The organism is Geodermatophilus ruber (assembly GCF_900114385.1).
Classification (GTDB): domain Bacteria; phylum Actinomycetota; class Actinomycetes; order Mycobacteriales; family Geodermatophilaceae; genus Geodermatophilus; species Geodermatophilus ruber.
The window spans coordinates 228,350-420,151 of the sequence record NZ_FOSW01000004.1 but is presented as its reverse complement, the minus strand read 5'-3'; the positions used below and the strand labels follow the sequence as shown (position 1 = coordinate 420,151).

173 protein-coding genes, 5 tRNA genes and 1 other RNA gene (1 of these 179 running past the window's edge) are annotated in these 191,802 nt (G+C 74.5%); 98 read left to right on the top strand and 81 right to left on the bottom strand.

Annotated features, from left to right (window positions below; all coding sequences use genetic code 11):
- Positions 1-265, bottom strand: a 265-nt coding sequence (locus tag BMZ50_RS24490) for a hypothetical protein (protein ID WP_218146183.1), incomplete at its 3' end; no start/stop codon positions are given.
- Positions 266-851: 586 nt separating this feature from the next.
- Here BMZ50_RS24490 and BMZ50_RS09510 point away from each other — a divergent pair.
- Positions 852-1,946 carry an NAD-dependent epimerase/dehydratase family protein gene (locus BMZ50_RS09510; protein ID WP_091323529.1) on the top strand — a complete coding sequence of 365 codons (1,095 nt, stop codon included), beginning with the start codon at positions 852-854 and terminating at the stop codon, positions 1,944-1,946.
- Between the two features lie 6 nt (positions 1,947-1,952).
- Here the strand turns inward: BMZ50_RS09510 and BMZ50_RS09505 are convergent, their stop codons facing one another.
- From BMZ50_RS09505 to BMZ50_RS09495, 3 genes are all read right to left on the bottom strand, one after another.
- Positions 1,953-2,777, bottom strand: a complete 825-nt coding sequence (locus BMZ50_RS09505; protein ID WP_091323528.1) for a polysaccharide deacetylase family protein — start codon at positions 2,775-2,777, stop codon at positions 1,953-1,955.
- A 21-nt stretch (positions 2,778-2,798) separates the two neighbouring features.
- On the bottom strand, positions 2,799-3,935 hold the full coding sequence (locus tag BMZ50_RS09500; RefSeq protein ID WP_091323526.1) for a hypothetical protein: 1,137 nt from the start codon (positions 3,933-3,935) through the stop codon (positions 2,799-2,801).
- Positions 3,936-4,008: 73 nt separating this feature from the next.
- Positions 4,009-5,256, bottom strand: coding sequence for an O-antigen ligase family protein (locus BMZ50_RS09495; RefSeq protein ID WP_091323525.1), 1,248 nt, complete (start codon positions 5,254-5,256; stop codon positions 4,009-4,011).
- Between the two features lie 323 nt (positions 5,257-5,579).
- Between BMZ50_RS09495 and BMZ50_RS09490 the strand changes: the two genes are divergently transcribed.
- The 3 genes from BMZ50_RS09490 (at position 5,580) to BMZ50_RS09480 (ending at position 10,115) form a co-directional block, all read left to right on the top strand.
- On the top strand, positions 5,580-7,067 hold the full coding sequence (locus BMZ50_RS09490; protein ID WP_091323523.1) for a tyrosine-protein kinase domain-containing protein: 1,488 nt from the start codon (positions 5,580-5,582) through the stop codon (positions 7,065-7,067).
- Positions 7,068-7,158: 91 nt separating this feature from the next.
- Positions 7,159-8,982 (top strand): polysaccharide biosynthesis protein, encoded by a 1,824-nt coding sequence (locus BMZ50_RS09485; protein WP_245753496.1) that lies wholly within the window; start codon positions 7,159-7,161, stop codon positions 8,980-8,982.
- Positions 8,979-10,115, top strand: a complete 1,137-nt coding sequence (locus tag BMZ50_RS09480; RefSeq protein ID WP_218146182.1) for a DegT/DnrJ/EryC1/StrS family aminotransferase — start codon at positions 8,979-8,981, stop codon at positions 10,113-10,115. The genes BMZ50_RS09485 and BMZ50_RS09480 overlap by 4 nt, the downstream gene beginning before the upstream one ends.
- Before the next feature lie 24 nt (positions 10,116-10,139).
- Here BMZ50_RS09480 and BMZ50_RS09475 read toward each other — a convergent pair whose 3' ends face one another.
- The gene (locus tag BMZ50_RS09475; protein WP_091323521.1) at positions 10,140-11,435 is read right to left on the bottom strand and encodes a lipopolysaccharide biosynthesis protein; all 1,296 of its coding nucleotides are present in this window, start codon (positions 11,433-11,435) and stop codon (positions 10,140-10,142) included.
- A 124-nt stretch (positions 11,436-11,559) separates the two neighbouring features.
- Between BMZ50_RS09475 and BMZ50_RS09470 the strand changes: the two genes are divergently transcribed.
- Complete coding sequence (locus BMZ50_RS09470) at positions 11,560-12,882, top strand: glycosyltransferase family 4 protein (protein WP_091323520.1); 1,323 nt, start codon at positions 11,560-11,562, stop codon at positions 12,880-12,882.
- Positions 12,867-14,123: a nucleotide sugar dehydrogenase gene (locus BMZ50_RS09465; protein ID WP_218146181.1), complete on the top strand. Its 1,257-nt coding sequence runs from the start codon at positions 12,867-12,869 to the stop codon at positions 14,121-14,123. The genes BMZ50_RS09470 and BMZ50_RS09465 overlap by 16 nt, the downstream gene beginning before the upstream one ends.
- A 3-nt stretch (positions 14,124-14,126) precedes the next feature.
- On the opposite strand, the gene BMZ50_RS09460 is transcribed toward BMZ50_RS09465, so the two are convergent.
- Together BMZ50_RS09460 and BMZ50_RS09455 are read right to left on the bottom strand one after the other, a co-directional pair.
- Complete coding sequence (locus tag BMZ50_RS09460) at positions 14,127-14,663, bottom strand: ElyC/SanA/YdcF family protein (RefSeq protein ID WP_091323518.1); 537 nt, start codon at positions 14,661-14,663, stop codon at positions 14,127-14,129.
- Between the two features lie 75 nt (positions 14,664-14,738).
- Positions 14,739-14,930, bottom strand: coding sequence for a hypothetical protein (locus tag BMZ50_RS09455; RefSeq protein WP_143087137.1), 192 nt, complete (start codon positions 14,928-14,930; stop codon positions 14,739-14,741).
- A 123-nt stretch (positions 14,931-15,053) separates the two neighbouring features.
- On the opposite strand from BMZ50_RS09455, the gene BMZ50_RS09450 reads away from it, so the two are divergent.
- Positions 15,054-15,479 (top strand): hypothetical protein, encoded by a 426-nt coding sequence (locus BMZ50_RS09450; RefSeq protein WP_091323516.1) that lies wholly within the window; start codon positions 15,054-15,056, stop codon positions 15,477-15,479.
- 25 nt (positions 15,480-15,504) lie between these two features.
- On the opposite strand, the gene BMZ50_RS09445 is transcribed toward BMZ50_RS09450, so the two are convergent.
- The 6 genes from BMZ50_RS09445 to BMZ50_RS09420 form a co-directional block, all read right to left on the bottom strand.
- Positions 15,505-15,717, bottom strand: coding sequence for a hypothetical protein (locus BMZ50_RS09445; protein WP_091323515.1), 213 nt, complete (start codon positions 15,715-15,717; stop codon positions 15,505-15,507).
- Positions 15,718-15,799: 82 nt separating this feature from the next.
- Complete coding sequence (locus tag BMZ50_RS09440; protein WP_091323513.1) at positions 15,800-17,923, bottom strand: putative bifunctional diguanylate cyclase/phosphodiesterase; 2,124 nt, start codon at positions 17,921-17,923, stop codon at positions 15,800-15,802.
- Positions 17,924-18,093: 170 nt separating this feature from the next.
- Positions 18,094-18,447, bottom strand: a complete 354-nt coding sequence (locus BMZ50_RS09435) for a hypothetical protein (RefSeq protein WP_143087136.1) — start codon at positions 18,445-18,447, stop codon at positions 18,094-18,096.
- A gap of 136 nt (positions 18,448-18,583) precedes the next feature.
- On the bottom strand, positions 18,584-19,270 hold the full coding sequence (locus BMZ50_RS09430) for a DNA alkylation repair protein (RefSeq protein WP_091323508.1): 687 nt from the start codon (positions 19,268-19,270) through the stop codon (positions 18,584-18,586).
- A gap of 359 nt (positions 19,271-19,629) precedes the next feature.
- Complete coding sequence (locus tag BMZ50_RS09425; protein ID WP_091323506.1) at positions 19,630-19,920, bottom strand: hypothetical protein; 291 nt, start codon at positions 19,918-19,920, stop codon at positions 19,630-19,632.
- 190 nt (positions 19,921-20,110) lie between these two features.
- Positions 20,111-21,313 carry a glycoside hydrolase family 3 N-terminal domain-containing protein gene (locus BMZ50_RS09420; protein WP_091323632.1) on the bottom strand — a complete coding sequence of 401 codons (1,203 nt, stop codon included), beginning with the start codon at positions 21,311-21,313 and terminating at the stop codon, positions 20,111-20,113.
- A 156-nt stretch (positions 21,314-21,469) separates the two neighbouring features.
- Here BMZ50_RS09420 and BMZ50_RS09415 point away from each other — a divergent pair, with 156 nt between their 5' ends.
- The gene (locus BMZ50_RS09415; protein WP_177212725.1) at positions 21,470-22,177 is read left to right on the top strand and encodes a PP2C family protein-serine/threonine phosphatase; all 708 of its coding nucleotides are present in this window, start codon (positions 21,470-21,472) and stop codon (positions 22,175-22,177) included.
- Positions 22,178-22,440: 263 nt separating this feature from the next.
- Here the strand turns inward: BMZ50_RS09415 and BMZ50_RS09410 are convergent, their stop codons facing one another.
- The 6 genes from BMZ50_RS09410 to gmd all read right to left on the bottom strand — a co-directional run bounded on the left by BMZ50_RS09410 (position 22,441) and on the right by gmd (position 29,697).
- Positions 22,441-23,550, bottom strand: coding sequence for a glycosyltransferase family 4 protein (locus tag BMZ50_RS09410; RefSeq protein WP_177212724.1), 1,110 nt, complete (start codon positions 23,548-23,550; stop codon positions 22,441-22,443).
- A 31-nt stretch (positions 23,551-23,581) separates the two neighbouring features.
- Complete coding sequence (locus BMZ50_RS25245; protein ID WP_425432005.1) at positions 23,582-23,851, bottom strand: DapH/DapD/GlmU-related protein; 270 nt, start codon at positions 23,849-23,851, stop codon at positions 23,582-23,584.
- Positions 23,852-24,107: 256 nt separating this feature from the next.
- Positions 24,108-24,956 (bottom strand): glycosyltransferase, encoded by an 849-nt coding sequence (locus BMZ50_RS25240; RefSeq protein WP_425432004.1) that lies wholly within the window; start codon positions 24,954-24,956, stop codon positions 24,108-24,110.
- 362 nt (positions 24,957-25,318) lie between these two features.
- Positions 25,319-26,617, bottom strand: coding sequence for an O-antigen ligase family protein (locus BMZ50_RS09395; RefSeq protein ID WP_091323495.1), 1,299 nt, complete (start codon positions 26,615-26,617; stop codon positions 25,319-25,321).
- 1,205 nt (positions 26,618-27,822) lie between these two features.
- Positions 27,823-28,626 carry a WecB/TagA/CpsF family glycosyltransferase gene (locus tag BMZ50_RS25235; protein WP_091323493.1) on the bottom strand — a complete coding sequence of 268 codons (804 nt, stop codon included), beginning with the start codon at positions 28,624-28,626 and terminating at the stop codon, positions 27,823-27,825.
- A gap of 57 nt (positions 28,627-28,683) precedes the next feature.
- A complete protein-coding gene (gmd, locus tag BMZ50_RS09385; protein ID WP_091323491.1) occupies positions 28,684-29,697 on the bottom strand; it encodes a GDP-mannose 4,6-dehydratase in 1,014 nt (337 codons plus the stop codon).
- Here gmd and BMZ50_RS09380 point away from each other — a divergent pair.
- From BMZ50_RS09380 to BMZ50_RS09365, 4 genes are all read left to right on the top strand, one after another.
- On the top strand, positions 29,682-30,749 hold the full coding sequence (locus BMZ50_RS09380) for a GDP-L-fucose synthase family protein (protein ID WP_425432003.1): 1,068 nt from the start codon (positions 29,682-29,684) through the stop codon (positions 30,747-30,749). The two genes, gmd and BMZ50_RS09380, sit on opposite strands and share 16 nt — an antisense overlap.
- Before the next feature lie 100 nt (positions 30,750-30,849).
- Positions 30,850-32,232, top strand: a complete 1,383-nt coding sequence (locus tag BMZ50_RS09375; RefSeq protein ID WP_091323489.1) for a tyrosine-protein kinase domain-containing protein — start codon at positions 30,850-30,852, stop codon at positions 32,230-32,232.
- 363 nt (positions 32,233-32,595) lie between these two features.
- Positions 32,596-33,963: a sugar transferase gene (locus BMZ50_RS09370; protein WP_245753494.1), complete on the top strand. Its 1,368-nt coding sequence runs from the start codon at positions 32,596-32,598 to the stop codon at positions 33,961-33,963.
- 15 nt (positions 33,964-33,978) lie between these two features.
- A complete protein-coding gene (locus BMZ50_RS09365; RefSeq protein WP_218146180.1) occupies positions 33,979-34,599 on the top strand; it encodes an arsenate reductase/protein-tyrosine-phosphatase family protein in 621 nt (206 codons plus the stop codon).
- Between the two features lie 11 nt (positions 34,600-34,610).
- Here the strand turns inward: BMZ50_RS09365 and BMZ50_RS25035 are convergent, their stop codons facing one another.
- The 3 genes from BMZ50_RS25035 to BMZ50_RS09350 form a co-directional block, all read right to left on the bottom strand.
- Positions 34,611-34,736: a hypothetical protein gene (locus BMZ50_RS25035; RefSeq protein ID WP_281245417.1), complete on the bottom strand. Its 126-nt coding sequence runs from the start codon at positions 34,734-34,736 to the stop codon at positions 34,611-34,613.
- 408 nt (positions 34,737-35,144) lie between these two features.
- A complete protein-coding gene (locus BMZ50_RS09355) occupies positions 35,145-36,230 on the bottom strand; it encodes an LCP family protein (protein WP_177212722.1) in 1,086 nt (361 codons plus the stop codon).
- Between the two features lie 86 nt (positions 36,231-36,316).
- On the bottom strand, positions 36,317-36,550 hold the full coding sequence (locus BMZ50_RS09350; RefSeq protein WP_091323479.1) for a hypothetical protein: 234 nt from the start codon (positions 36,548-36,550) through the stop codon (positions 36,317-36,319).
- 295 nt (positions 36,551-36,845) lie between these two features.
- On the opposite strand from BMZ50_RS09350, the gene BMZ50_RS09345 reads away from it, so the two are divergent.
- The 4 genes from BMZ50_RS09345 to BMZ50_RS09330 all read left to right on the top strand — a co-directional run bounded on the left by BMZ50_RS09345 (position 36,846) and on the right by BMZ50_RS09330 (position 41,851).
- Positions 36,846-38,165, top strand: a complete 1,320-nt coding sequence (locus BMZ50_RS09345; protein ID WP_091323477.1) for a UDP-glucose dehydrogenase family protein — start codon at positions 36,846-36,848, stop codon at positions 38,163-38,165.
- Between the two features lie 115 nt (positions 38,166-38,280).
- The gene (locus BMZ50_RS09340; protein WP_091323474.1) at positions 38,281-39,111 is read left to right on the top strand and encodes a hypothetical protein; all 831 of its coding nucleotides are present in this window, start codon (positions 38,281-38,283) and stop codon (positions 39,109-39,111) included.
- A gap of 320 nt (positions 39,112-39,431) precedes the next feature.
- Positions 39,432-40,814 (top strand): sugar transferase, encoded by a 1,383-nt coding sequence (locus tag BMZ50_RS09335; protein WP_177212721.1) that lies wholly within the window; start codon positions 39,432-39,434, stop codon positions 40,812-40,814.
- A gap of 5 nt (positions 40,815-40,819) precedes the next feature.
- The gene (locus tag BMZ50_RS09330; RefSeq protein ID WP_177212720.1) at positions 40,820-41,851 is read left to right on the top strand and encodes a glycosyltransferase family 2 protein; all 1,032 of its coding nucleotides are present in this window, start codon (positions 40,820-40,822) and stop codon (positions 41,849-41,851) included.
- A gap of 26 nt (positions 41,852-41,877) precedes the next feature.
- Here BMZ50_RS09330 and BMZ50_RS09325 read toward each other — a convergent pair whose 3' ends face one another.
- From BMZ50_RS09325 to BMZ50_RS09315, 3 genes are all read right to left on the bottom strand, one after another.
- Positions 41,878-43,248, bottom strand: a complete 1,371-nt coding sequence (locus BMZ50_RS09325) for an alginate lyase family protein (RefSeq protein WP_091323468.1) — start codon at positions 43,246-43,248, stop codon at positions 41,878-41,880.
- 412 nt (positions 43,249-43,660) lie between these two features.
- On the bottom strand, positions 43,661-44,896 hold the full coding sequence (locus tag BMZ50_RS09320; RefSeq protein WP_091323466.1) for a P-loop NTPase family protein: 1,236 nt from the start codon (positions 44,894-44,896) through the stop codon (positions 43,661-43,663).
- A 125-nt stretch (positions 44,897-45,021) separates the two neighbouring features.
- Entirely contained in the window at positions 45,022-46,416 is a 1,395-nt protein-coding gene (locus BMZ50_RS09315; RefSeq protein ID WP_091323464.1) for an O-antigen ligase family protein, read from the bottom strand.
- A 119-nt stretch (positions 46,417-46,535) separates the two neighbouring features.
- Here BMZ50_RS09315 and BMZ50_RS09310 point away from each other — a divergent pair, with 119 nt between their 5' ends.
- The 3 genes from BMZ50_RS09310 to BMZ50_RS09300 are packed head-to-tail and all read left to right on the top strand — an operon-like array spanning position 46,536 to position 49,949.
- Positions 46,536-47,684, top strand: coding sequence for a glycosyltransferase family 4 protein (locus tag BMZ50_RS09310; protein WP_091323462.1), 1,149 nt, complete (start codon positions 46,536-46,538; stop codon positions 47,682-47,684).
- A complete protein-coding gene (locus tag BMZ50_RS09305) occupies positions 47,681-48,841 on the top strand; it encodes a glycosyltransferase family 4 protein (protein WP_091323459.1) in 1,161 nt (386 codons plus the stop codon). Before BMZ50_RS09310 ends, BMZ50_RS09305 begins: the two co-directional genes overlap by 4 nt.
- Positions 48,834-49,949 carry a hypothetical protein gene (locus BMZ50_RS09300; RefSeq protein ID WP_143087134.1) on the top strand — a complete coding sequence of 372 codons (1,116 nt, stop codon included), beginning with the start codon at positions 48,834-48,836 and terminating at the stop codon, positions 49,947-49,949. Before BMZ50_RS09305 ends, BMZ50_RS09300 begins: the two co-directional genes overlap by 8 nt.
- Positions 49,950-49,965: 16 nt before the next feature.
- On the opposite strand, the gene BMZ50_RS09295 is transcribed toward BMZ50_RS09300, so the two are convergent.
- From BMZ50_RS09295 to BMZ50_RS09270, 6 genes are all read right to left on the bottom strand, one after another.
- Positions 49,966-51,111, bottom strand: coding sequence for a phosphotransferase (locus BMZ50_RS09295; protein ID WP_143087133.1), 1,146 nt, complete (start codon positions 51,109-51,111; stop codon positions 49,966-49,968).
- Entirely contained in the window at positions 51,108-52,202 is a 1,095-nt protein-coding gene (locus tag BMZ50_RS09290; protein WP_091323452.1) for a hypothetical protein, read from the bottom strand. The genes BMZ50_RS09295 and BMZ50_RS09290 overlap by 4 nt, the downstream gene beginning before the upstream one ends.
- A 73-nt stretch (positions 52,203-52,275) precedes the next feature.
- A complete protein-coding gene (locus BMZ50_RS09285; protein ID WP_143087132.1) occupies positions 52,276-53,706 on the bottom strand; it encodes an oligosaccharide flippase family protein in 1,431 nt (476 codons plus the stop codon).
- A gap of 85 nt (positions 53,707-53,791) precedes the next feature.
- A complete protein-coding gene (locus tag BMZ50_RS23690) occupies positions 53,792-56,845 on the bottom strand; it encodes a fibronectin type III domain-containing protein (RefSeq protein WP_143087131.1) in 3,054 nt (1,017 codons plus the stop codon).
- 126 nt (positions 56,846-56,971) lie between these two features.
- Positions 56,972-58,282 (bottom strand): hypothetical protein, encoded by a 1,311-nt coding sequence (locus BMZ50_RS09280; protein ID WP_143087130.1) that lies wholly within the window; start codon positions 58,280-58,282, stop codon positions 56,972-56,974.
- Between the two features lie 1,179 nt (positions 58,283-59,461).
- Positions 59,462-59,974, bottom strand: a complete 513-nt coding sequence (locus BMZ50_RS09270) for an SGNH/GDSL hydrolase family protein (protein WP_091323446.1) — start codon at positions 59,972-59,974, stop codon at positions 59,462-59,464.
- A gap of 564 nt (positions 59,975-60,538) precedes the next feature.
- Between BMZ50_RS09270 and BMZ50_RS09265 the strand changes: the two genes are divergently transcribed.
- Entirely contained in the window at positions 60,539-61,363 is an 825-nt protein-coding gene (locus BMZ50_RS09265) for a hypothetical protein (RefSeq protein WP_091323444.1), read from the top strand.
- A gap of 3 nt (positions 61,364-61,366) precedes the next feature.
- Here the strand turns inward: BMZ50_RS09265 and BMZ50_RS09260 are convergent, their stop codons facing one another.
- Complete coding sequence (locus tag BMZ50_RS09260; protein ID WP_091323441.1) at positions 61,367-61,678, bottom strand: hypothetical protein; 312 nt, start codon at positions 61,676-61,678, stop codon at positions 61,367-61,369.
- A gap of 264 nt (positions 61,679-61,942) precedes the next feature.
- On the opposite strand from BMZ50_RS09260, the gene BMZ50_RS09255 reads away from it, so the two are divergent.
- Entirely contained in the window at positions 61,943-63,013 is a 1,071-nt protein-coding gene (locus BMZ50_RS09255) for a GNAT family N-acetyltransferase (protein ID WP_091323439.1), read from the top strand.
- Between the two features lie 4 nt (positions 63,014-63,017).
- A complete protein-coding gene (locus BMZ50_RS09250; RefSeq protein ID WP_218146179.1) occupies positions 63,018-63,677 on the top strand; it encodes a sugar transferase in 660 nt (219 codons plus the stop codon).
- Here the strand turns inward: BMZ50_RS09250 and BMZ50_RS09245 are convergent.
- The 6 genes from BMZ50_RS09245 to BMZ50_RS09220 all read right to left on the bottom strand — a co-directional run bounded on the left by BMZ50_RS09245 (position 63,674) and on the right by BMZ50_RS09220 (position 69,366).
- Complete coding sequence (locus tag BMZ50_RS09245) at positions 63,674-64,726, bottom strand: PHP domain-containing protein (protein WP_091323623.1); 1,053 nt, start codon at positions 64,724-64,726, stop codon at positions 63,674-63,676. The genes BMZ50_RS09250 and BMZ50_RS09245 overlap by 4 nt on opposite strands.
- Positions 64,723-65,271 (bottom strand): DoxX family protein, encoded by a 549-nt coding sequence (locus BMZ50_RS09240; RefSeq protein ID WP_091323438.1) that lies wholly within the window; start codon positions 65,269-65,271, stop codon positions 64,723-64,725. Before BMZ50_RS09240 ends, BMZ50_RS09245 begins: the two co-directional genes overlap by 4 nt.
- Positions 65,272-65,378: 107 nt before the next feature.
- Complete coding sequence (locus tag BMZ50_RS23685) at positions 65,379-65,864, bottom strand: sugar transferase (protein ID WP_143087129.1); 486 nt, start codon at positions 65,862-65,864, stop codon at positions 65,379-65,381.
- Positions 65,865-65,995: 131 nt separating this feature from the next.
- On the bottom strand, positions 65,996-66,676 hold the full coding sequence (locus BMZ50_RS24145; RefSeq protein WP_177212719.1) for a hypothetical protein: 681 nt from the start codon (positions 66,674-66,676) through the stop codon (positions 65,996-65,998).
- Between the two features lie 662 nt (positions 66,677-67,338).
- Positions 67,339-68,775 (bottom strand): bifunctional phosphatase PAP2/diacylglycerol kinase family protein, encoded by a 1,437-nt coding sequence (locus BMZ50_RS09225; RefSeq protein WP_091323435.1) that lies wholly within the window; start codon positions 68,773-68,775, stop codon positions 67,339-67,341.
- Between the two features lie 57 nt (positions 68,776-68,832).
- Positions 68,833-69,366, bottom strand: a complete 534-nt coding sequence (locus BMZ50_RS09220; protein ID WP_091323433.1) for a CGNR zinc finger domain-containing protein — start codon at positions 69,364-69,366, stop codon at positions 68,833-68,835.
- Between the two features lie 123 nt (positions 69,367-69,489).
- Between BMZ50_RS09220 and BMZ50_RS09215 the strand changes: the two genes are divergently transcribed.
- Together BMZ50_RS09215 and BMZ50_RS09210 are read left to right on the top strand one after the other, a co-directional pair.
- A complete protein-coding gene (locus BMZ50_RS09215) occupies positions 69,490-70,713 on the top strand; it encodes an MFS transporter (RefSeq protein WP_245753493.1) in 1,224 nt (407 codons plus the stop codon).
- Between the two features lie 95 nt (positions 70,714-70,808).
- Positions 70,809-70,897, top strand: a tRNA-Ser gene (locus BMZ50_RS09210).
- Between the two features lie 159 nt (positions 70,898-71,056).
- Here the strand turns inward: BMZ50_RS09210 and BMZ50_RS09205 are convergent.
- Entirely contained in the window at positions 71,057-73,558 is a 2,502-nt protein-coding gene (locus tag BMZ50_RS09205; protein ID WP_091323429.1) for a putative bifunctional diguanylate cyclase/phosphodiesterase, read from the bottom strand.
- A gap of 401 nt (positions 73,559-73,959) precedes the next feature.
- On the opposite strand from BMZ50_RS09205, the gene BMZ50_RS09200 reads away from it, so the two are divergent.
- The 11 genes from BMZ50_RS09200 (at position 73,960) to BMZ50_RS09150 (ending at position 87,561) form a co-directional block, all read left to right on the top strand.
- Positions 73,960-75,003: a GGDEF domain-containing protein gene (locus BMZ50_RS09200; protein ID WP_245753491.1), complete on the top strand. Its 1,044-nt coding sequence runs from the start codon at positions 73,960-73,962 to the stop codon at positions 75,001-75,003.
- Positions 75,004-75,152: 149 nt separating this feature from the next.
- Positions 75,153-75,225 (top strand) — tRNA-Arg (locus BMZ50_RS09195).
- Positions 75,226-75,431: 206 nt separating this feature from the next.
- A complete protein-coding gene (locus BMZ50_RS09190) occupies positions 75,432-77,189 on the top strand; it encodes a sensor histidine kinase (protein ID WP_091323427.1) in 1,758 nt (585 codons plus the stop codon).
- Entirely contained in the window at positions 77,186-77,941 is a 756-nt protein-coding gene (locus BMZ50_RS09185) for a response regulator (protein WP_218146178.1), read from the top strand. The genes BMZ50_RS09190 and BMZ50_RS09185 overlap by 4 nt, the downstream gene beginning before the upstream one ends.
- Positions 77,883-78,338 carry a response regulator gene (locus BMZ50_RS09180; protein WP_091323426.1) on the top strand — a complete coding sequence of 152 codons (456 nt, stop codon included), beginning with the start codon at positions 77,883-77,885 and terminating at the stop codon, positions 78,336-78,338. The genes BMZ50_RS09185 and BMZ50_RS09180 overlap by 59 nt, the downstream gene beginning before the upstream one ends.
- A gap of 218 nt (positions 78,339-78,556) precedes the next feature.
- Complete coding sequence (locus tag BMZ50_RS09175; RefSeq protein WP_218146177.1) at positions 78,557-80,797, top strand: MMPL family transporter; 2,241 nt, start codon at positions 78,557-78,559, stop codon at positions 80,795-80,797.
- A 216-nt stretch (positions 80,798-81,013) separates the two neighbouring features.
- Positions 81,014-82,195, top strand: coding sequence for an FAD-dependent monooxygenase (locus BMZ50_RS09170; RefSeq protein WP_091323425.1), 1,182 nt, complete (start codon positions 81,014-81,016; stop codon positions 82,193-82,195).
- A gap of 52 nt (positions 82,196-82,247) precedes the next feature.
- Positions 82,248-83,240, top strand: a complete 993-nt coding sequence (locus BMZ50_RS09165; RefSeq protein ID WP_091323424.1) for an ABC transporter substrate-binding protein — start codon at positions 82,248-82,250, stop codon at positions 83,238-83,240.
- Between the two features lie 69 nt (positions 83,241-83,309).
- Entirely contained in the window at positions 83,310-84,092 is a 783-nt protein-coding gene (locus BMZ50_RS09160) for an IclR family transcriptional regulator domain-containing protein (protein WP_218146176.1), read from the top strand.
- A gap of 156 nt (positions 84,093-84,248) precedes the next feature.
- The gene (locus tag BMZ50_RS09155; RefSeq protein ID WP_091323422.1) at positions 84,249-85,019 is read left to right on the top strand and encodes an ABC transporter ATP-binding protein; all 771 of its coding nucleotides are present in this window, start codon (positions 84,249-84,251) and stop codon (positions 85,017-85,019) included.
- Between the two features lies 1 nt (position 85,020).
- Entirely contained in the window at positions 85,021-87,561 is a 2,541-nt protein-coding gene (locus BMZ50_RS09150; protein WP_091323420.1) for an ABC transporter permease, read from the top strand.
- A gap of 35 nt (positions 87,562-87,596) precedes the next feature.
- Here the strand turns inward: BMZ50_RS09150 and BMZ50_RS09145 are convergent, their stop codons facing one another.
- Both BMZ50_RS09145 and BMZ50_RS09140 read right to left on the bottom strand, forming a co-directional pair.
- Positions 87,597-89,045, bottom strand: coding sequence for a sensor histidine kinase (locus tag BMZ50_RS09145; RefSeq protein WP_091323419.1), 1,449 nt, complete (start codon positions 89,043-89,045; stop codon positions 87,597-87,599).
- Between the two features lie 314 nt (positions 89,046-89,359).
- Positions 89,360-90,679, bottom strand: a complete 1,320-nt coding sequence (locus BMZ50_RS09140) for an alpha-hydroxy-acid oxidizing protein (RefSeq protein ID WP_091323418.1) — start codon at positions 90,677-90,679, stop codon at positions 89,360-89,362.
- Positions 90,680-90,992: 313 nt separating this feature from the next.
- On the opposite strand from BMZ50_RS09140, the gene BMZ50_RS09135 reads away from it, so the two are divergent.
- The 9 genes from BMZ50_RS09135 to BMZ50_RS09095 all read left to right on the top strand — a co-directional run bounded on the left by BMZ50_RS09135 (position 90,993) and on the right by BMZ50_RS09095 (position 100,232).
- Positions 90,993-91,832 (top strand): hypothetical protein, encoded by an 840-nt coding sequence (locus BMZ50_RS09135; RefSeq protein ID WP_143087128.1) that lies wholly within the window; start codon positions 90,993-90,995, stop codon positions 91,830-91,832.
- A 25-nt stretch (positions 91,833-91,857) separates the two neighbouring features.
- Positions 91,858-92,373: a MarR family winged helix-turn-helix transcriptional regulator gene (locus BMZ50_RS09130; protein ID WP_091323415.1), complete on the top strand. Its 516-nt coding sequence runs from the start codon at positions 91,858-91,860 to the stop codon at positions 92,371-92,373.
- 65 nt (positions 92,374-92,438) lie between these two features.
- Positions 92,439-93,938: an HAD-IIIA family hydrolase gene (locus tag BMZ50_RS09125; RefSeq protein ID WP_177212717.1), complete on the top strand. Its 1,500-nt coding sequence runs from the start codon at positions 92,439-92,441 to the stop codon at positions 93,936-93,938.
- On the top strand, positions 93,935-94,960 hold the full coding sequence (locus tag BMZ50_RS09120; RefSeq protein WP_091323609.1) for a glycosyltransferase family 9 protein: 1,026 nt from the start codon (positions 93,935-93,937) through the stop codon (positions 94,958-94,960). The genes BMZ50_RS09125 and BMZ50_RS09120 overlap by 4 nt, the downstream gene beginning before the upstream one ends.
- Positions 94,957-95,949, top strand: coding sequence for a glycosyltransferase (locus tag BMZ50_RS09115; protein ID WP_091323414.1), 993 nt, complete (start codon positions 94,957-94,959; stop codon positions 95,947-95,949). The genes BMZ50_RS09120 and BMZ50_RS09115 overlap by 4 nt, the downstream gene beginning before the upstream one ends.
- On the top strand, positions 95,946-97,148 hold the full coding sequence (locus tag BMZ50_RS09110; RefSeq protein WP_091323413.1) for a glycosyltransferase: 1,203 nt from the start codon (positions 95,946-95,948) through the stop codon (positions 97,146-97,148). The genes BMZ50_RS09115 and BMZ50_RS09110 overlap by 4 nt, the downstream gene beginning before the upstream one ends.
- Positions 97,145-97,810 (top strand): D-sedoheptulose-7-phosphate isomerase, encoded by a 666-nt coding sequence (locus BMZ50_RS09105; protein ID WP_177212716.1) that lies wholly within the window; start codon positions 97,145-97,147, stop codon positions 97,808-97,810. The genes BMZ50_RS09110 and BMZ50_RS09105 overlap by 4 nt, the downstream gene beginning before the upstream one ends.
- Positions 97,807-99,300 (top strand): D-glycero-beta-D-manno-heptose 1-phosphate adenylyltransferase, encoded by a 1,494-nt coding sequence (gene rfaE2 / locus BMZ50_RS09100; protein WP_091323412.1) that lies wholly within the window; start codon positions 97,807-97,809, stop codon positions 99,298-99,300. Before BMZ50_RS09105 ends, rfaE2 begins: the two co-directional genes overlap by 4 nt.
- Positions 99,297-100,232: a glycosyltransferase family 9 protein gene (locus tag BMZ50_RS09095; protein WP_091323411.1), complete on the top strand. Its 936-nt coding sequence runs from the start codon at positions 99,297-99,299 to the stop codon at positions 100,230-100,232. The genes rfaE2 and BMZ50_RS09095 overlap by 4 nt, the downstream gene beginning before the upstream one ends.
- A gap of 48 nt (positions 100,233-100,280) precedes the next feature.
- Here the strand turns inward: BMZ50_RS09095 and BMZ50_RS25030 are convergent, their stop codons facing one another.
- The 5 genes from BMZ50_RS25030 to BMZ50_RS09070 all read right to left on the bottom strand — a co-directional run bounded on the left by BMZ50_RS25030 (position 100,281) and on the right by BMZ50_RS09070 (position 104,845).
- Complete coding sequence (locus tag BMZ50_RS25030; protein WP_091323409.1) at positions 100,281-101,924, bottom strand: vWA domain-containing protein; 1,644 nt, start codon at positions 101,922-101,924, stop codon at positions 100,281-100,283.
- A 105-nt stretch (positions 101,925-102,029) separates the two neighbouring features.
- Positions 102,030-103,007 carry a UDP-glucuronic acid decarboxylase family protein gene (locus BMZ50_RS09085; protein ID WP_091323407.1) on the bottom strand — a complete coding sequence of 326 codons (978 nt, stop codon included), beginning with the start codon at positions 103,005-103,007 and terminating at the stop codon, positions 102,030-102,032.
- 207 nt (positions 103,008-103,214) lie between these two features.
- On the bottom strand, positions 103,215-103,448 hold the full coding sequence (locus BMZ50_RS09080; protein WP_091323405.1) for a DUF2630 family protein: 234 nt from the start codon (positions 103,446-103,448) through the stop codon (positions 103,215-103,217).
- Positions 103,449-103,487: 39 nt separating this feature from the next.
- The gene (locus BMZ50_RS09075) at positions 103,488-104,405 is read right to left on the bottom strand and encodes a prephenate dehydrogenase (protein WP_091323404.1); all 918 of its coding nucleotides are present in this window, start codon (positions 104,403-104,405) and stop codon (positions 103,488-103,490) included.
- On the bottom strand, positions 104,402-104,845 hold the full coding sequence (locus BMZ50_RS09070) for a PaaI family thioesterase (protein ID WP_091323402.1): 444 nt from the start codon (positions 104,843-104,845) through the stop codon (positions 104,402-104,404). The genes BMZ50_RS09075 and BMZ50_RS09070 overlap by 4 nt, the downstream gene beginning before the upstream one ends.
- A gap of 43 nt (positions 104,846-104,888) precedes the next feature.
- Between BMZ50_RS09070 and BMZ50_RS09065 the strand changes: the two genes are divergently transcribed.
- The 5 genes from BMZ50_RS09065 (at position 104,889) to BMZ50_RS09045 (ending at position 107,310) form a co-directional block, all read left to right on the top strand.
- Positions 104,889-105,551, top strand: coding sequence for an O-methyltransferase (locus tag BMZ50_RS09065; protein WP_091323399.1), 663 nt, complete (start codon positions 104,889-104,891; stop codon positions 105,549-105,551).
- Entirely contained in the window at positions 105,548-106,045 is a 498-nt protein-coding gene (locus tag BMZ50_RS09060; protein ID WP_091323397.1) for a tRNA adenosine deaminase-associated protein, read from the top strand. The genes BMZ50_RS09065 and BMZ50_RS09060 overlap by 4 nt, the downstream gene beginning before the upstream one ends.
- Positions 106,042-106,698 (top strand): HAD-IA family hydrolase, encoded by a 657-nt coding sequence (locus tag BMZ50_RS09055; RefSeq protein WP_091323395.1) that lies wholly within the window; start codon positions 106,042-106,044, stop codon positions 106,696-106,698. Before BMZ50_RS09060 ends, BMZ50_RS09055 begins: the two co-directional genes overlap by 4 nt.
- Positions 106,699-106,747: 49 nt before the next feature.
- On the top strand, positions 106,748-107,212 hold the full coding sequence (locus BMZ50_RS09050; protein WP_218146175.1) for a nucleoside deaminase: 465 nt from the start codon (positions 106,748-106,750) through the stop codon (positions 107,210-107,212).
- Positions 107,213-107,222: 10 nt separating this feature from the next.
- Positions 107,223-107,310: transfer RNA gene (locus BMZ50_RS09045), tRNA-Ser, on the top strand.
- 70 nt (positions 107,311-107,380) lie between these two features.
- On the opposite strand, the gene BMZ50_RS09040 is transcribed toward BMZ50_RS09045, so the two are convergent.
- Together BMZ50_RS09040 and BMZ50_RS09035 are read right to left on the bottom strand one after the other, a co-directional pair.
- The gene (locus tag BMZ50_RS09040) at positions 107,381-108,952 is read right to left on the bottom strand and encodes a serine/threonine-protein kinase (protein ID WP_143087138.1); all 1,572 of its coding nucleotides are present in this window, start codon (positions 108,950-108,952) and stop codon (positions 107,381-107,383) included.
- A 34-nt stretch (positions 108,953-108,986) separates the two neighbouring features.
- Positions 108,987-109,334, bottom strand: coding sequence for a hypothetical protein (locus BMZ50_RS09035; protein WP_091323392.1), 348 nt, complete (start codon positions 109,332-109,334; stop codon positions 108,987-108,989).
- A gap of 245 nt (positions 109,335-109,579) precedes the next feature.
- On the opposite strand from BMZ50_RS09035, the gene BMZ50_RS09030 reads away from it, so the two are divergent.
- The 4 genes from BMZ50_RS09030 to BMZ50_RS09015 all read left to right on the top strand — a co-directional run bounded on the left by BMZ50_RS09030 (position 109,580) and on the right by BMZ50_RS09015 (position 114,287).
- Positions 109,580-111,565, top strand: a complete 1,986-nt coding sequence (locus BMZ50_RS09030) for a CASTOR/POLLUX-related putative ion channel (RefSeq protein ID WP_091323331.1) — start codon at positions 109,580-109,582, stop codon at positions 111,563-111,565.
- A gap of 37 nt (positions 111,566-111,602) precedes the next feature.
- Positions 111,603-111,687 (top strand) — tRNA-Ser (locus BMZ50_RS09025).
- Between the two features lie 103 nt (positions 111,688-111,790).
- An RNA gene (gene ffs, locus BMZ50_RS09020) (signal recognition particle sRNA small type) lies at positions 111,791-111,886 on the top strand.
- 202 nt (positions 111,887-112,088) lie between these two features.
- A complete protein-coding gene (locus BMZ50_RS09015; protein ID WP_091323330.1) occupies positions 112,089-114,287 on the top strand; it encodes a DNA polymerase III subunit gamma and tau in 2,199 nt (732 codons plus the stop codon).
- 11 nt (positions 114,288-114,298) lie between these two features.
- On the opposite strand, the gene BMZ50_RS09010 is transcribed toward BMZ50_RS09015, so the two are convergent.
- Together BMZ50_RS09010 and BMZ50_RS09005 are read right to left on the bottom strand one after the other, a co-directional pair.
- The gene (locus tag BMZ50_RS09010; RefSeq protein ID WP_091323328.1) at positions 114,299-114,784 is read right to left on the bottom strand and encodes an SRPBCC family protein; all 486 of its coding nucleotides are present in this window, start codon (positions 114,782-114,784) and stop codon (positions 114,299-114,301) included.
- Entirely contained in the window at positions 114,781-115,146 is a 366-nt protein-coding gene (locus tag BMZ50_RS09005) for an ArsR/SmtB family transcription factor (protein WP_091323326.1), read from the bottom strand. Before BMZ50_RS09005 ends, BMZ50_RS09010 begins: the two co-directional genes overlap by 4 nt.
- 140 nt (positions 115,147-115,286) lie before the next feature.
- Between BMZ50_RS09005 and BMZ50_RS09000 the strand changes: the two genes are divergently transcribed.
- The 9 genes from BMZ50_RS09000 (at position 115,287) to BMZ50_RS08960 (ending at position 127,217) form a co-directional block, all read left to right on the top strand.
- Positions 115,287-115,622 (top strand): YbaB/EbfC family nucleoid-associated protein, encoded by a 336-nt coding sequence (locus BMZ50_RS09000; RefSeq protein ID WP_091323325.1) that lies wholly within the window; start codon positions 115,287-115,289, stop codon positions 115,620-115,622.
- A 34-nt stretch (positions 115,623-115,656) separates the two neighbouring features.
- Positions 115,657-116,256: a recombination mediator RecR gene (recR, locus tag BMZ50_RS08995; protein ID WP_091323324.1), complete on the top strand. Its 600-nt coding sequence runs from the start codon at positions 115,657-115,659 to the stop codon at positions 116,254-116,256.
- Positions 116,257-116,426: 170 nt separating this feature from the next.
- On the top strand, positions 116,427-118,079 hold the full coding sequence (locus BMZ50_RS08990) for an ABC transporter substrate-binding protein (protein WP_091323323.1): 1,653 nt from the start codon (positions 116,427-116,429) through the stop codon (positions 118,077-118,079).
- Positions 118,080-118,190: 111 nt separating this feature from the next.
- Positions 118,191-119,297, top strand: coding sequence for an ABC transporter permease (locus BMZ50_RS08985; RefSeq protein WP_091323322.1), 1,107 nt, complete (start codon positions 118,191-118,193; stop codon positions 119,295-119,297).
- Positions 119,297-120,349: an ABC transporter permease gene (locus BMZ50_RS08980; protein WP_091323320.1), complete on the top strand. Its 1,053-nt coding sequence runs from the start codon at positions 119,297-119,299 to the stop codon at positions 120,347-120,349. Before BMZ50_RS08985 ends, BMZ50_RS08980 begins: the two co-directional genes overlap by 1 nt.
- Positions 120,346-122,040: a dipeptide ABC transporter ATP-binding protein gene (locus tag BMZ50_RS08975; RefSeq protein WP_091323318.1), complete on the top strand. Its 1,695-nt coding sequence runs from the start codon at positions 120,346-120,348 to the stop codon at positions 122,038-122,040. The genes BMZ50_RS08980 and BMZ50_RS08975 overlap by 4 nt, the downstream gene beginning before the upstream one ends.
- A 144-nt stretch (positions 122,041-122,184) precedes the next feature.
- The gene (locus BMZ50_RS08970) at positions 122,185-124,170 is read left to right on the top strand and encodes a TPM domain-containing protein (protein WP_091323315.1); all 1,986 of its coding nucleotides are present in this window, start codon (positions 122,185-122,187) and stop codon (positions 124,168-124,170) included.
- Between the two features lie 112 nt (positions 124,171-124,282).
- Positions 124,283-126,340, top strand: coding sequence for a TPM domain-containing protein (locus BMZ50_RS25025; protein ID WP_091323313.1), 2,058 nt, complete (start codon positions 124,283-124,285; stop codon positions 126,338-126,340).
- Between the two features lie 115 nt (positions 126,341-126,455).
- Positions 126,456-127,217, top strand: coding sequence for a VOC family protein (locus tag BMZ50_RS08960; protein WP_091323311.1), 762 nt, complete (start codon positions 126,456-126,458; stop codon positions 127,215-127,217).
- A 57-nt stretch (positions 127,218-127,274) separates the two neighbouring features.
- On the opposite strand, the gene BMZ50_RS08955 is transcribed toward BMZ50_RS08960, so the two are convergent.
- The 3 genes from BMZ50_RS08955 to BMZ50_RS08945 all read right to left on the bottom strand — a co-directional run bounded on the left by BMZ50_RS08955 (position 127,275) and on the right by BMZ50_RS08945 (position 129,785).
- Positions 127,275-127,709: a PPOX class F420-dependent oxidoreductase gene (locus tag BMZ50_RS08955; protein WP_091323308.1), complete on the bottom strand. Its 435-nt coding sequence runs from the start codon at positions 127,707-127,709 to the stop codon at positions 127,275-127,277.
- A gap of 72 nt (positions 127,710-127,781) precedes the next feature.
- Positions 127,782-128,750 (bottom strand): pirin family protein, encoded by a 969-nt coding sequence (locus BMZ50_RS25020; protein WP_091323306.1) that lies wholly within the window; start codon positions 128,748-128,750, stop codon positions 127,782-127,784.
- 27 nt (positions 128,751-128,777) lie between these two features.
- Complete coding sequence (locus BMZ50_RS08945) at positions 128,778-129,785, bottom strand: pirin family protein (protein WP_091323303.1); 1,008 nt, start codon at positions 129,783-129,785, stop codon at positions 128,778-128,780.
- 121 nt (positions 129,786-129,906) lie between these two features.
- Between BMZ50_RS08945 and BMZ50_RS08940 the strand changes: the two genes are divergently transcribed.
- From BMZ50_RS08940 to mnhG, 9 genes are all read left to right on the top strand, one after another.
- Positions 129,907-130,926, top strand: coding sequence for a methylenetetrahydrofolate reductase C-terminal domain-containing protein (locus tag BMZ50_RS08940; RefSeq protein WP_245753488.1), 1,020 nt, complete (start codon positions 129,907-129,909; stop codon positions 130,924-130,926).
- Positions 130,923-131,699 carry a class I SAM-dependent methyltransferase gene (locus BMZ50_RS08935; protein ID WP_245753486.1) on the top strand — a complete coding sequence of 259 codons (777 nt, stop codon included), beginning with the start codon at positions 130,923-130,925 and terminating at the stop codon, positions 131,697-131,699. Before BMZ50_RS08940 ends, BMZ50_RS08935 begins: the two co-directional genes overlap by 4 nt.
- Positions 131,700-131,724: 25 nt before the next feature.
- Positions 131,725-133,548: an ABC-F family ATP-binding cassette domain-containing protein gene (locus BMZ50_RS08930; protein ID WP_091323299.1), complete on the top strand. Its 1,824-nt coding sequence runs from the start codon at positions 131,725-131,727 to the stop codon at positions 133,546-133,548.
- A gap of 193 nt (positions 133,549-133,741) precedes the next feature.
- The gene (locus BMZ50_RS08925; protein ID WP_091323296.1) at positions 133,742-136,618 is read left to right on the top strand and encodes a Na+/H+ antiporter subunit A; all 2,877 of its coding nucleotides are present in this window, start codon (positions 133,742-133,744) and stop codon (positions 136,616-136,618) included.
- Positions 136,615-137,157: a Na(+)/H(+) antiporter subunit C gene (locus BMZ50_RS08920; protein ID WP_091323294.1), complete on the top strand. Its 543-nt coding sequence runs from the start codon at positions 136,615-136,617 to the stop codon at positions 137,155-137,157. Before BMZ50_RS08925 ends, BMZ50_RS08920 begins: the two co-directional genes overlap by 4 nt.
- The gene (locus BMZ50_RS08915) at positions 137,154-138,929 is read left to right on the top strand and encodes a Na+/H+ antiporter subunit D (RefSeq protein WP_218146173.1); all 1,776 of its coding nucleotides are present in this window, start codon (positions 137,154-137,156) and stop codon (positions 138,927-138,929) included. Before BMZ50_RS08920 ends, BMZ50_RS08915 begins: the two co-directional genes overlap by 4 nt.
- On the top strand, positions 138,926-139,516 hold the full coding sequence (locus tag BMZ50_RS08910; RefSeq protein WP_091323292.1) for a Na+/H+ antiporter subunit E: 591 nt from the start codon (positions 138,926-138,928) through the stop codon (positions 139,514-139,516). The genes BMZ50_RS08915 and BMZ50_RS08910 overlap by 4 nt, the downstream gene beginning before the upstream one ends.
- Positions 139,513-139,842: an MrpF/PhaF family protein gene (locus BMZ50_RS08905; RefSeq protein WP_091323290.1), complete on the top strand. Its 330-nt coding sequence runs from the start codon at positions 139,513-139,515 to the stop codon at positions 139,840-139,842. Before BMZ50_RS08910 ends, BMZ50_RS08905 begins: the two co-directional genes overlap by 4 nt.
- The gene (gene mnhG, locus BMZ50_RS08900) at positions 139,839-140,276 is read left to right on the top strand and encodes a monovalent cation/H(+) antiporter subunit G (RefSeq protein ID WP_091323288.1); all 438 of its coding nucleotides are present in this window, start codon (positions 139,839-139,841) and stop codon (positions 140,274-140,276) included. Before BMZ50_RS08905 ends, mnhG begins: the two co-directional genes overlap by 4 nt.
- 7 nt (positions 140,277-140,283) lie before the next feature.
- Here the strand turns inward: mnhG and BMZ50_RS08895 are convergent, their stop codons facing one another.
- From BMZ50_RS08895 to BMZ50_RS08880, 4 genes are all read right to left on the bottom strand, one after another.
- Entirely contained in the window at positions 140,284-141,024 is a 741-nt protein-coding gene (locus tag BMZ50_RS08895; RefSeq protein WP_091323285.1) for a VOC family protein, read from the bottom strand.
- A gap of 77 nt (positions 141,025-141,101) precedes the next feature.
- Complete coding sequence (leuA, locus tag BMZ50_RS08890) at positions 141,102-142,847, bottom strand: 2-isopropylmalate synthase (RefSeq protein ID WP_245753485.1); 1,746 nt, start codon at positions 142,845-142,847, stop codon at positions 141,102-141,104.
- Between the two features lie 162 nt (positions 142,848-143,009).
- Positions 143,010-143,660, bottom strand: a complete 651-nt coding sequence (locus BMZ50_RS08885) for a helix-turn-helix domain-containing protein (RefSeq protein ID WP_143087127.1) — start codon at positions 143,658-143,660, stop codon at positions 143,010-143,012.
- 241 nt (positions 143,661-143,901) lie between these two features.
- On the bottom strand, positions 143,902-145,494 hold the full coding sequence (locus tag BMZ50_RS08880; protein ID WP_091323280.1) for a phospholipase D family protein: 1,593 nt from the start codon (positions 145,492-145,494) through the stop codon (positions 143,902-143,904).
- Positions 145,495-145,567: 73 nt separating this feature from the next.
- Here BMZ50_RS08880 and BMZ50_RS08875 point away from each other — a divergent pair, with 73 nt between their 5' ends.
- The 3 genes from BMZ50_RS08875 (at position 145,568) to BMZ50_RS08865 (ending at position 149,364) form a co-directional block, all read left to right on the top strand.
- Complete coding sequence (locus tag BMZ50_RS08875; RefSeq protein WP_091323278.1) at positions 145,568-146,836, top strand: aspartate kinase; 1,269 nt, start codon at positions 145,568-145,570, stop codon at positions 146,834-146,836.
- Positions 146,833-147,885 (top strand): aspartate-semialdehyde dehydrogenase, encoded by a 1,053-nt coding sequence (locus BMZ50_RS08870; protein ID WP_091323276.1) that lies wholly within the window; start codon positions 146,833-146,835, stop codon positions 147,883-147,885. Before BMZ50_RS08875 ends, BMZ50_RS08870 begins: the two co-directional genes overlap by 4 nt.
- A gap of 198 nt (positions 147,886-148,083) precedes the next feature.
- Positions 148,084-149,364 carry a glycosyltransferase 87 family protein gene (locus BMZ50_RS08865; protein ID WP_177212714.1) on the top strand — a complete coding sequence of 427 codons (1,281 nt, stop codon included), beginning with the start codon at positions 148,084-148,086 and terminating at the stop codon, positions 149,362-149,364.
- On the opposite strand, the gene BMZ50_RS08860 is transcribed toward BMZ50_RS08865, so the two are convergent.
- The 3 genes from BMZ50_RS08860 to BMZ50_RS08850 form a co-directional block, all read right to left on the bottom strand.
- Positions 149,341-151,188 (bottom strand): S9 family peptidase, encoded by a 1,848-nt coding sequence (locus BMZ50_RS08860; RefSeq protein ID WP_091323272.1) that lies wholly within the window; start codon positions 151,186-151,188, stop codon positions 149,341-149,343. The genes BMZ50_RS08865 and BMZ50_RS08860 overlap by 24 nt on opposite strands.
- An 85-nt stretch (positions 151,189-151,273) precedes the next feature.
- Positions 151,274-151,350, bottom strand: a tRNA-Pro gene (locus tag BMZ50_RS08855).
- 31 nt (positions 151,351-151,381) lie between these two features.
- A complete protein-coding gene (locus BMZ50_RS08850) occupies positions 151,382-152,290 on the bottom strand; it encodes a metallophosphoesterase (protein ID WP_091323271.1) in 909 nt (302 codons plus the stop codon).
- 53 nt (positions 152,291-152,343) lie between these two features.
- Here BMZ50_RS08850 and BMZ50_RS08845 point away from each other — a divergent pair, with 53 nt between their 5' ends.
- Entirely contained in the window at positions 152,344-152,796 is a 453-nt protein-coding gene (locus BMZ50_RS08845) for a GatB/YqeY domain-containing protein (RefSeq protein WP_091323269.1), read from the top strand.
- Between the two features lie 15 nt (positions 152,797-152,811).
- Here the strand turns inward: BMZ50_RS08845 and BMZ50_RS08840 are convergent, their stop codons facing one another.
- From BMZ50_RS08840 to bagA, 3 genes are read right to left on the bottom strand one after another with little or no spacing between them, the layout of a single operon-like run.
- Entirely contained in the window at positions 152,812-155,124 is a 2,313-nt protein-coding gene (locus BMZ50_RS08840) for a penicillin-binding protein (protein WP_091323268.1), read from the bottom strand.
- A gap of 41 nt (positions 155,125-155,165) precedes the next feature.
- Positions 155,166-156,425 carry an ATPase BagB gene (bagB, locus tag BMZ50_RS08835; RefSeq protein ID WP_245753484.1) on the bottom strand — a complete coding sequence of 420 codons (1,260 nt, stop codon included), beginning with the start codon at positions 156,423-156,425 and terminating at the stop codon, positions 155,166-155,168.
- Entirely contained in the window at positions 156,422-157,414 is a 993-nt protein-coding gene (bagA, locus tag BMZ50_RS08830; RefSeq protein WP_091323266.1) for an ATPase BagA, read from the bottom strand. The genes bagB and bagA overlap by 4 nt, the downstream gene beginning before the upstream one ends.
- Positions 157,415-157,540: 126 nt before the next feature.
- Here bagA and sp36 point away from each other — a divergent pair, with 126 nt between their 5' ends.
- The 3 genes from sp36 to BMZ50_RS08815 are packed head-to-tail and all read left to right on the top strand — an operon-like array spanning position 157,541 to position 158,987.
- Positions 157,541-157,714 (top strand): Sp36 family protein, encoded by a 174-nt coding sequence (gene sp36, locus BMZ50_RS24140; RefSeq protein WP_091323264.1) that lies wholly within the window; start codon positions 157,541-157,543, stop codon positions 157,712-157,714.
- Between the two features lie 8 nt (positions 157,715-157,722).
- Positions 157,723-158,199 (top strand): RidA family protein, encoded by a 477-nt coding sequence (locus tag BMZ50_RS08820; protein WP_091323261.1) that lies wholly within the window; start codon positions 157,723-157,725, stop codon positions 158,197-158,199.
- On the top strand, positions 158,196-158,987 hold the full coding sequence (locus tag BMZ50_RS08815; protein ID WP_091323260.1) for an NUDIX hydrolase: 792 nt from the start codon (positions 158,196-158,198) through the stop codon (positions 158,985-158,987). The genes BMZ50_RS08820 and BMZ50_RS08815 overlap by 4 nt, the downstream gene beginning before the upstream one ends.
- 93 nt (positions 158,988-159,080) lie before the next feature.
- Here BMZ50_RS08815 and BMZ50_RS08810 read toward each other — a convergent pair whose 3' ends face one another.
- Both BMZ50_RS08810 and BMZ50_RS08805 read right to left on the bottom strand, forming a co-directional pair.
- Positions 159,081-159,755: a Crp/Fnr family transcriptional regulator gene (locus tag BMZ50_RS08810; protein WP_091323258.1), complete on the bottom strand. Its 675-nt coding sequence runs from the start codon at positions 159,753-159,755 to the stop codon at positions 159,081-159,083.
- A gap of 173 nt (positions 159,756-159,928) precedes the next feature.
- Positions 159,929-160,168 carry a hypothetical protein gene (locus BMZ50_RS08805; protein WP_091323255.1) on the bottom strand — a complete coding sequence of 80 codons (240 nt, stop codon included), beginning with the start codon at positions 160,166-160,168 and terminating at the stop codon, positions 159,929-159,931.
- A gap of 161 nt (positions 160,169-160,329) precedes the next feature.
- On the opposite strand from BMZ50_RS08805, the gene nth reads away from it, so the two are divergent.
- From nth to BMZ50_RS08780, 5 genes are read left to right on the top strand one after another with little or no spacing between them, the layout of a single operon-like run.
- Positions 160,330-161,139 (top strand): endonuclease III, encoded by an 810-nt coding sequence (gene nth, locus BMZ50_RS08800; protein ID WP_245753483.1) that lies wholly within the window; start codon positions 160,330-160,332, stop codon positions 161,137-161,139.
- The gene (locus BMZ50_RS08795; protein WP_091323252.1) at positions 161,136-161,714 is read left to right on the top strand and encodes a TlpA family protein disulfide reductase; all 579 of its coding nucleotides are present in this window, start codon (positions 161,136-161,138) and stop codon (positions 161,712-161,714) included. Before nth ends, BMZ50_RS08795 begins: the two co-directional genes overlap by 4 nt.
- Positions 161,711-162,469, top strand: coding sequence for an NUDIX hydrolase (locus BMZ50_RS08790; protein WP_091323250.1), 759 nt, complete (start codon positions 161,711-161,713; stop codon positions 162,467-162,469). The genes BMZ50_RS08795 and BMZ50_RS08790 overlap by 4 nt, the downstream gene beginning before the upstream one ends.
- Positions 162,466-162,927, top strand: coding sequence for a cupredoxin domain-containing protein (locus tag BMZ50_RS08785; RefSeq protein WP_091323248.1), 462 nt, complete (start codon positions 162,466-162,468; stop codon positions 162,925-162,927). The genes BMZ50_RS08790 and BMZ50_RS08785 overlap by 4 nt, the downstream gene beginning before the upstream one ends.
- Positions 162,928-162,929: 2 nt before the next feature.
- Complete coding sequence (locus BMZ50_RS08780) at positions 162,930-164,111, top strand: MarP family serine protease (RefSeq protein WP_091323246.1); 1,182 nt, start codon at positions 162,930-162,932, stop codon at positions 164,109-164,111.
- 6 nt (positions 164,112-164,117) lie between these two features.
- On the opposite strand, the gene BMZ50_RS08775 is transcribed toward BMZ50_RS08780, so the two are convergent.
- The 3 genes from BMZ50_RS08775 to acs all read right to left on the bottom strand — a co-directional run bounded on the left by BMZ50_RS08775 (position 164,118) and on the right by acs (position 167,712).
- A complete protein-coding gene (locus BMZ50_RS08775; RefSeq protein WP_091323244.1) occupies positions 164,118-165,047 on the bottom strand; it encodes an alpha/beta fold hydrolase in 930 nt (309 codons plus the stop codon).
- A gap of 26 nt (positions 165,048-165,073) precedes the next feature.
- A complete protein-coding gene (locus BMZ50_RS08770) occupies positions 165,074-165,577 on the bottom strand; it encodes a phage holin family protein (protein WP_091323241.1) in 504 nt (167 codons plus the stop codon).
- A gap of 182 nt (positions 165,578-165,759) precedes the next feature.
- Complete coding sequence (gene acs, locus BMZ50_RS08765) at positions 165,760-167,712, bottom strand: acetate--CoA ligase (protein ID WP_091323239.1); 1,953 nt, start codon at positions 167,710-167,712, stop codon at positions 165,760-165,762.
- Between the two features lie 149 nt (positions 167,713-167,861).
- Between acs and BMZ50_RS08760 the strand changes: the two genes are divergently transcribed.
- On the top strand, positions 167,862-168,569 hold the full coding sequence (locus tag BMZ50_RS08760; protein WP_245753480.1) for a (2Fe-2S)-binding protein: 708 nt from the start codon (positions 167,862-167,864) through the stop codon (positions 168,567-168,569).
- Here BMZ50_RS08760 and hflX read toward each other — a convergent pair.
- From hflX to BMZ50_RS08745, 3 genes are all read right to left on the bottom strand, one after another.
- On the bottom strand, positions 168,566-169,726 hold the full coding sequence (hflX, locus tag BMZ50_RS08755) for a GTPase HflX (protein ID WP_091323236.1): 1,161 nt from the start codon (positions 169,724-169,726) through the stop codon (positions 168,566-168,568). The genes BMZ50_RS08760 and hflX overlap by 4 nt on opposite strands.
- Before the next feature lie 148 nt (positions 169,727-169,874).
- Positions 169,875-170,903: an S-adenosylmethionine:tRNA ribosyltransferase-isomerase gene (locus BMZ50_RS08750; protein WP_091323233.1), complete on the bottom strand. Its 1,029-nt coding sequence runs from the start codon at positions 170,901-170,903 to the stop codon at positions 169,875-169,877.
- Positions 170,900-171,595 carry an SDR family NAD(P)-dependent oxidoreductase gene (locus BMZ50_RS08745; protein ID WP_091323231.1) on the bottom strand — a complete coding sequence of 232 codons (696 nt, stop codon included), beginning with the start codon at positions 171,593-171,595 and terminating at the stop codon, positions 170,900-170,902. Before BMZ50_RS08745 ends, BMZ50_RS08750 begins: the two co-directional genes overlap by 4 nt.
- Before the next feature lie 48 nt (positions 171,596-171,643).
- Here BMZ50_RS08745 and soxR point away from each other — a divergent pair, with 48 nt between their 5' ends.
- Positions 171,644-172,111, top strand: coding sequence for a redox-sensitive transcriptional activator SoxR (soxR, locus tag BMZ50_RS08740; protein ID WP_091323229.1), 468 nt, complete (start codon positions 171,644-171,646; stop codon positions 172,109-172,111).
- 67 nt (positions 172,112-172,178) lie between these two features.
- Positions 172,179-173,030 (top strand): 4,5-DOPA-extradiol-dioxygenase, encoded by an 852-nt coding sequence (gene ygiD / locus BMZ50_RS08735; RefSeq protein ID WP_218146172.1) that lies wholly within the window; start codon positions 172,179-172,181, stop codon positions 173,028-173,030.
- Between the two features lie 77 nt (positions 173,031-173,107).
- Here ygiD and cobA read toward each other — a convergent pair whose 3' ends face one another.
- Positions 173,108-174,361: a uroporphyrinogen-III C-methyltransferase gene (cobA, locus tag BMZ50_RS08730; RefSeq protein ID WP_091323227.1), complete on the bottom strand. Its 1,254-nt coding sequence runs from the start codon at positions 174,359-174,361 to the stop codon at positions 173,108-173,110.
- A 150-nt stretch (positions 174,362-174,511) separates the two neighbouring features.
- Here cobA and BMZ50_RS08725 point away from each other — a divergent pair, with 150 nt between their 5' ends.
- From BMZ50_RS08725 to BMZ50_RS08715, 3 genes are all read left to right on the top strand, one after another.
- On the top strand, positions 174,512-175,579 hold the full coding sequence (locus BMZ50_RS08725) for an AbrB family transcriptional regulator (RefSeq protein ID WP_091323590.1): 1,068 nt from the start codon (positions 174,512-174,514) through the stop codon (positions 175,577-175,579).
- 75 nt (positions 175,580-175,654) lie between these two features.
- Entirely contained in the window at positions 175,655-176,701 is a 1,047-nt protein-coding gene (locus tag BMZ50_RS08720; protein ID WP_091323225.1) for an LLM class flavin-dependent oxidoreductase, read from the top strand.
- Between the two features lie 64 nt (positions 176,702-176,765).
- The gene (locus tag BMZ50_RS08715; protein WP_218146171.1) at positions 176,766-177,029 is read left to right on the top strand and encodes a hypothetical protein; all 264 of its coding nucleotides are present in this window, start codon (positions 176,766-176,768) and stop codon (positions 177,027-177,029) included.
- Between the two features lie 91 nt (positions 177,030-177,120).
- Here BMZ50_RS08715 and BMZ50_RS08710 read toward each other — a convergent pair whose 3' ends face one another.
- Positions 177,121-177,681 carry a type II toxin-antitoxin system PemK/MazF family toxin gene (locus BMZ50_RS08710; RefSeq protein WP_218146170.1) on the bottom strand — a complete coding sequence of 187 codons (561 nt, stop codon included), beginning with the start codon at positions 177,679-177,681 and terminating at the stop codon, positions 177,121-177,123.
- 144 nt (positions 177,682-177,825) lie between these two features.
- Between BMZ50_RS08710 and BMZ50_RS08705 the strand changes: the two genes are divergently transcribed.
- Positions 177,826-178,023, top strand: coding sequence for a hypothetical protein (locus BMZ50_RS08705; RefSeq protein WP_091323220.1), 198 nt, complete (start codon positions 177,826-177,828; stop codon positions 178,021-178,023).
- Between the two features lie 7 nt (positions 178,024-178,030).
- Here the strand turns inward: BMZ50_RS08705 and BMZ50_RS08700 are convergent, their stop codons facing one another.
- Together BMZ50_RS08700 and BMZ50_RS08695 are read right to left on the bottom strand one after the other, a co-directional pair.
- On the bottom strand, positions 178,031-178,456 hold the full coding sequence (locus tag BMZ50_RS08700) for a VOC family protein (RefSeq protein WP_091323218.1): 426 nt from the start codon (positions 178,454-178,456) through the stop codon (positions 178,031-178,033).
- Between the two features lie 40 nt (positions 178,457-178,496).
- The gene (locus BMZ50_RS08695; RefSeq protein WP_091323215.1) at positions 178,497-179,087 is read right to left on the bottom strand and encodes an MSMEG_1061 family FMN-dependent PPOX-type flavoprotein; all 591 of its coding nucleotides are present in this window, start codon (positions 179,085-179,087) and stop codon (positions 178,497-178,499) included.
- Positions 179,088-179,122: 35 nt separating this feature from the next.
- On the opposite strand from BMZ50_RS08695, the gene BMZ50_RS08690 reads away from it, so the two are divergent.
- Positions 179,123-179,512, top strand: a complete 390-nt coding sequence (locus BMZ50_RS08690) for an acyl-CoA thioesterase (RefSeq protein ID WP_091323214.1) — start codon at positions 179,123-179,125, stop codon at positions 179,510-179,512.
- A 147-nt stretch (positions 179,513-179,659) separates the two neighbouring features.
- Here BMZ50_RS08690 and BMZ50_RS08685 read toward each other — a convergent pair whose 3' ends face one another.
- From BMZ50_RS08685 to yczR, 3 genes are all read right to left on the bottom strand, one after another.
- Positions 179,660-180,325, bottom strand: a complete 666-nt coding sequence (locus BMZ50_RS08685; protein ID WP_091323211.1) for a lysophospholipid acyltransferase family protein — start codon at positions 180,323-180,325, stop codon at positions 179,660-179,662.
- Between the two features lie 94 nt (positions 180,326-180,419).
- The gene (locus BMZ50_RS08680; protein ID WP_091323208.1) at positions 180,420-181,136 is read right to left on the bottom strand and encodes a PAS and ANTAR domain-containing protein; all 717 of its coding nucleotides are present in this window, start codon (positions 181,134-181,136) and stop codon (positions 180,420-180,422) included.
- 229 nt (positions 181,137-181,365) lie between these two features.
- Positions 181,366-182,805, bottom strand: a complete 1,440-nt coding sequence (gene yczR / locus BMZ50_RS08675) for a MocR-like transcription factor YczR (RefSeq protein WP_245753478.1) — start codon at positions 182,803-182,805, stop codon at positions 181,366-181,368.
- 73 nt (positions 182,806-182,878) lie between these two features.
- Between yczR and BMZ50_RS24135 the strand changes: the two genes are divergently transcribed.
- Both BMZ50_RS24135 and def read left to right on the top strand, forming a co-directional pair.
- The gene (locus tag BMZ50_RS24135; protein ID WP_091323204.1) at positions 182,879-183,130 is read left to right on the top strand and encodes a hypothetical protein; all 252 of its coding nucleotides are present in this window, start codon (positions 182,879-182,881) and stop codon (positions 183,128-183,130) included.
- 31 nt (positions 183,131-183,161) lie between these two features.
- Positions 183,162-183,719 carry a peptide deformylase gene (def, locus tag BMZ50_RS08665; RefSeq protein WP_091323202.1) on the top strand — a complete coding sequence of 186 codons (558 nt, stop codon included), beginning with the start codon at positions 183,162-183,164 and terminating at the stop codon, positions 183,717-183,719.
- On the opposite strand, the gene BMZ50_RS08660 is transcribed toward def, so the two are convergent.
- Together BMZ50_RS08660 and mftD are read right to left on the bottom strand one after the other, a co-directional pair.
- Positions 183,638-184,960 (bottom strand): MFS transporter, encoded by a 1,323-nt coding sequence (locus tag BMZ50_RS08660; RefSeq protein ID WP_245753476.1) that lies wholly within the window; start codon positions 184,958-184,960, stop codon positions 183,638-183,640. The genes def and BMZ50_RS08660 overlap by 82 nt on opposite strands.
- A 60-nt stretch (positions 184,961-185,020) precedes the next feature.
- A complete protein-coding gene (gene mftD, locus BMZ50_RS08655; RefSeq protein WP_091323198.1) occupies positions 185,021-186,190 on the bottom strand; it encodes a pre-mycofactocin synthase MftD in 1,170 nt (389 codons plus the stop codon).
- A gap of 216 nt (positions 186,191-186,406) precedes the next feature.
- On the opposite strand from mftD, the gene BMZ50_RS08650 reads away from it, so the two are divergent.
- The 3 genes from BMZ50_RS08650 to BMZ50_RS08635 all read left to right on the top strand — a co-directional run bounded on the left by BMZ50_RS08650 (position 186,407) and on the right by BMZ50_RS08635 (position 188,973).
- The gene (locus tag BMZ50_RS08650) at positions 186,407-186,736 is read left to right on the top strand and encodes a tetratricopeptide repeat protein (protein WP_143087126.1); all 330 of its coding nucleotides are present in this window, start codon (positions 186,407-186,409) and stop codon (positions 186,734-186,736) included.
- A gap of 418 nt (positions 186,737-187,154) precedes the next feature.
- On the top strand, positions 187,155-187,943 hold the full coding sequence (locus BMZ50_RS08640) for a Fic family protein (RefSeq protein WP_091323195.1): 789 nt from the start codon (positions 187,155-187,157) through the stop codon (positions 187,941-187,943).
- 61 nt (positions 187,944-188,004) lie between these two features.
- Positions 188,005-188,973, top strand: coding sequence for an aldo/keto reductase (locus tag BMZ50_RS08635; protein ID WP_091323193.1), 969 nt, complete (start codon positions 188,005-188,007; stop codon positions 188,971-188,973).
- 17 nt (positions 188,974-188,990) lie between these two features.
- Here BMZ50_RS08635 and BMZ50_RS08630 read toward each other — a convergent pair whose 3' ends face one another.
- Complete coding sequence (locus BMZ50_RS08630; protein WP_091323192.1) at positions 188,991-189,842, bottom strand: HAD family hydrolase; 852 nt, start codon at positions 189,840-189,842, stop codon at positions 188,991-188,993.
- Positions 189,843-189,967: 125 nt separating this feature from the next.
- Here BMZ50_RS08630 and ssd point away from each other — a divergent pair, with 125 nt between their 5' ends.
- Positions 189,968-191,065: a septum site-determining protein Ssd gene (ssd, locus tag BMZ50_RS08625; RefSeq protein ID WP_091323189.1), complete on the top strand. Its 1,098-nt coding sequence runs from the start codon at positions 189,968-189,970 to the stop codon at positions 191,063-191,065.
- Positions 191,062-191,802 carry the 5' portion of a TadA family conjugal transfer-associated ATPase gene (locus BMZ50_RS08620; protein WP_091323188.1) on the top strand. The gene runs 411 nt beyond the window's last position, so only the first 741 of its 1,152 coding nucleotides appear in the window; the start codon lies at positions 191,062-191,064; the stop codon falls past the right edge of the window. The genes ssd and BMZ50_RS08620 overlap by 4 nt, the downstream gene beginning before the upstream one ends.

Sequence of the window (191,802 nt, the reverse complement as noted above, 5' to 3'; positions counted from 1 at the left end):
CGGACCCGGAGCCGCGGGAGTGGTCCGCGTTCGACTTCCCACTCGCCTTGCTGCCTTGGTGGTCACTGGAGCCTGAAGACGAACTGCTGCCCTGATGCCCCGAATCGGCCTGCGCTGGGCCGGCCAGTGCCACAAGCGCGACCCAAACGCCCGCGAGCAGGAGAAGCCCGACGAACCCGTAACGGCGCCAGATCGAGACGGCAGCCGACGTCGTTCCTGGCAACAGCGTGTTGCCGGACGACCGTGCGAGGCTGGCTCTGGTCAACAGGCCTCTCCTCGGCCCGGGCGGGCAGAGAACTAGGAGTCGGACGTCTCCTGACCGCGGAACCTTCCGACGCCGTCGCTGACGCTGACAACCCCCAGTGGGCCTCGGCTCCCCCTGCCTCGGGCGTGTCTTGCCAGAGGGTGAGTGGATTCGGATCGTTAAGTACCGGAACGAGTCGACTCCATTTGTCGGCCCGCCGACGCCGGGGTTGGGCGTGGGGGTGTTGTCGCCCGACACGGCCGGCGTGCGCCGGCCGGGCCCGCGGGATCCCCGGCGGTCGCCTTCTTCGCGATCACCCCGGCGGCAGCCGCTGGCTCGGTTGCGAGCCCACCGGTCCTGAGCGCCATGGCGGCCGCGCGCCAGGACGAAAGGTCCGCTCGGCAGGTCGAAAGGTCGGTGGGCATCCGGCCGCGCGCGACCTAATCTCGCCCACTGATGCACGGACCGTTCCGGATCTCGTGCGTCCAGAAGGGGTGGCTGCTCGGTACGCCGGGCCGACCGCTGGGAGAGCAGCGTGCTGATCGACGCCCGCACCCCGCCAGGAGCCGCACTGCCCGGGCCGGCGGGCCCGAGCTGACCCGGTGCCATGGGATCGGGCCCGCCGGGGCCGTCCGGCGCGAACACGGTGCAGGGGCGGGTCGTCGCTGAGGAGTTCTATTCGGCCGTCGACCTGCGTGGCGCGCCGGTGCTGGTGACCGGGGGAACGGGGTTCCTGGGGGCCTACGTCGTGCCGCGGCTGGTGGCGGCCGGCTGCCGGGTGACCGTCGTCGGGCCCGAGCGGGGGTGGCGGGAGCCGCTGCAGCAGCTGATCCGGGAGGGCATCGTCCGGCTGATCCAGGAGGCCGAGTGGTGGCGGCCGGACACCACGAGGCGGGTCGCCCGGCTGGCGGCGGACACCGAGCGGCTGGTGCACCTGGCGTACGTCCCGGTGCCGCCGGGGACAGGGACGCCGCTGCGGCGGGCGCACCACGAACTGACGGTCAACGCCGGCGGGCTGCTGGGGCTGCTCGTGGCGCTGGGAGAAGGACTGGGGCATGTCGTCCTGGCCGGCTCGCTGGAGGTGTACGGCGGGACACCGCCGGTGCCGGTGGACGAGCGGGTACGCCCGGAGCCGGCGTCCGCGTTCGGCGCGGCTCGGCTGGCGCTGGAGGACCAGTTGCGCGAGATCGCCGCGACCGGCGGGCCGGAGGTGACCGCGCTGCGGTTGAGCACGTTGTACGGGCCGGGGGAGACGGTGCCGCGGGCGGTGCCGAGCTTCATCCGCGCCGGGCTGGCCGGCCTGCCCGCGGTGATCCGGGGCGACGGGCTGGAGCGGCGGGACTACCTGCACGTGGCCGACGCCGCACGGCTCGTGGTGCGGGCGCTCGGCTGCCCGCCGAGGGTCGGGCCCTCGCCGCAGCACTTCCGGCTGGTGCACGGGGCGAGCGGGGCGGGGCAGCGGACGGCGGCGCTGGCCCAGCTGGTCCGCGACCTGCTCGCCGCCCGGGGGCGTTCCACGCCCGCCCCGCTGCATCTCGGCGGGCCGCTCCTCCCCGATCTGCTGTGCCGGACCGACCGGGCGCGGGAGCAGCTCGGCTTCTCCGCCGCGATCGGGCTCGCCGACGGGCTGGCCGAGGAGATCGACTGGCTCACCGGCCACCCGGAGCTGTGGCGCTACCTGATGAGCGACGCCGGGGTCTGACCGTCGTCAGCCCTCTCCCCGGCGCAGGATCACCGCGCGGAGGCGCTCGTACCGGTCGTCGCCCAGCACCCGCTTCGGCGCCTCGAGGGCCGCCGTCCGGAGCAGGAGGCGCCGCGCCGCCGGCCCGCGCCACCGCACCAGCCCGGCGAACTGCTCGAGGGTCGTCGTGCGGGTCACCGCCAGGCGGTGCAGGTAGCGGCCCGGGCGGGGACGGCGGTTGGGGCCGGGGACGGAGTTGAGCACGAACGCGTAGCCGGCGGCGCGGGCCACCCGGAGCTCCCGGGCCCCCGCGCGGCCGCCGGGAGCGGACAGGCCGAGCACCGGCCCGCCCGACCATCGCTCGAGATCCCGCCGGCTCGAGGTCAGCTCCTCCTCCAGCTCCTCCCGGGGGAGGGTGGACAGGAGCCGGTGGGTGCGCCCGTGCGACAGGACGCCCATGCCGTGGTGGGCCAGCTCCCGCACCTCGTCGCGGGTGATCCTCCCCGGCCGGTCGACGTAGTCGGAGGTGACGCAGAACTCCGCGACCATGCCCCGCTCGACCAGCAGCGGCAGCGCCACCGCCGTCCACGACACGTCGCCGTCGTCGAAGGTGAGCACGACGTCGCGCGGCGAGCGCGCGCGCTCGGCCAGCAGCGTGGTGCGGTACCCGTGGTCGGCCAGCCAGTCGAGCTGGGCGGCGAACTCGTCGACGGCGACGCTGTACAGCGGGTTGTACACACCCGCGCTCCGCTCGTCGGCGTGGATGCCGTGGTACATGAGGACGGGCAGCCGGGAAGAGCTGTTCCGCGGCCGGCTCACCGTGCCGAGCCCCGCTGTCGATCGCGCGGGCATCAGGAACTCCTCGCTGCCGGGTCAGCCGGTGCGACCGGCCAGGAGGGCGGCGTTGACCGCCATCGCCGCGTAGTACTGGCTGTTCTGCACGGGGTAGGACTGCAGCTGCGTCTGGACCGCCGGGTCATAGCGCCCCAGCTTGACCCAGCCGTCGGCGAGCCAGCCGTTGCTCTCCCCGGACCCGTCGACGTACCGGGGGTACCGGCCGGGGGTGGCGAGGAGGAACTCGGTGAGCGTGCGGCTCAGCCGGGCGACGTCCTCCTCGGACCAGCCGGCGTCGAGGTCGCGCGCCTCGACGATGTAGGCGACCACCCCGTTGCCGTGGCTGACGTCCTGGCCCGGCCGGGTCGCATCGCTCCACACGTCGCTCCACCAGTAGGCGGTGGGGTCCTCCGGGTGCGGGCGGAACTGCTCGTGCAGGTCGTCGTCGATGGTGCGCACGATGTCCAGGCAGCGCGCCCGCCGGTCGGGGTCGTCGGTGAGGTGGGCGAGGTCCAGCGCGATCAGCGCCCAGTGCGCGGCCATGTGCGTCCGGCTGCGGTAGATGTGCGCGTCCGCACCGCGGGCGAACCACTTGTCGAGGATGTGGGTCTCGGTGAAGGCGAGGACCTCCTCGTACGGCTCCCGGAGGTCCGCGGGTGCCTCGGCGAGCACCGGTTGGAGCAGCCGCAGCAGCCGGGTGACGTACCGCCAGGCGTAGCTCTCGTAGAGCGGGGTCTCGTCGTCGTCGTTGTCCGCCGAGACCCAGCCCGCGAAGCCGTCCTGGAAGCTGCTGGTCGGCAGGGACGACGACGGCCGTGCCGAGGCGATCATGTTGGTGACGTAGCGGAGGCCCTGGCGGGCGTACCCGAAGTCGCCGGTGGCCTCGAACATGCTGGCCTGCTCGTCGATCGAGTAGGCCAGCGTGTAGAAGTCGAAGCTGTCCGAGGAGCGGCTCAGCCGCTCGCCGTCGGCGGTGACGGCCCGGGCCTCGGCGTCGAACAGGGCGCGCCAGTGGTCGACGGGGAGCAGCTCCTCCGTCGGCTGCGCCCGGGGCGGCGGCGGGCCCGAACCGGTGGGCACGGTGGACTCGCACGAGGCGACCAGCGCCACGACGGCCAGCAGCACCAGGGCCCGCCACGGCAGCGACCGCAGTCCCCGCTCGCGCCTCGCCGTCATCCCGGCTGCTCCTCCCCGCCGACCGCATCGTCACCCATCGCGACCGCGCAGGCCAGCGGCGCACGGGCGGCGGCTACCCCTCGTGGGACGCTCCGGCGGTGACCGGCTCGGCGGCCGGGAGGCGGGGTGCGGGGGTGGCCCGGGAGCGGGCCCGCGCGGCGAGGACGGCGACCCCCAGGAAGAACCAGAGGAACCGCGAGTCGTAGTAGTCGCCGGAGAACATCGAGGCGACCAGCATGAACAGCGCGGCCAGCGCGAACCCCAGGGTGTCGGTGTCCAGCGGTCGCAGGCGCCGGAGCACGAGCCCGCCGGCCACCAGGGCGCCGACCACGAGCCCGAGCCCGAGCAGCCCGCCCTCGGTCGCGCCGGCGAGGAGCAGGTTGTGCGGGTACTCGTAGTCGGTGCCCTGGCCCTGCAGCGCGTAGAACCCGTCCAGGCCGGCGCCGATCCACGGGTGCGCGGCGAAGATCTCCAGGGACCGCTCGACGATGTCGCCCCGGCCGGAGTCGTAGCCCTGCTGGAGGGTCTGCTCCAGGAACCGCGAGCGCAGGAAGGCGAACCACGCGGGGTCGTAGACGAACGGTGCCACGAGGGCGACGGCGGCGCCGCCGAGCACCAGCGTGCCCACGGTCGTCCGGCTCATCCGGCGCAGCAGCGGCACGCCACCGACGACGACGACGACGGCCAGCGCCAGCAGCCCGCCGCGCGACCCGGACATGTAGGCGCCGTACAGGAAGGGCGGGATGGCCAGCAGCACCCAGTGCGCCCGCCGGGTGGTGGCCAGGAACAGGCTGGCCAGCAGGCCGAGCGCCATCACGCGGACGAACACGTTGGGGCCGCCGCCGAAGGCCGAGTAGCGGCCCTGCACGTCGGGGCCGGCGGCCAGCGCACCGGCCAGGTAGAGCCAGCCGGCCGCGTAGAGCCACCACCACAGGGAGCTCAGCACGGCCGGGTGCACGCGGGCGGCCACGCTCCAGCCGGCCCAGACCAGCGCGACGAGGAACAGCAGGTCCAGCAGCGCACCGCTCACCCGCGCGTCGGGTGGGGCCCAGAAGGCGGAGACCGCCATCCACACCGCCCAGGCGGTGAACCACCCGGCCAGCGCTGCCGTCCGGACCGGGGTCGTGCGCTCCCGCGCCACGGTCACCGAGGCCAGCCACAGCAGGCCCACCACGGCGAGCCCGGCCCACCGCAGGTCCCACGCCGGGAAGTCGCCGAGCCGGTCGAGGGTGAACCGGCCGCCGAGCAGCACGACGAACACCGCGAGCAGCACCCACCGCCCGTAGCGATCGATCGACCTCAGCTCGTCACGGCCGGTCACGGCCGCAGAGCATGCCCGACGTCGGGGCTCCAGGCGATCGCCCGAGGGGTCTGCCCACCGATCGGAGCCGGCCGCGTTCCGGCCGGACGCACCAGACCAGCGAGTCACTACCGTCAGTAGTCGTATGACGGCGAGAGCGCCGGTCGTGGTCTCGGATTGGGCGAAAATGACCCGAAGTCCTCACTCTGCGCTACGCTCCGCGGGCCGCGGGGGTGGTGTGGGCGGTGCCGCGAGGCGCCGTGCGCACCGACCGGCTGACAGCACCGAGCGACGACACGACGCGGGTCTGCAGCGCCTGGGGCCCGCCCCGAGGAGGGGGACGGGTGGACCTCAAGGACGTGATGCACGCAGTGCGCGCCGGTTGGACGCGCATCGCCGCCGGGGTCCTGCTCGGGCTCCTCGTCGCCGGCGCCCTGAGTCTGCTCAGCACCCCGCAGTACTCCTCCACGACCCGCTTGTTCGTCTCGGCGGCGAGCGCCCCGGACACGTCGGCCGCGTACGAGGGGGACCTCTTCTCCCAGGAGCGGGTCGCGTCCTACGCCGAGATGCTGACGATGGAGGTGCTGGCCGCCCGGGTCGTCGACGACCTGGGCCTGTCGCTGACCCCCGAGCAGGTCGCCCGCAAGGTGACCGCCACGGTGGTGCCGGAGACGGTGCTGCTCGACGTGACGGTGACCGACACCTCCGCGGAGCGGGCCCGGGACATCGCTGCCTCCCTCGGCCGCCAGTTCCGGGCCGAGGTGGCGCGGCTCGAGTCCCCCGCGGGGGCCGGCAGTCCGACGATCGAGGTGACCACCCTCCAGCCCGCCCAGCTGGACCGGGACGTCGTCAGCCCGGACGTGCCCCGCAACCTCGCGCTCGGGGCGGTCCTCGGGCTCCTCGCGGGGGTCGCGCTCGCGTTGCTGCGCCGCCGCCTGGACAACACCGTCAAGAGCCGCGAGCACGTCCAGGAGATCACCGGCAAGGGGCTGATCGGCTCGGTCCCCCAGGATCCGCGGCTCGACCAGGCGCACGTGATCGCGGTCGAGGGCGGGTACACCGGCAGCGCGGAGGCCTTCCGGGGGATCCGCACCAGCCTGCAGTTCCTCGACGTGGACCACCCGCCGCGGGTCATCGTGGTGACCAGCTCGGTCCCCGGCGAGGGGAAGACCACCCTCGCGGTGAACCTCGCCGCGGCGCTGGGGCAGTCCGGCAGCCGGGTGATGCTGGTCGAGGCCGACCTGCGGCGGCCGCGGGTCACCCGGTACATGGGTCTGATCGGCGGCGCCGGCCTGACGAACGTGCTGGCCGGGTCGGCGGAACTGGCCGAGGTGACGCAGCCGTGGCGGGACGGCAACGTGACCGTGCTGGCCGCCGGCCCGATGCCGCCCAGCCCCAGCGAGATGCTGGGCTCCGCGCAGATGCGGGCGCTGCTGGAGACCCTCCGCACGACCCATGACTTCGTGGTCGTCGACAGCCCGCCGCTGCTGCCGGTGACCGACGCCGCGGTGCTCGCCGCGCTGGCCGATGGCTGCGTGGTCACGGCCTGGTCCGGCGTCACGCGCCGGGAGGTGCTCGCCGAGGCGGTGGCCACGCTGTCGCGGGTCGGCGCCCGGTGCCTGGGCGTGGTGCTGAACGGGGTGCGGCACTCCACGGCGCTCGGCCAGGGGTACGGCTACGGGTACGAGGCCGACCCCGACCGGGGAGGGCCGTCCTCGGCGACCGTGAGCGTGCGTGCCCGTCGCCGGCGATGGGGCCGGATCGGGCGGGCGCGGGTGCCGGCCCCGCTCGTGCCGGCCGTCAGGTCCGAGAGCGGGCGCACGGCGTCATGAGCACGCGGCGCCGGCACGCGCTGGTGCCCGGGGGTCTCCCTCCCGGGGCCGCGATCGGGTGCCGCCGCGCTCCGCTCGTCCCGGACGGCCGATGGCTCGGTGGGAGGTCGCGCTGATGCTCCGGAAGCCCGCACCGCGCTGGCGGCTCGCCCGGCTGGCGCTGCTGCTCACCGACCTGATGTCGCTCTACGCCGGTCTGACGCTGGCGGCCGCGGCCCGGTACGACGGCGCGCTCGGCCGGATCGACGTCGGCGGCCTGCTGGTCGGGACCGCGGTGGCCGCGGTCGTCTTCGTGGCTCTCTCGCTGACCCTGCGGTTGCACCAGGGCCGTTACGCCTTGGCGAGCACCGACGAGGTCAAGGCGCTCTCGCTCACCCTCGCGGCGGTCGCCCTCGGCGGCGGCGCGGCCGTGCTGGTCGCCGGCTCACCGCGGCCGCTGCCCCTCTCCGTGCCCTTCCTGGGGGCGGTGCTCTCGTTCGTGCTGATGCTGGGGTGCCGGCTGGTGATCCGGCGGCAGCGGGAGGGGGCGCTGCGCCCGCGGGAGGGGCGGCCCACCCTGGTCTTCGGCGCCGGGGACGCCGGTGAGCAGCTGGTCCGCTCCATGCTGGGCGATCCGGCCAGCCCCTACGTGCCGGTGGGCCTCCTGGACGACGACCCGGCGAAGCGGCACGTGCGCCTGCGCGGGGTGCGGATGCTCGGCGGGCGGGAGCGCATCCGGGTCGCGACGGAGACCACCGGGGCCGAGGTGCTGGTCATCGCGCTCCCGTCGGCGGACTCCGCGCTCGTCCGCGACATCTCCACGCGGGCGCGGGCGACCGGGCTCACCGTCAAGGTGCTGCCCTCGCTGTCCGACCTGCTCAGCCGGCGGGTGGGCATCCGCGACGTCCGGGACATAGACATCGCCGACCTGCTGGGCCGGCGGCAGATCGACACCAACGTCGACGAGATCGCCGGCTACCTCCGGGGGCGGCGGGTGCTGGTCACCGGCGCCGGCGGCTCCATCGGGTCGGAGCTGTGCCGGCAGATCGCCAACTACGGGCCGGCCGAGCTGATGATGCTCGACCGCGACGAGTCCGCGCTGCACGCCGTGCAGCTGAGCATCCGCGGCCAGGCCTGGCTGGACCTCCCCGAGGTCCTCCTGGCCGACATCCGGGACGCCGAGGCGGTGCGCGCGCTGTTCGGCGAGCGGCGTCCCGACGTCGTGTTCCACGCCGCCGCGCTCAAACACCTCACGATGCTCGAGCAGTACCCCGCCGAGGGGTGGAAGACGAACGTCCTGGGCACCCGCAACGTGCTGGACGCGGCCACCGCCGTGGGGGTGAGCCACTTCATCAACGTCTCCACCGACAAGGCCGCCGACCCGGTGAGCGTGCTGGGCCGCACCAAGCGGATGGCCGAGCGGCTCACGGCCACCTACGCGCAGCAGAACTCCGGGCGGTTCCTGTCCGTGCGCTTCGGGAACGTGCTGGGCAGCCGGGGGTCGGTGCTGGAGACGTTCGCGGCGCAGATCGCCCGCGGGGGTCCGGTGACGGTGACGCACCCGGAGGTCACGCGCTACTTCATGACGATCCCCGAGGCGGTGCAGCTGGTCATCCAGGCCGGCGCGATCGGCGTCGGCGGCGAGGCGCTCGTCCTCGACATGGGCGTCCCGGTGCGGATCGCCGACGTGGCGACGTCCCTCATCGCCCTGGAGGAGCGGCCGATCAACATCCTCTTCACCGGTCTGCGCCCCGGGGAGAAGCTGCACGAGGACCTCTTCGGCGCCGGCGAGGAGGACCGCCGTCCCGTGCACCCGCTGATCAGCCACGTGCCCGTGCCGGCGCTCGAGCCCGAGGTCCTGCTGGGGCTCGGGCCGACCGGGCCGATCGAGGGGAGCCCGCCCGGGGGCCGGGCGCGGGGCATGGTCTCCCGGTGACGTCCGCTGGTCGGATCCTGCTGTCCTCCCCCGACGTCGGGGCGCGGGAGGAGGAGCTGGTCGTGCAGGCGGTCCGCTCCGGGTGGATCGCCCCGCTCGGCCCGATGGTCGACGCGTTCGAGGCCGCCGTGGCCGAGCGCTGCGGCCGGCGGCACGCGGTGGCGCTGTCGTCGGGGACGGCGGCGCTGCACCTGGCGCTGCTGGAGGCCGGGGCGGGTCCGGGCCGGGTCGTGCTGGTGCCGACGCTGACCTTCGCGGCGACGGCGAACGCGGTGGTCTACACCGGCGCCACCCCGGTGTTCGTCGACTGCGAACCGCACACCGGCAACCTGGACCCCGCGCTGCTGCGCGAGGCGCTGGTGCAGCTGCACCGGGAAGGGGCCGAGGTCGCGGCGGTCGTCCCGGTCGACCTCCTCGGCCGGTGCGCGGACTACCCCGAGCTGGAGCGGGTCGGCGCGGAGTTCGGCGTCCTGGTGGTGTCGGACGCGGCCGAGTCGCTGGGGTCGGACCTGGCGGGCCGCCCGGCCGGGTCGTTCGGCGCCGTGGCGGCGCTGTCCTTCAACGGCAACAAGGTGATGACGACCAGCGGTGGCGGCATGCTGCTCACCGACGACCCGCGGACCGCGGGCCGGGTGCGGTACCTGAGCACCCAGGCGCGGCAGCCGACGGTGCACTACGAGCACACCGAGGTCGGCTACAACTACCGCCTGAGCAACGTCCTCGCCGCGCTCGGCCTCGGCCAGCTCGAGCGGCTCGACGGGATGATCGGCCGGCGGCGGGCCCTGCGGGAGCAGTACGCGCGGCTGGTGGCCGATCGGCCGGGGGTGCGCGTCTTCCAGCGGCCGGGGGACGACGGCGACAACTGCTGGCTGACCGCGATCCTGGTCGACCCGGTCGAGGCGGGCTGGTGCGCCGAGGATCTGCGCAAGGCGCTCGACGAGGCCGACGTCGAGTCGCGGCCGCTGTGGAAGCCGATGCACCGGCAGCCGGTGTTCGCCGGGGCCCGGGCGTTCCTGACCGGCGCGGCCGACACCCTGTTCGCGACCGGCCTGACCCTGCCCAGCGGCTCGGCGCTGACCGGCGAGCAGGTCGCCCGGGTGCTCGGGGTGATCGAGTCCTTCCTGGACTCCTGACCGCCGGGGCCTCGGTCGATCCGATCAGCGGGGTGGGGTCGGCTGCGCGCTGTTCTCGTGAGGGTCATCGACCGCGGGCCCGTCCGGGGCGGGAACCTTCGACGGTGCCAGCGCCGCCCACGCGGCCAGCGCGGCGCCGGCGCTGTAGCCGATGACGCAGGCCCAGGCCGTCCCGAGCGCACCGCCGAGCGGGATGAGCACCAGGTAGGCGGCGAGGGCGACCAGCATGCCGCCGACGTCGACCACGCCGACGCGGTAGGGCTGCGCGCGGGCGACGGCGATCCCCACGCCGACCCGGCTCAGGGTGTGCAGCCCGGCGGCGATCGCCAGCGGCCACACCAGTGCGACGGAGGCCCGGTACTCCCCGCCGAACACGGGCACGACCAGCGCGGCGGTGACCAGGCCGACGGCGGTGACGGCGACGGCGACGTAGCCCAGGGACACGGCGACGACCCGCAGCGGGCGCAGCCGCCCCTGCTCGTGCGCCCGCGCCCACGCCGGGACGTGCGCGTCGACGTAGGCCTGGGCCGGCCAGCCCAGCGCCTCGGTGATCGTCGCGACGATGATGTAGAGGCCGAGCGCCTCGGGGCCGGCGATCGCGGGCAGCAGCAGCCGGTCGGCCCGCAGCGTCACCATGTTCGCCAGCGTCGAGGGCAGCAGCGCCAGGCCCGCCAGCCGCGAGGCGCGGCGGGCGGCCGGGAACCCGGGGCGCAGCCGGGGCCGCTGGACGGCGAGCAGCACGAGGGCGGGCAGCAGCGCCGCGAGGCCGTAGGCGAGCAGCCACACCAGGGGGCTGTCGACGCCGGCCAGGGTGAACAGCCCCGCCGCGACCGCCAGCGACCCCTGCCAGGCCAGGGTCACCGTCAGGAACGCCGAGGCGCTGCCCGCCGCGATCGCGGCCGTGCGCAGCGCCGTCGTCGCGACCAGGCCGAGCAGCATCAGGGCCAGCGCCCCGGCGTGGGCGAGGGTGTAGCCGGTCGCCAGCGGCGGGACCAGCGAGACCGCGAGGGTGAGCGCCACGCACACGGCCGTGGGCAGCAGCGTCAGCCGCAGGATCTCGCCGCCGGCCTCCCGCGTCCCGGGGCCGCTGCGGCCGGCCGCCGAGGCGGGGTAGCTCCGGTCGATCCCGGCGATGCAGAGCACCGCGACGATGTAGGAGAGCTGCAGGTAGAGCGCCAGGGCGCCCCGCCCCTCCGGGCCCAGGCTCCGCGCGGAGAGCACGTTGATGCCGAAGGCGACCGCGGCGGTGACCAGCTGGGCGACGAGGAGCCGGGCGGCCACACCGTGCGGGAGCCCGCGCCCCCCGCCGGCTTCGCCCACGAGGGCTGACCCTAGCGACCGGCCGGGTGGGGCCCGGCCGTTTTTCCCCCGGACGGGGGCATGACCAGGGAGTATGGCGTCGGCTCTGCCCCGTCGACGGAGGTGGCTGCATGAGGTCTGCACGATGAGGCTCGTCTACCTGCACCAGTACTTCGTCACGCCGGAGATGTCCGGGGGGACGAGGTCCTACGAGTGGGCGTCCCGACTGGCGGCGCGCGGCCACGACGTCCACGTGGTCACCAGTGACCAGGCGGAGGGCGCGCGGCGGCGGGTGACCGTCGAGGGCGGCGCGCAGGTGCACTGGATCCCGGTCCGCTACGACAACTCGATGTCGGTGCCGCGGCGGATGCTGGCCTTCGTGCAGTTCGCCGTCATGGCGTCCTGGACCGCCCGCCGGCTGCGCGGGGACGTCGTGCTGGCGACGAGCACCCCGCTGACCATCGCGATCCCCGCGCTGGCCGCCCGGTGGGGGCGCCCGACGCCGATGGTGTTCGAGGTCCGCGACCTCTGGCCGGACGTGCCGATCGCGATGGGCGGGCTGCGCAACCCCGTCCTGCAGCGGGCGGCGCGGCTGCTGGAGCGGGCCGCCTACCGGCACGCGACCCGGGTGATCGCGCTGTCGCCGGAGATGACGGCCGGCGTCGTGCGGGCCGGTTTCCCGGCCGAGGCGATCACCCTGGTGCCGAACGCGTCGGACGTCGCGCTGTTCCGCCGCCCCGGGGTCGAGGCCGAGGCGCGGCGCTTCCGCGCCGCGCACGAGTGGCTGGGCGACCGCCCGCTGGTGCTCTACGCGGGCACGCTGGGGCGGGCCAACGACATCCCCTGGCTCGTGGACGTCGCCGCCGCGACGGCGCCGCTGGCTCCGGAGGTCCGGTTCCTGATCGTCGGGGAGGGGGCGGAGAAGCAGAAGGTCACCGCCCTCGCCGAGCGGCGCGGCGTCCTCGGCCGGTCGCTGTTCCTCCTCCCGGCCCAGCCCAAGGAGGCCATGCCGGGGATCCTGGCGGCGGCGACGATCTCGACGTCCCTGGTCGCCGACATCCCGGCGCTGGCCGGCAACAGCGCGAACAAGGTGTTCGACGCCTTCGCGGCGGGCCGGCCGGTGGCCCTCAACGCGCAGGGCAGCCTCGGCGGCCTGCTCGAGGGGACCGGCGCGGGCCTGGTGCTCGACCGGGACCCGCGGGTGGCGGCGAAGCAGCTGGCCGGCTTCCTGGCCGACCCGGCCGCCGTGGCGCGGGCGGGGGCGGCGTCGAGGGAGCTGGCCGACAAGGTCTTCGCGCGGGACGTGCTGTTCGCCGGTTTCGAGCGGGCCGTCGCGGACGCCTACCGCGAGGGCCGCGTCGTCCGTACGCTCCGGCGCCCCACGGCTGTGCCCCCGGAACCGCAGGCCAGGGCCCAGTGGGGGGTGCTGGCCGGTATCGATGAGGTGACCGGGTGGACGTCGTCGTAGGGCTCGGGTACGTCGGGCTGCCGCTCGCGATCGAGATGGCCCGCGCGGGCCGCCGGGTGGTCGGCCTCGACCGGGACGAGGCGGTCGTCGCCGCGCTCGCCGCGGGCCGCTCGCACGTCGACGACATCGACGACGCCACGGTCGCCGGCCAGCTGGCCCGGTTCACCCCGACCACCGATCCCGGCTGCATCGCCGAGGCGGACACCGTCGTCGTCTGCGTGCCCACCCCGCTCAACCGGGACGGTGCGCCGGACCTGACCGCCGTCGAGGCCGTGGGGCGGATGCTGGGGCAGCGGCTGACCGGCGACACCCTGGTGGTGCTGGAGTCCACGACGTACCCGGGGACGACGGAGGAGTTCTTCCAGCCGCTGCTCGAGGCCGGCGGCCTGCGGGTCGGCGCGGAGCTGAACCTGGCGTTCTCCCCGGAGCGGGTGGACCCCGGCAACGCCGTCTACGGCATCAGGAACACCCCGAAGGTCGTGGGCGGGGTCACCGCGCGGTGCCGGGAGCGGGCCACCGCCTTCTACGGCAGCTTCATCGACACCGTCGTCCCGGCGAGGGGCACGCGCGAGGCCGAGATGGCCAAGCTGCTGGAGAACACCTACCGGCACATCAACATCGCGCTGGTCAACGAGATGGCGCGGTTCTCCCACGAGCTCGGCATCGACCTGTGGAACGTCATCGAGTGCGCGCGGACCAAGCCGTTCGGGTTCCAGGCGTTCTACCCGGGCCCGGGGGTGGGCGGGCACTGCATCCCGATCGACCCGAACTACCTGTCGCACACCGTGCAGGCGCGGCTGCACTACCCGTTCCGGTTCGTGGAGCTGGCGCAGGAGGTCAACGCCGGCATGCCGGCGTACGTGGCCCGGCGGATCCAGGACCGGCTCAACGACCGGGGCAAGGCGGTGCGCGGCTCGACCGTGCTGCTGCTGGGCGTCACCTACAAGGCCGACATCGCCGACGAGCGGGAGTCCCCGGCCGTGCCGCTGGCGGCGAAGCTGCTCGCGCTCGGCGCCGACCTGCGCTTCCACGACCCGCACGTGGCGGTGTGGAACGCCGCGGAGCACGGGGAGCCGGAGAACCCGCTCAAGGCCGAGCCGGACCTGAGGCAGGCGGTCGAGCAGGCCGACGTCGTCGTGCTGCTCCAGGCGCACCGGGAGTACCTCGCGGGCGCGCTGGCCGGGGTGCCCGTCTTCGACACCCGGGGCGTGCTGGTGGGGGAGACGGTCGAGCGGCTGTAGGGGTCAGCACCCCCGGCGGAGGACGGTCTCGACCAGGCCGCCCATCTCGTGGGCGATCTGGGTCAGCCACCGGTCGAGGGGCAGGGCCCAGGGGGCCTGGGCCATCACGAGCTCCGCGTCGGTGCAGCTGCCGATGGTCAGCCGGGCGCGGGACACGTGGTAGGTGCTGGTGACGACGGTGATGCGGGTCCAGCCCTGCTCGTCGACGAGCCGGCCGATCGCCGCACCCTCCCCGCGGGTGTCCGGCGGGGTCGGGGTGAAGCAGTACACGGTGAGGGCGCCGGGGGCCGCGCACAGCGCCCGCGCCGCCGCGTTGTTCTCCCCGGCGGAGACCGAGACGACCAGCACGCCGGGCCCGCTCTCGGCCAGCCGGCGCGCGACGGGCAGCCGCCGGTCGGCGTCCCCGGCGAGGATCACCACCGCGTCGGCGGGCGCGGAGGCAGCGGGGACGCGGGGGTACAGGACCAGGTCGGCGACCAGCGCCGCGGCCAGGGCCAGGGCGGTGAACGTGGCGAGCACCCAGGAGCACAGGCGGGTCATCCCTCACCCCCTCCCGGCGACTGCGGCAGCCGGATCCAACCGGAGGGGGAGGCCGCGCGGTGGATCCCGGCCGCGCTATCCCAGGGAGGCCCGGCTGGAGGCGGGCGTCTCGGCCGGCGGGCGGGACACGGGCGGGGCCGGGGCCGCGTCGACCGGCGCCGTCGTCGTGCCGCGGGCGTCGGCGCGGCGCAGCGCGCGGCCGATGAGGTAGCCGACGGGCGGGACCAGCACCGCCCACCCGATCGCCACGGCGAGGGCCCAGCTCATGCGCCGCACCCGCCGTCCGTGAACACAGCGTGATCGTACGTCTACCCAGAGCGGCTGGGGAGTGACCCGAGAGACGGCTTTCGTTAGCTTCACTCACTAAGACTCTTAGTTACCCTGGATAACGTGGAGATCACAGGATTCGGGGACGACGTCGAGAAGTGGCTGGCGTCCGGGACCGATGTCCGCCGGCTGGCGGTGCCCGCACGCACGTTCAACGTCCCCGGCGTGGGACCGCTGCTCGTCCTCGCCATCGTCGGCTGGCCGGACTCCGTCACCCTCCTGACCGTCGAGCCCGGCCTGGGGGGCGCCGCGAAGCACGCCACCGCCCGGCTGGCGCTGCACGACTCGCTCGGCGGCTACCACCCCTTCCGGCAGGGCGGCAGCAGCGGGGGCGGGCCGTACGGGCGGATGATCAACAGCGCCACCTTCGCCGACCCCGTCCCGGCCGGGGCGCGGGCGCTGCACCTCTACGGGCTGCCGAACGGGAAGGTGGTCGGGCCGACGACCGCCGGCCCGCTGCCGCCGCACGTCACGATCGAGCTGGACTGACGGTTTCGCGACAACCGTCCGGAGGTCAGCGGCGGCCGGCGGTCAGCAGGAGGCCCACCTCGGACAGCAGGGTCGCGGCCCAGCCGGCGATGACGAAGACGTCACCGCGGTGGATGCCGTGCTCCGAGCTGAACGCGATGAGAACGGGCCCGTCGTTGATGTACTTGCCGGTCAGCAGGAGGACGGCGAACGCCGTCACGATCCCCGCGATGACCAGTGCGAGCAGCCACCGGAGCATCGGCCGACCGTAGCGGGGAACCGGTCCGGGCAGGGCCTCTGCCAGCCCGCCGGGACGGCCGGACGGGTGTGGCTGCGAGTGTTCACGCGCGGGACGCTGCTGGCACTGCCCCGTCGAGCACCGGCCGGGGGTCGGGAGGTGCGATGAGCAGCATGCCGTGGAGCTGGTCGGCGACGGTTGGCCGTCCGTAGAGGTCGCCCTGGCCGAGGTGGGCGCCGAGGCGCGCAACGTGTCGGGCCTGGTCGGGGGTCTCGATGCCCTCGACGAGGACGCGGCGGCCGAGCCGGTCGGCCAGGCTGACGACGGCGCTGATGATCGCTTCATCGGCGTCGGAGTGCCCGAGGCCGGCCGTGAACGAGCGGTCGACCTTGATGGTCTCGACGGGGAAGCGGCGCAGGTAGGACAGCGAGGAGTAGCCGGTGCCGAAGTCGTCGAGGGCCAGCCGGACGCCGGTGGCGGCGATCTGCTCGATCCGGTCGGCGGCGCCGTTGACGCTGTCGAGCAGGACGCTCTCGGTGATCTCCAGGGTGAGCAGCTCGGCCGGAAGCCCGGAATCGCGGATGGTGCGCTCGAGCAGGTCGAGGAACTCGGGGGCGAGCAGCTGGCGGGCCGAGACGTTCACCGACGCGTGCAACGGCGGGCGGCCGTGGTGCTGCCGCAGCGCGTTCCACGCCACGACCTGGGCGCAGGCCTGCCGGAGCACGAACGCGCCGATCGGCACGATGAGCCCGGACTCCTCGGCCACCGGGATGAACGTCGCCGGCGACACCGGACCGCGGGTGGGGTGATCCCAGCGCAGCAGCGCCTCCACCCCGACCGGCTCGTTCCCGACCAGGCGGACGAGCGGTTGGTAGGCCACCCACAGCTGCCCCTCGGCCAGGGCGATCCCGAGGTCGGCCGCGAGGCCCTCGCGCTCGGTGCGGCGACGGGCCTCGGCGGGGTCGTAATGCCGCCGCTGCGCCCGGCCGGCGTCCTTGGCGGCGTACATGGCCGCATCGGCGGCGTTGAGCAGCGTCTCGGCGGTCAGGGCGCGCGGGGCGGCTTCACCGCAGATGCGGTCGTGCGCGGCGACGACCAGACCCAGGCTGAAGGACACCGGAACGCGCTGGCCGGCGACCTCGAGGCCGCCGGTGAGCCGGTCGGCCAGCCCGGCGGCGATCTCGTCGGCCTGCGCGGCGCTGGTCAGTCCCTCGCAGACGACGACGAATTCGTCCCCTCCGACCCGGGCGAGGGTGTCGGTGCCGCGCAGCTGGGCCCGTAGCCGGCGCGCGAGCTGGGCCAGCACCTCGTCCCCGACCGCGTGGCCGCGGCTGTCGTTGACGTGTTTGAAGTGATCCAGGTCGATGAAGAACACCGCGATCAGCGTCCGGTCCTGCGCGCTGCGGGCCAGCGCCTGGTCGATGCGGTCGCGCAGCAACCGCCGGTTCGGCAGACCTGTCAGCGCGTCGTGGGTGGCCAGGTGCGCCAGTTGATCCATCAGGCGGCTGCGTTCCCGTGCGTCCTGCGCCCGGCGGGCCTCCAGGCGGCCACGGTGCCGCACCAGGCCGAGCATGGTGATCAGCAGGCCGAGGATCAGGACGGTGCCCGTGCCGCTCACCCACTGGGCCCGGTCCAGCGCCCGCGCCGAGGCTTCGCCCTGGATGGCGACCTCCGCGTCCAGCTCCTCGGTGAGCGCGGCGTCCACCGCGCGGAGCTCGGCCATGAGCTGCCGGCCCGGCCCACCGACCGTCGTCGCCATGGCCGCGTCGTCGCCGGCGCGGCTCAGCTCCACAGCCGCCGCGAGCTCCTGACGCTTCGCAGCGGCAAGTTCCTCCAGCTGCCGCACATGGTCGTGCTGATGGACGTACCCCGCGTCCAGCTCCGACAGGTGCTGCAACGCGGCCGGCACCTGCGCAGCCGCGGCCTCGTAGGACGTGAGGAACTCCCGCCGGCCGGTGAGCAGGTAGCCGCGCTGCCCCGACTCGGCCTCGACCAGAAGATCCAGCACACGGTCCGACTCGACCTGCACCGCGCCTGCTTGTGCCGCCATGTTCTCGCTGCGGAGCATCTGGTTCACCGCCCGGGAGAGCAGCATCTCCTGGAACAGCAGGACGACGATCCCCAGCCCGGCCGCCGCGGCCAGGTACCAGCCCCCCGTCGCCAGCCATGCTCGCGATCGTGGCCGCGCATCCTCCTCGCTGATCCCGCCGCCCAGTGCCTGCCGCATTCAACCGACGTCGGCAATCACGGCGCCGCCCTGAACCCCTGGCGCAGGTGAAGCACCCCTACGGGGGACCGCACGCGCTTCGGATGCCGCCGCGCGCATCGGCGCGGCGGCCGGCCGGGAGGTCTCCTACGGGGCGGGCGTCCTGAGCAACACCCGGGGACGAGGCGGCGTCAGCGAGATGGGGAGACGAGCCGGTCGCCGGGCCGGCGCCGCCGGATGCGGCTGACCACCATCAGCGCGACACCGTGGAGAAGGACGTTCAGCATGGCCGGACCGAACGTGACCACGATCCACGGGAGCGTCGAGAGGCCATCGAACTGGTACGGATCACTCAGCGCCGGCCAGGACCATGGCAGCCCCAGAGGCAGCAGGGGCAGGGCGAGAACGGCCGCGCCGATGTCGACGCCGTCCTCGGGGGCAGCCGCGAAGGTTGCCACGAGGAACACCGTGGTCAGGAGGACGACCACTGCCGCATGGGTGATGAAGAGGCGGCGCCACACACGGCTCACCCCGGGCGTATTCACACCGTCACTATCGGGCTTCGATCAGTCACCACCAACGAGGCCCACCGTGCGTTTCGTCAACGACACCAGAACAGACCCGCGCCCCCGGCCGAGCCTGCACCGACCACGTCGGGCCGACAGGCTCACAGCCGCGCTCCTACTTCTTGCGCTGCCGGCTCACCATCTCGGTGATCCAGATGGGCGCGAACGGGGACGTGCAGTTCGGGGGCGTCGGATAGTCCTTGAGCACCGCCAGGCGCTCACCGATGCCGATTGCTCTGGCGCGGTGCTCGGCGTGCTCGATCCCGATCTGGGCCAGGCAGTGGTTCATCGCCCACTGCAAGCGATCCGGGGCGTCCTTCATCTGCGCTTCGATGACGTCGAGGAGTCCGGGGAGGTCGAGGCCGTCGGGCTGCTTCGCCACCCGTTCGGTGGTCAGCGCCCAGCCGGCACTCGCGACCACTGGGTCGGGGTCGGCGGACCAGGCCAGGCGCAGCTCTTCGGAGTGCGGGTTCTTCTTGACCACGTAGTTCACGAGCCAGTCGTGCACCTTGGGGGTTCGCGCCTGACGCAGCATGGCGTCCAACTCGTCCCGCCCGAACGCCTTCGGGCGGCAGATCAGGATCGCCAGCAGCCTCGCCGCAGTGTCCTCGGTCTCCCACAGCTCGCGCGCGAGTTCCTGCTGGGTCTTCAGCCGCGTGGCGAGCGCGCGCAGCTTGCTGAGGTTCACGCCGTGGTCGTCGCCGTGCTTGGCGTTCACCTCGCGGATCCTGGGCTCCTCGAGCGCGGCCAGCTCGGCCATCACCTCGGCCACCGTCGCTCCGGTCACTGCCGTCTGGGCCATCTCCGCCTCCTGTCCATCGCGTGTGGGAGTCGGCCCACGACGAGGGTTCGGTCTCCTGTGCAGGTCCCGCCAGGGGACGCCCGTGCAGCGGTCGATGATCCGGTGCGGCGAGCCTTGCCGGCCACCAGCGTGCGACAGCCGCCGGTCCGCTCGGTGCAGGGCACGCCAGGAGAGTCAGCTCGCCGTACTCGCCGTCAGCCCGCCGATTGGCGGCACCGTGGCGCACTGCAGCCGGTCTTCGAGCATCCTGTGGGTGATCGTGAGGCCGAGGACGCGTTGGCGTGCCCTACGAGCTCCCGGCACGGCCATGATGTCCCGCTCAGCCGTGTAGGCCGAGCGCGGTGCACCGCTGTGACGAACTACGCCGTCGTCTGCAGCTGCTCCAAGACGTGGACCTCGAAGATTTCCGGTTCGCCGGCGGCCTGGACTCCGACCTCGTTGAGCACCGGTTGGAGCTGCTCGCCGAAAGCTCGGAGTTGCTCGGGGGACTCCCAGATCTCGCTTACCTTCAGGTCCCCTTCGGTCCCGAACAGCACGTGCAGCTGCATTCCGTCCGGGGGCCACATCCCAGCCTCCTCCATGCGGCGGCTTACCTCGTCGTATTGCTGACGCGTCAAGCCGACTACCGGAAAACGCACGACGATGCTCATGGCGGACCTCCCCGGTGACGAACTCGCGCCCAGGCGAGCCCGCCCGGACCTTCGAGCAGGGGGACGCTACGGCCGATCGGGCCAGCGGACGGCACACCTCTGCGTCCCCGGACGACTCGCGCGCGTGGCGACTACCCAACGGCAATCCCAACCCACGGCCCGGCCGCTGAAGATGGTGCTCCTGCGCCGATCAGAGCGGGAGCAGCCCGGCGCGGGCCTTGGCCTCCAGCGCGGTGCGGACGGCGGCGTCGACCTGGGCTGCGAACGCCGGGTCGGCCTCGGCGCGGGCGAGGACGGCGTCGATCATCGGCTCCACGGTGGTGGGGTCGACGGTGAGCACGAGGGTGCCGCCGGCGGCGAGGAAGCGGACGGCGCGCTCGCCGACCGGCACGGCCTGGACGGCCTGGGCGGCGCCGACGTCGTCGGACATCACCACCCCGTCGAAGCCGAGCTGCTCGCGCAGCAGGTCGGTGACGACGACGGGGGAGAAGGCGGCGGGCGCGGCGGGGTCGAGCTGCGTGTAGGTGGCCGAGGACATCATCACGAACGGAGCGGCGGGGGAGTCGGCAAGCGTGCCGAAGGCGGTGACCTGCTCGTCGTCCCGGGTGGTGACGGCGTCGGTGACGTTCGCGCTCTCGTCGGTGTTCTCCTGCACCCGCCCCAGCCCGGGGAAGTGCTTGAGGGTGGCGGTGACGCCGTGGGCGGCGAGCCCGTCGACGATCGCCCCGGCGGCGGGGACGGCGGCGGACGCGGTGCTGCCGTACTGGCGCCCCCAGGCGCCGATGGGGGCGTTGCCCGCCGCGGTGCCCTCGGGGACGACGTCGGCGACCGGCGCCAGGTTGAGCGTGACGCCGGCGCTCGCCAGGGAGGCGCCCAGGCCGTCGGCGAGGGCGGTGAGCTGGTCGGACGGCAGCCGGCCCTGCTCGGCGGCGGTGGGCAGGTCGGCGAAGCCGGGGCCGGAGAGGGTCTGGACCGCGCCGCCCTCCTGGTCGACGGCGACCCACGGCCGGAGGTTCAGCGCCAGCTCGGCCCAGCGGGTGGTGGCGGCGGCGATCTCCTCGGTGGGCGCGCTGCTGCGGCCGTGGAGGAAGACGCCGCCGACGCCGGTGTCGCGGACCAGCGCGTCGCCGCGCCCGAGGTCGCCGAGCGGCACGCCGACGACGAGCAGCTGGGCGACCTGGCGGCGGCGATCGAGGCCGGCGAGCGCGGCGTCGACCTGCGCAGCGCGGGCTGCGGCCGCCTCGGCCTCCGGATCGGGTGTGGGTGTGGCCTCGGGTGCGGGGGTCGCCGCCGAGCCGCCGCTGGGCGGTGAGCCCGAGCAGGCGGTGAGGAGGACGCACAGCAGCGCGGCCAGGGTTGCGAGCAGGTGGGGACGGGACACCGGCGACTGCATCGGACCCATTGTGGCCGCCGGCGGGCGTCCGGACGGGCAACACGGCCGACCACTCGTTCGGGTGCACACTGCCGTATGGGGCGTGACCTCTTACGCTCGGCGAACCTGCCTTCCCCGCGGGTCGTTGTCGCCTATGTGTCTCGTGGAGAGTGGACGTTGCCGGTCGATCTGACATGGGGGGCGGCGACCGCAACCGGTCAACGCGAGGACAACCAGGACAGGTACCTGGCCAGGCCGCCGGTCTTCGCGGTTGCTGACGGCATGGGTGGCCACGCCGGCGGTGCCGCGGCGGCGGAGCGGGTGATCGAGGCGCTGACCTCACTGACCGGCGGCGAAACCACGACGGTCAACGCGATCCGGCTGGCGCTGCAGCGGGCTGACGGGGAGATCCGCGCGTTCACCGGCGAGGCGGCCGGCGGCGCCGGGTCGACGGTGGCTGGCGTCGCACTGGTCGATGAGGGGGAGGGCCCGCAGTGGGCGGTCTTCCATGTCGGGGACTCGCGGGTCTACCGCTGGCACGAGGGGAGGCTCGAGCAGCTGACCACGGACCACTCGGTGGTTCAGGAGCTGATCGACGCCGGTTACATCTCTGACGAAACCGCCGCCACCCACCCGCAGAGGCACATCATCACCCGCGCACTCGGCGTCGGCCCCCGCAACGAGCCTGACATCCGCCTCCTGCCCGTCGTTGGAAGCGGGTACTTCCTGGCTTGCTCGGACGGACTCACGAACGAAGTGAGCAGCAGCCGTATCGCAGAATTCTTGACCACCAACGACGGACCGGACACCATCGTCTCCGACCTAGTGGCCGAAGCAAGTGCCGCGGGAGCGCGCGACAACGTCACAGTAGTGGCCGTCAGATAGCCAGCAAGCGGATGCTCGCGCCATTACGCATGCGATCCTCCTGGTGCTAAACCGCCGCCGCCAGCTTCCCCTCAAAGGGATGTTTTCCCCGGCATGACGAGCATTATTTCAGGAGCGCCAAGGAGATTCCTACCCGTTTGAGAGGCCCCTCGCCGACCGGGGTTAGGAGATGCACGAGCCGGAGCCGCACGGCGATTCACTACCGACCGCCGCGGATTATCCCCTGCGATGGGGGCAACGGGCCACAGCCGAACAGCAATCGCTCAACCATGTGGCCGCACGAGCATGATCGCATTCTGGATCCCCTCACTAAACCTCCTAACCATCGCCTCGGTGCTGTAGAGGACGGAACTCCTAGCGCAGCCGTTCCCCAGGTCCAGAAGCCGCTCGGGATCGTTCAGTAGTCGAACACAGCCGCCGGCATAAGCGGTAACGGAATCATCCAGTACGACTGAGTTACTTTCGTCTAGATACTCAAACTCGGGCGCATGCCACGGCCAGTTTGTCGTCACGATGGGAAGTCGGCTAGCGAAGCTGTCAACGGCAATAAGTCCTACACGCCCAGGCATCATCAGCACCTGCGCAGATGCCAACAGGAGCGCCTTGTCAAGTCCCGTTGCTCGACCGACGTACCTAATGAATGGCAGACTCTCTGCAGCCTCATGCACAATTCTCCGTTGGGAACCGTCCCCGGCAACAAGCAAACGAAAGTCCGGCTCTTCAGCATGAATCAGACGCGCTGCCTCAAGAAGGAAGGGCAGTCGCTTGTCGGCGTCTAGGCCGCCCACGAAGAGTCCCGTTTTGCCGCGAAGGTCGTGCTGAGCTGCCAGTCTGCTTAGATCAGACGGGCTTGTGCTGCTTATCGCTTGCTCGAGACTCCTGACATCAATCGTATTGTTGACAACGGTTATCCGGTCCGGCGCAACTCCGGCAGCCGCAACTGCTCGGGCGCCCCCCGAAGTGTACGCAAAAAACCACACGCCCTGACGCGCTAGCCAACGCTTCGCGACGGTCACATAGTTCGACTCCGGCTTGGTATAAGTCCTCCCGTGACCCCACCACGCCACCTTGCGTCGAGTCCAAGGAAGGGCGAGCAAACAGTAAGTTTCTAGGTTCCGGACGGCATGCTCGACCACAATTAAATCGTATCGGCCCGAGGTGAGAACCTCTCTCGGCAAGACCTTCAAAAGAAGTGCCCTGCCCCGAATGCTTGGCGAGTAAGTTCTTGTGATTCGAACTGCGTCCGTCACGACCGAGTCGCCGCGCTCCTTCCATTCCGGCGGTGGCGCCCCAGTAATGATATCTACCTGGATTCCTTGCCGCTCGAGGTCGGCCTTGAGCGATTCAAAAAATTCGACCCGGTAGGCAGGCATCCAAGGATGTATGATCGCAACTCTAGACACTTTATTCCCTCCGAGCATCAATAGATGCCCAATGCGCAGCATAGTCATCGGGCGTAAATCTCTGCTTCACAACTCGGGCAGGGGTGCCCGCCACTACGGCATTCTCAGGCACGTCGCTGGTAACCACGGACCCGGCGGCCACGATAGTCGACCGCCCGATCGTTACGCCAGAAAGAATAACCGCCCCATAACCAATCCAACAATCGTCCCCAATCGTCACCGGCCGAGACAGGTCTTCCGGATGGTCACCCACCCATCGTGCTTCGCTCATGAGAGCGCCGATATCTGCGACGTCGTGATCCCATCTCCCCACCACGCCGACGGCGTTCGCGATAATGACCCCATCGCCGATTGACCCATCCACCTGGATAGTCACATTCTTGCCAATATAAACTCTTCGTCCAATGGTCAGGCTTCGAGGCGCCCACAAGACACTGCCCGGACCTATATGTAGATCGGGCCAGAAGGAAACATTTGCTCGAACGGCGACTCGCCGAAGTAGCCACCGTTTCCAACTACGACTCGTCCTACGGAGCATTGTGCAACCCATACCATTCAGCTAGTTGCCTGCGGAGACGTTCTGATGACCAGCGTTCTGACGGACGATAGGGGCCCGACCCGGCTAATTCAGCGACCGCTGAACTCCACACCTCTACATCGCTGGATGTGTCACCAGTTAAGGGCAAGGCTTTACCGGGGCCGTTGGACCACTCAAGCGCGAACTCTGCACCAGTTCCGGCGGTCACGGCTACCGGGAGGCCCCGCGCTGTTGCTTCTCCAACAACCCAACCGAGACCTTCGCGAATCGAAGGGTGGACTAGCACGGCAGCCCGGTCCATCCGCTTCAACAGTGCTTCACGTGATAAGGATCCGCTAAAAACCACTCGATCGGAAACGCCTATCTGCTGGGCCAGCCGGTAAAGCTCGTCCCGCAATGGCCCGTCACCGACGATCTCTAACCGGAAGTCAGATAGGCTTGACGACGAGAGCAGAGAAATGGCATGCCGCTGATTCTTTAGTCCTACGAGCCTTCCGGCGCACAGTATCAGTCGCGCATCTCGAGTCTGCCCATCTCCAGCCTGTCCCGTGCCCCAATCCAGAACGAGATTCGGCCAGACTACCGCCGGGATTTGCGACCAATTGTCGATCAGCTCGGCCGTCCGCGGATTTTGGGCGAGGACAAGGGTGGCGGACTTTGCTAGGTGGGGCCAAGTGAAAGCGAGAAGTCTGGCGCTCCATGCCCTAATGGTTTCGCCCCACGAAGTCCAGGATCTAGGTATGGAGCGGGTTGACAATTTCGCGCGAGGCAGGATCGGAAGCGTCACCGGCCCCCACACCCGGACAGGCGCGGTGGTTGCCCCGAGGACGCTAGGCATTGTCGCAGTCGCGAAGTTGACTTGATGAGCCGCCGCATACGAGTATTGCCGATCAAGCGATTTGGTGGCACGGTAAGCCCTACTCCACCAGGCGAGATAGCTCAGGCGCGTTCGCCGTCCACGAGCCAGCCGCTCGGCCACACGCGGCATGGGCACGGGATGCAGGTGAATTCCGGGCCGCGATTGAAGTCGTCCGACCACATAACGACTGTCTCTGGCGTCAAACACAAGATCTATCGCCATGCCTCGTTCTTCGGCGAAGGAGGCGATCGTGTTGAGCCAGATCCAGCCGACCCCGCCTTCGCTGCCTTCCTCGGGCCGAACGGTGAACGCCACGACCAAAATTCGTTCGTGCTTAATGCTCATCGAGCCTTCCACTCTTCGACTACATGCGCACGGTATGGGTGACTAGTGCTGCGGGCCACGTAAACTAGCATTGCAAGCAACCAGGCTGCGATGCCGACGGTGGCGATGCCCGCGCTACCCAAGCCGTTGAGGCATAACAGCAACAGCAGCGTAAAGGCGAGAGGGCCTCGGGCACGCTTCGCCAGTGAGCGCCCAGCTACGAAGATCACCGATACTATAAGGGCCAACCCGATGACGCCTGTCTCTACGCAGGCCTGTAAAAGCATATTGTGCGCATTCGTCCCGGGAATCTCCCTTAGCAGCGAACCGCCGGTAAACGCCTCGTTGTAGAGAGCGCCGAAACCATATCCCACTAGCGGACGGTCCAGGGAGGCCTCAATGAGCACCTGCCAAATGTGGGTGCGGCCGGTCAAGCTAGAGAGGCTTTCGGAATCCCCTCGAACAAACCACTCGCGAAATGCGGGGACGAAAATGCCCAAGAAGGCAAGAGTCACCCCGGCTGCGACGGTGGCGGTCATGAGCACCCGGGGCCAGGAGGAATCGAAGCGATGCTTTACGATTAGCATCACTCCAGTGATGCTAAGTGCGAGAAGTCCGGTCCGACTTACGGCTGCGACAACGGCATAAAGCGCGATGGCTGCCCCGACTAGCGCCAGGACGCGAGGAGTGCCGGCCTGCCATCTGAAATAGATGTCGAGCAGAACGAGAGCAGCCACACTTGCACACAATGCGAAAATGTTGGGTTGGATACCGGCACTTAGTTGGGAGACGCCCGAAAGGGTCGATATGCGATCCTGTTGTATGACCCCGATTAGGGTGATGACTACTACGCCAGCCGCAGTCGCGGCAAGCAGGTGACGGCAGTACTTCGGGGGCATTACGAAGATAAGAGCGAAGGGCGCGATATAGCGCAGATAGACAACCCACTGACTCGACGACGCGTCGCCAAAAATGAGTGTCGCGGCGCCCCATATGCCGGCAATTACCATTAAGCGACCTGTGAGGCCGCCTCGTGGATTTGGCGCGTTGGTGGGGGCTTCGCGATCGTCCTTCCGGGAGCTTGAGTGAGATTGACCTAGCCAGCCCAAGATGACGAGCAGGGCAAGGGCTCCGATGCTCACGGCGGGGATGGACGCGAGGGACAGCGGCGCTACAGCGCTCTGGGGCAAGCCGAGCACGTAGATGAATCCGGCGAGAAATACCGCGTTGGCGAGGGGCGGCCGCTGGGACGCGGACAGCGCCACGAAGGCGATGGCGAGTCCTACGAGAATCAACCAGAGTGTGGGCGCGTCCACTTACACACCAGTTGTATTTCTGGCGGTATGGATACGAGCTCTGTCCTTGTCGGAACGCCGTCGACTTCTACTGAAACTCCATACAAGCAGCGCTTGAAGGGCGACGCCCAGAAGGAGTGCCGCGATTGCCAGAGATTCACTGCGCATGATTATGGCCGCGATAAAGCCTGCCACGAGTGCCCCTGTTGCAGTAATTCGGGCAGCGAAGAGTCGACTTGACCTCCGTTGCACCTTTATTAGTACTGCGCCGAGTGTTGAAGCGGCAATGAATGGCGCCTGAGACAATGTCAGGAGGAGGATTAGCGGATCGATAAAGGAGGGGTTGCCGAAGACGAGCTCGCTTAGTGGTCTGGACGCTACTACGACCGCGGCTGCGTATGCCGCCGACACGATAGAGGAGTAGGCGGCTAGACGACATGCCGCTCGCCGTGGTTCTGGAGCGCGAAGCAAGCGTCCATATGCCAAAGTCTGGACTGCTGCGATTAGCACGTAGGCGGGGCTCGCAAACGTCACTGCCGCCCGGTACTCCCCGGCAACCGCCGTGTCGAGTATGGAGAGAATGGCATTGATGGGTACTCCCCATGCGGCCTGGTAAAGCAGAGCGTCGCCCACGGATCCGAAGATGATCCCGTTAGATATGTCGCCGAGCGTTCGGCCTGTCTCCCAGGAGTGGCGAACGCGGATATGTCCAATGATGCATGCCACAGCGACTCCGGCCAGCCACGGGAGAAGTGCCAATGTCCCTGAGTCGGACGGCGCAATTAGGAATGCAGTGGCAGTAGAGGCGAGCGTTGTGGCGCTTAGGATGCAAGCGCTGGGCGATCGCCCGGTCTTGATGAGGAGATGGCGGACCAAGTCGAGTGGGAGCCAGAAGACTAGTACGACAGCTACTACCGCGAGATAGCTTTCTTCCATGCCATATGAAACAGCAAGGCAAATTGATCCACCGAGCAGCGAAGAGAGCCAACTGGTTAGAAGTGTGACTCTCTGTGGAGGAAGATCGGAGGCCATCAGTGGGTCGACCAAAGCAGCCCGGTGGATTCCTTGCGCGGCAAGCAAAAGGGCGAAAGGCAGGGTGAAGCGCCCGAGGCCATCGACGCCCGCTTGGTGTGCCACTGCGAGAGTGACGACGAAGTTGACCGCCGCGTACATCAATTGGTCCAGGATGGCGGCCAATCTCCTGGGCCGGTGACCCAGAAGTCGCTTCATCGTACGGGATCGACCCAAGCGTCGCGGAAAAGTCGAACCAGAAAGCGCGCATTCCCTATGGCGTACCGCCGCCAGAGCCTGCGTGGCTCCGAGGCAAGGCGAAATGCCCATTCGAGATGTAGTCGACGAAGCAGAGGGGGTGCAGTTGGGATCGTGCCGGCGCTGAAAGAAAATGCCGCTCCTACTGCGACACAAAGAGTGCCGGTCCTCTCGGCCAGCCAAGTCGAGAAGAAATCTTGCTTAGGGGTGCCGAGTGCGACCCATACAATATCCGCTCTTAAGTCAGTGATGCGCTTCGCAAGGGCCGCCTTTTCAGCTGTTTCGAGAGGATGAAAAGGTGGCGACTCGGCTGCCACGATCGTCGCTTCCGGGTAGCGTCGCTGAAGGTTGGAGGTAAGCTTGTGTAGGACATCGTCGGTGCTGCCGAGTAAGTAGTGGCGTATGCCGAGCGGAGCGCCGCAGCGGATAGTCTCTTCGAACAGTGACGGACCTGGCGAATGTGGCAGTCGATCCAACTGATACTTGCGTCGGAGGTAGGACGCCAAGGGTCGGCCGTCGGCGAGACTCATTCCGCGACCGGAGAGGACGCCTCGGTACTTGGCATCTTTACTGGCGAGCGCCAGTGAATAGGCATTGACAAGGCGGACTGATCCAGGGTTGTCCTGACGGCATAGGCTTAGCACCTCCGTCGCCGCTGGTTCTAGGGCGAGGAGTCGGATCGGCACACCGTCAAATTGCCCGATCGACGGGTTTCGCAAGGGTGCGCTTGCGCGGTTATCCGTGGTTGCCCTGGGCGGCATTGGTATCCTTGTTCTCAGATGGGTCAGCCAAGCTGCGGTCGTGGAGAGTGCAAGGCGCTACCGGTCGAGGCGCACTCGGCGACCTGTCCGTTCATCCTCGAGGAGTTGGATGTCGGCGTCCACCATGATTCTTACAAGGTCGGGGGTAAGGACCTTCGGTTCCCATCCCAGTTCAGAGTTGGCCTTGCTGTAATCGCCGATAAGGGCATCGACCTCGGTAGGGCGCTTGTAGCGGGCGTCGTACTCGACGTATTTCTCCCATTCTAGGCCGACGTGCTCGAACGCCAAGCGCACGAAATCCTTGACCGAGTAGGCCGTGTTCGTCGCCAGCACGTAGTCGTCAGGCTGCGGCGCCTGCAGCATGCGCCACATGCCCTCGACGTACTCCGGCGCGTAGCCCCAGTCGCGCACCGCATCGAGGTTTCCCATGTAGAGCTTGTCCTGCAGGCCGGCTCGGATACGTGCCACGGCCCTGGTCACCTTGCGGGTCACGAACGTGGCACCGCGGCGGGGGGACTCGTGGTTGAACAAGATGCCGTTGACCGCGAACAGGTCGTAGGCCTCCCGGTAGTTGCGGGTGGCCCAATACGCGTAGACCTTCGCCGCGCCGTAGGGGCTGCGGGGGTAGAACGGAGTCCGTTCGTTCTGTGGGGGAGGGGTCGCGCCGAACATCTCGGATGACGACGCCTGGTAGATCTTCGTCCGCACGCGGGCGGCCCGAACGGCCTCGAGCAGGCGCATCGCCGCCAGTCCGGTCACGTCACCCGTAAAGACCGGCTGGTCGAACGACACCCGCACGTGCGACTGCGCGCCCAGGTTGTAGACCTCGTCGGGATTGATGTCACGCAGGAGGTTGATCAACGTGACGCCGTCGTTCAGGTCACCGAAGTGCAGGAAGAGGCGTCGGTTGGCATCGTGCGGGTCCTGGTAGATGTCGTCGAGGCGCTCGGTGTTGAACGACGACGATCGCCGGACGATCCCGTGCACCTCGTAGCCCTTGTTGAGCAAGAGCTCGGCGAGGTAGGAGCCGTCCTGTCCGGTGATGCCCGTGATCAATGCCGACTTGGCCATGCAGTGCCCCCGTGTCCATGCGACCCGACGGTTCCGGATCGTCGCGCCGTAGCCTAAGGCGCCAACGAACACGGGGAGAATCGACTGTGAGCTTGACAACGCTCGACCGGGGGTCTCGCACCTACGTCGCCGGCCATCGTGGCCTGGTAGGCGGCGCCATCCTCAGGCATCTGCAGCGCCTCGGCTTCACCGATCTGGTGACGCGGACGTCGTCCGAACTGGATCTGCGAGACCCCGTCGCTGTGGAACAGTTCTTCGCCGAGCAGCGGCCGGCCACGGTGGTCGTGGCTGCCGCCAAGGTGGGCGGCATCCTGGCCAACAGCACCTACCCGGCCGACTTCCTCTCCGACAACCTGCGCATCCAGGTCAACGTGATGGACGCGGCTGCGCGGCACGGGGCGACGAAGCTGCTCTTCCTCGGGTCCAGCTGCATCTACCCCAAGTTCGCTGCCCAGCCGATCCGTGAGGACTCGCTGCTCACGGGCCCGCTGGAGCCGACCAACGACGCCTACGCGATCGCGAAGATCGCGGGCGTGCTCCAGGTGCAGGCGCTCCGCCGCCAGTACGGGCTGCACTACATCTCCGCGATGCCCACGAACCTGTACGGGCCCGGGGACAACTTCCACCCGACCGGCTCGCACGTGCTGCCCGGCCTGATCCGCCGCTTCGACGAGGCGGCCCGCTCCGGGGCACCCTCGGTGACCGTGTGGGGCACCGGCACGCCGCGCCGGGAGTTCCTGCACGTCGACGACCTCGCGCGCGCCTGCGTGCACCTGCTCGAGCACTACGACGAGCCCGAGCCGATCAACATCGGCGTCGGGGAGGATCTCTCTATCCGAGAGATCGCCGAGTTGGTCGCGGAGGTCATCGGCTTCGAGGGCGTGCTGGAGTTCGACACCACGAAGCCCGACGGCACCCCGCGCAAGCTGCTGGACGTCAGCCGTATCAAGGCCCTGGGGTGGGAGCCGCAGATCGGCCTCCGCGAGGGGCTGACCGACACCTACCGCTGGTACCGCGAGCAGCTGGCAGCCGGCGCCATCCGGGCGGCTTGAGGGCCGTCGTCTCGCTCCAAAGGGAGAGGCGGACCCAGGGCGCGCGGCGCGCTGCCCAGATCCGTCGCGATACTCGAGTCTCACGAGGAACGGGGATGTTGTGGAGTTTCGAGAGGTCCTGGCCGCGCTGCGCGCTGCGTGGTGGCTGCCTCTGATCGGCCTTCTCGTCGGTGGTGCAGCCGCACTGCTGGTGAGCCTGCTGCAGACACCGCTCTACACGGCGTCCACCCAGCTCTTCGTCTCCACCCGCGACACCGCCTCCACCTCCGAGGCCTTCCAGGGCAGCCAGTTCTCCCAGCAGCGGGTCACCTCCTACGCCCGGCTCCTCACCGGCGAGGAGCTGGCCGGCCGGGTCGTCGACCGGCTGGGCCTGGACGAGTCCCCCTCGGCCCTCAGCGAGCAGATCACCGCCACCGCCGTCACCGACACGGTGCTCATCGACGTCACCGTCACCGACCCCGCGCCCGAGCAGGCGCAGCGCATCGCCGCCGCGGTGGGCGAGGAGTTCACCGCGCTGGTCACCGAGCTGGAGACCCCCGACGGCGGCGGCGCCTCGCCGGTCAAGGTGACCATCACCGACCGGCCCGAGGTGGCCGCGGCGCCCAGCTCGCCGCAGACCGCGCGCAACCTCGCCCTCGGGCTGCTGGTCGGGCTCCTCGTCGGCGCCGGGCTCGCCGTCCTGCGCGCCCGGCTGGACCGCACCGTCAAGGACCCGGAGGAGACCGCGGAGCTGGCCGGCGCACCGGTCATCGGCACCGTGCTGCGCGACGAGGGGCTGGAGAAGCGGCACGTCGTCGAGCGGCTCGTCGACAACCGCACCGCCGAGGACTACCGGCAGCTGCGCACCAACCTGCAGTTCCTCAACGTCGACCAGCCGCCCAAGGTGATCATGGTGTCCAGCGCCCTCCCGTCGGAGGGCAAGACCACGATGGTCATCAACCTGGCCCTCGCCCTGGCCGACGCCGGCCAGCGGGTGACCGTGGTGGAGGCCGACCTGCGCCGCCCGAAGCTGACGCGCTACCTCGGCATGGTCAGCGGGGTCGGGCTCACGAACATCCTCGCCGGCACCGCCGACGTCGAGGACGTCACCCAGACCTACCGCGACGGCGTCTCGGTCATCGCCTCCGGGCCGACCCCGCCCAACCCCGGCGAGCTGCTCGCCTCCAGCCACATGGCCGCGCTGGTCACGAAGCTCCGCGAGCAGAGCGACTTCGTGCTCGTCGACGCCCCACCGCTGCTGCCGGTGGCCGACTCGGCCGGCCTGGCGGCCGCTATGGACGGCGTGCTGCTCTCCGTCCGGTACGGCAGCACCCGTAAGGACCAGCTGCAGCAGGCCGGCCTCACCCTCGAACGCGTGGGCGCCACCACCCTCGGCGTCGTGCTGAACATCGTCCCGCCCAAGGCCGAGCTGGCCTCCGTGTACGGCTATGGCTACAGCTACGAGACGGGTACCTCGAACGGTGGGCACGAGAAGGGCTTGTAGCCGTATGCGTGCCCGAGCCTTTAGACCGTCGGTGGGGCTGGTGCCGCGCCGAGCGGACGCGTGATGCAGCGCCGCACGTGTGAGTGAAGAGACTCCCGGCTGGGCAAGCGAGCCTGTACGGTCCTCTTGATCATTGAACGGTGAAGTTCCTGGTGGCGCGGGGCTTCGTCGTCGGAGCGCAGTTTGCTCTTTGGTACGTGCACGGGGGTGCTCGAGATTTCCATGCTTGAGGTTCGTGACGGCCTGCGCCGTCACGATCAGCGGTCGGTGACACGGGGCTGGTACTCCTACGCGGCGCGCTTCCGCGGCGAAGGAACCGAGGCTCGCCGGGCGTGGCGAGGCCACTATGTCCGGCGCATAGTCGTGGGGGACATCGTCTGCGCGGCCCTTGCCGGGCTGACCGGCTACCTGGTCCGGTTCGGCGCGGAGGCTGCGGCCCCTCCGCACGCCTCTTCCTGGACGGCCCTCGCCCTGCCGGTCATCTGGGTCGTCTCGATGCTGATCGCGCGCAGCTACGAGGAGCGCTTTCTCTGGGTCGGCGCCGAGGAGTTCCGGCGGGTCTTCTTCGCCAGCATGATGCTGCTCGCCACCCTGGGCACCGTCTCGTGGGCGTTTCAGCTCGACGTCGCCCGTGGGTTCGTCATCATGGCCGTGCCGCTGGCGACCCTCCTGACGCTGGGGCAGCGGTACACCCAGCGCCAGCTTCTCCACCGGGCTCGGAGCCGTGGGCAGCATCTCCAGACCACCTTGCTCGTCGGGCACCGGAATGCGGTGGCCGCCCTCGACGAGCAGTTGGACCGCGAGGCCTTTCACGGCTACCGCGTGATCGGCTGCTGCCTGCCGGTCGACCAGTTCAGCCCGCGGGCTGATGCCTTCAACGGACTGCCGGTCCTCGGCGGTATCGAGGAGGTCGCCGACGTGGTCGGCCGGTACGAGGTCGACACCGTCGCCGTCCTGCCGTGCCCCGAGCTCGACGGGCCGGCCCTGCGCCGCCTCGGCTGGGACCTCGAGAAGACCCGTGCGGAGCTGCTGCTGGCCCCCGCGATCACTGAGATCGTCGGCACCCGGGTCCGCATCCGCCCGGTCTGCGGCCTGCCGCTCATGCACATGGAGCGCCCCGAGCTCACCGGCATCCGCCGGCTGGGCAAAGACCTGTTCGACAAGACGTCGGCGATCTTCGGAGTGCTGTTCCTGCTGCCGGTCCTCCTCGGCATCGCGCTGGCGGTCAAGGTCACCAGCCGCGGTCCGGTCTTCTTCAAGCAGGAGCGGGTGGGCCGCGACGGTCAGACGTTCTCGATGCTGAAGTTCCGCAGCATGGTGGTGGGTGCCGATCGCATGGTTGATGCGCTCGCGGACGAGAGCGACGGCAACGGCGTCCTCTTCAAGAAGAAGGACGACCCTCGGGTCACGAGCGTCGGCAAGGTTCTTCGCCGCTACTCCCTCGACGAGCTGCCCCAGCTGTTCAACGTGATCCGCGGGGACATGTCCCTCGTCGGGCCCCGTCCGCCGCTGCCGACCGAGGTCGAGCGCTACGGCTTCGACATGCACCGCCGGTTCCTGGTCAAGCCGGGCCTCACCGGCCTGTGGCAGGTCAGCGGGCGCTCGGACCTGTCCTGGGACGACTCGGTGCGCATCGACGTCCGGTATGTCGAGAACTGGTCGCTGACCTTCGACTTCATGATCCTCTGGAAGACCCTCGGGGCAGTCCTGCGCGGCTCCGGGGCGTACTGACGGCACACTGTGCCGGTGCTTTCGCCTCGGCAGGAGGAGCCGGAGTTCACCGTGCTCCTGGTCTGCACCGGCAACATCTGCCGGTCGGCGCTGGCCGAGCGGCTCGGGCGCGCCTACCTCGACGAGGTGCTCGGCCCGGATGCCGGCGCCATCCGGCTCGTCAGCGCCGGCACCCGGGCCGTCGTCGGCTCCGCCATGCACCCCGACACCGCGCTGGTCCTGACGGGGCTGGGCGGTGACGCCGGCGACTTCACCGCCCGCCAGCTGGCCGACCGGATGGTGATGGACGCCGATCTCGTCCTCACCATGACCCGGCAGCACCGGCGCGACGTCCTGGAGCTGGCGCCGCGGGCGCTCTCCCGCACCTTCACCCTGCGCGAGGCGGCCGGCCTGCTGGAGCACGTCGACCAGGACGTCCCGCGGGAGGAGTTCGCCGAGCGGGCCTGCGCCCTCGTCGGCGCGCTCGCCGCGGCGCGGTCCCGCCGGCGCAGCAGCAGCGACGACGACGTCCCGGACCCCATCGGTCAACCGGTCGAGGCCCACGCCGAGGCCGGCGAGCTGATCGCGCCCGCGCTCATCGAGGTGCTCTCCCGCCTGGCGGCACTGCGAGCGGAGGGCGCGGCCGTCGGCCCGTGAGCTGCCCGGCCCTACTCGGGGGCGATCGCCCGCCGGCGCACCTCGGCCCGCCGGAACTCGTCCTCGAGCCGTTCCTCTCGCAGTTTCCGGTTCTCCTCGCGGAGCCGTTCCAATTCCCGAACGTCAGCTTCGTCCATGAGCGGGGAACGTGGCAGATCCGCAACGGGCGCCGCTAGGGCCCTTCTCCCCGAGTGGACCAGTCGGTCGGCCGGACAGGCTCGTTGGCGAGTGCCCGGGACTGATCCCGCCAGAAAACCGAGAGATCAGGCGTGTTGCGGAGCGGCCCGCTCCGAGCCAGTTTCAGCCGCTCCCGTTCTGCAATGCGCGAGGACTCTCCGTAGCCTGATCACGTCGAGGCGTCACCACGGGCGCCGGGGGAGCGGCGGGGGGAATGCGCGTGTCGTGGTGGGGGTGGCTGCTGATCGGATGGGTCGTGCTCGCGCCTGCGGGCGCCATCGTCCTGGGCTTGTCGATCCGCCGAGCCGACCAGGAGCGGCCCGGCGCAGCGAGCGATGAGGGGCGAGAAGCCGCCTGAACGACGCCGGTCAGCGCGGGACGTCGGGCAGCGCCTGGTCGCTGAACTCGGCCGCGTTCTGCGACAGCGAGTCGCTGCGCAGGTAGGCCCACATCCGGTCGCACGAGACCTCGTCCAGGTAGACCACGCTGGCCGGCCCCTCCATCCCGGTGCCGAGCACCGGCGCGGTGAAGAAGTCGATGTTCTCCGGCCGCAGGTTGCGCAGCGAGTAGGCCAGTGAGACCAGCTCACCGTTGCCGAGGCCCTCGTCGACGGCGACCGCGCTGGTCACCGCCAGCAGCGCCGAGTCCAGCCGGCCCGGGTCGGTGAACGTGTCCGAGCTGAACAGCTTGCCGAACATCGACTGCAGGTACTGCTGCTGCCGCCGCACCCGGTCGAAGTCGCCCCCGGGCAGGTCGTAGCGCTGGGCGAGGTACCAGCGGGCCTCGTCGCCGTCGAGGTGGTTGACCCCGGCCTCGAAGGTGTACGGGCCGTAGGACGTCGTCTCGGCGACCGCGACGTCGACCCCGCCCAGGTCGTCGGTGACCTGGATGATGCCGTCGAAGTCGATGGCGACGTAGTGGTCGACCCGGACGTCGGTGAGCTGCTCGACGGCCTGGATCAGCAGCGTCGGCCCGCCGAACGCGTACGCCGCGTTGATCTTGTTCATGCCGTGACCCGGGATGTCCACCCACGAGTCGCGGGGGATGGAGATCAGCTGGGCGTGCGCCCGGTCGGCCGAGAACCGGGCGAGCATGATCGCGTCGGAGCGGCCGCCGTCGGCCACGCCCTCCTCGGCGTGCGCCCGGGTGTCCGAGCCGACGAGCAGGAAGGTGACCGGCTCGGCGCCGGCCTCCTGCGCCGGCGTCGCCGGGGCCGGCCGCGCCCCCTCGTCGAGATCGGCGAAGACGTCGGCGACCCGGTCGATGTTGCCGGCGTAGCGGTTGGTGAGGAACCACAGCCCGCCGGCGACCACCAGAACCAGGACCAGGCAGAGGACGCCGAGGGCGATCAGCACCCGGCGCAGCGTGCGGCGCTGCCGGGGGGGCGGGGCCTGCTCGGTCGCGGCGTCCTCCTCGGACTGCTGCTCCGGCTCCGCTGTCTCGCCAGCATTCATCGCGACCCCCGTGGACAGGCAACGCGCCGAGGGTAGGGGCAGGCCGGCAGGCGCGCTGGGGGGTCTCCCTCTCAGGGGTGAGCGCGCTACCTCGCCGGGTGACGCTCCGACCAGGCGTCCTCCGCTGTCTGGTGCAGGAGAGTGGACGGGGCCGTGGCGAGGGTCAGGTGGACCTCGTCCTGGGTGTGAGCAGCCGGATCGAGAGCGCCGGTGCGCCTGGTGGACATCCCGTCGGCCAGGTGGATCGACCGGCCGACGAGCACCGCTCCGACCACGGACACCAGCAGCCACGCGGCGACGATCAACAGCATCCAGCTCATCGGCCCCTCCTCCGGGGCGCGGCACCGCGCCTGCCGGCGCGGAGCGGGCGATCGACTGCCAGGAACGGCGCGTTCCTGCTGCTCCCCAGTAGAGCGCGCGCCTATCACCGTGTCCGCCCCCCAAAACGGGAGTCCCGCGTGCACGGTGGGTGGCGCACGATCGGCGGACGCGCGCCCCCGGTCGGGTGAGCGGCCGCGCCGGGAGTGGCCGGTGCTCCCGGCCGCCCCGTACGGTGCGTCACGTACGCGGGGACAACCGGCACCCTGGCCGGTTGACAGGCACGTGGGGCGGTTCATGAAGATCTCGGTCGTCGGTTGCGGGTACCTGGGCGCCGTCCACGCGGCGTCGATGGCCGAGCTCGGGCACGACGTGGTCGGGATCGACGTCGACGAGCCGAAGATCGCCGCTCTCCGCGACGCCCGGGCGCCGTTCTACGAGCCCGGCTTCGAGGAGTTGCTCGAGCGCACCCTGGCCACCGGCCGGCTGCGGTTCAGCACCGACATCGCCGACGCCGCGGGCGCGGCGGTGCACTTCGTCTGCGTCGGCACGCCGCAGAAGCGCGGGGAGTACGCCGCCGATCTGCGCTACGTCGAGGCCGCGGCCGAGTCGCTGCTGCAGGTGCTGCAGCCGGGCGAGCTGGTGGTGGGCAAGTCCACGGTGCCGGTGGGCACCGCGGCCCGGCTGGCGGAGCTGGTGAGCGAGAAGGCGCCCGGCGCGCTGCTGGCGTGGAACCCGGAGTTCCTGCGGGAGGGCTTCGCGGTGCAGGACACCCTGCACCCCGACCGGCTGGTCTACGGCCTGCCCACCGGCCCGGACGGCGCGACTGCCGAGGCGATGCTCGACGAGGTCTACGCGCCGATCGTGGCCCGGGCGACCCCGAAGGTGGTCACCGACTACGCCACCGCGGAGATGGTGAAGACGGCGGCCAACTCGTTCCTGGCCACGAAGATCTCCTTCATCAATGCGATGGCCGAGCTGTGCGAGGCCACCGGCGCCGACGTCAAGCAGCTGGCCGACGCGATCGGCTACGACGACCGGATCGGCCGCAAGTTCCTCAACGCCGGGCTGGGGTTCGGCGGGGGCTGCCTGCCCAAGGACATCCGGGCGTTCATGGCCCGCGCCGGGGAGCTGGGCGCCGACCAGGCGCTGACCTTCCTGCGCGAGGTCGACAACATCAACATGCGCCGGCGGATCCGGATGGTGGAGCTGGCCCGGGAGGTCTGCGACGGCTCGCTGCTGGGCAAGCGGGTGGCGGTGCTGGGCGCGGCGTTCAAGCCCGACTCCGACGACATCCGCGACTCCCCGGCGCTCAACGTGGCCGCCCAGCTACAGCTGCAGGGCGCGGTGGTGCGGGTGACCGATCCGGCCGCGGTGGAGAACTCCCGCCGGCTCTGGCCGCAGCTGGACTACGCCGACAGCCCGGAGGAGGCCGCGGAACGGGCCGACGCCGTGCTGGTCCTCACCGAGTGGCGGGCCTACCGCGAGCTCGACCCGGTCGTCTTCGGCCAGATCGTGAAGCAGAAGCGGGTGCTCGACGGCCGCAACGCCCTCGACCGCGAGGCCTGGACCGCCGCCGGCTGGACCTACCGGGCGCTGGGCCGCCGCGCGGGCTGACCAGCTCGTTCCCCGTTCCCGCGCGCGGCGGGAAGGGTGAGTTCCGAGTGGCAGGACGGGTGACCTGCACGTGCGGAACTTCAGTTCTCGCTCTACGTGAGTCGATGATGACTGCATGTGGCTTTGGTGGGTGCTCGGCGGGCTGGCAGTGTGGCTGGTCCTGGCCCTCGCGGCGGCGCTCGTGCTGGGCCTGACGGTCCGGCTCGCCGATCAGCGGGCGGGGTTGCGGGACGACGTGCCGTCCGCCGCCCGTCGGCGTGTGCCGTTCCCGCGCCTCGGGGTCGGGCTGGTCGCCGGGGCCGTGGCCCTGACGGTGGTCGGGTACGCGGTCGAGGTCTCCGGCGCCTCGGGGCAGGCGGCCCGGCTGCTCGCCCTGGACTCCGCCCTGCCCCTCGCCCGGGTCTTCGTCGTGCTGCTCTTCGCGGTCGCGGCGCTGGCGGCGATCGCCGGCGCCGGGCGCATCCCCGGGCGCCGCACCTGGTGGTCCGCGGTCGGGGTCGCGGCCGCGGGCATCGCCGCCCTCGAGGCCGGCACCAGCCGGGCGCACGCCGCGTTCGAGGCGACGTCGACGACGGTCGTGGCCTCCGCGGCCGGGGCGGCGGTCGTCACGCTCGGCGCGCTCTGGTTCCTCAGCCGGTCGGAGCGCCGCGACCGCAGCCGGATCCTGCTCAGCCTGGCGGCGTACGCGGCGGTGTCGGTCGGCCTGTCGGCGGTGTCCGCCGCGCTGGCCGGGGCGTACGGAACCCGGAGCGGCTGGGCCACGGGGGCGACCCTCGTGGAGCACCTGGCCGAGGCGTTGGCCGCCGTCGTCTTCCTCCTCGCCGTCCTCATCGGTGTGGCGCCCCGGCTCGTGCTCCCGGCCGACTGGGTGCTGCGCCGCGCCGCGGATGCGCACACGCTGGACGTCGAGGTACCCGGCCCCGCGGGCCGGCCCGCGTCCCGGTGAGGTCGTGTCCGGCTGCCGCCCGACCCCCGGCCGTGTCGATACTTGTGAGTAGCGGAACTCGCGGTTTCTAATCCATTACGCTGAGTGATCAGATAAGGCTCAGTTGTGGAACGCGGCCTGCACTAATTCCCCCCGAAGAGTTACGCAGAGTTGCCCCGTGTGTTAGATGTTGCGAAGCTGCCCAGGGCACCGTCCCACTGGGTGAGTCATCAACGGGGGTCCCTGTGGGGGAATTGGACACACGCTCGGAGACCGAGCGACTGCGGCGCGTGGTTCAACGGGCGAACGTGGCTCTTCTGGAGCCAGGAGTCGCATCTCGGGTGTCTGCCGCTCCTCCCGCCGGCGGCGTGCTGCCCCCGGAGAGCACGCCGCAGATCCGCCGCCGTCGGGTCTGGGCCGCCGCCCTCCTCGCCACGGACTTCGCCGCCGCCGCGCTGGCCTTCGTCGCCGTCCCCGGCGTGCGGTGGGAGGTGGCCGGCGTCTTCTTCGCGATCGCGGCCGCCCTGCTCGCCGCCGGCCGGCTGTACCGCTCCCGGCTGTACCTCTCGGTGCTGGACGACCTGCCGGCCATGGTGGGCCGCTCGATCGTCGCGGGCGCCCTGACCACCGCCGTCGGCGTGGTCGGCAACGAGTGGGCCAGCCGCAGCATCCTGTTCTTCACCGGGGCGTTCGTCCTCCTGCAGGTCATCACCCGGTCGGTCGCCTTCGCGGTGGCCCGCAGGGCGCGCAAGGCCCGGCGCGTGCGGCACCGCACGCTCATCATGGGCGGCGGCCAGGTCGCCGGCCTGCTCGCCCGCACGCTCATCGACCGGCCCGAGACGGGGCTGGAGCCCATCGGCTTCCTGGACGACGACCCGCTGCTCTCCCTCGACTGGCCGGTCCCGCACCTCGGGGGGAACGCCGACCTGGTCGACGTGGTCCGCGAGCACGGCGTCGACCACATCGTCGTCGCCTTCGGTTCCGCGCGGGAGGCCTCGATCGTCGACGTCCTCCGGGCCTGCGACCGGCTGGCCTGCGAGATCCTCTTCGTCCCCCGGTTCTACGAGGTCCACTCCACCGACCGGGACATGGAGATCGCCTGGGGCATCCCGCTCGTGCGCATGCGCCGCGCGCCCTTCCGCAGCGCGTCCTGGCGGATGAAGCGGCTGCTCGACATCGTCTTCTCGGCGGCGGCGATCGCGTTCCTCGCGCCGGTGCTGGGCATCTGCGCCCTCGCGGTCCGCATCAGCGTGGGCTCGCCGATCCTCTTCAGGCAGGAGCGGGTGGGCCTCGACGGCCGCCCGTTCACCCTGCTGAAGTTCACCAGCCTGCGGCCGGTGGACGCCGCCGAGTCGGCGCAGAACTGGAACATCGCGCACGACGACCGGCTGACCGCCGTCGGCAAGGTCCTGCGCCGGACGTCGCTGGACGAGCTGCCCCAGCTGTGGAACATCCTCCGCGGCGACATGAGCCTGGTCGGCCCCCGCCCGGAGCGGCCGCACTTCGTCAACGAGTTCACCCGGCAGTTCCCGCAGTACATGGCCCGCCACCGGGTGCCGGCGGGATTGACCGGGACCGCCCAGGTGCACGGCCTGCGAGGGGACACCTCCATCGCCGACCGTGCCCGATTCGACAACTACTACATCGAGAACTGGTCGTTCTGGGGGGACATCAAGATCCTGCTCCGGACCATCTCCCAGGTTCTCGGCGCGGCCGGAAGGTGATGCAGGTGACGTCAGCAGGCAACGGCAACCCCGGGGAGGAGATCGAGGGGAACCTCGTCACCGTGGTCATCCCCGCCCGCAACGAGGAGCGGGCCATCCGGGACTGCGTCGCGTCGATCCAGGCGCAGACGTACCGCGAGCTGCAGATCATCGTCGTGGACGGGGACTCCGACGACGACACGGCGGAGATCGTGAAGGACATCGCCAACTCCGACCCCCGGGTCGAGCTGATCATCAACCCCCAGCGGGTCATCCCGGTCTCGCTCAACATGGCGGTCGCGGCGGCGCGGGGCCGGTGGCTGGTCCGGGTGGACGCGCACGCCACCGTTCCCCCGGACTACGTGGCCCGCGCCGTGGAGCACCTGGCCACCGGCCGGTGGGGCGGTGTGGGCGGTCGCAAGGACGGTGTCGGGCGGACGCCGGCCGGGCGGGCGATCGCCGTGGCGATGGCCTCGCGCTTCGGCGTCGGCGGGTCGACCTACCACCACGGCACCACGGTCCGGACCGTCGACCACGTGCCCTTCGGGGCCTACCCGCTGTCGGTCATCCGCGAGCTCGGCGGGTGGGACGAGCGGCTGCGGGTCAACCAGGACTTCGAGTTCGACCGGCGGGTCCGCGAGGCCGGCTACGAGCTGCTCTTCGACCCGGCGCTGCGGATCGACTGGGAGTGCCGGCAGTCCGTCCCCGACCTCTTCCGGCAGTACCAGCGCTACGGCCGCGGCAAGGTCCGGGTCGCCCGGCTGCACCCGCGCTCCCTCCGGATCCGGCACCTCACCGCTCCGGCGCTGGTGGCGGGGATGGCGGGCGCCGGGGTGGTGGCCCTGCGGCGCCCGCGGCGCGGCCTGGCCCTCGTGGCGCCCTACCTCGGCGGTATCGCCGTGGCCAGCGCGATCACCGCCCGGCCGCTCGACCGCGAGGCGCGGCCGTGGGTCGCGCCCGCGTTCGCGGCCATGCACGTGAGCTGGGGGATCGGCTTCTGGAAGGGCGTGGGGGAGATGCTCGCCGCGGTGGTCCGCGGCCGCGACGACCTGCGGTGAGCCGCCCGGCGGGCTGATCGCGGAGCTCAGCCCAGCCAGTCGGTGAAGCCGAACTGGCGCCCGTGGCCGGCCGGGCCGACCGGACCGAGGGCCACGCCGTAGGCGGCGTTGATCTCGTGCGGGATGTACTGGTTCACCCGGAACGGCGCGGGATAGCCGCCGTTGGCCCGGAGGAACTCGGCGGCCCGCAGCAGGGCCCGGTCGCCCCAGGCCCACACGTCCCGGTAGCCGGCGCGCTCGAGCAGCCGGGCGCTGAGGGTGGCCCCGCCGAGCGCCTCCCACGAGTAGGTCAGGCCGGTGCTGTCCACGGCGGGGGCCGAGCCGGCGCTGCGGCTGATGTCCTCGACGAGCGCGCCACCCCGGGCGCCGCACGAGGCGGGGTTGATGGGCACCCACGCCTCGCCACCGCCGCACGCCCAGCCCGGGTCGAAGTCGCTGGTCGGCCGGAAGCCGGCGTAGGACGCCCGCTCCCCGGTGAACCCGCGGAAGACCGCCGCGGCGCGGGCGAGGTCGGCGGTGTCCCCCAGGTAGGCGCTGACCGCGACGCGGGTGGCCATCGCCCAGGTGCCCCAGTTGTTGGCGCTGTCCTCGCTGGTCCCCGCGATCGTCGTCCAGCGGCCGTGCCCGCCGATGTCGCGGGTCCGCAGGCCCCCGACGTAGGTGAGGAAGGCCGGGTCGCGGTAGCCGACCAGGTCGGCTGCGAGGACGTACCCGGCCAGCTGACGGCTGACGGAGAGGACGCGGGCGCCGGACAGCGAGGAGCCGGGCAGCTGCCGCAGCACCGACACGACGTGGTCGCGGTGCCCGGCATCACCGGTGCGCGCGTACACCAGCGCCGCCGCCAGCGTCCGGGCGGCGTGCGTGCTGTCCTGGTCGGCCAGGTCCACCGACCCGGACCGGTCGGCCGCCGCGGCGGTGACCGCGGTCCACGCGCTGCCCGACGTCGGCCGGCGGGCGAGCTCCGCGGCGCCGGCGAGGACGCCGGAGAGGCGCTGCCCGGGCGCGTCGAGCAGCCCGCCGCCGGGCGGCGTCGGCGTGCGGGCGGGCGGGCTCACGGGCGTGCTCCCGGTGGTCGGCGAGGGCGGCGACGGCGTCGCGGTGTTCCTCGCGGTCCTGGGCGATGCGGTCCCCGGGGGGGTGCGCACGTGCCGGTCCCGGGCGGCGCGCTCGGTGCCCGCCTCGGAGCCGCGGTCCCAGTGGGTCCACCGGCCGGCCGTCGCGGTCTCCACGGCGCTCGCGGAGCCCCCGGGGCCGGCCGCGACGGTGCCGGGGGCGCCGCCGAGCACGAGCACGCAGCCGAGGCCGATGAGCACGATGCGCATGCTCATCCGGCGCGCGCCACCGGTGCGGTGGTGGTCGTTCCCGGTGGGGGTCCTGGTCGTCCGGTGGCGGCCCATGCCGTCTCCTGTGCGCTGGGGGGCTCGGCGCGACAGCGAGGATTCCAGCGCCTGCTCGGGCTCCGGGGGAGGCGGTGGGCCCTCTCGTCGGCGCCATGGTGGCAGGGGTCGGCGCAGATGAGGAGCACGAACGGAACCGCTCGGTACCGTTCCGACCCTCCGTGTGCGGAGCTGCACTCCCCGCTGTCGGAGGCAGACCGTATCCCGGGTCTCCGCCGCACATCGAGGGGTGGGAACGGTTTTCCGTGATCGATCCGTGATCTCCGGTCACACCCGTCTCACGCGGCCCACCGGTCGCACGCGACCTGGGTGGAAGCCGCCCGCAGACCGCGCCCGGCCGGCCCGGAACAGGACAGGACCCGCCCCCGGAGGGGCGGGTCCTGTCGGGTCGAGGGCGGGCGAGCCGCGGTGGTCAGGCCGGCTGCGCCGCGACCTCCGCCGGCCGGGGACGCTCCGGCGCCGGTTCGGCGGCCGGCCCCGGCCGGTCGGTGAACAGCACGGTGACCGCCGGGGCGCGGCCGAGGGACCGGACCAGCCCAGCGAGCGTCGTGGTCTGCGTGATCGTCGCGCGGTCGGCGTCGACGAGCAGGAGCACCGCGTCCGCGGTGCGCAGCAGCGGTCCGAGCGACTGGTCGGCGGACATCGCCGGCGCGTCGACGACGAGGGCGGACCTCTCGTCGTCCAGGCGGGTGATGGCCACCGCCGCGGAGGCCGACCGCAGCGGCAGCTCGCGCCCGGCGGGGAGCACGGGCAGCCCCGCCGCCAGTCCCGCCTCGGGCTGGAGGACCGCCTCGGCCGGAGACCCGTCGGAGCGCAGCGCGTCGGCCAGCCCCGGGCGGTCGGAGAGCTCGAGATGACGGGTCAGCCGGCCGGCGTCCAGGTCGGCGTCGACCAGGGTGGGGTGCGTCCCCTGCTGCTGGAGCGCGCGCGCCAGGTGGGTGACGAACACCGCCCGCGGCCGGCCGGTGTCCGTGCCGACGACCAGGATCCGGCGGGGGAGGGTCTCCCGCCCGAGAGCCGCCGGGAGGCCGCCGAGCACGGCCTCGACGCTGTCGGCGGGGTGCCACCGCGCGCGACCGCGCCCCCCGTCCAGCGGCCGGGGCGTGGCCAGCACCGGCAGCCGGGTGGCCTCCTCGGCGTCCCGTGCGGTGCGGACGAGCGGGTTGCGCTGCCGGTGCAGCACGGCGCCGACGCCTCCGAGCGCCGCGCCCAGCAGCGCGGCGATCGCCGCGTTGCGCAGGATCGACGCCGGGATCTCCACGGTGACCGCGGCCCCGCCGCCCCAGGGCTGGATGGCGTAGTTCGGGGCCAACTGCCCGGCCTGGCCGGCCTCGAGGTCGGCGACCTGCTCCTGGAACACCGGGATGATCGCCTGCGCGGTCTCCACGCTGCGGGCGCGGTCGGTGTCGTAGTAGTAGACGGTGAGCACGGAGGAGCCCGGCGGCCGGTCCACGGCCAGGTTCGCGGCGATCTCCTCGGCGCCCAGCGCACTGTCGACCTGCTCGCTCAGCGCCGCGCCCACCACCTCGCTGTCGACCAGGGCGATCATCGTGCGCACCAGCGTCTCGGTGTCGTTGGCGCCGGCGCTCGTCTGCACCACCAGCGTGACGCTCGACTCGTACCAGGTGGGCTGCCGCAGGGTGACCACCGCCGAGACGGCGGCCGCGCTCAGCGCCAGGGCCAGGACCGGCAGGGCGAACCGGCGGACGTCGGACCACGACCACCGGTTCGAGCTGCGCGGACGCGCGGTGTGCGGGGGGCTGTCGGAGATGCTCAGCGGATGCTCCTCACTACGGGTTCCGGACGCGAGGCCGGCGACGGGGTCTGGACGTGGACGAGCAGCGCCGCCGCGAGGCCGACGAGCATCCACAGCAACTTGCTGTTGGAGACCGAGAGGAAGAACGAGGCCACGCAGTAGGCCACCAGCATCGGCGCGAGCGCCTGCACCAGGAGGCTCCTCGTGCGGTGGGCCACCACGAGCAGGCACCCGAGCGTGCACACGAGGAGCACGGCCAGCGTGAGCAGGCCGAACACGCCCCGCTCGGCCAGCGCCTCGAGGTAGATGTTGTGCACCTCGATGCCCTGCCCGGTGAGCAGGTGGCTCTTGATGAGCTCCACGCCCGGCTCGGTGGTCAGGCGCTCGATGCTCTGCGGGACGTAGTTGCCCGCCCCGATGCCGGTCCAGGGCTGCTCGAGGAACGCGTGCCAGGCCGTGTACCAGATGTCGATCCGCCCGCTGGCCCGGTCGGCGCTGACCCGCTCGACGGAGTACCGGTCGTCGAGGAGGGGGACGACCACCGTGGCCAGCAGCCCGACGCCCGCGACGAGGGGGACCAGCAGGCGCCGCCGCCGGTCGAGCAGGGCGAGGAACGTGGCCGTGGCCACCAGCGCCAGCAGCGCCCCGCGGGACTGCGAGAAGAGCACGGAGGCCAGGATCGGCACCGTGACGACGAGCCAGCACGCCCGCCGGGCCCCGGTCGTCGTCCGGGCGAGCGCGAGGGCGGCGGGCAGGGCGGCGACCTGGTACAGGGCGTAGATGTTGGCGTCCCCCTGCAGGCCCACGGCCCGGGCGTCGGTGAGGGACTGCAGGAAGCCCACCCCCGCCGCGAGCAGGGCGCCCACGACGTAGACCCGCAGCAGTCCGCCCACCTGGCGGGGGTGGTCGATCAGGAGGGCGAAGGCGGCGAAGAAGGCGAGCGCCAGCAGGACCTGGCCGATCGCGAAGAGCCAGCCGCCGTGGTCGGTGGCCCACAGGCCGCTCGCCACCACCAGGAGGACGTACGCGGCCGCCGGGAGCCAGGTGACGGGCCGGAAAGCGGGCACGGGCAGCCGACCGGTGAGGAAGCGGGCCAGCAGGACGACCACGCACAGGACGGCCATCAGCCGTCCGACCGTCATGGAGCCCAGGCCCAGTGACTCCCCGAAGGGCACCAGCACGAGGACGTAGAGCAGGCCCCGCTGGACGAGGAAGCTCAGCAGCCCGAGCGCCACCGCCAGCACGCCGACGAGCACGTACTGCTCGTACCCCAGCCCGACCCCGACCCCCACCGAGACGGCGGTGAGCACCCCGAGCAGGACGGGGAGGATCGGCCGGGAGGGAGGCCGGGCCTCGATGCTGGGCTCCCCGGCCGCCCGGGAGAGTGATAGTGCCGTCTGTAGTGCAGACATGACCCCCCCTCGGCTGCGTACAGTACCGAGGCGTTTCGCCTGGTGAGTCCGTGCGAACGGTGGGTCACCCCAACGGCGGACCGCATCACCCTGGACCCACCCGATGGAGGTACGCCCGGATGAGCTCGACCGACGGGCGCCCGATCGCCGTCGTGCTGGTCGGCCAGGCGGCGCCCGCCCGTGGCGGGATCGCCTCGTTCATGGCGAACCTGCTGACCGATCCCGATCTCGGGCGCAGCGTCGACTACCGGCTGCTGAACGTCACGCGCCGGGCCGAACGCGCCGCGGGGCGGTTCTCGGTGGAGAACGTCCGGCACGCGCTCGAGGACGCCGTGCGCTGCTACCGCGCGGCGCGGCAGGCCGACGTCGTCCACGTCCAGACGGCGCTGCTCCCCGTGCTGCCGCTCGTCCGCGCCCTGCTGCTCTGCGGCGCGGCCCGGCTGGCCGGCGCCGGGGTCCTGTGCCACGTCCACTCCGGGCGGCTCAACTCCGGCCGGCCGGAGGCGTTCCGGCCCACCCGCCCGTACCGCCTGCTGCTCCGGGCGCTGCGGGTGACCGCGCACCGGGTGCTCGCGGTCGCGGCACCGGGCGAGCGGATCCTCCGGGAGCTGGTGCCGGGGCTGTCGGTGGCCACCGTGCACAACGCCGTCGACGTGGGCGCCTACTCGCCGGCGGACCCGGCGGTCGAGCCGCCGCGCGCGGTCTACGTGGGCACGCTGAGCCGCCGGAAGGGCATGCACGACCTGGTCGCGGCGCTGGAGCTGCTCCGGGACCGCGGCGTCGCCCTGGACCTGGACGTCGTCGGGGGCGGTCACGAGGTGGGGGAGGAGGAGGCGGACGAGCTCCGGAACCGGATCCACCGCTCCGGCCTCCCCGTCCGCCTGCTCGGGTCCCTGCCGCCCGAGGAGGTCACCCGGGCCCTCCGGGGTGCCCAGCTGTTCGTCCTGCCGTCGCACTGGGAGGGGCAGCCGATCGCGATCCTCGAGGCGATGGCCAGCGGTCTGCCGGTCGTCGTCACCGCGGTCGGGGCGAACGGGGACGTCGTCCGGGACGGGGTCGACGGTCGGGTGGTCCCGAGCCACGACCCGGCCGCCCTGGCCGACGCCCTGGAGTCGCTGGTCCGGGACCCGGCGCTGCGCGCGCGGATGGGGGCCGACGCGCGCAGCCGGGCGGAGAAGGGCTACGACCGGCCGGTGCTGGCCGGGCGCATGCTGCAGGAGTACCGGCAGCTGGGGAGCGCCGGCCGTCGACCGCGGCAGACGGCATGAGGCTGTTCGTCGTCGCGGAGAGCCCGCCGACGACCGACCCGGTCGGCGGGAACGGGTCCACGATGATCACCGCCGAGGTCCTGGCGCGGCTGCCCGACGACATCGACCTCCACCTCGTCTACTTCGCCGACCGGCCCCAGCCGCCCGACGCGCGCGTGCTCGCCCGCGCCTCCCGGGTCACGCGGTTGCCGGTCCGCGCCGGGCGGACGGCCCTCCTCACCCAGCCGGTGACCCGGCTGCCGCGGGCCACCTGGCAGCGGTCCGGGGCGAACGCTGCGATCGTCCGCGAGGCGGCGGCGCACGACGTCACCTACCTGCACGGGCTGCACACGTTCGCGCCCCTCGCCGACCTGACCGGGCCGGTCGTGGTCAACGAGGTCGACCCCTGGTCGGACTACTGGACCGAGCGCGCGTCCGAGGGCCGCGGCCCGTCGGCCTGGTACGACCGGCTTCAGGCCCGCCGGGCGCGGCGGCTGGAGGCGCTGGCCGCCGAGCGCGCCGCGGCCGTCGTGGTGGTCAGCCCGACCGACGCGGCACGGCTCCGCTCCCGGCACGGTGGCACCGTGGTCGCGCTGCCCAACGGCACGTCCCGGCCCGGCGCCGGCCGGGGTGGGGCCGCTCCCGAACCGGGCACCATCGCGTTCGTCGGCACCCTGGACTACCCGCCGAACGTCGAGGCGGTCACCCGGCTCGTGCGGGACGTCCTGCCGCGCGTGCGGCCGCAGGTGCCCGGCGTGCGGGTCCTGCTGGCCGGCCGCCGTCCCGCGGAGGACGTGCTGGCCCTGGCCGGCCCGGACGTCGAGGTCCTCGGGGACGTGCCCGACGTCGCTGACGTCTTCGCCCGCGCCCAGCTCGCCGTCTACCCGGGGCGGACCGGGCGGGGCACCAAGAACACCGTCGGCGAGGCGGTGGGCGCCGGGTGCCCCGTCGTGGCCTCGGTCGAGTCCGCCCGCGGGCACGAGCTCGGCGCCCACCTGCGGGTGGGGGCGACCGACGAGGAGCTCGCCGCGGCCGTCAGCGAGCTCCTCGGGGATCCGCAGGCGCTGCGGAGGGCACGCGAGGCGTGCGCCGAGGCGTCGTCCGTGCTCTTCGGCTGGGACGAGGTGGCGGCGCGCTACGTGCAGCTGTTCCGCGCGGCCGCCCGCCGGGATGGCTGACCCCTCCGCGGAGGGCCGGCGCGGGCGCCGCGCGGTGCTCCTCCTGGGTCTGCTCCTGGTCGCCGTCCTGCTGGCAGGGGGCGTGGTGCTGGCCACCCGCGACGGTGGCTCCGGCTCGCCGCAGGCCCCTCCCGGGCGGCCGGCGCCGGAGGCGGTGGGCGCCGGGGAGCAGTACGCGGTGTCCCCCGACGGGGACGACGACGCCAGCGGGCGGCCGGACGCCCCCTGGCGGACCCTCGAGCACGCCCTGTCCCGGCTCGGGCCCGGGGACGTGCTGGTCGTCGGCGACGGACGGTACCGGGAGAACATCGACCTCGACCTGCGCGCGGGCACCCCGGAGGCGCCCGTCCGGGTGGTCGCGGCGGCGGACGCGCGCCCGGTCGTCGTCGGCCTGCTCTGGCTGGCGGACCTGTCCTGGTGGGACATCCGCGGCCTCAACGTCACCTGGGACGAGGACAACGACGCGGACGAGCACATGGTCAAGCTGACCGACGGCGAGGGCTGGCGGTTCGCCGACGCGGAGCTCTGGGGAGCGCGGTCGTTCGCGGCCCTGCTGGTCGACGGGGAGCCGCAGGAGTTCACGCTCAGCGGCCTGTACGTGCACGACACGTACCCGTCCAACGAGACCAACCAGGACCACCTCGTCTACCTGAACTGCGGTACCGGCGGTGGCGTGCTCGAGCGCAGCATCCTGGCGCACAGCTCCAACGGGCGGGCGATCAAGATCGGCGGACCGCGCCGGGGATCCGGTGAGGTGGGCGACATCGTCGTCCGGTACGTGACGATGGTCGACAACCGCGGCCCGTCGAACGTGCAGCTCGCCTACGAGACCTCGGACGTGGTGATCGAGAACAGCATCCTCGTCGGCGCGGCCGCGGGGCGCCCCAACGTGACCGCGTTCGGCCTCGACGGAGCGGGCAACACCGTCCGGGACAGCCTCGGGTGGGAGTCCACCGGCATGCTCGAGGACGTCGACGGGCTCTCCGACGGGGGCGGGAACGTCCGCCGGGACCCGCGGCTGAGCGGGCCCGGGAGCGCCCGGCCGTACTTCCCGGCCGACGAGCAGGCCCGCGCCTACGGCCGCTGGGCCGGTGTCGACGACGAGTAGCCGACGAGGCTGACCGTCAGGGGAGCCGCTGGGCCACCGCGCTGATGTTGCGCGACACCCAACCGCGGTCGGCCGCCAGCGCCGGATTGCGGCGCAGGTCCGACGCCAGCTGGCCCAGCCACCACGCCGTGCCCACGAGCGCGCGCATCTCGCCGTCGGCACCCCACTCGGGCCAGTGCCGGCCGACCAGCGTGGTGAAGCGGGGGTCCTCCCAGGGCCGGCGCAGCCACACCTCGCCGAGTGACGAGCGGGTCCTGATCCGCTCGTCGGTGCCGATCAGGTGCAGCAGGTCCACCGCCGGCACCCCGCCCCAGCTCCAGGCGTCCCAGTCCACGACCCCGGTCAGGCCGGAGTCGTCGGCGAGCAGGTTGCCCGCCCAGAGGTCACCGTGCCGCAGCTGGCTCCGCGCGCCCACCGGGGAAGCGGCGAGGGAGTCGGCGGCCCGCCGGACGGCCGGGGCGCTGTCCGGCGCCGCCGCGGCCAGCACCTCCGCGTCGTCGCGAACCGCGACCGGCGCGGTGCCGTGCGGCAGCGTCGCGACGAGCGCCGCGACGTCGTCGAGCAGCGCCCCGGAGAGCGCGCGGGGACGGCGGCCGGGCAGCATCGTCTCGAGCAGCCAGCGGACCTCCGCGCGTTCGCCGGAGCCGAGGACCGCGGGCAGGCGGGGATCCTCCAGGCGGGCGAGGGCGTGCAGCCCCGCCATCGTCGGGGAGGGGTCGGCGGCCGACCCGGCGCGCCCCATCCGCAGCACGGCCCGCTGCCGCCCGCGCCGCACCGCGATCCGCACGGCGCCGTCCGCTCCGACCGCCGGGCGGGACACGGGCACGACCCCGGCTTCCTGCAGCAGCAGGTCCAGCAGCGTCGGTCCACCCGACGGCAGGCTCGCGACGTAGCCGCTGCCGGCCCGCCGGCGGAGCCGGTCCCGCAGCCCGTTCCGCAGCGAGCCCCGCACCGGCCGGACCACGCGCGGCCGGCCCCGCCCCGCGGCCGACGCGTGCGTGCGGACGGCCAGCCGGCAGCGCCGGGCCACCTGCTCCACGAGGGTGACCGCCCCGGCCCCGACCGGCGCCCACGGGAGGGCGGCCACCAGCGGCCGGGGCCGCGTGCCGTCGGCGGGACCGAGCAGGCGCAGCAGGGTGTCCAGCTCGGCGGCCGCACTCACGGTGCCGGCCACCCGCGGCGCCGGGCCAGGGCGGTCCAGACGACGTGGCGGACGGAGGCCGTGGTCTGCTCGACCGGCCCGGCGGCGTCCACGAGGACGGCACCGTGCCGGCGCAGCCGCCGCCGGTAGCCCTGCCGCCACTCCTCCAGCAGCTCCGGGGTGTGCTCCCCCTTGCGGTCGAAGAGCACCTGCCCGGGCGCATCGAGGACCACGACGGCGTCCGGGGACGGCACGACCCGGGTCGCCAGGACGTGCTCGACCCACCGCCCCACGGGCGTACGGCGCGGGCGGACGGCCACCGCGTCCAGCGGGTGGCGGTCGGTGAGCACCACGTGCCCCCGCCAGGCCGCGACCGAGGCGCGCAGCAGCGCGGGTGCCCACCCGGCGAGCTTCCGCAGCAGGAAGAGCACCTCGCGGGCCGACCGGCCCGCTCCGTGGGAGCCGGGCGGGCGGGCGGTGGCGGTCGCTGCGGCGGCCGCGGCGGTCTGCGCCCGCCGATCCCCGAGGTACACGCGGGTGACCCCCACCGGGAGACCGGCCGCGAGGCCGGCGGTCACGGTTCCCTTGCCGGCGCCGTCGGGCCCGAGCACCGCGACGACGCAGCCGCGGCGGTGCAGGGACGTCGGCAGCGCCCGGGCGAGGCGTTCGCCCGGGGTCGGGATCTCCCGGCGCCCCGCGGCGCGGTGCGCGGCGTGCTGCCGCGCGTCGGCGTCGGAGACCAGCCACAGCCCGTCGCGGCGCACCCGGCGGTCGAGCAGCTCGTCGGTCGACGTCCGTGCCCGTCCGTAGCGGAGCGCGCTGACGACGTCGAGCTTGACCCAGGTGAGGTCCGCGGCCTCCCGCAGGTAGAAGCGGTGGCCGCGGTGGCCGGGAGCCCGCAGCCACACCCAGCCCGCGGCGAGCAGCGCTCGGTGGACGCGGGTCCGGTCGCCGGGGCGGACGAGCACGTCGAGGTCGGCGGCCGGATCGGACACGTCGACCGCGCCGTTGCGGAGGGCGTGCTCGATCCCCGCCTCGTCCAGCGCGGCCAGCGCGGCGCGCACCAACGCCTCCCGCCCGCGGCTGATCTCCCGCCCGGCCACCTGCGTCATCGTCGGTCCCCCGTGTGTGCGTGCCGATGGTCCTCGGCTGCCCGTACCCGCCGGCGTCGCCCGCGGCCGCTGGTCATGCGGCGGGCGGCCGGGACGGCGTCCGCCGGCGGAACATCCGGAGCACCTCGCGGGCCAGGGTCGGGGCCAGCAGGTGCAGCGTGCCGCCGCCGGCGGCGAGCCCGGCCACGACGGCGACCGCGAGGACGACGACGTCCGCCCCCGGGAGCAGGAGGACCACCAGCAGCGCCGCCCCTCCGGTCGCCGCGCCCGCGGTCAACCCCGGGCCGGCGGCCCGCAGCAGCTGCGACGCGCGCAGGCCCAGGACGCGCAGGGCCACGCCCTGCATGAGGACGACGAAGACCGCGGCCGCCCCGGCCTGCGCCCAGGCCACGCCGGCGAACCCCCACCGCGTGGCGAGCACGAGCGTCGGGACCAGCACCACCAGGCGCAGCAGCGAGATCTGCACGGACAGCCCGGGCCGGCCGATGGCCTTGTAGATGTCGTTGGCGCCGGCACCCAGCGAGCGCAGCGCCGCGTAGACCGCCAGCGGGACGAGGGCGGCGACGACCGGCACCCAGTTCTCCCCGAGCAGGACGGGGATGAGCACCGGGGCGACGGCTGCCGTCCCCAGGCCGGCGCTGACGCCGTAGGCCGCCTGGATCCGGACGCTGTTGAGGTACCCGCGCTGCAACCGCTCCGGCTCCGAGCGGGCCTGGGAGTACACGGGGAAGGTCACCGAGGAGACGACGAAGAACACGTTGAGGATCAGCAGCTCGGGGATGCGGAAGGCCATCGTGTAGAAGCCCAGCGCCTCGGCACCCAGCTGGTGACCGATGATGAGGTAGTCGATGTCGAAGATGAGCTTCGACAGGAGCAGCCCGCCGGCAGCCGGGAGCCCGTAGCCGAGCACCGAGCCCAGCGCCGCCCGCTGCGTGCGCCACACCCGGACGTCGGGACGGGCCGGCACCAGGGCCCAGGTCGCCACGACGTACACGAGCGCCCCCGCGATGGTTCCCCACACGAGAGCCGCGGCCCCCAGGCCCGTCGCCGCCAGCACGACCGAGACGATGCCGACGGCGACCGACCGCAGCACGGCCGCGCTGCTCAGCCGGCGGAACTGCAGATCCCGGCGCATGAGCGACTCGGGGACGGAGGCCACCGCCCCGGCGACGAGGGAGATGCTGAGCAGCTGGATCAAGGGGGCCACGTCGGGTTCGCCGAAGAGCGCGGCGACGACCGGGGCGCCGAGCAGGGCCCCGGCGCCCAGCACCGCGGCGAAGCCCAGCGCGCTGAGCATCGCCGCGCGGGTGTTCGCCGCGGTGCGGGGCAGGTAGACCAGCGCCTGGGCGACCCCGAGGTCGGCGATGGAGTCGGCGTAGGTGATGAACACCATGGCCAGCGCCACCAGGCCGAAGTCCTCGGGCACGAGCAGCCGCGCCAGGACCAGCGTCGTGACCAGGACGGCCAGCTTGCCGAACAGGTACGACGCGCCCTGCCACACCATCCCCGACGCCGCCGACCTGCGGAGCGAACCCTGCGGGGCCGGCGCTGCGTCCGTCTCCGGTGTGGCCGGGCTCAACGGGCTCCTCTCACGCGGACGGTCGGAGGGCGATCGTCTGGGCGATGCCGCTGGCGCCGCCGCTGGCGGTCGTGGTGTAGGGGCCGGCCGTGGTCGAGGTGGCCACGGTCTCGCTGGCGTCGGCGCTGACCTTGTAGGTGCTCGAGGTCGACGCGTTCTCCGAGCGTTCGGTGAGTGTGCCATCCGGGCTCAGCGTCGCCTGGCGGGCGATCCCCGCGACGACCAGCACGGTGGCGCCGTCGACGGCGGTCACGGCGGGGCTGACGAGGGCGGCGGTGCTGGTCAGGGCCCCGGCCGAGGCGACCACCGGAGCGGTGGTGTTCACGCCCCGGTAGGCCAGCACCTGGACGACCGTCGCCTGCGCCCGGTTCAGGGTCCAGGTCGACGATCCGTCGCCGTCCGTGGCGACCTTCACGTACAGCGCCTGACGCATGGTCGTCCCGCTGGTGTCCTGGCGGACGAGCGTCCACCCGGCGGGTGCCGTGATGGTGGGCGCGCCACGGGTGCTGACGGCCGCGACCAGCACGTCACCGGCCCGGATCCCGGCGGGGCCGGCCACGGCGGTGCTCGCCGTGGTGCCGTTCGCGCTCGCCGCCCCGACGAAGCTGACCGCGCCCTGCGGCGGGGGCGGGCTGTCGGACGGGGTGGTCACCGGGACGGCGGGGGACTGCGCGGACACGTTGCCGGCCGCATCCGTCGCCGCCACGGTGTACGCGTAGGTCGTTGCCGGGCGCAGCCCCGTGTCGGAGAACGTCGTCCCGGCGGTGACCGCGATCTGCGCGCCGTCCCGGAACACCCGGTAGCCGGTCACGCCGACGTCGTCGGTCGCCGGTTGCCAGGAGAGCGCCACCGAGGACGGCGACGCGGGCGTCGCGGTGAGCTGCGCCGGAGCGCTGGGCGCCGTCGTGTCGCCGGCGGTGCCCCCGCCGCCGCCGGACCCGGGGCGGAGGCTGACGGTCTGGCCGACACCGCCGGCCGCGGCCCCGGCTCGCGTCACGTGGGCGCCGCTGGACGTCCCGGTCGCCGTGGTCGCAGCCGTGTCGGCGGTCAGCGCGTACTGGGCCGTGCTGGGCGCACCGGCCTCGCTGAGCTCGGACAGCGGCGCGGCGGGCTGCAGGGTCGTGGCGCGCGCGATGGCGGCGACGGTGACGACCGGCGCCCCCGTCGCGGAGGCCACGGCGGGATGGGCGATGTCCGCCGTCGTCGTGGTGGCGCCGGCGGAGCCGATCACCGGGCTGCCGGTGTCGATCCCGCGGTAGGCCAGCACCTGCACGACCGTGGTCTGGGCCCGGCTCAGGGTCCACGTGGAGGCGGCGTCGCTGCTGGTGGCGACCTTGACGTAGACGGCCTGGCGCACCGTGGTCGAGGCGGTGTCGCTGCGGACCAGCGTCCAGCCCGCGCCGGGGGTGATCGTGGCCGTGCCCCGGTGGGAGACCGCGGCGAGGAGCACGTCCCCGCTGCGCACCCCCGCCGGACCGGGGACCGACGTGCCGGTGCCGGTGCCGGAGGCGGTGGCCGCGCCGACGAACTCCACCGAGCCGGACGGCGGCTGCGCGGGCGTGACCCGAGCCGGCTGCGAGGGGGCGGAGACGTTGCCGGCCGCGTCCGCCGCCGCGACCGTGTACGCGTAGCTGGTTCCCGCGGTCAGCCCGGTGTCGGAGAAGGACGTGCTGGTCGAGGTGCCGACCTGGGTGCCGTCGCGGAAGATCCGGTAGCCGGTGACGCCGGTGTCGTCGGTGGACGCCTGCCACGTGACGGTCACCGTGCTGGCCGACGTGGCGGTCGCCTGCACCTGCTGCGGTGAGCTCGGCGGCGTCGTGTCCTGGATCCCGCCGAGCGAGAGCTCACCGTGGTAGTAGCGCAGAGCGGTGTCGTCGCTGGCGAGCACCACCAGGCCGGTGGTCGCGTTGACCGGCTGCTTGGTGGTGCTGGCGTCGTTGATGCGGGCGCCCGGCCACTCGACGAACGGGGTGCCCTTGCCGCCGGCGAAGGAGAGCGCGCCCAGCGGGGTGGACTTGTGGTAGACGGTGCCACCCGCCTCGGTCGACATCAGCAGGTGGAGGCGGTTGTTGCTGGTGTCCAGGGCGATCTGCGGGCGGGTCAACCGGTCGGCCACGGTCGACGCGGTGGCGGAGGTCCAGGTGCCGTCGGATGCCCGCTGGAGCACCACGATGCTCGGGTCCGTCGGGGGCTCCCCGGCGTCCCCGCGGGAGGTCTTGACCGCGGCGAAGATGCGGCCCTGGTCGTCCTCGACCAGGGACTTGAGGTTGATGTGGTCGTCGGCCAGGTTCGGGCCGGCCAGCGCGTCCTCCACCGTCCACGTCGAGTCGGGAGCGGTGTCCTCGTGCACGGCGAAGCGCACCACGTCGTTGCCCTGGTCGGACCACATCACCCCGATCCGCCCGCGGAAGGCGATGATCCCGGCGATGTCGTCCGCCGTGATGGTGGAGTCCGGGACCGGGACCGCGAACGGCGCGGTCCAGGTCCGGTCGTCCGTGGTGGTGTGCGCCACGTAGACGCGCGAGCCCTGCGTGTAGGTGATCCAGAGGCGCCCGAGGCTGTCCCGGGCGATGGACATCGACTCGGTCCCGTTCGAGGCGACCTGCTGGTTGACCTCGCGGGTGTAGGTGTCCGTGGCCGGGTCGTAGGAGAAGCGGACGGCGCGCAGCGCCCCGCCGGAGACCCGGCTGGCGACGTAGAGGCGGTTGCCCTCCCAGAGCGCGTCGCCGGTGCTGGCGATGCGCTCGTCGACGAGGGTCCCGGTGTCCTGCCAGGCGTGGTCGACCAGGCGGTGGATGGTGATCCCGGCGGAGGTGCGCATGAGCGCCCACCAGGACCCGTCGGTGAACCACAGCTTGCTCTGCGGCTTGTCCTCGGTGGGGGACGGCCCGGCGACCGGGTACGCCGGCCCCTGGTAGGTGATCGGGGTGGGATCGGCCGCGCGGGCCGCCGTGGGGACCTGGACCTGCAGGGCGCACAGCGTCGCCGCGGCCGCCGCCAGGATCGACAGGGAGTGTCGGCGTGCGCGGGCGGGGGCGGCCGGCAGCGATTCGGAACGGCGCAACGGGACCTCGCGGACATCAGGCGGCAATGGCTCTTCGTGGCCGTGAGGATCACGCGCCGTGAGGACTATCGGGGACGCGTCTCACCGAAGCAACGGAATGTCGACCATTGGGGTCATGCCACGCCGTCAACCGCCCTGCAAATTCGACAACAAGTCAGCTATCGATAACTCAGCGTAGTAATACTGGGCTGTGCTGCTGTCGCTCGCGAGCACGACCAGGGGAACGGCCGGGTCGACCATCGAACCGGTGGTCGTGGGGTCGTTGATGGTCGCGTTCTCCCAGGCCAGCAGGAGAGAGCCCCTTCCCGGAGCGAACCGCGGGTCATCGGCCGGGGCGACCTTGTAGTACAGCGCTCCTCCCGACTGCGGGGACGTCGCGATGAGGACGAGGTGCCGGCCATCGGCCGTGATGGCCAACTGGGCCCGCGTCATCTGACTGCCGACCGTCGCCGCCGGGCTGTGGCTCCAGACGCCGTCGGTGTCCCGGTGGAGCACCTCGATGAGGGTGCTCTCGAGCGGCTCCCCGTCATCGCCCAGGGAGGTCTTGACCGCGGCGTAGACGTCGCCGCTGGGCGCCACCGCGAAGTTGATGTGGCCGTCGGCGATGTTGATCCCCTGGCTCACCGCCAGCTGCTCGCTCCACAGGTCCGGCGGGTCGCCGTCCAGCCGGGAGGACCAGTAGAAGGCGTCCTCCACCTGGTTGGACCACAGCACGCCGATCCTGTCGCCGAACGCCGTGACGGCGGTCGCGTCGTCGTCCTGGACGTTCTCACCCCCCGGTGGGGTGACCGGTGCGCCCCAGGCGGTCCCGCCGGGCTCGCTGTGGGAGATGTTGACCCGTCCGGCGGTGATCCAGGTGGCCCACACGCGGTCCTGGGTGTCCACGGCGATGGTCAGCGATTGACCGCCGCCTGCGGCGATGCGCTCGGCTGTGGGGGAGTGGGGGACCCACGTGCGTCCCGGGCCGTAGCCGTACCGCTGCAGCAGGAGTTCCCCGGTCGAGGTGCGGGAGGCGATGTAGAGCGTCCGGCCGGTCCAGACCACATCCGCGCTGCTCTGGGCGCGGGCGTCCACGAACACGCCGGTGTCGGCCCAGGCGCCGTCCCGGAGTTCGAAGATGTGCACCTCTTCGGTGAACGGATCGATCAGGGGCGCCCACCAGGAGCCGTCGTGGTGCCAGAGCTTGCTCTGCGCCTTGTCCCGGGTGGCGGCGAAGCCGGGCTCGCCGTAGTTGAACGCCCGCGCGGCGACGACGTACGGCCCCAGCTCCTGCCGTCCGGTCGCGGCTGGATCACCGTCCCCCGACGGCAGCTCGGGAACGGCGACGGTGGCGATCCGATCGCGGTCGTCGCCGCGACCGAGCAGGACGGCGGCCACGAGGACACCGGCCATCACGGCCGCCAGGCCGGCGACGATCATGCGCCACTTCGAGCTCACGGTCGGATGCCTCTCGTCGGACGTCGTCAATTTCTGCGTTCAGCACCCCGGGTGGTCGTACACAGCCACGCTCCGGTGCCGGCCGGTCCGGAGATCCACCCGAACGGATGGCTCCTGCGCGCCGGATGTCGCTCGTCCGGGGCATCCGCGATCCCGCCCCCGGTGACCGGCCCGGCTCTCAGAGGGCGGGGTCCGGTGCGGGCGGGGGGCCGGGCTGCGGCTCCTCGGGCGCCGGCGTGGGGGTGGGATCGGGGGCCGGCTCCGGGCTGGGCGCCGGCTCCGGGCCGGGCTCGGGGCTGGGTTCCGGCTCGGGGCTGGGCTCGGGTGCGGGTGCGGGGATGGGGACCGGTGCCGGTCGCGGCGTCGGGTCGGGTTCCGGCTCGGGCGTCGGGTCGGGTGCCGGCGACGGGTCTGCCGGCGCCGGCGGCCGCGCGGCCGGGCCCGGCGGCGGAGGCGTGCTGGCGGGGGCTGCCGGTGGCCGCCCGGCCACCCGCTCCGCCGCCGTCGAAGGGGCCACCGGTACCCGCGGGACCGGAGCCGGAGCCGGGGACGTCGCGCTCGCGGGCGCAGGCGTCGGCAAGAGGCCCCCCGGCGGGGGTGCCGCGGGCGTGGAGCCCCACCCGGTCCTGATGCTGAAACCGGAGGACCCCGCGGGCGCGGGGTCGGACGTCGCCGGGCGGGGAACTACTCCCGCATGGGCCACCGCACCGGCCGTGCGGGCAGCGGACGGGCCGGGCGTGGCGGCCTCGGCGACACCGACGACGAGCAGGGCAGCCCCGGCGACGCCGAGGAGCGCCGACACGTCACGGCTGACGACAGGTGACCAGCGCGCCAGCCGGGGCAGGACCGTGCCGGCCGCGACGGCGAGCAGGACGGCCCCCGCGGCGGCCAGGAACCAGCCGATGCCGGCGGCGGCGGAGAGGGCGAGGGCCGCGGCTGCGACGAGGATCAGCGCCGCGCGAACCTCGGCCCCGCGCCGTCGGGATGCCCGGTTCCGCAGGCGTCTCCGGAGCGACAGACCCAGCTGCCGTCGTGCGTACGTCCGACCTGCCGACACCGGATCTCCTTCGTGACGCGTGACTCACCCGATCGGGCGTTACTGAGGGTGAGTGCGCCATTGGACCGGACGGCACGTGGCTGAGGCAACCTCCAGGCAGTGGGCGGGGCGATGCGGTGGCCTCACCGGTTGGCGCCGGATGCGGCGAGAGCGCGCACCAGGGCCTCCATGTGCGGTCTGACCAGCGCAGTCATCTGTTCGGGGCTCGGCTCTGCCGGCCAGTTCTCCGCCGTGGGGTCCACGTACGTAGCGCCCGCGTCGGCGATCGCACCTCGAAGCGAATCGATTACGCTCGGTGATGAAACCCGCGGGAAGGGGCCCAGGATGACCAGCCGTGCGTCCGGGGCGGTCTCCTCCACCGCCTGCATGGTGCGCCCCCACGCCGAGGTCAGATCGGCCGGGTCGGTGTCCGGGAGTCGGGTCTCCACGAGCACGACGAGCTGGGTGGAACCGGTGGCCTGCGCAGCGACGAGCTCGGCGAACGTCGGGGATCCGGTGAACCCGGCGCCCGGGGCCGGCGACGTGACGACGTCCACGGGGGCGCCGGCCGCGGTGAGCTCACCGGCGAGCCTGCTCGGCCACCAGTCGTCCGGCGATGACGTCAGCTCCTCGTCAGTGATGACGACGGTGCGCACGGCATCCTGCGGGAAGAGTGTCGAGGACCCGGGGGGCGCGCTCGGCCGCGCCCCGCTCGAGGTCTCCGCCCCGCTCGAGGTCTCCGCTCCGGGAGCGGGATCCACCGAACGGGCACCGGGTTCGGGCGCGGTTCCGCAGGACGCCACCGCCATGGCGGCGCCCACCAGGCCGGTGGCCAGAGCGGACCTCGTGCTGGCGCAGCGCCGTGCAGGGCCCCGGCCAGGAGCTGAACTCCCCGTCATGGGGCCATCCTGCCGTCGGCCCCCCTTCCGGTCGTCGATGCGAGGAGCCACGCAGCGAGAGCCATCCCGACGGCATCCATGCGTTCGGTGTAGTTCTCGCGGTGGTCCTCCCCGTGAACAGGACCGGTCGAGCGGCGGGCGTGCGAGTGTCGGGCCGCGGTCAAGGCTCCCGCCGCACGCCCGATGACCGCCGTCCGCGGACGCCGCCCAGGACCGTGGCCCTGGCGTCACTGACGCATCGTTCTCCCCCGGCTGCCCCACCCGCCCCCTTGGTGTGACCGGGTCGTCACGTTCCGGTGAGCCGCTGCCGATGATCCCGGCGTGTGGGCCTGGATCATCGGTGGACTGATCGTGTGGATGCTGGTCGCCCTGCTCGCGGCCGTCGTCATCGGCCGCGGCATCCGCATGGCCGATGAGCGGACGGCGGACACCGGGGTCGACCTGCTCCCCGCCGTCGCGCGCCCCCGTCGGCGCGGCGTCCCGCTCCCGCCGCTCGGCATCGGCCTGGCCGCCGCCGCCGTCGCCCTGGAGACGGTCGGCTACGTCGGCAGGCTCACCGGCTCGACGACCCGTGTCCTCTCGATGGACGCCCCCTACTCGCTGCCCCGCATGTTCGTGGCCGCCCTGTTCGCCGCCGCCGCGCTCGTCGCGCTCGCCGGGGCCGCCCGCATCCCTGGCCGCCGCACCTGGTGGCTGGCCGTCGGGGTGGTCGCGGCCGCCATCGCCCTGGTCAAGGCGGGCAGCACCGTGCACGCCACCGCGATGGACGAGCTCGCCGACGCCGTCGGCCCGGGCGGTGCGGTCGGCCTGAGCATGGTGCTCGCCGCCGCCGTCATCGCCGTCCTCGGCTTCCTCAGCCGCGCCGAGCGCCGCGACCGGCGCCGCGTGCTCGGCTGCTTCGCCGGCTACGCGGTGGCCGCCGTCGGCCTCTCCGCCGTCTCCGCCGTGCTCGACGGCCGATGGGGGATGGCCGCCACCTTCGTCGAGGAGTCCGGCGAGGCGCTGGCCGGCGTCGCCCTGCTCGTCGCCGTCCTCATCGGTGTCGCGCCGCGCCTGGTGCTGCCCGCCGACTGGGCGCTGCGCCGCGAGGCCGACGCGCACACCCTCGAGGTGCCCGACCGGCTGCCCGGCACCGCGCGCGGCTGACCCTCACGCGGCGGGCGCGCCGCCCCCGGGCGGCCGGCGCCGGCTCCGGCGGCTGAGGGCGGGCGAGGGCGCCGGTGCCCCGTGCACCCGGCGGGACCCCTCCCGGTGCACCGCGTGGGCGCCTCGACGCACGGCCGGGGGAGTCGGCCGGGACCGCCGCGGCAGGCCGGTCCCCTCGCGTGCCCGCCGCCCCGCCGGGTCCCGCGGCTCGTCGAGCTCGGCCCGATCGGCGGACTGCAGGCAGCGCCCGATCACGAGCGCGGCCGGGATCGAGAGCAGGACCCAGACGAGGGCCACGATCCAGACCCAGCTCATAGGGCCGTCCCTCAGGCATTTCCTGTGGGGCCCCCGACGGGAGCGAGCGCGCGGAGCCGAGGGCCTCGACTCCGCGCGCAGTCTCGCCCGCCCGCCCGTCGATGGGCAACGCGCAGGCGGCGGCGCAGGCCGACGCAATCGCCGTCACCCCGGAGGTCCGTTGCCGGAGGCAGGCGGGGCATCGCTGTCCGTCACTCCCGGGTGGCGCCCGGAGCCCGGTTCCGACCGTTCGGAAAACCGCGTCGTGCCGTTAGTCTCCGCTCGATGGGGACGGTCGAGCCGGCGAGCGGGGCACGCGAGCTCGTGCCCGCCGCGGGCATCCGGGTCGTGCCGGACGGCGAGTGGGACGCCCTCGTCGCCGGCCTCGGCGGGCTGGACAGCTACACCCGCCTGGCCTACCACCGCGTCTCCGCGCTGCTCGAGCCAGCCGGCACCCGCCCGGTCCTGCTGCACCACCCCGACGGGGAGGTCGCCCTCCCGCTGCTGCTGCGGCCGCTGCCCGACGGGAGCGGCTGGGACGCCACCAGCGCCTACGGGTACGGCGGCCCGGTGGCGGCGGCCGCCCGCGGGGCCCCGTCGTCGCGCGCCACGGCCTTCGGCGCGGCGCTCGACGGCTGGGCCCGGCGCAACGGCGTGGTGACGACGTTCCTCCGCCTGCACCCGCTCCTCGGCAACGCCCCGCACGTGCCGCCCACCGGCGAGCTGGTCGAGCTGGGCGCCACCGTCTCCTGGGACGTCGCGGCCGGGCGGGACCTCGTGGCCGCCCTGCACCCGCACCACCGCCGCGCCGCACGCAAGGCCGACCGCGCCGGGCTGGTGGTGGCCGTCGCCCCCGGGCCGGCGGCGCTGGCAGAATTCCGCGCGCTGTACGACACCACGATGCGCCGGCAGCAGGCCGACCCGTTCTTCTTCTTCCCGGACGCCTACTGGGACGCCCTGGCCGCCGACCGCGAGGCGCTGGGGCTGGTGCTCGTCGAGGGCCGGCTCGAGGGGGAGCTCGTCGCGGCCCTGCTGTGCTTCGCCGAGGGCCCCCGGCTGCACTACCACCTGGGTGCCTCGGCCGACGCAGCCCGGGCGGTCGGCGCCTCCAACCGCTGTTTCCTGGCGGCCGCGCAGTGGGCGCAGGCCCGCGGGATGACGCGGTTCCACCTCGGGGGCGGCGTCGGGGGCAGCGCCGAGTCGCCGCTGTTCGTGTTCAAGCACCGGTACGACCCCGCGGCCGCCCCCCTGCCCTTCCACGTCGCCAAGCTGGTGCACGACCCGGACCGCTACCGGAGCCTCGCCGGCACGGACTCCACGGCCGGCTTCTTCCCCCCGTGGCGCCGGGGGAGGTGAGCCGATGATGCGTCGTCGTCCCGCCCAGCGGGCGGTCAAGTGGGCCGCCGACCGGCTCCTCGCCGCCGCCCTCCTGGTCCTGCTCGCGCCCGTCTTCGCGGCGCTCTCCCTCTGGATCCTGCTCGACGCCGGCCGGCCGGTGCTGTTCGTGCAGCAGCGCGTCGGCCGGGGCGGGCGCGAGTTCCCGATGCTGAAGTTCCGCACGATGGTCAACGACGCCGTGCGGGTCGGCCGGGAGCTCGGGGTGACCGAGGACCCCCACGGCGTGGTGCGCGACGACCCGCGGATCACCCGGAGCGGCCGCTTCCTGCGCCGCACGAGCCTCGACGAGCTGCCCCAGCTGGTCAACGTGCTCCTCGGCCAGATGAGCCTGGTCGGCCCGCGCCCGGACATCCCCGAGCAGGTCGCCCACTACTCCGCGCAGGACCGCCGCCGGCTGGAGGTGCTGCCCGGCCTCACCGGGTACTCGCAGGTGCACGGCCGCGACGAGATCGGGTGGCCCGAGCGCATCGCGCAGGACATCCGCTACATCGACAGCTGGAGCCTCGCCCTCGACGTCCGGCTCCTCGTGCAGACGGTGAACCAGTTCCGCCGCGACGAACCCGACCCGGTGCTCGACACGCACAACATCGCGCGGGCGCAGCGGTCCGGCGACGCCGGTTAGCCCCGGCTCCACTCCAGCAGCTCGTCGGCCGGCCGGGTGTTGACGACCCGCTCGACCGGCACCCCGGTCTCCACCGCGCGCTCACAGCCGTTGCCCTGCCAGTCCAGCTGACCCGGGGCGTGCGCGTCGGTGTCGATCGCGAACGCACACCCCAGCTCGACCGCCAGGCGCAGCAGCCGCAGCGGCGGGTCGAGCCGCTCCGGGCGGGAGTTGATCTCCACCGCGGTGCCGTGCTCCACGCAGGCGGTGAACACCGCCTCGGCGTCGAAGGCGCTCTCGGGGCGGGGCCGCTGGCGCCGGCCCTCCCGTTGCTCGCGCGGGATGAGCAGCCGGCCGGTGCAGTGCCCGAGGACGTCGGTGTGCGGGTTGGCGACGGCGGCGAGCATCCGCTCGGTCATGGCCGCGGCGTCGGCGCGCAGGTCGGAGTGCACGCTGGCGACCACGACGTCGAGCCGGCCGAGCAGCTCGTCGGTCTGGTCCAGGCTGCCGTCGACGTTGATGTCGCACTCGATGCCGGTGAGGATCCGGAACGGCGCGAGCTCCTCGTTCAGCTCGGCGACGACGTCCAGCTGGCGCTCCAGCCGCTCGGCGGAGAGGCCGTTGGCCACCGTCAGCCGGGGGGAGTGGTCGGTCAGCGCCAGGTACTCGTGGCCCAGCCCGATCGCCGCCTCGGCCATCTCCCGGATCGGGCTGCCGCCGTCGGACCAGTCCGAGTGCGCGTGCAGGTCCCCCCGCAGCGCGGCGCGGAACTCGGCGACGTCGTCGGCCAGCGGCACCAGCTCGCCGTGGGCCTCCTCGAGCCGGGCCAGGTACTCGGGCACCTCGCCGGCGTGCGCCTGCACGATCGCCGCGCCCGTCTTCGGGCCGATGCCGCGCAGGTCGGTGAGGGTCTTCGTGCGGATCCGGCGGTCCAGCTCGTCATCGTCGAGCAGGTCGACGACGGCCGCGGCGGTGCGGAACGCCGCGACGCGGTGCGTGGGCTCGCGGGCGCGCTCCAGGAGGAAGGCGATCCTCCGGAGCGCGGCCGCGGGCGGGAGGGGTGCGCTCAGCGGGAGACCTTCTTGAGCCGCTTCTCCGCCTTCTTCTGCGCCTTCGCCGCGCGCTTCTGCGCCTTCTCGACCTCCCGCTCGGTGGCCTCGGCGGCCCTGTGCGCCGCGCTGCGGGCCCGGTAGCCGACCGACGGGCGGCCCTCGGTGTCGACCGCGGCGATCAGCAGGCCGCCCAGCAGGCCGAGGTTCTTGAGGAAGTGCACGAGCTGCCCGGACTTCTGCTGCGGGTCGTCGTACTCCCAGAAGCGGTGCCCGGCCAGCGTCGTCGGCACGATGCTGGCGGCCAGCACGAGCGCGGAGAGCCGGGGCAGCTTGCCCAGCGCGAACAGCGTGCCGGCGCCGATCTTCACCGCGGCATCGATCTTGACCCACTGCTCGACGTCCCGGGGCACTTGGACGGGCAGCTGCTTGTCGGCCCGCTCGGCGATCGTGTCGACGACGGGCCGTGCCCCTTCGACCCGCGGCTGCGGGTTGCGCAGGGTGTCGATGCCGCCCCAGACGAACGTGGCAGCGAGCAGGGGCCGGGCGATCCGGCGGACCAGCATGTCGGGAACCTCTTTCGTCGCGAACTGCAGTCGGAACTACCGATGCCCCCGACGGCGCCGGGAACACCCCAGTCGGACCGTAGTGAGATCGCCGGTGTTCCGCCCGGTCAACGCCCACGGTGCGACGGGCGGGCCGCCACGACGTCGAGCAGCCCGGGCAGCCCGTCGAGCGCGTACCGGCGCAGCACGCGGCCCAGCGGGGTGAGGTCGCCGGTCCCGCCGCGCGTGCACCGGAACGCCAGCGCCGACACCGTGCGGCCGTCACGTCTTCGGCGCTCGCGGCGCAGCAGGACCGGCCCCCGGCTGGTGAGCTTCACCGCCGCGGCCACCGCGAGCAGCACCGGCGCGAGCAGCAGGACGCCGAGCGCCGCCAGCACCTGCTGCGCCGACCGGGCGGCCAGCGCGCCGAGGACGGCGGCGCCCAGCACGGCGGTGCCGTCGAGCCCGGCGTGCCGGGCGACCAGCCCGGCGCAGGCGGGCACGAGGACGAGGACGAGTGCGCGGACGACCGGAGGGCGGCCCGCCCCGGCCGGGGTCGGGCGCGGGACGACCGGGTGGGTGAGTGCTCTGTGCAGGTGCGAGTGGTGCCTCATCTGTCTGTCCTGGGGTGAGTGCGCACGGACGGCGCACGAAGCGGGAGGGGGCGCGGGGCCCGGATGGCAACCGGCCGCAGCCCTGCCGGAGGAGGCGGTTCCGGCGCGCGGCCGGAACGGGGTGCCCTCGCTCAGTCGGGGCGGTCTCCCGGCGCGTCGGCGCCGGCGATCACGCGGGCGGCGAGGTCGGTGGTCATCCGCACCCAGGCGCGGGCCAGCGTCGCGGTCTGCGCGGTGGCGAGCACGGCGTCCCCGTGCGGGCCGGGGTCGTCGTTGCCCCCCGGGGCCCCGCTCGGGCAGGCGGTGGCCCCGGCCGCGGGTCCGGGTGCCGGTGGAGCGGCCGGCACGGGGTGCGGTGCGCTCGGCCCGAACGGAGCCGGCGGGACCGGTTCCGGGCCGGGGAGCAGCGGCGGGGTGTCCGGTGCAGGTTGCGCAGCCGGACCGGTTCCGGCCCCCGGGCCGGTGCTGCCCCGGGCGACCGCGTCTCCCGGGGCCGGCGTCTCGGCCGGGACGCAGGTCGGCTGGGCGGGTGCGGGTGCGGGTGCGGGTGCGGGTGCGGGTGCGGCGGGTTCGGCCGGCGGCGGAGCGACCTCGGCCGCGGGCGCTGCGGCGACGGTGGGTGCGGTGGCGGGGGGCTCGGGGGCAGCGGGTTCGGTGGCGGGGGGCTCGGTGGTGACGGGCTCCGTGGTGACGGGCTGCACCGCCTCCACCGCCTCCTCCGGTTCGGGCGGGACCGGCGTCCCCTCGTCGGGGACCGGCGTCCCCACGTCGGCGACCGGGGGGACCGGCGCGGCGCCGTCCGGAGGCAGCACCGGATCGACCGGGGGAGGCGCGCTCTCGGGCAGGGGAACCGTCTCCGGCGGGGCGCTCGTCTCCGGCGGCGGCGCGGGGCTGGTCGGGGCCTCGCCGGGCGCCTCGGGAGCCGGGGGCCCGGGCGGCGTGCCCTCCCACGGCGGTGAGGCGCCCTCCTGGTCCGGCAAGCCCCGCCCCGGGTACGCGCCGTCCGCCGGACCGCCCTCCGGGGGCTCCGGCGGAGGCCAGGCGGTCTCGGAGGGTGCGGACCCCACCGGCCACGGCGCCGGGGTGCTGTCGGCCCGGGCGGTCCCGCCGAGGACGGCCAGCAGGGTCCACAGGCCGGCCAGGAAGAGGAGGGCGACGAGCGACCGCCGGCACCACGACCGGGAGCCGGGCGGCTCGGTGCGGGTAGCACTCGGCGCGACCGACGATGCACCGTCGGCTTCGCGCCCCCGCGTGCCGCCCACCTGGGACCTCGCTCCCTGCCGCCGCCCCGGGGCCACCGGCCGGTGCGGTGGAGCGCCGCTTGCTCCACCGGAACCGGACCATCCGGGTCGGGACGCCGGGACGGCAACCGGTGCGTTCGTGAGCACGGCGACTACCGGCCCGGTCTGACGCAGCGTGACCGCGCGCGTCGCCAGCGTCCCCGCCCGAGCCGTCGTGGCCACCAGGGCCGTGCTCAGTCCTCCCGGCAGGCGTAGACGGTCAGCCGGGCCCGCTTGCGGAACAGGAACTCGGTCGCGGGCTGGCCGGTCTCGCCGTCGTAGGCCACCTCCTGCGGGCCCGAGCGGGACGTGATCTGCACCTGCTCCGCCTGGAACTCGGCGTAACCGGAGATGCGGTCGCTGATGCCCAGCAGCGAGCCGAGCACCGCGCGGGTGCGGCTGAAGCGGACGTCGGCCCGCAGGTACTGGACGTCGAGCCGCCCGTCCTCCAGCCGTGGCCGCCAGGCGGGGGCGAGCCCGCGCGGGGTGTAGGTGCAGTTGCCGATGAAGAGGATCCACACCCGCACCGGCCGGCCGTCGAGCAGCAGCGAGACCGGCGTCCCCTCCCGCAGGGTCCGTGCGGCGGCCACCGTCATCGCCGCCCACTTGCCCATGCGGCCGGCCAGCGCGTCGCGGCGGCGGACCATCTCCGGGTAGCTGCCGATGCTCGCGGTGTTGAGGAACGGCGTCCCGTTGACCTCGGCGACGTCCACCTCCACCGCGGCGCCCGCGGTCACCGCGTCCGCGGCGTGCTCGAGGGTGTCGACGCCGACGTCGCGGGCGAAGTGGTTGAGCGTGCCCGCCGGCAGCACCGCCAGCGGCAGCCCGTGCTCGAGCGCGACCGCGGCGGCGGCCGCCACGCTGCCGTCGCCGCCGGCCACCCCGAGCGCCTTCGCCCTGCCCGACCGCGCCGCGTCGTCCAGCAGCTCGCCCACCCCCGCCTCCGGCGTGGTCGCCCGGACCTCGGCGCGGGGGAGCAGCCGGGCGATGTCCTCGACCGGGTCGTAGTCGTCGGGGCCCGAGCGCGGGTTGACCGCGACGACCAGCCCCTCGCCCTGGGGCAGGGCCGGCGCCGTCTGCGCCGTCCGCACCCGGGCGGGGGTCGAGGGCCGCACCCGCCACCCGAGCCGGCTGCCGGCCGCGACCGCCGCACCGACGGCGAGGCCGGCGAGGACGTCGCCGGGGTAGTGCACGCCGACGTGCACCCGGGAGTAGCCGACCGCGAGGGCCACCGGCGCCAGTGCCGCCCCCGCCGGGGTGCTCTCCAGCGCGACGCCGGTGACGAACGCCCCGGCCGAGGCGGAGTGCCCGCTGGGGAACGAGTGCGTCTTCAGCGGGCGGCGCGGCCGGCGGTGGGCGGAGTGGGAGCCGAGGTCGGGCCGCCGCCGGCCGAACAGCCGCTTGAGGACGGTGTTGACCAGGGCGCTGGACACCGCCAGCGAGCCGAGCCCGCGCACGGCGGCGCGCCGGGGGGCGCCCCTGCGGGAGCCGAGCAGCGCACCGATGACGAACCAGAGCGTGCCGTGGTCGGCGAAGGCCGACAGCCGGCGCAGCCAGCGGTCGGCGGGGGAGGTCGGCAGGCCGCCGACGAAGGAGTGCAGCCGGGCGTCCCAGTGCCGGGCGCTGCGCATGCTGCCGGACGCTAGCGGAGTGGATTCGTCCGCGTCACGCGGACGAATCCACTCCGCTCAGGCCTTCTGGCGGGCGCGGTAGGCGGCGACGGTCGAGCGGCTGGCGCAGGTGTTCGAGCAGTACCGGCGGCTGGCGTTGCGGGAGGTGTCGACGTAGACGTTGGCGCACCCCTCGGCCGTGCAGACGCCGAGCCGCTGCCAGCCGTGCTGCGCGACCACCTGCGACAGGCCCATCGCGACCGTCGTCGTCAGCTGCTCGAGCACCGAGGCCTCGGGCCGGGCGTAGTGCAGGTGCAGGTCGCCGTCGTGGTCGGTGGCGTACGGCTGCGGGTGGGCCAGCGCCAGCAGCGCGTTGAGCCGCTCGATGACCTCGGCCTGCGCGCCGGCGAGGGCCACCGCGCGCACCAGGTCGGCGGTCTCGGCGGCCTGGGCGGTCTCGGCGGCGGAGAGCGTGAAGGCAGTGGTCGGGTCGAACCACTCCGCGTGCGCCTGCAGGAACGCCGCGGCCCAGTGCGGGTCGTCGGCGCGGTCGGCGTTGGCCAGGTCGATGGCCAGCTCGACCGCGTTCGACCCGTAGGTGTCGTAGTTCATGAAATCCCCTACTGCTGTGCGATCGTTGGTCACTCGTAGGTGGCGAAAGTCATTTGACTCCCTACGGGCCCGATCCCTAGTCTGTAGGTGGTCAACGGGATCTGACCGCCTACCCTTCCCCGCTTGCTCGTTCTAAGTGAGTTCGTCGTGCGTTCGTACCTCACCGTCTGGCGGCTGCCGTCCGCTCCGGGGCTGCTCGTCGCGGGCTTCGCCGGCCGGCTGCCCTCGGCCATGGTCCCGCTGGCACTGCTGCTCATGGTGCAGCAGCAGACCGCTTCCTACGCCGTCGCCGGGCTCGCGGCGGCCACCTACGGCATCGCGATGGCCGCGATGGCGCCGGTCCTCGGCCGGCTGGCCGACCGCCGCTCGCCGCGCCCGGTGCTCCTGGCGCAGGCGGCGGCCTACCCCCTGCTCCTGGCGTTGCTGGTCGCCGTCGTCCTCGGCGGCGCGCCCACACCGGCCCTGGTCGCCGCCTCCGCGGTCGCCGGTGCCGGCACCCCGCTGGTCTCCGGCACGGTGCGCGCGCTGTGGTCGCGGGTCGACCCGCGGGTGCGCACCACCGCCTTCGCCCTCGACGCCACCGCCACCGAGCTGGTGTTCGTCGCCGGGCCGACGGTCGTGGCCGCGCTGGCCGTGCTCGCCGCCCCGGCCTGGGCGGTCGGCGTCGCCGGGGTGCTGGCCACCGCCGGTGCGCTGGGCATCGCGACGTCGGCGGCCATGCGCAGCTGGGTCCCGGTCGCCCTGCCCGAGCGGCGCAGCCCGCTGGCCACGGTGCTCGCCCCGGGCATGCCCCGGGTGCTGCTCAGCGGCGCGGCGCTGATGGTCGGCTTCGGCGCGCTGGAGGTCGCCATCCCCGCGTTCGCCGACGCCGCGGGTTCGCCCGGGATGTCCGGCGTCCTGCTGGCGCTGTGGTCGCTGGGCTCGGTGGCCGGCGGCCTGTGGTTCGGGGCGCGGGTGGTCAGCGCCTCCCTGCCCCGGCAGTACCGCTGGCTGCTGCTCGGCGTGACCATCGGGCTGGCCCCGCTGACCGCGGCCGAGAGCCCCTGGGTGCTCGGCGCGCTGCTGTTCCTCGGCGGGACGGCGATCGCCCCGACGCTGACCGTGCAGAGCTCGCTGGTCGGCACCATCGCCCCGCGGCACGCCACCACCGAGGCGTTCACCTGGCTCTCGACGATGGCCACCGGCGCCTCGGCCATCGGGGCGGCCCTGGGTGGCGCGCTGATCGAGAGCTCCGCCGGGGTGAGCGGCAGCCTGCTGCTGGCCCTCGCCGGTGCGGCCCTGGCCGTGGTGGCGACGCTGGTGCCCGGCCGGCGCCGGCAGCCGCTGCCCCAGCCGGTCGCCGTCTGACCCGCGCACCGGGCGGGCGGGGACCCGGGCTGCTGGTGCCCCGCGGGTCGCTGGTAGTCTGCTGTCTCGGTGGTTCCGGGGGGACTCGGACCCCGGGAGGCTTCGCCTAGTCCGGTCTATGGCGCCGCACTGCTAATGCGGTTTGGGTTAATCCCCATCCCGGGTTCAAATCCCGGAGCCTCCGCCCAGGAGAACTGAACACAGGTACTTCGCAGCGCCCGGCCCTCGGCCGGGCGTTTCTGCTTCCGCCCGCGGTCGCTGCCCGGTGTCGCGACGGGGCATCCGGATCCACTGGCGACACCCGGGAACGGGGCGTGGGCCCGGTAGCCGCGCGGGCCGGGCGTCAGACGACGCGCAGCCCGCCGCGGCCGCGGGAGGGGCGGGCGTGCGTGGCCAGCCAGGGCTGCAGTTCACCGGTCGGCATCGGGCGTCCGAGGTGCCAGCCCTGGATGATGTCGCAGCCCATGCCGGCCAGCAGGTCGGCGGTGACCTGATCTTCCACACCCTCGGCGACGACTTCGAGGCCCAGATGCCGGCCGAGGTCGATGATCGCCCGGACGATGGCCACGTCCTCGCCGCCTTCGCGCAGGCTGATCACGAAGCTCCGGTCGATCTTGACCTCCTGCACCGGCAGGCGCTTGAGGTAGGACAGCGACGAGTAGCCGGTGCCGAAGTCGTCGACGGACAGCCGCACACCCAGGTCGCGCAGCCGGTGCAGCAGCGCCACCGCCCGCGCCGCGTCGGCCATGATCGAGCTCTCGGTGACCTCGAGGGTGAGCCGGTCCGCCGGGACGCCGTGGCGCCGTAGCAGCCGGGTGACCTCGTCGACGAGGTCGGCGTTCTGCAGGCTGCGGGCCGAGAGGTTGACCGCGACGCCGAGGTCATGGCCCGCCGCCCGCCACGCTGCACAGGCGGCCAGGGAGGCGTTGAGCACGAACGTGGTCAGCGGGCCGACCAGCCCGCTGCGTTCGGCCACGGGGATGAACTCGTCCGGCGGGATGAAGCCGCGCTCGGGGTGCGGCCACCGCACCAGCGCCTCCACGCCCCTGACCTCGCCGGTGGCCAGCCGGGCCTGGGGTTGGACGTGCACGTGCAGCTGCCCGTCCTGCAGGGCCGCCCGCAGCTCGGCGACGAGGGTGAGCCGGCGCGGATCGTTGGTGTCCCGGTCGGGCTCGTAGAGCCGCACCCCCCGCCCTCCGGAGGCTTTCGCGTCGTGCAGCGCCAGGTCCGCGCACTTCAGCAGTCCGGCCGGGTCGTCGGCGTGGGACGGGGCGAGCGCGATGCCGAGGGAGGCGCCGACCTCGACCTCGAGACCGTCCAGGGCCACCGGCTGCTCCAGTGCGCGCAGGATTCGCCGGCCCAGGCGCACCACCTCGTCCTCGTCGTCGATCCCCGGGATCAGGACGGCGAACTCGTCACCGCCGAGCCGGGCGACCGTGCCGGCGGCAACGACCGCCGCGCGCAGGCGGGCGGCCATCTCCACCAGGAGCAGGTCACCCTGCTGGTGGCCGAGGGTGTCGTTGACCTGCTTGAACTCGTCGAGGCCGAGGATCATCACCGCGGCGCCGGCAGCCCGCCCGCCGGCGACGTCCTCGAGCGCCTCGGCGAACCGCCGTTGCAGGAGCTCGCGGTTGGGCAGTCCGGTGAGCCGGTCGTGCAGCGCCTCGTGCCGGAGCTGACCGAGCAGCTCCCCGTTCTGCAGCGCCACGCTCGAGTGGTTGGCCACGGTCTCCAGCAGGGGCACGTCGTCCTGGTCGAAGCTGCGGACGTCGCCCAGCCGGTCGGCGACGACGAGGACGCCGACGACACCGGCCGCCCCGCGCAGCGGCACGGCGATGGCGTCACGCATGCCGTGCTGCTCCAGCCAGCGTCGGGCCGCCTCGTCGCGGACGCCGCGGGGCATCAGCACCGGAGTTCCGCCGTCGACGACCTGCTGCAGCAGCCAGGAATCCTCGGCGCTCGGCGGTTCCTCGGTGCGCGAGAGCCGGCCGCTCCCGCCGAGCCGGACCCGGACCATGAGTCCGCTGTCGGTGACCACGAACCCCACCGCCGCACGCTCGGCGCGCAGCACCTCCTTCGCCTGGCCCAGGACGACGGCCAGGAACTGGTCGATCTCGGGCGCGCTGCTGACCGCCTGGCTGAAGCGGTACAGCCGTTCCAGGTCGAGGTGCCGGTCCGAGAGCGACGCGTGCGCCCGGTAGGCGAGCAGCAGCAGGACCCCGAAGGCCACGAGCAGCCAGGAGGTGGCCACCGAGGCCGACAGGCTGGCCACGGCGAGCAGGCCCCCGGTCACGAGGGCAAGGGTCAGGACGGCGGGCGCGATCGCCTGCCCGACCACCGCATCGCGGAACACCCCCCGCAGACGCAGCCCGCCCTCGTGGATGCCGATGACGCAGCCGACCGCCAGCACACCCACCGCGTTGGCGAGAACCGTCGCCGCCACGGCCGCCAGCCAGGCGACCGGCGTGGATCCGCCGGCCCAGCCGGTGACGAGGTGGAAGATCGCCAGCGCACAGCCCGTCTCGGCGGTCGTGACCGCGAGGTTGAACGCGATCTTCAGCGGCGGGCGGCGCTGACCCACCCAGGCGACGACGCTACCGACCAGCCGGCCGGCGAGGAGGGCGAGCGGAGCGGCCAGGAACAGGGCGAGCACGAGCGGCAGCTCGCTGAGCGAGACCGTCTGCCCCTCGCGCTTCACCTGGACGGTGACGCCACAGGCCTCCGTGACGGCGAACGCGATCGCCACCACCCACCACGGCAGGGTGGGGGAGGGCAGGAGGGGCGGTTGTCCGAGGAACGGAGCCCCGGCCGCGGCGCCGAGGGCGACGAGCATCAGGGTGAGCACGAGAACCCACCGCGTCTCCCGCGGGACGCGCGCGCGCCGAGGCGGGGGCGAGCTCGACGCGCCCGATTCCAGCTCCACTACCCACCCCACTCCTGTCCGACTGCCGACCGAGAAGGACACCCAGGCGGTAGGTCACTGACCACGTGCGTGTGCAGCGCTCCCACCGGGCCGTCACCCGGTCGTCCCGGTCGCACACGGGCGATATCGGAACAACTCCGGCCAGACTGAAGGCGGTTCCACCGTCCGAGGGACGGCACGAGCAGGCAGCCGCTGCGCTGGGGCCACGGCGGGTCGCACGGGAAGAGGCCCCCTGCGCTGGTTGCGAGCCCGTCGAGCCGCGCCGGCACCCCGGACGGGTGGAGCGGCTTCAGGTCGGACGCCGAGCTACCGATGTCAGAGGAGTGAGGTTCATCCGGCTCCTGAAGCCGCGCCACGAGACGGTCGCGGCGCGTGCCTTCACGCTGCAGTGGCTGGTGATCGCTGCGCTGTTGGCGGTGTACCTGGTGGTGGAGCCGGTGGCTCCGGGCAGGCGGCTCGCGGCGTGGGGGCTCGTCGTTGCGCTGGTCGGCCTGGCCTTGGTGACCTGCGTGGTCCCCGCCAGATGGCTGACGCGGCTGGGGATGTGGCCGGTCCTGCCTGTCGCCGGGATGCTGGCCGTCGTGGGCATCGCGCTGCTGATCGCCCCGGATCACTCCGAGATGCTCCGCCCGCTCCTGGTGTTCCCGGTTCTCTTCGCCGCCACGAAGCTGCGCGCCCCGGTGGCCGCGGGGATCACCATGCTCGCGCTCGTCGCCGACGCAGTCATCCTCGGGCGGGGCGCGGCACCGACGGAGGCGTTCATCCGCGGGTTGTTCTTCGCCCCCGTGCTGATCGTCATGACGGTGCTCCTCGCGCAGGGGATGAACTGGCGGGACCGGCTGCTCGGTGCTGTTCGCCAGCAGGCCGCGGTGGACTCGCTGACCGGGCTGGTGACCCGGCGCAGGTTCGACGAGGTCGCCGAGCAGGCGCTGGCCGTCGCGCCCCGCCCCGAGGGCACGGCGTTGATCCTGCTCGACGTCGACGCGTTCAAATCCGTCAACGACACCTACGGGCACCCGGTGGGCGACGACGCCCTGCTGCACCTGGCCGCCGTGCTGAGCGAGCAGGTGCGGGCCGGCGACGCGGTGATCAGCCGGCTGGGCGGCGACGAGCTGGCCGTGCTGCTGCCCGGCTGCTCCGTCGAGACCGCCGCCCGCCGCGCCGAGCAGCTGGTGGACGCCGTACGCGCGACCCCCCTGCTGCTCGCCGACGGCACCCTGCTGGCGCTCTCGGTCAGCGCGGGGGTCGCGCACGCACCGCGGCACGCCACCGAGCTGCGCAGCCTCTACGCCGCCGCCGACGCCGCCCTCTACCGGGCCAAGCAGGCCGGCCGGAACCGGGCCGCGGTCGCCGACGCGCCCGCCTGAGCACCGCCACTGGGCGACGTGCCCGCGGCCGCGTCATCCGTGCGGCGGCGTTCGCGCTGGTCAGCAGGCTGATGGGGGTGCTCGGGGAGCCCTCGACGAAGCCGGATCGCGGCCCGCTACACTTGTCCCTGCGCCGCTCGCGCGGTGTCGCACCCGTAGCTCAACGGATAGAGCATCTGACTACGGATCAGAAGGTTAGGGGTTCGAATCCCTTCGGGTGCACGTCTGGTTGAGACAGCACCGCGGCCCCGTCCTCCTCGCGGAGGGCGGGGCCGCGATGTGTTTCCGGGGTCGGTGGTTCTCGGGGGCGAGCGCTAACGTCGCCGGCCCCGGACGGTGAGGCGCGGCACCTCGAGTTGCGGTCAGGTGCGTTCCGGTGTAGGCGGCGGCCGATAGAGTGCCCGGGTGCACGCGCCCGGAAGCAGACGGTGACCGAGAGCCCGGTCCAGGAGCTGCGCCGGCGCGACGCGATCCTCGACGCCGCCCGCTCGGCGACCGAGCGCTTCCTCGACGGCGACGGTGACTGGCGCGCGCACCTGCACGAGATCCTCGGCGCGTTCGGCCGGGCCGCCGAGGTGAGCCGGGTCTTCGTCGCCGACCACCTCGTCGACGAGCAGGGCCGGCTGTGCAGCCGCAGCATCGGCGAGTGGGACGCCCCCGGGGTCCCCGTCGCCGGTGACGACCCGGAGCTGCAGGCGCTCCCGTACGAGCCGGACTTCGCGCGCTGGGAGCAGGTGCTCGGCCGCGGCGACATGATCGCCGGCTCGGTCCGGGACTTCCCGCCGGTGGAGCGCGCGCTGTTCGAGCCGCAGGGGGTGATCTCCTGCGTCGTCGTCCCGGTGTTCGTCGACGGCGAGTGGTGGGGGCACGTCGGCTTCGACGAGTGCACGCGCGAGCGCACCTGGTCGGCGGCCGAGCAGGCCGCGCTGCGCACCGCCGCGGCGATCATCGGCCTGGCCGTCCGGCTGGAGCGCACCCGCGCCGCGCTGCGTGCCGAGGAGACCGAGCGCGCCCAGACGATGCGGTTGCTGGAGCGCCGGGTCTCCGCGCTGGCCCGGGTGGCCGCGGCGCTGGTCGTCGACCAGCCGCTGGAGGTCACCATCGGGGACGTCGTCCGGATCCTCGTGGAGTCCGGCGCCGGGGTGGCCGCGGCGCTGCACGTCGTCGACCAGGCCACCGGCGAGATCGCCCTGCTGGCCACGCACGGGCTGCCCGAGGGGTACGCGGACGCGCTGCGCGCCGCGTGGGCCCTGGGCGCCGACGTGCCGGCGACGCCCGCGTCGCGCGACCAGCCGATGCAGCTGGTCCGCGACGCGCCGGCACAGCGACTGGCCGATCCCCTCGCGGCCCCGATCCACCCCTACATGGGCACCGCCCCCTGGTACTCGGTGCTCTCCCTGCCGCTGGACTCCCTGGGCCGCCACCAGGGCGCGCTGCACGTCTACCGCCCGCCCGGCCCCGATCCGGAGCCGGAGGAGATCGCCTTCCTCTCCGCGGTCGCCGACCAGACCGCCGTCGCGGTCGAGAATGCCCGGCTGCTGGCCGACGGCCGCCGCAACGCCGCGCTGCTGGAGCGCCAGCGGCTGGCCCGCGACCTGCACGACTCGGTCTCCCAGGCGCTGTTCTCCATGACCCTGCACGCCCGCACCGCCCAGCTGGCGATGGCCAAGCTCGGCCTGCCCGACGACGGGCCGCTGGGCCGCACCGTCGGCCAGCTGCGCGAGCTCACCCAGGGCGCGCTGGCCGAGATGCGGGCGCTGATCTTCGAGCTGCGCCCCGGCGCGCTGGCCGAGGAGGGGCTGCTGGCCGCCGTCACCAAGCAGGCGGCCGCGCTCGGCGCCCGCGAGGGCCTGCCGATCACCGTCACCGGCCCGGCCGAGCGGCCGCAGCTGCCCGCCGACGTCGAGGAGCACCTCTACCGGATCGTGCTCGAGGCGCTGCACAACGTCGTCAAGCACGCCCGCGCCGGCAAGGCCGCGGTGACCGTCACCGCGGACCACGACGGGCTGCAGATCCTGGTGGAGGACGACGGCGCCGGCTTCGACCCGACCGTCGACCACCCCGGCCACCTCGGGCTGGGCACCATGCGCGACCGCGCCGCCGCGATCGGCGCCGAACTCGTCCTCGACAGCGCCCCCGGCCGTGGGACGCGTGTCGGGATCGGACTGGCAGGAGGCCGACCGTGAGCATCCGGGTGTTCCTCGTCGACGACCACCGGGTGGTCCGCGACGGCATGCGCTCGTTCTTCGAGCTGGTCGACGACATCGAGGTCGTCGGCGAGGCCGCCGACGGGCGGGCCGCGCTCGACCGGCTCGCCGTCCTGGAGCCGGCGGGGGAGCTGCCCGACGTCGTCCTCATGGACCTGCTCATGCCGGCGCTGGACGGCATCGAGACGACCCGCGAGCTCAAGGCCCGCTGGCCGGCGGTGGAGGTCGTGGCGGTCACCAGCTTCCTGGAGGAGGCCAAGGTGCGGGCCGCGCTGGAGGCCGGCGCCGGCGGGTACCTGCTCAAGGACGCCGAGGCCGACGACGTCGCCGCCGCCGTCCGGGCTGCCGCCCGCGGGGACGTGCACCTGGCCCCCGCGGTCGCCCGCGAGCTCACCGCCGCGCTGCGGGCCCCGCGGGTCGGCGCGGTGACGCTGACCCCGCGCGAGCGGGAGGTGCTCGCGCTGATCGCCGACGGCCGGGCCAACCGGGAGATCGCCACCGCGCTGCAGGTCAGCGAGCGGACCGCCCGCACCCACGTCAGCAACATCCTGGCCAAGCTGGGGCTGGCCTCCCGCACCCAGGCGGCCATGTACGCCGTCCGCGAGGGGCTGGTACGTCATCCGGCCGAGGCCGAGGGCGGGATGACCGAGGCCAAGTCCGGTCCTCTGCCGCATCCCCGCAGCGCCCCGGGCGCCCAGACTTTCTCCCCGGGCGGGCTCCCGCCCCGCTGAGGACCCACCGGAGGAGGACCCGCTGAGCGCCCGTCCCCTCCGGCTGCTGATCGCCGACGACGACCCCCGGGTGCGCCGGGCGCTGGACGCCGCGCTGTCCGAGGTCGAGGACCTCGAAGTGCTCGGCGTGTGCGGGTCGGCCGCCGAGCTGTGCCGGTGCGCCACCGCGCACCGGCCCGACATCGTGCTCCTCGACGTGCACCTGCCCGACGCCGCCGCCGGCCTCGGGCTGATCGGGGCGCTCACCCGCGCCAGGGTGCCGGTGGTGGCGATGAGCGCCGTCGGCGGCGTACGGGGCGCCTCACTCGCCGCCGGGGCGGTCGCCTTCGTGGAGAAGGACGGCGCCGCCGACACCCTGGTCGACGCCCTGTTCGCCGCCGGCCAGGGACCTCCCTGAGCCGGGGACCAGGGGGCGGATGGGGGCGCTCCCTGATGTGCCCGGCGCCCGGCCGCGGCCAGGCTGCTCCCGGCCGGGTGCCGGGCCGGCCCGACACCTGACCGGCCGCCCGGCGGGATGGGCCGGTGCCCCTCCGCCCAGCAGATGTGACGACGAATCGGCGACCGACCGCGGCCTGACGCGGTCCGCCGCCACGCGCAGACGACAGGAGACGAGAAGTGGACGGACGCGGCAACCTCGCCGCCCGGATGGGCCGGTGGAGCGCTCGGCACCGGAAGACCGCCGTGTTCGGCTGGCTGGCCTTCGTGGTCGCCGCCGTCGTGCTCGGGGGGATGCTGCCGCAGGGCGAGCTGACCCGCGCCGAGCAGATGGTGGGCGCCCCGGCGCAGGCCCAGCGGATCCTCGACGCGAACGGCTGGGAGGAGCCGGCGTCGGAGATGGTGCTGGTCCAGCGCGAGGGTGCGGTCACCCCGGCCGCCGCCGACGCCGCGCTGCGCGACCTCGTCGCCGCCCTGGACGCCACCCCCGAGGTGACCCACCTGGTCAGCCCGCTGGACGGCGCCCCGCTGACCTCGGCCGACGGCCGCTCGGCGCTGGTCACCTTCGACATCACCGGCGAGCGGGAGACCGCCGACGAGCGGATCGGCCCGATCCAGGACGCGGTGGCCGCGGTCGCCGCCGACCACGCGGACGTGCGGGTCGAGCAGTTCGGCGGCACCAGCGCCGACCTCGCCCTGGACGCGGCGCTGGAGGACGACTTCCAGCGCGCCGAGTTCCTGTCGATCCCGATCATCCTGGCGGTGCTGCTGCTGACCTTCGGCGCGCTCGTGGCCGCCGTCCTGCCGCTGGTGTTCGCGCTGACCGCGTTCGTCGGCGCGCTGGGCCTGCTCGGCTTCGCCAGCCAGATCTGGCACGTCGACGGCAACGCGCAGACGGTCATGCTGCTCATCGGGCTGGCCGTCGGCGTCGACTACTCGCTCTTCTACCTCAAGCGCGAGCGGGAGGAGCGGGCCCGCGGCCGGTCGGCCGCCGAGGCACTCGACGTCGCCGCCGCCACCTCCGGCCGCTCGGTGCTCATCTCCGGCATCACCGTGATGGTCGCGATGGCCGGCATGTTCCTCACCGGGTTCTCGGTGTTCACCGGCATGGCGGTCGCCACGATCCTCGTCGTCCTCATCTCGGTGCTCGGGTCGCTCACCGTGCTCCCGGCGCTGATGGGCTGGCTGGGGGACCGGGTGGACAAGGGCCGGCTGCCCTTCCTGCGCCGCCGGTCCACCGCCGCGGCCGGCCGGTTCTGGCCGGTCGTGCTGGGCGCGGTGCTCCGCCGCCCGCTGGTCGCCGCGGTGCTCTCCGGCGCGCTGCTGGTCGGCCTCGCCGTCCCGGCGTTCGGGCTGTCCCTGCGCAACGAGAGCATCACCGACCTGCCGCAGGACCTCGCCGTCATCCAGACCTACGAGCGGATCGCCGAGGCGTTCCCCGGCGGCGCCGACCCGGCCGAGGTGGTCATCGAGGCCGCCGACGTGACCGCCCCCGACGTGCAGGCCGCGATCGCCGACCTGCGCACCGCGGCCCTGGCGACCGGGCAGATGAACGAGCCGATCTCCGTGGCGACCAACGAGGCCGGCACGGTCGCCGTCGTCTCGGTGCCGCTGGTCGGGGACGGCGAGGAGCAGGCCTCCCGCGACGCGCTGGCCGCGCTCGCCGACGACGTCGTCCCCGCGACGGTGGGCGCGCTCGACGACGCGACGGTCGTGACCGCCGGCGACACCGCCCACTCGGTCGCCTTCGAGGAGCTCATGGCCGAGCGGACCCCGTGGGTGTTCGGGTTCGTGCTGGTGCTCGCGTTCGTGCTGCTGCTGGTCTCGTTCCGCTCGGTGGTGGCCGCGCTGACCGCGATCGTGCTCAACCTGCTGTCGGTCGCGGCCGCCTACGGCTCACTGGTGCTGGTCTTCCAGGAGGGCTGGGGCGCCGGCCTCATCGGCCTGGACTCGACCGGCCCGATCGTCAACTGGATCCCGCTGTTCCTCTTCGTGATCCTCTTCGGGCTGTCGATGGACTACCACGTGTTCATCCTCAGCCGGATCCGCGAGGGCCACGACCGCGGGCTGCCCACCCCGGACGCGATCCGGACCGGGATCACCTCCTCGGCCGGGGTGGTGACCAGCGCCGCCGGGATCATGGTGATGGTCTTCCTCTGCTTCGTGGCGCTGTCGATGGTGCAGATGAAGCAGACCGGGCTGGGCCTGGCGATCGCGGTGCTGCTCGACGCCACGCTGGTGCGGGCGGTGCTGCTGCCGGCGGTCATGCGGCTGCTCGGCGAGGCGAACTGGTACCTGCCGCGGTGGCTGCGCTGGCTGCCGAAGCTGGAGCACGAGGCGGCGCCCGCCGTCCCCGCGGCCCTGCCCGCCCCGCGCCCGGCGTCCGAGTCCGACGAGACCCCGGTCCTCACCCGCTCCTGACCCACCCGGGTCCGGTCGGCGCGAGCACCGTCCCGAACTCGCACCCAGACCGCCCCGGCCCGGCCTCCTCAGGAGGTCCGGGCCGGGGCGGTCGTCGTCGTGGGGTGTCGCTTGACGCGGTGACGGCGCTCACCTACCGTCCGTGTTGCTTTACGAAAAGTATTCGTTATCCGAAAACGGTCTGCCGAGAGGTGCGACCGGGGCAAGGGGACCGGCATGGCCGAGGTGGGACTCCGCGTGGCGATCGTGGGCGGGGGGATCGGCGGGCTCTTCGCCGCGAATGCGCTGCTGGCCCAGGGAGTGTCGGTCTCGGTCTACGAGCAGGCGCCCGCCCTCGGTGAGGTCGGGGCCGCGGTCTTCGTGACGCCGAACAGCGTCCGCCAGCTCGAACGGCTGGGCCTCGGTCCGGCCGTGGAGAAGTGGGGGGCGCGGATCGGGCCCGGCTCGCGGTACCTGCGTGCCGACGGCACGCCGATCGCCGAGGTGCAGATCACCGACTCGGCGGGCTGGAACGCCGTGTTCGGCTTCCACCGCGCCGACCTCGTCGAGATCCTGGCCGGGGCGCTGCCGGACGGCGTGGTGCACACCGGCCACCGGTGCAGCGGGTTCGAGCAGGGCGCCGACAGCGCCCGGGTGCGGTTCGACAACGGCGCCACGGCCGAGGCCGACGTGGTCGTCGCCGCCGACGGCATCCACTCCACCCTGCAGCACCACGTCGTCCCGCCGTCGCGGCCCATCGCCTCCGGGTCGGTCGCCTACCGCGGGCTGGTGCCGCACGAGCTGGTGCCCGACTGGCCGCAGCAGGACTGGCTGCTGTGGATGGGACCGTCCCGGCACTTCCTGGTGTACCCGGTCCGGGCCGGTCGCCTGATCGGCTACGTGGGGTTCACGCCCACCGACGAGCAGATGCGCGAGTCGTGGTCGGCCCCCGGGGACCCCGACACGCTGCGGCGCGAGTTCGCCGACTGGGACCCCCGTATCGGCGCGCTGCTCCAGCACGTGGGGACGACCCACCGGTGGGGTCTGTACGACCGCGAGCCCCTTCCGGCCTGGACCGCGGGCCGGCTGACGCTGCTCGGGGACGCCGCCCACCCGATGCTGCCGCACCTGGGTCAGGGCGCCAACCAGTCCATGGAGGACGGCATGGCCCTGGCCACCGTCCTCGCGCACGCCGACCGGGACACCGCCCCCGCCGCCCTCCGCACCTACGAGGCACTGCGGCGCGAGCGGGTCGCCGCCGTCCAGCGCGGGGCCCGCGAGAACGGCCTGCGCTACGACTCCCTGAGCGGGGACCTCGCCACCCGGGACGCCGAGATGACCGCCCACCGCGCCTTCCGCCGGTGGCTCTACGACTACGACGTCGTGCCCGAGGCCGAGGCGGCGGCCGCGCCGGCGTGACGAACCGCACTTCACCGCCCACCCGGGCGACCACGACCTCCGAGGAGTACAGATGACCTTCCGTCCGATCCGCGGCCTGGCCCTGTCCGCGCTCGTCGTCACCCTGGTGGCCGCCTGTGGGAGCGGCGACCCCGAGGGCTCCTCGGCCCCGCCGGCCGAGCCCGGGGCGCCGGAGGTCACCGACCTCACCGTCGGCGTCCTTCCCCTGGCCGACCTGGCGCCGCTCTACCTCGCCATCGAGGAGGGCTACTTCGAGGACGAGGGGATCACCGTCGAGCCGGCGGTCGCCTCCGGCGGCGCGGCGCAGATCGCCGGCATGATCGCCGGGGACATCGATCTGACGTACAGCAACTACGTGTCCATCGTGGAGGCGGCCGAGCAGGGGCTGCCGCTGCGCATCGTCCGGGAGAACAACCGGTCCGGCCCGCAGGGCATCTACGCCGCCGCGGACAGCGGGATCACCCGGCCGGCCGACCTCGCGGGGCAGCGGATCGCGATCAACAGCCTCGGGAACATCCAGGAGCTGACCGCCCGGGCGGTCCTGGACTCCCACGGCGTCGACCCGGACAGCCTCGAGTTCGTCGAGCTGCCGCCCTCCGACATGCCCGCGGCCCTGGCCGAGGGGGCGGTGGACGCGGCCTGGCTGGTCGAGCCGTTCCTGACCCTGGTCGAGCAGCGCGGTGAGGCCGCCCGCATCGTCAGCGCGTTCGAAGGGCCGACCGAGGACCTCCCCGTGGCCGGTTGGACGGCGACGCAGCAGTTCGTGGAGCAGAACCCGAACACCGTCGCGGCGTTCGTCCGGGCGATGGACCAGGCGATGCAGCTGGCCGCCGACGAGCCCGAGCGGCTCGCCGGGATCATCCCGACCTACACCGAGCTCAGCCCGGAACTGGCCGGTCAGCTGTCCACGCCCGGTCTCGCCGTCACGAGCGACCTCAGCGACCTCGGTACGCTGACCGACCTCATGGTCGAGCACGGGGTCATCGAGGAGAGCCCCGAGCTCGACGGTCTCGTCGTCGAGGCCGACGAACTGCCCCAGGAGTAGAGCCGCGGGCGGTCGCGGGGGCGGATGGTGCCGTCCTCGCGCCGCCCCGCCCGGCAGCGGGAGGACGGCATGGAGCCACGCCGGGAGTCGGACCCGGGCGGACGTCCGCCCGAGGGCATGGCGGGCCTGGCCAAGGGCCTCGCCGTCATCGAGGCGTTCGGCCCGGACCGTCCCCAGCTGTCGGTCACCGATGCGGCCCGGGCCACGGCGACCTCGCCGGCGACCGCGCGCCGATGCCTCCTGACCCTCGAACAGCTCGGGTACGTGAGCTTCGACGGCAAGTTCTTCCGCCCGACGCCGCGGATGGTGCGGCTGGGCGCGGCCTATCTGGAGACCGCATCCCTGCCTTCCCTCGCCCAGCCGCTGGTCCTGGCCGCGCGGGACGAGCTGGGGGAGTCGGTCTCCCTGGCGGTCCTGGAGGACGACCAGGCGGTCTTCATCGCCCGCGCGGAGGTGCAGCGGATCGTGTCCACCGGCGTCCGGCTCGGCGCCCAGCTCCCCGCCCACGCCTCCGCGACCGGCCGGGTGCTGCTCGCGGGACTGCCCGACGACCAGGTCGACGACATCCTGCAGAGGAGCCGGCCGCAGGCCACCACGTCGAACACGCTGGTCACCGTCGAGCAGATCCGCGCCCGTGTGCGGCAGGCCCGGGAGGAGTGCCTGGCCTACACCGACGAGGAGCTCGAGCTGGGCATGCGCACGATGGCGGTCCCGGTGCACGACAGCCACGGCCGCACCCGGGCGGCGCTCAGCGTGAGCTCCTTCGCCGCACGGGCCTCGCTCGACGACATGCGGACGAAGATGGCGCCGGTGCTCCAGGGCTACGCCGAGCGCCTGGGCCGGATGCTCTGAACCGGCCGCACCGGACGGCGTCCTCCGGGCGGTTGTCTCGACGACCGTCTACGTCAAAGAGCCGAGGCCTGCCCCGGCCGCCGGGCCGATGTCCCGCTGCCGTTCTCTCCCGAGGATCTCCCTGAGCTTCCCCGTACCCGATGGAGAGAACCCGCCATGTCGGCACCGAGCACCACGCCCCTCGCGAGCCCGCCCGCGCAGTCCCAGCCGGCGGCCGCCGCCGTCGATGCCGTCAAGGCCTACGGCACGGGGGAGGCCGCGGTCCGCGCGCTGGACGGCGTCACGGTCGCCTTCGAGCGCGGCCGGTTCACCGCGATCATGGGCCCGTCCGGCTCGGGCAAGTCGACGCTGCTGCACTGCCTGGCCGGGCTGGACACGCTGACCTCCGGCGAGGTCCGGCTCGGCGACCGGTCGCTGTCCGGGCTCAAGGACAAGCAGCTCACCCTCCTGCGCCGCGACCGGATGGGCTTCGTCTTCCAGGCGTTCAACCTGCTGCCCACGCTGACCGCGGCGGAGAACATCCGGCTGCCCCTGGACCTGGCCGGGCAGAAGGTGGACCAGGCCTGGTTCGACACCGTCGTCGCCGCCGTCGGCCTGCAGGCCCGCCTGGAGCACACCCCCGCGCAGCTCTCCGGTGGCCAGCAGCAGCGCGTCGCCGCCGCCCGCGCCCTGGTCACCCGACCGGAGATCGTCTTCGCCGACGAGCCGACCGGCGCCCTGGACTCCAGGAGCGGTGCGGACCTGCTGGCCTTCCTCCGCCGAGCGGTCGACGAGTTCGGCCAGACCATCGTCATGGTCACCCACGACCCCGTCGCCGCCTCGCACGCCGACCGGGTGGTCTTCCTCGCCGACGGCCGGATCCGCGACGAGCTGCACGCCCCCACCACCGACGCCGTCCTCGACACCATGAAGCGGCTGGGGAACTGACATGCGGAAGGTCATCCTCAAGGGCCTGCTGGCCCGCAAGCTGCGGCTCGCGCTGACCGCGGTCTCCATCAGCCTCGGCGTCGCCTTCGTCTCCGGCACCTTCGTGCTCGGCGACACCATGACGGCGACCTTCGACCAGCTCTACGAGGGGCTGACCGAGGGCACCGACGTCACCGTCCGGGGCGAGTCGGCATTCACCGACACCACCACGCTGGGCAACACCAAGCCGTTCGACACCGGGGTCCTCGACGAGGTCGCCGCCGTCGACGGGGTCGCGGCCGCCGAGGGGTCGGTCACCGGGTACGCGCTGATCCTGGGCAAGGACGGGGAGCCGGTGCAGCCCGGCGGCGCCCCCACCCTGGGCGCGAGCTACCCGGACGTCGAGGAGCTCAGCGGGGGCATGTCCATCCGCAGCGGCGAGGCGCCGGCCGGCCCCGGCGAGGTCGTCCTCGACGCGGCCACCGCGGAGAAGACCGGCTACGCCCCCGGCGACCCGGTGACGGTCCTGTTCGCCGACGGCCCGCGTGAGTTCACCGTCAGCGGTGTCCTCGGCTTCGGCGACGCCGACAACCTCGCCGGCGCCACCATGGCCGCCTTCGACCTGCGCACCGCCCAGCAGCTGCTGGGCAAGGAGGGGGTCTACGACAGCATCGCCGTCCGCGCGGACAGCGGGATCTCCCCCGAGGAGCTGCGCGACCGGGTCACCGCCGCCCTGCCGGCCGGGCTCGAGGCGGTGACCTCCGACGAGGTGGTCGCCGAGTCCAGCGAGGCGGTCGCCGACGCGCTCGGCTTCTTCACCACCGCGCTGCTCGGCTTCGCCGCCATCTCGCTGCTGGTCGGCGCGCTGATCATCTGGAACACCTTCTCGATCCTGGTCGCCCAGCGCACCCGCGAGCTGGCGCTGCTGCGCGCCGTGGGCGCCTCCCGGCGCCAGGTGCGGACCTCGGTCGTCGTCGAGGCGCTGGTCATCGGGCTCGTCGCCGCCGGTGTCGGCCTCGGGCTCGGCGTCGGCGTCGCGGCCGGTCTGCGGGCCGCGCTCGGCGCGGTCGGCCTCGAGGTGCCGACGACGACGCTGCAGGTGCAGCCGCGCACGATCGTCGCCGCGCTGCTGGTCGGCGTGGTCGTCACCGTGCTGGCCGCGCTGCTCCCGGCCCGGCAGGCCACCAAGGTCGCCCCGATCGCGGCGCTGCGGTCGATCGACGCCCCGGCCAGGCCGATGGGCCGGGTGCGGCTGGTCCTCGGCGGGGTGCTCACCGCGCTCGGTGCCGCCGCGCTGGCCTGGGCGCTGATCGAGGAGGGGCAGCTGCAGGTGGCGGCGGTCGGGATGCTGCTGGCGCTGGCCGGTGTGCTGGCGCTGGCGCCGGCGATCGCCGTCGCGGTGACCACCGTGCTCGGCGGGCTGCTGGCCCGCGTGGGCGGCACCTCCGCGCAGCTGGCCCGGCGCAACGCGCTGCGCAACCCGCGGCGCACCGCCAGCACCGCGACCGCGCTGATGATCGGTCTCGCGCTGGTCTCCACGGTCACCGTGGTGGCCTCGTCGATGAAGGCCTCGGTGGCCGAGGTCATCGCCGACAGCAGCAAGGCCGACTTCATCCTCAAGGCCGCCAGCGCCACCGCGCCCGGGATCCCGGCCCAGCTGGCCGAGGAGCTGCGCGCCGTCGACGGCGTGGACACCGTGACCCAGATGCGGTTCGGCCCGGCGCAGGTGGACGGCGCGACCACGTTCGTGGCCGCGGTCGACCCGGCGACCGTCGACGCCGCGGCGAACCTGGACGTGAGCAGCGGTGCGGTCACCGACCTCGACGACCGCTCGGTGCTCGTCTCCGACGACGTCGCCGGGGCGCAGGGCTGGGCCGTCGGCGACACCGTGGAGATCGTCTACGCGCAGACCGGCGCGCAGCAGTTCACCGTCGCCGGCACGTTCGGCAACACCGACCTGATCGGCAGCGACTACCTCACCACGCTGGCCACGCACACGGCCAACGGCGGGGCGCCGCTGGACATCGCGGTGCTGCTCGTGGCCGCCGAGGGGACCGACCTGGACACGCTGCGGGCCGGGCTGGAGACGGTGACCGCCGCCTACCCGAACGCGCAGCTGGACGACGCGGCGTCGTTCACCGAGTCGCAGGCGGCCACCATCGACCAGCTGCTGGCGATCGTGACGATGCTGCTGGCCCTCGCGGTGATCATCGCGCTGCTGGGCATCGTCAACACGCTGGCGCTGTCGGTGTTCGAGCGGACCCGCGAGCTCGGCCTGCTCCGGGCCGTGGGCACCACCCGCCGGCAGGTGCGCGCGGTGGTCCGCTGGGAGGCGGTCATCGTGGCCGTGCTCGGTGCGCTGCTGGGCGCCGTCCTCGGGCTGGCCTTCGGCGCCGCGCTCACCCGCGGCCTGGCCGAGGAGGGGCTCGCCGTCGTGGAGATCCCCGGCGGCCGGCTGGTGGTCTACGTGCTGGCGGCCGCGCTGGCCGGCGTGCTGGCCGCGATCGGCCCGGCGCGGCGGGCGGCGAAGGTCGACGTCCTGCAGGCGGTCGCCGCCGCCTGACCGGCACTCCTCCCGCCGGGTCGGTTCGGGCCGTGTCAGTTCGGGCCGGGGCGCAGCGGCACCTGCCACTCGACGACGGTGCCGACGCCGGCCGCACCCGGCCGGATCCGCACGCTGCCGCCCAGCCGCTGCGCGCGGTCGCGCAGGTTCCCCAGCCCGGCGCCGCGCGGGGCGTCCCGGGGCAGCCCCGTCCCGTTGTCGGCGACGGACAGGGTGAGGACGCCCTCGCGCGCGGCGAGGCGGACGCTCGCCGCGGAGGCGTTCGCGTGCCGGGCGACGTTGCTCAGCGTCTCGCGGAGGACGGCGAGGACCTCCTCGCTCTCCCGGGCCGAGGCCAGGGTGTCGACCGGGCCGGCGAACTCCAGCGTGGGCGTGAAGCCGAGCGCCCGGACGCTGGCCTCGGTGAGGTCGATGACCTGGCCGCGCAGGGTGTCCGTGCCGTCGATGTCGGGCCGGCCGAGGTCGAAGATCACGGTGCGCAGCTCGCGGATGATCCGGTCGGTCTCCTCGATCAGGGGCGCCACGGCGGGGGCGAGCGCGGGGTGGCGGCGGGCCGTGGAGGTGAGCCCGAGCCCGAGCCCGAAGATCCGCTGGATGGTCAGGTCGTGCAGGTCGGCGGCCAGCCGGTCGTGCTCCTGGCGGAGGGTGAGCTCGTGCTGGGCGGCGAGCCGCTCGCGGGAGCTCCGCACGAGGCCGGCCCGCATCCGGTCCACCGACTCGGCGATGGTCGCCAGCTCCCGCGGCCCGGTGCGGGCGATCGTGCGGTCGTGGTCGCCGGCGGCCACCGCCTGGACGTCGGCCTGCAGCCTCTCCAGCGGGTGGGTGAGCCGCCGCCGGAGCAGGGGGACGACGCCGACCGCGACGGCGACGCCCAGGACGGCCGAGGCGACCGTGACCACGGTCGCCCTCGTCTGCATCCGCCCGATGGCGTCCAGCTGCGCGGTCTCCAGCTCGACGGTGCGCTGCTCCACGTCCGCCAGCCGGCCGCGCAGCTCGTCGAACCGGGCCCGGCCCGCGGTGGTCAGGGCGACGAGCTCGTCGGCCGGGAGCGCGCCCTGCCGGCGCGCGGCGATCCCCGGCTCGGCCACCTGCTCCCGCCAGTCGGCCCCGGCGGCCCGCAGCTGCGCGAGCGCGGCCGAGGCCTCCGCGTCGGGCGCCAGCAGGGCCGCGAGCTGCTGCTGCAGCCGCTCGGCCCGCTGGGCACCCTGCTCGTAGAGCGTGAGGAACTGGCCGTCGCCGGTCAGGAGGTAGCTGAGCTGGCCGGTCATCTGGTCGAGGTAGGACGTGGTGAGGTCGACGGCGATCCGGTGGGCGGGCACCGCCCTCGCCCCGAGCTCCCGCTGCTCCGCGGCCACCATGGCCCGCGCCAGGCTGGTCGCGACCGCGCTCAGCACGATCAGCACGAGGAGCGCGCCCACGATCACGCCGACCGTGGCCTGCAGCGTGTGGCCCGCCGGCCGGGGCCGGCGGCGGAGGACCTGCACGGCTGCAGGGTCGCAGCTCCGCCGCGTCCTGCCCACCGCTCGCGTCACCCACCCGGCGGCACAGGTGCAGGCCGCGAAGCTCGTGCTCTGCCCACGGTGGTGGGCAGAGCACGAGGATGCGGGCAGGACAGTGGTCACCCCGGCACGCGGGAACGCCGCGGGGGGAGGGATGAGGGGCGGGGGGCCGGTTCTGGCGGTCTGGCCGCGTTGGTCGGTCCATCCAGCAGTGGATGGCCACTCGTAGCCGGCTACCCCCGCCCGACTCCACTGTGACCCCGGCCATGCGGCGGGTCAACCCCCGCCGGGCGTGTCGGTCAGGGGCGGGTCTCCACCCGGCGCAGCACCTGCGGCGTGAGCTGGTCGACCGCGGTGTGACCGGTCAGCCCCAGGGTCAGGTCGAACTCGCCGAGCACGTCGGAGACCACCTGGCGCACGCCGGCCTCGCCGCCGAGGCCCAGGCCCCAGGCGAACGGCCGGCCCAGCAGCACGGCCCGGGCGCCCAGTGCGACGGCGGTGAAGACGTCGGCGCCGCTGCGCACGCCGCTGTCGAGCAGCACCGGCGCGCGATCGCCGATCGCCGCGACCACGTCGGGCAGCGCGTCCAGCGCGGCGATCGACCGGTCCACCTGCCGGCCGCCGTGGGTGCTCACCACGACCCCGTCCATCCCCTCGTCGAGCGCGCGCCGGGCGTCGTCGGGGTGCAGCACCCCCTTGAGCAGGATGGGCAGCCGCGTCCGGGCGCGCAGCCAGGCCAGGTCCTCCCAGGTGATCGACGGCCGGGAGTAGATGGCCAGGAACGTCTCGACGGCGGCGCGCGGCAGCGGCGAGCGCAGGTTCTCCCGCAGGGGGCCCGGCCAGGCGCGTGCCATGCCGATCAGCGCCCGCACCGCCGACACCGTCGGGCGCGGCTGCCGGTCCCGGCCGGCCGCGGCGCCCGGCTCGGCCGGGATGGGCGCCGCGGCCGCCCGCTCCTCGACCAGCCGGCGGAACACCGGGTCCGAGGTGTACTGGGCGATGCCCTTGCCCAGCGCGAACGGGAGGTGGCCGAGGTCCAGGTCGCGGGGCCGCCAGCCGAGCATCGTGGTGTCGAGCGTGACCACCAGGGCGTCGCAGCCGCTGGCCTCGGCCCGGCCGACCAGGCTCTCCACCAGCTCGTCGGAGGTCGACCAGTACAGCTGGAACCACCGCGGCGAGGCCCCCATCGCCGCGGCGCACTCCTCCATCGACACCGAGGCCTGGTTGGAGAAGACCATCGGCAGGCCCAGGCCGGCCGCCGCGCGGGCGACGGCGAGGTCGGCCTCGGGGTGCACCAGCTCCAGGGCGCCGACCGGCCCGAGCAGCACCGGGGCGGGCAGCCGGCGGCCGAACAGCTCCACCGAGGTGTCGCGGCTGCTCACGTCGCGCAGCACCCGGGGGACGACGGCCCAGCGGTCGAAGGCCGCCCGGTTGGCGCGCTGGGTCGCCTCGGCCCCCGCCCCGCCGGCGACGTAGGCGTACGCGCGGGCGGTCAGCCGCTCCCTCGCGCGGCGCTGCAGAGCCCGCCCGGCCGTGGGCAGCGGGGGACGGCGGCCGTACACCCCCGCCCGGTAGACCTCGTCCTGCCTGCGGCGCCCGGTACCCGCTGCTGAGTCCATCCGGACACCGTAGTGAGCACCTCGTCACAGCCGCGGGGCTCGCGCCGGGCCGGGTTTCGTCACAGCCTCCGGACCGGAATTCTCCCGACACGCCGTCGCGACACGCACGACTGGCCAGAAACCCACGGTCAACGAGCCGGTGGACGCGTCATGATGGGCGGGCCGGCAGGGGGGCCGGTGCAGGACCGCTCGAGGGGGACCCATTTCCGACACCTGGCCGAGGCCCGTCGTCCCGGGTGCCGCGACCACGCTCGCGGGCCTGCTTGCCGTTCTCCTCGTCGCAGCCATCGCCGGCGCCGCACCGGCGCTCGCCGTGGACGACCCCTCCCGCCCCGACGCCCGCGTGACGCACGGCCCCAGCTGCCGGCCCGGCGGCGTCCTCGTCGAGGTCACCGCCGGCACCGCGCCCTACGCCGTCCGGCTGGCCACCACCCGCGAGCCGGCCGGGGAGGACTCCGCCGAGCTGCAGCCCGGCGAGGTCGTCGTGCTCGCCACCGGCGAGGTCGACTGGGGCGAGACGATCGACCCCCTGCTCGAGTTCGCCGCGCTCGACGGCTCGGGTGTCCGGTACGTCGACGACCTCGACGGCTTCGACTTCACCCGCCCGGCCGAGGCCGACTGCGCCGCCATCACCCCGCCGACGGGTGCCGCGCAGGTGCCGGACATCGGGACGCCGCAGGCCGGAGCCGACGCCGAGGTGGTGCCGATGCCGGTGCCCGGGCTGCCCGACCCGGACGCCGCCCTGCCCGTCGGCCGGGTGCGGGAGCCCGCCGCGGCGGTCGCCTCGACGGGGCGGGTCGTCGCCGGTGAGGAGGTCACGCTGCGCGGCCGCGGCTTCGTGCCCGGGGAGCGGGTCGCCGTCCGCCTGCAGGGCGGCGCCGTCCTGAGCTCGGTCACCGCCGGCCCCGACGGCCAGGTGGTCACCGCCGTGCGGATCCCGGCCGGGACGGCCGCCGGCAGCGCCACCGTCGAGCTGATCGGCAAGGAATCGACGACGACCGCGGCCGTCGGCCTCGAGGTCGCCGGCGGCGGTGTGCCCTGGCCGCTGCTCACCGCCGGCCTGGCGCTGCTCGTCGCGGGCGCCGGCGTCGGCGCGGCGTCCGGCCGCCGCGTCCGGCGGCCCGTCGGTGGCCCGCCGATGAGGAGCGCCTGAGCGCGACCTCGGCCAGGATGGGCGGGTGCCCTTCCCCGAGGACGGCCTCGCCCCGGACCTCCCGCTCGACGAGCTCCCCACGGACGTGGCCGCGCTCCCCGGCGCGGGGCCCCGCCCGGCCGAGACCTGGCTGCGCATCGTCCAGGTGCACGACCGCATCACCCATCGGGTCGACTCCGCGCTGCACCGCGAGCACGGCCTGTCCCTCACCGGCTTCGAGGCGCTGCGGCGGATCGCCGAGGCCCCCGGCGAGCGGGCCACGATGGGCGAGGTCGCCGAGGCGGTGGGGCTCTCCCGCGCCGGGGTGACCAGCACCGTGGGCCGGCTCGTCGCGGACGGCCTGGTCGTCCGCGAGCGGACGGCGGGGGACCGGCGCCTGCTGCACGCCCGTCTCACGCCCGCCGGCCGGGCCAAGGTGGCCGCCGCCGTCCCGACCCACGACGGGCTCGTGGCGCGGCTGCTCGTCCTCCTGGGGGACGACGCCGCGTTGGTCACCGACGCCCTCGCCCGCGTCTCCGCCGCCACCCGGACCCGGGACTGACGGAGCCCCGGAACACTTCGAGCCCGTAGTGTTTCCGGACGGTCCGGTCCGGGCAGGACGCGCTCGTGCTGTTGGGGATCGGACAGTGCACCGTGGTCGTGCCGACCGTCGGACGGCCGTCCCTGGACGTGCTGCTCGACGCGCTGGCCGGCGCCTCGGGTCCCCGCCCGGCCGAGCTGATCCTGGTCGACGACCGCCGCACCGGGGCCCCGCTGCGGCCCGGGCGCCCCGGCCTGCCGCCGGTCCGGGTCGTCCGCACCGGCGGGGGAGGGCCGGCCCGCGCCCGCAACCTGGGCTGGCGCACCGCGCGCACCGAGTGGATCGCCTTCCTCGACGACGACGTCGTCCCCGACCCCGACTGGTACGAGCGGCTGGCCGCCGATCTCACCGACCTGCCCGCCGACGTGGCCGGCAGCCAGGGGCGGGTCCGGGTGCCGCTGCCGGAGGGCCGCCGGCCCACCGACTGGGAGCGCGGCACCGCCGGGCTGGCCACCAGCTCCTGGATCACCGCCGACCTGGCCTACCGCCGCGGCGCCCTGGCCGCGGTCGGCGGCTTCGACGAGCGCTTCCCCCGGGCCTTCCGGGAGGACTCCGACCTCGCGCTGCGGATCATGGACACCGGCGCCCGGCTCACCCGGGGGCAGCGGTGGACGACCCACCCGGTGCGGCCGGTCGACCGCTGGGTCAGCGTGCGGGTGCAGGCGGGCAACGCCGACGACGTGCTCATGCGCCGCCTGCACGGCCGCGACTGGCGGGAGCGGGCCGAGGCCCCGCTGGGCCGCCGTCCGCAGCACCTGGCGATCACCGCCGCCGGGCTGGCCGCCGCCGGCCTCGCCGCCACCGGCAAGCCGCGCGCGGCCCTGGCCGCCGCGCTGGCCTGGGCCGCCGGCACCGCCGAGTTCGCCCGGGCCCGCATCGCCCCCGGCCCGCGGGACCGCGCCGAGGTCACCACGATGCTGGCCACCAGCGCGCTCATCCCGCCGCTGGCCAGCTGGCACTTCCTGCGCGGCGCCCTGCAGCACCGGCGGGTGCGCCGCTGGCGCGGGCCGCCCGACCTGGTGCTCTTCGACCGCGACGGCACCCTGGTGCGCGACTACCCGTACAACGGCGACCCGGCACTGGTGACGCCGGTGCCCGGCGCGCGGGAGGCGGTCGGCGCGCTGCATGCCCGCGGGGTGAAGGTCGGCGTGGTGAGCAACCAGTCCGGTGTGGCCCGGGGGCTGATCACCCGCGCGCAGGTCGATGCCTGCATGGACCGGCTCGCCGAGCTGCTCGGCCCGTTCGACACCCTGCAGGTCTGCCCGCACGGCCCGGACGAGGGCTGCACGTGCCGCAAGCCCGCGCCCGGGATGGTCAAGGCCGCCTGCGCCGAGCTCGACGTGGATCCGGCCCGCTGCGTGGTCATCGGCGACATCGGGGCCGACGTCGAGGCCGCGGCCGCCGCCGGGGCGACCGGGATCCTCGTGCCCACCCCGGTGACCCGGCGCGCGGAGGTCACCGCCGCGCCGCGCCGGGCCGCCACGCTGACCGCGGCGGTCGACGACGTCCTGGCCGGCCGGTGGTGACGCCCCGCACCGTGCTGGTCGCCCGGCTCGACAACGCCGGCGACGTCCTCCTGCAGGGCCCGCTGGTCCGGGCGGTCGCCGCCGGCGCGGACCGGGTGGTCCTCCTCGCCGGCCCGGCCGGGGCCGAGGCCGCCGCGCTGCTGCCCGGCGTCGACGAGGTGTGGACCTGGGCCTGCCCCTGGATCCTCGGCGACCCGCCGCCGGTGCACGCCGCCGACCTCGCCGGCCTCACCGAGCGGGTCCGCGCCCTGGCGCCGGACGAGGCGCTGATCTCCACGTCGTTCCACCAGTCGCCCCTGCCCCTGGCGCTGGTGCTCCGCGGCGCCGGCGTGCCCCGGATCTCGGCGATCAGCGTCGACTACCCGGGCTCGCTGCTCGACGTCCGCCACCGGGTGGACGGCGACGTGCCCGAACCCGAGCGGGCCCTGTCCCTCGCCCGCGCGGCGGGCTTCGACCTGCCGGCCGGTGACGACGGCCGGCTGGCGGTGCGCCGACCCCTGCCCCCGGGCGCGCCCGCGCATCGGGGCCACGACCTGTCGCCGGGGTACATCGTGCTGCACCCCGGGGCGAGCGTGCCCGCGCGGGCCTGGCCGGCGCAGCGCTGCGCCGAGGCGGTCGAGGCGCTGGCCGACGCCGGCCACCGGGTGCTGGTCACCGGCGGGCCGGGCGAGCGGGCGCTGACCGCGGCGGTCGCCGGCACCCGCGGGACCGATCTCGGCGGGGCGACGTCGCTGGCGGAGATGGCCGCGGTGCTCGACGGGGCGGCCGCGGTGGTCGCCGGCAACACCGGCCCCGCGCACCTGGCCGCCGCCGTCGGGACGCCGGTCGTCTCGCTGTTCGCCCCGGTCGTGCCGGTCGCGCGGTGGGCCCCCTACGGCGTGCCCACCGTGCTGCTCGGCGACCAGGACGCGCCCTGCCGCGGCAGCCGGGCCCGCGAGTGCCCGGTGCCGGGCCACCCCTGCCTGACCTCGGTGACCGCCGAGGACGTCGTCGCGGCGGTCGGGAAGCTGGTGCGTGCGTGAAGGTCCTGCTCTGGCACGTGCACGGCTCGTGGACGACGGCCTTCGTGCAGGGGCCGCACGAGTACCTGCTGCCCGTGGTGGCCGGCCCCGGGGGGAGTCGGAGCCCGGACGGGCTGGGCCGGGCCCGCACCTGGGACTGGCCGGCGTCGGCGCGCGAGGTGACCCCCGAGCAGCTGCGCGACGAGGACGTCGACGTCGTCGTCCTGCAGCGGGTTCGCGACCTCGAGCTGGTGCGGGAGTGGCTGGGCCGCGACCCCGGGCGGGACCTCCCCGCGGTCTTCCTCGAGCACAACGCCCCGGGCCTGGAGCCCGGTGACGGGCCGGTCCCGCACACCCGGCACCCGCTGGCCGACCGGTCGGACATCCCGATCGCCCACGTCACGCACTTCAACGAGCTCTTCTACGACAACGGCCGCGCGCCCACGACGGTCATCGAGCACGGCATCGTCGACCCGGGGGAGCGGTACACCGGAGAGCTGGCCCGGGCCGCCGTCGTCGTCAACGAGCCGGTCCGGCGCGGGCGCACGGTCGGCGCCGACCTGCTGCCCGGGCTGGCGGCCGCCGCGCCGGTCGACGTCTTCGGCATGGGGCTGGCCGGGCTGCACGAGCAGCACGGCCTCGACCCCGGCCGGGTGGTGCTGCACGAGGACCCGCCGCAGGCGGCGATGCACGCCGAGCTGGCCCGCCGCCGGATCTACGTGCACCCGGTCCGCTGGACCTCCCTGGGACTGGCGCTGCTGGAGGCCATGCACCTGGGCCTCCCCGTGGTCGGCCTGGCCACCACCGAGGCGGTGGAGGCGGTGCCGCCCGGGGCCGGGGTGCTCTCCACCCGGCCCGAGGCGCTGTGGGCGGCGGTGCGGGAGTTCGTGCACGACCCGGACGCCGCCCGGCTGGCCGGCAAGGCCGCCCGCGCCGCGGCCCTGGAGCGCTACGGCCTGGACCGGTTCCTGCGGGACTGGGACGCGCTGCTGGAGGAGGTCACGCGATGAAGATCGACCTGGTGAGCGAGCACGCCAGCCCCCTCGCCGCGATCGGCGGGGTGGACGCGGGCGGGCAGAACGTGCACGTCGCCGCGCTGGCCGCGGGCCTGGCGCGGCGCGGGCACGACGTCACCGTGCACACCCGGCGGGAGGACCCCCGCCAGCCCGATCGCGTGGTCGTGCAGGACGGCTACGACGTGGTGCACGTGCCGGCCGGCCCGCCCGCGGTGCTGCCCAAGGACGAGCTGCTCCGGCACATGCCCGCGTTCGCCGCCGCGCTGCGCCGCACCTGGGCGGCGCACCCACCGGACCTGGTGCACGCGCACTTCTGGATGAGCGGGCTGGCCTCGGTCGCCGCGGCCGGCCCCGTCCCGGTGGTGCAGACCTTTCACGCGCTCGGCTCGGTCAAGCGCCGCCACCAGGGCGCCGCCGACGCCTCCCCGCCGCAGCGGGTGGAGCTGGAGCGGGCGCTGTGCCGGAACGCCGCGCACGTGATCGCCACCTGCTCCGACGAGGTCTTCGAGCTCCGCCGGCTGGGCCTGGACCGCGACCGCGCCTCGATCGTGCCGTGCGGGGTGGACACCGCGGTGTTCAGCCCGAAGGGCCCGGTCGCCCCGCGGAGCGGACGCCCCCGGCTGCTCGTGCTCGGCCGGCTGGTCGCGCGCAAGGGGCACGAGGACGCCGTCCGGGCGCTGGCCGCGGTGCCCGACGCCGAGCTGGTGGTCGTCGGCGGCCCGCCCGCGCACGGGCTGGACGCCGACCCGGAGGTGCGCCGGCTGCGCGCGGTCGCCGCCTCCGCCGGCGTGGCCGACCGGCTGGTGTTCACCGGCTCGGTCGCGCGGGCCGACGTCCCGGGGTGGGTGCGCTCGGCCGACGTCGTCCTCGCCGTCCCCTGGTACGAGCCGTTCGGCATCACCCCGCTGGAGGCCATGGCCTGCGGGCGGCCGGTGGTGGCCACCGCGGTCGGCGGCCTGCAGGACTCCGTCGCCGACGGCGTCACCGGCGTGCTGGTCCCCCCGCGGGACCCCGGGCGGCTCGGCGCGGTGCTGGCCGGCCTGCTGGCCGACGACGCCCGCCGGGCCGCCTACGGGGCGGCCGGGGTGCGCCGCGCCCGCGCCCGCTTCCGGTGGTCCCGCGTGGTCGCCGACACCGACACCGTCTACCGGCAGGTCCTCGCCAGCCGGCGCCCCGTGGAGGTCGCCCGATGAGCACTCCGCCCCACTCGGCGGCCGAGGTGGTCTCGCCGGACACCTGCACCCACCTCACCGGCGCCGACCACGTCGCCTCCCTCACCGCGGCGCTGGGCGGGCTCGGCGAGCAGGTCGACACCCTCGACCGGTGGGGCCGGCTGATCGCCGACGTGCTGTGCGGGTCGGAGCGGGGCCGGCTGCTGGCCGCCGGCAACGGGGGCAGCGCCGCGCAGGCGCAGCACCTGACCGCCGAGCTGGTCGGCCGCTACCGGGCCGACCGCCCGCCGTTCTCCGCGATCTGCCTGACCGCGGAGACCTCGTCGCTGACCGCCATCGCCAACGACTACCCGGCCGATGAGCTGTTCGCCCGCCAGGTCGAGGCGCACGGGCGCCCCGGCGACGTGCTGGTGCTGCTGTCCACGTCCGGCCGCAGCCCCAACGCGGTCGCCGCCGCCCGCCGGGCCCGCGAGTGCGGCATCACCGTGCTGGCGATGACCGGCCCCGCGCCCAACCCGCTGGCCGCGGCCGCCGACGACGCGGTGTGCATCGACTCCCCGTGGACGGCGACCGTGCAGGAGTGCCACCTGGTCGCGCTGCACCTGCTGTGCGCGGGCTTCGACGCGGCGGTGCTCGCCGGGCCGGCCCGGGTACCGGCCACCCGGCTCGGGGTGGCCCGGTGAGCCGGGGGGCGCTCGTCGTCGTCGGGGACGCGCTGCTCGACGTCGACCTGGTGGGGACGGCGTCCCGGCTCACCCCCGACGCCCCCGTGCCGGTCGTGGAGGACGTCGAGACCCGGGAGCGCCCGGGCGGCGCCGCGCTGGCCGCGGTGATCGCGGCGGGCCTGACCGGCCGGGAGGTGGTGCTGGTCGCGCCGATGGCCCCCGACGAGGGCGCCGGGCACCTGCGCGCGCTGCTCGACGGGCGGGTGCGGCTGGTGCCGATCCCCGCCACCGGCGGCACGGCCGTCAAGCGGCGGGTGCGGGTGGGCGGCCACTCGGTGGTGCGCATCGACAGCGGGGAGCCGGTGGCCACCCTGGGGGCGCTGCCGGCCGAGGCCGCCGCGGCGATCCGGGAGGCCGCCGCGGTGCTGGTGGCCGACTACGGGCGGGGGACGACGGCGGCCCCCGACGTGCGGGCGGCGCTGGCCGGGGCCGGCGGCCCGATCGTCTGGGACCCGCACCCGCGGGGCGCCGACCCGGTGCCGTCGGTCCGGCTGGTGACCCCGAACGCCGCCGAGGCCGCCCGGGTGGCCGCGGCGGCCGGGGCCGACGTGCCGGGGGACGGGCTGGTCGCGATCGGGACCCGCGCCGAGACGCTCATCCGGCACTGGGGCGTGGGCGCGGTCGCGGTGACGCTGGGCTCCCGCGGGGCGCTGCTCACCTACGGCCAGGGCGCGCCGATGCTGGTGCCCGCCGTGCCGGTGAGCGGGGGGGACCCGTGCGGTGCCGGCGACGCGTTCGCCGCGGCGGCGGCGTTCGCGCTGGCCGAGGGCGCGGTGACCGGGGAGGCGGTGGCGGCGGCGGTCGCCGCGGCCTCGGCCTTCGTCGGGCGGGGCGGGGCCTCCGGGTGGGACGCGGCCCCGGTGCGCGCGCCGAACGTGGTCGCCGAGCCCGGTGTCGACGGGGTGATCGCCCGGGTCCGCGCGGCCGGCGGCACCGTGGTCGCCACCGGCGGCTGCTTCGACCTGCTGCACGCCGGGCACGTCGCGACCCTGCGGGCCGCCCGCGGGCTGGGCGACTGCCTGGTGGTCTGCGTCAACTCCGACGACTCGGTGCGCCGGCTCAAGGGGCCCTCGCGGCCGCTGGTGACCGCGGCCGACCGGGCCCGGGTGCTCGAGGCGCTGGAGTGCGTCGACGCGGTGGTGGTCTTCGACGAGGACACCCCCGCGGAGGTGCTCGACCGGCTGCGCCCCGACGTCTGGGCCAAGGGCGGCGACTACGCCGGGGCAGAGCTGCCGGAGGCCGCGGTGCTGCGCCGCTGGGGTGGGCAGGCCGTCGTCCTGCCCTACCTGGACGGGCACTCCACGACCGCGCTGGTCGAGCGCTCCCGCAGCAAGGCCCCCCAGAAGGACCTCGCTGCCCCCCACCACCCGCACGCTCGCGGTGGGACCCTGCACCGAGGACTGCAGACGCTTCGCAAGCTCAGCGCGGGGCCTGGAACGGGGCCGTGAGAGCACGGCCGGTCGCGGTGGTGCTGCGGCCGCTGGGGCTCGGGGACCTGCTCACCGGGGTCCCGGCGATCCGGGCGGTGCGCGCCGCGGTGCCCGGGCACCGGCTGGTCCTGGCGACGACGACGGCGCTCGAACCGCTGGCCGGGCTGATCGACGCCGTCGACGAGGTGCTGCCCGCGCGCGAGCTCGAGCCGCTGGACTGGGCCGGGCCGCGCCCCGAGCTCGCCGTCGACCTGCACGGCAAGGGCCCCGCCTCGCACGTGGTCGTCGCCGACCTGGCCCCCGACCGGCTGCTCACCTTCGCCGGCCCCGGCTACCCCGGGCCGCGCTGGTACCCCGACGAGCACGAGGTGCGCCGGTGGTGCCGGCTGGTCTCGGAGGGGCTCGGGGTCGACGCCGACCCCGACGCGCTCGACCTGGCCGTCCCCGAGGTCCCCGCGCCGGCACCGCCGGGCGTCGCCCTGGTGCACCCGGGCGCGGCCTACCCGGGCCGCCGCTGGCCGGCCGACCGGTTCGCCGCGGTCGCCCGCCACCTGGCCGCCGCGGGCCTGGACGTCCGGATCACCGGCGGGCCGGCCGAGGTGCCCCTGACCCGCTCGGTCGCCGAGGCGGCCGGGCTCGCGGAGCACGCCGTGCTGGCCGGGCGGACGTCGACCCTGGAGCTGGCCGCGGCCGTCGCCGGCGCGCGGGTCGTGGTCAGCGGGGACACCGGGATGGCGCACCTCGCGACCGCCTACCGCCGGCCCTCGGTGGTGCTGTTCGGCCCCGTGTCGCCGGCGCTGTGGGGCCCTCCGCCGCGGCCGCAGCACGTCGTCCTCTGGCACGGGGACGGCGCCGGGGACCCGTGGGGCACCGAGCTCGACCCCGCCCTGGCGAAGGTCACCGTCGACGAGGTCACCGCAGCTCTCGACGGCCTTCTCGCCCGGGGTTGAGGTTCTCCCCTCGGGGGACGACGAGGGCCCTCCCGGCGGGGCGCAGGTTCACCCCCGCTGGCGGAGGGCGTCGAAGAGGACGGTCTGCAGGTCGGCGGGGTCGACGGCGGAGTACGCCGCGCCCCCGGTCGCCCCGGCGATCTCCTCCAGCGCCTGCAGGTCGGCGTCCGGACCGAGCGCCACCCCGATCACCTTGACCGGCCGCCCGGGGTCGGCCTCGTCGGCCAGCGTCGCGAGCAGCTGGTCCAGGCCCACGCCGTCCGCGTCCTCGTTGGTGCCGTCGGTGAGCACCAGGACGCTGTTCACCGCGGTGGGGTCGAAGTCGGCGCGGGCCGCGCGGACGGCCGCCAGCGTCGTGTCGTACAGCCCCGTGCCGCCGGCGGAGAGCCGGTCCGGGAGGGTGCTCAGCTGCTGGTCGAGGACGTCGCGCTGCGGCGCGCCGCCCACCTCGGTCTCCAGCGCCCGGGTCGGCACGAGCTCCGTCCAGTCCTGTTCCCCGTCGAGCTCGTCGGCGAAGACCCACAGGCCCACGGCGAAGTCGCCCGGCACCAGCGCGAGCGCGCTCCTGGCCGCGTCCCGGGCCAGCGTCGCGCGGGTGCCGTCACCGGCCGGTGCCTCCATCGACGTCGACACGTCGAACACGGCCAGGATGCGCGAGGGCGCGGCCAGCTCCGACAGCTGCGCCAGCAGGGACTCGACCGCGGCCGGGTCGAGCTCCAGCGCGCTCGGCGCCGGCTCCTGGGTCCCGGTGGCCTCGCCCGCGTCCGCAGGCGGGTTCCCGTCCGCGTCGCGGAACCCCGCCGCCCGGGCGGCCGCCCGCGCGGCGTCGGAGGTCAGCGCGCGGACCGCGGCGTCCACCGCCGCGGCGGCGTCGGAGGCGGTGCCCACCCGCACGACCGGGTAGTCCAGCGACGGGCTCCCCTCCCGGGGGTAGACCGCGACCAGGTCGGACCGCCCGCTGCCGGCGTTGGCGGCGTGGACCTCCTGCTCGCTGACCGGGACCAGCGGCGCGTCGTCCCGGCCCGCGACGCCGGCGGCGAGGGCATCGGCGGGGGACGCCGACGGGCCGCGCCGGGCCGCGAGCACCGCCTGGACGACGGCGGTGTCGGCGTCCTCGCCGCCGCCCAGGGCGGTCCGGACGGCGCCCAGCGCGGCCAGCCCCTCCGCGCTGGTGGCCAGGTCGGGCACCACGAGCGGCTGCTCGCCGGCGAGGGCCTCACCCCAGCCGGGCGCGGCCTCGGCCCAGCCGAGGGCGTCCACCGCGGCCCGGCTGGTCGCCAGCACCACGGGGGAGGAGGCCATCGAGCCGGCGGTCTGCAGGGCCGCGTCGGTGATGCGGCCCGGCCACAGCGAGGAGTCGGGCACCCACACGTGCGGCAGGGCCGCGGCCTCCAGCGCGGCCAGGTCGCCGACGGTCTGCACGGGCTCCTGGGCGGTGACCTCCGCGCGGGCGCAGTCGGCCTCACCCAGGCCCTCGGCGCCGGCGAGCAGGTCCCCGGCGACCGCGGCCAGCTCGGGGGCGACGGTCACCCGGACCACGGCGGTGCTCTCGCACTCGGCGCCGGAGCCGACCACCCACCAGGTGACCGCGCCGGCGACCAGCACGACCGCCGCCACGACCGCCGCGAGCAGCACCTGCGGGGTCAGGTTCGGGGAGCGGCGCCGGGCGCTCGTGTCGGCGTGGCGGCCCATGCGTGCTCCCGGTGGGTCGTGAGGGTCGTCGGCCGGCGACCTCCCCCGCGACCGCCCAGCACAGACTAGAGGCGGCTGCTGACGTTGCGTGGCACTCCGGGCGGCTCAGCCGGCCCTGGTCGCGGCCACCTCCTGCTGCGCGGCGAACCAGGCGACCGTCCGGCGCAGCCCCTCCTCCGACGGCACCGTCGGGCGCCAGCCCAGCAGCCGCTGCGCCCGGGCGGTGTCCGGGCGGCGCACCTTCGGGTCGTCCACGGGCAGGTCGATGAACTCGATCGGGGAGCTCGAGCCGGTGAGCTCGATGATCCACTCGGCCAGCCGCAGCATCGACAGCTCGTCGGGGTTGCCGATGTTGACCGGGCCGGGCTCGCCGGCGAACGCCATCGCGAGGATGCCGCGCACCGTGTCGTCGACGTAGCAGATGGACCGGGTCTGCGCGCCGTCCCCGGCGACGGTCAGCGGCCGGCCGGAGAGCGCCTGGCCGACGAACGCGGGGATGGCACGGCCGTCGTCCGGGCGCATCCGCGGGCCGTAGGTGTTGAAGATCCGCACGATGCCGGTGTCGGTCCCCTTCGACGTCCGGTAGGCGGTGGTCATGGCCTCGCTGAACCGCTTGGCCTCGTCGTAGACCCCCCGCGGGCCGACCGGGTTCACGTTGCCCCAGTAGTCCTCGGCCTGCGGGTGCTGCAGCGGGTCGCCGTACACCTCCGAGGTCGAGGCCAGCACGTAGCGGGCGCCCTTCTCGTGGGCCAGGCCCAGCGTGTGCAGCGTGCCCAGGCTGCCGACCTTGAGCGTCTCGATCGGCATCCGCAGGTAGTCCAGCGGGCTGGCCGGGGAGGCGAAGTGCAGCACCAGGTCGACCGGGCCGGGCACGTGCACGAAGTCGGTGACGTCGCAGCGCACCAGCCGGAAGCGGGGGTCCTCCGTCAGGTGGCCGAGGTTCTGCGGTGACCCGGTGAGGAAGTTGTCCAGGCAGACCACCTCGACGTCGCGTGCCAGGAGGTGCTCGCACAGGTGGGAGCCGAGGAAGCCGGCCCCACCGGTGACCACTGCCCGCCGGATCGTTCGTGCCGCATGCACCATGCCTGCTCCGATCACCCCGGGAACGCGCCCCGGCGGGCTCCTACCCGGGGACCACGGGCACACACTTCGGCGCCGAAGTTCCGACACCGGCTGCGGCGGATCGAGTCGGTCACCGGGCACCGATCCCCGGGCCCGCCTGCTGTGGCAACTGGCGCTGCTGGGCACCGCGAGGCAGCCGGCGGCCCGCTCGGCCTGAGCGGCCGGGACCTACTGGAGGTAGCTCTCGACCTGCTCCTCCGGCCGCGCGACGGCCTCGTCGGGGTCGTCGCCGTACTGCCGCTTCGCCCGCCGTTGGCGCAGCAGGTCCCAGCACTGGTCCAGCCGGGTCTCCAGCTCGGTCATCCGGGCGCGCTCCTCGTCGGTGTGCTCGCCGCTCTCCCGGAGCCGGTGCTCCTCGTCGACCAGGGTGTGGATCCGGCTGATGAGGTCCTTCTCGTCCATGCCCGGTCCCTGCCCGCGGGCGCGCAGCCGTAACCCGCCTCAGCCGACGTCGGGCACCCAGCCCTCGACGAACGCCGCCAGCCTCCGGTTCACCGCGCCGCCGGTCCGGCCCAGCGCCAGCAGCGCCGGCCGGTCCAGGGGCACCCGCACCGTCCGCCGTCCGGCCGGCTGTCCGGCCCGGACCGCGTGCCCGGCGGCGACCAGATCCGGCCACGGGCGGGCCAGCTGGGCCTGCAGGCGGTCCAGCGCGGCCGCCGTGGGACCGGCGTTGCCCTCGACCATCGCGGTGACGAACGCGGGGTCGCTGGCGATGACCCGGGTGCCGTCGCGGAAGCTGCCGGCGGCCAGCGCGAGCGCCAGCGGACCGGCCTCCGCCGCCGCCGCGGCCAGGGCGGCGGCCAGCAGGTGCGGGAGGTGGCTGATCGCGGCCACGGCGTCGTCGTGCTCGGCGGCGGTCACCGGGACCACCTCGGCGCCGGCCGCCAGCGCCACCTCGGCCACCCGCAGCCAGCGGGGCAGTTCCGTGTCCGGCTCCAGGCACAGCGCCCACCGCGCCCCGGAGAACAGGCCCGGGTCGACGGCGGCGTGGCCCGACCGCTCGGTGCCGCACATGGGGTGCCCGCCGACGTAGCGGCCGCCGAACGCGGCCCGCAGCGCGGCCAGCACCGGCAGCTTGACCGACCCGAGGTCGGTGATCGTCGCGTCCTCGGCGACGGTCAGGCCGTCCAGGGCGCCGGCCATCGCCGGCAGCGGGACGGCGAGCACGACGACGCCGGACAGCTCCCGGTCGATCCGCACCCCCCGTGCGGCCGCGGCCTCGCGCGCGGCGGGGTCGACGTCCCAGCCGGTGACCGTGCGGCCGGCGGCGACCAGGGCAGCGGCGAGCGAGCCGCCGAGCTGGCCGAGGCCGACCACGCCGACCGGGGGAGCCGGCATCGTCGGCACGGGGAAGCTCATGCCGGGGACTCCCACGGGCGCTCGGTGCGGAACACCCGGGCCAGCGCGGTCGCCACCAGCCGGCCGTCCTGGGCGCGGGCGTCGAGCCGGTAGACCGCGGAGCGGCTGCTGCGGTGCACCTCGATGCCCTCGGCCACGAGCCGGTCCCCCGGCCGGCCGGCCGCGAGGAACTCGGTGTGCACGTTCTGGGCGACGGCGACGGTCCCGTGGCTGTTGCTCACCGCGGCGTGGACGACGTCGAGCAGCGCCATCGTCGCGCCCCCGTGCGCCGTGCCGACCGCGTTGAGCAGCTCCGGGCCGACCGTCATCGACGCCCGCGCGTACCCGGGTCGCACCTGCTCCAGCTCGATGCCCAGGTGCCCGGCCAGCGGGTCCTCCCGCAGTCGGGCGAAGAGGGCGGGATCGACATCGGCTCGGTCGGCGGCGGCAGGATCGGCCATGATCAGAGGCTATGACGCCCGCGTTCCTCCACCTCCACGCGCCATGACCCCCCGGTCGTTCCTCCTCACCCCGGAACTCGGCGACTACGTCCGGGCCAGCTCCGAGCCGCCGGACGACGTCGTCACCGACCTGCTGGCCGAGACCGCGGCCCTGGCCGATCGGGGCGAGGTGCCGGCGACGTTCCAGATCGCGCCGGAGCAGGGCACCTTCATGCAGCTGCTCACCGCCGCGCTGGGGGCCCGCCGGGCGATCGAGATCGGCACCTTCACCGGCTACTCGGCGCTGTGCATCGCCCGCGGCCTACCCGAGGACGGCTCGCTGCTCTGCCTCGACGTCAGCGAGGAGTGGACGGCGGTCGCCCGCCGGTACTGGGCGCGCGCCGGGCTGGCCGACCGGATCGAGCTGCGCCTCGGCGACGCGCACGAGTCGCTCGCGGCCCTCCCCGCCGAGCCGACGTTCGACCTGGCGTTCGTCGACGCGGACAAGACCGGCTACCCCGCCTACGTCGACGCGCTGCACCCCCGCCTCACGCCGGGCGGGATCGTGCTGCTGGACAACACCCTCGCCAGCGGCCGGGTGCTCGACCCGCAGAGCGACAACGAGCGGGCGATCGCCGACCTCAACGCCGCCCTGGCGACCGATCCGCGCTGGGAGACCGTGCTGCTGCCGCTCGCCGACGGCCTCACCATGCTGCGCAAGCGATGAGCGGCAGCGAGGGCCCGACGAGCTGGGCGGTGCGGGTCAGCCGGCCCGGGGACCGCTGGCGGGTCGAGCTGCTGGCCGCCGACGCCGGCGACGAGCTGCCGGTGCTCGAGCAGGCGCTCGGCGAGCCGGGCGCCGGGGGCTGGCCGGGACCGTTCGTGATCGTCGTCGACTCGCGGCTGTACTTCGTCGTCCTGCGGCACGGCCCCGGCGGGCTGGTGCGGGCGCTGATCTCCGACGCGACCATGCAGGAGTGGGTGCTCGCCGCCGACGTGGTGGAGCGCTACGGCATCGGGGTGGACGCCGACGGCGCCTTCGACGACGACGAGACCGGGTGGCCCGGCGGCGATCTGGACGTGTTCTCCGACGACGGCCTGCCCGCCGAGCAGCTGCGGCCGATCGTCACCGCCGACGACCTGTGGGCCGACGAGATGGTGGCCGCCATCGCCGCGCGGCTCGGCTTCGCCGACGAGCTGGCCGCGGCGGTGCACGGGTGAGCCCGCCGGCGAGCGCCGTCGTCCTCGATCTCGGCGGGGTGCTCACCGACAGCCCGATGCCGGCCTTCGCCGCCTACGAGGCCGAGGCCGGGCTGCCCGAGGGGCTGATCCGCCGGCTGAACAGCACGGACCCGGACACCAACGCCTGGGCCCGGTATGAGCGCAACGAGTTGGACGCTGCCGGCTTCGTCGACGCCTTCGAGGCCGAGGCGCTCGCCGCCGGGCACCGGCTCGACGCCCGCCGCGTGCTCGCGGCGCTGGCCGGGGAGCTGCGGCCGGCGATGGTCGCGGCGGTGCAGCGGCTGCGGTCGGCGGGGTTGCCGCTGGCGCTGCTGTCGAACAACGTCGCGCCGATGGCGCGCACCGGCCGGCTGGGGGAGCTGCTGGCGCTGTTCGACGCGGTGGTGGAGTCCTCGGTCGAGGGGGTGCGCAAGCCCGAGCCGGAGATCTACCGCCGCGCGCTGACCCGGCTGTCGGAGGCCGTCGGCCGGCCGGTGGAGGCGGCGGACTGCGCCTACCTCGACGACCTGGGCATCAACCTCAAGCCGGCGCGGGCGATGGGCATGCACACGATCAAGGTGGTCGACCCCGCCGCCGCGCTCGCGGAGCTCTCGGCGCTGGTCGGCGTCCCGCTGGACGGCGCGGTGCCGTGACCGCCCCCCCGGCATGCCTTCCCCCGCCGAACCTCGTGGGGGAGACCTGGTGACCCCCGACGTCGACGCCGCCATGGGGCGCGCCCTGCAGCTGGCCGCGGCGGCGGTGGAGTGGGGGGACACGCCGATCGGCGCCGTCGTCCTGGACGCCGACGGGACGGTGCTGGCCGAGGCGGCCAACGAGCGGGAGAAGCGCGGCGACCCCACCGCGCACGCCGAGGTGCTCGCGCTGCGCGCGGCCGCGCAGGTGCACGGCGACGGCTGGCGGCTGACCGGCACCACCCTCGTGGTGACCCTCGAGCCCTGCACGATGTGCGCCGGAGCGAGCGTGCTCGCCCGGGTGGACCACGTGGTCTACGGCGCCGACGACCCGAAGGCCGGCGCCGCCGGCTCGCTGTGGGACGTGGTCCGCGACCGCCGGCTCAACCACCGTCCGCAGGTCACCGGGGGTGTGCGGGCCGGGGAGTCCGCGGCGCTGCTACGCGCGTTCTTCCGCCGTCAGCGGGGCCTGTAGTCTTCCTGGCGGTGGCGTGTCCGAGCGGCCGAAGGAGCACGCCTCGAAAGCGTGTGAGGGGCAACCCTCCGTGGGTTCAAATCCCACCGCCACCGCCAGCGGGAACCGACGGCGGCGTCCGCCCGGGCTCAGGCCCGGGGGGCGCCGCCGTCGTCGTTCCCGCCCCGATCACCGGGACTCGAGCACTTCCAGCACCCGGTCGGCGTCGACCAGCAGCCCGCCGTCCTCCCCAGGAACCAGACTGAACTCGTGCCGTTCCCGCTGCCGGCTCCCGTCGGGATAGCGGAAGTCGAGTACGGCCGTGGCCACCAGCGAGCCGTCCTCCGCGCGGATCTCGCTCACCTTCACATCGTCGAACTGGCTCCAGAACCCCTCGTAGCCGCCGCGGCTCACCGCGTTCCGCAGGGTCGGCCCGGTCAGCTCCCAGGCGGCGTCGGGGTCGCCGGGCAGCAGCGCGTGGTAGTCGCGCAGCGCGTCGCGGACCTCCCGGCCGCGTACCTCCCCGGCCTCGGCCGGGGAGGGGGAGGCGGTCGTCTCCGGGGGCGGGCTGCTGGCGGTGGGCTGCTCCTCCTCGGCCGGCGGGGTCGTCTCCGGCGGGGCCGAGGGGTCGGCCGTGTCGGGGGCCGTCGTCGGGGCGGGGGCGGCGGCTCCGGAAGGGGCCTCCTGCCGGCTGGTGAACCACAGGACGCCGAGCGCCACCAGCAGCACCGCCAGCACGGCGGCGGACAGCAGCAGCGGCGAGCGCCTCCGCGAGCGGACGGAGGACTCCCCGGCCACCCGGCCGGAGGGATCGGGGAGCGGGCCGGCGGCGGGCTGCTCCGGCGGCGGCAGTTCCGAGGTGCGGGGCTGCGTGGCCGCCGTGCGCAGGTCCGTGCGGGCGAGGAGCACGGTCGTCGTGTCGCCGTCCCGCCCGGCGGCCAGGGCCGCCAGCTCGTCGCGGACCTCGCTCATCGACGGCCGGTGCGCCGGATCGGCGGCGAGCATGCGGGTGAGGGGCCCGGTCAGCGCGCCGGCCCGCCGCGGGGGCGTGGGCTCCCCAGCGGCGACGCGATGCAGCAGCCGCAGGGCGTTCTCGTCCATGCCGAACGGGGGTGCGCCCTCCAGGCAGGTGTAGAGCGTCGCCCCGAGCGAGAAGACGTCGCTGGCCGGCGACATCGCCGCCCCCTGGGCCACCTCCGGCGCCAGGAACGCCGGCGTGCCGGTGATCTGCCCGGTCTGGGTCAGCGTCACGTCACCGCTGGCGTGGGAGATGCCGAAGTCGGTGATCTTGACCAGGCCGTCGACGCCGCGTCCCTGCCCGATGAGGACGTTGGCCGGCTTGACGTCCCGGTGCACGATGCCGGCTCCGTGCGCGGCGTCCAGGGCGTCGGCCAGCTGGGCGCCGATCTGCGCCACCTGGTCCACCCGCAGGACGCCGTCCTCCTGCAGCACCTCGGCCAGGCTGCGGGAGGGCAGGTACTCCATCACCAGCCACGGCGCGTCGCCCTCCACGGCCACGTCGTAGACGGAGACGGCGTGCGGATGGCTCAGCCGGGCGGCGATCCGGCCCTCCCGCAGCGCGCGCTGGCGCTGTCGATCGACGGTCGCCGGGTCCGCGTCCACCGGGGGCAGCACCTGCTTGACGGCCACCTGCCGGCCCAGCCGCTCGTCGCGGGCAAGCCAGACCGCGCCCATGCCACCGCCCCCGATCCGGGACAGCAGCCGGTAGCGCTCCGCGACGAGGAAGTCGGGTCCGATCATCACCGGTCCGTCCTACCCGCCCCGGTCGCGGGTCTCAGACGCCGGAGGGGACGCCGTACCGGCGGGCGTACTCCTGCTGAGCGCCCTCGGGCAGCGCGTCGTAGAGCGTGCCGAGCTCGTCGACGACGTCGGCGGAGAGGTCGTCGAAGAGGCGCTGCCAGGTGGGCGGCTCGTCGTAGCTGCGGGTCAGGAGCAGCTCCCACGCCTGCGCCTGCCGATCGCGCTTGCCCCGTTCGGCGAGGAACTCCGACAGGTACTGGTCCTTCGCGACGGCCTTCTCCTCCCGGGTCGCCGACGCCGGCAGCCCGGCCGGATCGGCGCCCTTCAGGACGGCCAGGATCGCCTCCACGACCTCGGGTCTCACCTGCTGCGGATCGCTCATCGACTGCCTCCTCCGGTCGGCCCGCCCCTGATCGACATCCTGACGCGGGGCCGGTCCGGTGGCACTCACCGGATCCGCGCTGCCGATCTTTCCCCGTAGGTCGTCACTCAACCACCCCCGCCCATCCACCGCGCGGCCTGCACCGACGCGGCGGCCCGGTGCCCTACCGTCTCCCGCGGTCGCCGCCCGGATGGGAGGCCGAGGCCCGCCACCGGTCCGGGTCGGCGGGGTGCGAGGAGCAGGACATGGGCGAGATCACCACGTCACCGGCCCGCCCGGCGCGGCCGGGCAAGGCGGTGAGCCGGCGCGGCCGGATGGGGACGCCGGCGCCGGCCGCGGCCGCGGGACGGCGGGCGGCCCGCCCCGCGCTGACCCCCAGCCTCGGGCAGAAGTTGCGCTACCGCTTCGACAACGCGCTGGCCCGCGGGCCGGCCGTCGTCATCGGCTGGCTCGCCCTGGTCACGCTGGCCATCTTCGTCCTCGCCGGGCTGCTCTTCTGGGCGTTCCGGCTCGACGGGGTCAACGGTGCCGGGCCGGTGGGCAACCCGGCGGAGGGCATCTGGCAGGCGATGCTGCGGGTCGTCGACGCCGGCACCTTCGCCGGCGACACCAGCTGGCCGATGCGGCTGCTGTCCCTGCTCGTCACGCTGGCCGGCATCTTCATCGCCGGCAGCCTCATCGGTCTGATCGCCAACGGCGTCGACCAGCGGATCGAGGGCCTGCGCAAGGGCCGCAGCGACGTCTTGGAGACCGGCCACACCCTGATCCTCGGCTGGTCGCCGCGGATCGCCGCGATCGTCGCCGAGCTCGTGGTCGCCAACGAGAGCGAGCGGGACGCCGCCGTCGTGGTCCTCGGCAACGAGGACAAGACGGTGATGGAGGACGCGCTGGCCGCGGCCGTCCCCGACACCGGCACCACGCGGGTGGTCTGCCGGTCCGGCTCGCCGTCGCGGGCCGCCGACCTGCGCATGGTGAACCTGGCCGGGGCCCGCTCGGTGATCGTGATGAGCGCCGGGGCCGGCGACGCCGACGTGATCAAGGCGGTGCTGGCGATCAAGACCCTGGACGCCGAGTTCGCCGGCCCGCGGGTGATCGCCGAGGTCGGCGACCCGACCTACGCGGCCAGCCTGGAGGTCCTCACCGACGGGCGGGTGGTCACGGTCAACTCCGACCACGTCATCGCCGAGATCACCGCGCAGTCCTGCCGGCAGAGCGGGCTGTCCCAGGTGCTGCGCGACCTGCTCGACTTCGAGGGCGACGAGGTGTACTTCGCGCCGTTCCCCGAGCTCACCGGCCGCAGCTACGGCGAGGCGCTGGGCGCGTTCGAGCGTTGCGCCGTCCTCGGCCTGGCCCGCGCCGACGGCACCGTCCTGGTGAACCCGCCCGCGGGGACCGTCCTGGCCGACGGCGACGAGGTGATCGCCGTCGCGGAGGACGACTCCACGTTCCGCTGCACCGGGATCGCCACCCACGAGCCGCCGGTGCCGCTGGTGGCCACCGACGAGGTTCCCCAGACCACGAACCTGCTGGTCGTCGGCTGGAGCGTGCTGGGCCCGAAGGTCGTGCGGGAGATCGACCAGTTCGCCGTGCCGGGCACCGTCGTCGAGGTCGTCGTCGACCCGGCGCTGGTCGACCCGGGCGAGGTCCGCGTCGACGGCCTGCTGCACACCGACCTGCGGGTGCACACGACCAGCGCCGGCCCGGACGAGCTGGCCGGCCTGGTCGCCGACCGGCCCTTCGACCAGGGCATCGTGCTCAGCTACCGGGACGCGGTGGACGCTGCCGACGGCGACGCCCGCACCCTGCTCACCCTGCTGGCCCTGCGCCGCGCCTGGCCGGCCGGGGGCCCGCACGCCGTCCGGATCGTGGCGGAGGTCCTCGAGCGCGAGGACGTCGAGCTGGCCCAGGCCGGCGGCGTCGACGACTGGATCGTCAGCGACGAGGTCACCAGCCTGATGCTGGCCCAGCTCTCCGAGCGCACCGAGCTGGCCCAGGTCTTCCTCGAGCTGTTCTCCCCGGACGGGGCCCGGCTGAGCTTCCGGCCCGCGCAGCGCTACGTGGGCGGCGAGCCGGTGCCCTACGGTGCCGTCGTCGCCGCCGGTGCGCTGCGGGACGAGTCGGTGCTCGGCTACCGGACCGCCGACGGCTCGGTGCACCTCAACCCGGCGAAGAGTGAAGTGGTGGCACTGCAGGCCGACGACCAGGTGCTGGTGATCGAGAGCCGCGGCTGACCGCCGGTGCGCCGCCAGGTACTCTGGCGACGCACCGGGAGGATTCGCCTAGTGGCCTATGGCGCTCGCTTGGAAAGCGGGTTGGGGGCAACCCCTCGGGAGTTCGAATCTCCCATCCTCCGCCGTCGAGGCCGGGTTCCGGTTCCACCGGGGCCCGGCCTCCGTGCATCCGCCGCAGGTAGAGCCCGGCCAGCCCGCCCAGCGACGGCGTGCCCTACAGTGGGGGCAGACCCCTCGTGCGGCGTCACCCTGTGAACCTCCCCAGGGCCGGAAGGCAGCAAGGATAAGCAGGCTCTGGCGGGTGCGCGAGGGGTCCTTTGCTGTGCCCGTCGTCTGCGCTGCCCATCGTCGGCCCACCGGCCGACGCCGCGGCCAGGTGCCGCCCTCCTGCTGCACCGAGCCCTTCCCCGTCTTCCGGGCCCTTCCCCGTTCCCGGTCGGGGAGCCTCCGGCCCCGGGACCGGTCCACACCGTGGTTCCTCGGGTCTGCAGCGCGGTCCCTCGCCCCGCGTAACCTGCCCTCCGTGGCTCTGGCGCTCTACCGGAAGTACCGCCCGGCGACCTTCGCCGAGGTGGTCGGCCAGGAGCACGTGACCGCCCCGCTGGTCAACGCCGTCGACGGCGGCCGGATCAACCACGCCTACCTGTTCAGCGGCCCGCGCGGCTGCGGCAAGACGTCGTCGGCGCGGATCCTGGCCCGTTCGCTCAACTGCGAGCAGGGGCCCACCTCCACGCCGTGCGGCGTCTGCGAGTCCTGCATCGCGCTGGCCCCGGACGGCCCCGGCTCGCTGGACGTCATGGAGATCGACGCAGCCAGCCACGGTGGCGTCGACGACGCCCGGGACCTGCGCGAACGCGCCTTCTTCGCCCCGGTCAGCAGCCGCTACAAGGTCTACATCGTCGACGAGGCGCACATGGTGACCACGCAGGGCTTCAACGCCCTGCTGAAGGTGGTCGAGGAGCCGCCGGACTTCCTGGTCTTCGTCTTCGCCACCACCGAGCCGGACAAGGTGCTGCCGACCATCCGCTCGCGCACCCACCACTACCCGTTCCGGCTGGTGCCGCCGGCGACGCTGCGCGGCCTGCTGGAGAGGACCTGCACCGCCGAGGGCGTGCAGGTGGAGCCGACGGTCTTCCCCCTGGTCGTGCGCGCGGGCGGCGGCTCGGTCCGCGATTCGCTGTCGATCCTCGACCAGCTGCTGGCCGGTGCCGGTCCCGAGGGCGTCACCTACAAGAGCGCCGTCGGGCTGCTCGGGGTCACCGACGACGCGCTGCTCGACGAGACCATCGACGCCCTGGCCGCGCACGACGCGCCGGGTGTGTTCCGGGCCGTCGACCGGGTCGTCGAGGCCGGCCACGACCCGCGCCGGTTCGCCACCGACCTGCTCGACCGGCTGCGCGACCTGATCGTGCTCGACGCCGTGCCCGACGCCGGGGGCAACGGCCTGCTCGACACCCCGCCCGACCGGCTGGACCTGATGAGCGCGCAGGCCTCCGCGCTGGGGTCGGCGACGCTGTCGCGGATGGCCGACACCGTGCACGCCGGGCTGACCGAGATGCGCGGGACGACGGCGCCGCGGCTGCTGCTGGAGCTGGTCTGCGCCCGCATGCTGCTGCCCGGTACCGACGACTCGGCGGCGGCGACCCTGCAGCGGCTGGAGCGCCTCGAGCGGCGGATGTCGATCGCCGGCGAGCACGCCGGGCGTCCTGTCGCCGAGGCACCGTCGCGCGAGGTGCCGTCCCGCGAGGTGCCGTCCCGCGAGGCGGCCCCGGTCCGGGAGCCGGCCCCGGTCCGGGAGCCGGCACCCGAGGGCTCGGGCTCGCCGCGGCGTGAGTTCGTCCGCAAGTCGCAGGCCGCGTCTGCGGAGCCGGCGGCGCAGCCCAGCGCCCCGCCCGCGCCCACCCCCGCGCCGGTGCGCGCACCCGCCGCCGACGACTGGCCCGAGACCACTCCGCCCGGCTCGGGCGGCGGGGCGCCGCCGTCCCGCCCGGCCGCGCCCGCCGCGCCGGCGCCGGCCGCGGCGGAGGAGCCGCGCCGGCTGCGGGTGGCCGCCGGCGAGCCGGACATCCCCCTGCCGCCGGAGCCGACCGACGACGAGGACTGGCCGCACCCCGCCCGGCCCGCCGCGGCGGCCCGGGTCGAGGCGTCCGGCCCGGCGACCGCCGGCCCGCCGAGCGCCGCGGCCGGGTCCTCCCCGGCCCCGCGCGGTGCCGAGCCGACGCCGGTCGTGTCGGCGGACCCGGCGCCGGCCGGTGAGGGCGAGCTGACCACCGCCGACGTCCGGCGGGTGTGGCCGGAGCTGCTCGCGGTGGTCCGGCGGCACAAGCGGACCACCGAGGCGCTGCTGAAGAGCGCCCAGGTGCACGACCTGGCCAACGGAGTGCTCACCCTGGCGGCCACCTCGCCGGCGCTGGCCAAGATGCTGGGCGACGACCTGAACAAGGACGTCGTCCGCCAGTCGCTGCAGGAGCTCCTCGGCGTGCGGTGGAAGGTGCAGGTCGTGATGGAGGGCGCCGGCCGCCCCGGCGGGCCCGCGGTGGCGCCGGAGGCCGCCCGCGAGGCGGCGCGGGCCGCCGAGGCCGCCGAGGCGCGGGAGCTCATGGCCGAGCGGGCGGCGGAGGGCCCCGGCGGCGGCCAGGAGCACACGCCGGCGGTCGACCCGGAGCAGGCCGCGCTGCAGCTGCTGCGGGCCCAGCTCGGCGCCCGGCCGATCGACGACTGAGGGGTGCCGGCTCAGCCGGCGGCGAGGACCTGGTCGAGGCGCTCGTAGCCCTCGCGGACCCCGACCTCCATGCCGCTGGCGACGAAGGCATCCCGGTCGGCGAAGGAGTCGACCAGCGAGGTGGAGGTCAGCCGGGTGCGCCCGTCGCCGAGGTCCTCGAGGACGAGCTTCTCCAGCGCGACGCCGTCGGGCATGCCCTCGAAGGTGAAGGTCTGCACGATCAGCTCGTTCGGGCGCACCTCGTGGAAACAGCCGTGGAAGCCGTACTCCTCGTCGCCCTGGCGGTGGAGATACCGGTAGGAGCCGCCGGTGCGGCAGTCCCACGTGTCGATCGTCATCTCCAGGCCGCGCGGGCCGAGCCACCGGGCGACGAGCTCGGGGTCGACGTGGGCGCGGAACACCTTCTCCGGCGGGGCGTCGAACTCCCGGGTGATCCGGACGAGCGGGACGTCGGGGTCGGAGGCGATCCGGGTCTGGTGGGTGCTGGTGCTGGTCATGATTGCTGCCCTTCCTGCGGGGGTGGGAGCGGGTCGACGTCATCGGGCATGTCCCGGAGGACGTCGTCGAGTCGGCGGTAGCGCTCCTCGGCCTGGCGGCGGTAGCGCTCGATCCACTTCGTCATGAGGTCGAACACCTCCGCCTCGAGGTGCACCGGACGGCGCTGGGCGTCGCGGCTGCGGCTGACCAGGCCGGCGTCCTCGAGCACCCGCAGGTGCTTGGAGACGGCCTGGACGCTGACGTCGTAGGGCTCGGCCAGCTCGCCGACGGTGGCATCGGCCACCGCGAGCCGGGTGACCATGTCGCGCCGCGTGGGATCGGCCAGGGCCGCGAAGACCCGGGAGAGCGGATCGCCGGCCATGTGCCGTCCTCCTCTCTTCCTCAACCATTCGGTTGAGGAAAGCCTGGACCTCGGTCGGGGACGTTGTCAACCGCCTGGTTGATAAAAGTGGCTCGCCCGGGGTCCCCGCGGACGTCGTGCGGGCGGCCTACCCTCAGGGCATGTTCCCTGGAGGTCAGCCCGACATGGCGCAGCTGCTCAAGCAGGCGCAGCAGATGCAGCAGCAGCTCGCAGCCGCACAGGAGCAGCTGGCCGCCGAGCAGGTGACCGGCTCGGCCGGCGGCGGGCTGGTGACCGCCACCATGACCGGCCAGGGCGAGCTCACCGCGGTCACCATCGCCCCCGCGGCGGTCGACCCGGACGACGTCGAGACGCTGCAGGACCTCGTCGTCGCCGCCGTCCGCGACGCCTCGCGGCAGGCCAACGAACTCACCGCCAGTCGCATGGGGCCGCTCGCCGGCGGCCTCGGTGGCGGCATGGGGCTGCCCGGCCTCTGAGCCGCGGGCAGCCCTCCCGGACGAGAGGAACACCGTGTACGAGGGGGCCGTCCAGGACCTCATCGACGAGCTCGGCCGCCTGCCCGGCGTCGGGCCGAAGAGCGCGCAGCGCATCGCCTTCCACCTGCTGGCGGCCGAGTCCGCCGACGTCGGCCGGCTGGTGGCGGCGCTGCAGCGCGTGCAGGCCGAGGTCCGTTTCTGCGGGACCTGCTACAACGTCGCCGAGGGCGAGCGGTGCCGCATCTGCCGCGACCCCCGGCGCAGCGACGACGTCATCTGCGTCGTCGAGGAGCCCAAGGACGTCGTCGCGATCGAGCGCACCCGCGAGTTCCGCGGCCGCTACCACGTGCTCGGCGGTGCGATCAGCCCGATCGAGGGCGTGGGCCCGGACGACCTGCGGGTCAAGGAGCTCATGACCCGGCTGATGAGCGGCACCGTCACCGAACTGATCATCGCCACCGATCCGAACCTGGAGGGGGAGGCGACCGCCGCCTACCTCGCCCGGCTGGTCGGGCCGTTGGGCATGGCGGTGTCCCGGCTGGCCAGTGGCTTGCCCGTGGGTGGCGACCTGGAGTACGCCGACGAGGTCACCCTGGGCCGGGCGTTCGAGGGGCGCCGCCGCATCGACGCCTGAGCGTCGTGGTAGTCGTGGCCCGATCGGTCACGAGCGGATAACGGTCGTTCCGGCGGTTTCGGCGCTGGACCGCGCCTGTGCTACGCATGGGTAACCAACGGCCATACCCGTCCGCGGCAGGAAATCCTCAGGGTCCGCGGGCGGTGCCCAGGAAGAACGAAGGTAGGCGGATGAGTTCCGTTTCGATCCGTGGTCGGCGTGTGCGCGTCGCCACCGCAGGCCTCGCGGTGACCGCGCTGACGCTCGCGGCGTGCGGGGGCAGCGACGACGGCGGCAGCGGCTCCGGTGGGGGCAGCGGCGGCGGCACGCTGACGATCGGCACCAGCGACAAGATCACCACGATCGACCCCGCGGGTTCGTACGACAACGGCTCCTTCGCCGTCATGAACCAGGTCTTCCCCTTCCTGATGAACACCAACTACGGAAGCCCCGACGTCGAGCCCGACATCGCCGAATCGGCCGAGTTCACCGCGCCGACGCAGTACACGGTCACCCTGAAGCCGGGCCTGAAGTGGGCCAACGGCAACGACCTGACCGCCTCGGACGTCAAGTTCACCTTCGACCGGATGGTCGCCATCAACGACCCGAACGGTCCGGCCGCCCTCCTGGCCAACCTGGAGAGCACCGAGGTCGTCGACGACACCACCGTCGTCTTCAACCTCAAGTCGGAGAACGACCAGACGTTCCCGCAGATCCTGTCCAGCCCGGCCGGCCCGATCGTGGACGAGGACGTCTTCTCGGCCACCGAGCTCACCCCGGACCAGGAGATCGTCGACGGCAACGCCTTCCACGGCCCGTACACGATCACCAACTACGACCAGAACAACCTGATCTCCTACGAGGCCTACCCCGACTACCAGGGGCTGCTGGGCGCTCCGGCCACCGAGCAGGTCAACGTCAAGTACTACGCCGACTCCTCGAACCTCAAGCTGGACATCGAGCAGGGCAACATCGACGTCGCCTTCCGCAGCCTGAGCGCGACCGACATCGAGGACCTCAGCGGCAACGAGGACGTCGAGGTCGTCGAGGGCCCGGGCGGCGAGATCCGCTACATGGTCTTCAACTTCAACACCCAGCCCTTCGGTGCCACGCAGCCCGACGCCGACCCGGCCAAGGCCGCGGCCGTCCGCCAGGCGATCGCGCACCTGATCAACCGCGAGGAGCTCGCGGAGCAGGTCTACAAGGGCACCTACACCCCGCTGTACTCCCACGTGGCCGACGGTCTGACCGGCGCCACCGAGGCGCTGCGGGAGATGTACGGCGACGGCAACGGCGGCCCGGACGCCGAGCGGGCGGCCCAGGTGCTGCAGGACGCGGGCGTGCAGACCCCGGTGCAGCTGAGCCTGCAGTACTCCAACGACCACTACGGGCCGTCCTCGGGTGACGAGTACGCCCTGATCAAGGACCAGTTGGAGTCCAGCGGCCTGTTCACCGTGGACCTGCAGACCACCGAGTGGGTGCAGTACTCCGAGGACCGCGTCGCCGACGTGTACCCGGCCTACCAGCTGGGCTGGTTCCCGGACTACTCCGACGCCGACAACTACCTGTCGCCGTTCTTCCTCACGGAGAACTTCCTGTCCAACCACTACGCCAACCAGCAGGTGAACGACCTGATCCTGCAGCAGGCCACCACCCCGGACCCGGCGCAGCGGACGGCGCTGATCGAGCAGATCCAGCAGCAGGTCGCCCAGGACCTGTCCACGCTGCCCTACCTGCAGGGCGCTCAGGTCGCCGTCGTCCGGACCGGCGTGGAGGGTGCGGCGGACACGCTCGACGCGTCCTTCAAGTTCCGCTACGGCGCCCTGAGCCTGAGCCAGGGCTGACCCCGGCGGCCTGAGAAGGTAGCGACACCGGCCCCGGGTGACCCCGCCGCTCGGCGGGGCCACCCGGGGCCTCCCCATGTGCGGCTCTGCCGCATGCACGGAGGAAAGGCGATGACCACAGCAGCGACCGAGCTCGCGGGCAGCGGATCAGACCAGGAGCAGGAGCGGGCCCCGGCGGTCCGCCGCCGCCGCGGCGGTGGTGGCCTCGCCGGCTACCTGCTCGTCCGGTTCCTGCTGATCATCCCCACCGTATTCATCCTGGTGACGACGGTCTTCTTCCTCATGCGCTCCACCGGTGACCCGATCACCGCGGCGCTGGGCGGCCGGCTCACCGCGGCGGAGCTCGCCCAGCGGGTGCAGGAGGCCGGGTACGACCGGCCGCTGCTGGTGCAGTACTTCGAGTACCTCGGCAGCGTCTTCACCGGCGACTTCGGGACGACGCTGTCCGACCGCCGGCCGGTCACCGAGGTGCTCACCACCTTCGGGACGGCGACCCTCGAGCTGGCGTGCTACGCGCTGATCGTCGCCTTCGCCATCGGCATACCGCTCGGGCGCCTGGCCGCCTACTGCCGCGACAAGTGGCCCGACGCGGTGCTCCGGGTGTTCGCGATCCTCTGCTACGCGACGCCGGTGTTCTTCGCCGGCCTGGTGCTCAAGCTGGTCTTCGCCAGCGGGCTGGGCTGGCTGCCGGTCGCCGGCCGGGCCTCCACCGGGACGGAGATCGAACTGCAGTTCCTCGAGAACCCGACCGGCATCTACCTGATCGACGCGATCCGCCTGGGCGACCCCGACGTGATCCGTGACGTGCTCGAGCACGCGGTGCTGCCCGCGCTGGCGCTCGGGCTGCTCACCGCCGGGGTGTTCCTGCGCCTGGTGCGCACCAACGTCATCGGCACCCTGGGCATGGGCTACGTCGAGGCGGCCCGCTCCCGCGGCGTCGCCGAGCGGCGGCTGCTGCGCAAGCACGCCTACCGGCCGGCGCTGATCCCGATCATCACCGTCATCGGCCTGCAGGTCGCCCTGCTCATGGGCGGCGCCGTCCTGACCGAGACGACCTTCGAGTGGAAGGGCCTGGGCTTCCAGCTGGCCGAGTACCTGCAGGCCCGTGACTTCGTCGCCGTGCAGGGCATCGTCGCGCTGCTGGCGGTGATCGTCGCGGTGACCAACTTCGTCGTCGACGTCATCGCCGCGCTGATCGACCCGCGGGTGAGGTACTGATGAGCACCGTCGCTCCCGTCGAGGAGAGCCCGCGCACCGATCCCGCCCGCCGGGGCTGGCGCCGGCTGCCCGTCGTCCACCAGCTGCGGCAGAGCGTGGGCCTGCAGCGCGGCATGCTCGTGACCGGGCTGGTGCTCACCGGCCTGTTCCTGCTCACCGCGCTGGTCGCCCCGCTGCTGGCGCCCTACGAGTACAACCAGCTGCGCGACGCCGACGGGCCCTTCGGCGCGCAGCAGGCGCCCTCGGCCGAGCACTGGCTGGGCACCACGGTCGGCGGCTACGACGTGCTCTCCCGCGTGATCTACGGCTCGCGCACCGCGGTCATGGTGATCGTGGTCGCCATCGTGCTGTCGTTGTTCGCCGGCGTGCTGATCGGGCTGCTCTCGGGCTACTTCGGCGGCTGGCTGGACCGGGTGCTGGTGGTCGTCTGCGACGCGGTCTACGCCTTCCCGGCCCTGCTGCTGGCCATCGTCATGGCGATCGTCATCAGCGGCGGGCAGTCCAGCCTCTTCGGCGGCATCCTGGCCGCGGCCATCTCGATCACCGTCGTGTTCATCCCGCAGTACTTCCGCGTGGTCCGCGCCGAGACGGTGCGGATCAAGGGGGAGGCGTTCGTCGAGTCCGCCCGCGTGGTCGGCGCCGGGCACTGGCGGATCATGACCCGGCACGTGCTGCGCAACGCGACCCGCACGCTGCCGCTGATCCTCACGCTCAACGCCTCCGAGGCGATCCTCACCCTCGCCGGGCTGGGCTTCCTCGGCTTCGGCATCGAGCCGACCGCCGCCGCCGAGTGGGGCTACGACCTCAACAAGTCGCTGTCGGACGTGACCAGCGGCATCTGGTGGACGGCGATCTTCCCCGGCGCCGCGATCGTCCTGGTGGTCCTCGGCCTGACGCTGGTGGGCGAGAGCCTCAACGACCTGGCCGACCCGCGGCTGCGCAGCCGCCGGGCGGCCGAGTCGGGGGAGACGGCGGAGACGTCGGTCGTGCCGGGCGGGTCGCTGGGCGCGGGGCCGGCCGGACTGGACGGGATCGAGGGGAGGCCCCGATGACCACCACCCGGGCCGGCGAGGTCGTCGGCATCGAGAACCTGTCGGTGTCCTTCGCCACCGACGCCGGCACGATCACCGCCGTCCAGGACGTGAGCCTGTCGGTGGCCGCCGGCGAGGTGCTCGCCGTCGTGGGCGAGAGCGGCAGCGGGAAGACGGTCACCGCGCGCAGCATCCTGGGCCTGCTGCCGGAGACCGCGGCCACCCGCGGCGCCGTCGTGCTGCGCAGCAAGGACGGCTCGGCGCAGCACGACGTGGTCGCGCTGTCCGCCAAGCAGCTCGGCGAGTTGCGCGGCCGCGACGCCGCCATGGTCTTCCAGGAGCCCTCGACCGCGCTCAACCCGGTCTACCCGGTGGGCTGGCAGATCGCCGAGGGGCTGCGCGCGCACGGGAAGTACAACCGGGCGCAGGCGCGGGCCGAGGCGATCGAGGTGCTGCGGCGGGTGGGGATCCCCGACCCGGAGGAGCGGATCGACCACTACCCCCACCAGTTCTCCGGCGGGCAGAAGCAGCGCATCGTCATCGCCCAGGCCCTGGTGCTCGACCCCGGTGTGATCATCGCCGACGAGCCGACGACGGCGCTGGACGTCACCGTGCAGGCCGAGATCCTCGACCTGCTGCGCCGCTGCCGCGACGAGTTCGGTGCCGCGATCGTGCTGATCACCCACAACATGGGCGTCGTCGCCGACCTGGCCGACCGGGTGGCGGTGATGTACTCCGGCCGGATCGTGGAGCAGGCCGATGTCCGCACGCTGTTCTCCGCGCCGCAGGAGCCCTACACCCGGCAGCTGCTGGCCTCGGTGCCGCGGCTGGGCGAGGGCCGGGCCCGCGCCGAGGAGCGAGCCGCAGCCCGCGCTCCCGGCTGGGCCGACGCCGCTCCCGCGGTGGCGGCCCGCGACCTGCGGATCGTCTACCCCGGCCGGTTCCGCCGTCCGGACTTCGTCGCCGTCGACGGCGTGAGCTTCGCCATCCGCCCCGGTGAGGTGCTGGGGCTGGTCGGCGAGAGCGGCAGCGGCAAGACCACGATCGGGCGGGCCATCGCCGGGCTGACCCGGGTCACCGACGGGTCGCTGTCGGTGCTGGGCACCGAGATGCGGGGGGTCCGGGAGAAGGCGTTCCGCCCGGTGCGCAAGCGGATCGGGTTCGTCTTCCAGGACCCCGCGTCGAGCTTCAACCCGCTGCTCACCATCGCCGAGGCGGTCGCCGAGCCGCTGGTGGTCAACGGCCGCGCCGAGGATCCCCGGGCGGCGCGCTCCCGCGTGGACGAGCTCCTGGAGGCGGTGCAGCTGCCGCGCTCCTTCGGCGACCGCTTCCCGCACGAGCTCTCCGGCGGGCAGCGCCAGCGGGCCAGCCTCGCCCGCTCCCTGGCGCTGGACCCGGAGCTGCTCATCGCCGACGAGCCCACCTCGGCCCTCGACGTGTCGGTGCAGGCCCGGGTGCTCGAGCTGTTCGCCGAGCTGCAGCGGGAGCTCGGTTTCGCCTGCCTGTTCATCAGCCACGACCTCGCCGTCGTCGACCTGCTCGCCGACCGGATCGCGGTGCTCTACCGCGGCCGGCTGGTCGAGGAGGGCACCGGCGCGGAGGTGCTGGGGGCGCCGCAGCACCCCTACACCCAGCGGCTGCTGGCCTCGCTGCCCGTGCCCGATCCCGACGTGCAGGCCGCCCGCCGCGCCGCCTGGCAGCAGCTGGCCTGAACCGGAGGAGTTCCGTGCGCGTCACGCGCACGGAACTCCTCCGGTCACTCGAGGACGGCGTCGACGCAGCCCTACCCCCGCACGACCGGGGATCGACCCGCGCCCCTGGGTAGGGTTCCCGCAGGTCAACTCCCGGAGGTCCCCGTGCGCCGGCTGTGCGTCGTTCTTCCCCTGCTGGCCGCCGGAATCCTCCTCGGCGGCGTCCCCGCGCTGGCCGAGCCGCCGTTCAGCGTGCCGGAACAGGTGACCGATCGTGCCGGAGTGCTCGGGGACGATGACGTCGCCCGGGTGGAGGACGCGGTCGACCGGCTGCGGTCGGAGGAGGACCTGCAGCTGTTCGTGGTCTACGTCGACAGCTTCGACGGCTCCTCCGGCGTCGACTGGGCCGACGAGACCGCCGCGCGGTCCGGTCTGGGCGGCAACGACGTCCTGTTCGCGGTGGCCGTCGAGGACCGACGCTACGGCTACTCGGCCGACGAGGCGTTCCCCCTCTCCGCCGCCGAGCTCGACGAGCTCATCGCCAGGGACGTCGAGCCGGAGCTCAGCGACGACGACTGGGCCGGCGCCGCCGTCGCGCTCGCCGACGGGCTGGGTGATTCCGGGGGCAGCGGTGCGGGGACCACCGCCCTGCTCGTCGCCGGCGGGCTGGCCGTCGTCGGCGGCGGGGCGTACCTGGTCACCCGGTCGCGCCGCCGGCGGGGGCAGCGGGCGACGCCGCAGGGCCCGCCCGACCCGCACGCCGGGACGCCGACCGAGCAGCTGCAGGGGCAGGCGAGCACCGCGCTGCTCGATCTCGACGAGGCGGTGCAGAGCTCGGCGCTCGACCTCGACTTCGCCCGCCTCCAGTACGGCGAGGAGGCCGTCGCCGGCTTCGCCGAGGCCCTGGCGCAGGCGCGGGCGGAGCTCGCCCGCGCCTTCGCGCTGCGCCAGCAGCTCGACGACGAGGTTCCCGAGGACGAGCCGGCGCGCCGGCGCATGCTCGCGGAGATCCTCGCGCTGACCGGCTCCGCCGACGCCCGCCTCGACGCGCAGGCGGAGGAGTTCGCGCGGCTGCGGGACCTGGAGCGCACCGCCCCGCAGGTCCTCGACGCCCTCGCGCCGCGGATCGCGCAGCTGCGCGACCGACTGCCCGCCGAGGAGCAGCGGCTGCGGGGGCTGGGGGAGCGCTACGCCGAGGCCGCCCTTGCGCCGGTCGCGGACAACGTGGCCGAGGCGCGGGCCCGCCTGGCCGCCGCCGAGCAGGAGATCGCCGAGGCTCGCGCCGACCTGGCCGCGGGACAGCCGGGGGCGGCGGTCACCGACGTGCGGGCGGCCGAGGACGCCGTCGCCCAGAGCGCCACCCTGCTCGACGCCGTCGGCCGGCTGGGCGCCGACCTGGAGGCCGCGGCCGGCCGGGTGGCGGCGGCCCGGGCGGAGACCGAGAAGGACCTCGCCGAGGCCCGCGCGCTGCTCGGCAGCGGCGACCGCAGCGGCCTGGGGTCGCAGGTGGCCCGCGCGGAGGCGGCGCTGGCCACCGCCGACGCCGCCCTGACCCCTCCGGACGGTGGCCGGCCCGACCCGCTGGCGGCCCTGCGCGGGCTGGAGGAGGCCGACGTCGCGCTGGAGGAGGCCCTGCGCGCGGCCCGCGACGCCCAGGACCGGGCGCGGCGGGCGGCGGCCTCCCTCGACCAGGCCCTGCCCGCCGCGCGTTCCTCGGTCGCTGCGGCCGGCGACTTCATCAGCACCCGGCGGGGGGCCGTCGGGCCGGAGGCGCGCACCCGGCTGGCCGAGGCCCAGCGGCGCCTCGACGCCGCCGTCGCCCAGGGGCCGGGCGACCCGGTCGGCGCGCTGCGGGAGGCCCAGCAGGCCGACGCGCTGGCCCGGCAGGCGCTGGACGCGGCCCGGGCCGACGTCGGCGCGTGGGGCTCCGGCGGGCCGTTCGCGGGACCGGGCGGCTTCGCCGGCGGCTCGGCCGGCCGGAGCGGCGTCGACCTGGGCAGCCTCGTGCTCGGCGGCATCCTGTTCGGCGGGGGCGGTGGCAGCGGGGCACGCGGTGGGTACCGCAGTGGCGGGTTCGGCGGAGGCGGCCGCCGCTCCGGCGGGGGCCGGAGCTCCGGAGGTGGACGGCGAGGCGGCGGCGGGCGCTTCTGAGCGCTCGCCGCGGCCGCCCGCAGCCGCGGTGGGGAACTCCCGGCGCCCGCCGCGCGTGCCCAGAGTCCGGGCCGCCCCGAGGGCCGGCCCCTGTTCGACGGAGGTTCCTCCCGTGCGTCGGCTGACGATCGCCCTGGGCCTGCTGGTCGTGTTCCTCCTCGCCGGCGGCACCCCCGCCCTGGCCGAGCCGCCGTCGGGCGTCACCGGCCAGGTCACCGACCGGGTGGGCGCGCTGGCCGGCCGCGAGGAGGAGGTGCAGCAGGCGGTGGAGGAGCTGCGCGCGCAGACCGGCATCGGCCTCTACGCCGTCTTCGTCGCCACCTTCGACGGCATGGACCGGGCGCAGTGGGCCAACGCCACCGCGGAGCAGTCCGGGCTCGGTGCCGACGACGTGCTGTTCGCGGTCGCGGTGGAGGACCGGCGCTACGGCGTCCACTACGGCGAGCGGATCGACCCCGGCCAGCTGCAGGCGGTGCTGGCCGGCGACGTCGAGCCGCGGCTGTCCCAGGGCGACTGGGCGGGCGCGGTGATCAGCCTGGCCGAGGGCCTCGGCTCGACCGAGACCGCCGCCGGCGCGGCGGGGACGGCGGCCCCGAGCACGTCCGGGGGCGGATCGGGCGCGGTCACTGCGCTGGTCGTGGTGGGGATGTTCCTCCTCGCCGGCGGCGCCTACCTGACGCTGCGCTCCCGCCGGCGCCGCCGGGCGGAGCTGCCCCCGCCGGTGCGGCGGCTGGAGGCGCCGGACCCGCACGCCGGGACGCCGACCGAGCAGCTCAACTACCGGGCGAGCGCCGCCCTGCTCGACCTCGACGAGCGGGTCCGGACCGGGCAGGTGGGCCTCGACTACGCCCGCGCGCACTACGGGGACGAGGCGGTGCCCGGCCTGGTGGAGGGGATGGACCGGACCCGCTCCGAGCTGGCGCGGGCGTTCACCCTCCGGCAGGAGCTCGACGACGAGATCCCCGAGGACGAGCCCACGCAGCGCCGGATGCTCACCGAGCTGCTCGCGCTGACCGACGCGGCCGGCCGGCGCCTGCAGGAACAGGCCGGCGCGCTGGATCGGCTGCGGGAGCAGGAGCGGACCGTCCCGCAGGCGGTGGAGGAGCTGGGCGCGCGGGTCGGGCAGCTGCAGCAGCGGCTGCCGCGCGAGCAGGAGCGGGTCGCGGACCTGCAGCGCCGGTACGCGTCCTCGGCCGTGGCGCCCGTGCTGGAGAACGTGGGGGAGGCCGGGGTGCGGCTGGACGCCGCCGAGCAGGCGGTGGCGCTGGCTCGGGAGGACCAGGCGGCCGACCGCAGCGGCCGCGCGGTCGGCCGGCTGCGCGGCGCCGAGAGCGCCGTCGCGCAGAGCGGCACGCTCCTCGACGCGATCGACCGGCTCGCCCGCGACCTCGCCGAGGCGGAGCAGCGGGTGCCCGGTGTCCGGGCCGACGTGGAGGGCGACCTCGCCGAGGCCCGCGCCCTCCTCTCCGCGGACCGCCAGGGGACCCTGCGCCCGCAGATCGCCCGGGCCGAGGCGGCGCTGAGCGCGTCGGCCGACGCGCTGCGGCCGGCCGACGGCAGCGGCGGGGACCCGCTCGCGGCCCTGCGCCGCCTCGAGGAGGCAGATCTGGCGCTGGAGCAGGCGCTGCGCAACGTCCGCGACGAGCAGACCCGGGCCCGCCGCGCCGCGGAGGCTCTCGAGCAGGCCCTGCTCACGGCCCGGTCGGCGGTGGCGGCCGCCGAGGACTTCATCGGCACCCGCCGCGGCGCGGTCGGTGCCACCGCCCGGACCCGGCTGGCCGAGGCCCAGCGGCACCTGGCCGCCGCCGAGGCGCACGCGGAGCGGGACCCGGCGGGTGCCCTGCGCGAGGCCCAGACCGCCGACCGGCTGGCGCAGCAGGCGCTGCACGTCGCCGGGTCCGACGTCGAGCGGTGGTCCCAGCAGAACAGCTACGGGGGGTACGGCGGCTACGGCGGCGGCTGGGGGCAGGGCGGCCCCGGGTACGGCGGGCCGGGGTACGGCCGGCGCGGCATCAGTCCCCTCGGCGCCGGTCTCGGCGGGCTGGTGCTCGGTGGCCTGCTCTTCGGCGGCGGCGACGACGGCGGCGGCGACTGGAGCGCCGGTGACTTCGGGGGTGGCGACTTCGGAGGTGGCGACTTCGGCGGGGACTTCGGCGGCGGCGACTTCTGATCCGGGGAGCCGGGGCGGGCCGGACCGGTCCGCCGCCGCGCCCCGGGTGCGGCGCGACGGGTGGGAACTGTCGGCCCCGGGTGCCAGTGTGTCCTCCCCCACCGGAGGAGGAGCGATGCCCACTCGGAACACCCCGTGGCCGGACGGCACCCCGTGCTGGATCGACTACGGCGCCTCGGACCTCGACGCCACCAGGAGCTTCTACGGCCGCCTGCTCGGCTGGGAGTACGAGGGTGGTGACCCGGAGTACGGCGGCTACCTCACCGCGACGAGGAACGAGGAGGCCGCGGCCGGCCTCGGCCCGCTGATGAACCCCGCCGACTCGCCGGGGTGGACGACGTACTTCGCCACCGACGACGCGCAGGCCACCGCCGCCCGCATCCGGGAGGCCGGCGGCAGCGTGGTGGTCGAGCCGATGGAGGTCGGGCCCATGGGCACGATGGCGATCGCCGTGGACCCGCAGGGCAACCCGTTCGGGCTCTGGCAGTCCGGCCGGCACACCGGTGCGCGGATCTACAACGAACCGGGGGCGCTGGTCTGGGACGAGGCGGCCGTCGAGGACCCTCAGGCGGCCCGCGACTTCTACGCGGCGGTCTTCGGGTTCACCTTCGACGAGGTGCCCGGTGGCGAGGGCTACACCACGTTCGCCAAGGGCGGGGACCCGCTGGGCGGGCTGGGCGGGCACCAGCCCGGCTCGCCGAAGGGCTGGACGGTGTGCTTCGCGGTGTCCTCCACCGACGACGCGGTCGCCACGGTCGAGGCCGGCGGTGGCACGGTCACCATGGCGCCCACGGATACCGAGTACGGCCGGTTCGCCGTCGTCGAGGACCCGTGGGGCGCGCCGTTCTCGGTCATGCAGGTGCCCTCCGGGAGCTGACCGGGGCTGTGGGCCGGCGTGCCGGGGGCCGCGCCGGCCCGCAGGGCCCGCGCCCGGTCAGCCCGGCAGCTGGCCGTAGGTGCGTTCCGGGCGGAAGCGGACGACCAGCCGGTGGTCGGCGACCATCGCCGCGCGGTACTCGTCCCAGTCCGGGTGCTCGCCGTTCACGCCGCGGTAGTAGGCGATCAGCTCCTCGACCGTGCCGTCGTGCGGGTCGGCGGCCACCGGTGTCAGCTCCGCGGTGCCCTCGACGGCGACCCAGGTCCAGAAGTCCTGCGAGGTCACGTGCAGGGTCACCCGCGGATCGGCCCGCAGGTTGCGGGTCTTGACCCGGTCGTCGGTGACCGACACCCGGATCACCTGCTGCCCCGGGTCGTAGGCGTAGCCGACGTTGGACAGGTGCGGGCGGCCGTCGCGCCTGATGGTCGCCAGCACGCCCCAGCGATGCTCCGCGACGAAGGCCAGCATCCGGGGATCGGGACCTGACGTCATGCGGCCATGCTGGCGGTTCGGGCCCTCCCCGGCATGTCCGGGCGCGCGCGGGAATCCAGGGGGGAGCGCTTCTCAGCGCTCCCGCCCCCGTGCTCTCAGCGGCACCGGCGGCAGCGCCGGCGCCGGCAGCCGGTCGCCGTCGTAGCCGATCACCGCGCCGAACCGGGCGTCCTCGGCATTCCACCGCTCCGCGTACTCGGCGATCTCCTCGCCGCTGCGGCCGACGAAGTTCCACCACATGACGATCCGCTCCTCGAACGGCTCGCCGCCGAGCAGCAGCAGCCGGCTCGGCTCGGCGCCCCGCAGGCGCACCGACCGCCGTCCGGTGCCGAGGTAGAGCATCTCCCCGCGCTCCAGCGGCGTGCCCTCCACCCCGGCCGAGCCGGACGACGCCAGCAGCGCGTACTCGAAGTCCGGCTCCAGCGGGAGCTCCACGTCGGCGCCGGCGGCGAGGTCGAGGTCGGCACCCACCAGCGGTGTGTAGGCGGTGCCCGGCGAGGTGGCGCCGCCGAGGGTGCCCATGAGGACGGTGGCGGTCAGCCCGTCGGAGGCGAAGCCGGGGAGCCTGCGGTGGTGGGCGAAGTCGGGCGCCGCGTCCCGGTGCGCGCCGGGGAGGGCCACCCACAGCTGGGCGCCGTGCAGCCAGCGGGGGTGCTCCGCCGGGGACTGCTCGGAGTGCGCGATCCCGCGGCCGGCCGTCATCAGCGCCAGCTCGCCGGGCCGGATGCGCGCGTCGCTGCCGAGGGAGTCCCGGTGGTGCACCTCGCCCTCGAGCAGCCAGGACACCGTCTGCAGGCCGGTGTGCGGGTGCGGCGGCACCTGCATGCCCGCGGAGGAGGTGATGTCGTCGGGCCCGTAGTGGTCGACGAACGCCCACGCCCCCACCAGCCGCCGGCCCAGGGTCGGCAGCAGGCGGCGCACCCGGGTGCTCTCGCCGAGCAGCACCTCCTTGCCACGCAGCAGGTCCAGCACGGGGCCGGCCGGGGTCGACGCCAGCCCGCCGAGCTCGCGGGCCGGTGGCCGCCGGTCGAGGTTGCTCATGGTGCCTGCCTCCGTGGGCGTCCGCGGTCAGGCGGTTCTGTCGGGCGACTGCTCAGTCTCACCCCGGACGGTGCCGTGCGGCACGCGCTGCGCCGGGACCGTGCCGAGCCGGCCGGCCGAGAAGTCGGTGAACGCGTCCATGACCTCCTGGCGGGTGTTCATGACGAACGGCCCGTACATGGCGATCGGCTCGCGGATCGGTGCCCCGCCGAGGATGACGACGTCCAGCGCCGGGGTCCGGGACTCCTGGTGCCGGGCGCCGTTGACCGTGACGGTGTCGCCGGGGCCGAGGAGGGCCAGCTGGCCGGTGCGCACCGGCGCGCCGTCGATGCCGACCGAGCCCGCGCCGGAGAGCACGTAGACGAGGGCGTTGAAATCCGGCCGCCACGGCAGCTCGAGGGACGCCCCCGGCGCGATCGTCGCGTGCACCATCGCCATCGGGGTGTACGTCGAGCCCGGCCCCCGGTGCCCGGCCACGTCCCCGGCGATGACCCGCAGGAGGGCGCCGGCGTCCGGGCTGGCCAGCAGCACCGACTCGTGTGCCCGCAGGTCCTGGTAGCGCGGCTCGACCCACTTCTGCGCCTTCGGCAGGTTCACCCACAGCTGCAGGCCGTGGAACAGCCCGCCGCTCACGACGAGCTGCTCCGGCGGGCGCTCGATGTGCAGGACACCCCCACCTGCGGTCATCCACTGGGTGTCGCCGTTGCTGATCGTGCCGCCCCCGCCGTGGGAGTCGGCGTGCTCGAAGGTGCCGTCGATGATGTAGGTGACGGTCTCGAAGCCGCGGTGCGGGTGCCACGAGGTGCCCTTGGGCTCCCCGGGCGCGTACTCGACCTCGCCCATCTGGTCCATGTGGATGAACGGGTCGAGGTCGCGCAGGTCGACGCCGGCGAAGGCGCGGCGGACCGGGAAGCCCTCGCCCTCGAACCCCGACGGCGCCGTCGTCACCGAGCGGACCCGGCGGCGGACGGTCCGCGGAGCGGGCACGGGAACTCGGGGGAGCGCGGTGGTGTCCTCGACGGTCACGGCGGGCATGCCGGCCTCCTTCGGTTGAGAGCTCAACTATTGGTGACTCTAGCGCTCCCCGCCGCGCTTGTCGCCCCCCTGCGTGCTTGGCCGGGGTTTGGCGGGCGGCGGCCGGGGTCAGGGGAGAACGGTGAGTGACGACGGGGGACGGTTGGGGTGCCCGAAGCGGATGGTCTTCGGGCCGTGCGGCGGCGTCCGCGACGACGAGCGCTGCGAGGTCGCCGAGCACCGCTGCGTCTTCCTCGGTTCCCCGCTGCCGGGCTGGCCCGCCCCGCCGCCGGCACCGGTGGTCCCACCGCCGGGCAGCCTGCTCGACGTGGCCGGCCCCCGGGCGGTCGTGCTCACCGATCTGACCGTGGCGCCCTACGACCCCGCCTCGCTGCGCCGCGTCGTGCAGGTGCTGGCGCCGGTGTCCGACGGGCTGCTGGCCGGCGAGCACGCCAACCGGCCGGACTTCCCGCCGACCGTGTTCGCCGCCGAGGTGCGCGACGCCGGGGGGCGGCCCTGGACGACGCTCGCCTGCCGCGACCGCAACCGGGTGGTCCTGGAGCAGGAGCTCGCCGGCCTGGCCGCGGTCGGCGTCGACGGCGTGCTGTGCGTGACCGGTGACGCCCGGGGGCCCGGTGTCCGGCCCGGCGTCACCCAGGTGTTCGATCTCGACGGCCCCCGGCTGGCCGCGCTGGCGGCGGCGATCGGGCTGCCCGCCGCCGTCCCCGAGGCCCCGGCGGCACCGCCGGTGCACCTGCGGCCGGCGCGGGTGGCGGTCAAGCAGCAGGCCGGGGCGCAGCTGTGCGTGCTCAACCACGTCCGCAGCCCGGCCCAGGTGGCGGAGTTCGTCGCCGCCGCGCGGGCCGCCGGCGTCACCCTGCCGTTCCTCGCGGCGGTCGCCGTCTACACCGACGAGCGCTCGGCCCGGGTGCTGCAGCGCTTCCCCGGCCTGCAGATGGACGACGACGCCGTCGAGCGGGTGCTGGCCGCTCCGGACCCCCGCGCGGCCGGCATCGCGGTCGCCGTGGAGGAGGCGCGGGCGCTGCTGGCGGTCCCCGGGGTGGTCGGGGTGAACGTGTCGGGGCTGGCCTCCGGTGGCCAGGAGGACGACGGTGCGCGGATCAAGGCGGCCGTCGCGGAGCGGATCCGGGAGTTCGCATGAGCCAGCTCGAGAGCGAGGCGATGGAGTCGGAGTTCGGCACCGTCGCGGGGTGGACCGAGGAGGCCGTGCGGGCGCTCGGCCCCGAGTACGCCGTCCCGGCCGGCTGCCGGGGCAGCGGCAGCGAGGCGGCGCTGCGCTGGCTCGCCGACCGGATGGCGCTGACCGCGCGCTCCCGGGTGCTCGACGACGGTGCCGGCGTGGGCGGTCCGGCCGGCTGGCTGGCCGCCGAGCGCGGGGTGCGGGCGGTCTGCGCCGAGCCGATGCCGGAGGGGGCGCGGGCCGCCCACCGCCTGTTCGGACTGCCGTCGGTCGTGGCGCCCGCCCAGCACCTGCCCTTCGCCGCCGCCTCCTTCGATGCCGCGTGGTGCCTCGGCGTGCTGTGCACCACCTCGGACAAGGCGGGTGCCCTGGCCGAGCTGCACCGGGTGCTGCGCGACGGCGGCCGGCTGGGCCTGCTGGTGTTCGTCGCCGACCGGCCGCTGCCGCCGCCGCTGCCCGAGGGCAACGAGTTCCCGACCGAGCCCGAGCTGCTCGACCTGCTCGGGGCCGCTGGGTTCCGGCTCGCGGAGACGGCGACCGCCGACCTCGGGGACAGCGCGCCCGAGTGGTCGCGGCGGGCCGGCGCGGTGGAGGACGAGATCGTCCGCCGGCACGGCGACGACCCGCGCTGGAGCGAGGCGCAGGAGCAGTCCGGCCGGGTGGGCCGGCTGCTGGCCGACGGCGCGCTCCGGGCCTGGCTGGGCATCGCCGTGGAGGTCGCCCGCCCGGCCTGAACCGGCCGTGCGGATACTGGGGTCGATGAGCGCACCCGTCAACCTGGTCAACCTCGAGCGGGTGCAGAAGGCGCACGGCACGACCGTGCTGCTCGACGACGTCTCGCTCGGCGTCGCCGCCGGCGAGCGGATCGGCGTGGTGGGCCGCAACGGCGGCGGCAAGACGACGCTGCTCGAGGTGCTCACCGGCCGAGAGGAGCCCGACTCCGGCCGGGTCACCCGCCGCTCCGACCTCACGATGGGCGTGCTGGACCAGTCCGGCACGCTGCCGCCGGGGCGGACGGTCCGCGAGGTCGTGCTGCCGACCAGCGTGTTCGCCGCGGAGCACGAGTGGGCCGCCGACCCCGCGGTGCGCAGCGTGCTGACCGGCCTGGAGCTCGACCGGCTGGGCCTCGATGCGCCGGTGGACACCATGTCCGGTGGCGAGCGGCGCCGGGTGGCCCTGGCCGCGCAGCTGATCCGCCCGCTGGACCTGCTGGTCCTCGACGAGCCGACCAACCACCTCGACGTCGAGGGCGTCGCGTGGCTGGCCGAGTACGTGAAGAGCCGGGTCGGCGCGCTGGTCGTCGTCACCCACGACCGGTGGTTCCTCGACGAGGTCTGCTCGACCACGTGGGAGGTCGCCGACGGGAAGGTGCACGCCTACGAGGGCGGCTACGCGGCCTACACGCTGGCCCGGGCCGAGCGCGCGCGCATCGCGGCGGTCACCGAGGAGCGCCGGCTCAACCTGGTCCGCAAGGAGCTGGCCTGGCTGCGCCGGGGCCCGCCGGCCCGCACCAGCAAGCCGCGGTTCCGGATCGAGGCGGCCCAGGCGCTGATCGAGAACGAGCCGCCGCCGCGCGACACGATGGCCCTGCAGGGCTTCGCCGCCCGCCGCCTCGGCAAGACCGTCTACGACGTCGAGGACGTCGACTACTCCGTCCCCACGGACGACGGCCCACGGCCGCTGTTCCGCGATCTCACCTGGCGGGTCGGTCCGGGCGACCGGATCGGCATCGTCGGCGTCAACGGCGCCGGGAAGACGTCGCTGCTGCGGCTGCTCGTCGGCGAGGCCGAGCCCGAGCGCGGGCGGGTGATCACCGGTCAGACCGTGGCGCCGGCGTACCTGTCGCAGCACGTCACCGAGCTGCCGCGCTCGCTGCGGGTGCTGGAGGCGGTGCAGGAGATCGCCCGGGTCGCCCGCATCGGCAACCAGGAGATCTCGGCGTCGTCGCTGGCCGAGCGGTTCGGCTTCCCGGCGTCGCGGCAGTGGACGCCGGTCGGTGACCTCTCCGGTGGTGAGCGCCGCCGGCTGCAGCTGCTGCGGCTGCTCATGAGCGAGCCGAACGTGCTGCTGCTCGACGAGCCGACCAACGATCTCGACATCGACACGCTCACAGCGCTGGAGGACCTGCTCGACGGGTTCGCCGGCACGGTGCTGGTCGTCACCCACGACCGGTACTTCGTCGACCGGGTGTGCGACTCGGTGGTCGCGCTCATGGGCGACGGCACGCTGGCCGCGCTGCCCGGCGGCGTGGAGGAGTATCTGGAGCGGCGCGCGGTCGGGGAGGCGGCGTCGAGCCCGTCGGCCGGGCGGGCGGTCGAGGCGGCCGCCCGGAGCGACACCCCCGCCGCCCCCGCCGGCCCGTCGGCCGGGGAGGTGCGGGTCGCGCGCAAGGAGGCGGCCCGGCTGGAGCGCCGGCTGGCCAAGCTCACCGCCGACGAGGAGAAGCTGCACGCCGAGATGGCCGCCGCCGCGACCGACTACGCGAAGGTCGCCGAGCTCGACACCCGCCTGCGCGCGGTGCTCGCCGAGAAGGACGAGGTCGAGACCGACTGGCTGGCCGCCGCGGAGATCGCCGAGGGCTGACCGCACCCGGTCACCGGCGGCACGGCCGAGAAGTTCCGCCGGAGAAGGGTGTCTCTCCGGGCAGGCCGCGACGGCAGGCTTCGCCCTGCGCGAGGGGGCTGGTCACACCCCGCGGCTAGGATGGGTATCACCGCTGGTCGTCGAGGACCGACTTCCGTGGTTTCCCCGAGCCGCCCACGACTCCCGGAGACACGTGACCTCACTTCTGCTCCTCCATCTGCTCGCGGCGGTGTTCGCGCCGGCACTCGTGCGCTGGTGGGGGCGGCAGGCATTCCTCGCCCTCGCGCTGGTCCCCGCGGTCGGGTTCGTCTGGGTGATGGCGCAGTGGTCGCTGGTGGCCGGCGGCGGAGACGTCCGGGAGACGACGCCGTGGGTGCCCGCCCTGGACCTCGCCGTCGCGCTTCGGCTGGACGCCCTCTCGCTGACCTTCGCCACGCTGGTCACCGGCGTCGGCGCCCTGGTCCTGGTCTACTGCGCGCGCTACTTCGCGCCCGGTGACGAGGGGATCGGCCGGTTCGCCGGCAACCTGACCGCCTTCGCCGGCGCGATGCTCGGGCTCGTCCTGGCCGACGACCTGCTGCTGCTCTACGTCTTCTGGGAACTGACCACCGTCTTCTCCTTCCTGCTGATCGGCGGCGCGGGCACCCGGGTGGCCGCGCGGCGGGCGGCCAGCCAGGCACTGGTGCTGACCACCGCAGGCGGGCTGGCGATGCTGGTCGGGCTGATCATGATCGGCGAGACCAGCGGCAGCTACCTGCTCTCGGAGGTCGTCGCCGACCCGGGCAGCGGGCCCCTGCTGGTCGCCGGCACCGTGCTGGTGCTGATCGGGGCGATCACCAAGTCGGCGCTGGTGCCGTTCCACTTCTGGCTGCCTGCCGCCATGGAGGCCCCGACGCCGGTCAGCGCCTACCTGCACGCCGCCGCGATGGTGAAGGCCGGCATCTACCTGGTCGCGCGACTGGCCCCCGGGTTCGCCGACGTCCCTGGCTGGCGTCCGCTCGTCCTCGGGCTGGGGCTGGCAACGATGCTCGTCGGCGGTTACCGGGCGCTGCGGCAGAACGACCTGAAGCTGCTGCTGGCCTTCGGCACGGTCAGCCAGCTCGGCTTCCTGACCGTCCTCGTCGGTGGGGGCAGCCGGGAGCTGGCCGCGGCCGGTCTGACGATGACCGTCGCCCACGCGCTGTTCAAGTCCACGCTGTTCCTGACCGTCGGCGTCATCGACCACGCCACCGGCACCCGGGACCTGCGCCGGCTCTCCGGGCTGGGCCGGCGGCTGCCGGCGCTGGCCGCGATCGGCGGCCTCGCCGCCGCCTCGATGGCCGGGCTGCCGCCGCTGCTGGGCTTCGTCGGCAAGGAGGCGGCGTTCACCGCGCTGTGGGAGGGCGGGCTGCCGAACCGCACCGCGGCGGCCTTCGAACTGACCGGCCTGGTCCTCGGCTCGGTGCTCACCGCGGCCTACACCGCACGCTTCCTGTGGGGTGCCTTCGCGCGCAAGCCCGGCGTCGCCGCGACCGAGGTGGAGCACCCGCCGAGCCCGCTGTTCCTGGCCGCGCCGGCGGTGCTGTCCGCGGCCGGCCTGGTCGCCGGGCCGAGCAGCCCGCTGCTCGAGCCGCTGGTCGCGCGCTACGCCGAGGACCTGCCGTCGATCGCCCCCGAGGCCGAGAAGCTGGGCCTCTGGCACGGCTGGCAGCCCGCGCTCGCGCTGTCGGCGCTCACCCTGGCCGGCGGTCTGCTGATCTTCGCCGCCCGCGGCCCGCTGACCCGGCTCCAGCAGCGGCTGGCCTTCGGCGCCTCGGCCGATGAGGGCTACTGGAACACCATGCAGGGCCTCGACCGGCTCGCGGTGCTGGTCACCGGCACCACCCAGCGCGGCTCGCTGCCGGCCTACCTGGGCACGATCCTCGTCGTCGTGCTGGCCCTCCCCGGCTCGGTGCTGCTCTTCCACGCGCCGTGGCCGGGGGAGTGGCGGGCGTGGGACACCCCGATCCAGGCACTGGTGGGGGCGGTCGTGCTGATCGCGGCGGCGCTCGCGCTGCGGATCCCGCAGCGACTCTCGGCGGTGCTCGTCGTCGGGGTCACCGGCTACGGCCTGGCCGTCCTCTTCGCCCTGCAGGGCGCCCCCGACCTCGCGCTCACCCAGTTCCTCGTCGAGACGCTCACCCTCGTCGTCTTCGTCCTGGTGCTGCGCAAGCTGCCCAAGGACATCACCGAGCGGCACCGGCCGCGCGAGCGCGCGGTGCGCGGGGTCATCGCCGTCGCCGTCGGGCTGCTCATGGCCGGCGTCGGCGCGGCCGCGCTGAGCGCGCGCACCGCCACGCCCGTCTCGACCGACTTCCCCGAGCAGGCCTACGAGTTCGGCGGCGGGGAGAACGTCGTCAACGTGACCCTGGTCGACATCCGGGCCTGGGACACCCTCGGCGAGGTCTCCCTGCTCGTGGTCGCCGCCACCGGCATCGCCAGCCTGGTCTTCCTCCGCCATCGGACGGGCGCGGTCGAGCGGCTCGGGCCCGACCGGCTGGAGCAGTCCGGGCGCCGGTCCCGCCGGGCACCCCGGCGGCGGTGGCTCGCGGCGAGCGTCGCGCTGGCCCCCGAGCGGCGGTCGGTGGTGCTCGAGGTGGTCACCCGGATCCTGTTCCACCCCATCCTGGTGTTCTCGCTGTTCCTGCTCTTCAGCGGCCACAACCAGCCCGGCGGTGGGTTCGCCGGCGGGCTGGTCGCCGGGCTGGCGCTGGTGCTGCGCTACCTCGCCGGGGGTCGCTACGAACTCGGCGAGGCGGCCCCGGTCGACCCCGGCCTGCTCCTCGGGGCCGGGCTGCTGTTCGCCGGCGGGACCGGCGTCGTCGGCCTGGCCCTGGGCGGCGAGGCGCTGCAGACGGCGATCCTCGAGACCACGCTCCCGGTGTTCGGCGACGTCAAGCTCGTGACCTCGCTGTTCTTCGACGTCGGCGTCTATCTGATCGTCGTGGGGCTGGTCCTCGACATCCTGCGCAGCCTGGGGGCGGAGCTGGACCGGCAGGAGGACGAGCACGACCCCGTCGACGTCGACCCCGAGGAGGTGATCGCCCGATGACCCCCACCATCGTCCTGCCGGTCATCATCGGCGGGCTCTACGCCGCCGGGGTCTACCTGCTGCTCGACCGCAGCCTCACCCGCGTGCTGCTGGGCTTCCTGCTGCTGGGCAACGCGACCAACGTGCTGCTGCTGTCCTCCGGCGGGCCCGCCGGCCTGCCGCCGATCATCGGGATCGCCGAGCCGGAGGACATGAGCGATCCGCTGCCGCAGGCGCTGATCCTCACCGCGATCGTCATCACCTTCGGCATCGCCGCGTTCGTGCTGGCCTTGATCTACCGCTCCTGGCGGCTGGTCCGGCAGGAGGTCGTCGGCGTCGACGAGGAGGACCGCCGGGTGGCCGCCCGGGAGGGGATGGACGCCGACGAGCTGGACCCCGACGACCTCGCGCCGGAGGACCGGCCGGCCGCGCACGCGGACAGCCTGCACGGCGGCGGGCTGGAGAACGATTTCGCCGCCGAGGCGGCCCTGGCGCGGCGCTACGCCGGCATCGCCTCCGACGACGTCGACCTGCCCCCGACCCAGCGGAGGACGCGGTGATCAGCGTCCTCACCCCGCTGCCGGTCCTGCTGCCGCTGCTCGGCGCCGCCTGCGCGCTGCTGGTCGGCCGGCACCCGCGGGTCCAGCGGACCCTGAGCATCCTCGTGCTCTCGGCCGTGCTGACCGTCTCGGTGGCGCTGCTGCTGCTCGCCGACCACAGCGGGGCGGAGGCGGTCTCCCTGGGCGGCTGGCCGGTTCCGCTGGGCATCGTGCTGGTCGTCGACCGGCTCTCGGCGCTCATGCTGGTCGTCGCCGCGACGGTGGGGCTGGGAGTGCTCGTCTTCGCCGTCGGCCAGGGTTCGGCCGACGGCGACGAGGAGACGCCGCTGTCGATCTTCCACCCGACGTTCCTGGTCCTCATGGCCGGCGTGGCCAACGCCTTCCTGGCCGGCGACCTGTTCAACCTCTACGTCGGCTTCGAGATCCTGCTGACCGCCAGCTACGTGCTGCTCACCCTCGGCGGGTCGGCGCCGCGGATCCGGGCCGGCATCACCTACGTCGTGGTGAGCCTGCTGAGCTCGCTGATCTTCCTCGCCGCGATCGCCCTCGTGTACGCCGCGACCGGCACGGTGAACATGGCCCAGCTCGCCGACCGGCTGGCCGACCTGCCGGACGGCACCCAGCTGCTGCTGCAGTCGATGCTGCTCATCGCCTTCTCGATCAAGGCGGCGATCTTCCCGCTGTCGGCGTGGCTGCCCGACAGCTATCCGACCGCGCCGGCGCCCGTGACCGCGGTCTTCGCCGGCTTGCTCACCAAGGTCGGCGTCTACTCGATCATCCGCACCCAGACGCTGCTGTTCCCGGGCGGAGCGCTCGACGGGGTGCTGATGTGGGCGGCCCTGGCAACGATGGTGATCGGCATCCTCGGCGCGGTCGCGCAGACCGACCTCCGCCGGATCCTCTCCTTCACCCTGGTCAGCCACATCGGCTACATGGTGTTCGGCATCGCCCTGGCGACGACGGCCGGGCTGGCCGGGGCGATCTTCTACGTCGTCCACCACATCGCCATCCAGACCACGCTGTTCCTCGTCGCCGGGCTGGTGGAGCGGCAGGGCGGGTCGACCGCGGTCGACCGGCTCGGCGGGCTGGCCAAGGCCTCCCCGCTGCTGGCCGTGCTGTTCTTCGTCCCCGCGATGAACCTGGCCGGCATCCCGCCGTTCTCCGGCTTCATCGGCAAGCTCGGGCTGCTCGAGGCGGGCGTGGCCGACGGCGGCTGGCTGCCGCTCACGCTCGTCGCCGGCGGTGCGGTGACCAGCCTGCTCACCCTCGTCGCGGTCTCCCGGGTCTGGAGCCGCGCCTTCTGGCGGCCCCCGGCGCAGTCCCCCGTGGCCGACAGCAGTCGGGCAGCGGCCGCCGACGCCGGGCCCGAACTCACCCCCGAGCCGATCGGGGCCGTCGCCTCCGGGAACGGGCACGCGGACGGGGACGGCGCCGAGGTCCCGGACGGCGGCGCCCTGCCGACCCGCGCCACGGCCGCCGGCGGGGTCGCGACGCGGGCGGCCGCCCGGCGGGCGGCCTGGGCACGGCACACCGCCGTCGCCACCGCCACGCTGCCCGCCGAGGACGGGCTGGGTGAGGGGCGGCGCCCGGGTCGCCCGCTGCGGCCGTTGCCGCGGGTGATGGTCAGCACGACCGCGGTGATGGTCGCGCTGACCGTCGCGCTCACCGGCGTCGCCGGGTGGCTCTACGGCGTGGCCGACCGGGCCGCCGCGGACCTGGTCGACCGCCGGCCCTACGTCGAGTCCGTGTTCCCCGGCGGGGAGGTGCCGTGAACGAGCCCGCCGAGCCGAGGTTCGGGCAGCACCTGCGGCACCAGGTCCCCCTGCTGCTGTGGCTGGTCGTGGTCTGGAACCTGCTGTGGGGCACCTGGTCGTGGGCCAACCTGCTCTCCGGGATCGTGGTGGCCCTGGCGGTGACGCTGCTGCTCCCGCTGCCGCCCGTGGTAGGCGGCGCCCGCCTGCACCCGGGTGCGGCGGTCGTCTTCCTCGTCACGTTCCTGGGGGACCTCGTGCGCTCGGGTGCGCTGGTCGCCTGGCAGACGGTGCGGCCGCGGGGCATCGCGCACAGCGCCATCCTGCGGGTGCAGCTGCGGACCGACTCCGATCTGCTGCTCACCGTCCTCACCGAGGCGATCTCGCTCGTGCCCGGCTCGATGGTGATCGACCTGGACCGGGAGCGGAGGGAGCTGGCGCTGCACGTCCTGCACGTGGACGACGAGCGGGACCTGGACCGGCAGCGGGCCTCGGTGCACGCCACCGAGGAGCGCGTGGTGCGCGCCTTCGGCTCGGCCGAGGACATCGCCCGCCTGCGGGAGCGCCCCATGGCACGGCCGGCCGGAACCCCGGGGAGGACGTCGTGACGCTCGTGTTCGTGCTGGCCTACATCATGCTCGGCGGCGGGGCGCTGCTCGCCCTGGTGCGGCTGGCCCGCGGCCCGTCGCTGCTGGACCGGGTCGTGGCCACCGATACCCTGCTGGTGATCATCGCTGCCGGCCTCGCGGTGCACGCCGCCCTGCAGCGGGACCCGACGCTGGTGCCGGTGCTGGTGGTCGTCTCCCTGCTGGCGTTCGTCGGCTCGGTGTCGGTCGCCCGCTACATCGGCGGCATGCTCCGCCGGTCCCCCGGTGACGGGCAGGACGCCGGGCTGCCCGCGGCCGCCCAGCAGCGGGAGGAGGCGGCCCGGTGAGCGATCTCCACGCCCTGGCCGACACCGTCGCCGTCGTCTGCCTGTTGCTGGGCTCCCTGCTGTGCCTCACCGCGGGGCTCGGGCTGGTCCGCTTCCCCGACGTGCTGACCCGGATGCACGCCGGCACCAAGCCGCAGGTGCTCGGGGTGCTGCTGATCATGGTCGGGGGCGCGATCCGGCTGCAGGGCTGGTCGGCCACCTGGATGCTGCTGCTGGTCGCGGTCTTCCAGATGATGACCGCGCCGGTCAGCGCGCACATGATCAGCCGGGTGGCCTACCGCCGCCGGCACGTCCGCCGGGACCTGCTGCTCGTCGACGAGCTGGGGGCCGGGCACCGCGAGGCCGGGACACCCCACGGCGACGAGCCGGCCGACGCCGCGACCGCTCGAGGCGCCCGCGGGCCGGCCGGGTACGGGCAGGGCTCCCTCGGCTGAGGCGCGCTCAGCCCGACTGGCCGAGCCAGAACGGCAGGCCCTGGTCGTCGCGGCAGTACGCGGACAACCCGTAGGGCCGGCGCTCGACCTCGCCGGCCTGCCCGCCGGCGGTCCGCACCGCGGCGACCGCGACCTCGATGTCGTCGACGGCGTACGTCGGCGCCGTGCCCAGGTCGTGGGTCTGAGCGCCGTGCACGCCCACCATCGGCGTCTGCCCCTGGGCCTCCCAGCCGTCGGGGACCTGTCCGGGGGCCATCGACCACCCGAGGACCGCCTCGTAGAAGTCGCGGGCACGGGCGCCGTCGGGCACGCGGAGGGTCAGGTACAGCGCGTCGCCCGACCGGAGGGGTGGCCGCGGTACCGCCGGGGACGCGGGGGGTGTCTGCAGCATCCAGCGGTGACCGAACGGGTCGACTACCACGCCGGTGCGGCCGTAGGGGGCGTCGGCGGGCGGGCGCTCGACGGTCGCGCCGTACGAGGCGGCCCGGGCGACGGCGCCGTCGACGTCCGCGACGGTCAGGTGCAGGGAGAAGGTCCGACGCCCGGATTCCGGGCCGACCAGCCCGAACTCGGGGTACTCCTCGGCGAGGAAGAGCGGGGCCCCGGAGAGATCGAGCTCGGCGTGCCCGATGCGGTCGTCGTCCGTGACGTAGGGCTCGCCGACGAGCCGTGCGCCCAGGGCGTCGGTGTACCAGGTGATGGCTGCCCGCCCGTCGCGGACGGCGATGGAGGGGATCAGCTGGCTCATGGCCGGGCCTCCGTCGGTCTCGGGCCGTCCCCGTCCTCCGCGGCGCCGGGTCCTCGAGGCCCGGCGCCGAACCTCTCCTAGCGCTGGGCCCGGTTGACCGCCGAGACCACCGCACGCAGCGACGCGGTGACGATGTTGGGGTCGATGCCGACGCCCCACAGCACGCGATCGCCGACAGCGCACTCGACGTAGGCGGCGGCCCGCGCATCCCCGCCGGCCGACATGGCGTGCTCGGCGTAGTCCAGGACGCGGACGTCGACGTCCAGGCTCTTCAGGGCGTCGACGAAGGCGGCGATGGGGCCGTTGCCGCGACCCTCGACGGTCACCGGGACGCCGTTGTCGACCAGCTCGACGGCCATCTCGTCCAGCTGCTCGCCGTGCGCCCGGTGCCGGTGCCCGGCCAGCGCGAACCGGCCCCAGGGCGCGTCGGGGTCGGGCAGGTACTCGTTGGAGAACGCCGCCCACATCTGCTGGGCGGTCACCTCGCCACCCTCGTCGTCGGTGTGCCGCTGGACGACCGCGCTGAACTCGATCTGCAGCCGGCGGGGCAGGTCCAGGTGGTTCTCGGTCTTCATGATGTAGGCGACGCCGCCCTTGCCGGACTGGCTGTTCACCCGGATCACGGCCTCGTAGCTGCGGCCGACGTCCTTGGGGTCGATCGGCAGGTAGGGCACCGCCCAGGGCATCTCCTCGACCGGCGTGCCGGCGGCCTCGGCATCGGCGGCCAGGGCCTTGAAGCCCTTGTTGATCGCGTCCTGGTGCGAGCCGGAGAAGGCGGTGTAGACCAGGTCGCCGCCGTAGGGATGCCGCTCGTGCACGCCGAGCTGGTTGCAGTACTCGACGGTGCGGCGGATCTCGTCGATGTCGGAGAAGTCGATCTGCGGGTCGATGCCCTGGCTGAACAGGTTCAGCCCCAGGGTGACCAGGTCGACGTTGCCGGTGCGCTCGCCGTTGCCGAACAGGCAGCCCTCGATGCGGTCGGCTCCGGCGCGGTAGCCCAGCTCCGCGGCGGCGACCGCGGTGCCGCGGTCGTTGTGCGGGTGCAGGCTGAGCACGATCGCGTCGCGGCGGCCCAGGTTCCGGTGCATCCACTCGATCTGGTCGGCGTAGACCGTCGGCTCGGCCATCTCCACCGTGGCCGGCAGGTTGATGATGGTCGGCCGGTCGGGGGTGGGCTCCCAGACGTCGGTGACGGCGTTGCAGACCTCGACGGCGAAGTCGAGCTCGGTGCCGGTGAAGGACTCGGGGGAGTACTCGAAGAGGATCTCCGTGCCGGTCATCTGCTCGGCCAGCTTGCGGACCACCTGCGCGCCGTGGACGGCGATGTCCACGATGCCGGCCCGGTCGGAGTCGAACACCACCCGCCGCTGCAGCGTGGACGTCGAGTTGTACAGGTGGACGATCGCCTGCTTCGCCCCGCGCAGCGACTCGAAGGTGCGCTCGATCAGCTCGTCGCGGGCCTGGGTCAGCACCTGGATGGTGACGTCGTCGGGTACCAGGTCGTCCTCGATCAGCTGGCGGACGAAGTCGTAGTCGGTCTGGCTGGCGGCCGGGAAGCCGACCTCGATCTCCTTGTAGCCCATCCGGACCAGCAGCTCGAACATGCGCCGCTTGCGGTCGGGGGTCATGGGGTCGATCAGCGCCTGGTTGCCGTCGCGCAGGTCGACGGCGCACCAGCGGGGGGCCCGCGTCGTGACGACGTCGGGCCAGGTGCGGTCGGGCAGCGCGATCGGGGTGAAGGGCGCGTAGCGGTGGACCGGCATCCGCGAGGGCTGCTGGGAATTGCGGACGTGCGGGTGGTCTGCGCTCATGTTCCTGCTCATGGGGTTCGCTCCTCTGGCGCGGGCTGGACTCAGCTCCGGATGGGGCGGTCAGCAGGCGCCGGGGACGCGCGGACTCCGCGGCGAGGGGGCCGACCTAGGAGAGGGCCTCGCCGCGGCCGGTAAGCAGGAGGCTGCCGCGCACGACCCCACGGTAGCAGCGGATCACGCGAGGTCGCAGCCACACGGGCACTCCTCGACGTGCACGGGCCTTCCGGAGCGGTCGTCGAGCTCGTCGCATGCCGGTGGGCAGGAGCAGTCGAAACGCAGGTCGATGCCGCTGAACGCGCCGGCGAGGAAGCGCCGCCGCCGTTCGTCGGACGCGGCGCGCCGACGCTTCTCCCGGCGTGCCGCGGCGCGCTGCGCGGGCGAGTCGCCGGCGCGGGGGAGCTGGTGGTCCTCCGACGTGCCCCGCGTGCGGCGGACCGCGTCCCGGCGCCCCCGGTCGCGGTCGAAGGTGTACCAGGGCCGGTCGCGGCTGTAGCGGTGCTCGTCGTGCCACCAGCCCTCGTCGCCGTACCTGGGGTCCAGGTGTGCGGGGAACAGCCGGCCGGCGCCGTCCCTGACCGCGTCACCGTCCATCCCCGGCACCTCGGCGCCTTGCTCGTCGAGCAGCGCGAGCCGCAGACCCGCCAGCGCGGCTGCGTGTGCCAGCACACGGACGGGCAGGTCCCGAGTGCCCGCCTCCGCCGCCGCCACCGCGGACTTCGACACCCCGACGCGGAGGGCAAGCTCCCGCTGCGAAAGGTCAGCCAGACGTCGGATCCGGCGCAGCATGCCGACGGGGACGTCGCCGGTGGCGCTCGAATCGGACATGCTGCGAGCCTCCACCGGGACCGACCACCGCCTGGGCCGCCAGGTTCATCTGTGGAAGCTCGTGCTCTGCCCACAGCCGTGGGCAGAGCACAAGCCTGCGCACAGCGCGCCTCTTCGTGCTCTGCCCACCAGGGTGGGCAGAGCACGAGGTTTCTGGAAGTAGGGGGGCGGGGTCCGGGCTCCCGGCTCGCGGCAACGGAGGCGGCCGGTCACCAGGCCGTCGCGTCACCAGGTCGTCGCGTCACCAGGTCCTGGACAGGCGCATCCGCAGGGGGCGGCCGTCGGGGTCGTCCGCGAGGCGGTAGACCGGGGTGGCCCACATCCGGGTGGGCAGGGACAGCCGCTCGGCGCGGTGCGCGCGCAGCCGGCCGGGCGGGCGGGGGCCGCGGCAGCCGCCGGCGTACCAGGCGTCCAGTGCCGCCGCGCTGCTCTCCAGCGCGGCCACGAACGTGTCGGGGTCGAGCAGGCCGGCGTCCTCGCTGCCGTCGGGCGCCCGGTCGAGGTGCTCCCGGGCCAACTGCAGGCGCAGGTCGCGGGCGAAGACCCGGGCGCCGTCGCCGGTGCCGGCCGGGTCGCGTGGCTCGCGGTCGTCGCGGGCGGTGTCCAGCACGGCGGAGGAGAGCTCGCTGTCGTGGGTCCAGGACCGCCGGTTGAAGTTGTCGCTGCCCACGCTCGCCCAGACGTCGTCGACGACGCACACCTTGGCGTGCACGTAGACCGGGGTCCCCGCGTGGTTCTCCACGTCGAAGACGTGCACCCGGTCGCGGCCGGCGCGCCGGCAGGTCTCCAGCGCCTGCCACCGGCCGACGTACTGCGATCGCCGGGCGACCGCGCCGTCCTGGTCGGGCACGCGGGGCACGACGACCACCAGATGCAGCCGCGGGTTGTCGCGCAGCGCCCCGGCGAACAGCCGGGCGACGTCGGCCGACCACATGTACTGGTCCTCGAGGTACACCAGCCGGCGGGCCTGCCGGATCGCCTTCGAGTACCCGCGGGCCACCGACCGCTCGCCGGCCGGCGCGAAGTCGTAGCGCGGCCGGATCGCCGGGTAGGTGCGCAGGCTCTGCACGACCATCGCCCCGCACTCCGGGGGCGGCGGCAGCTGGGGAGGCAGGGGATCGGCCTCCATCCGTGCGTGGTGCAGCTTGTCGCGGACCCAGGCGATCGGGTGGTCCACGTCCGGGCTGGTCGGGTCCTCCCAGCGTTCCCGGAACACCGTGTCGAGGACGCCGACGGCCGGACCGCGGATCTCCAGCTGCACGTCGTGCCACGGCGGCCTCGGGCCGTACGCCGCCGCCATCGGCAGCGGCTGCGGATCGCCGGCGTGGGTGGCGTCGTCCCGGCGGCCGTGGCACAGGTCGATGCCGCCGACGAAGGCGACGTCCCGGGTCGGGTCCTGATCGTGCCGCAGGACGACGAACTTTTGGTGGTGCGAGCCGAAGCGGCGCACCCGCTGGTCGAGGATCACCTCGCCGCCGCCGTGCTCGATCTCGGCGTCGAGTGCGCGGTTGGCCTCCTTGCTGAACGACAGCCGGTCCATGTGCGAGCGCCACACCAGCCCGCGGACGCAGACCCCGCGGCGCACCGCGTCGGTGAACAGCTGCGCGACGGTGGGCCCGCCCGGCCGCAGCAGCTCGTCCGGGTCACCCCGCCAGTCGGTGAAGAACAGGTGGTCGCCCTCGTCGAGCCCCTCCACCTCCTCCACCAGCCGGTCGAAGTAGGCGGCGCCGTGCACGAGCGGCACGGCGAGGTTGCCCGCGGTCCAGGCCGGCAACCTCGCGGCCGGGTTCCCGCGCTCCGCGGCCGTCAGCAGCCACCGCTCCGGATCGTCCATCCGGTGATCACATCGCCCCGCCCGGGGGGACGCAACCACGGTGCGCTGATCGCGCTCGGTAGCCTGTTGAGCCGTGGCACTCGTCGTCCAGAAGTACGGCGGCTCCTCGGTCGCCTCCGCCGCGCACATCAAGCGCGTGGCCGAGCGCATCGTGGCGGCCAGGAAGGACGGCAACGACGTCGTCGTCGTGGTCTCCGCGATGGGGGACAGCACCGACGAGTTGCTCGACCTGGCCGGCCAGATCACCGACGACCCGCCCGGTCGCGAGCTCGACATGCTGCTCACCGCGGGCGAGCGGATCTCGATGGCGCTGCTGGCCATCGCGATCAACACCCACGGCTACGAGGCGCGGTCGTTCACCGGGTCGCAGGCCGGCGTGCTCACCACGTCGAGCCACGGCAAGGCCCGGATCATCGACGTCACCCCCGGCCGGCTGCGCGACGCCCTCGACGAGGGCTCGATCGTCATCGTGGCCGGCTTCCAGGGCGTCAGCCAGGACACCAAGGACATCACCACGCTCGGCCGCGGCGGCTCCGACACCACCGCCGTCGCCGTCGCCGCGGCGCTGAACGCCGACGTCTGCGAGATCTACACCGACGTGGACGGCGTCTTCACCGCCGACCCGCGGATCGTCCCCAACGCCAAGCGGCTGGAGACGGTCACCTACGAGGAGATGCTCGAGCTGGCCGCCTCCGGGGCGAAGGTGCTCATGCTCCGCTGCGTCGAGTACGCCCGGCGCTACGGCATCCCGGTGCACGTCCGCAGCTCCTACTCACAGCTCCCCGGCACGATCGTGACCGGCTCGATGGAGGACCCCAGCGTGGAACAGGCGATCATCACGGGTGTCGCGCACGACCGCAGCGAAGGCAAGATCACCGTCTACGGCGTGCCCGACCGGCCCGGTGAGGCGGCCCAGATCTTCCGCGTGCTCGCCGACGCCGAGATCAACATCGACATGATCGTGCAGAACGTGTCGGCCGAGGCCAGCAAGCTCGCCGACATCTCCTTCACCCTGCCCAAGAGCGACGGCCCGGCGGCGCTGGCCGCGCTGGAGAAGGTCCAGCACACCGTCGGCTACACCGACATCCGCTTCGACCAGCACATCGGCAAGGTGTCCCTGGTCGGCGCCGGCATGCGGTCGCACCCGGGGGTCTCGGCCCGCTTCTTCGGGGCGCTGGCCGACGCCGGGGTCAACCTGGAGCTGATCAGCACCTCGGAGATCCGCATCTCCGTGGTGTGCCGCGACACCGACCTGGACGTCGCCGTCCGCGCGGTGCACGACGCCTTCGACCTCGGCACCGACGAGGCGCAGGCCGTGGTGTACGGAGGGACCGGACGATGAGCATCTTCTCCCGCGACGGGCTGCGGGTCGGCGTCGTCGGCGCCACCGGCCAGGTCGGCGGCGTCATGCGGCAGATCCTCGCCGAGCGGAACTTCCCGATCAGCGAGCTGCGCTTCTTCGCCTCGGCCCGCTCCGCCGGCAGCACCCTGCCCTGGGGCGACGGCGAGATCACCGTCGAGGACGCCGCCACCGCCGACCCCGCCGGGCTGGACGTCGCGCTGTTCTCCGCCGGTGCCACCACCTCGCGGGCCCAGGCCCCGCGGTTCGCCGAGGCCGGCGTCACCGTCATCGACAACAGCTCCGCCTGGCGCCGCGACCCCGACGTCCCGCTGATCGTCGCCGAGGTCAACCCGCGCGCCCTGACCGAGATGCGCAAGGGCATCATCGCCAACCCCAACTGCACGACCATGGCGGCGATGCCGGTGCTGGCGCCGCTGCACGCCGAGGCGCAGCTGACCCGCATCGTGGCCAGCACCTACCAGGCGGTCTCCGGCAGCGGGCTGGCCGGCGTCGAGGAGCTCGACACGCAGGTCAAGGCCGTCGTCGAGAAGGCCGCCGAGCTGACCCACGACGGTGCCGCGGTGGCCTTCCCCGAGCCGGTGAAGTACGTGCGCCCCATCGCGTTCAACGTGCTGCCGATGGCCGGGTCGCTGGTCGACGACGGGACCTTCGAGACCGACGAGGAGCAGAAGCTCCGCAACGAGAGCCGCAAGATCCTCGGCATCCCGGACCTGCGGGTCTCGGGGACCTGCGTGCGGGTGCCGGTCTTCAGCGGGCACTCGCTGTCGCTCAACGTCGAGTTCGCCCGGCCGCTGTCGGTCGAGCGCGCCACCGAGCTGCTGGCGACCGCGCCCGGGGTGGAGTTGTCCACCGTCCCCACCCCGTTGCAGGCGGCCGGGCAGGACCCGAGCTACGTCGGGCGCATCCGGCAGGACCCCGGGGTGGACGACGGCCGCGGGCTCGCGCTGTTCGTCAGCAACGACAACCTGCGCAAGGGCGCCGCGCTCAACACCGTCCAGATCGCCGAGCTGATCGCCGCCGCCCGGTGAGCGGCGTGGGACGTCGCCGGCGCATCGCCTCGGGTCCCTGATCGCGAGCTGACCGCAGGGCCCGCGGAGGTCCCCGGCCGGCCGTGGTGCAGCTACGCTGGGCCGCTCACCCGGTCCGACCCGTCGGCGGAGCAGGGGGCGTCGATGCCGCCGTCTCGTACCGAGGGGCCGACGCCGTCCCGGCCCCTCGCCCGGGTCGTGAGCCGCACGACCCTCCGGCTCGCCGTGGTGGCCGCCGCGGCGGCCAGCACCTGCCTCACCCTCGTGGTGGCGGAGAAGCTGCTGGTCCACGGGTTCTTCGACCTGAGGGTCTACCGCGGCGCAGTCATGTGGTGGCTGCACGGCAGGTCGCTGTACTCGTTCCACACCGGGCGCGGTGAGTACGGGTTCACCTATCCGCCGTTCGCCGCCGCGTTCATGGTGCCCCTGGCGTGGGTCACGTTCCGGACGGCGGTGGTCCTGACGACGCTCGCCTCCGCCGTCGCCGTCGTCGCCATCACGTGGCGGCTCGTCGCGCCCGCGGCCCGGCGCCACGGGTGGACGCCGTGGTTCGCGGTGGCCCTCGCGGTACCCGTGGTCCTCGCCATGGACCCGATCCGGATCACGTTCGGCTACGGCCAGGTGAACATGCTCATCTTCGCCATGGTTCTGCTGGATGTCGTCGCCCTGCGGCGCGGCTGGGCCTGGGGCGGGGCCGCGATCGGCCTGGCGACCGCGATCAAGCTGACGCCCGGTCTGTTCATCGTGTTCCTGGTCCTCATCGGGCGGCGTCGGGCGGCGGCGGTCGCGACGGGGACGTTCCTGGGCGCGACGCTGCTCGGGCTCGTCGTCGACGGAGCGGCGTCCTGGCAGTACTGGACGCATGCCCTGTGGGACACCTCGCGGGTCGGCCAGCTCGACAAGCCGGCCAACCAGTCCCTCCTGGGGATGCTGGCGCACGTCGCCGACCCCGGGCAGCCCGACCGCCGCGTGTGGGCGGTGCTGGCCGGCGCCGCACTCGTCGTCGGGATGTGGCGGGCGGTGCGGGCCTACCGGTGCGGGGACGACCTGGTCGCCGTCACCCTCGTCGGGCTGACCGCCTGCCTGGTCAGCCCGATCTCGTGGACGCACCACCTCTACTGGGTCGTCCCGGCCGTCGTCGTGCTGCTGGACGTCGCGGCCGGGACGCCGCTGCACGGGCCCTCGTCCGAGTGGTGGAGGCGCCGCGCGCGCGTGGTGGCCGCCGGAGCCGGGGTGCTGGCGCTCGTCGTTGCCGTCCTGTTCATCCTCGACATGCCCGGGGAGTTCCTGCCCCCTGCCGGGGCCGCACCGGGCCGGGCGCCGGCCGAGATCCTGGGGAGCGCCTACACGTTCATCGTGCTGGCGCTCGTGGCCCTGCTGCCGGCGCGCCGGACCGTTGCGGTCGAAGGAGGCGACGAGGCGGTGGACGAGCCGCTCGGGCTCGAGAGGCCCGGCTCAGCCGGGCGGCACCCGGCGTAGCGCGAAGGAGAGGGCGGACTCGACCTGGCGGATGGTCTCCTCGATGACCAGGGAGCCGTGCCCGGCGTCGAAGCGGTACACCTCGTGCGGCTTGCCGCGCCGCTCCAGCTCCCCGAGGTAGTTGTCGATCTGCCGGATCGGGCAGCGCGGGTCGTTGGCGCCGGCCACCACCAGCACCGGCGCGGCGACCGCGTCGACGTAGGTGATCGGCGAGGAGCGGACGTACACGTCGTGCACCTCCTCCGGTGACCCGCCGAACAGCGCCCGGTCGTAGGCCCGCAGGCCCTCCATCTCGTCCTCGTAGGCGGCCAGGTAGTCCGCGACCGGCACCTCGGCGATGCCGGCCGCCCAGCGCTCGGCCTGCGTGCCCAGGGCGAGCAGGGTGAGGAACCCGCCCCACGAGCCACCGGAGATCAGCGCCCGGGCCGGGTCCACGACCCCCTCGGCGACCAGCGCGTCGTAGACCGCGCCGATGTCCTCCAGTTCGGTGAGCCCCGGCCGGCCGGTCAGCGCGTCGCGCCAGGTGCTGCCGTAGCCGGTGGAGCCGCGGTAGTTGACGTGCACGACCGCGTACCCGGCATCCACGTAGGCGGCGCGGCGGGCGCGGTAGGAGTCGTCGTCGGCCGCCTCCGGGCCGCCATGGACCAGGAACGCCGTCGCATGGGGCCCCGGACCCTCCGGGCGCACCAGCAGCGCGTGCACGTCCCCGCCCGGGCCGGGCACCCAGCGGTCCTCCACCGGGTAGGCCGCCGGCGGCTCGGCGCCCGGGGCGGCGAGCACGACCGGTCCGTCGGCGCGGCGGATCACCGGCGGCCGCTCGGCGTTCGACCAGGCCAGCTCGACCGTGCCGTCGGGCCGGGCGGTGGCCCCCCGGACGACGCCCCGCGGCGTGTCCAGCTTCTCCAGGGCCCCGCTGGCCAGGTCGTAGCGGTAGAGCTCGCTGCGCGCGGCGTGGTCGTGGCCGACCAGCAGCGCCGAGCCGTCGGGGTACCAGCCGGCGGTCACGTCCCCGGGCAGGTCGAGGACGATCTCGGTCTCGGTGTCCGTGCCGATGTCCCACACGAGCAGCTCCTCGCGGCCGCGGCGCTCGTGCCCCACCAGCAGCCGCCGGTCGCCGGGCAGCGGGGCGAACTCCAGCGCGTGCAGGCCGCGACCCTCGCCGTCCCACTTCTCGGCCACCACGGAGTCGTCCGCGGTTCGCAGCACCCGCAGCGCCGGGTAGCGGGGGTCGCCGTGCTCGGAGTGCGAGATGACCAGCAGGTCGTCGTCGTGGCTCAGCGCGTCGACCGACGCGGGGTCTGCGTGCCGGTAGACCACCCGGGGCGTGCGGCCGGAGGGGGCCAGCCACAGCTCCGAGCCGTCGTCGGTGGAGCGGCCCAGCGCCACCACGGACCGGCCGATCTCCAGGCCGGCCGGATAGGCCGGCCCCACCTCGGGGACCGCGACGGTGTCCGGGCCGCCGCTGAACGGCTGGGTCATCCAGACGCCGAACTCGTCCCCGTCGGTGTCGGCGAACCACCAGATCGTCTCGCCGTCGGGGCTGAGCGTGCCGATGAGCGTCCCGTTCGGCCGGTCGGTGACCTGCCGGTGGGTGTCGGTGGACCGGTCCCAGGCGTACTGCTCGACGACACCGCTGACGTCGGAGGAGTACAGGTTCCGCTGCGGGGCGTCCAGCGCCCAGTCGGGCAGGCTGACCCGGGGCGCACGGAACCGGGCCTGCCACCGGGCGGTGATCTCGGGCGGGAGCGCGGTGGCGTCCGGGCTCGGCGCCTCCGGGGTGATGGCGCCGGAGTCGGGGAAACCGGGGGAGGGCTCAGCACTCACCGGCCCATCTTCCCCGCCTGCGCCGGCCGTGCCACCGCGGCCCCGGAAACGACTCAGGGGCCGCCTTCCGGCGGCCCCTGAGTGCTGGTCGGGGTGACAGGATTTGAACCTGCGGCCTCGTCGTCCCGAACGACGCGCGCTACCAAGCTGCGCCACACCCCGAGGTGCGGGACGAGTCTAACCGACGACCCGCTCAGCTCGGACGGGCGGTCAGGGTGAGGAGCGTCGCTTCCGGCGGGCAGGCGAACCGGACGGGCGCGTAGGGGCTCGTGCCCAGCCCGGCGGAGATGTGCAGCCAGGTGCCGGCCGGCCGCTGCGGGGCCGGGGCGGCCCACCGGTGCAGCCAGCGGACCCGTTCGCGGTCGATGCCGCAGTTGGTCACCAGGGCGCCGTAGAAGGGCACCCGCAGCTGCCCGCCGTGGGTGTGCCCGCACAGCAGCAGGTCGTAGCCGTCGGCGGTGAAGCGGTCCAGGATCCGCGGCTCGGGGGAGTGCACCAGCCCGATCCGCAGGTCGGCGCCGGCATCGGCCGGGCCGGCCACGCGGTCGTAGCGGTCCAGCTTCAGGTGCGGGTCGTCGACGCCGGCGAAGGACAACCGCCGTCCGCCGACGACGAGGTCGCCGCGCGCGTTGGTGAGGTTCAGCCAGCCGCGCCGGGTCATGCCGTCGCGCAGGTCCCGCCAGGGCAGCGGGTCGCCGTGGACCCGCCGGTGGTCGCGCTTGAAGTACTTCAGCGGGTTCTTCGGCCGCGGCGCGTAGTAGTCGTTGCTGGCCAGCACGAACACGCCGGGCAGGTCCAGCAGCGGCTCCAGCGCGCGCAGCGTCCCCGGCACGGCGTCCATCCCGGCCAGGTTGTCCCCGGTGTTCACCACCAGGTCGGGCTCGAGGGCGGCCAGGCCGGCCACCCACTCCTGCTTGGACCGCTGGGCGGCGGTCATGTGCAGGTCGGACAGGTGCAGGACCTTCAGCGGCGCCGAGCCGGGCGGGAGCACCGGGACGTCGAAGCGGCGCAGCGTCCAGCGGTTGCGCTCGTAGAGGGAGGCGTAGGCGATCCCGGCGGTCGCCGAGGCGACGGCGAGGGGGAGAGCGAGGGTCGCGCGCACGAGGACCGAGGGTACGGGCGCCGGCCGGGAGCCCGCCGTGCCAGGCTGAACGGGTGTCCGACCTCAAGGAACAGCTGCGCGCCGACCTGACCACCGCGATGAAGTCCCGCGACGAGCTGCGCACCGCCACCCTGCGGATGGTGCTGGCCGCGGTGAGCGCCGAGGAGGTGGCCGGCAAGGAGGCCCGTGAGCTCAGCGACGACGAGGTGCAGACGGTGCTGCGCCGGGAGGCCAAGAAGCGCCGGGAGGCCGCGGACGCCTTCACCGCGGCCGGCCGCGTCGAGCAGGCCGACCGGGAGCGCGCCGAGGGCGACGTGGTCGCCGCCTACCTGCCCGCCCAGCTGGAGGACACCGACCTGGCCGCCCTCGTCGCCGGCGTCATCACGCGCACCGGGGCCGGCGGCATGCAGGACATGGGCCGGGTCATGGGTGCGGTGCAGGCCGAGGTGGCCGGCCGGGCCGAGGGGGGCCGGGTCGCCGCGGAGGTCCGCCGCCAGCTGGGCTGAGCCGCGGCCCCGACGTCAGTCCCTGTCCCCGTCCCCGTTGCCGCGACCGCCGTTGCCCCCGTCGCCGCCGTCCCCGGGCGGCCCGCCCGGGGCGGGGCCCGGCGCCGGGGCCGCCGGGACGTAGCGGGCGCCGTTGCTCACCAGGATGGTGACCACCTGCTCGGGCACGGCGCGGGCGCCGGCGCCCGGGTCGGTGCCGACGACGGCGCCCGGGGGCTGGTCGCTGTCGACCGTGGCGGTGGTGGAGCGGAGACCGGCGGCCTGCAGCGCCGCCGAGCACTCGTCCACCGAGGAGCAGGCCGGCACCGGGCGGGTGTTGCCGTTCTGGGTGACCGGGTCGGCGGGCGGGAACGGCACGCCCGGCTGGCCGCCGAGGATCGGCGCCATCGCGTCGTGCCAGATCGTGGCGCCCTTGCCGCCGCCGAAGCCGCCGACGTTCTGGTTCTCCTTGGGGTTGAGCACCATCACGCTGGCCGCGTACTGCGGGGTGTAGCCGACGAAGGCGACCGAGAAGTTGCTCTGCGAGGTCCCGGTCTTGCCGGCGATCTCGTGGCCGGGCACGTAGGCCCGCGAGCCGGTCTGGCCGGGGTGGCCGGGCTCGACGTCCTTGCGCAGCATCTGGTTCAGCGTGGTGGCCACGCCCGGCGGGATCGCCGCCTCGGTGCAGGTCTTCCCCGTCACCACCGGCTTGCCGTCCTCGCCGGTCAGCGGCTGCCCCGTGGCGTCGAGGACGGCGGTGACCGGGGTGGGGTCGCACTGGGTGCCGTTGGCCGCCAGCGTGGAGTAGGCGCTGGCCAGGTCCAGCGGGCTGGTGGCCTCGGCGCCGAGGGTGAAGGAGCCGCGGTTCTCCGCGATGATCTGGTCCGCCGGCGTGGCCTTGAAGTTCATCCCCATCCGCTCGGCCATCCGCACCGGGCCCTCGACGCTGCCGAGGGCGTCCTCCAGCGCCAGGAAGTAGGTGTTGGAGGACATGTAGAGCGCCCGCTCCATGTCGAGCGTGGCGGGGTAGTTGCCGGCGTTGCCCACCGAGTACGGCCGGCCGCCGTTCTTGTAGACCCGCGACACATAGGGGTCGCCGGTGGTGATCGTGTAGTACTGCGAGTACCCGCGCTCCAGAGCCGCCGCCGCGGTGAAGACCTTGTAGGTCGACCCCGAGCCCTGGCTGTAGGCGGTGTTGAGGACGACGGACTCGCAGTGCGCCTCCGAGCAGCCGTACTGCCGGTTCACGCTCATCGCCAGCACGTGGCCCGTACCCGGCTCCACCGCCGTGTACATGCCCGCCAGCCGGTCTCCCATGGGCAGGGTGTTGAGCACCGCCTGGTCGCCGGCCGCCTGCATGTCCGGCCGCAGCGTGGTCTGGATGGTCAGCCCGCCGGTGTCCAGCGTCTCCTCGCTGAGGCCGAGGGTCTGCACCAGGTACTGGTGCACGTAGGCGCAGAAGAAGCCGCCGATCGAGGCGTCGATGCAGCCGTTGGGTGGCGCGACGCCCGGGGCGACCTGGACCGGGGTGGCGGAGATCTCGGTGAACTCCTGCTCGGAGATGTGCTCCAGGTCGAGCATCCGCTGCAGCACCTGGTTGCGCCGGACCTGCGCGTTCTCCGGGTTGGTGATCGGATCGTCGTTGGCCGGGCTCTGCACCAGGCCGGCCAGCATGGCGGCCTGGGCGAGGGTCAGGTCGGCGGCGTTCACGCTGAAGTAGCGCTGCGCGGCGGCCTGGATGCCGTAGGCGCCCTGGCCGAAGTAGACCATGTTCAGGTAGCGGGTCAGGATCTCGTCCTTGGAGTACTTCTCCTCCAGGGCGAGCGCGAGCTGGGCCTCGCGCAGCTTGCGGCCCAGGCTCTCCTCGGTGGCCGCCTGCCGCTCCTCGGGGGTGTCGGCGGTCTGCAGCAGCGTCTGCTTCACCAGCTGCTGGGTCAGCGTCGAGCCGCCCTCGCGCACCGTGCCGGCGGCCACGTTGGTGACCAGGGCGCGGATCGTGCCCTGCACGTCCAGGCCGTTGTGCTCGTAGAAGCGGGTGTCCTCGATGTCGACGAGCGCCTGCTTCATCACCTCGGCGATCTGGTCCGCGGCGACCGGCGTGCGGTTGTCCTTGTAGAAGTGGGTGATCAGCGTCCCGTCGGCCGCGAGCACACGGGTGTTGCCGGCGGGCGCCTCGTCGGTGAGCTCGACCGGCAGGGCGTCCAGCAGTGACGCGGAGTTGCGGGCGACGACGCCGGTCCCGCCCACGAAGGGCAGCAGCAGACCGGCGACGAGCGCCCCGGCGAGGACGATCGTGGCGGCCAGCTGGGCGATGACCCGGGCGCGGGCGGAGGCGGCGGGAGTCGACATCGCGAGCCAATGTACGTCCCGGCGCACTCCTGACGTCGCGGTCAGCGATGGCGCGCGGGAAGGATCCGGGTCCGGGGCACCCCCGTCGGCGTGTCGGCGTCCGGCCCGGTCAGCGCGTCGGCCATGACCCGCAGCCCCTCGAGGTCGTGCACGTCGCCGGCGGCGGCGGGCACCGTCCGGACGGGGACCTCCGGGTGGGCGCTGGTGAAGCGGTCGGCCAACCGCTGCTCGCGGGCCGCCGCCGACATCCGCTCGGCGTGCAACCGCAGCGCCCCGGCGGCGAGCTCGGCCCCCTCCCCGCCGGCCTCGAGCACCTCCTCGGCCGCGCCCGCGGCCCGGGTCGCGCTCAGCGCGATGCTGGCCGGCGGGTGGGTGCGGTTGAGCACGAGCCCGGCCAGCGGCATGCCCTCGGTGGAGAGCCGGTCGACGAAGTAGGAGGCCTCGCGCAGGGCGTCGGATTCCGGCGTCGCGACGACGACGAACCAGGTGCCCGGGCGGCGCAGCAGCTCGTAGGTGGCCGTGGCGCGCTCCCGGAAGCCGCCGAACATCGTGTCCAGCGCGGAGACGAACGAGGAGATGTCGCGCAGCAGCTGCCCGCCGAGGATCTTGCTGATGATCCGGCTGAACACGAGGAAGCCGGCGCCCACCAGCCGCATGCCGGCCCGCCCGCCGGCCCGGGCCGGGGCGGTGAGCAGCCGGATCATCGTGCCGTCGAGGAAGCGGCTCATCCGGTTGGGGGCGTCCAGGAAGTCCAGCGCCGACCGGGACGGCGGGGTGTCGACGACGATGAGGTCCCACTGCTCGCTGGCCCGCAGCTGGCCCAGCTTCTCCATCGCCATGTACTCCTGCGTGCCCGCGAAGGAGGACGACAGCGCCTGGTAGAAGGGGTTGGCGAGGATCTGCTCGGCCCGCTCGGGCGGGGCGTGCGCACAGACGACGTCGTCGAACGTGCGCTTCATGTCCAGCATCATCGCGTGCAGCTCGCCCTTGGCCCCGGGGACGTCGATCCGCCGCGGCTCGTTGTCCAGCTCCGCCAGGCCCAGCGACTGGGCCAGCCGGCGGGCCGGGTCGATGGTGAGGACGACGACCGTCCGGCCGGCCTCGGCGGCGGCCAGGGCCAGCGCGGCCGAGGTCGTCGTCTTCCCCACGCCGCCGGCGCCGCAGCAGACGACGATGCGGGTCTGCCGGTCGGCGATCAGCTCGGACAGGTCGAGGGGGAGGGCCTCGGGCATCGGGTGCGGTGCGGGGCGGGGGTGCCGGTGGTGCTCCGCCGTCGTCGCCTCGTCGGGGGCCGTGCTCATGCCGCCGCCTCGGTCCGGAAGTGGTCCTCGAGCCGGCCGGCCAGCTCGAACAGCGCGCCGACATCGATCGGCCCGGGCAGCAGCGGCAGCTCGACGACCGGCCGGCCGAGGCCGTCGACCTCGGCGCGCAGCTCGTCCTGGGCCGCCCAGCGCTGCGCGTGCTCGACCGCCTCGGCGGCCAGCGCGGTGGCCAGCTCGGCGCCGTCGTGCACGTGCGCCGCGGCGAGCGCGGGCGCGAGCTCCGCGCCGCTGAGCCGGCCGGCGGCGACCCGGTCGAGCTCCTCCTCGGGCAGCAGCGGCTCGGTGGCCATGTTGACGACGACCGAGCCGACCGGCAGGCCGGCCGCGGTCAGCTCGGCGAGGGCGTCGGCGGTCTCCTGCACCGGCATGTCCTCCAGCAGGGTCACCACGTGCACCGCGGTCTGCGGCGACTTCAGCACCGCCATCACCCCGTCGCTCTGGGTCTTGATCGGTCCGGAGCGGGTCAGCCCGGCCATCTCGCCGGTGACGCCGAGGAAGCGGGTGATCCGGCCGGTCGGCGGGGCGTCGACGACCACGGCGTCGTAGACCCGCTCTCCGTCGCGCCGGCGGGTCACCGCCTCCTTGATCTTGCCGGTGAGCAGCACGTCGCGCAGGCCCGGCGCGATGGTGGTGGCGAAGTCGATCGCGCCCATCTTGCGCAGCGCCCGCCCGGCCCGCTTGAGGTTGTAGAACATCTCGAGGTACTCGAGCAGGGCCAGCTCGATGTCGATGGCCAGCGCCTTGACCTCGCCGCCGCCGCGGGTCACCGCCACCCGCCGCTCCTCGTAGGGCAGCGGCGGGGTGTCGAACAGCTGCGCGATGCCCTGCCGCCCCTCGGTCTCGACGAGGAGCACCTGGCGGCCGTCGGCGGCCAGGGCCAGGGCGAGGGCGGCGGCGACCGTCGTCTTGCCGGTGCCGCCCTTCCCGGTCACGACGTGACAGCGCACGGGGAAGGCCTCGGGTTCCACGCAGATCAGCCTAGAAGTCGAAGGACCCGCCTGCCCCCCACGGTTCGCACGCTCACGGCGGGACCCGGCAGAAGGGCCGAGGCGGGGCCCGGGACGGGGCCGCGGGCCTGCGCTAGCGTCGCGCCCATGAGCGAACCGGCCCGCGTCAAGTGGGAGTACGCGACCATCCCGCTGCTGATCCACAACACCAAGGCGATCCTCGACTCCTGGGGCGTCGACGGGTGGGAGCTGGTCACCGTGCTCCCCGGCCCGGGCGGCCCCGAGCAGCCGGTCGCCTACCTCAAGCGACCGGTGGGCTGAGGCCGGCGATGACTGCTCCGCAGACCCAGGGCTGGCACGCCCGGCTGGCCGAGCTGGGCATCCGGCTGCCCCCGGTGGCCGCGCCGGTGGCCTCCTACGTGCCGGCCGTGCGCAGCGGCCAGCTGGTGTTCACCTCCGGCCAGCTGCCGTTCGTCGACGGCGGGCTGCGCCGCACCGGCAAGGTGGGGGGCTCGGTGGACCCCGAGGACGCCGCGCACGACGCCAAGGTCTGCGTGCTCAACGCCCTGGCCGCCGTGGACGAGCTGGTGGGGCTGGACTCGGTGGTCCGGGTGGTCCGGGTGGTCGGCTACGTGGCCAGCGCCGAGGGGTTCACCGGCCAGCCGCGGGTGGTCAACGGGGCCAGTGAGCTGCTCGGGCGCATCTTCGGTGAGGCCGGGCAGCACGCCCGCAGCGCCGTCGGTGTCGCGGAGCTCCCGCTGGGCGCCCCGGTCGAGGTCGAGCTCACCGTCGAGCTGAGGGCATGACCGAACTCCGCCAGGCGTCGACGGTCCTGCTGCTGCGCGACGGCACCCCCGGGCTGGAGGTCTACCTGCTGCGGCGGACCCGCGGCATGCCCTTCGCCGGGGGCATGACCGCCTACCCGGGCGGCGGCGTGGACCTCCGCGACGGCGACGTCGAGACCGCCTGGGTGGGCCCGCCGCCGGCGCAGTGGGCCGCGGTGTTCGGCTGCGACGAGCGGGTGGCCCGCGAGCTGGTGTGCGCCGCGGTCCGGGAGACCTTCGAGGAGGCCGGCGTGCTGCTGGCCGGCCCGCCCGACGGGGCCACCGTCGTCCCGGACGTCTCCGGCGAGGACTGGGAGGCGCAGCGGCAGGCGCTGCTGAGCCGGGAGCTGTCGCTGGCCGAGCTGCTGGCCGACCGCGGGCTGGCGCTGCGCGCGGACCTGCTGCGCCCGTTCGCGCACTGGGTCACCCCGCCGGAGGAGACGCGCCGCTACGACACCAAGTTCTTCGTCGCGGCGCTGCCGGTGGGCCAGGAGGCCCGGCACGTCTCCGGTGAGGCGGACGAGGCCGGCTGGGTGACGCCGGCCGGCGCGCTGGCCCAGCTCCACGACGGCAGCCGGCCGATGCTGCCGCCGACGATCCACACGCTGGGTCAGCTGGTCCCGTTCCCCGACGTGGCCGCGGCGCTCGCGGGCTCGCCGCCGGAGCCGCTGAGCCCGATCAGCCCGACGTTCGAGGACGAGCCCGACGGCCGCTGGGCGGTGCTGCCCGATGGCACCCGCATCCGCCTGGTGGTGCCGCTCCCGGCGTGACCCGCCGGCACGTCACTCCCGACAGCGGCGGCGGAAGAGCGAGAGGCCCCAGAACCCGGCGGGTTCTGGGGCCTCTCGGCGTTCTGCGACGTCTCAGCGGGCGCGGCGGCGCAGCCGGTCCTCGTCGAGGACGACGACCGACTTGCCCTGCAGCTGGATCCAGCCGCGGTGCACGAAGTCGGCCAGCGCCTTGTTCACCGTCTCCCGGGAGGCGCCGACCAGCTGGGCCAGCTCCTCCTGGGTCAGGTCGTGCTTGACCCGCAGGCCGTCGCCGTCGCGGCTGCCGAAGCGGTCGGCCATCTGCAGCAGCGCCTTGGCCACCCGGCCGGGGACGTCGGTGAAGATCAGGTCCGCGACCGAGTCGTTGGTGCGCCGCAGGCGGCGGGCCAGGACCCGCAGCAGCTGCTCGCCGATCTCCGGGTGCGCCTCGATCCACGGCCGGATCACCGTCTGCGGCATCCGGGCCAGCTTGACGTCGGTGACGGCGGTGGCCGTCGCCGTGCGCGGCCCCGGGTCGAAGACCGACAGCTCACCGAACTGGTCGGAGGGGCCCATGACGGCGAGCACGTTCTCGCGGCCGTCGGGCGACCGGCGGGAGAGCTTGATCTTTCCGGAGAGGACGATGTACAGGCTGTCGCCCGGCTCGCCCTCGTTGAACACGACGCGGCCGCGCGGCAGCGTGATGGTCTCGAGACGACTGAGGACCGGTTCCACCGCCTCTTCCGACTGCCCCTGGAAGAGCCCGGACTGGGCCAGTACCTCGTCCACTGCTAAGTGTCCTCTCGCACGACTACCTGGGATCACCGGCCTCCGGCCGGCCCCGGTCAGCGACCGCTACCGGCGGCGCCGTCCGGAGAGAGTCTAGGGGGCTGTGCCCACCGTCACCCGATCGGTGGGGACGCGAGTGCCCCATCGGGGTGAGGCCGGCCCGCTCGCGGGGCTCAGACCAGCGGCGGGGCGGCGGGGCGGGTCCGCGCCCGCCGGCGGCGCCGCCACCGGGACATCGCCCGGCGGATGCCCGAGGTGGTCAGCGTGTCCACCTCGCCGGGCGTCGCCGTGGTGAGGAACTCGGCCACCTCGCGCGAGCCGGTGGGGCGGCGCAGCGGCTCCTCCACCCGCTCCATGACCAGGAGGAAGGCGATGAGCAGGGGCGGGAACAGGATGACGATGAGGGCGACCACCGGCTCTCACTCCGTCCGTCGTCGGGGGGCGGGCCGACTTCGGCCGGAACCCGCGTGCACGTCCTGTGTACCCCGTGAGGCCGCCGGTGATCCTCCGCCGGGGGCCGACCGATGATGCTACGGGGCCGGGAACGTCAGCTGATCCGCCTACCCTCGACCGCGTGTCCACGCCGGCCTACGCACGCCCCGTCCCGCCGCGCGCCGCCCCCGCCCGCCGAGCCGCCGCCGGCGGCGGCGGGGAGGGTGGGGCCCGACCGTTCGACCCGGAGGAGACACCGCTGGCGCGCACCCGCCGGGCCCGGCGGATGGCCCGCGAGCTGGCGCTCATCCACCCCGACGCGCACTGCGAGCTGGACTTCACCAGCGCCTTCGAGCTGCTGGTGGCCACCGTCCTCTCCGCGCAGACCACCGACAAGACGGTCAACAAGGTCACCCCGACGCTGTTCGCGAAGTTCCCCGACGCCGCGGCCCTCGCCGGCGCCGACCGGGCCGAGCTGGAGCAGATCCTCACGCCCACCGGCTTCTTCCGGGCCAAGGCCAACTCGCTGCTCGGTCTCGCCCGGGCGCTGGTCGAGCGCTTCGACGGCGAGGTGCCGCGGCGCATGGCCGACCTGGTCACCCTTCCCGGCGTCGGGCGCAAGACGGCCAACGTGGTGCTGGGCAACGCCTTCGGCGTTCCCGGGCTCACCGTCGACACCCACTTCGGCCGGCTGGTCCGGCGGTTCGGCTGGACGGCGGAGGAGGACCCGGTCAAGGTCGAGGCCGAGATCGCCGAGCTGATCCCCAAGAAGGAGTGGACCGACTTCAGCCACCGGGTGATCTTCCACGGGCGGCGGGTCTGCCATGCCAGGAAGCCCGCCTGCGGCGGGTGCGGTCTGGCCCGCTGGTGCCCGTCCTACGGCATCGGCCCGACGGACCCGGAGGTCGCCCTGAAGCTGGTGAAGACCCCGGCCGCCTCCGACACCGAATGAGCGCCCGCGGCAGAGCGGCGGCCGGTGGGCTGCTGCTGGGGCTGGCGCTGACCGGCTGCTCGGCGGGCGGCACGGACGAGCAGCCGACGCCCACCCCGACGGTGGAGAACACCACCGCGGCCTGCCCCGAGCAGCCCGAGGAGCGGGCCTCCGGCGGCGAGGTGCTGGCCGCCGTCACCGTCGACTGCCTCGGCGGTGGGCAGCTGGATCTCGGCCGGGCGCCGGGGGTGCCGACCGTGGTCAACCTGTGGGCCAGCTGGTGCGCGCCCTGCCGGGAGGAGCTGCCGGTGATCCAGCAGCTGGCCGACGCGGCCGGCGACCGGCTGCGCGTCGTCGGCCTGGTCAGCCAGGACACGGCGAGCAACGGGACGGCTTTCGCCGCCGAGGCCGGGATCACCATGCCGACCGGCGTCGACGCGGAGGGGGACCTGGCCACCGAGCAGGGGCTGCGCGGGCTGCCCTACACCTACTTCCTGCGGGCCGACGGGTCGATCGCCCACCTGCAGCTGCGGCCGGTCACCTCGCTCGAGGAGCTCGAGGGCCTGGTTGCCGAGCATCTGGGGGTTGCGCTGTGATTCCGCGCGAGGACGACGACCTGCCCGACTACCTCCGCACGCTGCTGGACTCGGCCGCGGACCTGCCGCTGCGGCACCGCGCGCTCCGGCCGAGCGCCACCGCCCGCCGCTCGGCGGTGCTCATCCTCTTCGGAGAGGGCCCGCGGGGCGCCGACGTGCTGCTCATCGAGAAGGCCGCGCACCTGCGCACCCACGCCGGCCAGCCGGCGTTCCCCGGGGGCGGCGCCGATCCCGGGGACGAGTACCCGGTGGGCACCGCCCTGCGCGAGGCCGAGGAGGAGGCCGGGATCGACCCGGATGGCGTGCGGGTGCTGGCCACCCTGCCGGAGCTGTTCCTGGGGCCGTCGGACAACCGGGTCGTCCCGGTCGTGGCGTGGTGGGACGACCCGCGCGAGGTGACCGTCGGCGACCCGCGCGAGGTGGCCCGGGTGGCCCGCGTCCCGCTGGCCGACCTCGTCGACCCGGCCAACCGGTTCCGCGCCCGGCACCCCTCGGGCTTCGTCGCCCCGGCGTTCGGGGTGGCCGGCATGGTCGTCTGGGGCTTCACGGCGGCCCTGCTCGACGCGATCCTCGACGCCGCGGGGCTGGCCCGGCCGTGGGACGCGCGCGACGTGCGCGACCTGCCGGCCGTGGGGGTGCGCCGGCCCCAGCTGCCCGCCACCTTCGACCCCGCCGAGGAGGAGGACGCCGCCGCGCCGACCGTCGCCGACCCCGCGCCCGACGGGCCTCCGGCGCGTACCGTTCCCCCGCGATGAACGGTCGCGGGCGACGGCAGCGGCGCGGCGCCGCGGTGCTGGCCGGGGCGGTGCTGCTGACCGGCGTCCTGGCCGGCTGCGGGGGCGGCGACGAGCCCTCCGGTCCGGCCCCCACGACGTCGGCCGGACCGGCGCCCGGCACGGTCACCACCGCCCCCGACGGTGTCCAGGAGGTCACCCTGCAGACGCAGGACGACTACGTGTTCACGCCCAGCACCTTCACCGTGGCTCCGGGCACCGTGCGCCTGACCGTGGCCAACATCGCCGAGCAGCTGACCCACAACTTCCGGTTCCGGCCGGACGCCGGCCCCCAGCCGATCGCGGCGGAGATCCCGCTGCTGGCGCCCGGGGAGAGTCGCACGATCGAGTTCGAGGTGACCGAGCCGGGCGAGTACCCCTTCGACTGCACGTTCCACATCCAGCTCGGCCAGTCCGGCACGATGACCGTGAGCGGCTGACCGTGTCCCTCGTCGACCTGGTGCTCATCGCGCTGGCGCTGGCGTTCGCCTTCTCCGGCTTCCGGCAGGGGCTGCTGGTCTCCGCGACGTCGTTCCTCGGGTTCTTCGGCGGCGCCGTGCTGGGCGCGCAGCTGTCCGGGCCGGTCGCCGACCGGGTCGACGGCTCGGCGGTGACCCGGGTGTTCGCCGCGCTCGTCGTCGTCCTCGCCGGGGCGCTGCTCGGCCAGGCACTGGCCGGCGCCATCGGCCGGGCGGTGCGCCGCCGGGTCACCTGGGAACCGGCCAAGGTGGTCGACTCGATCGCCGGAGCGGCCCTCTCGGCCGCCGCCGTCCTGCTGGTGGCCTGGATGGTGGCCACCCCGCTGGCCTCCGCGCCGTTCCCCGAGGTGGCCGGCCAGGTGCGCCAGTCGGCGCTGGTGCAGGCGGTGGACCGCGCGGTGCCCGACAGCGTGCGGGCGGTCTACGACTCGCTGCGGGAGGCGATCGACCGGCGCGGGCTGCCCGACGTCCTCGATCCGCTCACCCCCACCCAGGTCCGGGACGTGCCGGCACCGGACCAGGCGCTGCTGGAGAGCCCCGTGGTCACCGCGGTGCAGGGGTCGGTGGTGCAGATCACCGGGGTCGCCCCCTCCTGCTCCCGGCAGATCGACGGTTCCGGCTTCGTGTACGCGCGGGAGCGGGTCATGACCAACGCGCACGTGCTGGCCGGCGTCACCGACCCGGTGGTCACCGCCGAGGGCGAGGAGTACGAGGCGACGGCGGTGTACGTCGACGAGGAGACCGACGTCGCGGTGCTCGCCGTCCCGGACCTGCCGCAGGTGCCGCTGGCCTGGGCGCCGGCCCCGGCCGACTTCGGGGACGACGCGATCATCATGGGCTACCCGGGCGGTGGGGGCCTGTTCGTCGGGCCGGCGCGGGTGCGCGACCGCGGCGAGATCAGCGGCCCGGACTTCCGCAACACCGACACCGTGGTCCGCGACGTGTACGCCCTCTACGGGGAGGTGCGGGCCGGCAACTCCGGCGGGCCGCTGTTCGACCCGAGCGGGAAGGTGCTCGGCGTCGTGTTCGCCTCCGCCATCGACGACCCGCTCACCGGGTACGCGCTCACCGCCCAGCAGGTCGCCGAGGCGGCCCGGGCCGGGATCGACGCGGGTGCGCCGGTGCTCACCGGCGCCTGCGAGTAGGGCGGCTCAGCCGGCCGCCCACTCGATGACGGCGCGGGACACCTCTCCGGGGGTCTCCTCCTGGGGGAAGTGCCCGACCTCGGGCAGCTCGCGCCACTCGTAGGCGCCGGCCACGTACCGGCCCGAGCCGCGGGCCGAGGAGGGCAGCACGCAGGGGTCCAGGGCGCCGTGCAGCTGCAGGGTGGGTGCGGTCACCGGGGTGGCCATCCGGCGGGCGTAGCGCAGCCCGTCGGGGCGCAGCTGCGAGCGAGCGGCCCAGCGGAAGTACTCCATCGCGCCGTAGGCCGCCTGCGGGATCCGCGCGGCCGAGCGGTAGTGGCCGACCGCCTCGGCGAAGTCGGCGGTGCCGGTCCACCGGGGGCCGGCCCAGCGGCGCACCAGGTCCGCGACCGGGTCGTCGTCGGCGCGGGTCAGCCGCCGCTCGGGCAGCCGCGGCAGCTGGAAGCCGAGCAGGTGCCGGAAGGCGTGCCGCTGGCGGGCGTCGGTCATCGCCCCGCGCAGCTGCCGCGGGTGGGCCATCGACAGCACCACCAGCCGGCGGACGCTGCGCGGGTGCAGGGCGGCCATCGTCCAGGCCACCAGCCCGCCCCAGTCGTGCCCGACGACGACGGCGTCCCGCTCGCCGAGCGCGCGGACCAGCGCGGCGACGTCGGCGGCCGCCGTCGCCAGGTCGTAGCCGCGCGGGGGCTTGTCGCTGCCCCCGTAGCCGCGCAGGTCGGGGGCGACGGCGTGGAAGCCGGCGGCGGCGAGGGCCGGCAGCTGGGCGCGCCAGGTCCACCAGAACTGCGGGAAGCCGTGCAGCAGCAGCACCAGCGGGCCCTCGCCGGCCTCCGCGACGTGCAGCCGCACACCGTTGGCGGAGAGGTCGCGGTGGGTCCAGGGGCCGGGCAGCAGGACGCTGGTGGCGTCGGGGGGTTCCTGCTCGCGGAGCGTCACCGGTCCGGGCGCGGGCCGTGCCCGGGTCAGAGCGAGTACTGGTCGCTGCCGCGCAGCTGCACCCGCCCGCTGCTCACGGTCGGCACCTCGCGGCGGCGCTGGCCGGGGGCCTCCCGGTGCACCACCGCGGGCAGCTCGCGCAGCGTCTCCATCGTCCGCTCCGGCTTCTCGATCTTCTTGATCTGCCCGCGGCCGACCACGGCGGCGATCGCGGCGAGCAGCACGAAGAACGCCCAGACGATCAGGTAGGAGATCCAGCGCTGGAGGCCCAGCCAGGTGAGGAACTCGGCGATCGTGATGAAGAGGAAGATCGTGGAGACGCCCAGCAGGACACCGGCGGTGCCGAACGCGCCGGCGCCGATGCCGGCCTTCTTCGCCGACCTCCCCATCTCGGCCTTGGCCAGCTCGATCTCGGCGCGGATCAGCGTCGACATGTCCGCCATGGCGCTCTGCACGAGCACGCCGATGGAGGGTTCCTCCGCGCCGACGGGTCGGCCCGGCGGCGGGGTCGACGATGCGCTGTGGGCCACGAGGGCACCTCCTGTGATCACCTGCTGGTCAGTGTCGAGCTGCCGGGACCCCCGTTCCGGGCGGTCCCACCTGGGGCATCGTGCCCGATGCCGGAGGTCGGTGCGTACCCGCGGCCGTCGCGGCCACCCGGTGGGGTGGCCCCGGAGCCCGCGGCGGGCTCCGGGACCACCCCCGGCCCGGCTCAGTCCTCCGACGACTGGGAGGACGGGAGCTTGGCGCTGATCAGCTCCATCACCGACGAGTCGGTGAGGGTGGTGACGTCGCCCAGCTCGCGGTTCTCGGCGACGTCGCGGAGCAGCCGCCGCATGATCTTGCCCGAGCGGGTCTTCGGCAGCTCCTGCACGACCAGGATCTGGCGGGGCCTGGCGATCGGGCCGATGTCCTTGGCCACGTGCTGGCGCAGCTGCTGGACCAGGTCCTCACCGGAGTCCTCGACGTTGCCGCGGAGGATGCAGAACGCGACGATGCCCTGCCCGGTGGTCGGGTCGCTCGCGCCCACGACCGCCGCCTCGGCCACCGCCGGGTGGGCCACCAGCGAGGACTCCACCTCGGTGGTGGAGATCCGGTGGCCGGACACGTTCATGACGTCGTCCACCCGGCCGAGCAGCCAGAAGTCGCCGTCTTCGTCGATCTTGGCGCCGTCGCCGGCGAAGTAGGTGGTCTTGCCGAACCGCGACCAGTAGGTGTCGACGTAGCGGTCGTCGTCGCCCCAGATGGTGCGCAGCATCGACGGCCAGGGCTCGGTGAGGACCAGGAGCCCGGTGGAGCCCGGTGGCAGCTCGTTGCCCTCGTCGTCGACGACCTTCGCCGAGATGCCGGGGAGGGGCCGGCTCGCCGAGCCCGGCTTGAGCGTGGTGACGCCGGGCAGGGGGGTGATCATGTGCGCGCCGGTCTCGGTCTGCCACCAGGTGTCCACGATCGGGCAGCGCTCACCGCCGATGTGCTTGTAGTACCAGAGCCAGGCCTCGGGGTTGATCGGCTCGCCCACCGAGCCGAGGATCCGCAGGCTCGAGAGGTCGAACTTCGCGGGGATGTCCTCGCCCCACTTCATGAACGTGCGGATCACCGTGGGCGCGGTGTAGAGGATCGTGACGCCGTACTTCTCGATGATCTCGAACCAGCGACCGCGGTGCGGGGTCTCCGGCGTCCCCTCGTAGATCACCGAGGTGGCCCGGTTGGCCAGCGGCCCGTAGACGATGTAGCTGTGGCCGGTGACCCAGCCGACGTCGGCGGCGGTCCAGAACACGTCGGTGTCGGCCTTGAGGTCGAACACCGCCCAGTGGCTGAAGGCGACCTGGGTCAGGTAGCCGCCGCTGGTGTGCAGGATGCCCTTCGGCTTCGCCGTCGTCCCCGACGTGTACATGATGTAGAGCGGGTGCTCGGCGTCGAACATCTCCGGCGTGTGCGCGGTGGACTGCCGGTCCACCAGATCGTGCCACCACACGTCGCGGCCCTCGGTCATCTCGACGTCCTGCTCGGTCCGCCGGACGACGACGACGCTGCGCACCCCCTCGGTCCGGGTCAGGGCCTCGTCGACGTTGGGCTTGAGCGCACTCGGCGCCCCGCGCCGGTAACCGCCGTCGGCGGTGATGACCACCTGTGCGTCGGCGTCGGTGATCCGGCTGGCCAGGGCGTCGGGGGAGAAGCCGCCGAAGACCACCATGTGCACCGCGCCGATGCGGGCGCAGGCGAGCATGGCGACGACGGTCTCCGGGATCATCGGCATGTAGATCGCCACCCGGTCACCGGCCTGCACCCCGAGCTCGAGCAGGGCGTTGGCCGCCTTGCACACCTCGTCCTTCAGCTGGCCGTAGGTGAGCGTGCGGGTGTCCCCCGGCTCGCCCTCCCAGTGGTAGGCGACCTGCGCGCCGTGGCCGGCCTCGACGTGCCGGTCGACGCAGTTGTAGGCGACGTTCAGCCTCCCGCCGACGAACCACTTGGCGAACGGCGGGTTGCTCCAGTCCAGCACCTCGTCCCACGGCTGCGCCCAGGTGAGCCGCTCGGCCTGCCTGGCCCAGAAGGCCAGGCGGTCCCGCGACGCCTCCTCGTAGATCTCGGGACCCACGTTGGCCTGCGCGGCCAGGTCCGGCGGCGGCGGGAACCGGCGGACCTGGCCCTCGGTCGACTCGCTCATGCGGCTACCTCCCGGTCTCGGCGCCGCCCGGACCGCCGATCGGCTCGGCGTGGGACGACGCGACGTGCGCTCCGCCACACCGTATGACCTGGGGCGGACCCGCGCGTCTGCCCGGTGCGCCGTTGCTGCGCAGCGGCCAGACTGGGCCGGTGCGAGCCGGAGTGCAGGTGGAGGTGGCCGCCCTCGTGCCGGGCGCGGCGGCCCTCGGCCTCCTCGCGCCGCCCTCGGCGCGGGCGGTCCCGGCGGCCGTGCTGGCCGACCCCGACCGGACCGCCCAGCGGCTGGCCGCACTGGCGCGCCGGTACGGGGCCGAGGACCGGCGGGTGCTGGCGACCGTGTGGTGGTACTCCGCGTCGGCGGTGCTGCTCACCCCCGCCCTGGCCGGCCTGGTCACCGGGCGGCCGCTGTCGGCGCGGCTGGCCGACACCACCCTGCACGAGCTCGCCGGCGGGACGCTGGTCGCCGCCACCTCCTCCGCGCCCGGCGCCGACCTCGCAGGTGAGCTGCGGGAGACGCTGAGCGCGGCGATCGGCGCGGTGGCGGAGGCGGGCGGGATGCGGCGGCGGCCGCTGTGGGCGATCGCCGCCGACTCGCTGGCCAACCGGCTGCTGGCGCTGGGGCGGGCGCTCGGCGACGTCCCCCGCGCCACCGCCCTCGCCGGCCCGCTGGCGGCGGCGGTGGGAGCGCCGCTGCCCGAGCCCCGCTACGTCGACGTCACCGGCGTCCGGTTCGTGCGGCGGGTGTCCTGCTGCCTGCTCTACCGGCTGCCGCCGGAGCCGTTGTGCACCTCCTGCCCGCGCCGGCCGGCCCAGGAGCGGCAGGTGCTGCTGGAGGACACCGCGGCCCGGATGCGCTAGGCCTGTTCCAGGGCCCGTTCCACCGCCGGCCGCAGCTCGTCCACGCCCTCACCGGTGCGCGCGGAGACGGGGACGGCGTCGGGGTAGGCCGCGCGCAGCGCCGCGACCCACTCCGGCGGGGCGACGTCCACCTTGTTGAGCACCAGCAGCTCCGGCCGGTCGCGGGCGCCGATCTCGTAGAGCACCCCGCGGACCGCCGTCACCTGGTCCATCGCGTCGGGGGCGGCGGCGTCGACGACGTGCAGGACGAGGTTGGCGTCGACGACCTCCTCGAGCGTGGAGCGGAAGGCGTCCACCAGCTGGTGCGGGAGGTGGCGGACGAAGCCGACGGTGTCGGTGAGCGTGTACTCGCCGCCGCCGGGGGTGCGGGTCCGGCGCACGGTGGGGTCCAGCGTGGCGAACAGCGTGTCCTGCACCAGGACGTCGGCGCCGGCCAGCCGGTTCATCAGCGCGGACTTCCCGGCGTTGGTGTAGCCGGTCAGGGCCACCGAGGGCACCCGGTTGCGCCGGCGCCGCGACCGGGTCCGCTCCCGCCGCCGGGCGGTCTGCTGCACCTGGCGGCGCAGCCGGGTGATCCGGTTGCGCAGGTGCCGCCGCTGGCTCTCCAGGCGCATCTCGCCGGGCCCCCGGACGCCCGCGCCCGCACCGCCCGCCGTCCGGCCGCCGCCGATCCGGGACAGCTCCGTGCCCTGACCGGTCAATCGGGGCAGCTGGTAGGCCAGCTGGGCCAGTTCGACCTGCGCCTTGCCCTCGCTGCTGCGGGCGTGCTGGGCGAAGATGTCGAGGATCAGCGCCGTCCGGTCGACCACCCGCGCACCCAGGCGGTCCTCCAGGTTGCGCACCTGGGCGGGGGACAGGTCGCCGTCGGCGATGACCAGCGCGGCGTCCTGCCGCTCGACCAGCTCGGCCAGCTCGTCGACCTTGCCGGAACCGAGGTAGGTCGCGGGATCGGGCCGGTCCCGGGGCTGGACCAGCCGGCCGACCACGTCGACCCCGTCGGTCTCGGCCAGCCGCTCCAGCTCGTCGAGGGGGTCGGCGGCCTCGCGGTCGCCGGGCCGCAGGCCGAGCAGCACCGCCCGGGCGCTGCTGCCGTCCTCGTCGCCGTCCCTGCCGACGGTGGGAGCCGTCTCCGCGCCGAGCAGCCACGTCCCTGGCATGTCGCCTCCCGGATCCCGGGCCTGCGGCCCGGTCCGCGGCCGGAGGTGGAGGGTTGCCGTCCTGGCCCCGGCCCGCGGGCGGACCCGCGGCACACGTTCCGGCAGGGCCAGCCTCGTCGCCCCGGCGCGTTCCTGCCACCGGTGCTGCTCAGGGCAGGAACAGCATCGTGTCGCCGTACTCGTGCCAGAGGTAGTCCCCGCCGACGGCCCGCGCGTAGGCCCCTTCCACCAGCGCGCGCCCGGCGACCGCCTCGAGCAGCAGCAGATGGCTGGCGTCGGGCGCGTGCAGCCCGGTGACCAGCCCGTTCACCACCCGGGCCGGGCGGTCGGGGCCGAGGACGAGGTCGGTCCAGCCCGCGGCCGCGCGGGTCAGGCCGTCCTCCCCGGTCGCGGTCTCCAGCGCGCGGGTGACGGTGGTCCCGACGGCGACCACCCGGCGCCCGGCCTCCCGCGTGCTGCGCACCAGCCGGGCGGTGCCCTCGGGCACCCGGAACCGCTCCGGGGCGGGTGGCTCGTGCAGCTCGGGACTGGAGACCCCGGCGTGCAGGACGACCGGGACGACGGGGATGCCGCGGGCCATGAGCCGCACCAGCAGGTGCTCGGTGAACGGCCGCCCGGCGCTGGCGTTCTCGGCGCTGCCCGGCTCGGTGGCGTAGACGTTCTGGGCCGCCGCGAGCGGGACGGCGCCGCGCAGGTAGCCGTAGCGGATCGGCTGCCCGTACCGGCGCAGGTGCTCAGGCGCCGGCGTCGCGGGCGTGGGCCGGGCCCGCCACAGCCGGCCCGGCCGGGTGGGGTCGGGGAAGCCGGCCAGCAGCCGCAGCCGGACGCCGCCGGGCAGCGCCAGCTCGGTGCCCGGCTCGACGCCGCGGTCGGGGCCGTCGTTGTCCGGACGGCGCACCTCGACCACCCACTCGCCGTCGTCCAGCGACGTCGACACGTGCAGGGGCGTGAGCACCCCGTCGGCTCGTCGCACGTCCAGCCGCGCGGGCAGGGGCGCGGAGGTGTTGACGACCACCAGGTCGCCGGGCTCCAGATGGTCGGGCAGGTCGTGGAAGACGCCCTCCGCGATCCCCCCCGGCCGGACCGTCATCAGCCGGACGCCGTCGCGGGGCAGGCCCCGGTGCTCCGGCGGCGCGGGTGCCTCGCGGTCGGGCGGCAGGGGAAAGGTGACGGTCATCGCCCGGCCCCCGTCGGCTGCAGCTCCGCGGCCCGGAACCGGCCGCTGGGCAGGTCGCCGTCGGCCAGGCGGAGCAGTGCGGGGACGACGGTCTCCGGTCCCGGCAGGCCGGTCGCATCGGGCTCGGCGGCGCGGTGCATGTCGGTGGCCATGTCGCCCGGGTCGAGCGCGTAGACCCGCAGCTCCGGGTGCTCGACGGCGAGCACGGCGGTCAGCCGGTCCAGCGCCGCCTTGCTCGCGCCGTAGCCGCCCCAGCCGGGGTAGGCCTCCACGGCGGCGTCGCTGCTGACGTCGACGACGACACCCCCAGCCCGGGTGAGGGCGGGGAGGAGGGCCTGCAGGAGGGCGAGCGGGGCGACGGTGTTGACCGCGAGGACCCGCTCGAAGACCGCCGTCGGCAGCTCGGCGAGCGGGGGGAGCGGGGTGGGGCCGAGGTCGCTGGCGTTGTTGACCAGCAGGTCGAGCCGGCCGGGGACGGCGGCGGCCAGCGCCGCCCGGTGCGCGGGATCGCCGACGTCGCCGGGCAGGGCGGTGACCAGGTCGGGGCGGGGGAGGGCGGCGACGGTGGCGGCGAGGCGCGCGGGGTCGCGGCCGTCGACCACCAGGTGCCAGCCCCGCCGGTTCAGCGCGGTGGCGAGGGCGGCGCCGAGGCCGCGTGAGGCGCCGGTGACGAGTGCGGTGCGGATCTCCATGGGGGTACCGTCCGGCCTCAAGTCAACTTGAAGTCAAGGGGTGCACCCGTGGAGCTGCTGACGATCGGGCAGGTGGCCGAGCGGTCGGGGATGGCGGCCTCCGCGCTGCGCTACTACGAGGCCCAGGGGCTGATCACCGCGTCCCGGACCGCGGGCGGCGCGCGGCGGTTCCCGCGCAGCGTGTTGCGCCGGCTGGCGTTCATCCGCGCCGCGCAGAACGTCGGCCTCGCGCTGCCGGAGATCCGGGAGGCGCTGGCCGCCCTCCCGGACGGCCGGACGCCGTCGGCCCGCGACTGGGCGCGGCTGTCCGAGGCGTGGCGGGCGCGGCTGGACGAGCAGATCGCCGCGCTGGTGCAGCTGCGCGACGGGCTCAGTTCGTGCATCGGCTGCGGCTGCCTGTCGCTGACGCGCTGCCGGCTGTCCAACCCCGCCGACGTCGCGGCCGGTGAGGGGGCCGGGGCCCGCTGGCTGTCCCCGGCGCTGCGGCGGGTGCCGCCGGCCAGCAACGCCGGTTGAGGTCGTCTCGCATCCGCCGGCCGGCGGGGCGATGATCGACGCGCCGGCCGCGACGAGGGGAGGGCGCATGACCGTGATGCCTGCCGCGTTCATCGGCCACGGGAACCCGATGAACGCCGTCGAGAAGAACCGGTACACCGAGGCGTGGCGCGCGTTCGGCCAGTCGGTGCCGCGCCCGCGCGCGATCCTCGTGGTGTCGGCCCACTGGTACGTGCACGCCACCGCGGTGACCGCGATGCCGCGGCCCCGCACCATCCACGACTTCTACGGCTTCCCCGGGTCGCTGTTCGACATCAGCTACGACGCGCCGGGGCTGCCCGGGCTGCACGAGGAGATCGCCGACGTCGTCCACCCGGCGTGGGTCGGCGCCGACGTCGACAGCTGGGGGATCGACCACGGCACCTGGTCGGTGCTGCTGCACGCCTTCCCCGACGCCGACATCCCGGTGGTGCAGCTGTCGCTCAACGCGCTCAAGCCCTTCGACTACCACCTGCAGCTCGGGGCGGCACTGGCCCCGCTGCGCGAGGACGGCGTGCTGGTGATCGGCAGCGGCAACGTGGTGCACAACCTGGGCGGGGTCTCCCGCGCGCTGCCCGACGCCGGCTTCGACTGGGCGCAGCGCTTCGACGAGAAGGTCAAGGAGATGATGCTGACCGACCCGGCCGAGGTGGCCCGGCTCGACGGGCACCGCGATTTCGGCTTCGCCGTCCCGACGCCGGACCACTTCCTCCCGCTGCTGTACGTGGCCGGGATGGCCGGCGCGACCGAGGCCCCGGTGGACGTGCTCGTCGACGGCTACGCCTACGGGTCGCTGTCGATGACCGCCTACACCGTGGGCATGACGCCCCCGCCGAGCGCGGGGGCCGGTTTCGCGGCCGCGCTGCCGGAGGAGCCGCCCCCGGACGGCGCGAACATCTAGGGGCGCCGGCGTCAGGCGCTGCGCGGCCCCGCGATGCGCAGCGCCGGGTGCAGGCTCGGGTCGTACGGCGTGGCGGCTCAGTGGCGCGCCGGGGGTTGCAGCGCCACCACCTCACCGATCACCCAGACCGCCGGCGGGCGGATCCCCTCCTCGACGATCGCCCGCGGCAGCTCGCCCAGCGTCGTCCGGACCGTCCGCTGGGCCGGCGTCGACCCGTCGGCGACCACGGCCACCGGCGTCGCGGGGTCGCGGCCGTGTTCGACCAGCGCGGCCGCGATGGCCGGGGCGGTGTCCACGCCCATGAGGACGACGACCGTGCCGCGCAGCCGCCCGAGGGCCGGCCAGTCCACCAGCGACGACGGGTCCCCCGGCGGCACGTGCCCGGAGACGACGACGAACTCGTGGGTCAGCCCGCGGTGGGTGACCGGGATGCCGGCCAGCCCGGGAACGCCGATCGCGCTGGTCACACCCGGGACGACCTCCACGGGGACGCCCGCGACCGCGCACGCCTCGAGCTCCTCCATGCCGCGGCCGAAGACGAACGGGTCCCCGCCCTTGAGCCGCACCACCCGGCGGCCGGCCCGCGCGTGCTCGACCAGCAGCGCGTTGATCTGCTCCTGCTTCATCGACCGCCCGCGGGGCAGCTTGGACGCGTCGATCACCTCGACGTCCGGCGGCAGCGAGGACAGCAGCGACTGCGGTGCGAGGTGGTCGGCGACGACCACGTCGGCCTGCGAGACCGCCTGCTTGCCCCGCACGGTGATCAGCCCTGGGTCGCCCGGGCCGCCCCCGACCAGGACCACGCTTCCGGCGGCGCCGCTCCCCGGCGAGCGCGCGGCGCGGTCGGCGATCGTGCCGTCGGTCAGCCCGGCGAGGACCGCGTCCCGGACGCCCACGGCCCGCTGCGGGTCACCCCCGCCGTGCACGCCCACGACGAGGTCGCCCAGCCGCCCGGTGGCCGGCGTCCAGACGCTGGACGACGCGCGGTCGTCGGCCCGCGCGCAGAAGACCCGGGCCCGCTCCGCCTCCTCGGCGACCGCGGCGTTGACCGCCGGGTCGTCGGTCGCGGCCACGGCGTACCAGGCGCCCGCGAGGTCACCGGGCGCGTAGCGGCGGCGCACCCAGGTCACCGCCCCCGGGCCGACGAGCGCCTCCAGGGCGGGGGTGACCTCCGGGCTCACCACGGTCACCCGGGCGCGCGCCTCGAGCAGGCCGGCCACCCGGCGGTGGGCGACCTGGCCGCCGCCGACGACGACCACCGGCCGGTCGAGCAGCCGCAGGCCCACGGGGTAGACGACGCCGCTGGCGGGGTCGACGGGAGTCGCGTTCATCGCCTTCAGGATCGCAGGCGCCGGGCGGGGCGGGATGCGAGGTGCCGCACAACCGCCCCGGTCACGGGCGGAGCGGGCGGTCCACCCGGCCCCGGGCCGCCCGATGGCACCCGGCAGAGTGGGCGGCCGACGCGGGGGAAGGCGGTGCCGGTGGGCGCAGCGGGGCGCATCGGGCGGGTGCTCGATGCCGCGGGGGTGCTCGCCGGCGCAGTCGCGGCGACGGCCGTCTTCGACGCCCTCGGTCTGCCCTCGCCCTCGCTGTTCGGCGGGCTGCTCGCCGGGCTGGTGCGCGGCCTGGCCGGCCGCCGGCGGCTGGCGGTGCCGCGGCCGGGCATGCTCGCGGCGCAGGGGCTGATCGGCGTCTCCATCGGCGCGCTGGTCGACCTCGAGACCCTCGCCGCGCTCGCCCGGGACTGGCTGCCCGTCCTGCTGGTCACCGTGGGCACGCTGGTGCTCAGCCTGCTCGCCGGCCTGCTGCTGCGCCTCCGGCCCGGCATCTCCCCGGTCACCGGCGCCTTCTCGATGATCGCCGGGGGCGCGTCGGGCATCACCGCGATGTCGCGCGAGCTGGGCGCCGACGACCGCATGGTCGCCGTCCTCCAGTACCTCCGGGTGCTGCTGATCGTCGTCCTCATGCCCGTGACCGCGGCCGCGGTCTACGGGGCGGAGCCGGGTTCCGGCGGCCCGCCGGTGGACGACGCCGGGCCGGGCTGGCCGGCCGGGCTGCTGTTCGCCGCGGTCTGCGTGCTGGCCGGCGTGGCGGTCGGCCGGCTGCTGCGCCTGCCGGTGGCCGCCCTCCTCGGGCCGATGCTGGTCGCGGCGGCGCTCGATCTGAGCGGGCTGTCCGCCGACGCCACCGTGCCGGGCCTGCTGGATTCGGCCGCCTTCCTGCTCATCGGCCTGACCGTGGGCCTGAACTTCACCCGGGACAGCCTGCGCACCATCGGGCGAGCGCTGCCCCTGGCGCTGCTGCTCATCGTCGGCCTGATCGCGGGGTGCGCCGGGCTCGGCGCGGTGCTGACGGCCACCACCGGCGCCAGCGCGCTCGACGGCTACCTCGCCACCACACCCGGCGGGCTCTACGCCGTGCTCGCCAGCGCGACCGACAGCGGCGCCGACGCCACGTTCGTGCTCGCCGTGCAGGTGCTGCGGCTGTTCGTGATGCTGCTGTCCGCCCCGCTCCTCGCCCGGTGGCTGCGCCGGGCCGCAGCGGGCTGACGAAATCCCGCGCCGGCAGCTGGTTGTACGTTCAATGAACCACGGGCGACCGGGCCCGGCGTGAGGGGAGTCAGCGTGGAACTGGGCGTCTACACGTTCGGGGACGTGAGCCGCGACCCGCGGACCGGGACGACGATCAGCCCGGAGCGGCGGCTGGCGAACCTGCTGGAGGAGATCGAGCTCGCCGACCAGGTGGGTCTCGACGTCTTCGGGATCGGCGAGCACCACCGGCCCGACTACGCCATCAGCGCGCCGTCCACGGTGCTGGCCGCGGCCGCCGTCCGGACCTCGCGCATCCGGCTGACCAGCGCGGTGACCGTGCTCTCCTCGGAGGACCCGGTGCGGGTGTTCCAGCAGTACGCCACCGTCGACCTGCTCTCGCACGGCCGGGCGGAGATCATGGCCGGCCGCGGCTCGTTCATCGAGTCCTTCCCGCTGTTCGGGTACGACCTCGAGGACTACGACGAGCTGTTCGCCGAGAAGCTGGACCTGCTGCTGCGGCTGCGCGATGCGCCGCGGGTGACCTGGTCGGGCCGGCACCGCGCGGCCCTGGCCGACCAGCCGGTGTTCCCCCGGCCGGTGCAGGACCCGCTGCCGGTCTGGGTCGCCGTGGGCGGGAACCCGCAGTCGGTCGTCCGCGCCGGTGCGCTGGGGCTGCCGCTGGCGCTGGCGATCATCGGCGGCGAGCCGGCCCGGTTCGCCCCGCTGGCGCAGCTGCACCGCCGGGCCGCCGCGCAGTACGGGCACGGCCCGCTGCCGGTGTCGATCAACTCGCACGGGTTCGTCGCCGACACCTCGCAGGCGGCGGCCGACAGCTTCTACGCGACCTACGCGGAGGTGATGACCCAGCTCGGGCGCGAGCGCGGCTGGGCACCGATGACCCGCGCGCAGTTCGACGGGCTGACCGGGCTGCCCGGCGCGCTCGTCGTCGGCAGCCCGGAGCAGGTGGCCGAGAAGATCCTCTTCCAGCACGAGGTGTTCGGGCACCAGCGCTTCCTCATGCAGTCCTCGCTGGGCGCCGCGCCGCACCAGGAGGTCCTGCGCTCGATCGAGCTGCTGGGCACGAAGGTCGCGCCGATCGTGCGGGCCGAGCTCGCCGCCCGCGGCGGGGAGACCGCCTGAGCGTCGGTCCGCGTCACACACCTTCCCCGCCGGACGCGCCTACCCTGGCCGGGGCGCGAGGGAGGTGAGAGAGCTGTCCGACAACACGACCGGCACCGACGTCGGCACGGAGGACGCCGTGCTGCTCTTCGTCGGCGGCCCGCTCGACGGGCGGGTGGAGATCCGGGAGGCGCGGCACGGGGAGCCGCTGCCGACGATCACCCACGTCCACCTCCACGGTGGGCCGAAGGTGGTCCACCGCTACGACCTCACCGCGCTCACCGACACCGCGGGCGTGTACACCGTGCGGCCGCGCCAGGCGGTGCGTGACGGGTCGGTCGCCGAGTGACCCCTCACCTCGGTCGCAGGACGAAGCCCGCGTAGCCGTGGTCGCCGCGATGGGCCAGGAAGGCCTCGACGGCCGTCCATCGCGGTGGCGCTCAGCCGCCGTGGACCCTGCGGAGGGCGCGGACCACCTCGTCGAAGCGCCGGCGGTCGAGGGCGGCGCCCGCCCGGCGCGCGGCACCGGGCGGGACCAGCAGCAGCCGGTCCAGGCGCGCCTCGCTGGGCCGGCCGCGGGGGTCCCACGCGCCGGAGCCGACGTCGATCCAGATCCGCCCGTGCCGGGCCTCGTCGTCGGCGTCCCGGTCGTGGTCCTGACTGGAGAGCATCAGGCCGAGCAGGTCGGCGTCCCGGCGGCCGACGACCAGCACCGGGCGGTCCTTGCCCCGCCCGTCGCCCTCGTCGAAGGGCACCCACGCCCAGACGACCTCGCCGGGGTCGGGGTCCTTGTCCGGGTGCGGGCGGTAGGCGAGGTCGGCACCCCCGAGCCCGCCGCTGAGGTCGCGGACGCCCCCGCGGGCCGGAGTGGCGCCTTCGCGGGCCGGAGCGGCGCCTTCGCGGGCAGGAACAGGGCCTTCGCGGCCAGGCGCGGGGCGGCGGGGGCGCAGCGCGGTGCGCAGCAGCCCGGTGAGTCGTCGGCCCATCGGAGAACCAGCCATGGCCGCACGGTACGGAAGCCCTCCCGTGTGTCACTTGTGACATACGGGCACCAGATGGTCACGAATGTGGTTCGACCTGCCGATAAGTGGGCACCATCGTGGCGCGGGGACGGGTCGCCCATGCCCCGGGAGAGGAGGTCTGGGATGACCTCGGCCGAGCCGGTCCGACCGGCGACACCGCGGACGCGCGAGGTGAAGGCCAGCGTGCTCGCCGCCTTCCAGCTCGTGGAGGACGCGCGCACCTTCGGCACCGACCACCGCTCCCGGCGCGAGCGCCGGCGCGCGCTGGCCGAGCGCACCCTGGCCTACCGCCGGCTCGCCCGGGACCTGCGCGCCAGCTGATCCCGGCTCAGGCGACGCAGAACTCGTTGCCCTCCGGGTCGGCCAGCGTCGCCCACTCGAACGGGCCCTGGGTGGCCCGGTACAGCTCGGTGGCGCCGAGCCCGAGGAGGCGCTTGATCTCGTCCTCGCGCCGCTGGGCGCCGACGTGCACGTCCAGGTGCAGCCGGTTCTTCCCGGTCCTGGGCTCGGGCACCTGCTGGAATAGCATCCGGGGCCGGCCGGGGTCGGGGGAGACGAGCGCCGCGCCCGTTCGCCACACCAGCACGCCGCGGTGGGTGGTCGTGTCCTCCTCCGAGGCCGCGCCGGAGTCGACCATCCGGCGGATGAACGCCTCGTCGCTGCGCTCGACCGTCCACTCGAGCGCCTCGGCCCACCAGTCGGCCAGCCCGTGCGGATCGGCGCAGTCGATCACGATCTGGATGTCGGTCGCCATGGGCGGACCGTAGCCGGGGGGACCGACAGCGTCGCTCCGGTCAGAGGTCCTGCGCCAGGTCGGCGCGCATGACCGCGTCGTCGGGCAGCGGGGTGGCCAGCCGGCAGTGGTCGCCGAAGACCTCCCGCATCGGTGCGAACGCCGAGCGCTCCACCCGCCGCTCCGGGTCCCACAGCCCGGAGCGCATCACCGCCTTGGCGCACTGGAAGTACGCCTTGGTCACGTGGACCACGAGCACCGACCGTGGCGCGCGGCCGAACTCGGTCAGGTCGACGTCGAGGTCGTCGGCCGCCACCGTGCCGGCGGTGCCGAAGACCCGCAGCGTCTCCTCGATGCCGGGCACCAGGAACAGCAGCGCGACCCGCGGGTTGGCCGCCACGTTGCGCAGGCTGTCGATCCGGTTGTTGCCCGGCCGGTCGGGCACGGCCAGCCGGCGCTCGTCGAGGACCCGCACGAAGCCCGGGTCGCCACCACGGGGGGACACGTCCGGCCAGCCCCCGGCGTCCGCGGTGGACAGCGTTGCGAACGGGGAGAGCGCGATGAACGCGGAGCAGTGCCGGTCGAGGTGGTCGATCACCTTGTCCTGCACCAGCTGCGACGGTTCCCGGTAGCGGTCCAGCACGCCGTCCATGGGCAGGGACCGTAGCCCAGCTACGGTCCCTGCCCGTGGCAGCGCAGTGGAGTGCCCCGGTCCGGTACGTCGAGTGCGACCAGCAGGGCGTGGTCTTCAACGGCCACTTCCTCACCTGGGCCGACGAGGCCTCCAACGTCTGGTGGGCCGCGCACGGGCTGGCCTGGGACGAGCTGGTCGCCCGCGGTGTCGAGCCGGTGGTCAAGGCCAGCTCGCTGGAGTGGTCGGCGTCGGCCCGCTGGGGCGACACGGTGACCGTGGACGCCGAGACGGAGAAGGTGGGCCGCACGAGCGTGACGGTGCGGTTCACCGTGCGGGTCGGCGAGCGCGTGTGCTGTCTGGTCCGGAACACCTACGTCTGCGCCGCCGACGGGCGCTCGGTGCCGTGGCCGGACGACGTCCGTGCCCGGCTCGCCGAGGGGTGAGTACGGCTACCGAGGGCGATGGATGGGTCCCTCACCCGTGGACCTCCTCGGCCCATGCGGCGACGCCGCTCACGTAGGCGGCCTCGCCCGTGGCGATGACGGCGAGCGCCGTTCTCGACCGTCGTCGGGGCCGGCGTGGATCGAGCGTCAGACGGCCTCGCGCGGACGGCCCCAGCCGGCCTTCTCCTGGCCGGACAGCTCGGCGATCGCCTCCATGATCGTGTCGGTGACCTCCCGGCGGGCGCGGCCGTTGCCGGCCATGCCCCGGTGCTCGGCGAAGGTGAGCGGCTGCCCGAAGGTCACCGTGACCCGGTGCGGCCGCGGCCAGCGCGAGCCGACCGGCTGCACCCGGTCGGTGCCGGTCACCGCCACCGGGACGACCGGGCAGTCGGCGGTCAGGGCCAGCCAGGCCACGCCGGTCTTGCCGCGGGCCAGCCGGCCGTCGCGTGAGCGGGTGCCCTCCGGGTAGATCCCGAAGCCCTCGCCCCCGTGCAGCACGCCCAGCGCCGTGTCCAGCGCGGCCTGGGCGGCCCGGTGGGTCTGCCGCTCGACCGGCATCGCGCCCAGGCCGGTGAACAGCGCCCGGGTCAGCCAGCCACCGACGCCGGAGCCGGTGAAGTACTCCGCCTTGGCGAGGTAGTGGACGCGGCGCGGCGCGGACAGCGGGATGACCATGCTGTCGATGAACGACAGGTGGTTGCTGGCCAGGATGACCGGGCCGGTCGGTGGGACGTTGTCCCGCCCGGTGACGTGCATGCGCAGCACGACCCGGAACAGGGGACGGAGCAGGAACCGGACGACCAGGTAGAGCACGCCGCGCTGCCCCTCTCGGCTCGGGACCGCCGGCGGCCGCCGGCGACAGCGGCATTCTCCCGCGCCCGGAAGGGCGGGCCGACCCAGGGGCGGATCAGTGCATGCGGGGTGTGGGTGGGCAGACGTCCCGGACGAACGAGCTGAGGTCCGGGGGCAGCGGGGCCCGCCCGGACGCGGACTCCGCGATCGCCACCGCGATGTCGCGCACCTTGCGGTGGGTGTTGCTGGAGATGTGCGCGAGCAGCTCGAAGGCCACCTGCTCACTGCAGCTGGTGAGCAGCATGAGGATGCCCTTGGCCTGCTCGATGGGGGCGCGGCTGCTCATGGCGGTGCGCAGCTGGGAGACCTCGATCTCCAGCGCGTGCACCCGGTCGCTCCCCTCCGGCTCCGGTTCGGCTGCCGGGATCTCGATCAGCATGCCCTCCAGCGCCCCCACGGACCCGTGCGCGTCGACCACCGGCTCCCCGACGAGGAGGGCGGTCCGCTGGAGCCCGTCGCGGCCGGAGAACCGCAGCTGCAGGCAGAAGGGCTGCCCGTCGGTGCAGGCGGTGGCGATCGCCTCGAGGGTGCGCATCCGGTCGACCGGGTGCTGGTGGCTGACCAGGAGCTCGGTGCCGGGCAGGAGCCCGGAGTGCACGCCCAGGAGGAGCGCCATCTCCGGAGACCACGACCAGTCTCCTGTCCGGCGGTCGTAGCGGTAGCGGCCTGCCTTCCGGTGGGCCACGGGGCTCTGGCGGGACGGGGGAGCGCCCGTCTGTGACGTCGGGGGTGTCGAGCGCACTGGGGCTGCGGGTGATGTCGTCGGTGTCATCTCGGACTCCACGGAGACCGCCGGCGAACCGGCTGGAGCGCCGCGGCCGCGGGTTCGACCGGCGGAAAACCGGCTCGACGCCGGTCACTCCGGTATCTGGGACGGTACGGCTTCGGCCGGAACTCCGCACCTCGGTCGACGCGCCCCCCGTTGCCTCCGCCGCGTCGCCACCGGCTGTCCATGTCCGTCTCCTCCACGACGGCTCGTCCCCGGGGCCCCGTCCGGCGGCTCACACGACGGTCGCCGCCCGGGCCGGCCGCCCCGCGCCGGAGGGTCGTTCGCGCAGCTCGGTGTCGACCTGCGCCAGCAGCCCGACGGCGGCGCGCAGCTGCTCCGGGGGGAGGGTGAAGGGCAGCCGGAGATGATCGTCGAACGCCTCCCCGGTACCGAACAGGGACCCCTCGGCCAGCACCAGGCCCCGCGGTGCGGCCGCGGCGGCGAGCGCGGCGGAACTGCTGCCCGGGGGCAGCCGGCACCACACGGACAGCCCGCCGCCCGGGCACGGGGCCGACCAGTCCGGCAGCCGTCGCGCCAGTTCCTCGAGCAGCACCGCCCGGCGCTGGCGGAGCGTCTCCCGGCGCTGCTCGAGGACGGCGTCCAGCTGCCGGATCACGGTGGTGGCGGCGAGCTGGTCGAGCACCCCCACCGACAGCTGGCGGCGGTTCAGCGCGGCGCCGAGCCGGCCGGCGAGGGCGGCGTCGGTGCGCAGCCAGCCGATCCGCAGCCCGCCCCAGACCGCCTTGGACAGCCCGCCCACGGTGACCGTCGCCGCGTCCGGCAGGCCGGCGGCGAACGGCGGCAGCGGGCCGTCGTCCAGGTGCAGCTCGGCGGTGACCTCGTCGGCGACGGTGAGCACCCCCTGCTGCCAGAGGGTGGCGCCCAGTCGGCGCCGCCCGGCCGCCGAGAGCCGGGCGCCGGTGGGGTTGGAGAAGTCGGGCATGAGGAACGCCAGCCGCGGGTTGCTCTGCCGGGCGACCAGGTGCACGGACTCCACCAGGGCGTCCGGGTCGGCAGCGTCCACCGGTGCGGGCACACAGCGGCCGCCGGCCGCGGTGACCAGCCCGATCGCGCCCGGGTAGGTCGGGTGCTCGACGAGCACCCGGTCGCCGGGCTGCAGGAGGGCGTCCAGGACGACGGCGGTCGCGTCGCCGGTGCCGGCGGTGACGACGACCTGGTCGGCGTCGGTCGGCAGCCCGCGGGCGGTGAAGCGCTCGGCGATCGCCGCCCGCAGCTCCGGCAGGCCCGTGGAGGCGTACCCGTGCTGGGCGGCGTGCGCCGGCAGCCGGGCCAGCGCCTGCTCGTAGGCGGGCAGCAGCTGCGCCGCGGCCTCGGGGGCGGCGTGGCCCAGGTCCAGCACGGTCGGATCGGTGGTGGGCGGGCCCCAGCCCGCGCCGGCCCGGGGCAGTTCGGTGACCGTTCCCGAGCCGTGCCGGGTGACGGCGAACCCGTCGTCGCGCAACCGCCGGTAGGCCGACGCGACGGTCACCCGGCTGGCGCCCAGAGCGGCGGCCAGTTCCCGCTCCGCCGGCAGCCGGCTGCCGGGAGGCAGGGTTCCGCCGGTGACCAGCTCCCGGACGCGCCGGGCCAGCCCGGCGTAGCGCGGCCCCGGCAGGGCCTCGACCGGGCCGATCAGGGCGGCCAGCTCGTGAGCCGAAGTGGACTGACTCACACGCGGTGGCATGCAGTCCACCATGCCGTACTGGACTGAAATCGGCTAGGTCGAATGGTGCCACTGTTGCGGCGTGACCTCAGGTGCCGTCGTCGTACTGCTCGTTCTGCTGGGGATCGCCGCGCTGTCGGTGACCACCCTCGTCATCGCCGTCCGCGGGGGGCGGGGGCCCGCCGATCCGCCGGCGAGCCACCCGCGGACCGACCCGGCCGGCTTCCCCGTCCTGCCCGAGCCGCGGGGTGTCCTGCCGCGGCACCCGCCGCAGCCCCTGCAGTCGCGCCGACCGCGCCGCCGGCTCTCTGCCGCGGGCCGTTCGGGTCGGTAACGGCCCCAGCGCCGTCCCTAGGATTCCGGGCATGCGTCTACCCGGCCGTTACGACGGCGTCGCCCGGCCGATCGTCACCTACGGGAGCAACCCGGTGCTGCACCGGCCGTGCGCGACCGTGACCGAGTTCGGCAAGGATCTGCGCCGCCTGTTGCTCGACATGTTCGCGAGCATGGAGGCCGCCGACGGAGTGGGCCTGGCCGCCAACCAGATCGGCGTCGACGCCCGGGTGTTCGTCATCGACTGCCCCGACGCCGAGGGCGAGGACGTCGTCGGCTACGTCGTCAACCCGGAGCTGACCGTCCTGCCGCCGCGGGAGGGCGAGCCGGCCGAGGAGGTCACCGAGGAGGGGTGCCTGTCGGTGCCCGGCCCCTACGCCGAGCTGTCCCGCGCCTTCCGCGCCCGGGTGGACGGCGTCGACGCGGCCGGGCGGCCGGTGTCGATCGACGCCACCGGCATGGCCGCCCGCTGCCTGCAGCACGAGGTCGACCACCTCAACGGCACCGTCTACGTCGACCTGCTGCCCGAGGACCTGCGCGCGCGGCTGCTGGCCGAGGCGGCCGGACCGGCCGGGGAACTGCCGGCCTGAGGTGCTCGCCGCGGTCCGGCGGCGACCGGCCCGGCCCGCTGCCCGTCCGCGGCCGCCCGCTCGGTCCGACGGCGGCGCAGGAGGCCGGCCACGGCCAGCAGCGCCAGCGCGATGACGGCCGCGCCGTAGACCACCGCCGTTGGTCGCAACCCGACCTGGCCGGCGGTGAGCCCGGCCACGACCGCCGGGACGCTGAACCCCAGGTACCCGACGATGAAGATGCTGGAGAGCAGCCCGCCCCGCTCGCCCGCCGGCACCCCGAGGGTCACGGTGGCCATCGCGCCGAGGAAGGCCGAGCCGAAACCGAAGCCGGAGGCCGCCGCGGCGATGAAGAACAGCGCGACGCTGCCGGTCGCCAGCGACACGATCGTGCCGCTCACGCCCGCGGCGAAGACCAGGCAGCCGGCGAGCATCGCGGTGTGCGGGGCGGCTGCCCGCATGCTCACGGATCCGACGGCGCCCATGCCCTGCATCGCCACGATCACCAGGCTGCCGACGAGGTGGTCCTCGATGCCGAAGACGCCGGCGGCCAGCGACGGGCCCAGCGAGAGGTAGAGGCCGGCCAGCGCCCACATCGCCAGCAGGCAGGGCAGCGCGACGAGGAAGGCGCCCCGCTGCGCGTGCGGCACGTGCACCCGGGGCCGCAGCGAGGCCAGCGCTCCCGGCAGCCGCGGCGAGGACTCCGGCAGCAGCAGGGCCGCACCCGTGGCGAGGGCGAACAGGGTCGCGAGGGCGCCGAACACCCAGTCGGTGGGCGCGGGCAGGAACTCGACGGCCAGGCCCGCCCCGACCGCGCCGAGGGCGAGCGCGAATCCGGGGGAGGCGCTGTTGACCAGGGGGCCCAGCGGCCGGTCGCTGCGCTGGAGGTCCAGCAGGGTGGCACCCAGGGCGCCGGTCAGCGCGCCGACGGACAGGCCCTGCACCACCCGCGCGGCCAGCAGCAGGCCCACCCCGTCCGCGGCGAGGAACAGCACGCTCGCCGCCACCTGCAGCAGCAGGCCGGCCACCAGGACCGGACGGCGGCCCACGTGGTCCGACAGCGCCCCCACGACGAGCAGCGTGACCAGCAGTGCGATCGCGTAGATGCCGAACACCACGGTCAGCAGGCCCGAGGAGAAGTCGAACCGCTCCTGGTAGACGCGGTACAGCGGCGAGGGGACGCCGGAGGCGGCCAGCACCAGCACGAGCAGCGCCGCGGCGGCCCAGAAGGCCATCGGACGCGGGACGCGGCGGGCGGGCACGACTGCGAGCAAGCCCGCCCGCCGCGGGGGCATTCCCGGCGCTCGGCGCGTCGGGCCCGCTCAGTCCCGCGTGAAGTGCGGCGGGAGGATGACGTCGTCCCGGGTCAGCTCGTGCACCGAGGACCTGCCCAGGCCGAGCAGTGCCTCGTCGATGCCCTGGCGGATGATCGACAGCACGTTCTGCACGCCGCGCTCGCCGTTGGCCGCCATGCCCCACAGGTAGGCGCGGCCGATCATGACCGCCTTGGCGCCGAGGGCCATCGCCTTGACCACGTCGCCGCCGCGCCGGACACCGCCGTCCATGAGGACCTCGATCTGGTCGCCGACCGCGTCGACGATCGGGGGCAGGCTCCGGACCGCCCCCGGGGTGCTGTCGAGGTTGTTGCCGCCGTGGGTCGAGACGGAGATCGCGGTGACACCGGCGTCGACCGCCCGGCGGGCGTCGTCGACCCGGGTGATGCCCTTGAGCATGAACGGCCCGCCCCACTGCTCGCGCAGCCAGGCGACGTCCTCCCAGCGCGGCAGGGCTGTGCCCATCCACTCGCCGTAGGCGCCGAAGAAGTTCGGCGGCTGCTGGCCCTCGAGCGCCAGGTTCGGGACGCTGAGCTCGGGGATGGAGCCCGAGCGCAGGTAGGTGGCCAGCCAGCCCGGCTTGGTGATCACCTCGGGGGCGAACTTCAGCGCGTTCTTGACGTCGATCTTCTCGGGGATCGGCGGGCTGCCCCAGTCCCGGCGGGAGGCGAACGACCAGTCCAGGGTCATGATCAGGCCCTTGGCCCCGGCGGCGCGGGCCCGCTCGGCGCGGGCGAGGATCGTCTCGCGCGACCCGACCCAGTACATCTGGAAGAACAGCTTGTCGGTGGCGGCACCGACCTCCTCCACCGGCTTGCTGGCGAACGAGGACAGGCCCATCGCGACGTCCTCGGCGGCGGCGGCGCGGGCGACGGCGACCTCGCCGTCGGGGTGCACCGCCTGCACCCCGGTGGGGGAGATGAGCACCGGCATGGACATCTCCTGACCCATCACCGTGGTCGTCGTCTCCCGCTTGGCGGGCAGATCGGCCACGTGCGGGCGCCAGAGGATCTCGTCGAAGGCAGCGACGTTGTCCTGCGCCGTGAGCCCCTTCTCCGTGCCGGCGACCAGCGCCAGGTAGACCGAGCGCGGCAGCCGCTTCTTCGCCCGGTGCTGCGCCTCCTCGACGGTCTCGAACCAATCCCTCGTGCTGGCCATCTCGTCCTCTCCGCGTTCGTGCGTGGTCGCTGGTCCTGGCCGGCTCGAACCGCATCACGGTGATGCCCGCCACTCTGCGGCGCCATTGTGCAGGTCGGTGGCACTGAGTGTCACGCGGGTCCGCCGCGTCCTCGCGCGGCGTCCTGCCCGTGGGGCGTGCGGCGGTGCGGTCCGGCCCACGGGAAGCCCGGCGCGCCCTCAGCCGTTCCTCCCGGCATGACCCACCCCTTCGAGATCGATCTGCACTCGGAGTTCCTGCAGGCGGACCTCTTCCTCTCGATGGGCCAGCCGATCGAGGCGGCCCGCGTGCTCCAGCGCGTGGTGGCGGCCGAGCCGCGCAACGAGGCGGCCCTGGAACTGCTCGCCCGCTCCTATTTCGGCTCCGCCCAGCTGGGCCGCGCCGAGGAGACGCTGCTGCGGCTCGTGGAGCTCGCGCCGGCCAACGGCTGGGCCCGCCGCGCCCTGGCCCGCACCCTGGAGCGGCAGAGCCGGACCGAGGAGGCCGTGCCCCACCACCGGGTGGCCGACGCCCTCGGTGCGGACTGACCCCCGCTCCCACCAGGAGGAACCGGCCGAGGCGCTGCGTAGCGGCGCAGGTTCCCGGGTACCCGCTCGGCCATGAGCATCCTCGGACGACTGATGGGAACGGCAGAGAGCACCGCGGCCCGCGGCCGCACCGCGGGGCGCCCGGGACGCGGCGTGGCGCGGGCCGGCGGCCGGGGCATCGCCCCGCGCGGGGCGAGCCGGGGCAGGCGGATGAACGCGCGGCGCCTGGGGCGCCGGCGCCCCGCCCCCGCTCCCTCGGGCGGCATCGGCCGGTTGCTCGACGGTCTCCTGCGCCGTCGCTGACTGCGGGAGGACGGCCCCGCGGCCGGCGGACTCCAGCGCTGCCCGCGCCGGTCCGCCGGGCGCGGTGGCCAGGGGCGGCGCCGGCCCGCGCCCGCGGGCTCGTACCGTCGTCCACGTGACCATCCCCGTCCGCCCCGGTGCCGCCCGATCCGCCGTCCGCACCGCGGCCCCGGACCCGCTGGCCGCGCTGCTGGACCTCCCGGGCGTCCGGGACGCCGCCGGAGCCGCCCGCGCCGGTATCGACCGGTTGCTCGGCCACCGGGTGCTGCGCCGGGAGTCGGCCGGGGTGAGCGCGGAGTCGGCGCTGCGCGGCGCCCGCGCCTCGGCCGCGCTCGACGGCGTCGACGTGCCGTTGGCGGAGCTGCGCGCCGGGGAGGTCACCAACCCCGTCGTGCAGGGGTCGCTGCGCACCTCGGTGGCGCTGGGCTCGATGGTGGAGACCTGGACCCGCGCCCCCGGGCAGGTGCTGGCCCGGCTGCACGTGCTGGCCGCCGCCGACCTCGCCGACCGCGCCGACCTGGGCCGGCCCGCGCCGCACGCCGGGGCGCGGCTGAGCGGGCTGTTCTCCGTGGTCACCGGCACCACCGCCGTGCCCGCGGTGCTCGTGGCCGCGCTGGTGCACGGCGAGCTCGCCGCCCTGGCCCCGTTCGGCACCGCCGACGGCGTCATCGCCCGCGCCGCCGCGCGGCTCACGGGCATCGCCCGGGGCCTGGATCCCAAGGCGGTGTCGGTCCCCGAGGTGGGCTTCGCCGAGCTCGGGCGGGAGGCCTACGACCGGGCTCTGGCCGGCTACGCGGGCGGGACGCCGGAGGGCGTGGCGGGGTGGCTCGTGCATTGCTGCCGTGCCACCGAGCACGGGGCCCTGGAGGGGCTGGCCATCTGCGAGAGCCTGCTGCGCGGCTGACGCCGCACCGCCGTGTCGCACGGGGCTGCGCCGGGCGGGGACGACGGCGAGACTGGGCGCCGTGCGCACTCTCGACGTCGACGGGCTCGGTGCGGTCAGCCGGGTGGGCCTGGGGACCTGGCAGTTCGGCTCGCGCGAGTGGGGGTACGGCGACGCCTACGCCTCGGATGAGGCCCGGCGGATCGTCCGGCGGGCCCGCGACGTGGGCATCACCCTCTTCGACACCGCGGAGATCTACGGTTTCGGCCGGAGCGAGCGGATCCTCGGGGACGCGCTCGGCGAGGAGCGGGCCGACGTCGTCGTTGCCACGAAGTTCTTTCCGGTCGCCCCGGTCCCGCCGGTGATCCGCAACCGCCTTGCCGGCAGCGCCCGACGGCTGGGCCTGCACCGCGTGCCGCTCTACCAGGTGCACCAGCCCAACCCGCTGGTGCCGGACTCGGTGATCATGCCCGGGATGCGGGAGTTGCTCGACGCCGGCCGCATCGGCGCCGTGGGCGTCTCCAACTACTCCCTCGACCGGTGGCGGGCCGCCGACGCCGCGCTCGGCCGCCCGGTCGTCAGCAACCAGGTCCACTTCTCCCTGGCGGCCCCCGGACCGCTCGATGACCTGGTTCCCTTCGCCGAGCGCGAGAACCGGATGGTGATGGCCTACAGCCCGCTGGGCCAGGGGCTCCTCGGCGGCCGCTACACCGTCGTCAACCGGCCCGGCGGAGTGCGCGCGGCCAACCCGCTGTTCGGCACGGAGAACCTGCGCCGGGCCCAGCCGCTGCTCGATGTCCTCCGTGAGGTCGCCGCGGCGCACGACGTCGCGCCGGCCCAGATCGCGCTGGCGTGGCTGGTCTCCCTCCCGCGGGTGGTGGTCATCCCGGGCGCGTCGAGCGTCGCGCAGGTCGAGGCCAACGCCGCGGCCGCGGAGATCACCCTCCGTCCGGACGAGCAGGCGGCGCTGACCGCGGCGGCGCGGGCGTTCCGGCCCGTGTCGGCGGTGCGCACGCTGGTGGAGCGGGTGCGAGAGCGCCTGCCGGTCTGAGGACCCGGGCGCGGGGGTCAGGCGCCGCGGCGGCGGCGCCGGCCGAGCAGGGGCGGCGGACCCGACGGGGAGCGCAGGGACGCCTCGCGCAGCGTCCGCCGGCGGGCGTACCAGGCCAGCCCGACCACCGCGGCCCCCACGCCCATCGCGGCACCGGTCATCACCGGCGCGGCCGGCACCTGGAACCGGGACCGGATGCTCACCGGCCGGCTGAACTCGAGCACCGGCCAGCCCCGCTCGGCGGCGGCTTTGCGCAGTGCCCGGTCGGGGTTGACGGCGGTCGGATGGCCGACCTCGGAGAGCATCGGCAGGTCGGTGATCGAGTCGCTGTAGGCGTAGCAGTCGGCGAGGTCGCAGCCCATCTCGGCGGCGACCTCGCGGACGGCCAGGGCCTTGTTCTCCCCGTAGGCGTAGAACTCGATCTCGCCGGTGTACCTGCCCTCGGCGGTGACCATCCGGGTGGCCACGACGCGGTCGGCGCCCAGCATGTCGCCGATCGGCTCGACCATCTCCGCGCCGCTGCTGGAGACGATCACGATCTCCCGGTCGGCGGCCCGGTGCTCCTCGATCAGGTCGGCGGCCTCGGCGTAGACCAGCGGCTCGACGATGTCGTGCAGCGTCTCCCGCACGATCTCGTGCACCGTGGCGACGTCCCAGTTCGTGCACATCCGGGTGATCTGCGCGCGCATGCGCTCCATCTGCTGGGCGTCGGCGCCGGCGAGGGAGAAGACGAACTGCGCGTAGGCGCTCTTGAGCACGCCGGTGCGGTTGATCAGGCCGCCCTCGAAGAACGGGCGTCCGAAGGCCAGCGTGCTGGACTTCGCGATCACCGTCTTGTCGAGGTCGAAGAACGCCGCCGCGCGGGTCACGGTTCACGACTGTAAGTGGATCGGGAGGCGGGGACAGGGGCAGCGCGCCGTCCACACCCGTTCGGGTCATCCACAGATGTCGCGCGGCGCTGTCGCCGGGTCTGCCCGTGCTCTGGGCTCGGCCCGTGTCCGCCCGCCTCGCTCCGCCCGCCCGCCCGCTGCTCGTCGGCACCGACGAGGACCTGCTCGACGACCTCCTGCGGCTGCTGGCCGCGGCCGGCGCCGAGGCCGAGGTCGCCACTGGTGGTCCGGCGCTGCGCCGCGCCCACCGGGAGGCGCCGCTGGTGCTGCTCGGTGCCGACGGCCTCTCCTCGGCGGCGGTGCGCGCCCTGCCCCGGCGGCCCGGGGTGGTGGTCGTGACCCCGTGCGAGCTCTCGGCCGCGGACTGGGCCGCGGCGGTCGAACTCGGTGCGGAACGGGTGGCCGTGCTGCCGGCCGACGAGGAGTGGCTGGTGTCGCGGGTGGCCGCGGCGCTGCGCCGCCCGGTCGACCGGGGCTGGCTGGTCGCGGTGGCCGGGAGCTGCGGGGGAGCGGGGGCCAGCACGGTGGCCGCCGCGCTCGCGCTGACCGCGGCCCCCGACGCCGGCGGGGTGCTGCTCCTCGACGCCGACGGCTGGGGCGCCGGCCTCGACCTCGTGCTGGGGCTCGAGCGCGCCGACGGCCTGCGCTGGCCGGAGCTCGCCGGGCTCCGCGGGCGCGTGGCCGGCGACGCGGTCATGGCCGCGCTGCCGGAGGCCGGCGGGGTCTCCCTCCTCGCCGCCTCCCGTGCCGCGCCCTCGGCCGTACCGGCGGAGGCGCTCACCGCCGTGGTGGAGGCGGCCCGCGCCGGCGGCCGGCCGGTGGTGGTCGACCTGCCGCGGGCGGCCGATCCCGGAACGGCGGAGCTGGTGCTGGCGGAGGCAGACCTGGTCGTCCTCCTGGTGCCGGGGCGGATCCGGGCGGCCTCGGCCGCCCGGCTGCTCGTGGAGCCCGGGCCCGGCGGGCAGCCGTCCCCGTGGGCCGCGGCGCAGCTGGTGGTGCGGCGGGTGGCGGCGGGCCTGTCCGCCGAGGAGGTCGCCGACGTCGTCGGCCGGCCGGTGCTGGCCGACCTCGGGCACGACCGCAGCGCCGTGTCCCGGGGTGAGCGCGGTGAGCTCCCCCTGGTCACCGCCCGCTCGCCGCTGGGCGGCCTCGCCCGCCGGATCCTCGCCGAGCTGCCCCTGCGGGCCGGAGCTGCGGCGTGAGCGCGGCGAGCCTGGTCGACCGGGTCCGGGCCCGTCTCGCGCTCCATCCCGGCCCGCTGACCGGGGCCGCGGTCGCCGCCCTGGTGCGCGAGGAGGCCGGCGGGCTGCTCGGCGACGACGACGTGCTGCGCGCGGTGCGCTCCGCCGTCGACGAGCTGGCTGGTGCCGGCCCCCTGGAGCCGCTGCTGCGGGCCTCCGGGGTGAGCGACGTGCTCGTCAACGGTCCCGACGAGGTATGGGTCGACCGCGGGGGCGGTCTCGAGCGCACCGAGGTGCGCTTTCCCGACGAGGAGGCGGTCCGCCGCCTCGCGGTCCGGCTGGCCGCAGCGGCCGGCCGTCGGCTGGACGACGCCGCGCCGTGGGTGGACGTCGGGCTGCCCGACGGCACCCGGCTGCACGCGGTGCTGCCCCCGGTCTCCGGGAGCGGCACCTGCCTGTCCCTGCGGGTGCTCCGCCGCGCCGCGCTCGGCCTCGACGACCTCACCGAGCGCGGCACCTTCCCCGGAGGGTGCGACGACCTGCTGCGGGCGCTGGTGGCGCGGCGGCTGGCCTTCCTCGTCACCGGGGGGACCGGCTCGGGCAAGACCACCCTGCTGTCGGCGCTGCTGGGCCTCGTCCCGCCGGGCGAACGGCTGGTGCTGTGCGAGGACGCGCCGGAACTGGCGCCCGCGCACCCGCACGTCGTCCGGCTGGCGACCCGTCCGCCCAACGTCGAGGCGGTGGGGGAGGTGACCCTG

Excerpts from the sequence above, each read along its gene's own strand:
- BMZ50_RS09510 (WP_091323529.1), top strand. The coding sequence starts at position 852 with ATGGGATCGGGCCCGCCGGGGCCGTCCGGCGCGAACACGGTGCAGGGG.
- BMZ50_RS09505 (WP_091323528.1), bottom strand. The coding sequence starts at position 2,777 with ATGCCCGCGCGATCGACAGCGGGGCTCGGCACGGTGAGCCGGCCGCGG.
- BMZ50_RS09500 (WP_091323526.1), bottom strand. The coding sequence starts at position 3,935 with ATGACGGCGAGGCGCGAGCGGGGACTGCGGTCGCTGCCGTGGCGGGCC.
- BMZ50_RS09485 (WP_245753496.1), top strand. The coding sequence starts at position 7,159 with ATGGCTCGGTGGGAGGTCGCGCTGATGCTCCGGAAGCCCGCACCGCGC.
- BMZ50_RS09470 (WP_091323520.1), top strand. The coding sequence starts at position 11,560 with ATGAGGCTCGTCTACCTGCACCAGTACTTCGTCACGCCGGAGATGTCC.
- BMZ50_RS09460 (WP_091323518.1), bottom strand. The coding sequence starts at position 14,663 with ATGACCCGCCTGTGCTCCTGGGTGCTCGCCACGTTCACCGCCCTGGCC.
- BMZ50_RS09455 (WP_143087137.1), bottom strand. The coding sequence starts at position 14,930 with ATGAGCTGGGCCCTCGCCGTGGCGATCGGGTGGGCGGTGCTGGTCCCG.
- BMZ50_RS09445 (WP_091323515.1), bottom strand. The coding sequence starts at position 15,717 with ATGCTCCGGTGGCTGCTCGCACTGGTCATCGCGGGGATCGTGACGGCG.
- BMZ50_RS09440 (WP_091323513.1), bottom strand. The coding sequence starts at position 17,923 with ATGCGGCAGGCACTGGGCGGCGGGATCAGCGAGGAGGATGCGCGGCCA.
- BMZ50_RS09430 (WP_091323508.1), bottom strand. The coding sequence starts at position 19,270 with ATGGCCCAGACGGCAGTGACCGGAGCGACGGTGGCCGAGGTGATGGCC.
- BMZ50_RS09425 (WP_091323506.1), bottom strand. The coding sequence starts at position 19,920 with ATGAGCATCGTCGTGCGTTTTCCGGTAGTCGGCTTGACGCGTCAGCAA.
- BMZ50_RS09420 (WP_091323632.1), bottom strand. The coding sequence starts at position 21,313 with ATGCAGTCGCCGGTGTCCCGTCCCCACCTGCTCGCAACCCTGGCCGCG.
- BMZ50_RS09410 (WP_177212724.1), bottom strand. The coding sequence starts at position 23,550 with ATGCCTGCCTACCGGGTCGAATTTTTTGAATCGCTCAAGGCCGACCTC.
- BMZ50_RS25245 (WP_425432005.1), bottom strand. The coding sequence starts at position 23,851 with ATGAGCGAAGCACGATGGGTGGGTGACCATCCGGAAGACCTGTCTCGG.
- BMZ50_RS25240 (WP_425432004.1), bottom strand. The coding sequence starts at position 24,956 with ATGCCTAGCGTCCTCGGGGCAACCACCGCGCCTGTCCGGGTGTGGGGG.
- BMZ50_RS25235 (WP_091323493.1), bottom strand. The coding sequence starts at position 28,626 with ATGCCGCCCAGGGCAACCACGGATAACCGCGCAAGCGCACCCTTGCGA.
- BMZ50_RS09380 (WP_425432003.1), top strand. The coding sequence starts at position 29,682 with ATGCCGACTTGGCCATGCAGTGCCCCCGTGTCCATGCGACCCGACGGT.
- gmd (WP_091323491.1), bottom strand. The coding sequence starts at position 29,697 with ATGGCCAAGTCGGCATTGATCACGGGCATCACCGGACAGGACGGCTCC.
- BMZ50_RS25035 (WP_281245417.1), bottom strand. The coding sequence starts at position 34,736 with ATGGACGAAGCTGACGTTCGGGAATTGGAACGGCTCCGCGAGGAGAAC.
- BMZ50_RS09355 (WP_177212722.1), bottom strand. The coding sequence starts at position 36,230 with ATGAATGCTGGCGAGACAGCGGAGCCGGAGCAGCAGTCCGAGGAGGAC.
- BMZ50_RS09350 (WP_091323479.1), bottom strand. The coding sequence starts at position 36,550 with ATGAGCTGGATGCTGTTGATCGTCGCCGCGTGGCTGCTGGTGTCCGTG.
- BMZ50_RS09345 (WP_091323477.1), top strand. The coding sequence starts at position 36,846 with ATGAAGATCTCGGTCGTCGGTTGCGGGTACCTGGGCGCCGTCCACGCG.
- BMZ50_RS09340 (WP_091323474.1), top strand. The coding sequence starts at position 38,281 with ATGTGGCTTTGGTGGGTGCTCGGCGGGCTGGCAGTGTGGCTGGTCCTG.
- BMZ50_RS09325 (WP_091323468.1), bottom strand. The coding sequence starts at position 43,248 with ATGGGCCGCCACCGGACGACCAGGACCCCCACCGGGAACGACCACCAC.
- BMZ50_RS09315 (WP_091323464.1), bottom strand. The coding sequence starts at position 46,416 with ATGTCTGCACTACAGACGGCACTATCACTCTCCCGGGCGGCCGGGGAG.
- BMZ50_RS09310 (WP_091323462.1), top strand. The coding sequence starts at position 46,536 with ATGAGCTCGACCGACGGGCGCCCGATCGCCGTCGTGCTGGTCGGCCAG.
- BMZ50_RS09305 (WP_091323459.1), top strand. The coding sequence starts at position 47,681 with ATGAGGCTGTTCGTCGTCGCGGAGAGCCCGCCGACGACCGACCCGGTC.
- BMZ50_RS09300 (WP_143087134.1), top strand. The coding sequence starts at position 48,834 with ATGGCTGACCCCTCCGCGGAGGGCCGGCGCGGGCGCCGCGCGGTGCTC.
- BMZ50_RS09290 (WP_091323452.1), bottom strand. The coding sequence starts at position 52,202 with ATGACGCAGGTGGCCGGGCGGGAGATCAGCCGCGGGCGGGAGGCGTTG.
- BMZ50_RS09285 (WP_143087132.1), bottom strand. The coding sequence starts at position 53,706 with ATGGTGTGGCAGGGCGCGTCGTACCTGTTCGGCAAGCTGGCCGTCCTG.
- BMZ50_RS09260 (WP_091323441.1), bottom strand. The coding sequence starts at position 61,678 with ATGAGCTGGGTCTGGATCGTGGCCCTCGTCTGGGTCCTGCTCTCGATC.
- BMZ50_RS09255 (WP_091323439.1), top strand. The coding sequence starts at position 61,943 with ATGGGGACGGTCGAGCCGGCGAGCGGGGCACGCGAGCTCGTGCCCGCC.
- BMZ50_RS09250 (WP_218146179.1), top strand. The coding sequence starts at position 63,018 with ATGATGCGTCGTCGTCCCGCCCAGCGGGCGGTCAAGTGGGCCGCCGAC.
- BMZ50_RS09240 (WP_091323438.1), bottom strand. The coding sequence starts at position 65,271 with ATGCTGGTCCGCCGGATCGCCCGGCCCCTGCTCGCTGCCACGTTCGTC.
- BMZ50_RS23685 (WP_143087129.1), bottom strand. The coding sequence starts at position 65,864 with ATGAGGCACCACTCGCACCTGCACAGAGCACTCACCCACCCGGTCGTC.
- BMZ50_RS09225 (WP_091323435.1), bottom strand. The coding sequence starts at position 68,775 with ATGCGCAGCGCCCGGCACTGGGACGCCCGGCTGCACTCCTTCGTCGGC.
- BMZ50_RS09220 (WP_091323433.1), bottom strand. The coding sequence starts at position 69,366 with ATGAACTACGACACCTACGGGTCGAACGCGGTCGAGCTGGCCATCGAC.
- BMZ50_RS09170 (WP_091323425.1), top strand. The coding sequence starts at position 81,014 with ATGGCCGAGGTGGGACTCCGCGTGGCGATCGTGGGCGGGGGGATCGGC.
- BMZ50_RS09165 (WP_091323424.1), top strand. The coding sequence starts at position 82,248 with ATGACCTTCCGTCCGATCCGCGGCCTGGCCCTGTCCGCGCTCGTCGTC.
- BMZ50_RS09160 (WP_218146176.1), top strand. The coding sequence starts at position 83,310 with ATGGAGCCACGCCGGGAGTCGGACCCGGGCGGACGTCCGCCCGAGGGC.
- BMZ50_RS09155 (WP_091323422.1), top strand. The coding sequence starts at position 84,249 with ATGTCGGCACCGAGCACCACGCCCCTCGCGAGCCCGCCCGCGCAGTCC.
- BMZ50_RS09150 (WP_091323420.1), top strand. The coding sequence starts at position 85,021 with ATGCGGAAGGTCATCCTCAAGGGCCTGCTGGCCCGCAAGCTGCGGCTC.
- BMZ50_RS09140 (WP_091323418.1), bottom strand. The coding sequence starts at position 90,679 with ATGGACTCAGCAGCGGGTACCGGGCGCCGCAGGCAGGACGAGGTCTAC.
- BMZ50_RS09110 (WP_091323413.1), top strand. The coding sequence starts at position 95,946 with ATGAAGATCGACCTGGTGAGCGAGCACGCCAGCCCCCTCGCCGCGATC.
- BMZ50_RS09105 (WP_177212716.1), top strand. The coding sequence starts at position 97,145 with ATGAGCACTCCGCCCCACTCGGCGGCCGAGGTGGTCTCGCCGGACACC.
- BMZ50_RS25030 (WP_091323409.1), bottom strand. The coding sequence starts at position 101,924 with ATGGGCCGCCACGCCGACACGAGCGCCCGGCGCCGCTCCCCGAACCTG.
- BMZ50_RS09085 (WP_091323407.1), bottom strand. The coding sequence starts at position 103,007 with ATGGTGCATGCGGCACGAACGATCCGGCGGGCAGTGGTCACCGGTGGG.
- BMZ50_RS09080 (WP_091323405.1), bottom strand. The coding sequence starts at position 103,448 with ATGGACGAGAAGGACCTCATCAGCCGGATCCACACCCTGGTCGACGAG.
- BMZ50_RS09075 (WP_091323404.1), bottom strand. The coding sequence starts at position 104,405 with ATGAGCTTCCCCGTGCCGACGATGCCGGCTCCCCCGGTCGGCGTGGTC.
- BMZ50_RS09070 (WP_091323402.1), bottom strand. The coding sequence starts at position 104,845 with ATGGCCGATCCTGCCGCCGCCGACCGAGCCGATGTCGATCCCGCCCTC.
- BMZ50_RS09065 (WP_091323399.1), top strand. The coding sequence starts at position 104,889 with ATGACCCCCCGGTCGTTCCTCCTCACCCCGGAACTCGGCGACTACGTC.
- BMZ50_RS09060 (WP_091323397.1), top strand. The coding sequence starts at position 105,548 with ATGAGCGGCAGCGAGGGCCCGACGAGCTGGGCGGTGCGGGTCAGCCGG.
- BMZ50_RS09040 (WP_143087138.1), bottom strand. The coding sequence starts at position 108,952 with ATGATCGGACCCGACTTCCTCGTCGCGGAGCGCTACCGGCTGCTGTCC.
- BMZ50_RS09035 (WP_091323392.1), bottom strand. The coding sequence starts at position 109,334 with ATGAGCGATCCGCAGCAGGTGAGACCCGAGGTCGTGGAGGCGATCCTG.
- BMZ50_RS09030 (WP_091323331.1), top strand. The coding sequence starts at position 109,580 with ATGGGCGAGATCACCACGTCACCGGCCCGCCCGGCGCGGCCGGGCAAG.
- BMZ50_RS09010 (WP_091323328.1), bottom strand. The coding sequence starts at position 114,784 with ATGACCAGCACCAGCACCCACCAGACCCGGATCGCCTCCGACCCCGAC.
- BMZ50_RS09005 (WP_091323326.1), bottom strand. The coding sequence starts at position 115,146 with ATGGCCGGCGATCCGCTCTCCCGGGTCTTCGCGGCCCTGGCCGATCCC.
- BMZ50_RS09000 (WP_091323325.1), top strand. The coding sequence starts at position 115,287 with ATGTTCCCTGGAGGTCAGCCCGACATGGCGCAGCTGCTCAAGCAGGCG.
- BMZ50_RS08990 (WP_091323323.1), top strand. The coding sequence starts at position 116,427 with ATGAGTTCCGTTTCGATCCGTGGTCGGCGTGTGCGCGTCGCCACCGCA.
- BMZ50_RS08985 (WP_091323322.1), top strand. The coding sequence starts at position 118,191 with ATGACCACAGCAGCGACCGAGCTCGCGGGCAGCGGATCAGACCAGGAG.
- BMZ50_RS08980 (WP_091323320.1), top strand. The coding sequence starts at position 119,297 with ATGAGCACCGTCGCTCCCGTCGAGGAGAGCCCGCGCACCGATCCCGCC.
- BMZ50_RS08975 (WP_091323318.1), top strand. The coding sequence starts at position 120,346 with ATGACCACCACCCGGGCCGGCGAGGTCGTCGGCATCGAGAACCTGTCG.
- BMZ50_RS08960 (WP_091323311.1), top strand. The coding sequence starts at position 126,456 with ATGCCCACTCGGAACACCCCGTGGCCGGACGGCACCCCGTGCTGGATC.
- BMZ50_RS08955 (WP_091323308.1), bottom strand. The coding sequence starts at position 127,709 with ATGACGTCAGGTCCCGATCCCCGGATGCTGGCCTTCGTCGCGGAGCAT.
- BMZ50_RS25020 (WP_091323306.1), bottom strand. The coding sequence starts at position 128,750 with ATGAGCAACCTCGACCGGCGGCCACCGGCCCGCGAGCTCGGCGGGCTG.
- BMZ50_RS08945 (WP_091323303.1), bottom strand. The coding sequence starts at position 129,785 with ATGCCCGCCGTGACCGTCGAGGACACCACCGCGCTCCCCCGAGTTCCC.
- BMZ50_RS08935 (WP_245753486.1), top strand. The coding sequence starts at position 130,923 with ATGAGCCAGCTCGAGAGCGAGGCGATGGAGTCGGAGTTCGGCACCGTC.
- BMZ50_RS08930 (WP_091323299.1), top strand. The coding sequence starts at position 131,725 with ATGAGCGCACCCGTCAACCTGGTCAACCTCGAGCGGGTGCAGAAGGCG.
- BMZ50_RS08920 (WP_091323294.1), top strand. The coding sequence starts at position 136,615 with ATGACCCCCACCATCGTCCTGCCGGTCATCATCGGCGGGCTCTACGCC.
- BMZ50_RS08895 (WP_091323285.1), bottom strand. The coding sequence starts at position 141,024 with ATGAGCCAGCTGATCCCCTCCATCGCCGTCCGCGACGGGCGGGCAGCC.
- leuA (WP_245753485.1), bottom strand. The coding sequence starts at position 142,847 with ATGAGCAGGAACATGAGCGCAGACCACCCGCACGTCCGCAATTCCCAG.
- BMZ50_RS08885 (WP_143087127.1), bottom strand. The coding sequence starts at position 143,660 with ATGTCCGATTCGAGCGCCACCGGCGACGTCCCCGTCGGCATGCTGCGC.
- BMZ50_RS08880 (WP_091323280.1), bottom strand. The coding sequence starts at position 145,494 with ATGGACGATCCGGAGCGGTGGCTGCTGACGGCCGCGGAGCGCGGGAAC.
- BMZ50_RS08870 (WP_091323276.1), top strand. The coding sequence starts at position 146,833 with ATGAGCATCTTCTCCCGCGACGGGCTGCGGGTCGGCGTCGTCGGCGCC.
- BMZ50_RS08840 (WP_091323268.1), bottom strand. The coding sequence starts at position 155,124 with ATGTCGACTCCCGCCGCCTCCGCCCGCGCCCGGGTCATCGCCCAGCTG.
- bagB (WP_245753484.1), bottom strand. The coding sequence starts at position 156,425 with ATGAGCACGGCCCCCGACGAGGCGACGACGGCGGAGCACCACCGGCAC.
- sp36 (WP_091323264.1), top strand. The coding sequence starts at position 157,541 with ATGAGCGAACCGGCCCGCGTCAAGTGGGAGTACGCGACCATCCCGCTG.
- BMZ50_RS08820 (WP_091323261.1), top strand. The coding sequence starts at position 157,723 with ATGACTGCTCCGCAGACCCAGGGCTGGCACGCCCGGCTGGCCGAGCTG.
- BMZ50_RS08815 (WP_091323260.1), top strand. The coding sequence starts at position 158,196 with ATGACCGAACTCCGCCAGGCGTCGACGGTCCTGCTGCTGCGCGACGGC.
- BMZ50_RS08795 (WP_091323252.1), top strand. The coding sequence starts at position 161,136 with ATGAGCGCCCGCGGCAGAGCGGCGGCCGGTGGGCTGCTGCTGGGGCTG.
- BMZ50_RS08785 (WP_091323248.1), top strand. The coding sequence starts at position 162,466 with ATGAACGGTCGCGGGCGACGGCAGCGGCGCGGCGCCGCGGTGCTGGCC.
- acs (WP_091323239.1), bottom strand. The coding sequence starts at position 167,712 with ATGAGCGAGTCGACCGAGGGCCAGGTCCGCCGGTTCCCGCCGCCGCCG.
- hflX (WP_091323236.1), bottom strand. The coding sequence starts at position 169,726 with ATGCCAGGGACGTGGCTGCTCGGCGCGGAGACGGCTCCCACCGTCGGC.
- BMZ50_RS08750 (WP_091323233.1), bottom strand. The coding sequence starts at position 170,903 with ATGACCGTCACCTTTCCCCTGCCGCCCGACCGCGAGGCACCCGCGCCG.
- BMZ50_RS08745 (WP_091323231.1), bottom strand. The coding sequence starts at position 171,595 with ATGGAGATCCGCACCGCACTCGTCACCGGCGCCTCACGCGGCCTCGGC.
- ygiD (WP_218146172.1), top strand. The coding sequence starts at position 172,179 with ATGACCGTGATGCCTGCCGCGTTCATCGGCCACGGGAACCCGATGAAC.
- cobA (WP_091323227.1), bottom strand. The coding sequence starts at position 174,361 with ATGAACGCGACTCCCGTCGACCCCGCCAGCGGCGTCGTCTACCCCGTG.
- BMZ50_RS08710 (WP_218146170.1), bottom strand. The coding sequence starts at position 177,681 with ATGGCTGGTTCTCCGATGGGCCGACGACTCACCGGGCTGCTGCGCACC.
- BMZ50_RS08705 (WP_091323220.1), top strand. The coding sequence starts at position 177,826 with ATGACCTCGGCCGAGCCGGTCCGACCGGCGACACCGCGGACGCGCGAG.
- BMZ50_RS08700 (WP_091323218.1), bottom strand. The coding sequence starts at position 178,456 with ATGGCGACCGACATCCAGATCGTGATCGACTGCGCCGATCCGCACGGG.
- BMZ50_RS08695 (WP_091323215.1), bottom strand. The coding sequence starts at position 179,087 with ATGGACGGCGTGCTGGACCGCTACCGGGAACCGTCGCAGCTGGTGCAG.
- BMZ50_RS08680 (WP_091323208.1), bottom strand. The coding sequence starts at position 181,136 with ATGACACCGACGACATCACCCGCAGCCCCAGTGCGCTCGACACCCCCG.
- def (WP_091323202.1), top strand. The coding sequence starts at position 183,162 with ATGCGTCTACCCGGCCGTTACGACGGCGTCGCCCGGCCGATCGTCACC.
- mftD (WP_091323198.1), bottom strand. The coding sequence starts at position 186,190 with ATGGCCAGCACGAGGGATTGGTTCGAGACCGTCGAGGAGGCGCAGCAC.
- BMZ50_RS08650 (WP_143087126.1), top strand. The coding sequence starts at position 186,407 with ATGACCCACCCCTTCGAGATCGATCTGCACTCGGAGTTCCTGCAGGCG.